This window comes from Paenibacillus sp. FSL H7-0918, assembly GCF_038007025.1.
Lineage (GTDB): Bacteria > Bacillota > Bacilli > Paenibacillales > Paenibacillaceae > Paenibacillus_AQ > Paenibacillus_AQ odorifer.
Genome location: NZ_JBBOWJ010000003.1, coordinates 634,386 through 865,071 on the forward strand (window position 1 = coordinate 634,386; position 230,686 = coordinate 865,071).

Genomic DNA, 230,686 nt, shown 5'->3' on the forward strand with positions numbered 1-230,686 from the left:
ACTGGAATGCGCAGAAACTGAACCACCTGAAGAGAACGAATTTGGTACTCTAATGCAGCAGTTTGATGCAAAAAATTATCTTGGGAAGCGGATGCGGTTTGCCGGCTTTATCCGGACCGAAGAAGTCAGCGACTGGTGCGGCTTATGGATGCGTATTGATGACAAGCTCCAGAATATGCTGGGTTTTGACAACATGCAGTACAGAAGTATTAAAGGAACTGCTTCCTGGAATTTTTACGCTTGTGTGCTGGATATCCCGGCAGAGGCGGATTGTATCAACATTGGTATTCTCCTATCGGGATCAGGAAAGATTTGGCTAGATGACTGCACATTTGAAGAAGTAGACCTGGACGTTCCCGTCACTGATTCCCGTGCACGGACAGAAGAATTTCCGACGGAACCACAGAATCTGAAGTTTGAAGCCTAAAGTCTTCTTATCGGACGGAAAGTTTTGAGGAGTGATCTATTCTTTGTGTTAATTATGAAAATCATTAAGGCGGCCATCAATTTTTTACGGATTTGTTATCTGGGAATCTGCATTGAAAGTGGAATCACTCCACATGATGATCTTGATTTCTACTCATACGCCAATTTTAATCGCCACAATTAATGCAGATAGTGCCTCGGAATAAAAAACAGGATACCCTTCGGAGTATCGAAGTAAGGTATCCTGTTTAAGATTCGTTAATTGAACTCGTATACTTAGAATACTTTCGTTGTCCAATCTTCGCAATTCCAGATATCGGTTACGATGTCCTGATAAAAATCGGGTTCGTGAGAAATCATAAGAATGCTTCCTTTGTATGCTTTTAGAGCGCGTTTCAGTTCATCTTTGGCATCGATATCCAAGTGGTTCGTTGGCTCATCTAATACAAGAATATTAGTTTCGCTATTAATCAGCTTACATAGACGAACTTTAGCCTTTTCCCCACCACTTAGTACAGCAATCTTACTCTCAATATGCTTCGTGGTTAATCCGCATTTAGCTAGAGCAGCACGTACTTCGAATTGTGACAGAGACGGGAATGTATCCCAGATTTCCTCAATACAAGTCTTGTAATTGCCTTCCTTCATCTCTTGCTCAAAATAGCCAATCTCCTGATGGTATCCACGTTCTACCGAACCGGACAAAGCAGAGATTTCACCTAAAATGCTGCGCAGCAAAGTTGTTTTACCAATTCCGTTTGCCCCAACCAACGCGATCTTCTGTCCACGCTCCATCAACAAATTAAGCGGTCTGGACAATGGAGAGTCGTAGCCAATAACCAATTCTTTTGCTTCGAAAATCATCTTGCCGGCAGTTTTACCTTCTTTAAAGTTAAACTGTGGTTTCGGTTTCTCCTTGGCAATCTCGATGATCTCCATCTTGTCGAGCTTCTTCTGTCTGGACATCGCCATGTTACGGGTAGCCACGCTGGCTTTGTTACGAGCTACGAAATCCTTCAGCTCTGCTATTTCTTGCTTCTGGCGATTATAAGCAGATTCAAGCTGTTGTTTTCTCATTTCGTAGACTTGTTGGAATTGCTCATAATCACCCACATAACGGGTCAGCTTTTGATTTTCCATATGGTAGATCAGGTTGATAACACTATTCAAGAATGGCATATCATGTGAGATCAGAATAAAAGCATTATCATACTCTTGAAGGTAACGTCTCAGCCATTCAATATGCTGCTCATCCAAATAGTTAGTAGGCTCATCGAGGAGCAAAATATCTGGTTTTTCAAGCAATAGCTTAGCAAGCAAGATTTTTGTGCGTTGACCACCACTAAGATCGGCTACATCGCGATCCAATCCAATGTCAGTAATCCCTAGTCCACGCGCGGTTTCTTGTACTTTCGCATCGATCATGTAAAAGTCTTGATTTGTAAGTGTATCTTGGATGGTACCTACTTCTTCAAGCAGCTTTTCCAGCTCTTCAGGTGAAACGTCACCCATTCTGCCATACATATCGTTCATCTCTTGCTCAAGATCGAACAGGTACTGGAAAGCACTTCTGAGTACATCTTGAATCGTCATTCCTTTGGTTAACACTGCATGCTGATCGAGGTAGCCAACACGCACCCGCTTGGACCATTCGACTTTACCTTCATCAGGTTGCAGTTTGCCTGTAACAATATTCATAAAAGTGGATTTTCCTTCGCCGTTAGCGCCGAATAATCCGATATGCTCGCCTTTTAGGAGACGGAATGAAACATCCTTAAAGATCGCACGATCTCCAAAGCCATGACTTAATCCTTCAACATTTAATATGCTCATTTATGGACACCTTTTTCTTATTTTTCTCGCTATATTATAAGCAGGATTAGCTAAAAACTCAATGGAGAAGCAAAAAAATATCATTTTATGGGCTAATCCGCGAGCAATTTTAGTTTTGTGGACCGTCACTTGCCGAGAATGGGATTACGCTGGCGATTGCTCGTCATCTTTTATATGATAGTATGCATAGATACACATTGGAGTTGACTTGAGAACTAAGGAGAATTAGAAATGAATAAACTTGTATTTTTTCTTGGTCCAGCTGGAGCAGGCAAAACAACGTTAGCTAAAGCGATTGCTTCGCGGCGCAAAATACCTTTTTTCGATATGGATATCTTACTACGGCCTGCTGCTGACGCGATAATGACTTTACACGGACTGGATCCGGCAGATAGAGACTCAGCAGAGTACAAAAGGTTATGCCGCGATTTAGGTTATCGAATCACTATGGATGCTGCGCTGGATAATATAGGCTTGGACGTCGATGCTTTTGTAGTTGGTCCCTTTACCAAAGAGGCGGCCAATCCTGACTGGATCAGCCATGAGTTAGCTCGGATCGGGCGTTCCCTTCATGATGTTGAGGTCAAGGTTGTCTTGGTAGGGTTAGCCAACGAGGAATTGTACCTTGAACGAATTCAAGACAGACAATCACCACTAGATGAATGGAAGTTCCAGCATTGGAATGAATTCCGCACTTCTCTTGGCAACCGTACGGTAGAATGGCCGCTCCCGGCTGAAAATATTGCGTTGATCGACAATTCTAACCCGGATATTAATGCTACTGTTGCGGCAGTAGAACAATTTATATACGGCTAAACTTTCGGACCCAGATGACGTTATTTCCACTTTTATCACCTTTTGTGCAGAGTTTCGGACCCCAGTGCAGCTATTCGTTAGAAAAGTGCGCGTGGGGCGTGTTTTTCGCGCCAATAGCGACTATGCGGTCCGTTAGGATTGCAAAAGTGCGATAATGCTGCGCTTAGGGTCAGCAGAGTCCGTTAGCTGCTGCGTCACCCGTAAAATAGCGAGAGCAAACGATGTTTGAGGTTTGGACAAAGAGCCTTGGCTAAACTTTCGGACCCAGATGACGTTATTCCCACATTTATCAGCTTTTGTGCAGAGTTTCGGACCCCAGTGTAGCTATTCGTTAGAAAAGTGCGCTTGGGGGATGGTTTTCGTGCCAATAGCGACGATGCGGTCCGATAGAATTGCAAAAGTGCGATAATGCTGCGTTTAGGGTCAGCTGAGTCCGATAGCAGCAGCGTTCGCGTCAAATAATGAGAGCAAACGATGTTTGAGGCTTGGACGAAGAGTTTTGGTTAGACTATCGGACCCAGATATCGTTATTTCCACTTTTATCACCTTTTGTGCAGGGTTTCTGACTCAGATCACGTTATTCCCAAAATTCTTTTATTGAATATACTTCTGACTGACCAAATCATCAGCAAGCACCGCGGTTGGTATCACAAATTCAACGGAGCCCATATAACCCGGTGCGACATCGTATTTGTTAAACACAATCACAAGCTTACCTTCGGTGTTGATATAAAAGCTCTGATCCTTCGTAATGGAGGTAAACTGATCCGTTGGTACATCATCGCCATACTCAGGGATCCAGTAAACTTTCTCAGAGTCTGCTTTCATTTGGGCAATCATCTGTTCTTTAATATTTTCGCTGATGCGTTCAATGTATTGATCATCTTTAAATAGCATTGGCAATGTAATAAGGATCTGGTTCTCTTTGTCTATCGTATCAAAAGTAACTTCCATTGAAGATGAACCAGCGGTTTCCTCAACATATCTGCCAATGGAGAAAATGCGCTCATTATCCGTTTTCACTTCATAACCTACATCCAGCCCCAAATGGCCCCCACCTTGTTCCTTCAACGCTTCGATCTCCGCTTGGAACTTTTCGTATAGTGCTTTATTCTCACTTAAATATTTGCTGTTCAATCCAAGCTCCAGTTCTTTGTTTTCCATATCCGTAACGGCTGGAACCTTGATATTTGCATCGTAGTTCTCTTCTTCTACAACGTATTCTTTAATAGTTAGTACTTTTATTATCCGATCTACGCCTGGAATGGAAGATAATGCACTAGCTACGGTTGTACTGGTGTTTATGGCTACTAGAAAAATAACTGCGGCCGCACCAACACTGGCCACCCACTTAGTTGTCGTGTGTTTTTTTCTATTGGCTTTAAGTGACTGCTTTATAGAACGGTTTACAATCAAATCAAGTTCATCCGGAATGGGAATATCGGTATACTCTTTATGTAATTCTTGTATTCTTTCGTCCATCTTACTTTATCTCCTTTAAGGCTTCATCATTCAGCTTCACCCGCAATAACTGAAGGGCCTGATACAGCCTTGTCTTTATTGTATTGGTGTTCTCATTAAGAACTTCAGCCACTTCATTAATCTTCATATCCTCAAAATATCTAAGCACAATCACACTTCGGTATTTCGCCGGCAGCTCTTCCAGTGTTCTTTTCAAATCCATATCTGTATAGCTATCCTCAACAGCCGGACTATAGGTTTCTATTATCTCTGGCTCCATCGTCTGAACCTTCTTGTTTCTGCGCAAAAAGTCTAAGGAAGTATTCACGACAATCCTGTAAAACCAGCTTTTCACGGCATCGTGATCCTTTAGCAAATCCATTCGTGTCATCGCTTTATAAATAGAATCCTGCACAATGTCGAGGGCATCCTCTTTGTTTTTCACATAACTGTAAGCAAGCCGGTATACATTTTCTTTGTTTTCTTTGATACATCGCGTCAATATTTTCTCGGTTTTCCTATTCAACATGGTCGATTATCCTTCTCTGTTTGTGATCTGGTGTTGTAACAGGAGTAAGACGTTTGGTGAGTATAAAAAAGTTTGGAGATTCCAAATAAATTATTTATTTTCTTTTTCCAAAGCTTTAATTAGAATTGATGCATAATACTTGGCACCCTCACGTTTCAAATGAACACCATCTTTGTAGAAGTAGTCGTCTTTTCCTTCACTAGCTGAGTACCAGTCTACTATGGTCGTATTCCTGAATTCACTGGAAACTTTTGAAAGGGTGGAATTCACAGTCTGCTCCCACTTTCTCGGCACACGTGTATTGACCAAAAGAATCTGCTCCGCATCGCTTAACGAGTTTAGTAGTTTACGTAATTGCTTGGAGTTAAAAGCTCCATTCGTCCCCAGCTCTATGATCATCCGCTCCCCTAAGCGTCCTTGTGCTCTAAGCTGATCAACCACCTCCTGTGCCTGCATCATCTGTCTGCCGACCTTTCCATCGATAACAATACCAGGGAGACTTTCTACCAAAAATGGTGCTGCATCCAAAATGACAGAATCGCCAATGGCCGTAATATTCTTTCCAGTTTGATTTTTCCCGGTTACCGCTATGTTTCCTTCTGGTTCAACTTGTTTCTCTTCAGTGTCAGGTTTTTGCTTTTCAACATCAGTCGTATCTTTTTCTACGGGTGGTGCCAATGAGTTGTGATCTATTGGATCTTGCGCTATTCCCTCTTGCTGTACATTCTGCTTATCTGCAACTTCGATTGGAAGTGTGTCAGATTCAGCGTTGGATAAATATCCATTGCAGGCAATCGGAATAAGAATCAAAAAGATCATGGTCATAAGAAAGACTGGGCGGTAGCTGCGGCGTTGTTTTGCACTCCAATTGTTCCAAATGTTTCTTAATGATCCCCGCCGGAGCGGCTCCTCGACATATTTGTATGATAAGGCTGCCAGTAGAAAACTTCCTGCTAACTGAAGGATAATTCGAAGCACGCCGCTCTCATCTGGATTCCCATTAGGGCTGGTAAGAATTATTACGGGATAATGCCAAAGGTATAAGCTATATGAACGTACACCTATCCATCGCAAGGGTTTACAGCCCATTTTCCGTCCAAGAGAGCTGGCAGGATGAGCAAGCACTGCAATCACTACTGCAGTAATGATAGAGATGATCAAAAATCCACCCCGATATAGTGATTCATCAAACTCGTTAACCCGGTAAACTAGCACTATTAATACCAGCAGTCCCAGAGCACCAATGATATCAAACATATAACGAGATCTTTCTGTGACTGTATTTTTAAGTTTCTGACTAGGCCATGCAACGGCAAGCGCCGCTCCAATTAGAAGTGCAAATATGCGAGTATCTGTTCCATAATAGACCCTGCTTGGATCTGTGCCCGGTACATAGAACATAGCCATGGCTAAAGCTGAGACAGCAGCACAAGCCAGAATCCAGGCAATAAGTTTACCTCGACGAGGTATGATCTTTAGTCCTAATACGAGCAGCAGCGGCCATAGAATATAAAACTGTTCTTCAATAGAAAGTGACCATAAATGTCCGATCGGAGAAGGAGGTCCAAAACTTTCGAAGTACGAAACATCATGAAATATTAACCACCAGTTATTAACGTAAAATAGTGATGACATGAAATCTCCTGTCAGCCCATTTAATCTCGTGGGATCTATGATTAAGAGCCATATGGTGACAACGATCAGCATGACTATCGTCGCCGGCAGCAACCTCCGTGCTCTACGTATCCAAAAGTCCAGAAGGTCCAATCTTCGATGACGCTCCCATTGGTTAATGATTTGGTCTGTGATGAGATAACCCGAGATCACAAAAAAGATTCCCACTCCCAGCAGTCCACCCCCAGCCCATTTCAAATTCAAATGATAGGCTATGACAGCGAGTACGGAAAAAGCTCTTAGTCCATCAATACCAGGCATATAACGCTTGTTGTCATTCATTCTGTTTCAGTCCTTACCCTTAATTTGTTGTTCATAGGCAGGACGCAGGAGCAGCTCAAAAAGTTCTTTAAACTGGCTAATCTGTTATCAAAAGTAAAAAAAACACCCGCGCAAGAATTACCCTGCGGGATGTTTTTAATAAATCAAACTACTTTCACAAACTTCTAAATGGTTATTTCTGAACTTCAACCTGAAGAATTTCTGATACGAATTGAACAGGTACATAGGTTTTGTTATCTTGCAGAACAGGTGCGGCACCTAAAGCTTTAGGAGTCATTTTTGCGAAGAAGTATGAATCTTTGTTAAGCGTAACACTTGTCCACTGTGCTCCTTTCATCAACTCAGCGGTTTTGGTAGACTGATTCCATTTCAATTCATAGTTTAGTTGACTGGCCACATCACGAAGCGATACCATGAGCACGCCTTTCTTATTCGTGAAAGTAGCTACTTTTTTCAAATCAAGCTTAGTTGTATCCGTTGAACTATGATTTAAGCTGAACCGAAACTCTGGTGAACCTACATAACCTGGCGCAATGCTGTATTTAGGGAATACGATTACTAAGTTACCTTTATCGATATAGAACGACTGCTCAGTTGAAGTTCCTGTGTACTCTTCTAAGAAATATTTATCTGAATCCTTTTTAATCGCTGCCAGAATGTCTGCATCGAGCTTCTCTTTGTAGTTAGCGCCCAGTAGATCCGTTAGCGCAACAGGTTCTGCCTCAGCTATATTTTTCACATTATAAGTATCGATCCGCGGCATGCTTGTTCCACCTTCAGAACCTTCAGTAGTAACAGTCAAGGAGATAACGCCTGCTGGAGAACCTGTTCCATCTGATTTCAGATCATAAGTAATATAAAGAGTATAAGGATGAAATTCCATTTGATCAGCCTGTGCTTTTTTGCCCATTTCTGCGGCGTCTTTCTCCCACTGTGCCAGATCCTTTTCAGCATGAGAGAGGATAATATCGTTCAGTTCATCTTGATAATGAGTATCCAGCATTCCTGTTAGCTGTGGTACTTTTAAATCTGCAATCAGGTATTTACTTGTTGTGTTAAGTACTTTTTCTTGCACTTTTATGCCAGCAAGGACTGGTGCTTTCGACGGTAAAGCCGCAGAAACATTAGCTGTTACTTGTGTGGAAACCATAGCATGAACCGGTAAAGAAACTGCACTCACTCCCATAATGGCTACACATCCAACTGCACTCATTTTAAATAGATTTTTTGTTCTTTTGTTCATATCTCGTCATCCTCCATCTCTATTTATAAGTGCCTTCCGATGACACTCATTAGCTAGGACGCAGGAGGACCTCTAAAAAGTTTGCTGGTTTTCTAATTTAAATATAATTTCCTCAACTTCTGTACCCCGTAACTCTACGTAAAAAGGCTGCACCTCATCATTTAGACAATACTCCAGCCGCAGTCTGAGGTTTTTCCATGTGACCATTTCCAATGCTTGTTCTATCGAGAAAAACCCAACTTCTAAGCTCTCGGAACTAGTAGCAGGTTCGCCGCCGATGGCTTTCCCTAGAAATAGGTTAGTACAAATAGATCGATCAACATTTTGAAAAACTCCGCAGAACTTATTAATCTCTATATCAATGCCCGATTCTTCTTTGGCTTCCCTGATTGCTGCTTCTATAAGGGACTCCTCCTCTTCAACCTGTCCGCCTGGCATCTCCCATCCTCTACGTGGACCTTTTATTAATAAGATTTCTTCTTGATCATTGAATACAACTGTAGCTGCTGAAAGAATATGTTTGGGGGGATTCATATCCATTGTTACCTCGCTCTAAATTTATTCTAAGCCCTAATTAATTCTGAATACAGGTCCTTTGGGTGAGAAAGGCAAGTCATTTCCCTTGGGCAAGATATAAGCATGGTCTCTTTTAATGGTCAGCTTGTCACAATAACCATCTGTAATAATTAGAAGTGGTCCTTTTTTCGGAAAATCCTCAGCTTGTTGAATCAAATCAATAGCTGGTTGTAAGATCGTTCCCCCTCTTCCCTTCACTTGTACCCGATCCGCGATAGCCTCCGGGGGCATGTAACCTGCATCATAAGGACAAGCATCACAAAAGATAATCCGTGCAAAAGGAACATCACGAGCCTGCGCATAACTTGAAATGGCCCCTAATGCTTTGGCCAGAAGCTTTTTATCCATTGAGCCTGAGGTATCTAAAATAACTCCAAAAGTGCGGCCATCATCTGCAGCACCGCTATGAACCCACTGTGGTCGAGGGATATCAGGCGTAGAAGATTGACGTCTGCTAATTCGTGAATAAGATCTGGTCTTCTCAAGCGGTGAGAAATAATGATCAAACCAACGAGCAAGCTCTACATCCCATTTAATAGGTGGCTGGCCCAGCGCTCTAATCTCTTCAACTAGGCCTGATGGCAAAAGACCGCGACTATGCTCTTCATGATACATAAGTCCTTGTTGCATAGCATTTTTACAGAAATCATCTAGTGTCTGTCCTTCTCTCGCATCCCAAAAACTTGATGAACCGTTATCTAAAATGTCACCAAGTCCATTCCCTCTCAAGGTTGCCAGTTTCTTATAAGTGCGGATATCTCCGACCATACGATCATAAATCGTTTCAGCAGATAAACCTTTAAGCTCAGGATCTAATAAGAGTCCAATTCGCGGATACTCCCCTACACTCATTTCTACTAGCCATAGATTTATTACGTAGTCACAAGCCACATTCCAAAGATAATGATCCCGGCCAAGACATCGCTCGTGATGCTGAAGCCCCGCGTGCAGTAGCTCATGCGCCATCACGAAAATACACTCCTCATCGTTTAGTCCGGCTGCAGGGTTCATAAATATTTTGCGCTCAATAACGTCAATGGCAGCTATGGAAATATCAAATCGCCGACATATCGCTGGATCTTCTATAATCTCAAAGCCGGCGGCAAGCGCACCTAATAAAGGATATCTGTCCATAAACCATCGTTTTGCACGTTGTGGAGCGGTTAATGAAAGTGTAGGGTCACTAATAGTATTAGCATGGCCTCCAGCAACACTTACTGCATTCGTCACAGCATTAGATAACCCATAAGCAAAATAGGCTTCCCAATCCGGTGCTTTTCCCCAGTATCTTTTGGTGGTTTCTCTAACATTCATATCCAGTTTTGAAACACCCGCAGTCCCAAAATATCTGGAGGTGTCCGGAATTCCTTTTATCATAAACTGCTCGTAAAGCTGTTGTTCATCTTTAATTGTAAGATCAATTCGCGACTCCATATCTGCGGGTACTTTCCCAAGCTTCAAGTCATTTAAAAACTTTGCTATGTACACATCACATGCAACGTTCCACGCCACTTGATTCTCTTTAATCTTTAAATGTCCAAGACCTAAATGAAGATAACAATGTGCCAAAACGTACATCCATTCAGCAACCTCGCCACGCCGTTTAGGATGAGTGTAAATGTAACCGTTATTAGTGACAATTGCCCAGCCGTCTTCAGGATAGGGACTATTTTCATTATGAATAATCGAAGCTCGAACAGATAACGGCGCAAAAATAGGATGATCCGCGATTAACGAACATGCTTCATTAAAATTTTTCAAAGCGGGATTATCTGGAGTTGTTTTTTTAGCCATATTTACCCCCGCTCTTTTATTGCAAGACGTGGTAAATCACGTACAATTTCAACCATTAACCAATCTGGAATATTATCACTTTGCTCCTGCTTAGCAACTACTAGCTGTGCAATTTCAAAGCTAATGACGGACAGGTCTTTAATCAGCTTTTTAACAGTGTGTGCAAATTGGCGATGTCCATCTCGTACGTTATCTTTAATCGGAGGGAGTTCTTTGATAATCTGGGCACGCAAGGATTGCGCCAGGAAATACAGGAGATCCCGATCTTCTGGAGCCGTTGGAAATGAGGATTTACCATCTATAATTTGATTAAGTTCATATTTTCCAGTTAGATTTTTATAAAAAGCCCTGAATTGTGTGGCGTGAGCAGGTGTCAGTGAACCATTCGCTAAAATCCCCACGGTATCCGCATTTATATCATCGCCAAACTCATGTAGTGCATCACTAAGCATATGCCAAGAGCGTGGCGTGGAGAAAGGCTCTTCAGTCTTTGGAGGTGCACTCCACAAATGATCGGGACGCAATTCCAGATATTCAATAACCATAGGATGAATGTTATGCTCATATGCCCAAGAGATCCAATTTTGAAACGATACATTTAACTGTATATGGAACATCCGATTGATAAGCGCGGAGGACATAGGTTTAACAATTGCACTATCTTGTGCACGGTTACCAGCTCCTATTACTATAGAGCCCTCAGGTAGGTGATAATCGCCTATGCGGCGTTCGTGGATGAGACTATAAAAAGCTTTTTGCACTTCTTGAGAACAGGCATTAAGCTCGTCCAGGAACAAACAATAAGGTTCATCCCGAGCAATCATTTTTGGAGGACAGAATTGGCTCTTACCGTTAACGATTTGCGGGACTCCAATGATGTCTTCAGGTGCTAATTGAGAACCTAATAGAGACACACAAGGAAGACCCACCTGATCAGCAAAAGCTTCTACTAGCGAAGATTTCCCAATACCAGGCGCCCCCCAGATAAAAACAGGGCGAATCACAGAAACGTTTAGAAGTACTTGCATAAGTTGAATAGGTGTTACTGGCGTTGCTAGATTCAAATAAATGCTCCTTTTTTAATGTATTGATAATAACGATAACTATACACAGTATAACAAATAATTCATTAGCTCAGGAACGAACTTCAACAACAATATTATCAACCCACTCTATTTCATTCGAAAAAACAAACCTTTTCTTGACGAGATATAAAAAAGGATGATATATTGTTTCACGCTTTAATAATTAAGTAGTTAATCATTTAGTTGTTATCTAAAATTTAATGGAATTACTTATTCCGCCCTATTTCATAACTTTAGGAGGCGTGATTTGGCTAATAATGAAGATTTTCTTCAGATATCTACTATGTTCAAATCCTTTTTAAAAGGAATCTCTCAAGATTGGAACAAACAAGACTACCCCCTAAATATTACACAGTTCAAAACCCTCAGGACTTTATCTAAGAACGGTCCACAAAACGTATCACAGATTGCTGCAGCTCTTGGTATTACCTCAGCAGCAATTACAGGCGTAACAGACCAATTAATCGCTGAAGATTACGTAAATAAGGAACGCGCCAAGGATGATCGAAGAGTGGTACACATCACCATTACGCAGAAAGGAGAAGCAACGATTAAAGAGGTGCAGGAACGCCATCAAGAACTTATGGAATCTTACTTTAAGATACTGCCCGATGAAGATATTGAGCATTTAAGAAGAATTTTCGCAGTAATAATTTCTGATTTAGACAAGAGATAAAATTTAAAAAGTGGCGGGGAAACAATCGAATGGAACATTTATCCAGCAAACGAAAACTTAGTATTATGATAGCTATTATGGCTGCAATGCTGTTCGCAGCGATTAATCAGACAATTACAAGTACTGCTATGCCGCGTATAATCGCAATTCTTGATGGCATGGATTACTATACTTGGACTATTAACATTTATTTATTAACATCAACAATAGCAACCGTTCTTGTCGGTAAGTTATCTGATATGTTCGGACGTAAACCCTTTCTATTAGCAGGTATTCTATTATTTATGGTTGGGGCTTTTCTGACAGGAACATCTTCCGATGTTTATCAATTTATCATTTATCGTGGGATTCAAGGGGTAGGTGCAGGTATTATTCAATCCACCGCATTTACTGCCGTAGGTGACTTATTCCCTCCGCGTGAACGTGGTAAATGGATGGGGTTGATGATGGCCGTATTCGGTTTCTCCAGTGTGCTTGGACCAACGCTTGGAGGCTTTTTGATCGACAATATGGATTGGCATTGGCTGTTCTGGATCTTCCTACCGCTTGGTGTAGTGGCCTTCGTGATGATTCTTACCTTATTTCCTAAAGGCAAACGCGGAGAGTCAACCAGCATCGACTATTTAGGTTCCTTGTTAATGACAACTACCATCGTTCCTCTACTGCTTGCCTTCACCTGGGCAGGTACAGAATATGATTGGGGTTCTTCGCAAATTCTCGGCCTGTTGGCGGGAACAGTCGTTTCGGCACTTCTCTTTATTTTTGTCGAATCCAAAGCTAAAAATCCAATACTCCCGCTTCATCTATTTAAGAATAGTGTAGTTACCATATCTAATATTATTGGTTTTATTATGAACTTCGGTATGATGGGAGCTATGATCTATCTTTCCTTCTTCGTACAAGGTGTTCTGGGGATCTCCGCGACATATGCAGGGTATGTTACTATGCCAATGTCGATCGTTATGGTTGTAGCCAGTGCCCTTACCGGTCAAAAGATGGCGAAAAAAGGGAAGTATAAACGTTACGCATTAATTGGAATACCCATTATGATTGCCGGTATGACAATTATGGTATTTATGAATAATGTACCGATGGCTGTCCTAAGTATGATTGTGTTTGGTCTTGGGTTAGGATTGGGGATGCCAGTATTCTCACTAGCTACTCAAAATGCGGTTTCACACACAGAACTAGGTGTAGTAACGGCCTCCTCACAATTATTCCGTAATTTAGGCGGTACGATCGGTATCGCAGTCATGGGTACCGTTATGTCCAATAGTCTTACTAAAAACTTGAAGGAAGCTCTGCAATCGTCATCAGCACCGGATTTCACACAGATAGATCCAAAACTTGCTGAGCAAATACTCTCCTTCGCTAATCCACAGGCATTAATGAACAAACCATTGCTTGAACAGACTCAAGCTAGTCTGCCAGCCGATGTACAGCCTGTCTTCTTACAAATGATTGAGGGTATCCGTGATGCTTTAGGACAGACATTGTCATCCGTGTTCTTAACCGGAACCATTGTGCTTGTTGTAGCTTTCGTGCTTGTCTTCTTCCTGAAGGAGCTTCCACTTCGTACTTCTAACCAAATGCCAGTTCCTGAAGAAGCTGAACAGGACCTGTCAAACATGAAATCTTCAAAACTTGCAGTGGATAAAGCCTAACCGCAAATTATTTTGAAGCTGACTATAAAACAACAAAAACTGCAACGTACTCATGCGTAACTGAGTAAGTTGCAGTTTTTGTGTTGATCTATTATTTTACAGGTGAAAGCTCATCTTCTGTTACCCACTTATGATTTTTCACTTCATCTCCACCCGTAGTAGGTTTGTAATTAATCATATAGACAGTGGTTTTTTCTGCTGAGTTAATCTGAGCCGTTGCACCCTTCATATCCTTCATATGATCAGCTTCCATAATAACCTCTGAGCCTGGTTGATAGGATATATCATCTGCTTCTTTTATTTCTTCATGAATAATCCACTTATGATTTGTGACCGGTTGACCTCCTGTAGTAGGTCTATAGGAAACATTATATGCTGTCGTCTCATAAGCTCCCACAATTGTCGCAATGGCTCCCTTCATCCCTTCCATATGGTCAGTTTGGATCACAGCTTCACTTCCTACTTTGTAAGTAGGATTCTCCGCTACCCTCAGATCTTTTGGAACTTCACCTGAACTTGAATGTGAGTTATGTTCCATTTGTGTATCGTTAGAAGACATCTGATTGCCATAGCTATTGTCATTACTACAAGCACTTAAGCTGAAAGCAGCTGCGACGACTAGTAGAAATAATTGCTTTTTCATATAAAAGACCTCCGAAATTTTATCTGCCTATAAGTATTATTTTACCCATTTCAGAAAATCACAAACGGAACTAAGGATTTACAGTTTGTAAAACAGTAATTTATTTTCCATTAAATGAGTGTTGTCTCAATGATTAAACTATATTTATAATGTTTTCTGAAAGGAGGCTACTATAATGAAGACTAAAATATTCACTTTGTTGCTTCTTTTGGGTCTGGTGGGCATGGCTACTATGATCGGTTCTGCTAATGCAGCTCCGCTATTAACCATAGGAAGTTCTTCAGGAGATGTATGGGATCTACAATATAGATTAAAAACCCTTGATTTCTATACTGAGCCCTTAGATGGGGTATACGGATCACAAACGAAAGCAGCGGTTGCTAAATTTCAAAAGGCCTATGGCATAAGCGCTGATGGAATTTCGGGGACAAAAACTTGGAATATTTTAAAAAAACACACACTTAATATTAATGAAATGGATATTTTGGCTAAAGTTATCTACAGTGAGTCTCGCGGTGAGCCTTATGTTGGACAAGTTGCAGTGGGTGCAGTAGTCATGAATCGTATACAATCTAGTCAATTTCCTGACAATATTAAAGAAGTTGTATTCCAAAAAGGAGCTTTCACAGCCGTATCTGACGGCCAGTATTGGCTTACACCAAATCAGACAGCTTATTTAGCTGCTCTTGATGCTGTTCGAGGTTGGGACCCCACAAACCATTCAATCTATTATTTCAATCCCGATACAGCAACTAGTGCATGGATTTGGTCACGTCCGCAAAACTTAAAAATTGGTAAGCATATATTTGCAAGTTAATTACATCAAATAGCTAAGATCAACAAAAGCCGATCTAACTACGATAGTTAGATCGGCTTTTATTATTAAACCTATTCGGTTGTGTTAGCATCCATTTCAAGCACTAAAGCCACCAAATATTGCAGTGAATTGTACTTATAAGCTTTTGCTTTTAGGAATGAATTCTTAAACATAACTTCGAAATCCCCTTTTATGGATTCGATAATTCTGATTGGTTATTGAATGTAAAAATCATCTTTAATTCATCATCATATGACTTCCCGCATTCCTCTAAATAACTATCCCCAGTGTATTCTTTTAAAGTTTTCCTCCAAAAATGCTGTGCTCTCCTATTTGTATCCGTGGGATTCGTTTGTAGCTCCCAGTTACCCAAATGAAGCTTAAAGACTTCCTTAGCCGCATATTCAGCGAGCCCCTTACCACGGAAAGGCCGTAGAATAAAAAATTCATTCAAATAGAATTCACAAGCAGACGGAGTATATGGTGGTGTAGCAACTAATGCAAACCCTATTGGAATATCATTTTCTTTTATTAAATAAGGATACAAAATGCCAGCTTTCTCCCACCAAATGTCGAAGACTTTATTCTGTTCCTGCAGTGACTGTGTCTCGTCCTCCTCGAATACCCCGTATCGATTAGGAATCATCCCCCATATTTCTGATAGATCGTGTAAGTATAGTGGGTAAAGGTTGTTAATAATAAACTTCGAGGCACTGTCAGTTAAGGTGATTGTGATATTCATGTCGTTCCCTCCCTACCTTCTGTCGAATTCCTGAATATATTTATGGAGATCACTAAAATATTATGGTTACTGGAACAAGCTTAATCTCCATCATACCTCCACAAGTTCTTGTCTAATGTCACTTCTTTTTTAGTATAATTACGACCTCGCTCTAGTTATATGCCATATTCGATTAGAATTAATTTTTATATAATGTCACCATTTATATTTGATAATTAAGTTAACCGTACCTACTGTACTTCTATATACTCGTCTTAACTTTTGCGGATACAGTACAAACCTCACGCATATTATAATTGTATAAAAATGGGAGGTGCGCTCAGATATGCCGGATCCTTTTGATTCGAGATCTCTAGATGAAATAAGATTCTGGTCACGAATCATCAAAGAACACTCTTTTTTTCTTAAACCTTGGGTTTCGTTGTGAAGACACGCAACTAATTAATGAAGCAAACCATTTCTATGCCACATTCGAAGCCATAGAGAATAAATCACTCGGATTCACTGTGGATTCTGATCCAGTAGTAATATGGAAGTTTAATGAGGAAGTTCATAGTGCAGCATCACATATCTGGGCGTTTAAAAGGAAAATACTAGGTCTAATTCTACAATGTAAGCTTCCAGGCGGAACGAACTTCCCCTTATTAGTGGATCATGTCAGTAGGGAAGCCAACTATTTTCGAAATCGACTGTAAGAACTGAATCAGGGTAGGTTAGATCTTTTATCAGACGCAATTATTAATGAAAACCAAACCCCTGCTCAGTCAGCAACTTGACGAGAATAAAGTCTCAGTTAAATCTCTCCGTGACTTTAAGAAAACGGCACGTGATCTTATTGAGGAATGCCGAATAAAGAGCATCATCCATCCATTGCTTGCGGATCATGTATTCCGAGAAGCAGAACGATTCCTGTATATAATTGATGCATTTGAAGCCTCTTTGAATATGAATAAACAAATCGTATAGCATTACATGAAATCTATTTAAAAGCGATTAATGTTGCAATTAGAAGCAATGACAATGATGAAAGAAGCACTAAACAAAACAAAGGTTTCTAGTACAGCTATTAATGCCGCAAATAAAAAGATGGATGAATTATAATTAAATTCCAAAAACCACGTCAGAGTTTCCTCTAACGTGGTTTTTTTGGATGATAAGCTATTTTTTTGAATAAACAATTTTCTTAATACTATCCCTAGATAGGCAATATTCATCTGAAAGCTGGTCAACCGTTGCACCCACAGCAAACCTTAGACAGATTTCGATGTTTCTAGATCTTAAGTATTTTCTGCTCCCTGACTTTTCGCCCCATTTTACATGTGATTTTTCAGGCTTAGGGATATAAACCATACCCCCGTTGATATATTTCTGAATTTCCTCTAATAATTCTTTTGGGAAAATCGTATCTGCATTTACATATTTCATAATCGCTCTGCTCCTTAAACTTTTTATGAGTTTGAAGGTAGCAAAGTCTATTCTTTAAACAACCCATGCACACTGCACTAGCGGTAAAATCAATTTTTCGCTCTATACAAACAACCGCCGTTGTTTATAAGTCTAGACTTTGCATAGAGCTGATCGCTAATCTTCTCACGATTGTACACCCTCCTTTTTAATGTGAAATTACTTGTTCCAAAATACGCTCTGCTGTTTTTTCTCCATTCGCAATACAATCTGGAATGCCTACACCATAATAGGAGCATCCAGCAAGGATAACATTAGGATACCTGTCTGTCATCTTCTTCTCTAAGGATACTACAATTTGATGATGAAGTTTATGGTAGTTTGGCATTACATCATGCCATTTGGTCACATCGTAGGTAGCTGGCTGTCCTGTTATCCCGAGACTGGTCTGTATATCTTTCAAAGCCACCTTCAATAGTTCCTCTTCAGATAGCTTGATCAACGAAACATAATGAGGGTTTGAGCTTTTATAAAAGAGTCTGACAAGCAGACGCTGTTGTCCTGACGTATGCTCCCACTTGCGACTTGTCCACGTACACGCATTACATAGAACATCATCGCTGTTGGCAGTGATGAACCCTGTGCCATTCGCAGGCAGCTGACTGTCGGGGATATCAAATCCTAAATATACACTAATCATAGAACTATTATATAACTGATTGAAATCTTCATTTAGTTTTTCGTCTTGAAGTAGCGCTTGTGCAGTAGAATGCATCGTTCCAAGTACGACAACATCGGAGTCTATGATTCGTCCATCTGCCAAAGTTACCTGGTACTGCTCTCCACGCTTCTCAATTCTTTCGGCACGAATCCCTTTGATGATCTCCGAATTAGAAAGATGTTCTTCCATAGAGTCGATCAAGGCAGATACACCTCCCTTGAATGACATGAACTTCTTATCACCATTCCCTTGAAATTTGGCTTTATTTGCGGATAAGCCTTGAATAATACTGCCATATTCATTCTTATAATCAATCAAATAAGGCAGCGTTGAGGCAATTGTAAGTTCGCTTAGCTTCCCGGAATATACACCTGAAAGAACCGGTGAAATTTGCTTCTCGACAAGTTCTTTTCCAAAGAATGCTTCTAGAAAATCACCCACGGAATCGTTTTTCGTAAACTTATTATTGGGAGTGTAGAAATCTTTGAGTGCTTCAACCTTTCCTTCAGCTGAGATCAGTTCTGTTGTAGCAAGCGACTCCATACTGAGCGGAATGCCAAAGACTGCATCTTTAGGAATTTGCTTCAGTTTACCTTCTGTATAAATAAAGGATATTCCTGTCGCGTTATATACAACCTCATTTTGAATACCCAACTCTTCAATCAGAGGTGCAACATTCGTTTTGCGAGTGACAATAGAATCTGCCCCAGACTCCATAATGAAGTCTTCTTGTTTTAGTGTTCTGATTTTGCCGCCCAGTCTATCGCTGGCTTCAACCAAAATGATTTTTACATCTAGCTTGTTATGCTCTATAGATTTCTGTAAATAGTAAGCGGTAGACAATCCAGTAATTCCCCCGCCAATCACGACAACTGTTCTCAATTCGTTGACACCTACCTCGTGGTTATAATCTGTTCAATTCAATTGTGTACATTATATCATAGGAATTTATAAGAATTTACATACCAACGTGTCAGATATGACACAAAAAAGCCGCGTTAAACGCGGCAATGATGGGCTAATAGTTATATATTTTCCTGTTTCAATGCATCGATAATGTTCTCTTTTTTCACTTTTGAGCTTGAATATAACATAGCTGCGCTAACGATGATAAACACTGCCAATATGACACACAAGATACTCATCCACGGAAGTGTGAATCCATAAGAGAAGCTGCTCATCATTGATCTATAGATCAAGTACATAATAACTATACTAATCGGAAGCCCATATAGTAGTGACTTTATTCCATAAAAAACACTTTCGTAATTAATCATTTTATTAAAACCATTTGGCGTCATGCCCACAGACTTCAGCATCGCAAACTCTCTTTTACGAAGAGATATGCTAGTTGATATCGTATTAAAAATATTCGCAATTGATATTAAAGTAATCAAAGCAATAAAACCATAGGTGAAAATAGACATTAACATGATCATCTGCTCACTATTTTGTCTATTTTGATACACATTTTGAACATAGATATTCCGCTCTTTCATTTCCTCTATGGCTTGTTGTGTCGCTAATGGGTTTGTGCTGTTCAAGTTAAGCCGGCTTTGAATATCTTTGCTCATCGCATCATTTGTTAGTTTATCGAAGACTTGTTTAGAGACGATGATGTTTATTCCACCAACCATTGCTGAATGTACTCCCATTGGACGTTTATCAGTTAGAGCGACAATTTTTACTGGTGATAAATTCGTCTCTTTTTTGGTATCCCAATCCGTATAAATAAGCTCAAGCTTTTGGCCGACTTCAGAGTGAAAAGCTTTGGTCTCAACAATTTTTTTAGCTTTCTCATCCTCAAAGGTAACCGTATCATTCACAATAGCAGTCATCTGATCAAGCTTCGTTAGTTGTTCATAATTTATACCGACCGTTTCTGCATAGGTTTTCAAACTCTGTTCATTTAGTGCATAGATCTGAATATAGTAAGGATATTTCCCGTTCTTTAGAACACTCTTATCCGCCTGCACAATCTCTTGCAATTCTTTTGCCATATTTTTCTCATCAATCCATGAACTCACACTGAGTTCCTTAGTCACATTATATTCCGTTATATTAGGTAATTTGGATATCGAGTTCGTCAACCGGTCCACTTTTTGAGCGTCCTCAGTCCCCATATATACTTGGATATCATAGTTCAAACCATCCTGTGAGAGTTCTACCGATCTTCTCATATTAGAAGTGAACGCTGATACAGATAAAAATAAAACAATACTAATGACAAGTGAGAACACGGTTGCTTGGTACCTGCGTTTATTTCTCTTTAAATTCTTCAAACCAATTTCTGCTTCAATACCAAACAATCTGCGCACGAACTTGGATGTTTTCACCGCTTTACCTGAGAGCTTAACATCGGTTGTTTGTCTGATCGCATCAATTGCCGAGATCTTTGAAGCCTTTCTGGCTGGAAGATAGGTGGATATAAAAATTGTCAGTATTGAAACTAAACCAGCGGTTAGTAGAGACAGAGGTGTAACAATCAACATTAATCTCTCAGTTATCCCTAATACATCTTTAATCATCGAATTGATAAACATAAAAGTGATCCCGATGCCTGCTATACCGCAAATGATCCCAATTGGAATACTAATTAAACCGATAATCATTCCTTCAAAAAACACTGAATTCTGCTTTTGCCACTTTGTAGCCCCTACACTGGAGAGCATCCCTAAATGACGTGCACGCTCCGAGACAGAGATTGCAAAAGCATTATAGATTAAAGAAACGGAACCAATGATAATCACAACCATAATAATTACTGACAATAAAAGAAGTGTGTTACGTAAGCCATCGTTATTCGTCACACCATAATAGCGGAGCAGACTATTATTATAAGAGATCGACTCGATCTTATTTTCTTTTGCCAATTCCTCTGCATGCTTATATATGGAGCTGTCCACCTTTTTTAATACAACCGTCGCTGTGGTTTTTTCAGCTGCTCCAATCATGCTTTCATCCACATAACTTATGGCAGTATAACCCGGAGACCATGTTGGTTCCCAAGTAGGACGTTTTATCACTCCCACAATCGTATAGTTCATTGATTTTTTATGAATAATCTTTTCAAGCAGGGTATCCTCTTCAGTCCGTAATCGTTCATTCTGAGATAGGGGTTGGCCACTATTTTCATCATCGCTAGTGACACGTTCACCCACATCAAGCGTTAAAGTTTCACCAATCTTGTAAGAGACTTTTGCATTCTTTGCAATCTCCTCAGAAATGACTACTTCGTGGTTTGTCTTCGGGAGTCTACCTTCCAGCAGTTCAATCGGGAATTGTTTAAAACCAGCTGCATTATATTCCTTGATATACCAATAGGGTTTATTCTCATTCTTCCCACCCTCTAAAGGGGCGTAGCCACGATCGTTGGAGATCACTAGGGCTTTTGTCGCATCATCTGTTTCTATCGCTTTGAGCTGAGCTTTAGTAACATTTCTATATTGGACATGCCATTCTCCATTTGTAGAGATACTTTGCTTCTTCATTAATTCCATAAAAGAAAAACCTAACGTCGCCACAGCCGTTACCATAGCTACTGAAATGATAACTCCAATGATAGTTACCAATGTTCTTCGCTTATTCTGTTTCAAATGTCTTATAGTTAATTTGTTTACGATATTCACGGACGAATCACCTCATCTTTAGCGATCCTTCCATCTTCAATAGTAATAACCCGATCTGCTTGCAAGGCAATACGTTCATCGTGAGTAATCACAATCAGTGTTTGATTATACGTTTTATTAAACATTTTTAATAATTCAATAATTTCACTGCTATTCTTGCTGTCAAGATTACCAGTTGGCTCATCTGCCAGCATAATTGCAGGGTTACTAATTAATGCTCTGCCTATGGATACCCGCTGCTGCTGTCCGCCTGATAGCTGATTCGGCAGATGGTTTAAACGATTTTCCAAATTTAACGCCTTCACGGTATCTGCAAATTGCTTCTTATCCACTTTATGCTGATCGAGCAGCAACGGAAGTGTGATATTCTCTTCAACCGTCAGCACCGGTATGAGATTATAGAACTGATAAATAAGACCAATTTGTCTGCGTCTAAAGATCGCCAGCTGTGTTTCATTCAAATCATAAATATCCGTGTTATCTACAAATACTTTACCACTTGTCGGTCTATCCACCCCACCTAATAAATGCAGAATCGTTGATTTTCCTGAGCCGGATGGTCCAATAATCGCTACGAATTCACCTTTTTTAATTGAAAAAGATACATCATCCAGAGCCTTTACTGCGGTCTCGCCTTTACCATATGTTTTAGACAGATGTTCAATCTTTAAAATATCCATTGTTAGACCCCCATTTGTTGATGAGATCAGTATATCTGTCTACAATGACTCTTCAGTGACTCTTAAGTGACATTCTAGTCACTAAGCCATAAGTGTTAAATCACTTGCTTGTAAAATTTGATCCGAAATTGTGTCCCCTTTCCTACTTCACTCACCACATCAATCGTGCCGTTTTGTTCAGTGATAATACTTTGCGCCAAGGCAAGTCCGATTCCAACGCTGTCTTCGTTTGCATTTGTACCCTTGTAGAATCGTTTGAAAATATAGGGGATCTCTGCCTTAGGAATTCCTTTGCCATTATCAGTAATGACAATTTCCGTGAACAGCGTGTTTTCTGCAAAAGAAATCGTAATCTCTCCCCCAGCAGGTGTATGCTCTACACAGTTTTTCAGAATATTAATCATCGCCTCAGTTGTCCAATTGTAATCGCCTATGAATGAGGTAGCGTCTTCACCTTCGATTAGGATCCGTTGCTCCTTTATATCCATTGGAATCAGTATGGGCTCCATAGATTTCTGAACAAGCTTCTTTACTTTTATTGAATCTTTTTTAAATTGAATGGTTCCGGCATCGATCTTTGAGAACTTTAATAATGAAGAAACCAGCCAGCCAATCCGATCGAGCTGAAGGCTGATTTTCCGCGTAAATTCTATTCTTTTCTCAACGTCCAGATCAGGATCGCTTAATAAATCTGCCATCACGGTCATGGAGGTAAGTGGTGTTTTGAGCTGATGGGAGATGTCGGAGATCGCATTGGTAAGCTTTATTTTATCCTCTTGCAAAAGCAAACGCTGCTCCGATAACATCAACGTCACCTTATAAATATCATTTTTCAGGATACTAAGCTCGCCTTCCTGATTATCACGAACATCGAGCGAATAATTACCGCTGCTAATTTGACGTAGATACCCTGAAAGCTTCTCAATTTCGCGGTATCTCCAGCGGGTAAATAATAAACAACAACCTATAAGCAGAACTGAAGTTACCGCCGTGATCCCCATCGCTGCTGATGAAATAAATGCCGTTCCTATAATCGCCAGAAGGCTGATCGTAGTCATCGTTAGTAATAACCATCTAAATTCTCTGTTTCGTAACATCTAATCACCAACCTTATACCCTAAACCGCGTACTGTTTTGATCAGTGTGGGTTCTTGCGGGTTATCCTCTAACTTTTCCCTTAAGCGTTTAATATACACAGACAATGTATTATCATTTACAAATTCTCCGGCGACATCCCAAATCCGCTCTAACAGCTGATTTCTGGAAAGGACTTGTCCCACATGATTAGCAAATATCAGAAGCAGACGATATTCTAATGCTGTTAGCAGAACTTCATCGCCGTTCTTATAAACTTTTCCTTCAAGCGTATTAATCCGTATATTCTCTAGTTCAAAATTAGATGGAGTTTGAGCCTGCTTGTTATATCTCCTTAACACCGATTTAATGCGTGATAACAGCTCGCGAATCCGAAATGGCTTAGTTATGTAATCGTCTGCTCCCATATCAAGTCCCATCACTACATTAACTTCGTCATCAATCGCAGTTAAAAAGATGACCGGAATATCGCTCCGCTCCTTCACGATCTTACACAGATCATATCCGCTGCCATCCGGTAGAGAGAGATCAAAAATGCAAAGTGTTACTTCAGATAACCGCTCCGCCAACACCCTCCTAGCAGAGGTTGCATCATAACATAAAATAGTTTCAAAATGATCCTGCTGCAAGGAATATTCAAGTCCTGAAGCAATCGTTCTATCGTCCTCTACGAGCAATATTCTCATCAATGTTCATCCTAACCTAATAATTTGCGAAACCGTCATATTGAAAAAGCACTACACTTATATTGATGAATTTGCTGAAATCCTAAACGGAGCGCTAGCTTTCGGGAAGCTTCATTATCTAATGAACAGTCCCAGTAAGGTGTAAAACCATTTGTAAGTATATCCTCCGCTACTAAGGCCGCTAAATGAGTCCCCACTCCTCTATTCTGATACTTGGAGAGAGTTTCAATTCCGATAGCATGAGTATCCTCCGTAACGAAACTAGAATAACACACACCCATAATCTCAGTTCCATCAACAGCAGCATATCCATAGCCTTTTGCCCTAAAGTCTTCTTTCGATGACCAGAATAAATCAATATTGTCATGTACAAATTCTATATTCTTTAGATCTAAGTCCTCCCATTCCAGCATTTTAAGATTTATAATTCTAATCGCATTATTAAGGGACTCAACGGGCTTGTGGAATAACTTGAACACCATTTGTTCAAAAGGATATAGCTTCCTAGAAGGAAACATCAATGCCAGATTCCATTCATTGTGTTGACCTGAGACTTCAAAATACTCCAGCCCAAGCTTTTTCATCCTCGGTACAATCTGACTGGATACATAACTATCTAAGCTTTTAATAAATAACTCATTGGTGTGATCGCCTATAATATAAAATCCTTGCATCCCCTTACTCCATACCAACGCGCTTTTTGGTGTTACAAGTTGATCTACAAAAATCCAACCCGGATTATTTCCCTCGATAATGGAGAGAATTTCAGGATGAAAAGGAGCACCTGTAAGTAACGGTTTCACTTCATTAAAATCCTGTTGAGATAATTCATGCATATGAACACTCCTCGCCAACAATTTATCTAAATCACTGATCAATACTTAAAAAGATTAAATCCCCTTTGTATATTCTATAAGATAATTCAGCAGATTGCTTATTATAAAATCCGATCCGGGTATCCTAAATAAAAAAGAATTGGACCCAATGCTTGACGCACAGGCCCAATCCTTTATTTGAAGTATCCTTAATGATCGAAATCAGCTTGCATTATTGACCTATCATACCACCATCGACTGTATATAGAGAACCCGTTACGAATGAAGCCTCATCCGACAGAAGGAAGTTCATCACAGCGGCAACCTCTTGCGGTTCTCCGTAGCGTCCCATAGGTGTTGCAGCTTCGTTAGCTGCCTTGTATTCTTCTGCGCTTCCAAAATTATTTTCAATTTTACGCATCATTTGTGTATTGATCGTTCCTGGGAGTACCGCATTTACACGAATACCAAGTGGTGCAAGCTCATTTGCAGCTACGCGAGTCAGACCAATTACAGCATGCTTAGACATAATGTAAGGGGCCATACCTGGTGCACCCATGAGTCCTGCCAGAGAAGAAGTGTTCAGAATAGCACCTGATTTTTGTTTTTTCATCACAGGAATTACATAATGTAGTCCAAGAAATACACCACGTACATTGACGTTATATACAAGATCAAGTGCTTTAACGTTAAGCTCTTCGATTTGACCTGCTGGACCTTCAATTCCGGCATTGTTTGCAAAATAATCAATGGTTCCAAATTTTTCTACCGCTTTATTAACATAATTCTGAACGTCTTCTTCATTAGAGACATCCGCAGCTACAGCTAAAGAGTTAGTTTCATTTAAGCCTAAATCTTGGATGACATTTTTTATCGCTTCTTCATTCAGATCGACAAGTACAAGATTCAGTTTACGATCAGACAATCGACGGGCAAGCTCTTTACCGATTCCACCTGCAGCTCCAGTAATTACAGCAGTTTTTACATATGATTCACTCATTGTATGTTCGCATCCTTTGTTATGAATTGGCTATATATTATAGTCTTAGGAGATGGGATAACCTATCTCTATTACTAGAGTACACCCCATTAGTTAACCTGTTCAATAATCAGAATTTTAAGTAATGTCGCCTAACCAACATACTTGCTCTACGTGTTTACTTATGTCTAAATCTTGAACATTAGCTGATCTTTTGTTACTTTTAAAGTAAGAACTATAAATGAACGATAAAAAGATCATAGCTGGAGGTAGTTTTTTTGATACAGGAAGAACATGAAGACAGAAGAACCAGAAGAACACGCCAAGCTCTGAAATCTGCATTCGTTGAGCTAATATTGGAAAATAGCTATGATTCAGTTACGATATTGGACGTGACTAATCGAGCGGATTACAATCGAGGGACTTTTTATAAACATTTTGAGAGTAAAGAGGCTTTGCTTAAGGAAATACATGATGAATTTCTACAGGGTATAGGAGAGGCGCTATTAGACCCTTATGAGGGATTGGAACGTATTGAGGCAACGGAGGTCTTCCCTTCCATTCTGCAGCTGTTCGAATATATTGAGGGGCATAAAGCGGAGTTTTTAGCCTTATCCGCAGTGGAACGAGGGAAAATGACTGTTGAACTGTTCGACCGTTTACGGGAATCCATGCGTGAGGATATGCGAATTGAGATAGAAGCTGATGCTGCTCCTGTGGATTATGAAATTATGTTGAGTTACCAAATGTCTGCTACAGTAGGTGTCATTATGCACTGGGCTGAAGTCAATTTCAAATATTCGGCGAGCTATATGGCAGAACAGTTAATTACACTGGTGAACAGCAAAATAGACCATATAGCTTTTATGAAAAAATCTAATGGGTAAGAAATGAATTGCAAGTGCCATATATAGGAACGAAATTTAAAAAACCAGCGCATTGAGAGATGATCTCAAATGCTCTGGTTTTTAGTAGCAGTGCTCTACTCAGCGAATATCTTTTACTCGAATATTGCTTCCTAACAGGCCCGAATCACTACTTAATCTGAATGACGGGTAATTCTCATCTGCTTCAAGTCGCATCTGTTCATCAAATAAAGATTCCTGTTGACGGTCCACAAAAAAAGTAAAGGGCTCTTTCTGAACTTCAATATCTGTAGCATGGGGTTCACTAATAATCTGAATTACGATCACGCCATTACAACCACAGCCCTCTGTATCGAAGAACAATTTAAAATAACCTGGTCGTTCACCAAGGTTTTCATTTAACTTTTCTGTAGTTAGAGAGTTCAATTGTATGAACATTGGATGATCTGCTCCTTATTTATAATTGAGTTACTACTTTCCCAAAGTATAGATTGATTTGCTTTCACTCTCGTGTGACTGCCATCACTTCTATTTTGACAAACATGAGTCTGAGGATAAATTAAGCCGACTTTTGAGTCTCCCGGGCACCCCCTAGCTTAAACACTAGAATACCGCCAACAATCACGAGTACTCCGACCAACTGCTTCCAGGTGAATGGAACCTTTTCAAGCCCTAACCAGCCGAGGGAATCCCACAATAAAGCAAACCCAAGCTGAGAGATTAATACGATCGAGATCGCATAGGTTGGCCCAAGACGTTTGGTGCCTTGCACGAGACAGATTACTACACCCACCCCGATCAATCCGCTGATCCAGTACCAAGGCTCCATATTTCGCAAAGTAAATATTCGGCCGCCTTCAAAGATAAGACTCATGATAAAGGAAGCCAGAAAACCCAACCCTAATACTAACGTCGTTGTGGCCCAAGATCCAACCTTTTGATTAACCTTCGTATTAAAAATATTTTGTAAACTAACGAATGAACCCGCGACAAGCGCTAATATTAACCCTAAAATCATAACGTAACTCCTCCAGTTGTTGATTGTATTCTCAGAATTTCAAAATCACTACTCCCGCAATCATCAACCCTATTCCAATAAACTGTGGGAGTCTCATTTGTCGTTTTTCCATCCCAAACCAGCCTTTAATATCAATTAAGAAGGTCAAGCATAGCTGTGCAATGAGCAATGTCGATATAGTAAAAGTAACGCCAATCTGTTGAATGGCAGTGACTTCACTGAAAATAACGACTGCGGCAAAAGATCCGCCAATTAGATATAATGGTTTTACTTCTTTTAATCCTTGCCATTTCCCATCTCTAACAAATAAAAGGATTAGTAACGACATGATAAATCCTGTTAACTGTGTAATTGTCGCAGCTTGCCAAGTCCCAATATCTTGACTAATTCGAGCATTAGATACTCCTTGCAGAGTGATACAAGCCCCCGCTAAAAACGCAAATATAATTCCTCTCATTTCTCTCTCTCCTCAACTTCGATCTCTTACATATTAAAAAGCAATTCAGGCCTTTAAAAAAGGACATCTGTCCCAAAGCAAAATAAACGATGTTGTTGCCCCTATAAGCCTTTCGTATATTTTCAAAAAAAAGACCGCCTCAAGCCATCTCTTAGGCTTAAAACGGGCTTTCAGAACTTTAAATTGTGGATTAGGAAAGTAATTTATGCTCATGCAATTGATCGAAAATGATCTGTGTAACGACTGAAACACGATTTCGATCCTTATAAGATAACCAGGATAACTCTTCAATTTCCGACGCAGGACTAAGTGTACCTTCAAAATCCGCGATATAACATGTCATTTTAACTATGACGCCTTCAGCTTTACCGTGAGCTTCCGCTTCAAAGGTTCCAAAATAGGAGATGGTTTCTGGTTTAATACGAACAGAGATCTCTTCCTCGATTTCGCGCACGAGCGTCTCCTCGTCTGTTTCTCCAGCTTCTCTTTTTCCTCCAGGCAAATAATAGGTATCTTTCCCTTTGGAACGCACACACAAAACTTGTCCATTCTGAATATGAATCCATGCAATTTTATCAATGATTGTAGTCATACAGTTCTCCCCATATTTTTTTCTAATAATTATATCATACAGCCAAGACCATCTATTTATACAACGTCTATATTTGATTTTTGTATGTGCAGCTTAGGTCAACCACATATTTCGTTATGAACAGCTCTGCAAATAGAATTGGTGGGCTCAGCAGGTTAGTGATAAAATATAAAAGTGAGTTTCTTTTGTCTTTTACATAGAGTAGCTTTACAACGTAGAGAAAGTCAGGCAGATAGCATCTCTCCTTAAGTGTATATTTTTCACTGAAAACTCTTTCCTTTTCAAACGTGGAATCTGATTATAACGTTAATTGTTTATAATTGGAAGAAGTACTTTCAAGCTCACCAAATTATAGGAGTGTGAATTCATGAAACTTCAATTCAACTTATTCCCAGGCGGATTATCAAAGGCGCTCACTATGAGCTATGATGACGGCCAGAAACACGATATCCGCTTGGCTGGTATTTTTGATCAATATGGAATCAAAGGAACCTTCCATTTAAATAGTGCAATGATCAATGCACCTGGGTTCTTATCGCCCGCTGATGTTAAGCATTCGCTCAGGAATCATGAAGTGTCCGCCCATTCCGTTACTCACCCACATCTAGAGCGTCTTCCTTTACCGATGGTAATTGAAGAGCTGTTCGAAGACCGTAAACGATTGGAAAAGCTGGTGGATTATCCAGTGCGAGGCATGTCCTACCCCTACGGTACATACTCTCAGGAGATAATTGCACCACTTCAGTCCGTTGGAATTGAATACAGCCGCACTGTTCACTCTACCAAACAGTTTGATATGCCTCTTAATTTCATGGAATGGCATCCAACCTGCCACCATATTGAAGATCTGCATCAGGTTTGGGAGCGATTCACAATGGAAGGACCCTCCCAGAAACTAAGACTCTGTTATGTTTGGGGCCATAGCTATGAGTTCGCACAGCAGAACAATTGGGAGTTAATCGAAACTTTTTGCCAACAAGCAGGTGGACATTCAGATATTTGGTACGCTACTAATATTGAGATTTATGATTATGTCACTGCCCTGTATTCACTGAAATTAAGTGCCGACAAAACGATTATCCGCAACAATTCTGCCATAGATGTTTGGGTATCTATAAATGATCAACCCGTTCAGATTAAGGGTGGAAGTATGATGACAACGAAATAATCATAAATACATAAAAAAGAGCGATGTTCAACATCGCTCCTTTTTTCTACTAATTATATTGATGTGATTCCGAATTATTTCGCTTGAAGTGTATATGTCACTGTTTTTGCTTTTTCTTCAAGGATTGGCGTATAGGTGAATGTCAGTACATTCCCCTTACGGCTTTTCATCCCTAACATTCTGCTCAGAATGTATTGATCTCTGCCATCATTTACTTTATCCCATTCTTTACGATCCTCACTAGTAATCAGTTGTTCACTGAGATTGACGATTTCTCCTGTACTGCTGTAGACAATATATAATTGAGTTGTATCTAATAAGCGAACGAGTGCCACATCCTCCGCGGCGTACTCCACTATGAAATCACCGGTTGCCCCGGTTAATTTCTCCATCTCAAACAACTTGCCCAAACCGCCATCCTTAGTAATATACTGAACGTTCTTCCCATCGGTCATATACACCTGAGTGGAAGGCACTTGAGGCGCGTGTGGATAAGCCGGAATCATATATTGATAATCCATTTGCTTAATTATTGTACCTGCTTGAACTAGTACCTGATAGCTGCTGTTGAAATCATAAAACATTGCATAATGATTGTCCGTTAATTGAAGTAAGTCCGTGCCATTTCCAAGTTTTTTAATCTCAAATCCATGATTGTAAGCTGACTCCTTAAGGGGTAGTTGGCCAATAATTACTGGTTTCCCAGCTGCCGTAGCCCGGTAATATAAATTTGCGTTTTTTTGAGATATCCAATAGGATCTACCTTCTACAGAAGCAGCAACAAATCTAGGTTCATCTACGATTTGGATAACCCCATCCGTTTTATTAAACGCGGTTTTACCCCCAAGTACACTGACTGCAGAGACCAAGGGCATGTACAACGAACCTTTTATGATACGCGGAGATTTTGTTAATGCCATCGCTGCCCCGTTCACTTTTGACGTTGCAGCACCCGCGGTGAAGATGACTTCACGCTCTGGACGTACCAGCTTGGCCATTTTGGACTTTTGATCCCACGATAACGTATAACCCATAGCATCTGCAAGTGATTTCAAGGGTACAAAAGTTGTATTCTCCGCGATCACTTGTTTACTGCTGATTCCAATTTCTTTATAGTTGAATTGAATTTGCTTGTCTGCTTGCGCAGATACCGCTCCATACCCAGTACTTAAAATCAAAACTGCAAAGATCCCTAGTGTTACCTTCCATTTATTCATTTCTATCCGTCTCCTTCGACCTTATAATCATATGTAATTAGACGGAAGATAATGGAAAAAGTTTCTTCTCACCCTCTAGCAAACTCATAAAATGCCAAAGCATCCTCCCAAGTTGGGAATCCTGCTTGCGCCAGTTTATCGCTGCCCCCGCCTTTACCATTATAGCTGCCTAGATGAGCTTTGAAAAAAGCTCCACAGGAAATCTCCGTGCTCCCGTTCTGCGCAAACACAACCTTATTCTCCGCAGAAGTAGCTAATAATACAGGAAGATCACATTTCGAAGTCAGCTTATTAGCTAAGCTCTGTAGATCTTTTAGCGATTTATCTTCAAATACTTGTGCGATCATCTTTCCCGCTTGCTCATTTAAAAGCTCTTGCACAACATAGTCGTCATTTTTTTCTTTAAGCAGGTAAATTTCAGCTTGCAGCAGCTTTTGTTCATTTTCCCATTTTTCAATTCGATCAATAATCTCATCTTTGCCTGTGTTGAATTTGGAAGACAGTGTTCCAAGGATTTGCTGACTAGTATTAAATTCCTCTAAAGCACGATATCCACATTTAAAATAAATCCGCGTGTTCGCTTTTATTTTCTCAGCTTTTAAAAGCTTAATCATTCCAATTTCACCCGTTGAGGACACATGTGTCCCCCCACAAGCGTTGTATTCAACATCTTTGATCTCAACAATCCGGATGTTCTCTGTCACTTTTGGCTGTTTAACCAATTTAAGCTGTGCAGCCTCTTCCCCTGTTACGAAATAACTGAGAATATTGTGATTTAAGTAAATCTGCCGATTAACTTCTCTCTCTATGGAGTACAGTTGATCAGCAGACAGTTCTGAAACTTCTATATCAATAGTGCAATAGTCCTCACCTAAATGAAAGCTTAAGGTCATAAAGTTATGTTTTTCTAGACAAACCGCTGAGAGCAAATGCTGGCCACTATGCTGCTGCATATGGTCAAATCTTCTATTCCAATCAATCTGACAAGTTACCGATTCCTCATTAGGTAAACGTTCCAGCTTATGCAGTACAAGCTCTTCCTCACTGATTACATCAAGCACAGGAATTCCCTGAATAGATCCAAGATCACAGGGTTGTCCACCACCATGCGGATAAAAAGCCGTCTCCTCCAAAAGAACATAAAGCCCATCTTCTCGTTCTATGGTTTCAGTCACACGGGTTGGCCAATCAGTCTGGTATGTAGAATTGTAGTATAGTTTGTTGGTCATAAATGGTTTCCTCTCTTTTTTACGTTATCGACATATTAAGTTTATAGTATCATAACGGATAGTTTGAATCTTATTATTTCAAAATAACCAGCTCCACGCAAAAACTGCGTAGAACTGGTATTAGGGTAATTAACAAGAACAAGTAGCATCTTTTAAATTTCTAATGGCAATTGCATTTAGTCGAAGCGCTTCTACTATTGAGTCTCTTACTGCTAACAATTCAAATCTTTCACGACTGCCAATAGGCAACCTGCAAAGAATGGCTTCAATTCTTTTAAGACTTTCTTTCAGAACCACTCTTTGCTTACGCAATGCGTTCAAAGCTCTTTGAATTTTTCTCTTCTCTGCAGCAGTCATAAACTACCACCTCTTTTCGATTGTGATAGTATATGAGATGCTTATTCCCCCTTATTTGCTTGTACAATCCGGAAACCAAATAACTATATTTACTCTTTTTTGCTAGCTTCCATGATAGGAACGGACCAGTCTACATTAGCATACATTCGATTGTTTATCGTGCGCACTAATTGAAGCTGCTCGGGAATTTGTGTAAGGCCATCGGCACGGAATTGGAAATATTTCTTTTGATTATTTGACTGAGACTCGATAAATTCAATATAACCATCTTTCCATCCTACCCCTTTAGTAGTAAAAGCTCCTTGTTCAGTGAGTTTGTACTCCTTGCCATCTAGTGTCTTAAATATCCATTCACTATTTAAAAACTCATTTCTCAATCTTCCTCTAAAATGTAATACACCTTCCTTCGCTGATACATTGTTATCGGGAGATGACTCCACTGTAAAATCATTTAACATCAGTTCATCCCCGTCAAATGCAAAGGGAATCGGCTGTTCTTTCAACTTGGCAGGCTCAAATTGCACACTAGAACCATCCTTCTCTGGGATGAAATATCCATCCAATACGAAAGTATAAGGCGTATCCTGAGGTAAATATTTAAACGTATAGCTCCAGTGCATAAGTCCCTTTGTTGCCCCGGGAAGGTTAGAGTAGGACATCACGCTATTCTTATTAGGAAACTTTCTAGCATTAACACTGTGAATCTCTTCGCCTGCTGTATCCTCAAAATGGAATTTCAAGCCCTGTTGCTTCCATAGTTCGCCAGGAGAACGGGTCAATGCCTCTTCACTCAATTGCGTATCAAACTCAAAACGAACACCTTGCACCATATGAGTTAATTTTTTCAAGGTCACAGTTAAACCGTCCGGGGAGGTGTAGCTACCCGTTAGTGGCATGGAGGTTGTTTGTTTATTCGCTTCTGTCATATCCATAGAAAAATTGAAATTCCAATCGCCTTTAAGAGTAGGGATGTTCTTGCGTTCACTTCCCAATTCAGTAATATGACCTTCGACCGTAATTCGATCAGTTTGCAGAGGTTCAGTGAAATTAGCGATCAAATAGTAAAAGTCACTGGTAAATCCTATATCGTATAACTCCCCAACAACCTTCCCTTGATCATCCTTAATCGCAATACTGTTCCCATCATTAAGGGCCAACCGCTTTTTATCATGCTTTCCATCTGGTCCAAACAACTGTAACGCAACAATTACCCGTGTAGGATCTGCCACTGCTTCATCTATTTTGATTGTGTAGCCCTTATCCTTCACCTTAATATTAGGATGCTCTACCAACCCAAATTCTTGTGCTCGTAGAAGGCCAATGTCCATGTTGTTTTTTACAAAAAGAGAACGTAAAGTCTCTGCCAGTGTAGGAACGGAATATAAGATCACGGCACTTAGCACAACCAGTAACAACGCCGCACCCATAAATAATCTCAGCAACTTATTGCGCTTCGGATGCTTGCGATTCCTTTGTGTTGGAGTAAATTCCTCAAGCTCTACTTGTTCCAAAGAAGCCATTACTTGAGCAGTAAATGAATCTGGTAAGCGCTCTTCATACATAGCCTGCGACCATTCAGCTTGTTCCTCAAGCTCTGCTTCGTAGATCATATTACAATGCGTACAAGTTGCCATATGTTCAGCTACGGCTTGATCTCGTAAGATAGATTTGCTTAAAATATATTCTTCGATCTCATAGGAATTTAAGCACCTCATCGGTCTTCACCTCCTGGAGTGTAATTAGCTGCTTCAAACGCTGTTTAGCCCGGTATAAATCATTTTGAATCTTGCTTAATGGAACATCTAGAACCATACACATTTCTTCATAGCTTAAATCATTGGTATAACGAAGCAGTAAAGCCGTACGATAATTAGACGGGAGCTTCTGCATCAGGTGAAGCAGCTCTGTGCGATGCTCCGATCGCATTAATTCTTCTTCTGGATTATCCGAAAGAGAATGTTCGGCATTGTCGTCCGGCAAACTCGCTGTCGGTCGGTCTTTTTTCCACAAATCCTTCAGTAAATTAGTCGCGATAGCATATAGCCACGCCGCAAAATTCTTATCCAAATCATGTGAGGCCAGCTTACGGTAAGCTTTAATAAACGTCTCCTGCGTTATGTCTTGTGCATCTTGATGATTGGCTCCCATTCCTCGCAAAAGCCCATAAATTTTATTCTTATATCGATTTACAAGATACGAATAGTCTTCTTTATGTCCATCGAGAACATTTTGGATCCATAGCCTCTCATCCTCTTTTTCAACTTTCGGTACATGTCCCTTCACCTTGAAGCCTCCTTGAAGCACGATACTATATAGACGATCCCTATTAAAAAAACTCTCACTTTATACAAAAAAAAGTAGATCTTCAAATAAAACGAAGACCTACTGTGTAATCTACCGATTACGTTTTAGAACAAAATACAACAATTGATCCATTTCTAAAGCCATAGAATCACTGAAGCGCTAAAGAAACCACTTTACTCCAATAAATTAACTCTTCATCCCTGCCATATGCCCCGATACATTGAAATCCTAATGGCATGTTATTTATAGAGGCAGCTGGAATACTCACCGCAGGCGCTCCAGCATATGACCAAATGGCCGTCATTCCGGTCCATCCGGTTCGTGAACCCCACAGCGGAGCTGTTCCTGCCTGAGCCGGCGAAACCCACAAATCAATCCCCTGTGACTTCTGCACATCTAATAGATCATTTCTGAGCTTGATTTGTCCGCTACGATATCCTTCCAGTTCTTCCTCAGTGATGGTTCGTCCAGATAAAATAGCCTGCCGTACGGTATCCTCATAAAGATCTTTATAAATATCAAATAGTGAATGATGGACTTGCGCCATTTCTCCGTGAACAAACCGCACCATGGCATCTCCGTAGATAAAGCTATCTTCCCACGGCATCGCAACTGTTTTTATGCTGAACCCTGCTTCCTCAAGCTTCTTAAGCTGCTTCTGAAAGGTTATCTTGGTGTCATCCTCCAATAATGTCATGTATACACCTTCGGGTATCCCTAGCACAGGTTTACGAGCTTCATTAAATGGTTTCCATTCTGTTACTAGCTCCGCGGCGAGAAAGTCCATACCCTCCATATCCTGAGTGAAAAATCCAAACGTATCAAAAGATGGCGACATCAATTGGACACCATCTATAGGGATACGCGCATAACTAGGTTTAAAGCCGACCACTCCGCAAAATGAAGCAGGTGCCATAACAGAACGCAAGGTTTGTGTACCTATCGCAAATGGACAGATACCCGCGGCAACCGCAGCAGCAGAGCCTGCACTAGAGCCGCCAGGCGTATGATCCAGCTGATGAGGATTGCGGGTTGTGATAGGTCCGGCATAAGCAAATTCCTCCGTCACTGTTTTGCCGGTGAACCAAACCCCTTTTTGCCGAAGCTTTTGAATAAAACTGCCCTCAGACTTCGTCAAAGCTTGTGGGGGAAGGTTCGACCCTGCACGGGTAGGCAACCCGTCTAAGTGAATTAAGTCTTTGATTCCAACAGGTATTCCATATAGCGATGGGTTAGGAAATTCCGAATACTTCTCTCTTACCCTAGCCACTTCATTTTTTATTCTATCTGCTCGGTTCTCCTCTGGCACAAAAGCACGCACGTGTGGTTCTACTTTATTGTAAAGATTTAAATACTGCGTAAGATATCTATCCATGGTCACATCTGAGGTCTTATTGCCCTGAGCAAACTGAGCTAACGAAGATTTATTAATGTACATGTCTGATTGGAGCCCTCCTTAATATTCACTTAAACCAGGAAGCCATTTGAAGACGATTGTATTAATTTGGAACAGCTTCATGTTACTAGGTAACCTTATCTATGGCTATACTTTAGTTCTCTATTTCTATTTTCATCCACAATATTGATTACACGATCCACCCACCCTTGATAAAATTGCTCCTCATGAGAAACTAGAATCACTGTACCTTTAAATTGGATTAAAGCATTCTGTAAAGCATCTTTTGTTTCGGCATCTAAGTGATTAGTGGGCTCATCTAAGATTAAGAAATTACATGCTGTAAGTAATAAAAGACATAGCTTAACTTTGGATTGTTCGCCACCGCTGAGTGTACGGATAGGCTGTGTAACGTGACTATCTTTTACAACACATAATGATAAATGACGACGTATTTCCTTAATAGTCAATTTTGGATAAAACGATGCGACGATTTCAATGGGTGTCATGCTATCGTTTTCCCAAATTAAATCTTGCTCGTAGTAACCAATAGAGACTTGTTCGGCAAAGCGGAATGCTCCGGCAACACAGGGGATCTGACCAACTAATGTTTTCAGCAATGTTGATTTTCCGATGCCGTTAAAGCCTGCTATGACTATCTTTTGTCCTCCTCGAATGGAAAATGTAAATTTTGGCAGCAGCGGCTTATCGTAACCAACCACAAGATGGTCTACTCTAAGCGCAACTTGTGCAGTAACAGGAAGCTCTTGAAAACGGATAGATGCTTTAGTGACAAACGTCGGTGCAGCGATTCTCTCCATACGATCCAGCTGCTTCTGACGGCCACGGGCAATTCTAGAATTAACACCAGCACCATTTTTCCGGATATATTGCTCAGTGGCTTCAATTTTTTTCTGCTGTGCATGGTACTGCCGGATATGGCTTTCGCGAATATGCTCCTTCTGTCTCAAAAAATCAGCATATTTGCCATGATATTTTTTAATCTTTTCCCCTTCAATATCGCAAATGCTTGTTGATATTTTATCGAGAAAAGTGTACTTATGAGAGACCACAATGAAGGCTTGATCGAACGCTATCAGATATTCAGCAAGCCAGTTGATATGCTTGGTGTCGAGATAATTGGTGGGCTCGTCGAGCAATAACACATCAGGTTGTTCAAGCAACAGCTTTGCCAATATAACTTTGGTTCGCTGCCCCCCACTAAGCTGATCAATAGGACGGTCCATCCCCATTGCATTTAATCCTAGCCCCGTAACCACTTTACTAATATTGCTCTCGATAGAATAATAGTCGAGCGCCTCAAGTCGTTCCTGAAGGTCTGCTGCCTTCTGCAAAAGCACTTCATTGCCAGAAACAGCACATTCCGCATAAAGTGCATTCATCTTTTCTTCCATTTCGTATAATTCAGTGAACGCTCTCCTTAAATAACTTTGAACGGTACTTGACCCATCAATAACCGCGTATTGATCAAGATGACCTATTTTGATATTGGGCTGCCATTTAATCGTTCCACCATCAGGAATCACCTCGCCCGTCAGTATACCAATCAATGTGCTTTTCCCTGTTCCATTCTGACCCACTACACCTACATGCTCCCCTTTGTAGACTTCCAAAAAAACCTGTTTATACAGCACTTTATCTCCAAAAGCATGTGATACATTAGAAATCTCAAGTAAACTCATTTACTTTCCTCTTTTCTATAATTGTTTTTAAGCACAAAAAAAGCAGAAGACACCGCGCCCTTGGGCGCAAGCCTTCTGCTTATTAGTGCACGAATAGACGGCACAAATAGATAATTGTCAGTTTGGAAACTGAACATTATAAACACAAAAGGCTGTAGACGAAAATTGTCTACAGCCCCTTAATCATTAACATCGGAAGATGGCGTAATCAAATAAGCATGAATAATCACACTAAAATGACCTAGCTATCTTTCGATGATATAAAAAGCGATTCGCTTTTTGATTAAGCTCCGGACAACGTTTCATCGTTTGTATCCGATTGTTCGGAGCAGCTTCTGGTATATAATTTTTCAGTTTCCACATGAATCATGTTGAACCATCCCTTCGTTTGGCTACATTTTAAATCGTGTATCCGCACTTGTCAACCACCATCCGAGAGGTGCTGTTATTTTTTGCGGGCGCGTTTGACCGTACCGATCCTAGTCCCTTGAGGAATAGTAATGAACTGGCTCTTCGATACACCAATAAGCTGTGAAGTATAAATACTACTATGTCCGGAGAATAAATAACTCACCACACAAGCGATAAACATGTATATGGCTCCTTCCGAACCAAACAGCTCGATCCCCATTAAGAAGCAAGCGATAGGCGTGCTAGTAGCTCCACAGAAGACAGCAATAAAACCGAGGGCAGCTAAAAAGGGTCCATACACATGTAATATTCCAGCCAAGACATTTCCTAGTGTGGCACCAATCGTAAATAACGGAGTAACCTCACCACCCTGAAATCCTGTTCCTAAGGTAAAGGCGGTAAAGATCAGCTTCCATAAAAAAGCGAACGGCGAGACATCTCCCTCAAAAGAATCCTTGATTAATGGAATTCCGAGGCCTAAGTAATCACGAGACCCTACAAGGAATACTAAGGCAATGATAATTAATCCACCTACCGCACCTTTTATCATTGGATTGCTTATCCTGGCGGTGAAGATTCTTTTTAGAAAATGAGTCAGTTCACTGAAAAGCATACTCACGAGACCAAAAATTACAGAGGCCAATACCACTTTTAGAATAATCATTAAACTTAAAGCTGGAAATTCATTCACTACATAGTGTGTATGATGAACACCCCACAATCGAGTGGTGACCAGATCACCAACAAAGCTAGCCACAAAACATGGAAGTAATGCCTGTTGGCTAATAAGTCCAATGGTTACTACCTCTAGACCAAATAAGGTTCCAGCCAGCGGTGTTCCGAAAATAGAACCAAAGCCTGCACTGATCCCGCACATTAACAGTATCTTACGATCCAGAGGACTGATTTTAATCAGCTTTCCGAACCATTCCGCAAGGCCTCCGCCCATTTGAACAGCTGTCCCTTCACGCCCAGCGGATCCACCGAATAAGTGGGTTACTAATGTTCCGAACAACACCAATGGAGCCATTCGCAAAGGTATGGTTTCTTGTCCGTCCTGAATTTGTTCTAGAATGAGGTTATTGCCTTTAGAACTGTTCTTGCCATATCGCATATATAAGAAACTAACAAGTACTCCCCCAAGAGGCAACAAATAAAGTAGCCACGGATGCTCTAAACGTACATCTGTAACGTAATCCAAGCTTTTCAGAAAAAAAGCAGAGGCGGTGCCGGATAAAATGCCAACCACACTACCAAGCACAATCCATTTGATAAATGTACTCCAAAGTGCAAAATAACTTCGCTTCTTAGTGATTTCAAACCATCGGGTAGACCATGGATTCATCTCGACAGCTCCTAAGGACAAAATAAATTAGTCTCAACAATAAAACAGACTCCTACCAGGGAAGCTCACACTGGTAGGAGTCATTAGTCTCAGAGAGACAGTTACGGCGAACTCCATCGCCCTTTATAAAACTTAAATTATTCTTCTTCTGAATCTACGTTATGATACACTTGTTGAACATCTTCCAGGTCTTCCAAAGCATCAATCAATTTCTCGAATTGAGCTTGAGCATCTTCTGGGAGTGCCACATAGTTTTGTGGAAGCATGTTTAACTCAGCAACAGTAAATTCAGTGATGCCTGCATTCTTGAATACTTCTTGTACTGCATTGAACTGATCAGGTTCTGCATAAACAATAACTGCATCATCCTCTTCCAGCACATCGCGTACATCAAGTTCTGCATCAAACATCATTTCAATTACTTCATCAGCAGTTTTACCTTCCACACCTATAACGGCCGTAGAGTCAAACATGTAAGCTACTGATCCGCTGACACCCATATTTCCGCCATTCTTACTGAAGGTTGAACGGATCAATGGAGCTGTCCGATTAACGTTATTTGTGAGCGCATCAACGATGATCATTGAACCGCTAGGTCCAAATCCTTCATAACGAAGCTCTTCATAATTTTCTTCAGCGCTACCTTTAGCCTTATCAAGCGCACGGTCAATGATCGCTTTTGGTACATTGTAAGTTTTTGCACGTTCTAATACAACTTTCAGGGCCCGGTTCGCTTCTGGATCGGGTTCACCCTTCTTTGCTGCTACATAAATTTCAACACCAAACTTTGCATAAACACGACTTGTGTTTGCGTCTTTGGAAGCTTTCTTTTCTTTAATATTATTCCACTTACGACCCATATTGTTCCCGCTCTCTTTCAACATGAATTAAAAACAATTGTTACTTATTATACCCTTCTTCGATAGCTCTAGTAAAGTGCAGTAGTAGGTTAATCCTCTAAGCTGTCACAATACAGATAGAAAAAGCCCCTGATTCAATCAGGAGCCTGCTAATTTTTTATAGATTACTGCCAAATTTCATCTGCAATCTCTTTAATAAACTGCAGTTTATCCCATTGCTGTTGATCTGTCAGATGGTTTCCTTCTTCCGTAGAGGCAAAACCACATTGTGGGCTCAGGCACAACTGATTGATATCCACATATTGCGAAGCTTCTTTAATCCGTCCAATAATTTCTTCTTTATTCTCAAGCTCACCTGACTTCGAACTGAACAAACCTAAAACTACTTGTTGATCTTTAATAAATCTAAGGGGTGCAAAGTCTCCGGCCCGATCCGTATCGAACTCCAGATAGAAACCATCTACATCCACCGTTCCAAATAACACTTCTGCGATAGGCTCGTATCCGCCGGATGCTGCCCAAGTGGACGCGTAGTTCCCACGGCATACATGCATCGTGATAACCATATCTGCTGGGTGATCTTTAATCGCTTCGTTATTTACAAATGCGTATAACTTAGCGATTTCGTTAACATCTACACCCTCTTTTTGACGTGCTTCCCAATATCCTTTATCACAGAGCATACCCCATGTGCAGTCGTCCAATTGCAGATTACGGCAACCTGCCTCATAGAAATCACGAATAACTTCACGATAAGCTGCAGCAATATCAGCCACAAGTTCATCCTGCTTGTCGTAAACAGCTACAGTAGTCTTTTGATTGCGCTGAAGTTCAGCAAGGAACTGAGCTGGCGAAGGAATCGTTTGGCGCGCTACTACATCATTTCCCGCTACGCTAACCAATTGTCTGTAGTCAGCGATCATTGGATGGTTAGTCCCACGGATTTTACCGGATAATTCTGCAGTTTCCGCTCTGGTCTCTACACCATTAAACAGGTAGCCCACTGGGCTGACTTTCTTTGTTACCCCTTCAAGGCCCCACATAAAATCTAAATGCCACCAGGAGCGGCGGAACTCTCCATCCGTTACACCTTTTAATCCAACCGCTTTTTGTTTTTTCACAACTCTGGCAATCTCTGTATCTTCTACCTTGCGCAATTCATCAGCGGAGATTTCATTATTTTGATATTGGACACGAGCTCTCTTAATCGTTTCCGGACGTAAGAAGCTGCCAACGATATCTACTCTGAATGGCACTTCAGTTCTTTGTTTTCCTTTTTGGATGGTACTCATAGGGGTTCGGCCTCCTTCATTGTCTGTGCTTTTCTGTTGAATTCACTATAGCACTGTACAATCAGGACAGGGTAACTCCTAAAAACTATGGCCTACCATAAGCTTACGCTATAGCAGGCCACCAAATTAGCTTATTTAATTATAACCAGACCTCTCGGGCGGTTTCGATCACAAGGCGTATTTTATCCCACTGCTCTTCTTCAGTTAGAATATTTCCTTCCTCCGTAGAAGCAAATCCACACTGAGGGCTGAGGCACAGCTTTTCAATATCTACATATTGTGCGGCTTCTTCGATTCTTGCCTTAAGCTGCTCTTTACTCTCCAGACCCCCATGTTTGGTCGTTACTAATCCCAACACTACAAATTGGTCTTTAATAAATCGTAAGGGCTCGAAATCGCCAGCTCGTTCATTATCATATTCCAAGAAAAAGGCATCAACTTTGGTATTGGAAAAAAGCACCTCGGCAACAGGCTCATAACCGCCAGCAGCGAACCAAGTGGAGCGAAAATTACCTCGGCAAACGTGCAGCGCGATGGTCATATCATGCGGACGATTCGCAATACTCTCATTGATCAGCCTAACGTAATCCTTTGCTAACTGATCGGGATCTGTACCTCTACTGCGTAAATGGGCGCGATGTCGGCCACTGCTCAGCGTTCCCCAAGTTGTGTCGTCTAACTGAAGATAACGGCAGCCTGCATCGTAAAAGGCTTGAATCGCAGTTTGGTAAACCGCGATGATATCTTGAAATAGAGTTTCCTTATCAGGGTAAACTTCATTTCCATTAAACTCCTCCACAAAGTGAAATAGGGCAGGTGATGGAATCGTCATTTTGGGTATCCGGTCTCCCGCCATTTCCTTCAGCTTTATAAATTGCTGTAGCATGGGATGATCTTCAAAGGAAATCCGGTCAACAATTCGGAATGATTCTGCACGCTGAACCGTTTCCGCTCTTCCATTCCCTTGATTTAAGTTAATCTTTTCAGTTCCTTTAATTCCGACAAAGAAATCAAGATGCCACCAGGAACGGCGAAACTCACCATCTGTTACTGCTAATAATCCTACTTCCTTTTCTAATTCCAGTAGTTTAGCAATCTCAATATTCTCTATTTCATAAAGCTCACTACCTGTAATTTCACCATTCTCATATTGGAGGCGGGCTGCTTTAATCTCTTCCGTACGCAAGAAGCTGCCGACGATATCATAGCGAAAGGGTGGAGCATTTCTCTGGGTGCCAGTTACGGGTCTAATCATACCGATCCTCCTACAGCTATAGTAAAAAATGATTTAGATCAAAATAACTTCCGGAAACCAAGTCATTTAAGATTTCTATATACTTGGATGCCATCACACTAGGTCTACGATCTTTATGCGCAATCCAACCAACCGTGAATACTTCATTACTCTCAAATGGAATCGTCTTCAGTCCATTACCGTTCAGATCGGATGCCATGATTCCTGTACCCACTGTATAACCGTCCGTGCCCATTAATAAATTGGTCAAGGTTGCCCGGTCATTCACTTTAATATTCTTCTCAATCTGAGAAAAACTTAACATTTCCTCCGAGAAGTGAAGTGAATTGTTCTCACCCTGTTCAAAAGTAATATACGGAAAAGGTAAAATATCGTCCTGCGAGATCCTTTCCTTCTGGGCAAGCGGATGTCCAGTTCTAACATAAAGATGTGGGTCAGTATTAAAGAGTGGCGTGAATTTCAGATTACCGTCACTGAACAGCTTATTCATATGCTTATAGTTGCTCTCGTTAATATAAAGAATCCCCAAATCGCTACGGAGAGTACGCACATCTTCGATGATGTCGTAGGTTTGCGTCTCTCTCAAGCTGAAGTTGTACTCTGAGACATCACTTTGCTTCATGAGACTCACAAAAGCATCTACCACAAAAGCATAATGCTGAGTCGAAATGGAAAAATAGATTGGGCTACGCTTTTTCCCAGTATAACGATTCTCCATAAGCTCTGTTTGTTCAATGATTTGACGGGCATATCCGAGAAATTCCATTCCTTCTACAGAAATGCTGATTCCACGGTTCGTCCTTTCAAAGATGGTAATCCCAAGTTCATTTTCAAGCTCTTTAATAGCGTTGGACAGGCTCGGTTGAGAAACAAAGAGTTTCTTTGCCGCCTCATTCATGGAGCCACTATTTGCAATTTCGATAGCGTAGCGGAGCTGCTGCAACGTCACTCCTATTCCCCCTGTTCCAGACCTATTCGTACTACATTCTGTTTCATACTAGCTGATATCGTAGCATAAATACACATCTCATTCCAAGATAATCCTTATTATGTGCCCAATAACGCGTACTTATTGTGTTCTCTTTTTCCCAGCATCAATCTTGGCAGGATCTAGTCCTTTCCAGATATTTGGCATATCAACCTGTTCTGGATGCTCAAAAACTAAAAAAGCTGTAGGCAAATACCGCTCACCATATTGGGATGAGGGTTTATTCATAATCTCATTATCTTTTACTAGTACCGTAGAAGATCCACCATCCAGATTAGCCGCTATCACAGCTCCATGCTTAAGCAAAATTTGCTGCACATCATAGAGATTCGCTCCAATACTATAAGTAGGCTGTCGTCCGTCAATTACCACAAAAATAATAGCGCCATCTGCCCGCTGACCCATTGCTGTTCTAGGTGCAATCCCCCAACCTTCTGCTGCATTCTTAATCAATCCTTTGCCATTGACGATTAGCCGCGGGCTAAAAGTAACTGCCTCCTGAACCCCCATTTTACTAATCTCATCTAGCGTATAATTCCCTGCAACCATTTTCCCTTGTTTATCAAGACCAACAATCTGTGTAGATTTTTTACCGCCAAGACCGTTGTAATATAACTTACCTTGTGAGACTACAATTCCTATGGGTTTAAACCCGTTACCTTTCCAGTTCGGATCAGCGAACCCACCACCGTTAACTCCAGCGATAGCGCCTGTACGCTTCACCATACTGGTTACTTTTTCACCTGAACCAATCTTATTAGGTATTCCTAGTCGGACTTTGGTTGGATCATTAACAATCATTACATATCCGGTATAGCCACTGCCTGAGACATTCTCAATCTCGACAAGCGGCTTCTCTACCACCTCAGGTTCGGGAGCGATCGTATGTGTATCTATTTCGTCCCCCATCTCTTCAAAACGGGCGGTATATTCGGTTACCCGTTCCTTTAGTTGATCTTCACCTATAATATATTTAGCCATATAGCGATGTTGTGTTGTAATTAGCGTATCTGCGATTGTATAACGTAAGTTCTGAGCCGAGGGTGCAAAATAAAGCCATCCACCAGCAGCGATCATTAAGAATAAGCAGAATAAAAAAACTTTGGATAAGGTGCGAAAAAAACTTCGTTTCTTCCGCTTTTTTATTGGTTTCTTTACAGGTTTCTTATTGCGTGCATTGGAACGTTGAGGTAATGATGAAGTGCTCACTTCTGAGTATTCCTCCCTAAATATTACTAATTTGATAATATGTACAACTCGTCCTTATCATAGACGATGATTTTCGTTAAAAGTTTCTATTTGAGTAATAGTCATCATTTCAAAAACAAAAAAGAGCAGGTTTCCAATATCTTGGCTACCTGCTCATCTAAAGCTAAACAAAATCTAATGTCTTCCTACTCCACCGCCGCTGCTAGCGCTACCGCCGCCGCCTGATGAGCCACCACCGCCGGAATAACCGCCACCACCTGATGAGCCTCTATCATCATCATCTGAGTAGCTGCGGCTGGATGAGCTTGAAGAATGTCTTCCTGCTCCTCCACCACTGCTGGAACCTCCACCACCATGGTTCTCGTTGCTTGAGGAATACCTTCCTGCACCGCCACCGTTAGTAGAGCCTCCGCCACCACTGTTTCCCCAGAAACTTGATTGCGAATTGTTTGTATTCCTATGGTGGTGATGATAATAACGTCTGTGCCAGCGTCTGCCATAACCGTAATCCGCTTGACCATGCCAAGGACCATAACGGCGTATATTCCTTTGGCTATATGGATTAAATGGCAAACCATACATTTCTATATATCTATTGCGTCGTGAAGCAGTAAATCCAAATAAGATAAGCGAACCAAAAATCGCTGAGAAAATTAGAAAAGCCTTGCTTTTACTAACCGCCTCACCTCCACTTGTAGCTGTAGTAGAGGAAGAACCAGAGTTCGTTGTAGTTCCAGGATTAACATTGTTTCCGTTGTTTCCAGTGACTCCTTGCGGATGATCCGCTCTAGCTAACAAGAAACTGTAGAACGAATTAACTGTCGTTGTAGCTCCCGTACCGTAATCTTTTTTCACAAATTGGGGTTCAAGCACGGTATTTAAAATATTACTAATAGCCTCATTGGTTAAAACCTTGTCGATATCCTTGCCTTGTAGAACATGATAGTTGTCTCCGCCTATGTCCAATACCAGCATAACATCCTTAGGACCCGCACCTACCGAAGCAAACTTCATATAGGTATAGTCCTGCAATGTTTTATCTCCAGCATTTTTTACGGTGACCACATAAATTCCACTTCCGGTTGTTGTTTTATATCTGTTGCTGGAATCGTTCAGATAGTCTTTAGTTACTTTTTTGAGCACACCCGCATTATCGGATACGTAATTTTTGGTGCCAACATTTTCTGCCCAAGTGCCGCCCATAGCTTGAATAAAAGCTCCATACGTCTTCCTAGCACCATTACTGTATGTTTTAGCTGCGAAATCCGGCTCAAGATATTGTGAAAGAATCTCTTTAATCTTACTGTTAGGCAATGATTCCTCTATACCTTTACCTTGTACCGCCCAATAATCATCATCTTTTATAGAAAGGAGCAGCAGCAGACCGTTATTTTTATCCGCAGCCCCCACACCCCAGCTATTGAAAAGCGATTTTGCATACTCTTCCATCGAAACCCCTTCAGTAGAATCGACAGTTACAAGCACAACTTGAGCTCCAGTAGCCTGATGTAATCGAATACCGTAGTTCACCATGTAATTCTCTGCTTTCTCGTCAATCACATTCGCAAAATCATTCACATAAAATGACCCTGTATGCTTAGGTACAGCAGTTTTGGCTAAACTTACGGCCGGCAAAAGCAATACACTTAACAATAAGGCAGCAAGTGTGGTATGTAGCAGTATTTTTAGAGTTCTCGTGTTCATATGTACCTCCTGATCTATCATTATCTCTCTTATTTATCGGTTACGCGCGGTTAGCGGAATAGTTCCATTTTATTCTAAACTGGAAATTACACAACAGGAAAAAACGGTTAGAGTTTATGAGGCGGGTGATTTGAGGCGTGCGAGTCACTTCAGGGGCAATCATCGTGTTGTGTTGATGGATCAAACTCAAGAGCATTGGAGAAATGGAATCCCCTACTGGATAACATACTTTTCACTGATGCATCGGACTCAGGAGACGTTATTCTGTTTATTTGAGCGTTTGTGGCAGGCTATCGGACTCAGTTGCAGCTATTTACTCAAAACCACACTGTTTATCCACAAATGTTGGCCAATAAGTGCTATACAGTCCGATAACGCAGCAAAATGAGATTAAATGGCGAAATAGCTGCAATACGGTCCGTAACACACTGAACTTCCTTAGATACTTGAGATAATGGGAGTTTTGGATCCTTCTTAAACTTCTTAGTTACTTGAGGTACATTGGAGTTTTGGAATCCCCTGCTTGATAACACACTTTTCGCCGATTCATCGGACTCAGGAGACGTTATTCTGTTGATTCGAGCGTTTGCGGCAGGCTATCGGACTCAGTTGCAGCTATTTACTCAAAACCACACTGTTTATCCACAAATGTTGGCCAATAAGTGCTATACAGTCCGATACCTCGGCAAAATGAGCTGAAATGCTGAAATAGCTGCAATACGGTCCGTAACACACTGAACTTCCTTAGATACTTGAGATAATGGGAGTTTTGGATCCCTCCTACTGAGATAACATACTTTTCGCCGATGGATCGGACTCAGGAGACGTTATTCTGTTGATTCGAGCGTTTGCGGCAGGCTATCGGACTCAGTTGCAGCTATTTGCTCAAAACCACACCACTTATCCGCAAATGTTGGCCAATAAGTGCTATTCAGTCCGATAACGCAGCAAAATGAGCTGAAAAGGCGAAATAGCTGCAATACGGTCCGTAACACACTGAACTTCCTTGGCTACTATACAAAATGGGAGGTTTGGAATCCCCCTTGAACTTCTTAGCTACGTGTAATAATAGGAGATTTGAATCCCCCTTAAACTTCTTAGTTACTTGAGATACCCGTTATCTGGAGATATACAGCCAATACTCCAACAACAAAAAGGCTCAGCCTATAGCTGAACCTTTTACTTGCTTTTTAAAGCCGATTAGTTGGATCTAGCGCTCATGTTCCGTTAAAAATCAAACAGCGTAGTGGTTAAGTAACGTTCACCGGTATCCGGCAGAATCACCACGATGGTCTTGTCCTTATTCTCAGGACGCTTAGCGATTTGTGTAGCTGCGTAAACAGCTGCTCCGGAGGAGATACCCACCAGCAATCCTTCTGTTCGCGCAAGAGCACGTGATACGCTATAGGCATCATCATTTTTCACCTGAAAAATCTCATCCACCACTTCATTATCGTAGTTCTCCGGAATAAAGTTTGCTCCAATCCCCTGAATCCCATGTCCCTTAGGACGGCCTCCTGATAAAACAGGAGAGTCAAACGGCTCGATGGCGACAATTTGGACTGCGGGGTTCTTTTCTTTCAACGCTTTCCCAACACCCGAGATAGTGCCTCCAGAACCAACACCCGCTATGAAAATATCAACATCTCCATCGGTATCCCGCCAAATCTCCTCTGCTGTAGTCGTTCTGTGTATTTCCGGGTTCGCAGGATTGCTGAATTGTTGGGGAATAAATGAATTTGGAATTTCCGCAGCTAATTGTTCTGCCTTTCTTACAGCTCCGCTCATTCCTTCAGTTCCCGGTGTTAACACAAGCTCAGCACCTAATGCCAGCATTAATTTACGGCGTTCAATACTAAATGTATCTGGTAGGACGATGATCAGTGAATACCCTAAGCTAGCAGCTGCAAAAGCAAGTCCTATCCCAGTGTTTCCACTAGTAGGCTCAATAATGACAGAATCTTTATTAATGAGACCTCTCTCTTCCGCATCTTTGATCATTGCATATCCAATACGATCTTTAACACTACCTGCAGGATTAAAAGATTCCAGCTTGGCAAGAACCCTTGCTTCTACGTTTTGGGTTTTACTATACTTTGAAATCTCTAATAACGGTGTATTTCCAATCAGATCGGTTAAGCTCTTATAAATATTAGCCATAATGATCCGCACCTCATTTCTTAATTTCCAATCAAATTACTCTGTATTAAGTCTAGCAGGATTTAAAGGATTTACAACCTATTCATTCTTAGTAGTCGCAAACTTGAGGCCTTTAATTCGTACTACGTCTAACCGAAACACTTGACTCTCGCACGATTAATCGCGGATCAAGCTGCACCCTTTGATACTCCCCGGTAATATTATCCTGAATACGTTGCAAAAGAAGCTGTGTGGCTAATCGTGCCACTTCATTCCCCATGATCGAGACCGAACTAATCTGCGGACTTGTAATGGTTGTCCATGAGTTATTATCTACCCCAACCACCGCCACATCTTCTGGAACACGAACGCCTAATTCTTTAAAACGATTCACAATACCTATGGCCACCATGTCATTCACTGCATAAATAGCATCTGGCATATGCGTCAGGCTGTAGAAATAGTCAGCGGCTTGTAGTCCAGTTTGCAAGGAAAAGTCTTCGCCAAAATATACAAGCGAAATATCCACTTGATTTAAAGCTTGCTGATAAGCAAGATAACGATCTTCAATAAGATCTTTTTGTGCCCCTGCATATGCAATCCTAGTACGACCGATATTGATTAAATGCTCCATCACTAATTGTCCTTCAAAACGTGACAAACTAACGATGTCAGCTTTCACATTTTCTGTGATTCTTTTCCCGTAGTTAATGATAGAGACCGGAACACTCGATTTATTAATTAACTCTACCATGGTCTTTGGATAAGCAAGAGGCATGATAATGAGTCCATCTACATGTAATTTTTTGACCTCACGGATTGTTTCGAGCTCAGTCCGCGGGTTGCCAGAAGTATTAATCTGGATTACCCGATAGCTATGTTGTTTGGCGGCTTGCTCTACGGACCAGGCGATATCCGGAATAATTGCGTTGCGAATGTCAGGAACGGCCAGAGCAATTTGCTTCGTTTGGCGGATTTTGAGGCTTTGCGCAGAGGTATTTGGAGTGAAACCCATCTCCTCAATCACTTGCAGTACCAGCGCCTTGGTCTTGGAACTAATTCCCTCTGAATTATTAATGGCTCTTGAGACAGTAGCAATACCTACCCCCGCCCGTTTCGCTACATCCTCTATGGTTACTTTGTTTTTATTAGCCACTCTGATAGTCCCCTTATTTCCGGAATCGTTTTCGTATTTATCTCTATTCCACTCATCTAAAATCAAAATTCCAATGTATAGATTATAACATAATAGTACATAGAAGAATACTTATCTCAACGACTAATGTGAGCCTAAAGGCTTGATATAACTCTGTTTTAGTGAAATATTTCACTAATTTTCAATATTAATATTTTCATTATTTAAATTTGACAATATGAAAATTATGTGACATATTTGTTCTCGGAAACGTTTCCTCTTTTCCAGAAATAAAACACTATTTATTATCAATTATTAATCTAGGAGATGAATGATATGCAAGCATTAAGATGGCATAACGTCAAAGATCTACGGTTAGAAACGATTGAAGAACCAGCAGCCCTTGAAGGAAAAGTGAAAATCAAAATCGAATGGTGCGGAATTTGTGGCAGCGATCTTCACGAATATGTAGCCGGCCCTATTTTCATTCCCCAAGGAACAGATCATCCCCTTACTGGTGAAAAAGCTCCAGTCGTAATGGGACATGAATTCTCTGGACAAATCGTAGAAGTAGGTCAAGGCGTTAGCAAGTTTAATGTTGGTGATCGCGTCGTCGTCGAGCCTGTTCTCGCATGTGGTGAATGTGTGGCTTGTCGACAAGGTAAATATAATCTTTGTGAAAAAATGGGCTTCCTAGGTTTGGCTGGTGGTGGCGGTGGATTCTCAGAATACGTCGCAGCAGACCAACATATGGTGCACAAAATTCCAGACAGCTTATCCTATGAACAAGGTGCTCTCGTGGAACCTTCTGCCGTTGCTCTACACGCTGTTCGTTCCAGTCAACTGAAGGTTGGAGATAAAGCTGTAGTATTCGGTGCTGGCCCAATCGGTTTGCTGGTCATTGAAGCTTTGAAAGCATCCGGCGCAGCTGAAATCTATGTGGTAGAACTTTCCGAGGAACGTAAGAGTAAAGCTGAGGAACTTGGTGGTATTGTAATCGATCCTAAACAATATGATGTGGTCGAAGAAATTCAAAAACGTACCGATGGTGGCGTAGATGTTGCGTTTGAAGTGACAGGTGTACCTCCCGTTCTAACCCAAGCCATTAATTCCACTAAATTGAGTGGACAAATCATGATCGTTAGTATTTTCGAAAAAGATGCTACGATTACTCCAAACAATATCGTACTTAAAGAACGCAACTTAACTGGTATCATTGGTTACCGTGATGTTTTCCCCGCTGTAATTAGCTTGATGGAACAAGGGTACTTCCCTGCTGAAAAACTTGTTACTAAGAGAATTAAACTGAATGAAGTGATTGATCACGGGTTTGAGGCTCTTTTGAAAGAAAAAAATCAAGTAAAAATCCTTGTAAGTCCTAAACAATAACCATAAGCAGCCTATTGGCTGAATCATAAAAGAAGGCGCTGCTCCAAGCAGCTCTTTCTAGAATTTGTAGCGGTCTCTGTTAAAAAACAACCAGGCAGCGATTCTCCGGGAATTGGAGTATCACTGCCTGGTGTTTTTGATCTGTGGGGGGTTTAAGCAAATTCATGGGCAAATCCTTATACGCTCTGGCTTAACTCGCTTAATCATCCGCTGATCCACCAAAGTATATTCATCCTCACTAAGCAGGAGTTGCAAGTCTGATGCCTTGAAGAAATCCTTTCCGACAGAACGTAGCTTCCGGTGCATTCCCTCTTGTTATACTTCTAGCACCTAATTTAAAGGATTCGAATGAGATAATGGAGAGTGATATAGGGTAAATGTGAAATAACTGCATTCTGTACACTTATTCCGTATGCAAAAGTAACTATTCTTGTTTTAATTGTATTCTGTACAATTAAAACCCTGAAAATCCACCTATAAGAAATTAAATGAGGAATATAGATGTACTAAATACAGTTATATCTATACCCCGACCAATTAAGGAATTATAGTTGTACAAAATACAATTAAACGCTCACTCTGCTTTAACAAATTGCTTCTGTCACCACTCTGATTCATCAATTATAGATGAAGTGTAGCTCCCTATGGAACGGCCCCTAGCCCGTTTGTTTGCTTCATCTATACTTATGCGTATTTATCATTTATCAGATAATGCAGATTCTCTTTTACAGCAGGCCATTCGGTATCCAATATGCTAAAGACCACATTATCATGAATCGATCCGTCAGACTTGATTCTATGCTTACGCAGAACCCCTTCTTTAACCGCCCCTATTCGTTCTACTGCTCTTTGTGACCTCAAGTTGTTCGCGACCACTGTAAATTCTACGCGGATCAGCTTTAGTTCTTCAAAACAATAGTGTAGCAGCAGCGACTTGCCTTCTGTGTTCACACTAGTTCTCCAATAGTCTGGTGAGATCCAGGTACATCCAATTTCAGCGTTACGATGAACCAAATCCGGATGCATAATACGAGTGGTTCCGATAATTCGCTCCGTTGCTTTATCAATGATAGTAAAGGTAATTTGTGAACCGTTCTTTTGATTCGCTAAAGCTGTTGAGATTAATCCTTGCACCTGCTCGTCCGACGTTATTTTTCGCCAGGTAAATTCCCAGATGTCTGGATTTCTTAACACTCTCGCCAATCCTTCTGCATGACTTTCATCTATTGGAACCAGCTTAATCGATTTCCCGTCAAGTATTTCAGTATTCATAACACTCATTTGGTGCACCGTTCTCTCAATGAAATATGCTGAATGATATCTGCAATTTCTTCCACACGAAAGGCGATATGGTCTGCTCCGGCTTGTTCAAGCTCTTCCTTGGGACCATAACCAAAAGTCACTCCAATAGATTCGACACCACAGCCAATAGCACCGATGATATCATGCTTACGATCTCCTATCATTACCGCTTCCTCTGGATGTATGTCATTCTCATCAAGCACGTACTGAATAACCTCTTGCTTCTTAGAACGGGTACCGTCCAGATTACTTCCTCCGATATGTTTGAAATAATGATCGAGCTTATAATGCTCAAGAATCTGTGCTGCAAAAACAGTCGGTTTGGAGGTTGCTACATACAATGAGTATCCATTCGTCTTAAGTCCCTCCAGCAATTGGGGTATACCTTCAATCACCATATTCTCAAATAATCCCGTGGCACTGTAACGCTCCCGGTAAAAAGCAACCGCTTGAAGCGCTTGTTCCTCAGTGAAATGGTGCAGCTCGATAAATGAATCATATAACGGAGGACCTATGTAAGGAAGAAGCTCATCCAAATGCTCGATCTGTATATCAAATTTGTTCAAAGCGTATTCTACGCTTTTGGTGATGCCTTCTTTGGGGTCTGTTAAAGTACCATCTAAATCAAATAAAATGTTTTGTAATCCTCTTCCCACGGTTGTCTTGCTCCCCTCGACTGTTATTATTGCATATATTTATCATACCTTCGTTTCCACATACTTTCCACATACTTCTCGAATACGATAAGTAACTGAAGCTATTACATATTATCGGAGGAGTATCTTATGAACATGACGCATTACATGTCTTTGCTAGCGGACAACCAGCCTTGGAATTTGATTATATTCATGGCCATCCCCGTGATTTTTGCTGAGACGATTACCATTACAGAGTTTATTATTTTGTTCACCAAGAATCTAACAGGCCCACTACGATCCTTCAACAAAGTCTGCAGCATACTCGCAGGGATATATTTCACAGGTGTATTCCTCTACTTGTTCCCAACTGCGTTTATTCCTTTGTCTGTGAATGGGGAATGGCACACATGGGTTGATATCGTAGCCGTGGGCTTCTATTTAAGCGGAGTACTCTTCTTATTGCCACTGGCTTTGTTAGATCTTGGTCTGATTGCCCGTAAACGATCGGAAGAGCACAAGATGAAGCTGCATTTTCTGCTTATTAGTGGATTCTTGGTCGTGGCGCATATCGCGATGATATTCGGGATGATTAATCCGGAAATTGTAGGGAGTATGGGTGGAATGGGCGATATGATGCATTAAAGTTTATTAACAAAACGTAATCTAAGACAAAAAGCAGATCAAGGATAAAACCTTGATCTGCTTTTTGTATCGTACCGGTTATCCTGCGTTTTGTACAGTTACCACAGTACGCTTCTTGCGTAATAAAAACATCAGTGGAAATCCAAACAACACAATAATGGAACCTACCACAAAAACATCATTCACACCCATCGTGAACGATAGCAAACGTATCGAATCTGTATTACTTGCACCGGAGCTGATCAACTCTTTAGAGTGGAGTAAGGATCTACTCGACAGCAGGGAGGTGAATACTGCAATCCCAAGTGAGCTTAACACATTGCGAACCCAGTTGTTGATCGACGTAGCATGCCCAGACCATTCGACAGGAATTTCCTCCATTGAGGCTGTACTGCTTGGAACATTGGCTAGTCCAATGCCGAGATTACGAACGACCATCGCCCACATAATAAAGCTATAAGATATGTTCGTTTGCAGCCGACTAAGCATGAATAAACCGATGAATATAAATAAAATTCCCGCAGAAATCAACTTCACAGGTCCGAACTTTGGATACAGCTTACCTACGATTGGACTCAGTAAGGCAAGGAGGATCGAGGACGGCAATAAAATCAGCCCTGTTTTAAGCGTTGTAGCCCCTTCTACCGTTTGTAAGAACAAAGGGGTTAAATAGGTTCCGGCATACATCGCAATCGTAACTAAACTATAGATACTAAGCATGGCGGTAAAACGGCGATTACGGAATACACGCAAATTCAGCAGAGGTACCTCCGCCTTCAGCTCGCGCAAAACAAACAAAACTAACAATACAACTCCCAAAAGGATTAACGATAAGGTTTTCCACGAAGTCCATCCCCAGCTATTGCCTTGGCTAAATGCAGTTAATAATGATAAACTACCGAGGACAACGGTAAGGAAACCAGGAATATCAAATGACTTCGGAATATTCATTCGATAATATGGAATTAACGTTAGGGTTAGAATAACAGCTATGATTCCAATAGGGATGTTAATTAAGAATAACCAATGCCAGCTGGCATATTGGAGCAGCCACCCGCTAAACGTTGGTCCTATGGCTGGCGCGACCATCGCGGATAACGACCAGAGGCTTACTGCAAAAGGTCTGCGTTCTCCCGGTATTACTTGAAATATGATGGTCATTGTACAAGCCATGATGAGACCGCTACACGAACCCTGTAGCATCCGAAATACAATTAATGATGTTGGATCCCATGCTAAAGCACAAAGCAAAGAGAACATGGTGAATCCCATCAAGGCGAAAAGATAAAGCCTTTTGTAGCTGAATCTTCCTCCGAGATAGCCGGCGAGTGGTGCGGTTACTCCTGTCGCCAGCATAAAACCGGTGACCATCCATTGCATGGTGTTCAGACTCGTATTGAAATGATCCATTAAAAGAGGAACAGCAATGTTGATCGTCGTTGTACTTAAGACAGAGACGAAATTTCCGAAGAATATGGCAATCATGATCGGCCAAAAATGTATTTTGCTTGCTTGATTTTCTTCCATGCTTCCCCTCCTCATTATTTTTTTATATGTCTACTTTTACATATATAAGGTGACTTGAATAATGTTATAATCGTATGATCAATATGTCAATGATGACATATCCCCGAAAAATTCAATGAAAACGGATTTATAATAACTGGAGGGCTTTATAGTAATGAATACACTGTCTTATGGACTTCTAGCTTTACTTAGCGCTAACTCATTGTCTGGATATGAATTAACTCAGAATATCAAGCCGCTCTGGCGTGCTGGACATAGTCAAATCTACCCTCTATTAATGAGCATGGAGCAGCAAGGTTATATCACCTTTAAGCTCATTGAACAGACCGATAAACCGGATAAAAAAGAATACTCCATTACGAAAGCAGGACTGGAGCAATTGCGGCAATGGGTGGAAACTACTGCAGAGCCTCCGGTGCTACGGGATGAGCTGCATTTTAAGCTGTATAGCTTATGGCTATCCAACCCGGAAGAAGCCAAGGACCTATTGCTAAAACGTGCAGAGTTTTGTAAAAGTGAGCTGGAGCGATACAAGGTTTTGCTCAAAGCAAACGAAGTCTTACGTGATGAACGCGGTGAGACGCGTGAGTTAAAAGCCACCACTTTTGGACGTTATTTACTGATCCACAAACGTGTGCTTGATATGGAGAGCTCTATACAATTTTGCGAATGGGCACTTGAAGAGCTTGAGTCGAATAAATAACATTATAAACATGCAAAAAAGAGACCTCATTTTGTATCTGAAGTCTCTTTTTACTTACATTTATTCGGATTTAGATAGATTAAATAGTTGCACCTCGCAACGAGTACCCGCTCCAGGCTGACTCATCATTCGAATCTTGCCTCCATGCAATTCCACCAGCTTTTTAACAATGGAAAGCCCCAGACCTGAACCACCGTATTGTCTTGAACGTGATTTCTCTACCCGGTAGAAACGTTCGAAGATATAGGGAAGCTCTTTCTCAGGAATACCTATTCCTGTATCTTCAACTATTAGAGTTGCAGCATCCGCTGCAAATTCCACATGAACAATAATCTCGCCTTCATCCGTATAACGAATTGCATTTTCCAGAAGGTTCATTATAATCTGTTCCATACGTTTTTGATCTCCACGGATCATATACGCATCTCCGCTAAGCTGAAGCTTCAGGTGTAATCCCTTCTCTTTTGCTTTCAGTTCAACTCTGCGCACGGCTTGTTCCGCTAGCTTACTGAGATCGATCCACTCTTGGGTAAGTGTAACCTTTCCTTCCTCCATCTTTGCCAGTTCAAATAAATCATCCACCAGATGCTGGAGCCGATGTGCTTCCTGATGAATGATGTCCAGGTATAGATCTCTTTCCCCTTCGGTCTCGTAAAGTCCATCTTTTATAACCTTGGTGTACCCCTCCAAATATGTAATGGGCGTTCTCAGCTCATGTGAGATATTTGCCAGAAATTCCTGCCTTGTATCCCTGTATCGTTGCAGATCGACAGCCAGATCATTTATGGCCTCTGCCAAAAAACCAATCTCATCGTTACTACGTATAGACAGTCTCGTTTCCAGCTCGCCTGTCGCGATTTTCCGGGTTGCCTTTTGCATCTTGATCAGAGGTCTGGACAAAATCATGGCGATCACACCAGTGATCCCTAAAGCCAATATAAAAGCCCCTATTCCTGCAATCAGCAGCAGGTTCCGGATGGAAGCCAAAGATTGCTTCATACTCTCTGTAGAGGACATTACATAAAGTGCAGACTGAGTTGTATCCCCCTCCATTATTGGTTTTCCAATGATAAAATAAGAATGTCCAGCAGGATCTTTATACTCAAAATCAATACTTTTCCCAGCAAAAATCCTACTAACATCCGAAGCATGGATGAATGAACGATCCAAACGATCATGTACACCCGAGTGGAGTATCACATTGCCATCCTTTGAGATATTAAAGATACTGACATCCGAAAATTCTGCAAAGGTACTCATCATCTGCTCGTTTGAACTATCCTGCGATTCCGCCATTCCAATAAAATGTGAGGTGAGTTCCTCCGTCTCTTTTTGCATCTCGTTGTAATAGAAGCTTGTAAACATCCGGTCTATAGTAATTCCAAGAACAAGCAAAACAACCACAAAAACAGACATAATAACAAAACCAAGCTTAAGTCCGATGATGTTATTTTTCATACCTGATTACCGGGAGCATGAAATTTATAACCTAATCCCCACACCGTCTGAACCGGATTATAGGCTAGGCCTGCTTTATGTAGTTTCTCGCGGATATTCTTAATATGAGTGTCAATAACACGATTCTCCCCCTCATAATTATTCCCCCATAATCGCTCCACCAGTTCTTCTCTCGTAAAAACCCGGGTAGTGTTTTGCGCCAAAGTGGCCAGTAGATCAAACTCCTTGAGCGTGAATTCAATGGATGTATCCTGAATATGTACCTCCCTAGCTTCTGGGTATATTTTAAAATTAGGGTATGTGAGCACCTTTTCCTGAGGTTGTTGAACAAAAGTAAGTGTTGAACGCCGCAGCAGAGAATAAATCCTAGCCACTAATTCTTCCGGCTCAAATGGTTTAGTAAGATAATCATCTGCACCTATACCGAGACCACGTACCTTATCCTTGGTTTCAGAACGTGCGGTTAGCATTAGAATTGGGATAGAGCTTGACTCCCTCACCAGCTTGCAGACCTGCCAGCCATCCATATCCGGCATCATCACATCCAGCAAGATTAGGTCAAAGCTGTGTTGTTTCAACAGTTGGAGTGCCTCATGACCCGTTGACGCCTCTTTTGTAGACATCCCTTCTTTACTTAAATAAATCCGCAATAAATTCCGCATGTTCCACTCATCATCTGCGATCAGTATCTGTAGCTTATTCAAGCCGTTCACCCTCTTTATGACCTAGTTCTTCTCATTATACAAAAAAAACACAGAACAAGCCGACATCATCCCTAAATGATGCCAGCCTGTGATGATGGTTAGTGGCCGGAATGCGGATTGCCTCCTGCAGCAGGTGAGATTTCTAGCATGTCATCGATTTCACTTTGTGCTCGCTCATTTATTGTAAGGTTATCCCCACTTATCCAAGCATGATTGTAAGGACCTTCTGCTGGTGAATCTTGAAATTTAGGTTGAAGCTCCATCATATACTCCATTACTGAATCTGGCAGCCCGTCTTTTTCCGTAAAAATAAGCGGCGCATGTTTCCCCAAATGAGAAAAAGGCGCAGCGGCGATAGCGAGCATCGTTGAATCCGTGGTTAACAAAGACAGGTTATGACCGGGTGTATTGATTCCCCAGCCGAATCCGTTATTGGCATCCTTAAAACTTGCAAAAGCTATAGCGTTCTTAAAAACATCTTCTCCAGCTATACGGAGAACTGTTCCGTATTCTTTTAATTGCTTTTCTACATCTGCTGAGACAATGTCTTCTGGTCCTAGGATGTAAATGGTTGCGCTACCTCCACGTTCTTTTAAAGCCTCGACCGTTGAGTTAGGAATTTCGTCTTTGGTTACAAAGAGAAGAGGTTCAGGCATATGTGCGATCCAATTCACTGCTGGCAACGTGTACTCAGGGCTATCCATAGAACCAATAATGACCGACTTTGGAAGTTCACCCGCTGCTTTGGCGTAATAAGTATCTATAGCCTGAGCTACTGCCGCTGGCTCATCCCCTTCTATCCGGTCTACTTTTAAATCAATGGCCTTTAATTGTTGTTCGACATTGGATGCCATAGGCCCAACAAGCACTACCTGAACCCCTTTATTGCCTTCAGCACCTATTGGATTCAGTCGCTTAAGTTCAGCGAGAGTAACCTCAGGAACCCCTTCTTTTGTAGTATACAGTACAGGCCCATTACTGGGATGATGAATCAAATCTGCACTAACTGCGGCGATCTGCCAATTACTCACATCCGTCAAAACTACACTTGAAGGTCTATTATTCTTTGTTTGCGCAGTCCATAAAGTCTGAGAAACTAACACTGCGGCTTGAATCGGATCTGAAGTGTTAATACGAGTAGTATTCTTCGTAGCTATCCATGGTTGCTCCACCGTTGCAGAACTAGCTTGCGAATTAACCTTAGATGGAACATTATTGCCTGATTGGCAGCTTGTTAACACTGTACTCAAAAGCAAACTAACGGCAACAAATGGTATGATTTTTTTCATCCTAAACCCTCCTGTGTGATGTTCTCGCTTGATTTAGAGTAGTTTAGTCTACAAATGTGTGGAAAGTATGTAGAATTTAAAATAAATAAAATTTGTATATAATGCAAAAAGAGCATCCCGTAAGCCATGAATGACTCAGGATGCTCTTGGTTTAAAGTTTTTTCAACACTTACCAGTGTTTAGCGATAAAAGTATCCCGACCGGATTGCTCCCGATCTTCTTTGTAGTGCTTGGGATTCTTATGATGATAATCCTGATGATACTCTTCTGCACGATAAAAAGTTGGCGCCGGAAGAATTTCCGTAACGACTGGACCGGAGAATCTGCCACTGACCGCAACCTGTTCCTTCGAGGCAAGAGCTGCTAAACGCTGTTCTTCATTATAATAGAAGATCGCTGTCCGGTACTGAGTTCCTCGATCCTGGAATTGCCCACCATCATCGGTAGGGTCAATCTGAGGCCAATATAATTCAAGCAGCTTCTCGTATGAAAAAAGCGCTGGATCAAACGTAATCTGCACAACCTCGTAATGCCCCGTTGTTCCGGTTTTGACTTCTTCGTAGGTTGGATTCTCAGTTAACCCTCCCGCATATCCCGATACAATTCCATGAATACCTGGTAATTCCTCAAACGGTGTCACCATGCACCAAAAACATCCGCCTGCAAACATCGCTTGTTCCATATGATCCAATCTCTCCCTATCTATCTTCATCTAATTAAGAATATATGCTATGACGATAAAGCCAAAAGATCATAAAGTCAATGGAAGTCCGAAGCACCATTAGAATTCAATTCTCCAAAACGTTATAATATAACAACAACAGAAGTAGAAAGGAATGCGCTATGAGAAAAAATCGTTTAGGACAATCCGATTTGTATGTAAGTGAAATAGGACTTGGCTGTATGTCTTTGGGTACGGATGAGGCGAAAGCCATTTCCATTGTTCATGAAGCACTCGATCAAGGAATCAATTTTGTTGATACAGCAGATCTTTATGATGAGGGCCGTAATGAACAGATTATTGGCAAAGCCATTCGTCAACGTCGACAGGATGTAATCCTGACCACAAAAGTTGGCAACCGCAGAATTCCCGGCCAAGAAGGCTGGAGCTGGGATCCTTCAAAAGCCTATATTAAAAATGCAATCAAAGATAGTCTCAAACGGCTGCAAACCGATTACATCGATCTATACCAGCTGCATGGCGGCACTATTGAAGATCCAATTGACGAAACGATTGAAGCTTTTGAAGAACTTAAGCAAGAGGGTCTTATCCGCTATTATGGGATCTCTTCTATTCGTCCTAATGTAATTAGAGAATATGTGAAAAAATCAAATATCGTAAGTGTTATGAGCCAATATAGCATTTTAGATCGACGTCCTGAGGAAGAAATCCTTCCTCTGCTAGCTAAGCATGGAATTAGCATGATCGCACGCGGACCTTTAGCAGGGGGCATACTGTCAGAGCGTGGTCGCAGCAAGGCGGAGAAGAATTACTTAGATTACAGTAGTGAGGAACTTCTGAATTTACATGATCAGCTTTCGCAGGAAACTAGTGACTCGCGCAATCTTGCACAAACAGCGCTTCATTATCCACTAGCCAATCCATCTGTAGCCGTTATTATTCCTGGGGCGAGCAGTCTGGAGCAATTAAAAAGCAATGTAATGGCTGCTGATGTAGCTCCACTCACTTCGGAGGAACTTGCAGACATTCAGCGGATAAGCAAAGCAAATCGTTACAAGCTTCATGTATAGATTAGTCACTTTCGTTAAAAACAATGGGGTGTCCATAGCCATACAATGGCTGTTGGGCACCCCCTACTTTTTGGAGCTACCTGATCGCTGAACTAATCCTTAAACTTGGTTTAATTAAGTACTAATCACACTTATGAATCGCACTATAGGACATAGTTGACCTTATACGCTACTTTTTCCTATATTAAGGGTGCTCGCGGACTCCATAGCCGCTATGAGCATGATAATCACCATATATCACCCTCTATTTAAGGAATAGCAGCACTGGAGTCCGAAATCATGCTCCAACGCCTAAATATATACAAATAACGTCATCTGGGTCCGAAAGTATTCAAGTCACTCCGCGTGACACATCCAGCCTGCCATAATTCCAGTAGAATAAAATCGAGTGATTCTTGTGAAGCCTGATTCTTTCAATAACTCTTCAATTTGTTTTTCGGGAAGGAAAGAAATTTTTGTAATATTGCTACTTACATTATCAAACGCATCGGGAGATTCATACCCTGCAACCCAAAAGCTTTTCCATACGTTTATTCTGTCGTGGAGTTCAGGATCATCCAAATCTCCATATGCACTTACGAGAACAAATGGAGCACCCGGTTTCAGATTATCCTTTATGGAGCGTAGCAATTTCAATTTTTCTTGAACATCATGGATGAAATGAAGGACCAAAATACAACTTGCCACATCGAACTTTGAGTCCTGCTGAGGAAGATCATCGATTGTCCCAGAAATCAGACTGACACGGCTCTCTAAGCCCAGTTCATCTATCTTTAATTTCGCGATCTTAAGCATATCTTCCGAAGGATCCACTCCAGTAAATGTCCAGTTTGGGTTAGATGGCCCCCATGCCGAAAATTCATTTCCTCCGCCCGCACCGACCACGAGCATAGATACAGGGATGTCACCTAACTCGAAGCGAAAATAAGATTGGATCATCGAAAATAATGAATCATAAGAGGGAATCGAAATATGAGTGGTTTTTTCATAGGTCGCCCTCTTGGCATTTAATTTTTGCTCTTCAGTCATTGTAATCATCCTCCATTGTTTTAAACTTCATATTTTAGTATCAAAACCCACATTAAAGTCATTACGGATTTATATTGTCTCTAATAACCCCGAAAAAAGAACGGATCTTTACTCCGCCTTCATCGTTTTTGCCAAATCTGCAATTTTCGTGTTCTCTAAGTACTGCTCCATCTGTCGCTCAGCGTCAATCACAACCTGTTGAATCAGACATTCACTTCCGTGATCTAGACTGCATTCAAAAAAGGAAGCCGTTCCTTCGATTGCATGGATAATATCCAAAAAAGAGATTTCTTCCGACTTGCGTCTGAGACGATAACCACCATTAGCACCAGGTGCAGATTGAATCAATCCAGCCTTCACTAGCTTAGTCATCATTTTGGACAGATAGGTTTGGGAAACACCTAACTTCTCAGCAAGCAATTGAACACCCACCGGCTTATCAGACGCCACCGTCACCATATAGAGCATTGCATGAAGTGCATAATCTGTCGCTTGGGAATATTTCATTCAGCACCTCCATTAACGACTTTAGAAATCTATGATAACTCTAACATTGCTAAAAGGCAAGTTTGTTCGCTTTTTAAAAGAGAAGAAGCTCAAGAATCTTTGTCCCAAGCTGGCTCATTTTTTGCTTCAAAAGTAACGATAAAAACCGGAGTTTTATATAGATGTTTTTGCTGTTGCAGCGTATTTTTTTCCAGAGCTTGTTCTGAAAATAATTCAAAATTAGGGTTAGACATTAATAAATACTCAGCCATAATATTCTTAACTGTGATCATCCGAATGAACTCCCCTCAACTAAATTGGAGTATACTCACCACTAAACTCAAATTCATAGTCATTAGCGATACGGATATAGCCATATACGCAATGCCAGCGATCTCTGTAGAAAACACTGGAATAATTCTGATTATCCCTATTTCCTTCAGCAACTAAGATCTCCTTGTCATCGCATGCTAAAACAATACCTGTATGATCGTGAGGGTCATTAGTTAGCAATTTTTCATAAATCACAATATCACCACGCTGAGGAGTAAACCCCTCTTGCCCGTCAAAATAAAAAAATGCGGTCTCAGGTAGTTGCGCCCACTCTAACCATGCCCCTACGCCAGCTAATCGAAAATCAGCATTCGGATATCGAATCGGCAGCAGAAATCCAGCTTGCATACAGCAGTAATATACAAATGCTGCGCACCAATTGTTTTGTAATACTTTATAAATCGCTTGGTCAGGCCAATATTTACAGATTTCTCGATATCGTTCGTTTCCTGGTATTCCAACAATGTTTTCTTTTCCAAATGCTTCAGCAATAGTAGCTAACTTACCTCGTTTATCCGTAGGCTGGAGAACTTCAGCCCCGCTGCTGTAATCTATCTCTTCCAAAAAATCCTCTGGAATCGTCATTTCACGAAGTACATTCCGAAGCCTATTCGTGTCCTGTTGTGTTACATTACATCCCCTATTCTGCAAGTGTAATTGTAGAACTTGAGCATCCTTTAGAATCTCTTCATAGGGACCCTGAACTTTATTCCTGTCCCCTTGATGGAAGATTGCCTTTAGAATTTGAGTCAGCTCTTCTTTGGTAAACATATTCAAGTCTCTTAATAAAGGCCTTATGGTATCTGCACTGTTGGGACCTGGAAATTCCTTGACTCCGGTTTTGAAGAAATAATAATTATGAAGCAGTCCTATAATGGCTGCCAATTCCTGATTTTGTTCTCTTTTCACGGCAAGCAATGAAGCGAAACTAGACACTCCGTACAGGTGAACACACGCTTCCTGTTTCCGTTGTTCGCTACCTATAGACATGATCATTTCTTGAACAAGCACACGCACACTATCGAGGCGCTGGTTTACTTTTGTTATCAGGCGTTGAGTCACTGGAAACCTTCCCTTCCGTTACTACTCAGCTGTAATAATATTAAAACTAATACTGACATGAATCTTTTTATTAATTCAGTCCCTAATGACTTCCTTTTTATGTCCATCCTTGACGAACTCCACACCAAAATAATCGGTATTACCGTTCGCCCCGAATTCAGCAATCCGAGCGTCAGGCTTACTCTCAAAGTGAATGTTATGTTTAATATTAGATCTTGGAAACAAGGTAATCTCTTGCGGCTGAACCTCTGCGAATGACCAGATCCCTTGAGGATTACCGTACTCTCGAAAGATTGGACGGATCATAACGGTTTCATTTTGCCCGCCATAGTTGATTAGCCTGATTGTACATTGAACCTGCACAATATCCTCTTGAGTACCGTACATACAGTGCGAATCTTTTTCCAGAAAATCCACAACTTCAATTCCTTCATTGTTCATATTCACAAGATAATACAATCGTTCTGTTAGAAATGGATATAATATAATGAAAATGATGATAGCAAGCAAAACGGTTCTGCCTACATATTTTTTATAACACTGTCTAAAGTGCTTTATAGTTAAATTCCCACTGAAAATTAACAAAATGATCCCGAATATTGCTGAATAATGTAAACCATGGTTTGTCGCAGGTTCGCTCCAAGGTGGAATTCCAATAGTTCTGAAGAGGTAATCCCCAAACATAGTCCCCTGATGTGTGATTCCCACAAAAACTAAAGAAAACAGCAAAAATAAAACAGCTATCCAACCTTTACCCTTGGTCATTTCATCCCTCCCAACCAATAACAGTTATGTCTTCTCTATCCTCTAAGGAAAGATTCCTATGCATATGCAGTTCAATTTTTTTACCGCTAAAACTCAAAGTGTAATCAACTACGTAAGGGGTTTCAATGTAATATACCGTGAGGATTAATTTGGAATCATCATATTGCCAGCTTGCAGATGTACAAACTTCCTGCTCACTAAGGGATAAGTCTTTAATAAATAAACTTTTTGCATGGGTAGGCCTTGAAAAATCGAACGGAAATTCATCTAAATGATCGTCGTAAAGTAAAGAAAAACTAAGGTGCTCTTCTTCAATCTTCAGTGTTAATTCTTTGATTTTATGCTTATTATCTTCAAAGATATAAATTCCACTGTACGATCTATAATCTACTTTAACAATCCTGTTTACTAAGGAGGTAAATGTAGGAGGTTTAATAATGTTAGATGCAACCGTTGGCCAATCAAAGTTCAGTAATTTTGCATATATGATATCTAAAAAATCCTGTAACTTCTTCATCTCGGTAAAACTTGAAGTTGCAGCAATCACAATCTCTTGACTCGGATCAATGAAACACAATTGACCAAAAGCTCCATTCCCCATCTTACATCCATTCCTGCACATAAAGAACTGATAACCATATCCGTTTGACCAGTCAGCCTTATTTTGTCCCCAACGATTATCGCTTTGTTCATTTAGCGCCAGCTTTAAATAATCTTTCGAAACAATTCTACGACTATTGTAAACCCCTTGATTGAGGAGCATCTGGCCAAATTTCGCAATTGCATCTGTTGGTATGCTTAGTCCCATTCCACCAGCAACAATTCCTAACGGGCAAGTCTCCCAATCCGGTCTTTCTATGTCCAATGGCGTAAATAATCTTGGCATTAGAAAATCAACAAGATTTTCTCCAGTCGTCTTTTCGATAATAGCCGAAACCATATAAGTGGCGTGTGTATTGTAATTGTAATAACTTCCCGGTTCATCTTCTACGTCCAAAGCTAAAAAGGCACGAACCCAATCATTTTGCTTGGCTATCGCACCATATATATTATTGTTATGTCCTGTATTCATGGAAAGAAGATGATGTATCGTCATCTTCTCTAAATTAGGTGAAATTGAGCTAGGAAGCTGATCCGGGAAAAAAGAAACCACTTTATCCGTTAATTCAAAATAACCCTTATCCCATGCTATGCCTGCTGCAATAGATGTAAAGCTCTTACTTAGAGAAAATAAAACCTGGGGAACGTTTTTGCGGTACGGTTGACGATAAAACTCGGTAATAACTTCTCCCTTACGCAATAGCATAAAAGTATTAACCGGTAAATCAGATCGTTCAAGTTCTTCATAAAACTTAGACAGCGCTTGGGTCAAATTCTCTGGATTATCCATTTAAACCTCGCTTGTCGTTATATTTTTGAGTTTTCTAATAATCTCAGGTGGAGTGCTAAGTCTCGTGTCAGGTCTCCTCCATTTGTTCATTTAGACGGCAACCTTCTCATACTTAACCTAAAGACTTGTTATACCAAAAATAATCTTCAACGATTTACGACTCTTCTTACATATTTTCAAGCCTTGTTTTAAGTCTAGAATGATTACAGTTTTGCCAATCCAAATCCTTAAATATAATGAGCGGAACTTTACCGGTTTCACTATGCCTTTTTCTTCATATTCCGTTCCATCCTCTAACTCCGTTTCAGTTCTAATAAGCCATGTATTGCCGAGACCAAATTCGATATACTTCAGAATCTATCTCCCCCCGTACATGAGCTGCTTTTATTGCTCAATAGTTTTTATAAGATAAAGGCAGAGATCATCGTCCACACAAACATGTGCCCCAGGCTCAACAGGCTTATTATCGTACATGATTCCCCGCCCATCAGGGATAAAACCACGCTTTATATACATCCGTTGTGCGGTTCCATAGTCAGCGTATAATCCAAATCCAATACCAATAGTATTAGATATAGTAAAAGCATCTTTTTCAAGAGCTTCAATTAATACACTTCCTACCCCACGTTTCCTAAATGGCGGGATGACGTCAAAGTTTTGAATTTCAGGTATATTATTCTCTGCAAAATAAGGATATTCCGACCTGAATACCACATGTCCCCATCCAACAAACTCATTTTCACAAAAAGCTAAAAGTGTAACTCGCTTTTCATTTTGATTTTCTTGCCAACAACGTTGGACATAATCAAGAGGTTGGCTTACGTCATGCTCAGATAACCCCGTATGTATAATATCAATATCGTTTTGTGTCATTCGACGGATTTGTAAAGGTAAGGCCATAATATAATTTCCTCCTAACTTATTAAATGAGTCCATTCCTATATTAACATACTAATTAGGATTAATCTGGTAAAAAACAATTATTGTTAAACGAACCTGTCAGATAAAAGAACAGGCTGCCGAATATACCGGCAGCCTGTTCTGATTTTGTTATTTTTTTATTTCTTTAAGGTAAAAGTCATATAATTGATCAATAGATGAACTGGAAAAGATAGAAGTGGCTTGTTCAATTTTCTCACGTTTCCAATCGAACCAGCGCATTTCCTTTAACTTTTCGATTTCTTGATCTGTAAACCGTTGCTTGATCACTTTAGCAGGATTGCCGCCTACTATCGTATACGGTGGGACATCCTTTACAACAACTGATCCTGCCGCAACAATAGCACCTTCGCCTATTTTCACACCGGGCATAATCATTGCATTCATCCCAATCCAGGCATCACTAGCAATGATTGTATCCCCTTTGGATTCGTAAGAGTTTGCAATCTGGTCTACAAAAGGATACACGGTAATCCATTCAGGATGATGATTGTGATTCCCACCCATGAGAATAATTACACCACTAGCAATACAAACATAATTTCCTATAATCAATTTATCTAAATCCCAGCCATAATCTTCACTGGGATTAAACAACTTTCTTGATTGTTCATCACCCCAAAGGTATCTGACACACCCATCTTCAAAATCAAGATTATCGTAATAACCAGAGTAGTAAGAGTACTCTCCTACCTCAATCATTGGGTTGGTGACAATATCCTTTAAATACTTAATTTCAGACCAGTGGCTGAACTGATGTTGTTTCATTTTCTTTCCCTCGCTTCTAAGTAATGTAATTCATTTATACTTAGAAGCTTGATGCAGTAGCGACATTCTTAAACCTTTTCAAACGACGAACCATCGTCCTCATCCTTTTCCTAATTGATGCCGTCATTGTAACAAACGAATGATTTATTCGTCAAATCAACCGTATTGTCCCAACTCAGCTCAATTATGAATTTATCGGATTACGGCTAGCCTTAACATGTTTAAGCTGGGCAACTATAATGACGCTAATGATCACTAGAAGGAACCACGAACTGATCTTACTGAAACTAACCAGTTGCCACGTTTGATATTGATCAGGATATTTCCATGCATTAAAAAATGTAGCGATATTTTCAGCTAACCAGATAAAAAATCCTACAATAAAAAAGGCCAGTGTCAAGGGCATTCGATAGGTAACCGTCCGTACCCTATAAATGATCCATGTTTTCCAGAAGACAACAACCACAAGCGCTGTCAGCCACCAACGAAAATCAGGAATGAAATGATGTGTGAAAAAATTTAAATAGATGGCTCCTCCCAACAATCCCGCTGAAGCAAGCCCCGGCCAACCGGTCATATCCATTTTCAATCTTCGCCATATCTGGCACATAAAGCTTGCGACACTTGCATACATAAATCCACTATAGAGGGGTACACCAATCACCTTCGTAAACCCTGGCTCAGGGTATGCCCATGAACCCATCTTTACCTTATAGATTTCCAGCAATAAACCAATAACGTGGAACACACAGATTACTTTTATTTCATCCAGCGTCTCTAATCCAGTACGGTACATGAGGTACTGCACTGTAAGCAGTATTAGAAGAATGGCATCATAACGGTAAAGAAAAGGCATTTCTATTATGTTAGAAAGAGCTAAAGTCCCAAAAATCGCAACTGGAAATATGCAACTCATCGCCTGATGATATCCGAAATGCAGCAATTGTGTTATTGACTTCATTCTTATGTTTCCTCATCATTTTTGTATTCTAATAGATCTCCAGGCTGACATTCCAAAGCCTTACAAATTGCCTCTAACGTTGATAATCGCACCGCTTTTGCTTTTCCATTTTTCAATATAGAAAGATTAGCCATTGTTATTCCAACTCTCTCCGAAAGCTCAGTAACACTCATTTTTCTTTTGGCCAGCATCACGTCGATATTAATTATAATCGCCATTGTTTTCACCTCAGACAGTTAAGTCATTTTCTGATTTTATATCAATAGCTTCTTTTAAAAGCTTTTGTAGAACTGCAGCAAAAACGGCAATCACCATGGAGGCAAAAATGATAATCAAGCCGATGACTATAATCCCTGGGGCATCATCTTTCTCCGCCATGAGGTAAAAGAGTGGCATACCAACTACATACAAGCAACTGATGATGATTGCACAATATTTTATTTTCTTTAAAACCTGTACAGACATTTCCGAGAAAGCATTGTTCTTGTCAATATAGCCTAACAGTTTAAAAGCTTGATACAGTGCAAAGTAAAAAGGTATCGCCGAGGCATACAAATCAATGGCAATGAGATATTTCAATAAACTATAATCCGGATACAGTTCTGCTGCGAAACTCGCTATTTCCGGCACCACAAATATGCACAAGGCAAGCACCGGGATACCAATAAGAATAACCACTGCCCTTAAAAAAAGTGTTGATCCTCTTTCCATAATAAACACACCTCACAGATTTATTGTGAATTGAATTTATCATATTATTTATCGTTTTACAATATATTTTAATCGATATACAGTTATTATTGGTTGTTTTATAACTTTCGACTAAAAAGCCGAGCTAATTGACTTTTGAAGTCACTAGCTCGGCTTATTTCACCTTTTCATATCTCTTTATCTCTATTTTTCTATTCTACAAGTAATTCTAATACTGACCAAGATCGATAAAATTCAAATCCATGTTAGCTTCATCTTCAGCCTGATTTGCAGCCTCTGTAGATACTGCTTTTCCTTCGTATTCAAGGTTACCGCTTGTCAAATTGAATACATATAGACGATTACCTTTGAAGTACTTATTATCCATATTCTTATAACCCACAATATAGAGATAGTCTTGTTTAAAATCATAGGTAATGTTTTCACTTAAATCTATATTTGTATTCTTCAGAGTAGTCTCATATTCTTTACTCACGAGATCGTAAGAAATAACAGTAAATCCTATATTCTCCTTACCCGATACAGCTTTTTGCAGGAAATAAATTTTCTGTCCATACGCATTCATAATATTATTCAATAACATTTCATGCCCTTGGAAAGCGAGCGGCGAGATTTGTCCGGTTGCAACATCTACTTGATATGCCTTTTTATGATTATCTTTACTAACCGTTAAAATCCATTGATCCGAGTGATCCAGATTTTGATTGGCTAACCTAACGAATTGATTATCCCCATTTGCTGCTTCAGATTTAGCTCCTGGTAATACGAGCGGCTCATTCGTAATCTCCTTTGTTGTTAGATTAACACGGATAATCTGCGGTTCAGTTACATAACCTTTGGCGCCGTGATTCAAAAACACCATTGCAACAAGCTCTTGATCAACAAGCTGTACATTTTGTACATAGATATCTGAAATATCATGATCCACATTGATATCGGATCTGATTTCCTGCGTATTATCCTTTTGCTTATTAAGCACAGAAATACTGAGTCTAGCATTTTTCTTCGCTGATGGATCATTTGATTGCTGCTTATCTACGGTCCAATTCACGTAAGCAAGCATATCCTGATTTTCATAGAACCCAGCTAAGTTCTTCTTCCCACGCATGAACTGACGATGCTGATCCCTCCATTTATCCAATTGTGTGTTCACTGGTCTTCGGTTTAAGCTTTGGCTGATCGTTAACTTTTCATCTGGATAATCTGTACCATTTGTAGTGATATTAGCTCGTTTGATGCCAAAAACACTATCCTTAGTCAGATAATTTCCGTATAAGGCTATACCTTCAACGAGGGAAGCATCCCCTTGAACCATCGTCAGCTTATAATTAGGTAGTGTCTCTTGTGAGGCCTGTACATAATACGTCCCGATTGTAACAACCGAGAACACTACAAGAACGGCGGTAACCATATATTTTCTCATTCCTTAACCTCCATACCCCTTCAATTATACCGATATTTTCTTACGCAATAGATATAAGCTGTACCAAAGCGAACCTCCAGCAATAATCACTATTAATCCGAGACAAGCACCTATGATCTCTCCGGGATAGAAGTAGCTATCATATCTGCTATAACCCATAAGATAGGGTATTGAGGCTAATCCAGCCAGAACCGCTAAGTATAATATGATAAAGCCGATCCCTTTCAGTCTGTAGCTCCGCTCCATTAGAATCGCTGTGAACAAGACGATCAAGCCCGTAATGCCCAGTCCATAATATAGAACAAACTCAGAAAAGTAGGGCGGAACCAGAACTTTAAGCACAGTAGGATACTTCAAATAATCAAATACCGAGATGTTCCGATATAGTTCAGCAGGAAGAATCGACTGTGCTATCAAACGCTCCAGTGGCACAAGCACAATTTGCAGGGCAACAAGTCCAAATGCGAATAGCAAGATCGTAACCAGCTTGGCAAAATACAAATTCGCCCGATTGGATGGCAAGGTGAGCAGGCGATATACTATCGTATTTTTACCTCTCCAGTCACGGTACCAGATGAAGCAGCTATATATTAGCAACACTGTTATGCTCAAAAATATGGGTCCGAAATATAGAAGTCCATTATAGCGAGCATACATCATACTGTTTAGCTGAATATATCCAGTCACATTGTGATATTGCTCAAGCGTCCATTGATTCACTCTCATTGCCTCATTCGCAGAATCCAGCCAATGATTAGCACCGATGGTGACTGCTGCAAGCTGCAAGGCAACTGTCAGCACCATGAGTCCAATATATATTTTGGCAAATCGGTTCATTTCAAAATTCAATAGCTTCACAAAAGCTCTCATTTCATGTACACCTCTCTCATTACGTCCGTAATGGACTTACCTTCCTGCTCGCGAACTTCTTCACAGTAGAATTCACGTTCTACCTTCCCATGCTGTAGCAAGACCGCTTTATCAATTAAATGCTCAATATCGTTAATTTCATGAGTTGTAATAATCACACCACGATCCTCGATCAATTCACTCGTGAACACATCAGTAATTTGCTCGCGGCTGAACATATCAATTCCCGAGAACGGCTCGTCCATTAGGATGTAATCACAATCCAAGGCAAGTCCCAGCAACAAATTCACCTTCGCAGCCATCCCTTTCGACAATGAGGATACGCGATCTGAAGAGCTCAGTCGGAAGAACTTAAGCATTTCCTTTGCACGTTCAGCGTTCCAATTCCGATAAAAGTCAGCCATAAAGCTCAAGCAATCAGCAATTCGCATATTAGAGGGCATCGTTAACGAATCTGGAATGAAAGTGATTTTCTCATACATCGCAGGCGTTAGTGATGCGTTATCGATTAAGACTTCCCCTTTGAATGGTGTCAGTCCCATGATGGACTTCAGCACTGTTGACTTCCCGGCACCATTGATTCCGATCAGGCAGGTAATCTCTCCCTTGGCAGCAGTGAAGCTAACGCCATTTAGTACCTTCTTGAATCCATAATTCTTTACCATCTGATTCACTTGGATCATCTTGTGTCACCACCCTCTGGAGATAACTTGCGCTCGGATGTATATTTTGTCTTTATGATCTCTACCAGTTCTTCAACTGGAATTTGAATATTCTGAATGGAGCTGATGAATATATCCACTGCACTTTCGATTAATTCAGCTCGAATCGAGTTTAGGATTTGCTGATCCTGTGTAATTCGGCTCGGGGAATTCCCTTCTGTTACGATCAAACCCTGTTCCTCCATTTCCTTATATGCCTTCTGCGCCGTGTTCGCATTAATCTTCATTACTGATGCCAGTTCACGCCGTGAAGGAATTTTGTCTCCCGCTCCGATTTGCCCTGTGGCGATCTGTTCCTTGAAATGACGCACAACTTGAATATATACCGGCTCACGAATATTAAAGCTGACGCCTGATTTCTGTTCTTCTGTCATACAACCAACTCCATATACTAAGTGTGTGTACTAAGTGGTTCATACATCTCATTTATGTACTATACGTGTAATACACTTTTGTGTCAATAGTTCAGATTTGAGCAAAAAAAAACTGCCTCTCGGCAGCTCTTTTATTACTAAAACACCTTTTGATTAAAAACATGTTCTTTTCCACCTAAACCCAGTGTATCTGCTGTTGTAGTGTGAATTTTCTGCAGAAGCACGGGATTATCCATTAGCGACAAGCCATAAGAAGGAATCATTTCTTTAATTTTGGGTTCCCATTCTTTTATATATTGAGGGAAACATTTGTTAAGCACTTCAAGCATCACGTGAACAGCCGTAGAAGCTCCAGGGGAAGCCCCTAACAATGCTGCGACCGAACCATCAGCGGCACTAATAACCTCCGTACCAAATTGAAGTGTGCCTTTGCCAGCTTCTGTATCTTTGATAACTTGCACACGCTGACCAGCTACAACAAGATCCCAATCTTCAATTTTGGCATTGGGGATAAACTCTTTCAGTTCTTCCAGACGTTTTTCTTTCGATAACAGCACTTGTTCGATCAGGTATTTTGTTAATGACATATTTTTAGCACCTGCCGACAGCATTGTTATGAGGTTATCCGGTTTCACAGAAGTTATTAAATCAAACATTGAGCCCGTTTTTAAGAATTTAGGTGAGAATCCGGCAAATGGTCCAAATAGCAGTGATTTTTTATTGTCGATAAATCTTGTGTCTAAGTGCGGTACGGACATTGGAGGGGCTCCAACTTTAGCTTTGCCGTATACTTTGGCATGATGCTGCGCAATAACTTCCGGATTATTACACACCATAAAAATACCGCTTACTGGGAATCCACCGATATGTTTTCCTTCAGGAATACCGGATTTCTGCAGTAAGTGCAGGCTTCCTCCCCCGCCACCAATAAACACAAATTTCGCTGTATGTTGTTCAATGTTACCGCTGGCATTTCTGATTTTTAGATCCCATAAGCCAGCACTGTTGCGCTTCATACTATTGACACTATGTTTGTAGTGGAGATCGACGTTTTTACTCTTTAAATGCTCAAATAAGATACGCGTTAAAGCACCAAAGTTAACATCCGTTCCAGAGTCAATTTTTGTAGCCGCAATGGATTCGTTCGCAGGACGATTTTGTATAATAAGCGGAATCCATTCCATCAGTTTTTTAGAGTCAGCGGAAAATTCCATCCCTTGGAATAAAGGATTTTTTGAGAGCGCTTCAAATCTTTTCTTTAAAAAAGCTATATCCTTCTCCCCTTGCACCAAACTCATATGAGGTAACGGCATAATAAAGTCCTGGGGAGTATGTATCAGCTTGCGATTTACAAGATAAGACCAAAACTGCATCGAAAGCTGAAACTGTTCATTAATCTGAATAGCTTTGCTAATATCTATAGATCCGTCTGGCTTTTCAACAGTATAATTAAGCTCACAGAGCGCCGCATGCCCGGTTCCTGCATTATTCCATTCATTAGAGCTTTCTTCCCCTGCTTTTTCAAGCTTTTCAAATACTTTAATTTTCCATTCCGGTACTAATTCCTTCAAAAGTGTTCCTAAAGTCGCACTCATGATTCCGGCACCAATTAAAATGACGTCTGTATCAGTTGCACTTTTGCCCATTATTACCATCCTTATCCCCTGAATTTTGCAGAAAGGATGTGGGCGCTCCTTCTTAGGCGTCACACCTTTTCTGTATCAATTATAACCTTATCATGGTGTATTACAATTATTTATAAATTTAATATCTACTATTATATGAAAAAAATAAAATATTTAAAAGCTTGTAAAAAAGATAGAAATAAGTCCTCAAGATTTATGGAACAAAAAAAGGCTGCATCATGCCCTGTTCTCATTGTAGACAATTCCGTTTTGATAGCCCATCCCCACTATTGTTTTTTGAATTTCCTGATCTACTTTTCTTTTAAAAGTTGCAAACTCTAATGTGGTTAAGCCGATTGGAAGCTCTTGTTCTATAAATGAATCAAAATCGATCGCCGTTTTGAAAATACGAAGCTTGTGCAGAAAAGGTAATTGCTCCATTCCCGTCAAATGAGCCAATGTTTTGCAATTCATAATCGTTAGCTCTTCCAGTGCCTTCATCTGCTGATCAAAGTTAATCTCACGTAGCTGGATTTGATCTTCAATCACAAGCTTTTTTAACGCACGAAAAACCGAAATATTACTCAGGTCATGAAAGCCACGGACTCTACAAATTTCCAGGCTCTCGATTTCATTTTCTTCGATGTCCTGAATATGTTCTCTGCCTCCAAGTAAAATACGTAGGTCTTTCAATTTCTTTAGCCGATTAATAAAATGTAAGGGTTTGTTGCTGATGGAGTGCAGCGCGAGATAGGTAAGATCCTCCAGATCTCCAATAGCATCAAGGTTTTTAACCTTACCTATAACATGCAACTGTTCTAAACGGGAGAATTCTTTTAGGTATTCCAGATTAAGCATCTTTTTCTCCGAGCTAATATTTAAAATACTTAGAGACCGTAACGTATCTATACTCAGAATTTCCGGATTTTCAAGCTCATATATCCCCACGCTCAGACTATACAGGTTATTCAGCTTAGCCAATACGTTCGTGTTATGTGCCTGGTGAAGACAATTCAGCAGCAGCATTTTAACATTTGGAATCTGCAGGAGTGTCTCACAATCAAAGGATACAGAATAGTGGCCATAAAAACGCACTCCAAAATTTTCATCAAAACGCGCGCAAAGCTCATTTACTTCATCCAGAATCGAACCATAGGTCGATGGATCAGAGAACTGGACAATAACTTGGTTGCCGCTGTACAAGTCTTGCTGAATCTGAACTGGATCTAGTGAAATGGGATCATTGATCAGAATCCTTCTTTTCCATGTAACACTCATTCCTAATCCCTCCTACTTGCCGTTAATCATCAGTGTATATTTATTGTAAATCTACGAATTACTTACCCAAGAACATAATTACATAAATCAACCCCATGGACAAGCTACCAAGGAAGGTTACAGGTTATTTAGAGTTTCGTTGATTTAGGAGGATTGAGTACAAGTGTTTTACATTAAAATACAATAAGCTGTATCATTCGTAGATTACTCTACTTTTGATACAGCTTAATTATCATTTATTCAGCCTTCTGCGATGAACTATAAATCCCCGCCACCAACTCCAGCGCTTTTATCCCTTCAGCACCATCCAACCAAAACTTTTGGCCCCTGGCTACATGCTCATAGAAGTCCTCAATCAGTCTCTTATGCCCGGTGCCCCAATAGGATTTACCTTCCGTGGCACTGAAACTAGGCTCGCACAGCAAGGTTTCCTTTCCATCCTTCCAAAGATACAAATGATCTCTGCGGAGGTTGATAGTACCCTTTTCAAAAACTAGCTCCAGCTCCACTGGAGAATTCTCCAGATAGGTATTTGTACCATAAAAAAGCCCTCTGACATTACTAGTGAAATCGATGCAGGCATGGGCGGTATCTTCTACCTCTATGACCCCATTTAGCACATCCGTGGTAATACTCCCTTTCACCGATGCCACCTCTCCACCAAACCACTGAAGTAAATCCAGTGTATGAATGGTTTGGTTAATTAGCAGACCTCCACCTTCCGTAGACCAGCGTCCTCTCCAGTTACTATCGCTATAATAACTTTCGCTACGGTGCCAGGTCACGATTCCTTTCATACAGAGCAGCTTCCCATATATTCCTGAGTCAATCACCTGCTTAATATACATCGAGGCATCATTATAACGGTTCTGAAACACCACACCAAGCTGACCTGTGCTTTGCTGTGCGGCTTCAAGTATTCGTCTGGCTGAAGGAAGATCTGCCGCCATAGGCTTTTCGGTAAGGACATGTTTTCCTGCTTGTAACAACTCCGTAGCCATCTCTGCATGTAAATAATGAGGCGTACAGAGATGTACAACATGAATACGGTCATCCTTTAAAATTTCTCTATAATCATTAGTGGCTTGGCAGTCATATTCATTAGACGTCTGCAATGCTTTATCAGCATCAATATCTGCAACCGCAAGTAGTCTCACACCATCGATGCCTGTTAATGTTTTTGCATGAAGAGGGAAAATGGCTCCGCATCCAATAATGGCTGCTCCAAGTTCTTTCATTTATATTACCCTCCGTTCATCATTCCATCGTTATCTGAGTATTGCTGGGGTTAGATTGATCGCTTGCTCTTGAGCCTTCAGACATAGCTCGGCAGCTTTGAACACATGGGTCTGTGTCATCGCCAGCTCTGTCCGATTCAGACAGTCAAGGATTAGCTCACCAAAGAAAGGAAAACCAACCTTTCCTGCTACATGCTCATAATGTTCCCCTTCCCCATTGACCCAGTACACATGATCCGGTGTATTTGAACGACTTATATCAGTATATTTACGCAGTTCAATGTATCCTTCAGTCCCCATAATCATCGTGCGCCCGTCTCCCCAAGTGCCCAGCCCATCAGGGGTAAACCAATCCACGCGAAAATATTGTGTTGCCCCATTGTCCCCTACAAGAGTAGCATCACCAAAATCCTCTAATTCGGGATAAGTCGGATGATTGTAATTGGCCACTTTACTATGAATAACCGAAGCATCCTGACAATCTGCATAATACAAAAATTGTTCTATTTGATGACTGCCTATGTCACATAGAATCCCACCATATTTCTCCCTTTGGAAAAACCATTCCGGCCGGTTAGGAGCATTTAGACGATGTGGCCCTAATCCAATGACTTGCAGGACACGGCCAATAGCGCCTTGTTGAATCAGCTGCCCCGCATAGATAGCGCTTTCAACGTGAAGGCGTTCACTATAGTAGACCATATATTTCTTATTGGTTGCAGCTGCCATTGCTCTAGCGGTTTCAAGCTGTTCCAGGGTCGTAAAGGGGGCTTTATCCGTAAAATAGTCCTTACCGTGAGCCATTACTCTATTGCCTAAAGGTCCTCGTTCAGATGGAATTGCGGCCGCTGCAATTAATTGTACTTCGGGATCTTCCAGAACTTCTTCCATTGATCCGGCAGCTTTGACACCGGGATATTTACTAATAAAATTTCTGACCTTTTCCTCGTCCGGATCATATACCCATTTCAGCTCTGCCCCTGCCTCAACCAGTCCGTTACACATCCCGTAAATATGACCGTGATCTAGGGCAATAGCGGCAATGATGAATTCCCCCGCCTTCACTACGGGTTTGGATTCATACGTTGGTGCATAGGTCATCCCATTTTTTCGATTCATAGAAACCCTCCTTCTATTAGTATTACTCCATTCTATAAGGTATTAAGAAGATACCGCAGACTGATCTCCAAGCTTTCAAAAGGATCACGGCGGCAAACATCCTGCTCCACTACGAACCATTCAACACCCGTTTCGCGACAGACATTGATAATTTCTTTATAGTCCATATTCCCTTCACCGATTTCAGCAAAGATCTGTTTTCTATTAACAATCGCCATATCTTTTAAATGCACTACCTGCATTCGACCTGCAACTTTGCGTATCCATTCGGCTGGACTCCCTCCGCCCGCTTGAACCCAATATAAATCCAGCTCAAAACCAACGGCAGGATCAGACTCAGTGAGCAGAATTTCCATGCCAGTCAATCCATCAAACCGTTCAAATTCAAAATCGTGATTATGATAAACAAATTGCAGATCATGTTGTTCTTTTAGTGTAACTGCAATGCCCGACATCAGCTTGGCGAATTCACGGTAACCTTCTTGCCCCGTACGGAATTTTTCCGGTAAACTTCCTAGTCCAATATTTTTGCAGTTCCACAGCTTATGTTCAGCGGCTAAAGCATCTAAATCGTTCACTAGCCGATCCCAAGACACATGGGTTGCACATATTGCCAGTCCTGCTTCATCTGCATACTCTTTTACGAGCTTCGGATCGATTGGCCCGATGCCTGAAATCTGAATAGCTTCATAACCCATAGCAGAGACCTTTTGAAAAGTGGATTTTAAATCCTCCGCAGTTTTAGTAAAATCACGTAATGTGTACATTTGAGCAGCAATGGTTGAACGATTCATAGGATCTTTCCTCTCTGATTAAAATTTAATGAGTTCCCTTAACATCAAAGGTTTGGGCGGCTGTGGTTTCTTTGTTGAAGTTAGAATTCTCCACCTTTTCCATGAGCTTCTCATAAAATAAATCTTCATCAATCGGTAACTCCACCCAATCGTCGGTCCAAGCCGATAAATACATCCCATTAGATAGCGTTAGACCGTGAATGCCTTCCTCACCCGGAGCTAACAATTTCTCATCGTGTAGAATGGCATTCGTAAAGTTCCGCAAAATTCCTTTATGCTGTTCCCCGCCACCCTCTTCTACAGGAATCTCACATTTCCAACATTCTGGACTGCCGAATCCTCCCGTAAACTCTGCATTGAATTGCGGCTCCGGCGTGCGTAGACGCCAAAAGGTTAATTTCCCGTCTTCCACTACGATTTTTCCATGATCACCAGTAATTTCGAAACGGTTAGTTCCCGGTGCTTCACCTGTTGTGGTGATAAAAAGCCCTGTCGCACCATTTTCATATTCCACATAAGCGGTTACATCGTCTTCAACCTCAATATTGCGGTATTTACCAAAATGACAAAACGCTCTGATCCGCTTAGGCATCATACCTGTCGTCCACTGCCATAAATCTAGTTGATGAGGATCTTGATTCAGCAGCACCCCACCACCTTCGCCTGCCCATGTAGCCCGCCAACCACCGGAGTTATAGTAACTTTGTGATCTGTACCAGTTGGTGATAATCCAATTTGTGCGGCGGATTTCGCCTAGTTCACCAGACTGAATGAGATCCCTAAGCTTTTGATACAAAGGATTCGTCCGCTGGTTATACATGATTCCGAATTTGCGATCAGACTTTGCTGCAGCTTCGTTCATCTGCTTAACAGCTTTGGTATAGACCCCAGCCGGTTTCTCAACCAATACATGATAGCCATATTGAAAAGCCTCGATAGCTAAAGTTGGATGATCATAATGTGGAGTACAGATTAATACTGCATCTATGAGATGAGACTCATATAACTCTTGGGGTGTTGCAAATTTCTGTACACTTTCCGGTAAATGCTCTTCTGCCCATTTCAAACGTTCTTCCCTTACATCACATACAGCTGCAAGCTCAGCATCTTTAATATGATTCAACAGACTTTGTGCATGTGCACTCCCCATATTCCCAATTCCAATAATGCCATACCGTACTTTATTCAATCAGATCACTTCCCTATTTGAGGTTATGTTATGAGAATATACTTAATTAATAGACATGAACATGAGCGAAACTAAGCATTATTTGCACAATAATAAGATGATTTAGTTAAATTAATTCGTTATAATAAGGATAATCAAGTCATAGAGGAGCTAGATGATGAATAATCCAGGTAACCTTACCGGCAGATTCCTCCAGAATCTTACCGTAAAAGTGACCCATGCCCAACTTAGAAGCGGATATAGCGGGTGGAATCGTACGTTGGAAACTCCAACCTTTAATCGGCTGTATTTTATTGACCGCGGTGAGGGAAAAGTTATCATTAACGGTGTTACTTATTATCCGAGAGCAGGTCAGCTAATGATCATGCCCGCAGGAAGCACTCAAACTACAGAGACGTCAATGAATGATCCCTATACACGCTATTTCTGCCATTTTGATGCTGATATTGGGGAGTGGCCCTTATTCCATTCGGCAAACAAACTGTTTATCTGTGATGCGCCCAACCCAGATTCCGTACGGGTTATTTTCACAGAAATGATCGAACAGTTTCAAAAAGATGATGTATTGTCCATTCTGCGTACTCAGGCGAACGTCCTCAATCTAATTGCTACTTGTCTTGAATCGAACGAGAATATCAAAACAGACTTTATGCAAGAATTTATACATACGGGGGATCAAGGAAAGCTCGCCTATGTGCTTCAATATATTGATGAGCGGCTGGATAAACCCATAGAAATAGAAGAGTTAGCAGAAATTGTCCACTTACATCCGAACTATTTCATCCCCTACTTCAAGAAATTTATAGGGGTTCCCCCCATGCATTATGTACAATTGAAAAGAATGGAGCATGCTAAAAGACAGCTTTCTTATAGCAATTTCAGCATTTCAGATATCGCGGAGCAAGTCAGTATGGAATTAGCCCATTTCTCTAAATATTTCAAAAAGACAATAGGAATCTCCCCTTCTGCCTATCGTAACAGCACTAAGTAAATTTATTAGGGAATGTCCTAATCTATGTGTTGAACTATAATAAAAAGGCTCTAACCTACAATTTTGAGGTGGTGAACGATATTCTTATCAGAACAGCATCTATAAGCGACATTCAAGAGATAGCAAGACTCTCAAGCCAGCTTGGATATCCTTTGAATATCGAACAATTAGGAGAAAGACTACAAGAAATCGGAACACACAAAGATCATACTGTATATGTAGCTGAATCAGATCACCAATTGGTAGGATGGATACATGCGACCGTTCGAATCTTACTTGAATCTCCTTCATTTATTGAAATCGGAGGTCTTGTTGTTGATCAGACTTGCCGCGGAGAAGGAATTGGCAGACAGCTTGTAGAAACCTGTGAACGATGGGCAATCCAAACAGGGTTTAGCAAAATTAGAGTACGTACCAATCAAACCAGAGAAGATGCTGTACAGTTCTATAATCATATAGGATTTTCGCCAAAAAAATCACAGCATGTACTTGATAAGGAACTTTAATCACACTCAGGACTTTTAGGGAGGCTCAATGGTTATGATAGAATTAACTTTGCATCCAGCATTAGAAGGGAAAATCGCTGTGATTACCGGAGGAGCCGGTGTATTATGCCGGGTTATGGCGCTAGAGTTAGGTCGGCAAGGAGCTAAAGTCGCGATTCTAAATCGCACCGCAGCTAAAGGAGATTTGGTTGCCGCTGAAATTACAGCCGCAGGCGGTCAAGCGATTTCACTCTCCTGTGATGTTACAGATCAACAGAGTGTTATGAGAGCCGCAGAAGCCGTTAAGAATCACTGGGGGCCTTGCGATCTATTAATTAACGGAGCTGGCGGAAATGATTCCTCAGCAAATACGACCCAAGAGATTTTCAAAAATGATGACCTGGAGAACCCGGACATATTTACTTTTTTTGACCTTAGTGTAGATGGATTTCGCAATGTGATGGACCTTAATCTGATTGGAACATTGATCCCAACCCAAGTTTTTGCCAAGCAGATGCTCGGCAGAACGGGCACATCTGTTATTAATATTTCATCCATGAGTGCACCTTCTCCAATGACCAAAGTACCTGCCTACAGCGCTGCCAAAGCAGGAATTAATAATCTCACCCAGTGGCTCTCCGTTCATTTCGCTGAGTCTGGTATACGTGTGAATGCCATTGCCCCTGGCTTTTTCCTTACTAAACAAAATGAGAAGCTGTTGGTTCGTGAAGATGGCGAACTTACAGACCGTTCCCAAAAAATCATCTCTCATACTCCAATGCGCCGCTTTGGAAAGCCGGAGGATCTGCTTGGCACACTACTCTGGTTAGCAGATGAAGCAATGTCCAGCTTTGTGACCGGAGTTACCGTCCCCGTTGACGGTGGATTCTTGGCTTATTCGGGAGTATAGACTAATCTAATGAGGGATTACAATGATTGTAGATCCATTACGCGTATTCGTTACTGTAGCTGAACTGAGTCATTTTTCCAAAGCAGGAGAAGCGCTGAATTTATCTCAACCCGGTGTCAGTCTGCATATCCGGAATCTTGAGAATGAGCTCGGTGCTAAACTCCTGCATCGTTCTTCTAAACAGGTTAGATTAACAGAAGCCGGCAGTATTCTTTATAAACACGCCAAACAAATATTGGCTCATTTCGATGAAGCAAGCCAGGAAATCCATATGCTTCAGGACGAAGTCACTGGGAGTATACATATCGGCGCTAGTTTTACTATAGGTGAATATATTTTGCCGGCAAGACTTGCTGATTTTGCCAATCAATATCCGCAGGTCAAGCTGCAAGTGACGATAGGCAATACTGAGGAGATTATTGGAGGCGTTAAATCCAACGAACTGGACATAGGGTTTATTGAAGGTGAGGTCCATGAGAATGATCTGAATGTCACTCCTTATATGAAAGACGAGATGATTATGGTCGCTCCTGCTACCCACCCTCTGTCAAAAGCGATTTCTGTGGAGCAGAGTATGTTGCAGGATCAGGTTTGGGTGCTTCGCGAACACGGCTCGGGTACACGAGCTTTCAGTGATCATTTCCTACAGGAGGAAGATATATCTGTTAAAAGATCCTATGTCTTCAACAGCTCTCAAGGTGTTAAAGAAGCTGTAGCCTCTGGCCTCGGAATCGCCATGCTCTCCAGATGGATTGTACGGAAGGAACTAGAAAGCGGTGAGATCAAAGAGCTGCCAATCAGACAACATCATCTGGAAAGGCAATTCTCAATCATCCGACATCAAGAATGTTCTTCTTCCTTAGCTACCGATGTCTTTATAAAAAAGCTACTTGTCTTTAGAAAAGACAAGTAGCTTTTTTTCTTCCACACTATGAAATTATACTTGATGTTCAACCAAATGCCCGTCTTCCAGATGCAGAACGCGGTCACACCATTCGAGCATCCGTTCATCATGAGTGACCATTACCGCTGCTTTACCTTCACTCTTCACCTCATCAGCGATCATGCGTACAACTTCTCTTCCGCGTTTGAAGTCCAGACTGGCTGTCGGTTCATCTGCAAAAAGAATCGCTGGTTTATTCATCCATGCTCTAGCGATAGCTACACGCTGCTTCTCCCCACCGGAGAGCTGTTCCGGATAATGATTACGCCGTTTCCAGATATCCAGCCGCTTCATCAAATCAGCAGCCCGTTCCTTCGCTTCCTTAGCACTCATTTTCGCCTGCTTGGCTACAAAAAGGAGTTGCTCCTCCACCTTCAAATAAGGCAACAACTGAGCGCTTTGGAACATAAAACCTATCTTCTCTAAACGGAGCTCCGTCAGCTCACTTTTACTTTTATCTGTAAGTGATTCCCCATCTATAAAAATTTCACCACTAGTAGGTGTTAGAAGTGCACCAGCCGCTGAAAGGAATGTACTTTTCCCTGTTCCCGAAGGTCCAAGGACAGCAACGAATTCCCCTTCATTAACGATCAGATTCAAATTGTTCAGCACAGACACCGTTGTATCGCCATCACCGTAGTTTTTGGTTACTTGCTTCATGATTAGTTTTGCACTCATGCTCCAGCCCTCCCAATAGCTTCTAATGCATCTACTTTTGCCACTTTAGCGACAGAAATTAGTGATCCTAAAAGAGACATCCCAACGAATAAACAGCTGGTTAAAAGAATGGTGGAAGGCTCCAGTTGGAATGGCATCGAATCAGGCAGGACCTTATTCATCCCAAAGGTAAGCAGTAAGCTAATGCAAAGACTTGATATAGCTAAAATCATGACCTGCCCTACCACGCTCCAAGCCAAGTAAGACATTTTAGTACCCATCGCCTTCAGAATACCAAACTGACTTGTTTTCTGAATCGTAATGACATAGAAGAATACCGCCAGAACAAACGCTGCGATCACAAACAGGAAAACAATCATCATTAGCAGTGAACCCTGCTCTGCCGAGTAGCCCGGAACATTGGATATAGCTACTTTTTGAGTAATGACCTCTACATCTTTTACATTCGTTGAAATCTTATTTACTTGATCAGCATTCGCATTAAGGGCAATCACATTAAACGGTACCGACGAAGAGGTTTCTTCTCCTTGGTTAACCCCCTGCTTCATAGCTTGCCAATCCTGATTGTTGATATAAACTACTGGGGTATGGCTGTAAGAGCTATCCTCAACAAAACCTGCGACAGTAAATTCCATCCCGGTCGCCTGATCACGAATGATACTGCCAAGTTTAATTCCTGACTGTTCCAGGTCACGATCAACAAGGACTTTACCGTTTGTCTCATTCGTAATCTTGTCACCTTCAACTACTTTAGGAGCTAATAACCCATTCATATCTACTGCAAAAAAAGTAATATCTGCTTTTACGTCTGCCTCGTTAGCAGTGACAGTGCTCATCTGCATTGCAAGTGAAGATGCATTATTGTCTCCAACTACTGCACGTACATTCTGGAGCTCCGCATCTGTTAACTGAGAACGTCTAAAGGTCTGATCCGCATCCCCTTGCACTACAAAATAATTCGCCGGCATGTTCTCTACTGCAGAGATATTTGCATAAGCTAATCCTCTGGCTAGTCCCGTGACGAAAAGTACAAGAAAGGAAACCAATAACATGATAACCATAATTAATAGGTATCTGGCTTTAGAATGTCGCATTTCCCTTAAGGCTAAAAACATATTACCACTCCTTCTAATCTGTATAGTCACAGTTTAGAAGATGAAAATGAACGGAGTATGAATAATGAATTACAAAAGCGGAAGTGTAACTGTAAAGGTAGTCCCTTCACCCAAAGTACTGGTTACTTCAATGGTTCCGTTATGCGCTTCTACGATTTTTTGAGAAATCGCAAGTCCAAGTCCGCTGCTATGGGTTTCATGTGTTCGTGCTCGATCTACTTTATAGAAACGATCAAAGATTAACGGTAACTCCTCGGCTGAAATGCCTTCACCCGTATCAGACACAGAAACAATACAGTTCTGTTCCATAAGCTTCGCGGAAATCATAATGGAACCCTCAGCAGGTGTGTATTTTATGGCGTTAGAGAGCAGGTTCATCCATACCTGGAACAATAGATTTGGATCACCTAGAACGCTGATATCTGCAAGATTCAAACGCACGGCCAGTTGTTTCTCTGTTAATCTCCATTCCATGATTTGTACGACCTGTCTTAGTTGTGCACGTAAGTCTGTCGACTTTTTCTGTATGGAATTAGGATCATAATCAAGCGAAGACAAGGTAAGCAGCTGTTTGCTTAGCAATGAAAGACGATGGCTTTCTTGGTCAATGATATTGAGATACTGTAACCGTTCATCCTCAGGTAAGGTTGAATCTTGTAACGCTTGGGCAAATCCCTGAATTGATGTTAATGGCGACTCAATTTCATGTGATACATTAGCGACAAATTCCTGACGTGCCCGATTTGTTCGTTCCAGCTCCCGGCTCATAATCATAAAATGGGAAGCTAACTGACCAATCTCATCACGCCGCCACGTATTCAATTTGATATCGTATCTGCCTTTTGAGATCCGTTTAGTGGCCGTCGTCAAACGTGTAATAGGTCTAACTACATGCAGTACGCTAATCATTACAAAGCCTAAGCTAAACAACACGGTGAACCCAATGATCACAGCAAAAAAGACGCGTAGCTCACCGAATTGTACTTCAGCATCCGGACGCATAAACAAAGCATACGTCTCATTGTTTACTTTTACAGGAACACCAATTGAATTACGCAGTTGATTATCAAAAAATCCGGTAATAAATGCACTGTCCGGGAAATCCGCAACCCCATGATAAATTTGCCCATTCAGAACCTTCTCTAGTTGCTGCTCATCCAAATCTTCTTTTCTAAAGGGCTTACCGTAGAATCTTGATTCCCCTTCAGCATCTGTTAAATAGATTTTATAACCCAGCTTGGCTATACTCCGCAAATAATCCTCCATTGTCTCCGGATGTGATTCTGCGAATTGTTGAACCTCGATAGCCATTCCGGTAAGTTTGGCATCGTTCTGAGATTTAATCTGGGCTTGATAGTAAATATTAGACACCAAAAATCCAAGAAGGCTACTCACCACAATTACTGAACAGAAGACAATACACATCCGGACATACAAGGATCTCATACGTTAACCATCTCCAATTTATAGCCAATGCCTCGAACGGTTCGGATCACAAAATCTTCCTGATAATCTACGAAGCGCTGACGCAAACGTTTGATATGTACATCGACTGTTCGCTCATCCCCTTCATAATCCATGCCCCATACCAGTTCAATTAACTCACTACGTGTATATAACCTGCCTGGATATTGTGCCAATTGAGCCAGAAGCTCAAACTCTTTTACCGGTAGCAGCAAAACCTCATCACCATCGGTTATTTCATAATTTTTGCGGTCAATAACTAGAGAATTTAATCGAATCCGATCATCTGAAGCAATGGAATAGCGGCGAAATAACGCTTTGATCCGAAATAGCAACTCTTCAGGCTCAAAAGGTTTCGTTAGATAATCATCCGTCCCCCGCAAATAACCTTGCTCTTTATCACTCAGCTGCTGACGTGCTGTCAATAAAATGATCGGAATATCATACGTTTCTCTAATATGCTGACATAGCTCTAACCCATCTACATGTGGCATCATTACATCTACGACCGCTAAATCCGCAATACTGTCCTGCAATTTATGTATCGCATCTCGGCCATCACTGGCCTCCATCACCTGATATCCTTCCCTTGTTAGTACATGTTTTAATAATGTTCGAATATTCACATCGTCATCTGCTACTAAAATCTTCTTCATCATTTACACTCCCTGAATAATGGATGAACTCATAGTAACAACTTTATAACGATAGAACAACTAAAGTCAGATCAAACAAAAGGCTTGATACTCTCTCTAAGTGTGGTAACCGGCCGCTCCATCAGTCTCTCCAGATCTTTTGATGTAGAAGCAGTATCTATCTTCGCTAGAAACGAATAAATCCAATGCTGAATACTTGAATCCTGGCGAAACGTAATTTTTTTCCCTGATAACTCTGATAATACATCAACTAATTCGTTGAAGTCCCAAACGTTGGGTGCAGCTAGTTCGTAGACTTGGTTCATATGTCCATTCGTTGTAAGAACCTTTGCCGTAGCTAAAGCGAGGTCCTCACGAGTGACTGAATTAAACTGCCAGTTCCCTGGATAAGTGAGTAGCTCGCCGCTTTCCATCGCTTCCTTCAACCCAAGCACACCCACAAAATCTATGTACAAAGCGTTACGTAGAAACGTATAATCTATCCCTGATTCAAGAATCATCTGCTCAGTAAGTAAATGGACATGATAAGAAGGAATCGGACCTTTGGGTGGAAAGGCAAATCCAGTATAAAGCAGATGCTTCACATTGGCCTTTTTTGCTGCATGAATGACCTGAGCATGCTGATGTAATCTGATCTTATCATCGGTATGAGAGCTGGAGATTAAAAGTAACGTTGTGACCCCAGTAAAAGCTTCAATCAGCGTATCTAACTGGTCATAATCGCCAAAACGGACTTCGAACCCTTTTTCTAAAAAATTAACAGCTTTATCTGGCTGACGAACACAAGCAATAACTTGACTAGCCGGAACGTACTTCTCAAGCTTCTCCATAATTAAGCTGCCTAATTGACCTGTGGCTCCTGTAACCATAATCGACATACATAACACCCTTTCTGTTATTCGAATGTACTCAGTTTTTGTAATAAAAAGATAAGTTGATGAAGCTCCTGATCATTCAGATTCTTCATTCTCTCTGCGACAGCCTGACGATTCTCTGGAAGATGCTCCAGAAGTAATTGCTGGCCTTCAGTCGTAATCGAAATGACGCTTTTTCTGCCATCCTTGGTATCATTCGAACGGGTTATTAATCCATCTCGCTCCAATGGTGTTAACAGCATGCTTATATTAGCTTTGGTAACTCCAATAATGTGAGCCAATGTAGAAGGCAGAATCGCACCTCCCTGTTTAGAGATCTCCACCAAGATACGAATTCTTGCTCCGTTCAATCCTTTCGACTGCCAATATTTCTCAGAAACAGAAACTAAATTTGCAGTAGCTTCAACTAATGTAAAAAATGCTTTGGTATGCAATGGCTGATTCAGCACAAACTGTTGTAAATGATCCATATTCTATAATTCAGCTCCAATATAGTTAAGTCCTTAACTAATTTTAAACATACTACACTCCTCATGAGTTGTCAAAAAAAGAAGCTGCCTCACCTGGCAGATAAATCTGCTGATGAAACAGCCTCTATATAAACTCACTTTAGATTAACACCGTTTTTGTGGAAACAGGCTCTTCACTGTATTTTTTAGAACCCTCCAGCATAACCTCCAGCTTAATGATCTCCGACCGGCTTGCTAAACGAATTGGGGGTCCCCATGTTCCATAACCTGACGACACGACTACATGCAAATTCTCCTTACGAAGATATCCCCAGTCCAGCTCGAACAAACGTTTAGTGATCCAGTGATTAGGAGCAATCTGTCCTCGGTGTGTATGACCCGAGAGTAGAACGTCTACCCCAGCTTGAGCGGCTACGTCGAAGCCTGTAGGCTGATGATCCATCATAATCACAGGACGTGTAAGATCAAGTCCTTCGAGCAAGGTGCTTACACTTTGTCTGCCACCAGCTTCCATCGTCTCGGCTGTCTTGTCTTTTCGGCCTACAATATACGTTCCTGCGACTTCTTCAACCTCATCTTGCAGGACCTTGATCCCAATACTACTCATCAAATCGGTATATTCCTTAATTGATCCACCATAATATTCGTGATTGCCCAGTACTGCGTAGACACCATAACGAGCTTTTAACTGTTTAATCTGTTCACTCATACTATTGCGGATAAAAGGTTCAATGCTGTCATCCAAGACATCTCCAGCCAGCAAAATCACATCGGGTTGCATCGCGTTCATTTGTGCCACCATTTTTTTGAGATGACGATTGCCCACGATATTCCCTAAGTGCAGGTCTGAAGCAACCGCGATCGTTAATGGCGTGCTGGTGCCAATAGATTTATCAATAGGTATGGAATGTGTGCGGATCACGGTACTCCAGGCGTTGATTGAACCCCAGACCAGAAAGACTGCCAGTAATATCAGAATTGTCCCGCCCGCTTCTGCAATGTAATAGGTACGATTGATTCCTGACCATCCCAGTATCACATATAATAGGTCTGCCAAAGGTAACATAATGATTGCAAATTCCATACACGCTAAATAATACGATCCAATCACTTTAAAGAATCTGGCGATCGGTTTAACCGATTTTGGCCATGGGATCATTCCAATGACATACGCAAAAGCGATCAGCATAAATAATGTCCAGAATACTGCTGACGAAACACCTGAAAACCATTCATGAATAAGTAACCAGCCGTGATAGCCAATGTAGAAATTAACAAGACCCAGAATGAGCAGCATAGCAAATCCTGAAGCTAACATTCGTAATGTTTTCATCGTTTCTCTCCCCTTTACCTAACTACTTCTCTACTTCTTATCTCAAATCATAACACAAACCGTTAACCCAGTATAAACTGCAATGCGGTGTTCGGAAAACATCGGAACTAAAAAAAGAAAATGCCCATCGGCATCTTCTTTGGAGGTTTATCTTATATCGCTTTATCACGTGTGGCCATACATTGACCAATCAGCTTATCGCATTTATTGATGTGATTTATCAGCCAGTCTGTTAACGTTCGATTAAGCTTGATGGTTGAGAGTACGGATACTCCCTTTGTTTTGACCGTTTCTTCCAATTCGAGAACTGCCTTCACGAAATCAGCATGCGTCTGACGATGTTCAGCTAGTTCAGGGAAGTTGATCTCCTCCATCAGCTGCTCTTCATTACTGAAATGTTCAATCGTGTATTCTTTTAAGAATTTCAGTGTTTCCTCAATCTTTTCTTTCCCTTGCTGATTACTGCATGCTTCAAAGAATTCGTTCAATTTCGCTAACAACTGTCTGTGCTGGCAGTCAATTTTTTCTACACCGATATCATATGAATCTTTCCAAGCGATCATGAAATCACCATTCCGTTTCTTGAAAATTACATTTTAATTTTATTTTCCACCTTTCTCCACAAAAGAACTATTAACAACATCACAGGTGCTTATATTCAACCATTAGCTGTACATATGGCACCTACTGATAAATATCTACTTCATCACGGGTTCGATATGTACAAGTACATTGGAAACTTGGTGCCGGTCTTTTAACTGTTCTTCAATTTCTTCCGTAATATCATGACTCTGCACTACACTTAGCTGAGAATCCACTAGCACAGTTGTGTCTACTAATACGTTATTCCCATGGATACGGGCTTTGATATCTTTTATGGATTGTACACCATCAATTTCTGCCACAGTTTCTTTCATATGTTCAAGCTCTTCCGCATCAAATCCGTCCGTCAGATCATGCGTAGCTTTGCTAAAGATATCCCATGCCGTCTTACAGATGATTAGTCCGACAATGATGGCTGTAAGCGGGTCAAGCCAAGGAACGCCCAAGGAGGAAGCCACAATTCCGATAAAAGCGCCCACGCTAACTATAGCATCTGATCGATTATCCAGTGCTACTGCCCGCATTGCGTTACTGTTAATGGCACGGGCCAGCCTAATATTATACATATAGACAGCCATCATAACTACAGCACAGCCCACTGCCGTCCACGCCGCTATGAGATCAGGACTTTCCAGTGCTGGTTGAATAAATTTGTTCACAGCTTGGTACAAAACTTGAAGCCCTACCGCAATCATAATGAATGAAGCAATTAATGAAGCCACGGTCTCCGCTCTAAAATGCCCGTAGCTGTGGTTCGAATCCGGCGGTCTTCTGGAAATCTTCAGGCCAATTAGTACCGCGATAGAAGCAATAATATCTGTACTGTTATTCAATCCATCTGCAAGCAACGCTTGAGATCCTGAGACCGTACCTATGAACAGCTTAATAGCTGATAAAAAGATATAAGCAACGATGCTTAGCCAAGCTCCTTTTTCGCCTTGTTTAATGTCGTTATAAGTTTCCAAAAAAAGAACCCCCAAAGAATAGTATTGTTCTATACTACACTTTGAGAATCGGGTGGGTCTAGAGAAACAGTGTTGCTACGGGGCGCAATAGTTCCCTCTGTCAAATAGAGTTGCAAGGTCGTAACTGTTTTGCAGGACGCAACATAGTTTGCCCCCGTTCAACTTTGCTTCCATTCTTCTGGAATAGTAACTTTTTGCTATTTTTATTGTCTAATTATAGTAATGACTAATTCAAAGGAGCGTGGAGTGATGATTCAGTCTTTGCCGAAGAAAATTGTTACATGTTTAGCTATAGGGAGTATTTTAATTCCAATAACAAACAGTGGATCAATGTCAGTCATTTCTGCAGAAAAAGCAATTGTAAGCCTAAGTAACACTTATTACAGTGAAGTCACAGCCCCGATCCTAAAACCTGTTTGGTCAGCACAACTCGCCATTTTAAAAAAAGACAGAATCACCGGACAGGACATTACAGCACTCGCGGAAAACGGGAAGATCTTTGCGTTGCAGCGCAATGAAAAATTAACCGCAATGAATGCGGCAACAGGCAAAAAAATATGGGAGTTCGGAAGTGGATTAGCGCCGCTATTCACGTACAGCAATGGATTTATCTACGGTCTAACCCAAAGCGGCTCCCTATATGCCGTTAATGAGGCAGGTAAAAAAGCATGGTCGGCTTCCATAACACTCCCCAAAGCTACAAATATACAGCGTTTAGGATCTACTATTTATGTTACTCAAGAGGAACAATTAGCAGCAGTTGACGCCGTAACCGGAAAGATCAAATGGAAGGCTGTAGAGAAAAGCAATAACTTTACAGGCTTATCAGAGGTCATGGAATCAGATGGGGTCGTTATTCGCAGCTATCTGTCTCAAGGGGCCTTAACAACTGCTGGACTCGCCGCTTATGACAGTCTGACAGGAAAAAAACTATGGGACCAGACCCGGCAGTGGATGCCGTTAGCAGTGAAGGATGGGCTCCTCTACTCTATCACGAATACATTTATGATGGATGATGACCCGGTAAATCGAAAAGTCAAAGTATCCGTGTTCAACATAAAGACAGGTGAATTAAAAGGAGAACGTTTATATAAATGGACAGATACCGAGAATAAAGATGGTGTGTACAGTTATAATGGGATGAATGGAAACGCGTTTTTGGATGGAAAGGACTTTTATATCTTTCAGGGCAGTAAGTTTGTGAAATATGATTTCTGGAATTATTCTGCAGAGGGTAAACCGGTGCAAACCTGGACCTCGATGGTTAAAGAAAAAGACTCTCCATTGAACCAAGTTTATCAACAAAGAATGTTATTTCAAAATCAAGATAAAGGTACTTTATCCGCACTTAAGCTAGGAACCGGCCAGCTTGTCGACCTCAATATTGGAGAGAATCCAGTGGTACAGACGGATCTGTTCGGAAACGTGGTTTATAGTGGACAATCTGATGGCCTATTTCACGCTTATGACATGTTAACTCTAAAGCCTATTTTCACTGTGAACACAGGCTCTCGTAACTTTGCCCCTTCCCTTAAAACTGGAGGGATGCTGATGATTCGGACGGATAATAAGCTGCTCGCGATTAAACTTCCTACATCTATAAAATAAAAAAGCCTGATTTCTCAGGCTTTTAGGCTTCAATAACTTATTCAGCCGGAGCTGTAAAAGTACGTGCAGCAAACTCGGCATCCAGCATGTAGAAGGCGTTGCTATCTTTTTCAATTCGTTTCAGTTTACTGATGATGTTGCTAAAAAGTGCTTCTTCTTCTACTTGCTCGTCTATAAACCATTTCAAGAAATAAATCGTCGCATGTTCACGCTCATCCAGAGCAAGGTCAGCCAAATGATAGAATCGTTTAGTGTTCTGCTGTTCATGCGCGAAGGCATGTTCAAAAGCATCTAACATCGAGTTATATTCGTTCTTCGGCTCTGGCAGTGCTTCTAGCGTAGCACGGTTATCCCGGTCGTTAAGGAATTTATAAATCTTCATGGCATGGAACCGTTCTTCTTCGGCTTGAATTAGAAAAAAGTTTGCAAATCCATCCAGACTTTCGCCGGAACAATAAGCAGCCATCGCTAGATAAACATGAGCGGAATAAAACTCGAAATTCATCTGTTCATTAAGTGCTTGTACTAATCCATCTTTCATTGGACCGTCACCTCATTATTCAAATTTAATATGTAAATATTTAAGTTTATCTTATCACCGTGCTTCTAAGTCAGCAAGGATTCCTCTCCCAATATCTAATTTAGCTAACGAAAGGACGACTATTCAGATGATTAGATTCACCCGTCACAGCCTAAAGCCTAAGATTTCCGGTACACTCTTCATTATTGCAGCTATGGTGTCACTGTTCCTCATTGCTGGCTGTTCTAATAGCAGCAGTAATTCACAGTCCGAAGCTACCGATTCACCGACCTCCCAATCCACACCTGCACCAACCACCAGCTTGGCTCCCACCCCCTCAGCAGTCAGCGATCCAATTGCTCTTCAGGTTGCTGAGATGACTTTGGAAGAAAAAATCGGACAAATGCTCCTAGTTGGAATTGATGGAACTGTCCTTGATGAGCAAGCTAAAAAGATGATTACCGAAGACAAAATAGGTGGAATCATCCTCTATAAGGACAATATTAAAAGCCTGAAAGGGATGATCAGTCTTATCAATTCTATGAAAAAGAGTAACACTGGTAACCCTGCCCCACTATTCATGAGTGTTGATCAGGAGGGTGGAAAAGTCAGCCGGATGCCTAAAGAATATGCTACATTCCCTTCTAACGGAACAGTGGGTGCAAGTAATGACGCTGCTGCTGCCGAGAAAATGGGAAAGCTGCTCGCAAGAGAAGTACGTTCAGCCGGATTTAATATGAACTTTGCTCCCGTTCTCGATATCAATAGCAATCCAGACAATCCAGTCATCGGAGACCGGTCGTTCGGCAATGCTGCTGGCCAAGTCATTCAACTAGGGATTGCCGAAATGAAGGGAATTGAGAGCGAAGGCGTCGTTCCTGTTGTCAAGCATTTCCCAGGACACGGAGATACTTCTGTCGACTCCCATCTGGATCTGCCGATTGTGAACAAAACAGCCGGTCAGCTAGCCGACTTAGAATGGCTCCCCTTCCAAGCAGCCATTAAAGAGGGGACGGACGCCGTAATGGTCGCTCATATTTTGTTTCCAAAATTAGATCCAGACAAACCCGCATCCTTATCGCGTACCATTATTGGTGAACAGCTTCGAGATGAAATGGGCTACCAAGGAATCGTAATTACAGACGATCTAACCATGGGAGCCATTATGAAGAACTACGATCTGACTACAGCAGCAGTAGATACTGTGAATGCAGGTAGTGATATTCTCCTTGTCGCTCACGGCTATGATAATGAAAAACGGGTCATGGACTCCCTCCTGCAAAACGTAAAAAACGGTAAGATTCAAGAAACACGGATTGATGAAAGCGTCTATCGGATCTTAGCCTTAAAAGCCAAATATAACCTTTCCGATGAGCAAATCCCGGTTCCTGATCTTACCGATCTTAATAAAGATATTAACGTTTGGCGTCAAACGATTGAGAAGTAAATCTAAGCGTTAGTCATTGTTACTGAAGAACAACAACATCTCCAACCTTCAACCCAGAGAGAACCTCTGTTTTGTCCGTAGTTTCCAGACCCACTTCGATGTCTTTTCGTTCATATTGCCCGTCCCCTTTATCCAGCATAACGTAGGAGAGGTCTCCTTCATGCATTACAGCTATGCTGGATACAACGGTGGCATTTTCTTTGCGAACTGTTTCAATTTCTCCGTTTAAGCTTAAGCCACCGATCAAATGCTCGTCAGGCTGCAGCGTGATAACCACTTCGAATTGAGGAACCGAACTGGCAGTAGCATTCTGACCTGAAGCTGTCTTTGCAAATTTCGCCACCTTCGTAACTTCTCCAGATAACTTCAAATCTTTTATAGCTGTCATTTTTACGTCAACCTTCATACCTGTCTTTATACGGAAGACGTCTTGTTCACCTACAAGAGCAATGAATTCTAGCTTGTTCATATCTACTATTTTTCCAATATATTGATTATCTGTCACTGTTTGCGGAATTTCGCTTGCACTGTCAAATAAGAAAATGCCGGTTGCCGGAGCATAATAAAGTGCTGTTTTGAGTTTGGCTTTTTTCTCTGTTAATTCGCGTGCTTGTATTTCGGCATTGACCTGATTAAGCTCGTCCCCTAGCCGTGTTGCTTCTTGGGCTGTGAGTGCTTTAATGCGTTCTGCTTCAGTCGCACCAAGGGCTGCATTCTCCTCGTCTTGCTGGCTCACAAATGCATTCAGCTCTGCTTCCAGCTTTGCTTTACGGATGGTCGCCTCTTGTGTAGCAATCTCATTCTTCAAGGCTTCCTGATCGAGAGTAAACAGTAAATCACCTTTTTTGACCTGTCCACCGTTCTCAACCTTCCACTTTGTCACCTTTGAAGCATATGGAGCATAAACAAGCGTTTCTTTCTCATAATTAGAATTACCTTTAACCTGTATGGAATTGGTAATGGTCTCCTGTGTGACCTCAAAAGTTATGGCTTGTGGGGGTTCAACAGGCTCTAACTGCGCTTCAGGCTTATACATCTTACTATATAGAAAATAACCTGCTGCAATTATAATCAGTACCAATACAATCCACTTGATTCTCCTCTTCATCACTTTGGCTTCCTTTCAACTTAAAAATAGCTAATCCCGTTTAATCGCCGTGAGTGCATTCGTTCTGGATGCACTGATCGCCGGATAAATACCCGATAATACCCCTGTCATTACCGCAAATGCGATCCCAACCGGAAGAGTCATCAGAGGAATATAAATCACCAAAGGCTCGCCTCCACCCATTCCTGAAGAGTTACCGATGAGCTTATTAATTCCTAATACAATCAAGTATGAAAAGGCTATGCCGAGCAATCCGCCCAACATCCCGAGCAATGCCGCTTCTGTAATGAACATATTGCGGATCTGGCCCATATTGGCGCCTAACACTTTCATAATACCGATCTGCCGTCGTCGTTGATGAGTGGACATAGTCATCGCAACGATAATGGAGATCGAAGCAATAATCAGAATAAATACACCTATACCGAGAGCTGCTTTCTTGACCATGCTGAAGGTATCAGCGAGTGCCTCTTTTTGATACAAATTTGTGCTTGTTGTTAAGGTAAGTTTCTGAATAAGCTTCTCTAGTTCCACGATATTCTCAGTGCTGTCTACCTTTACAATCGCTGAGTTATAGACACCCTTTTGCCCAGCGGTTCCACTCGATAGCTTCATTTGTTCTACAAGCCGCTCGCCAGTCTCTAGTGACACATAGATCTTCTTGTCGTACATAGCCATATCCTCGCTCGTTCCACTCGGGTTGTCGAGGATTCCCACCACTTGAATCGGTGAGCTAACTAACATCCCTCCGGTTTGAGAGGCGGGATCAAAAGACTGTAATTGAACCTGTTGCTTGTACATATCTGTTGGAAGCATGCTTAAGCTGTTGTACTGTTCCATCAACTTATTGTTATATGGATCTGTACTCAGTTGTTCAAAAAGACGCTGCCGAGTTTCGTTATCAATCAGTCCAACGGTTGCACCATAGTTCAGTACAGCCATTCCTACCAAATCAGAAGCTCCGCCTTGTTTGAATTTCTTATCATATTTCGTTAACAAGCGTAGATCCGTTCCAATAAGCTGTACATCTGTTATTTTATTATCGATAGTCAACATCTGTATGTACCCTAGCTCTTGAAAGGGAGCTGCTGCAGTTACATGCCGCAAGCCTTTAATAATCTCCAGCTTTTGTGCTGTCAGCCTGCCGGGATCAAGCTTTTCATTGGCCGCAGACGATCCGCTGCCACCGCTGCCTCCTCCTTGGGAGGGTATACCTCCGTTGGGAGACACCGTAATTTCATCCATTTTGAAATTGCGGTTGATTTCCCGCTCCGTGTAGCTCTGTGCGGAGTCTCCTATACTTAATGCAACTATGATTGCAGCACATCCAATGGATATGCCAGCCATACAAAGACCTGTGACAACTTTCCGCCGTTTGACCTGTTCCCAAGCCAAGCGGGAAATATCACTAATCCTCAATGAGTATACCCCCTTCGAGTTCAGTATTCGAAGAAGTTTGGTTTTCAGTAATCATATATCCGTCCCGAAGCGTGAATATCCGCTGCATTTGCTCCGCGACTTTTAGCTCGTGAGTTACAACTATGAAGGTAGTCTTCATCTTCTTGTTCAGGTTAAGCAGGATATTGATAATTTCTTCTTCTGTCTTCGAATCTAGGTTTCCGGTTGGTTCATCTGCAAAGATAACAGATGGTTCCGTAATCAAGGAGCGTGCAATACTAACACGCTGCTGCTGTCCGCCAGACAGCTGGGAAGGGAACAAGTCGGCTTTATCAGGAATGCCGACTCCTTCCAACAATTCTAAAGCTTTTTGTTTACGTATAGAGGGTGCAACGGATTGAAAAACCAGCGGCAGCTCTACATTTTCACGGACTGTCATGCTAGTAATCAGCTCATAAGCTTGAAAGATAAACCCGATATTTTTTCTGCGAAATTCCGATAGCTTATTCTCACTCATCTTCACGATATCTTGATCGGCAATATAAATATGGCCTTCCGTAGGTTTCATTAGTCCTGCCATCAGATTGAGCATCGTTGACTTACCGGAACCCGAGCTCCCCAGCAGTGCTACCATCTCCCCCTCTTTCACAGAAAAGTCAATTTGATGAAGCACTGCTGTAGTTTCATTACCGTTTTTATAAGAATGCGTTACATTTTCCACTCGCAACATTGGAGCTGCTCCTCTTCGTACAATAATAGATATGAAATGCTATTTCTCAGTTACAACTGCTCTATCAATCTTGATGTTATAAGCTTGACTAGCCAGCTCGATCCGTTCGCCTTGGAATTCATCGTACAGCGTGATCCGGTAGGTTCCTCCTGACAAATTCTTATACATATTATTGCTAAAGCTTGCTGTATACGAGTTGTTGGTCCCTTCAAGAATATCGGTGCCAATGTTCAAGCTTCGTTCCTGAGATAGACCATATGGATCCGTCATTTTGAGGACCAGCTTATGCGTGAAGGTTCCCATATCATAGCTGCTGTCACGAAGAAGATTGTAATTCATAACTATATTTATAGAGTCACTGCCTTGTAGTGAGCGCCCTTCCGAACTTAGAACGGACATGGTATACGGATAAATAGCCACCTTCGTCAAGTTCTTCTCTGGTGGTGTGATGACCGGATTTAATGACAGTGAAGCCATATTAATAAATCCAGTGGATTCCTGACCGGGTTCCGTCAGCTTATTCCCAGTAATCCCTGGCCCAAGGAACAGGCTTACATCAGAAGCATTAACAGCCTTCGGAACCTTAGCCCAAAAGGTTATTAATTGCTTACCGCCTGGAGTAGCAGACGTATCCGGCTGATTGGCTGTAGCTTCGAATAGCTGACCATCTCCCGTTTTGTAATAAGCTTGGAGGCGAGCCATTTTGCTTTGTCTTTTCTCTTCACTGCTCAGAAGCAGCTCTGTGTATACGAGATTGGAGTTAAGTCCTTCATAAATAATGGTTTTGTTCTCTTGCACTTTTGCGTTCTTGCCTTTACCAGAGATAACATAACTTCCTCCAGTTTCAATAGAAGCTACAGCGTTCATCATGCTGTTCGTAGTAACTGACAGGAACGAGCTTTTCTCTTCTTTTACCATAGAATAAAGATTTAATTTTAATTTATCGAACTCTTGTGTATAAGGAATTTTGGCAAACACATAGATTTCAGCGTTTTTACCGGGCCCAATCGTTGAAGTTTCCTTATCCATAAACAATTCCGTTGAAGATGACATGTCCTCATTGTCTACCTGAACAGCTCCCTTTAATTCCGGCAGAGACAAGGCAACCGATTGGGTATTCGTAATATTTAATCTGGCAACAACGATATCATCGTCTTTCCATGGAAAACGCTGCAAGGAAACTAAACTATAAGTAAACGTCCCATATTCATTTGTTGCTCTATATTCCATACCTTTCTGTATCTCAGGACGCAAGGTATAGGAGATCGTAAAGTAAGCAACCGGAACCGTTAGTTTAGCTGTGTTGCTCGTAGCGACATTGGTTCCACCAGTGCTTCCAGTTGCTACACCTTCTCCAGTAGTTCCCGTTTCACTATTATCTGGAGCAGAAACAGCCTCAATCATCTGCAATTGCAGTGAATTCTGTTCTACCTCAAGGGGTACCTGTGCGGTAAGCGGGATGATTTTTTCCTCCAGCGGTTTTATGGTTAATCCGCTCAAGCCCTTAGAATTGATCGGAAAGGTTGTCCCCGTTGAGGATTTGACAGCAAGTTCATAAGAAGGTAACGTAACGGCTGTCTTTCCTGTATTCTTCACTCGCAGCTGAAAAGTCCAGAATCCCTTATTGTTCTCTGCGTATACGGTTGCGTTATTTAATTGGGTTTCAACCGTATTGTTATTGATGGTAATTTTCTTGATTACACCTTTGCCAACTACCAGATTTGGTGTAGTAGCCGCAGGCAGCTTGTACGAGGATTTGGCAATCTCCAGCTTCAGCGCCTCATCCTTTTGGGTGAATTGCAGTTTCATATTCTCCGTCTTCATATACGAAGGAATTTCTGTAAGATAATAAATGGTTTTTTTCTCTTGGGGCTGAATTTTATAACTAAGCTGAGAACGGTCAAGGGCTAATTCATACGAGCTTCCCCCTGCCGAGACCAAATATGCTGCGTAACCAGGATCACTTAATACTTTGCTGCCTTTATTGGTCAAGCTTATGCCCACCTTGGCATAAACCTTTCCGCTGTATTTGTAGAGCTCCAAGGATTCACTTTTAGCAATAACCGGAATGTCATTCATTGTAGTGCTTACATTTTTTCCGTTTACAGCGGTTGGCGAATAGTTGGCGGGTATATTAAAAGTTCCTACTTGCTTGAGATACCCCTTGGTTTTGGAATCCCAAACGTACATTGGAATCTTGATACCTTTTAACGAATTTACCTGGCCAACATTAACATAATATGTAACGCGCAAGCTTTCGTTAGAACCCACTTTTTTCTTAGTAGCGTCCGCACTTAGTGGATTCCCTGGAATAACAGAGCCGCCAGAGGTCATAACTCTCGAAAAATAATACAGTAGGCTAGCACTTTTGTTGCTGCCATTCGAATAGTTAATTGTATAAGTTAAAATATTGCCTCCAGGCTGTGACCAAATATTCACATCTTCCAGTGTAGCTTTGATATTAGCTCCTAAAGAAACGGAACCCAGATTACTAGGAGCTGTTACAGTTGCAGCAGCTACCGCCGATTTTGGCTGAACAGAACTAACTGCAGCAGCCGAAGCGGTATGCCCTGTCAACTGGCTTATGACAAAGGTGCTTAAGAGTAAAACAACATATGTACTGCTATGCTTTCTCATTGACTTCCCTCCACGAGTATTTTACTAGAATTATTATAGTGGTTAGCACAGATCCAATTGTATCCATGTTGTAACTCTTACAGATCTTTTGTAACCTATTTGTTCCAATTTGCATATATTCTGAAAATGATTCTATAATTTCAGTTGATTTTTCAAAGCTGCAATATCAGAAGCGGCAGGCTCATCTTCTCCGTATCTAACTTTTTCATATATTTCAATCAATTGATCTGCTGCTAAAGAATCATCATCACCCTTACGTTTATGCTTGCTACGATCTCCCCATAGCAAAACATCCCTTTTTGTTTCCTGCGGCGTAAGATAACTTTTCATTTCATAACCGTTATCGCGCTTTATATTAAGCCACCGCCGATAAAGCCAACGGACACGTTCCTGCTCGCCATTCATCTGATCCCAGCGATCCTTACGATGTTTTGAAGGAAGACGAGAGCTCCAGAAATCCTTTAACCCTCGAACGGTTTGTTCCCAAGTAAAGACGCTTTTCTCCTCGTCAAGATATGCTGTATTATTCTTAGGGGTATGTTCCCTACGTAACATCGATAACAATGCATCTATGACTTTCCGCCACTTTTCTCCAGCATTTCTGTACAACCAGCGAAGTGCATAATAGGCTGCAAACCCCAATAATACCGCCGCCAAAATATAAAACCCGTATTCTAGTATAATAGCTAGCCAGCCACGCTTTTGCTCGCCAACAGGTGGTAACATCGGAGTTGCTGGCGGCAATTCTGCTGGCGGAGGCTCTGGTTCTTTTGTGCCAGAAAATAACTGATTAATAAAATTGAAAAATGAGCGTAAGAGTCTCCATACCAATGATCCTATAGCTTTACCGACACCTGCCGCTAGTACAGCTGCAATAACTCCAATCACAATGACATATATACGATTATTCCGTTGTATCCCTTTGGGCAGCGTTTCATTCTCTTCAGTAAGTGCGCTGTATCGTATATAGCTGCTATTAGAAATAAGTAAAGTCAGTATTAAATACAGACTGCCACACCAGGTCAATAACGGCACACTTGGCTCCAATTCAGGAACTCTATGAAACGCTATAGTTGCCACAAAATAGATTATTATACCTATCCAAAACATTCTGAATCTATTATTTCTAGAGTCTACCGTCATCCCTAAGAATGTACATATAATTCCAGCCACACCTAAGGGAAGGCTTTCGATGGATAAACTCCCTGAAGCCACACCTAATAATGCCCCGAGGATTAAGGCGGCAAGTAATTGCTTCCATCTTACATTGCAAAAATTGCGCAAAAGAATGCCTGCTAAAGCTAGTATAGGCAGCGCAATCAACCATATTTGTTCATCTTGTTGGGGCAACAAATATATCTGAAATAGAACCCAAACCGGTAGAAATAGCAACAATTCAATAATAGACCACAACCAGAGTTTCACTGTTTCCCTTACATAGCCAGACAACGTAAGCTTCATGCGCTCTCTCTCCCTTGTTCCGGAATATCCAGCCATTCCACACCATTGCCTTGCTGCATTAGGAGATCCGTCGCCTTTTGCAATTCTGCTCCCCTATGGCAGCTTATGATTAGAAAATCTGTGTCACTAATTCCACTCTCAACCTGCAATTCCAATAGTCGACTCATAGGAAGTGTTCTATCCAGCTTCAGCCTTGCCAGGAGCTCTAACATATCTTCGAGCTGAGCCATCGGCTCTGCTTCAATTGGATCTCTTTCGCCAGCATCGTCCAATCTGCCATTACAGATTAATCCGGTCTCAATTCCATGCTGCATTGCGTATTCAGCTATAGTCGCTGCATATCTTATTCCTTGCTCGATTCGTTCCACATCAGTCACCGTTCTCCACATGGAATCACTGTCCTCTATATTCAGACAGATGACGAGCCGGGAATCAGCCGTGTAATCTTTTTTATGAACCTGCATAACACCAGTACGTGCTGTAGCCTTCCAGTTTACCAATCCCATAGAATCTCCTGAGCTATATTCACGAATGCCAGCAGTCAGAAAAGGGTCTTCAACGATCCATCTTTTCACAGGAAGCTCACCCAGCCAGCTATGAATGGGCAATGGAAGCTCGTCTAGATTCAGCAGAACGGGATAGATCAACAACTCTAACTCGAGTGGATATGTTTTGTTTTTTCGAGTCAAACCAAATGGATCTCCCGTTGTCATAGTCACGGATTCCAAACGATATAAACCACGGCGCTCACATGTCACTTGATGCCGTCTTTTAATATGACGATAAGATTTTAAATAGAATAAACTAATATGATTCTGAGAGATTTCTCCTGTACTAATCCCAAGATTATCCTGACTTCCAAATTCCAGACCTCTCGCAATACTAGACTCCAATCGGAGCCACGGCAAAGGAAGAAGCTTCGCATTAATGATCTCCTCGATCATCTCAATACGTTCTCCTTCATAAGCAGTCTTACTTGAAAAATAACGAGAATAACTAAGCGCTTTCAGACCATTCCGTTTATAAATGTCAGCAAGAAGTAACACCAACGCCACTGTAATGAAAATGAACCAAGGCAAAGCCATAGGTCATTCCACCTTTCCGCCTCTTAAGGACGTCACGGGTTCAGCAGGCACCTCAACTTCACGAAGCACTTGCAATACAATATCCGCGGCTTGTCCCTCTCTTGAGCCTAATCCCCGATGAAGCAGCAGACGATGTGCAAGCACGGAAACAGCCACGGCTTTGATATCATCCGGTGTTACATAGGATCTGCCTTGAATAAGTGCATATCCCTGAGCTGATCTAAGCAACGCGCCACTGGCACGTGGACTCGCACCCAGTTTTACTGCCGTAGATTTGCGGGTAGCTTCCGTTATCCGTACGATATAACCTAATAAATCATCACTGATACTTACCGATGCGGCTAAACGCTGTGCGGCTTGAATATCTTGTGCCGTTGCTACAGGAAAAGACTCTTCGAGCGGATTATTCTCACGAAAACGCTGCAAAATATGTATCCCTTCATCAAAGGTAGGATAACCCGTAGTAATCCGCATCAAAAATCGATCTAATTGAGCCTCAGGCAGTGGGAAGGTCCCTTGGTTGTCTATCGGATTCTGAGTAGCAATGACAAGAAACGGTGCTTCTAATCCGTGCGTTACCCCATCGATAGTAATTTGCCGTTCCTCCATACACTCCAGTAGGCTGGATTGGGTTCTAGGTGTTGCACGATTAATTTCGTCAGCCAGCAGTATATTAGCAAATACCGGACCCGGTCTGAACTGAAACTCTCCCGTCTTCTGATTGTAATAGTTGATCCCGCTTAAATCGGAAGGCAATAAATCCGGCGTAAATTGTATGCGCTTAAATGAACAATCCAATGATTTGGCAAGCACCTTTGCCAGCAAGGTTTTACCCGTACCAGGTACATCTTCCAGCAAGACATGTCCATTCGCAAGTAATGCGGTCAGCAGCAGGTCTACTCCCTCCTCTTTTCCTACAATGACTTTGGCAAGATTGCCCCTAATAGATTTGATAAGTTCAGCTACTTCTTGAAGATTCATGTGAATACACCATCCAATCTGAGGATAATTATGTAATAAGTGCTTTAATCATAACAGAAAGCGTACCCGATTTATAATTCACAAAAAAAGGCACTGCCCATAATTAGACAGCACCCGTCTTCCATTCGATTTTCATTTCGCAGTCTTATGCCGATATCGAAAGAAGGCTACAATCCCATAATAGATGGGTATGCTTTCAACGATTAGCCAAATGATCACAATGGCAAAGCTATTGTAGTGTTCGTAATATCTGCCGACGTCGCGTGAATATAAGTATGCTATTGTCACTGAAACCAGTGTTAAAAGGGGAACGTAAATTTTTTTACTATTAGTATTAAATAAACTTGCTACACATTTTGAAGCTATATAGATAAGGAAAGCGCTGTGAATAAACATCGAAGACGACCATATTCCAATCAAAAGCGGGTCTGTATTACCTAATAAATTATCTTCTTTCGAACTACGCACCATCTCGAGAAAAGGATATTGGAGTTGCTGGCCTAAATGTGGACCAAAACTCATCATTGTCAATAACCATCCTATTAAGACCGTAATTGAAACATAGAACTGCGCAAATACTAATCTTTTCATCATTTTCGCTTCAATTTTTAAATCAGGTGCAATGAACAAAAGGACAATCCATTCTCCAAACCATGACATGACCACAATAGAATCTTTCAGGGCGATTCCAGGATCATGATAATGAAAGAAAGCAGGTACCATATTAAAGTCCGCGTTTGGAAGGAATAAATTAAATAAAATGATCACGGTAATAAAGAAAATAATAAATAATCCATCGGCCATATATGTAATTGTTGCAAATCCTAGACTTGCCGTGTACATGATTACGAGACCAACGACACACTGGATAAATAGAGGTGGAGTTCCTCTTAAATAATTCGAGCCGAAAAATAGTACGAAATTCTCTATATCGAAAGAAACATAATAAACACACCAGCATAGTAGGAGCAGAATCATAAATTTATGTGGCCATTTGCCAATGATCTCTTTTCCAAAGTGAACCCAAGCTTGATTAGGTCGCAGCTTACCAACATAGATTGTAAACCACAATAATATCAATCCTAATAAGGAGCCAACGATTAATGCAATCCAGCCTTGATAAGAGGAAGTAGCAATAATAGCTGGTATCAAAAAAATGGTGGTTTGTGAGCTAAAAAAAATGGTGATAAACCGGAACAGCTGCCACTTTGTTGTACGCATAACTTCTCCTTCCTCAGTTCTTTATTTTGCTGTTCCAAAATCCACAATCCGAAAGTCCGTCTTCACCTTAATATCTGCCTCATGAGCGTAGTAATTATCCCAACGTTCTCTTAATTGCTTCCAAATTTTCGGATCATTCCATTCCAGCAACATGCCCAGCTGTAGAACATCCGCACCTGCTTTTTGGGATAAATGTATAGCTTCGGTCAGATTAGCAGTTACTTTATCGCTTAGTTTCTCTGTAATGATATTACTGATCTCTTCTAGATTTCTTTTCTTAGGATCCCTTAAATAAATCACACTAGCTTTTCCCTTTAATTTCACTGTAAAAACTGGACCCTTATCCGTTATTTTTACTTTTTTCACTTGCTGCACTTTCTCCACCATCCCAGGTAACAGAATAAACCGACAGCTTAAGCTTGCCTGCGGCCCATGCCAATGCCCTCCCCTCTTTAAGCTTTAGTATTCCCTTCATTTTCTCATTCTGAAACAACATAGCTCCTTGAATGCCTGCCCAATATTGTGGTTTACCTTCTTTTGTAGTTTCTTCTTTTTTACCAAATGAAAGATTATTTATAGCAAATCCAACGCCCGAAGCCTCAGCGAATATGCAGTCCTTAATTGTAGTCGAAAACATGTATTTTTCTGTTCCAAAGCTCCTCAGTACATCAGAAGGCAATTGTTCATAGATAGGTGTTAATGTATTCATCTCTTTTGCACTGCCGGGACTAGCCATGACATAGGTTCCAAGGGGGAGACTTGGCTCTCTTCTAATCCATAATAGGAGTTCACCAATCCCTTGTTCTGCATAAGCTTTCCCTAAGACAATTATTTTCAATTGGGAAAGACTAAGTTGACGTGTCAGATCTTTCTGAACTAGTAACATGGCGTCTGCGATCGTATCTGCGGTCTTAGAAACTGTAGAATAACTATTCCCATCACCGCCACCACTTGAAGGCTGGCTTCCCGAGTTTAGACGATTGGGCAAAGGAGAGTTAATCGTAATTTCAACGGTGCCTGCTTCTTTGCCTACATCTATAAATAAGCCGTACACAAAGGTTAATTCGTCCAGTTCCACCTTTGAAGACCAACAGCCTGTTAAATTTAGGAGTAGAAGTATAACAACTCCTATCTTTAGAGTTCTCATTTTTGATTCTGTCTCCTTAGATTCCTGTTGCTATAAAGTTTGCTGCGTTTCTTCATATAGTTAGAGGGAAAGCGAGATAATGTGTCCTTCCAATCTTCTAACACCAAAGGGGCAACGGGTTGTAAATATGGTGATCCTAACGGTCTAAGATTAGCTAAATGCCCGTAAATCAAAAAAGCTGTAATATATACCCCGAGCAAACCCATTGTTCCCCCCATAATCAATAAAGGGAAACGAAGTAAGCGAAAAGTCAGACCGAGCTCATAATGGGGAATAATGTAGGTGGCAATACCGGTAATGGAAACAACAATAACCATAGGAGCGGATACAATTCCCGCTTGCACCGCAGCCTGACCGATGACTATACCGCCAATAATTGAAACGGTCTGGCCTACAGGCTTTGGTATTCGGGTTCCAGCTTCTCTAAGGGCTTCGAAGGTAAGCTCCATAATCAAAGCCTCAGTCAATGCTGAGAAAGGAATGTTCTCTCTGGCAGATGCTATCGTAATTAACAGGTTTGAGGGAATGATCTGAGGATGAAAGGTTGTAATCGCAACATAAAGCGATGGAAGAATCATCGATATGATGGAGAACACAAATCGAACGATTCGAATCCAGCTTGCGGCATAGAAGCTTTGATAATAATCCTCAGAGGATTGTAGCATTGTAAAAAAAGAGGTAGGTGCAATCATTGCAGTGGGTGTGCCATCCTGTAATATTCCGATCCGGCCTTCCATTAAAGAAGCTGCCACCGAGTCGGGGCGTTCTGTATATTGAAATACCGGAAATGGTGTCAAGTTCCCCTTCCGTAATTGTTCCGATATATAACTAATGCCCAATATGCCATCAATATCTATTTCATTTAGTTGCTTTTCAATTTCAGCAAGAACTTCTTTTTTATAAAGTCCTTCAATATATACAACATACACATCAGTTTTGGTATATTTACCAATCGTATAATGAATAGTCTTTAGATCCGGATGTTTAATTTTGTGTCGGAGCAGGGACAGATTTGTTTCAATATCTTCAATAAATGCTTCCTGTGGTCCAATCACCACAAGTTCATTTTGTGATTCCGTAACCGATCTTTTCTGATATTGCGTGATCTCAAAATAATAAACATAAGGAAGCTCTTCAAAATAAAGCACTACTTTTCCAGCGACAATCAAATCCACAGCCTTGTTTATGTCAAACTCCTTAAGATACGGGATGGGAAAAACAGCTCCTCGATCCAATCGTTCTAAAAAATCCGGCCATTTGTGCTCTGAATTTGCTTCATTTTTTAGCGGCAATGCAATATCTTTATGAAGACTCAGGGAATTTACGATGAATGGGATATAGATCAAGTCACAGGAATGCCCATGAAGGCGAATGTTTTGAAAAACTGCATCACTAGATCCTTCCAGTTGTTCTTTTATTGTTTCAATAATTCCAGACATCTGCAGACTACCCCCAAAATTGTGACTTGTTAATCTGGCTTAGTTTGCCAACGTGATGGAAGGTTTATACTTAAAACAAACCAAATAGGCACAAATCCGGTATAGTACCGGACTCATGCCCATCAAAATATCGAATAAAATGACCTATCTAATCCTACAGAGTCAATTAAATAAGGAGCTCAAACCCCTAGCTTTCAAATCACGGAAAAGTTGCACCAATATTAGTTCCGCTAGGTGTTCCAGATCCGGTTAGATCGCTACCCCCAGTTAATTTGAGGAAACTGCCCAGACTAAAAGAACCATCTGCATTTCGCACCACTGAAGGTGTAAGACTTACAAAATCAGCGGCACTGGCCACCAAACCCTTGGCATTGGTACTTGCATTACTTTTCCACCACACATTAGTACTTAGAATATCGGTTCCACTTGTTTTGTCACTCGATCCTCCAGCAAAAGACAAGTTGTTCGTAAATTGGTGAGTACCGGCATCAAAAGCAAAGTTACTCTGTCCGTTACTCCAAGAAGTATTATTTGTTAGTTGAATGGAGCCTGGATTACTATTGTAAGTGAATCCGTGTTTTTTATTTTGAAATGCTATGCTATTCAGCACAATATGGTTTACTGCAATTTTTTCACCACCTAGTTTGAATCCATTCCCATCACTGTTTGCCGTTGAATTTCCATCTGAGGTCTGTCCGTTCTTATAGGAGATACTATTCTTGATCGTCACCACTCCGATGGGGCCTGTTTCTGATTTACTGTAAAGATCCCAGCCGTCATCTGTATTCCATGCAGCTATACATTTATCGAATACGTTACCAGGACCTATGGTCAGCTTAGCAGCAAAACCATCAGCGTCTTCCCCGTTATCCGGATCATAATTATCATGAGAATACACTCCAATGATCTGATTATAGCTCGGCCATTGACTCATGCTGGTCAGTGATGAAGCATACCGGCTGATTTGCAGTCCCGAATCCCGATTATGGTGGGTTTCAACATTCTCAATAATGTTATAGTTCCCGCCAATAAAGATCCCATTGTCTCCTGAGCCTCTTATCTCTAATCCTTTTACCTTCCAGTAGTTACCGTATATCTGCAAACCACGTTGAGCTGGGTCAAATGGCTGGGCGTAAAAATCCAATATAGGCTTCTCAGTCCCATATGCAGCGATGTTCTTTCGTAAGTTAGAGCTTCCGCTATTATCTTGTCCAACAATTATTGTTGAAGAATACGTGTAAACCCCTCCACGCATATAGATGGTTTCCCCGGGGGCTACCTTCGTAATCGCTGAGGCCAGTGTGGTTGGACTACCAATTGTTCCTGCGTTGCTGTCCAGACCATTTGGAGCTACATAAATAGAGCCTGCAACTGGTGTTGGTGTTGCTGTTGGTGTTGCTGTTGGTGTGACGGTTGGAGCTACTGTCGCAGTGGGAGTTGCACTTGCTGTTGGAGTAGCCGTAGGAGCTACCGTTGGTGCAATTGTTGGAGCTATAGTAGGCGTTGGTGTCGGAGTGCCCGTTGTGATATCGGAGACATTGATATTGTCGAACTTCGCTGCTGTCTTATAAGCTACAAGTCCTATACCTCCTGCTGTCAAAATGTTATCGTGTGCATTTATCTGTAAAACATCATTAACATACATTTTAAGCGAATCTCCACTAAGCTCTAGCCTAACTGTATAGGCAGTCCCTGTAGTTATAGGAAAATCAGTTTTACTAGCCAGTGTTGAACTTGAACCATTCACTTTTTTTCGTATTTCAAGCGTCCCACCATTACTGTTAGACAGAGATGCAGCATAATAGTTATTTCCGTCAACATAGCGCCCGCACACATAAGTTCGATTAGTCCCATTGAAATCATCAATCTTCACATCAACCTGAACGCTGTAATCTGTCCACGTGTTGCTACCGGAGAACGAACGTCCTTCGTTTTGACTGGATTGGTAATACACATGATTGCCACCTTCTTCAACTACAGACCAAGTTCCTGTTGTACTCGTCCAATTGTCGGCATTTCCATTCTCAAAATCATTACTGAAGATATTTGCTGCCTGAGCGGTAGGGTTACTCCATGCCAAATTACCTAGAACCAGCGAAGTTGTAAGCGCAACCATAATTCCGAATGAAAATCTTCTTTTTAGTTTCACGTGAACATCTTCCTCCTTGTTTTCTGATGTAAATAAAAAGCGAAGGCATTCCTCCAATCTTGTGTCATCTATAACTCCAGCCTAATCTCAACTATAATTAATATTTCGAAGTTGTACAGCTACTTTATGCCCATATTATTACATTAATTTAAATTAATATAAAAAACACCCTCGATCTTACTCGAGAGTGCCTTTATCTTTATTCTTAGCTTTGAATTAACGGTTTCAAAACCTTCAGTGAAGCTTGCAATTGCTCCGAACATTGCTCATACATTTTTTTAGCTTTTTCATTATCTGTTGATAAACTGAACATTTCTAAATCAGCTTCACATTTTTTCAGCAAAGCATATAATTGAGGCTTATCCTGCGGCTGTGGGACTTTAAAGTTATCGGCATACAAATCGACAGTCAGCTCACCATAAGAATCAACTTGTCCAAGAAAAACATTCTCAACCGTAAAACCCATTTTCTCAAGGGCTCCATCCAGCCAGCTTCGCGTCAGGTTTAGGGTGTCTAATGGTTTGTCGAGCACTTTACCATCCATAATGACAACTTGCGACTCTTTCTCCGGGGCAACCTTTATACCCAATTGCTTAGGGGTTACCGGCTGATATTCACTCTTGAGTAAAACATTTATGGCTCCATCAGATTCCATAATCGCAAATTCCACTTCCGATATATTGAAAACGTCTTTTTTGCGTAATTCCTCCAGCAGTTCATCTGTGGTTAAACGTTCTTTTTTCATATGATCTTCGAGTATTTTTCCGTCCTTAATTAGTACGGTGGACTTGAAATCAATAAAGTCTCTTGCTTTTTTACTCTTCATCTGAAGGTATTCGATCCCTAAAGAACAAGCCACCCATACAATCAGTGCAATGAGCCCTAAATGCCATAACTTATCCGTATCCAAAGAGATGTAAGCGGCTAAGCTGCCGACGGTTATCCCCGTAATATACTCGAAGAACGAGAGCTGCGATACTTGTCTCTTTCCCAGTAATTTTGTTAAAAAGAAAAGTACAACCACAGCAAAGAGCGTTCGAACTACAACCTCCAACCACTCCGGCATTACAAATACCCTCCTTTTTGAATCAAAGCTTGTTTACTAACACTCATTATTTGTCAATAAAGCCGCATTCAATCCGGAATTTCACTACTTATTTATGGAAAATCATCTATTACTACAAGTATGAATTTTTTTCCTGCATAACGCTAGAAGCATTTGAGGACAATAGCATTCGTCATGCTAATAATCCAACACAGAGGAGAGAAACTCAATGACAGTAGCCTCACAAGTTAAAACATGTTTATCTTCTTTAAAAGGTGCTCAAGCCAGTCTTGAACAATTTGCACTAGAAACACAAAACGAGAGTGCAAAAACCTTGTTCACGAACGCAGCCGAGCAAACACAACAAATCGTAACTCAAGTAGAGAACAGGGTAACCGAATTGGAGTCCGAAGAGCCTCAATATAAAGGATTCTAATTAAAGTTAAAGGGGTCTTAGGCTAGAAAAACTAGCTTTAAGACCCCTTTTCATCATGTACAACATTCGAACGAATGCCACGCTTGCCCTTATTAGCAGGAATGAGTATCTGAACAGAAGTGCCAATTCCAACACGGCTAAAAATGGTTACGCCGTACTCAGATCCATATTGTAGTTTAATTCGCTGATCCACATTACGGACCCCATAACCTGTATTCGTGTGACCCTTTGGATCAAAAATTTGATCAATACGTTCCTGTCTCATGCCGATTCCATCATCAATGATACGGAATAGAATATCATTGCCCTCTTTACGCCCAACAATGCGTAAATGAATGTGATCACCACACCAGGCGTGCTTCAGCACGTTCTCGATAAAGGGTTGTAGAATGAGCTTTATGGTCTCATAAGGCCAGATTTCTGTATCAAAATCAAACATAACTTCCAGACGTTCACCGTATTTAATTTTCTGAATTTCTAAATAAGCGTTTGCCTGCTCAATTTCAGTCGGGACCGGAATCATGGTACGTCCTTCATTAAGCGTCAGGCGATAAAACTTCGCTAATTCCAGCACCATCTGCTGCAGCTTCTCATTTTGACCAAACTTGGCTAATTGAATAATAGATGACAACGTATTATATAGAAAATGAGGATTGATTTGTGATTGCAGAATTTCAAGCTCTGCTTCCTTCTTCTGGAGCTGCGTCAAATATACCTCTTTAATCAACATATCGATATTTTCGCCCATATCATTTAATGCGGTAGCAATCTGAGAGAATTCATCCTTGCCTCGATAGGAAATGCGCTTGTGAAGATCACCTTCCCGATAGGCATTCAGCACATATACGAACTTATTAATCCGAATTGAAAAATATCGGGATATAAATATGCCGACGAAACTAAAGACAACACAACAAATAAGACACATCAAAATAATAAACAGTCGTACCTTCACTGCATCCTGTTCAAGAATCGTAATTGGAACTAGCGCGTTTAATTGCCAAGCTTGGTTAGAAACTGTAACTGTTTCACTAATCGTCAGGTAATCCTTATTAAGTTCGGCTTCGTTGGAATAGTGCTCTGGTAGTTCTCCCGATTGGTACATCGTTCTTCCGAACTCGTTTTTTAAAATTAGAATACTTCCTTTTCCTATCTTCGTATAATTCACACTATTGAACAGATCTGGAATGCCTACATTAATCCGCAGGAAGCCAATCTCCTTAGGTACGAGAGGGTCATATGTATCTATTAATCTACGTAGCAACGAGATACGATTATTTTCTACATCGCGCTCAATCTGCCACCATTTCATAGTCTCCGCATATTTCTCGGTTGGAAAATCATAATACCAGGATTTCCCTTCAATCCGGTTCATATGGTAAAGATGATAGAAGCTACTATTATCCAGATAGCCCTCTAGTGAATTCGAATAGATCTCAGGAATGGATTCATTCTTTAAAAATAGCGACATCCCAATCCTCATACCCGTTGATTGAATAGCTACGTCCAGCTTTGGAAGTACCTTCATAGACATCCGGTCATAATTCTCCCAGCCTTCTTCATAGCTTCGCAGATTCCGATAGAAATCATAATCACTATATAATTGCGTTGATATCCGGGTAACTTCCCCCATTTTATAATCAATATTATCGCGAATTTGCAACAACGTACCTTTAATATTCGAACTTGTATGCTCGCGTAATGAATCATTGTACATAGAGTGAGAGACAAAACCTATCACAGATACTGGGATAATAATGAAAAAAATATACGTCAGCATTAATTTATACCCTATCGGCACATACTTATGTTTACTTCTTGGTTGTTTCATGCAACATCATCCCCCATCACTTCTCCCGCTTACGATATTCCATAGGTGTCATACCATAGGCTTCTTTGAATTGTCTGCTGAAGTAAGGAAGATAACGGTAACCTACCTGGCTCGCGATTTCATAGATTTTACACTTCGGATCTTTCAAAAGCTTGCCGGCTTGTTCCATTCGCAGCTGAATGAGTACTTCGCTGAACGTTTTCCCAGTCTCCTCCTTAAATAGATATCCCAAATAGTTGGGTGAGAAAGAGAACTGCTGTGCAATATCCTTTAACGTAAAATTCTCGCTCATCTTATCCTTCATCATTTGCATAATTTCTCTAATCAGTTTATTGTTCACTGACTCTGTTTTGCTGCGTAGGTACTCGGATATCTCAAACGTTTTGAGTACAAGCCAAGAGCGTATATCACTGATCGTATCGAATTGAAGCAAAATATCTAAACTATGTAACTCCATACCTAAGATTTCAAATAAATCCTCACTAACCTCTTTCAACTGCTGATCCAGCTTCCATATAATATACATGGCTAGATTATGAATCGTGAATTTAGATCTTAAACTACTCACGGATCTGAACAGCTTATCGATCTCGTCATAAATAAGGACTAACTCATATTCTTTCATCGCTTTAAAAAGTGTATCCATACGGGCATCCAACGTACGGGCATCAATCATTCCAGGTTCGCTGCTAACCGTTTCATACATAATTAGTTTGCCCTTGCCGAGAAACATCTTTCCGTCAACGGCTTCCATAGCTTGCCGATAGGAGGTGTGGACCTGGTCCATAGCAAATGTAGGCTTCCCTACACCTACGGTCATAGTGACAGGAAATTTTGTGCGAATTGACTCATAAATTTCTTCAATAAACTTCTCCATCTCCTGTTCGTTAATCAACAACGCGATTCGATAAGACGATACCTTATAGCAATGTGGCATACCGTGCTTCTGAGCAATTGTATTCACTTCATACAGAAAGTCCTTGGACATTAGATGTTTAGTTAGATTATCCTGTTCTTGAAACCAATTGAAATAATCCAGCTCCAAAACCGCCACACGTATAGGCCACTCCAGCTTATCCAGACCGTAAGACTTCATAAGCTTCAACATTCCAGCTTGAGTGTCCCCCTCCCATTCCCCTTCAAATAAGCGAATCAACAAATCATTTTTGGCCATAGGAATCATATGCTGATAAGCTTCTTCCACGTCACGCCGTTTACTTTCATCATCTAAATCCTGCTTTACTTTCTGTAGTGCAGCAATAAGTTCCTTGTCATCCATTGGCTTAAGGACATAGCTATATGCTTTTAGTGAAAGCGCCTGTTTCACATAGCTGAAATCCTGGTAACCGCTTACAAAAATCACACGTATATCGTTTTTTTTCTCTATGGCAATCCGAGCCAGCTCTAGACCCGACATATTCGGCATATTCACATCACTAACAATAATATCAATAACATGCTGTTCTAAAATATCGCATGCCGTAAACGCGTTATTCGCTGCCTCCACGACCTGCATACCCAGTTCATTCCAAGGAATGAATTGTCTCATGCCTTCAAGATCAAGCATCTCATCGTCTACTAATAATACGTTGTACATCAACACAATCCCCCTTTGAATGTTTTAATCCAACCAGCTGAATTCTACTAACCAATCTTTTTCAGTATACCATTCATTCTCTTCCCTAACAGCTGATAAAACAATGAGTACAAGAAATGGGACGTAAAAACGAAGGCTTGCTAAATAGCAAACCTTCGTATTACAAATTATTATTTACCTAAAGCTTTCTTATTTTCTGTCCATACTTTTGTTACATAATCAAGGAATTTCTCATAGCCAACCTTGATAGAATCTTCATGTGCTTTATCAAGAATTGCTAATGCTTCTGCATCAGTCTTCGCATACATCGATTTTGCTCTTGCTGTTAACCAGATATCTCTGACACTTTGTCTGATAATCCCTTCTTCACTGTCTGGAGCCGGATCCCAATTCAGGAACTCCGTAAAGTCACCTTGCGAAGCCCAAGTTACTTCCATCTGCCAACGGTTACTAAAGTCAATCTTGTCAGCTGGAAGGGTTTGCAACATCATTTTCTTTGTATTATCCAAGAAAACAGTATTACCTACCCATACCAAGTCACCGGCTTTTCCGTTAATTTCGGACAGAGCTTCTGGCTCATTCAGATATTTATCTTTATTAAATTTAGGAGTAAGTCCATCTGCTTCAAATCCATCCCAATACCCTTCTGGTCCTGGAGGTCCCCAGTTAAGAACCATAGAACCTTCTGGTCCTGTCATCCAGTCAAGCATAGCGAATACAGCCTCTGGATTTTTAGCGTTTTTAGTGATTGTAGCAACGTTCCAACCTAACTGATTATACGTTCCTGGAGTAATCTTACTTTGATCCAAACCAGCTTTGTAAATCGGTTTAATAAACATATATCCAGCTTCCGGATCCGTCTTCTTCATCTCTTCATCAGCAGTGGCGAGCAATTTCATTGGATCAAAAGTCGCAATAACAGCAAACTTGCCATTCATCGCTTTCTCTCTAATTTGATCTTCTGTTTGAGTATTCGCATCCTGCGTCATTAGCTTCTCACGCATTAATTTAGCAGCAAATACAACTGACTCACGGAATCCTTCATCCTTGTATATCGAACCCATTTTGTCGCCATCAGGTACGGCGTATATTCTAGTATACGACAGATTACTCTCTTTAAAAGAGGAGAATAACTGGTCAATTCCGTTACCATCTCTCGCTAAACCCGTCTCGAACGGAATAACGTCAGGGAACTTCGCCTTAACAGCATTTAAATAAGCATACAAATCATCTGTCGTTTCTAGCTTAGGAGAACCAAGCTCTTTGTAAATCTTTTTATTAATAGCATAACCGGCATTTCCGTTTGGCTGAGTTGTATAATAATTCGGCAGCTGATAGATCTTCCCATCAGGGGAACGAAGCAATTCCAAATGTCCAGCTGTTAAGTATTTCTTAAAGTTTGGATATTTATCAATATATTCATCCAAAGGAACTAGCATATCCGCTTGGCGAAGACGTTCTACGTCAGCACCTTTCTCGGTCCACACAATATCCGGCAGCTCGTTACCAACGATCATCGTTTGCAGCTTTTGAGCGTTATTACCACCAGAGCTAATTCCTGTGACATTGATCTTCAGATTATCTAAAATCCATTTAGAAGCAGCATCTTTGCCCCATTTCGGCATTTGATACCAGCCGTAATTTCCGTAGAATGAGACTTCAAGCGGTTCTTTCCCTAATTCATACAAATCAGCCGCAGGTGCTTCAGTTGCTGTGTTGACCGCTGTTCCTCCTTCTTTCTCTGGTTCAGCAGTTGCCGCCGGAGCGCTTGAATTGTTGCCACCACAACCCGCCACCAAAGTCGTTAATAGCAAGGTAGACATCATACCGAGAAGCATCTTTCTCTTAGTCTTCAATGTATTTTCCCCTTTCAATTTGTAATCTATGTTCAAAGCAATACGCTCTAAACCCATTCTCATTCTATCATCCTACTCTTTCAATGATCCGACCAAGACCCCTTTAACGAAGAATCTTTGTAGGAATGGATACACACATACAATCGGAATGGTTGCAACCATGATCGTAGCCATCGTTAATGACTTCGAGGTTATTTTCTTTGCCGAGTTAATATGAGCAATGGAGCTTGCATCTACATTAGACAGCTGTTCTGAAGCAATATTAGAGAACAATATCTGTCTTAAGATGGTCTGAATCGGCATTAACTCCTCTTTCGTAATGTAAATACTCGCTACGAACCACTCATTCCAGTGATTTACTGCTGTGAACAAAGATAATGTTGCTATAACTGGTCCCGACAAAGGAAGTACGATGCGGACAAAAGTCCCCCAATATCCGCAACCGTCAATCTTTGCTGACTCCTCTAAACCTTGTGGAAGGCCTTGAAAGAAGGTCCGGAATATGATCATATTCCATACGCTGACCAGTGCAGGAATTATAAACACCCAAAATGAGTTGAAGAGACCTAAACTTCTGATAAGCATGTAAGACGGAATGAGTCCCCCACCGAAATACATAGTAATGATACACATAATCATGTAGTATTTGCGACCCATCAGTTCACGCTTCGACATTCCATAAGCGAATATCGAAGTGGCCAGTATCGCTGTTACTGTACCGATTACTGTCCGCAATGTAGCAATGACGAATCCACCCATTAGACGAGAATCTTCAAAAACGATCTTATAATTCTCAAGCGTGAACTCACGGACCCAGAAAGTAACTCCACCTTTCGAAGTATCCATCCCCTCATTAAAGGAAATAACAAGTGAGTTCCAAAATGGATAAAAAGCGGAAAATGCCAGTAAGGTCAAAAATACATATATGAATCCTATAAATATTCGATCTCCTATATTAATACGTTTCATAGTTTGGTCCCCCTATATTGAGTAATTCATTACCACAAGCTGTTCCCTGCTCTTCTGGCAATGAAGTTGGCAAAGGTAAGTAATGTCACGCTGATCACGGCCTTGAACAATCCGATAGCAGTCGCATAGGAGTACCTGAAATTGTCTATACCGACACGTACAACATATACATCAACTGAATCTGACACTTCTCGCAGAGCTGGATTGGAAGCTAGGATCAAAATATCTTCGAATCCTGCATTCACCAGATTACCGATTGCCAAAATCATAAAGATGATTACAACTGGCATAATTGAAGGCAACGTTATCAAATATATCTGTTTAAACCGACTTGCACCATCCATCGAAGCCGCTTCGTATAAATGCGGGTCAATACCAGCAATGGCAGCTAAGTACACGATTGAAGCAAATCCAATTTCTTTCCATACATTGGTTGTAACTAAAATGCCCCAGAAATATTCTGTCATGGAAAGGAAGTTGATCGGTTCATCAATGAATTTCAATTTCTCAAGCAGCATATTTATACTGCCGTTATCTACGGATAACATCGAGGTAACCATTGAGCCGATAACTACCCAAGATAAGAAGTGAGGCAAGTAAGTAACGGTCTGAATCACCCGTTTAAAGAACATCTTACGGACTTCGTTCAGCATTAACGCCAAAATAATCGGTGCAGGAAACCCAAAACAAAACTTCAGTAAGCTGATAATGATTGTATTTTTCATAACCACTTCAAATTCAGGAGCATTAAAGAAGTAAATAAAGTGCTTTAAGCCAACCCAGTCACTGCTAATAAAGCTATTCCCTAACTTGTAATCCTGGAATGCAATTAGAATCCCGTACATGGGGATATAGGCAAAAATAAAAACTAGAACAAGTGCTGGCAATACCATAAGCTGTAGATCTATTTGCTTAAAAAAGCGTCTGATCCCGCTAGTTCGTTGCTTGTTGAGATTCGGTCCGGATCTCTTGTCTGGTGCGACGCTTGCGTTCGCCATAAGTGAATCCTCCTTGTGATGATTTTGAAGATATGTACAGATAATTGATGTCCTTTCTCCCTCCGCTATAGTTGCAACATTTATAAAATAATCATAAGGTTTAAGCGCTTTCAAAAATATATGACAAAACAACTATTATTGATACTTTGACACTTTCTTGCATTAGCTCGTCTCATATTCCTTAAGCTTGATTAAAAAAAGACACATGCAGAGATAACATCTGCATGTGTCTTTGACTTTCTCCTTAATTAGCAAGAGTCCTCAGTATTTCTTCATTTATCTTTTCAGAAATTACTTTTTGGACCTTCCCATTATCCAGATAAACAATAGAAGGAAATGAATCTATCCCTAGCTTGGCAGCAAGTCCGGGTGACTTATATACATCTACCTTTGTGACCCTGACATCCGAATGGGATTGCTCAAATCCCTCAATTAAAGGCAATAACTCCCGACAGGATGGATCTGTGGCATTCCATAAATAAACAACAGATGCTTTGCCTTGATTCAGAATTTGATGCTCATACACCTCACATTCAGAGATATACTTCTCTGCACCATACCCTGCAATGGCACCATCGCCAACAGCGGTAGCAACTTGTTTTAGAAATTTATCGCACACATCTCCTGCTGCAAAGACCCCAGGTATATTCGTTTCCATTTTCTCATTAATAAGTACATATCCATTACGATTTAAGTCTACTACCCCTGATAAAACTTCTGTGTTCGGGGTGTATCCAATAAATAAGAAACATGAATCGACCTTAACGCTTTGCAGTTCATTAGATTTTAAATTTTTCAGGACGACGGAATTCAAACGTTCCTCACCTTCGAAAGAACTTACCACCGTATTCCACATGAATTCCATTTTAGGGTTTTCTAGTGCCTGCGTTTTGGCAATTTCATTACAATCCATTTTCCCATGATCATGCATGACAGATACGATCACTTTATCTGCAAACTTAGTCAGAAACATCCCTTCCTCAATAGCTGCATCACCACTGCCAACGACCATAACTGTTTTCCCCGTATTTGCCGCAGCGTCACAGGTTGCACAAAAGGAAATCCCTTTATCATATAAGAACATATCTTCATTAGCTGCACCTGTAATTCTTGGTTTTCCTCCACTGGCTATGATAATGACTTTACATTCATATCGAACCCGAAAGGTTTCCACTACTTTAATCTCTTCCGCTACCGAGACAGATTTGACATCTGTCATTTTGAAATCAACACCAAATTTTTTGGCTTGTTTATGAAATAATCCCATAAGATCTGTTCCGGTCGTTCCTTCAGGAAAACCAGGATAATTTTCTATTTCATTAGTATAAGTCGCAAGACCGCCTACCAGCGATTTTTCCAAAAGAAGTGTCTTCAATTTTGCTCGTCCACAATAGATCCCTGCTGTTAATCCAGCAGCCCCGCCACCAATAATGACGACATCATACTGTTCTGTCTTCTTTTCCATTTCAATTGACCCTCCTGTGTAGACTATGATTTCAATAAAATAGGCTGACTCTCGTCAGCACTATAAGCTCAGTCTATTTCACTTTTACATAAAGAATTTGGCCAATAATTTACTGCCTATAAATGCACCAACCAGCAGGAACAATCCAAAAATCCAGCCTGAAAGCGATAAAGAAGCTATAGCCGTAAATAATGCACCTATATTACATCCATTAGCCAATCTAGCTCCGTACCCCATGAGCAACCCACCAAGTACAGCCGCCACTACCTGCTTTTTGGACTTAATTTTCTTAAGCTTGAACTCGGAAGCAAACAATGTCGCTGCTAATGCACCTAAGATAATCCCTACATTTCGAATAGACCCACCATCATTCAAAAATCCGGAAGATAATGTTTTTTGAGCTTTCTCCGTACTAAAGTAAGCCCAGTTATCTACATTTCCTCCTACCAGTCGATACGCCCAAGCTCCCCAGTCCGCGAAGGCGCTGGTTACTCCCCATCCTTTTGAGAAAACAGCCAGATGTGCTGTAGCGAACACAGCGAGAAGTACAGCTCCAGTTACATAAGTAAACGGTTCTTTGAGCAATTGCTTGTAAAAGCGGTTAGACGATATCTTCAACCAGAATTCGTTCACCGTTTCATTCACCGTCCTTTCCTACTTAGCGATCCTATTTTACCTTCTCAATAACAACTTCCCACTCGCCATCATCGACCTCTTCGATTTCCACATTATGTCCCTGTTTTCTCGCCCATTCTGGTACGTTTTTCATTGCGCAGCTATGATCAATAGCAACAACTAGAACGTCTCCAACATTTAGTTCAGTCATTTTCTTTTCTGTTCTCATTAACGGTACCGGACAAGCTTCTCCCAGGCAATCAAGTGTAAATTCAGCCATCTTAAAAACCACCTTTTATATTTTTTAAAATTCCTAATAGTGAAAATATTCACGTAATAACTTAAACTAATCTGCGCTTCCCATCTTTTTCTCTTGCCATTTAACTGCAGCGATGTACAACAGAAGAATGATCAGGAACTGAACAACTAGTGCTCCAAGCCAACCAAAGACGTCTGGTAAAAATACAGTGGGTGCATCCTTTATAACGTTAGCTCTCCACCAACCCATATCATGTGATCCCCAAAGTGACCCAATGACAAAAAACACAAGTGACAACATCTGCATCGTGAATCCTTCACCTACACGCATCAATGTACCCGAAGCGCAACCCCCTGCAATAACCATGCCAATTCCGAATAATACTGCGCCAATTATCAAAGCAAAACTGATTTGACCCACATTATCCATCCCAGGAATCGGTTTACCTTCCAGGAATGCTGGATACTTTATGGCTGTAAATCCGATCGTAGCGAGAGAAAATGCTATCAGTACAGCTCTTGTTACCGATGTGCTGCCTGTAATACATGGATCTCTAAGTGATGCAGTAAAACAGAAACGTGATCTTTGCAAAATAACGCCAAACGAAATACCGAAAAGCAGGTAGACAACCATTTTATCGTGGGAATGGTCTAGGAAAAAACCAAACCCAATAATGAGAACTGTGACCAGCAACGCGATGGGCAACTGACTCTTTTTAGGTTTTCTAGGAGCTCTGGTTCGGATTGATTTCGTTTCGGGACTTACGGTTTGCCCCATAGTCTAACACCTCCATCGTTTTATGTAATTGACTATGTGAAAATAGTAACATACTTATTTGCGCTGTGGTTATCTGCTTTCTTTATGCTGTATAAGTGTTACTAATGGCACAGATGGAGCGAAATCAAGTATGCTATAGTTTGCACTAACAGCGGGCAACAGGAGGAATAAGTATGAATATGGAAACGCTTAAATTATTTTTAGATATTGCTTCGTTAAAAAGTATATCTAAAGCCGCTCAGAAATCTCATATCACCCAATCCGCACTGAGTCAGCAGTTGAAATCCTGGGAGAATACCTTGGGTTCTGAGCTTTTTGTGAGAAGTAATAAAGGGGCCAGCCTAACAGAAGCAGGGATTATAGCAGAGAAGTATGCGGAGCAAATCTGTAAATTGTATGATGATATGGTCACAGAGATCAATCATTTACAGCCAACACAACATGAGCTGTCTATTTATGCGATTCCAGAAGTCTGTAATTATGCCCTGCCATGCACCTTATATGAGGTAAAAAAGCATTTTCCAAATTGCCATATCACTCTAAACGAAGGGGCATCGTCACTAGTAGAAGAACGTTTGCTTCTTGAAGAAGGTGATGTTGGCTTTATTTCCGGACCTTCCCCGAAATCTGAATTAAGCTCCAATATGGTGTTTTCTGATCAAGTTATGCTAGTGGCAAGCAGTACGACCGTTTGTCCTGATAAAATCACACTGAATGAGCTCCCTAAATATCCGTTAATCTGGTCCTCACAGCTTCATTGTGTGCAAAGGGCTTTAAATAACATATCTGCGAGTGAGCTTAAATTAAACATACTGTTTAATCTGGACTCCCTTGAGGCGGTAAAGCTTGCTGCAATTAGAGGACATGGTGTTGCCTTTCTGCCTTATATGTGCATAAAAAAAGAGTTGTATAGTAAACAACTCAAGATTATTCATATTGATCAGTTCCAAGTAAATAACGATGTCTACATGGTAAAAAAACATAATCAGCGTTGTGACAATGATACGAAACAATTAATTCGTTATATAGAAAAGACATTGATTGATACATTGTGTTGAACTTATATCTCAATCGTAATCTCCCATACCCCATTAATAACTTCTTGGATGGTACATTTCAAATTTGAACCACGACAGTAATCCGTGATGGAAACTTTTGCGCAGCTATGATCAGTAACCAGCATCACCTGTTCGCCATTTTGAATGGCTTTTTGATGTTTTTTTAACATCATTACTGGTACTGGACAGATTTCTCCCAGACAATCAATTTCAATCATGAAGTTACCATACTGAATTGAATGGGTAGCACCCCCACGTTTGTTTCGATCTTTATCGAGCCAGCCTCACCAAGGATCCCCTTTGTTTTTAAAGCAAATAAAGATGCCATTGTAGCATGTCCACAAAGATTGATCTCATGGGCTGGCGTAAAATACTTAAGCCTTAAATCAGCTACATCTGATGAGACTACAAAAACTGTTTCGTTAAAACCGACCTTATGAGCTATCGCTTGCATGTCACTTTCGCTCAAATGAGCCGCATCTAATACTACACCAGCTGGATTTCCTTTGTTGGGATAAGGAGAAAAAGCATCATAATGAAGTACTTTTATGTTGTTCATTGGTTAGTCTCCTTTCAATTTATTTCAATAAAGCTTGATAACTTCACGAAGTGAGAAACTCAGCAGTAAAAATTTCTATTTCTCTTAAAACTTCTTGGCGGTTAGATATCGCATTACATATATAAAAACGGTCTTTATTGTGCTCATAAAACTGTTTAATTACATTAGGCTGCTGATTTAAGAATTCTTTATGAAGAGCTTCACAATCAATTTCAAGATGAGTATCATGAAGTTCCTTGAGTTCAAATACAAGGACATCTTTTTTGTGCTGGATTATTTCACAGACCACATCTTTTGCGTATATACCGTGAGTTAATAAGATTCTTAATGCCGATAGGTCATTGGCTTTTTCCTGTGAAATCTTAATTAATTCTGCTTGTATCTGTTGGACTTGTTTCGTGTTCCAATGATCAATTAATTTTTCGAAAATCCAATACACCCATTCTTGATCATCGCTGTGTTGATTTAGTACATCTTTAACATATGGAATCATCGGATCCCCTATTTCAAGTAAAAAATCAGCTATTTCCCCCGCACCTGGCCAATTTAAATCTTGTATCCATTCAAGCAAACCCGGCAATATGCTTTTCACACGTGGATATCCTAAACGTATGACTGTTTCAGCCGCTCCATCCCAATAGTCTTTTGATATAGGTTGTACTAATAAATGCAAAGCTTCATCCTTTATATATTGAAGCTTATTAATTGCATCTTCCTTTTCCTCTTCGCGTGTGTGCCATGATAATTTTTTGATTAGACTAGATGCTTCTTCCACTAGATTCACCCTTTGAACTTGAATTTTCCACCACGCCGTTCTAGCTACAACACTGCTTTCTTCCGCTTCATTATCCAAATTATTAATAAGACGATAACCGATGTCCCCAATAAGAAATACATCCAAATCGTTTTTTTAACCAATTCATCATTGGGATAATGGCCTTTATTATAAGCTTTTACAAAGATATCCTCTTGGGTCTTAATAGCAATGTAATCTTTTGGATCCGTATTGATAATTGAGTAGTAGGGCGTACCTTTAGGATAAATATTCGAGAAATTTCCCCTGTACGTGCCTTCCTCATCGGAATATTTAGTTACATGCCCTATCTTCTTATCGATTTCTTCGGAGGGGATGAGTTCATCGTCTGATATTTCGTAGATGTCACCTGAATAAACAACAAACGAACCGGCCCAATCCGCGGAGACCGCATGTAATGGCAATAAAGCAATTATGGCTAGAATTACAATAATGAATTTCTTCATCTCAACCTCCTAGCTTTGGGATTCGATTGATTTATAGATTGTTTTGAAATCTTTTCCATTATTTAATCCATCAATAAGCTCCACTAAACCTGACAAAGATTCCAAACCATCTATTAATTTCTGAATGGGCGATCACATCCGCGTTAAATCCGTCTGGATCAATATCGTTCAAAAGTATCGTTGTTGTGACCTCTGAAAAATCTGGTTCTACATAAAAGGTTGAGGATTTATCATATAGACAACAATCAGCATCAGAAGCAAAAATGAAAGAAATGCGGTGATGATTATGAGTTTCTTTCTTTTTTTGATCATAGGGATTAACTCCTTACGGTTTAGATACAAAGTGATTTCCGATAAATGTATTTATGATCCTCATCCATATCCGTTGATTTCATATACCCCACACTGCGCCAAAACCTTTCATTTGCATCATTAGTCGGGGTTAACTCGATATACTTTGCACCGTCTGCATAAACATGTTTTTCGACCATTGAATAGGCAAATTCACCATACCCTAAATTCCGATACGTAGGTTCAATATAATACTCCATTAAAAAACACTTTCCACCCTCATCAAAATAAGTAACATACATTAAAAATCCAAGCACAGAACCGTCCTTATGTATAAGAAACAAATTTAAAGGATTTATATCTCTTGTTCTTAGCTCTTCAATGATCTCTCTATACTCGTCTGAATAAAAGTAATCCAGGTCAAAATCATCGCCCATAGATACGTGGAGAGATAATTCATTAATGTAACTATTAAAAAGTCCCCAAAATATATCTACATCCGATTGATCTTTTGCTGCAAAAACCTCTAAATGGATCGTATTCATTTCAACCTCCTTAATCATAGTTTTTAATGAAAATCTTAAACGAACTCTCAATTGCGTCAAAATCAGTCGAGCCAATAATTTGATCCATGACCTTGCCATCAGAGTTTATAAAAAACAACGCAGGAAAAGCTTGTTCACCAAATTGTTTATGGAGATCACCTGTCTCATCTAGGAGAACGGGATACTTAATGTTGTAATCCGCCACGTATTGTTTTACATCAGAAAGATCATCTTGATAAAGCAAATTGATTCCGTATATGTTCACTCTATTTTTATATTTCTCATACAATGAGACAATCTTAGGAGCGTCGTCATTACAATATGGACACCATGAGGTGAAAAACACGAATATAGTGGGTTTCTCCGAGAAGTCCACTTGTATTTTGTTTCCATTCGCCAACTCTTTTAGTTCAATGTTATCAGGACTCTTAATAGGTTTAGAAGAGTTGTTTACTACGACAAATATAATCGAGCTTAATGCAATCAAAAATATAAATGTACTTACAATAATAGATATTTTCTTCAAAAATCATCCGTCCTTTTATACTTCCTTAGTTACATTAAGCTTTTTCCATTTGCGAATCTTAGAACGAAAAGTCTTAAACGGTGCTACTGAATTAATATGAATCCATTTGACCATTGGCCATCTTGGATTGTTTCCTGTCCATTTCCGCACGCCTTGCGTAAAAAGTTCTTCATCACTTAAAGAATCAATCCAGTTCTGCCACTGATGTTCTGTCTCTTGAAATAAAGATCTTAACTCATCTAATGAGTAGGCAGCATATGTATGATAAAACGATTGATATAATCCGCCAAGTTGATTCCATTTATAATCTGGTGAAGGTGTAATAACGGTTAACCCTGCTTTTTCATCCTTATCCCATTTCATAATAAGATTCAACCAGCCCAATTGATAAGCAATGATTTCTGCTGGGGTACGATCAACCCCTTCCATACGATTGTCTCTTTGGGAGTGCTCAATGCCATCAAATTCATGATCAAGAGACTGATAGGCAATATGAATCGCATCTTTCAATTCTTCTTTTGATAGATAATCTTGTGTAGACATCATACCCCTCCTTTAAAACACTTTTTTAAATTACTTTACAAACGTATTATGTACTCGCTCTGATTTCAATAAATATGCTCCATTTCCAAGTTCTCTGGCAAGAGGAATTTGATAAAGAATTTTACAAAGTGATTTTATCACCCACAACAATACACTTACTGTTACTGCCATGCCCAAGCTCGGCTGTCTTTATAATAGGAATGGAGGCGGAATGGCTAATTTCCTTCACATACTCTTCTACTATCGGGAATTCATTAAAGTTCTCAAGTTCTGAAAACGAGCCTAGAATCAATCCAGCACAAGCATCAAAATATTTCAATTGTTGTAGCTGAGCAAAAAAGGAGACTATTTTGTTAGCTCTGCCACTTAAACTCTCCAACAATAATATTTTGTCACAAGGATCCGGAAAATAGCTTGTCCCTGCCAGCTTCAAAAAACAGCGAATATTTCCCCCGATTACTATCCCGCTCATCTGGTTACCACGAACCCAATGATACCGGAAATCGTAAAGATCGTTTTGACCCTCGAAGAATGTTCGATAAAAAGCCCTTTGCTGCTCCGCCCCATCAGAAGACACTAAATTCATCAACTGATAATGATACGATTTCGAATTATTTTGCGTAAATAAAGCGTTCAAAATAACTGACAAATCACTCATTCCAAAAAAGGGTTTGGGGGTCATTCGGATACTTTCATAGTCTATGTACTCTAAGATCTGATTGGCAGAATCCCCACCTGAAATATCGAATATCGCGCTAATTTCAGTATTTTTAAATAGTTGATTCAGCTCCACTGCTCTTTCCATGGGATTGCCGCTGAAATAACCCTCTTTTCTAAACAAAGTATTAGCCACCACTACATGGAGTCCAAATGAATGCAAAACTCTTTTTAATTCCTCTACTTTTGCTAGGTTTTCTACTCTCACACCATCTGAACAAGCAATCAGTCCTACTTTATTCCCGTGAGTAAATTTTAAGGTTGTGTTCATTTTAATAATCCTTTCGATTCTACTTTTTAGTTTAATCTCCTCAAATTTACGATCATATTTACACCATACCATATTTAGGGATTTGAATCATTTTCTTCTTGAAATTATGAAACCACAACATGGTAATATAAGTATAATAATGCAAGATCAAATACATTGGGGGTGTACTAATGCGTAAATCACCGTTGATATTAAGCATGATATTATTATCCCTGGCGTTAATTATGGGATGTAGTTCAGAAGTAGATGATGCTACTAAAGCCGCAGAGAAATATAAAAATATAGAATATACCGTCAAGGCTTCTGAGGATTTAATGTCTGATGAATCCATTCTTGCGCGAAATGAAGAGATGAAACCGTATTTTACAGAATACTTTTCCGAAAAGGCTATAGCGAACCGAATTACAACTATCCCATTTAAAATCGCTGATACACAAAAGCTTTCTTTAAAACCGGAAAACCTAAAATTCAACCTTTCCGAACAAAAAAAGGATATTGTCGAGTTAAAATATACGGTGGATCTTGTTTTATTGGATAAGGATGACAAAGAAAGTAAACGTGTACCTTTGGAAGGTATATTGACTCTCTTTGATGTGGACGGTAAATGGTTAGTGCAAGGGGATCGATTTGATACTGTAGCATTAATGAACTTGATTGATGGGTGAATTTGAATATCCTTCTTATCATAAAAAGCAGACTGCTCTAATGAGCAACCTGCTTTTTTTGAATTACATTATTTTTTTGTTCATCCTATAATTGACCAACAAAACACCTTTTCGTTCTATACTTTGTTTCGCAATAACCTGGTACCCCAATCGTTCAAAAAAAGGTTTAGCAGTGATGCTTGCTTCGGTATCCATTTCATAAAGACCCTGTTCTTTTGCTTTCAATTCAAACTTATTCACCAATGCAGAGGCTACACCTTGCCCTTGGTAATCTTTGTGAACATATAATCGATCCAAATGTCCTTCTGCTGTCATATCAGAAAAGCCCACAATAATATTATCAATTTCGGCTACATAAGTGATATTTTGACGTAAAGAAGCTCTCCAAGTATTAAGCTTAAGTGCCTCTTCCTCTTTAGGTGCCCAAGCATCCAGCTGTTCCTGTGAGTAGTCTTGTTTGTTTACGGAATGAACTGTTTCGTAGAACAATGAGACAATTTGACTAAGATCCGATTCTCGGTAAGCTCTAATATTCATTTTGATCTCCTTGCTGGCGATTGTAGTAACAGAAGTCAATCTCAAAACTCCACTAGATCGATTTTCCGGCCAGATTCAGCACTTTCCAGCGCTCCGAACACCATTGCCATACTATACCGATTATCTCTACAATTCGTCTCTGCAGGACGTTGCTCTGCTAATGACAAGAACATCTCATCCAAACACCCTTGATGGAATGTTTTACTCATCTCAACGTTTTCACCATTTACACGCTTTACGTCACGAATGAACTTATCACTCTGATCTCCTGCAGTAACTACCTCAGCATATGGCAGCTCATGACCATCCCAGATTGCGGTTCCTTTCTCCCCGTTAACCCGCCAAGAAGCTTCCCATGACGTGGATGCACCTTCTGCACACCAAGATCCCTGATAGGTAAATATTGAACCGTCGGACATCTCGAAAATGCACACTGCCGAAGCATTCCCCTCATACCATGAACCGGGAGGATTAAACTCCTGACAGTATACGGACACAGGGTTCGCGCCACTAATAAACCGGGCCTGGTCGAAGGTATGAATCGCCATATCCAGCAGCAACGGACTTTTCATAACATCACGGAATCCCCCGAAATGAGCCCCAAGGAAAAAGCTTGCACCGATAAATCCTGTTCTACCAATCGTTCCTGATTCTATGATTTTTCTTAAAGAACGAATACGAGGATCATAACGGCGGTTCTGCATCACCGCATGAGCGTTTCCAGTCCGTTCCGAGATCTCAACAATCTTATTACATTCCTCCATAGTCTCAGCTAAAGGTTTCTCACTAAACACATTACATCCAAGTTCCAATGCAGTGCTAGAAATATTGAAATGACTTCCGGGAACAGTAACGTCAAAGACGAGATTTGCTGCGGTCTCCTGTATCGCCTGCTTAATATCCGTAAACGTCAGACATGAAATCCCATGCTTCGCGGCCATCGCCTCAGCTGACTCCAACCTTATATCTACTAGAGCAACGATCTTAGTATCTGGACGCAATAAAGCGTATTCAATCCATGCATTAGCCATTCCTCCGCAACCTGCAACTACTACCCGATACTGTGCTGTCATATTTCTCCCCCTGACTTATTAAAGCGGATTAGGCACAAAGCTGCCCCCGCGGCATTGTTTTAAATGATTCAAGGCATGTACTTGACCCATCATTTCCAGTTCATCCCGATAGACAGGATCATGCCAACCTTCAATATCAATGGTGCCTTTATAACCAGCCTGACGCAAAATGGAGATCACATCTGTCCAGTTCGTATCACCAAAACCCGGAGTACGGTGCCATACATAAGGTTTCGGGCCGTGGATTCCATATTCTTTTACAATATCCCAAGCGATGGTGGCATCCTTGCCGTGTACATGGAAAATCTTATCTGTCCATTTGCGCAGCTGTGGAATCGGGTCAATCAACTGCACCATCTGATGGCAAGGCTCCCATTCGAGTCCCATATTGTCGGCAGGGACAGCGTTAAACATCTTTTCCCAGGCTATTGGATGATGAGCGATATTCCAGTCCCCTGAAGTCCAATTGCCATCCATGGAACAGTTCTCAAAAGCAATTCTTACTCCGCGATCTGCTGCTCTTTTTGTCAGCTCACCAAATACCTCGGCAAACTTCGGAATCGATTCATCAATGGACACTCCTGGTAGTCGTCCCGTGAATCCTGATACCATATCAGTACCAAATACATGAGCATGATCAATAAGCCGTTCCCAGCTCGCTAATGCATCGGAATTGTCACCCGTATTCGTCAAAGGATTGCCAAAGATGCCAACCGATGAAATCACAAAATCATGTTTTGCCGCAAGTTCTTGCACACGCTTACCAGTTTCCACAAGATCTGTTTCACCTGTAGTCTGCCAGAAGGTTAAGCTAAAAGATTCGAAGCCATGACCTACGATTTGCGGAATCACTCTAACAGCATCTCCGCCACCAACTAATGTACCTATACGCATTGTATCCTTCATCTTGTGTACCACTCCAATATTGGTTTATAGTAAGTTCTATAACCCGAGTATATACTGCATTTGAGCTTAAAACTCTTATTATATTGTGTTTATATAGTCGTATATTGTGGGAGTTGAATAAATATTGAGCTATCCTAATGATCTTAAAGAATACCCTCAATTAGAAGGAAACACCTATCCGTTTCGATTGTTTTTTAATGAATGCAGACATGCGAAAATCGGCCAGAACATCCTTTTTCTACACTGGCATGAGCATTTCGAAATCATTATCATGCAAGCAGGCAGCGCCATTTTCCACATCGACAGCAAGCCCTACGAACTGCATCCCGGAGAGGTTTTGTTTGTTCCTTCTGGAGGTTTGCATGTTGGATATAGTCTGCGGGATGATCATGTCCGATTTATATCCGTCGTATTTCATAGTTCTTTATTTAAAGATTGGAAGCAAGATCCTCAACATGAACAATTCGTAGCTCCCTATTTGGAGAATCGATATCAGCTACCAGTTAAACCAGCAGCACTAGTTTCAACCTGTTCTACTTATTACTCTCTTCTGAACACTATCGTGGATGAAGTGCATCAGAAAGGTCCTGCATTTCAGCTGATCATCAAAAATCAACTTCATCTGCTTTTTGTATTGCTCTCCCGTACCTTTTTGCCTGAACAAGTGTCTGGCAGAACAAATGAACGTCAATCCTTCAATCGTGAGCGTTTTAAGCCACTGCTGGAGTACATGGAGAACCATTTTGATGAGAAAATGACCATTGAAAGCGCCGCGAGATCCGTTAATCTAAATCCATACCATTTCTGCAAAACCTTTAAGAAGCTCACCGGCCGAACCTTCATCGATTATGTTAATCTTTGCCGCGTAAATGAAGCAGAACGACTGTTGCTGGAGACAGATTTTACTGTAACGGAGATTGCTGGACGAGTGGGCTGCGACAATCCTAATTATTTTACCAAGCTGTTTAAGCAATATAAAGGAACTACACCATCCGGTATTAGAAAATAATTCACACTGGAAAATAGGAGATTATAAAATGAATTTAAAAGAAACGTTGATATGCATAAAAGAAAATGATTACCAAGCACCTCCCGATACCTTCCAGTTGGTACAAGAAATGATAAATAACATTGGTTCTTTAGATGCCCAACTACGGGATGAGCTAATTTATACAACCTTATCACATTGGATCCCAGGTAATTCTCTAACTACAAACGAACTGGAACAACTTATACCCGTTATCTTGGATAAAAACCATTTGCATTTTAAGCTTGGTGAAACCAATACAGACTCTGTCTTTACTAGATCCTTCTCTATGCTAGTCATCCCACTCCTCTTCATGAGGCATAAAGAATCACCATTTCTCTCAAGAGAGCAAATTCATCAGATAAAAGAGAAGGTATTTTGCAGTGTGCAAAATGAGCGGGATTACCGGGGGTATGACGAAGAAAAAGGCTGGGCTCATGCTATAGCCCATGCAGCAGATACTTTAGATGAATTGGCTCAATGCTCCGAACTGGATGAAAATGACCTCTTCACTATCCTCGATTTGGTTTACGAAAAGATGACCATAACAGACCGAATATACTCCGATGGGGAAGATGAGCGAATGGTAAGGTCCATAATGAGTGTTTTAGATAGAAAAATGCTTAGTCAGACTTATGTAGAGCAATGGATTCAAAGTTTTGGTGATGTGGAGAAAAATCCAGAATTTCTTCCTGCCTTTAAACAAAAAAATAATATAAAGAACTTTTTGAAAAGTTTATATTTTCGAGTTAAATATTACAAAGTACATGCCAATCTCTGTCCAACAATCGAGCATACATTATATAAAGTAGAAAAAGTATACTATTCCTAATTAAAAAAAGTGAGGGTTAGAGCACCCTCACTTTCCATCTACAGTTCAAATACGTGGAGCACTTGCTACCTGTTGACGGGTCTATTAGATTATTCAGTAATTGCTAGCTCCATCCTCCGCACACTCGCAAGCGCGGGAAAAGATTCCAGCACCATCCCTGTATTCCATAACTTAACCTGCTGTCCAACCTGTAAATCCTTAAAGCTGATGGTCTCTCCTGCTTCATTAAACATTTCAGATTTCGCATTGAATGTGAACCAGTAAGATGGATCTTCGTTACCAGGTTCAAGGATTAGAATCCGCTTCGCCTGTTTAGTATCGATATCAACGATTGTACCTACTACATGCGGATCACCTATTTCTGAAATATCATAGGTCAACATCTTCGGATCGATCCACTTTTCAATTTCAAGCTTAGCTGCTTCCGCATCATCAGACGGAATGGTAATAGTTACTTTATTACCAATCGTATCTACACCAGAGCCGTAGAGATTCAGCTTCTGGTATAGATCTTGTTCATGCAACAATTCTTGAGCAGCTAATAACTCTTGCATCGTATATTTCACATCATGAAGCTCATAAGTACCTGCAGTGAAAGTCTGAGCAAGGCTTTGCTCAATCTCCGAGTTCAAACCTACAATATTAATATGAACCTTGTTATCTTGCAGATAAATATCTCCGTTAGGAATCTTCTGAGCTGATAAGAAAGTCTTAACCGCGCCTGGATCATCCATTGCGGGGTTCGTAGAAGCTAAAATTTGTGGTTCTGAACTAATTACAGGAGTTGGAACTGGCTCCTTATGCGCTTGTTGAGCCTCTGAACAGCCACTGATTAACAAAATAACAACGGGAATCCATATCCAACCAATAATTATCTTACGCATCCTATTAACACCTCCACTCTTCATCTTCTCAAACGAAGACCGGAAGTGATAGGTTGCAGTTTCAGGAAGAATTCTCTAATCCAAAGTGTAAGGAGTAAGACCGATTGGAAGTGCCGCAGGACGAGTGCAGGTGCTTTCCATTTCGTAGAATGAATGAGCATCAGAAGAATCATGGAAAGCCCACATTGCTTCTAATACGTGATAAGCCAGTTCTCCACTGGCACGATGCCCTCTACCCGTACGAATGGCGTAAGCCATATCTGCTGGTCCAATCCCGCGGGTATTCTGATCATACCCTGACAACAACGGCTGTTCCGTCCACTCATTCTCACCCATAAGCCTGAGTTTCACGGGACCCCCAAAGTTATTCGGGTCTGGAACTTGAATCGTTCCTAGCGTTCCGTAGATTTCTATATGTGGCAGGTTGCTCCCGCCAAAGATATCAAAGCTTGTAATCAACGTTGCAATGGCACCATTTTCAAATCGTAAGGTTCCGGCTACGTGAGTTGGAATTTGAACAGGAATTTTATTCCCAAATTTCTTCTCGCTTGTAATCGTACGTTCTTCCAGCGCTTTCCCAGTCATTCCGCTAACCGTATGAATAGGACCCAGCAGCTGCACCAAAGCCGTCAAATAGTAAGGACCCATATCGAACATTGGACCTCCACCAGCGGCATAATAAAATTCCGGATCTGGATGCCAATGCTCATGTCCACGGCCCAGCATAAACGAAGTAGCTGCAACAGGTTCGCCAATTACTCCTTCATCTATCAGCTTCAAAACCGTTTGAATTCCCGCTCCGAAGAATGTCTCCGGTGCACTGCCCACAAGTACTCCCTTTTCCCGCGCAGCTGACAGAACTTTGCGGCCTTCTTCTCTCGTCACAGCTAGAGGTTTCTCAACGTATACATGTTTACCCGCTTCAATAGCTTTCAGGCATACTTCCGCATGAACAGCTGGGATCGTTAAGTTGATTACGATTTCTATCTCTGGATCATTCAGTAATTGTTCTGTGGTATAGACGTTTGGAATATTGTATTTATCCGCTTGTTCTTGTGCTCTCACCAAATCTAAATCCGCACATGCAACTAGATCAAGGATCTCGAACTTTTGACAGTTCTCCATATAGATACTACTGATTTTACCGCATCCAATAATACCAACTTTGACTTTATCCATTCGCTGATCGCTCCCAGAATTTATTGACTGTCTGCCATTCCACTATAACTATTATTAACCCCCGAAACATTGGATAATGCTTGCGCTTTACCTTCAGCTGCCCATATTAACCCTCTACGCATCATTTCACGCACTTGCGGCTGATCTACAATGTCCGCATGATGCCCCAGTGAATTATAATAAACTCTGCCCAAGCCCCAACGTTTTGTCCAAGCTACTGGCATATCAACAGCCTTATTATACGAATGAGGTCCTTCAACTACTGGAAAACGAGTCGTAGCAAGCACTTCAACAGCTGGATCTACATGCAGATAATATTGCTCTGAGCAAACGCTGAAATCTTCTAATCCTTCTACCAGAGGACTTGAGCTTTGACAAATCTCTACGGTATAGTTAACGCCGTCATTCCCAGGATGAGCTACCCATTGTCCACCCGTCATAAACTGCCAATCTACATTATTACGAAAAGAATCACACATCCCGCCATGGCAACCGGCAAGACCTGTTCCATGCTGTACAGCTGCGGAGACATGATTCACAAAATCCTGCTCGATTGTGCCCATTGTCCATACCGGCACGATCAAATCTAGTCCAAGAAGCTTATCTGCATCAGCAAAAGCCTCCAGTGTATTCGATACTTCAACTTCAAACTGTTCCTCTTGCAACATTTTAGCGAATATATCAGCGACCTGCTCAGGCTCATGACCCTCCCAACCGCCCCATACAATCAATGCTTTTCTCATCTTCAGCACTCCTTCTAAGGTTAGATTACATCTCAGATAAATCGACCCACCGGCGTTCATCAATAGAGCGTTCTACTGCCTCTAACACCGCTTGGCATTTCACTCCATCATTGAAATTTGGTTCTGGCTGACGACCTTCTTCAATTGCGTTAGAAAGCTCCAGCATTTCGTGAATAAACGTATGTTCAAAACCAATCGTATGACCAGGCGGCCACCAAGCCTCTGCATACTCATGAGCAGGATCGGTCGCCAGCACACGGCGAAAACCTTGCACATCCTCGGCATCCGAGGTCAAATAAACTTCCAATTCATTCATACGTTCAAAGTCGAATTTCACACTGCCAAGACTTCCATTGATCTCAAAAGAATTGGTAGAGCGATGACCCGCTGCGAATCTTGTAGCTTCAAAGCTGCCCAGAGCACCATTATCAAAACGGGCTAAAAACAAGGTGGCATCGTCAACGGTAACCTTACCCTTGGGTGCATCCTTATCTCCTTTAGCGCTTAAACCAGTCATTTCAGCGGCGAGCGGACGCTCTTTTATGAAGGTCTCGCTCATGCCGATTACTTCCTTCATATCACCTACTAAGAAATGAGCCAAATCTATGAGATGCGCCCCCAGATCTCCATGCGAACCCGAACCGGCGATATCCTTCTGCAGTCTCCATACTAAAGGGAAATCCGGATCTATTATCCAATCTTGTAGAAACCAAGCCCGAAAATGATAAATCTTTCCCAGCCGCCCACTCTCTATGAGCTTCTTAGCCAGTCGAACTGCCGGAGAAAAGCGATAATTAAAACCAACCATATGTGTAACTCCCGCGTCTTCAGCAGCTTGCAGCATTTCACGGGAATCCGCCAAGGTCAGCGCAAGTGGTTTTTCACAAAAAATATGTTTACCTGCTTTGGCTGCTGCCAAAGCTATCTCCTTATGCGCGTTGCTGGGAGCATTAATATCTATAAGATCAATATCCTCTCGAGCGATCAGATCCTTCCAGTCCGTAACACAATCCGCCCAGCCTAACTGCGATGCAGCTTCTCCAAGCGCTTCACTATTACGTCCACAGATTACAGACATTTCCGGTTTAAGCGCTTTCGGGAAAAACATAGGCAAACTGCGATAAGCATTACTGTGGGCTTTACCCATAAATTTATAACCGATCATTCCAATGCGAAGCTGTTTCATCTTATTCCTCCTAAGTGTTGATAGATTTAGATGAAGCTCGTATAACTAGTTCTGTCGGTAATTTGATCTGTACGGCTGGTGCGGGTACTTCTGCCAGATTGTTTCCCAGCAATTCAATGATTTGGGCTGCGGCAAGTTCACCTAGTTCGTAAAAGGGAACCCGCACACTGCTTAATGCAGGTGTGGTAAGCTCCGCAGCTTCCGAATCATCATAACCCACAATAGCTGGCAGGCGATCCCTTGGTATTCCTAACTCCTGTAGTCCTTGCTGCAAACCTATGGCCATCCGATCATTGGCGGCCATAATCGCATCAATCTCATTCAGCAAAGGCAACATTTCTTTGGCAGCTATAATTCCGCTTTTCCGGCTGAAGTTACCTTCGAACAAAAGTGAAGAGTCTACAGAAAGATTCACCTCTGCCAAAGCGCGGGTATACCCCGTTAAACGATCTCGGCTGTTGGAATAAGATTCTGGCCCATTTAGAAAAGCAATCCTCTTAAACCCTTGTTCCAGTAAGTGTTTAGCCGCTTGCCAGCTTCCTTCGACATGATCGGCATCCACCTCGTGAAAAGCTTCCCCAGCAAAATGCTGATTAATCAGACAAAAAGGATGGTCTTCTTCCTTCAAACGGCGGAGTGAGGCTAGCTCACCTGGCTCTTCTTTAGCGCCAAGCACAATGCAAGCATCGATCTTCCGCATCTTAAACAACTCGTTATAATCCATTGGCGCTTCGGCATTCCGAAACAGCATTAACAGATCATAACCCTCTTCTCGCGCCTTGCTCCCTATTCCACTTAATATTTCCGAAAAATAATAAGTGGAGAACAAGCGGGCTTTCGGCAAATAAGGCATCACTACACCCAGGTTCCCGCTCCGTCTACGAGCAAAGCTCTGAGCAAGTGAACTAGGGGTATAGCCTAGCTTCAGTGCAGCTGCCAACACACGTTCCTTCGTTTCTTCCTTAATCGGACCAACATTGTTTAACACGCGAGATACTGTGGCTTCTGAGACACCTGCAAGCTCGGCAACCTCTTTACGGCTGGCGATATAAATTCCTCCTTCTCATAGGTTATGAACAGTGACATTTAGCCTCGTTCAATTCGCTATTCGAAAACGCATTCATTTAATGTACGCGCGTACATTTTCTCATGAACAAGGCTCTTCGTCAACCCTAAGATTGGATAAATTTAAAAGACGTTCATATACAGTAAGGGGGAAGAACGTCTTTCTTTTTCTTTTCAACTATCCGCGAGGCACTAGCATTAGGACACCAAGTAAAATGATAATCAGAAATAAGTAACTCTCAAATTTTTTAGCAGGAATACGTTTATTCACATATACCCCAAGGACCGTAGCTAAGAGAATTGCTGGAATAGAATATCCATAAAGAACAAGAGCATCCACCGTCCACAATCCCCCGATAGCATGACCCGTTACAACGAGTACACCAGAAATAAGAAAATGAGCTTGCAACGTACCCCGAAAACGATCCGGATTCCATTGTCGTAAAGTACCATAGAGCACGACAGGGACACCATTAAAGTTATAAGCACCGCCAAGTACACCCGAAGCGAATCCGAAAGGATACACCCAGCCTTTTGCCTTAAGCAAGGGATGATCGATCGTCTTAAATATTCTCTTCTTAATCACCGAATAAACTCCATAAACAATCAAAAATATACCAAGTCCAGTCATAATTACACTTGCCGGTGCTAAATAAAGCATGACAAGTCCTACAGGAATTCCTATCACTGTTGAGAGTGCTAATCGAATCAAAATAGATCGTTCTATATGCCGCCACCCACTCACAACTGTAAGTGAGGCAACCGTGAGGCCTGCCAATCCAATCAAAGAAACTGAGGTATGTAGAGGAATCGGGAGCAGTGCAAGCAGTGGCATGCTCACAATCGCTTCACCAAAACCAAACACGGTTCTCATTAAGGCACCTATAAATACTGCTACTACGACAAGTGTAATTATTGTAACGCTCAATCGCTTAATCCTCCTCCTAATCTTATCCATCCGTAATTGTGCATAAAGTCCTCACATTTCCAGAACATCTGAATACATTCCTTATTTCCACTCTTCTAATTATAACATATTAATTATTGTAAAACAGATATTAATAGAGGATAAACATGCAATTTAACGTCTCTCAAATCCTCTATAATGCCGTAAAAACTATAAGATAATGGAGATATACATATATTTAATGAAAATCCTTTAAAATCAATTACAGCGGCCTGTGTGTAGTTCCTGTTTTCTGAAAAACTAGCTGAAGTACTAAACAAAAAAACTGATCTCCCTTAACTTTGATGAGGTATCAGTTTCTTATTTTTTGACGTATTTATTTAGGTGTTATCTTTCAGCCACACCTGCACATGCTTTAGGAATTTTTTGGTGACGGGAGAAGCATATTTCATAGAGTGGACAGCAATTCCTAACGATCTGAAACTACGTTCCTCCAATTCTAGCATGGCCACATTATAATTTTGCCGGGTCAAGACAAGCTCTGGCAAAATACTAATGCCAAGGCCTTTCTCCACCATCGACATAATGGCATAGTCATCACCTGCTGAGAATTTAACATGAGGTTTAATACCCGCCTTATCCAGCACACGTCTAACATCATAATCCGAGCCTGCTTTCGGGATAATGAAATCCTCCTTAGCAATTTGCGATAAGGAAAGAAAGGGTTCTGCACTAAGTGGATTCTCTTTAGATACAATCCCTAACATCCGGTCTTTTTTTAAAGGAATTACGTCAAACTTCTCACGTGTAGGCAGTGAAATAAAACCGCAGTCGATCACTCCAGCCTCTATCCACTGCTCAACCTCCAAATAACCGCCTTCCATCAGCTTGATTTCTATATATGGGTATTCACTGCGAAATTGCTTAATCATCCCTGGCAGCCAATGCACAGACACACTGGTGAACGTACCGATGGTGATCGTGCCAATCTCTAGCCCGTGGATGTCCGCTACCTCCTGCTTCAATTTCTCGTTCCATTTCAAGATTTCACGGATAGGCTGCAGAACTTGTTCCCCGTTTACCGTTAATTTCACACCGGATCTATTTCTAATTAATAACGCGAACCCAAACTCCATCTCCAAGCTGCTAATGGTGTGACTAATTCCGGATTGCGTAAAACCCAACATTTCTGCTGCTTTTGTTAAGCTGCCTAGCTCTACAACTTTCAGAAAAATCTCATATTTATTAATGCTCAACCTCTGTTCCCACCCTTATAAATTACATAAGTTTTACTCATGTATCCTATGATAAACATTCAGTTACCTTATGTATAGAGCCGTATTATACTATATTGAGTTGAAAATGAAGAAGGATGGATGAAGAGATGAAACCGCTCAAAGCTGAGCTGCTGCTGTTAGTTGTAACATTATTTTGGGGCTCCTCCTACATATTTATGAAAATGGGGTTAGGTACGTTAGGCGAATTCAATCTGATTGCACTCCGCTTCGGACTTGCTTTTATATTAGCCGCTATGATATTCCACAAACGATTAAGACGAGTAGACATGAGAACATTAAAATATGGTGCTCTCCTCGGATTCCTCCTGCTAGGCGTATTCACATGTATAACCTTCGGACTTCAAACAACCACCACCTCAAATGCAGGATTTTTAGTTGCATTGACGGTTATTTTTGTACCGATCTTGGATCGAGTTATTTTCAAAAAAAGAGTTGCACCTCCGCAAGTGTTCGGCTCCATCCTCGCCATAGCCGGGATTGGACTTCTTACCTTAAATGCAACCTTAACTATTCAACCGGGTGACTTTCTGTGTATTCTTTCGGCAGTGTTCTATGCGGTACAGATCTTATTTACAGGCAAGGCGGTAAAAGAATGTGATTCCCTGAATATTGGAATCTTGCAGTTAGGATTTGCCGGAGGGTTGGCCTTAGTGTTGTCCGCAATCTTCGAGACACCTTCGCTCCCCTCTACTTTGCCAGGTTGGGCAGCAATTCTAGCGCTTGGTATCCTATGCAGTGCCTGTGGCTTCATCCTGCAACCTATTGCTCAAAAATATACTTCACCAACCCGCACCGGACTAATCTTCTCCCTTGAGCCGGTCTTCGCTGCGATGTTTGGTTATTGGTTCGCTGCTGAGAAGTTATCGATGCAAGGCTATGCTGGCGCAGCGCTTGTTCTGTTGGGAATCGTGGCTTCTGAGCTGCTTGGTAAAGCAAGTCTCCCCGCATCGTGGGCTCAGAAGAAACCAGAGCATTTATAACAATAAAGGCGTCGTTCAACTATACAAGCTGAACGACGCCTTTTCTATATTATCTAAGTTTATGGATTCCATTAATGCCCCATCATCATCGCCGCATCTGCCTTCTGTCCCTCTCCAGAGGTAGGATCGCCAGCAGAAAGCTTAGGCTTGCGCAAAATAATACTCATCAATACACCTACCACTCCTATGCAGCCAGACAGGAAGAACACATCATCAAAACCACTAACTGCGGCTGTCAAAGGATTACTTCCCGCTTTCAGTGCTCCCATATGAACAGCGATCTGACTAGTCAGGTAACCTGTCATTCCAGCTATAGCAAATGAAACAACGACTTGTTGAGCAGCAGCAGTAAGTGAAGTTACACTTCCCACCCATTCACGTGGAGCAGCATTCAAGACATGAGTATTCAAAGGCATCATCGTTAGACCCATCCCAAAGCCTAAGAAACCCAGGTATGTCATAATTAACGATAAATTTGTTGTAACACTAATTCCGGATAACAGGAACAAGGTGACCGTAATGATACTAAGTCCAACAAACGCCAGCGGACGAGCCCCGATCTTATCAAACAACCTGCCGCCAATCGGCATTCCGATTGCTGAAGCTAAAGCCTGCGGAAGTAGAATCAAACCGGTCTCCAGCGGGGTATAGCTTCGAATCTGCTGCAGGTAAAGGGGCACAAATAACATGGACCCAAACAAAGCAGCTTGCATAACCCAAGTTAAAATAATACCCCGAGTGAAATCCGACGAACGGAAAACTCGCAGTTGTAAAAGCGGATTTTTGTGAAGCAGCTCCACAATGACAAGAAGGATCAATGCAACCCCTCCAACAGATAAGCCAACAATAGCGGGAGTAGACGACCAGCTTGTTCCACCGCCTTCATTCACCCCATAAGCCAACATAGAGAAGGCAATTGGGGCAAGGATAATGCCTAGGATATCGAGTTTGCCTTTGCTCTTTTGTTCAGACTTCGGCAAATATTTAACACCAAGAATAATGCCAACAATTCCAATAGGTACATTAATCAGAAAGATCCAGTGCCAGCTTACGTACTCCACCAGCCAACCGGATAAGACTGGACCGAGTGCCGGTGCTAAGAGCATTGGAATACCAAGCATCCCCATAATAGAACCTCGACGTTCTACTGGAGCTAATTTAAAAACCATCGCCATCCCAATGGGAGCAACCATCCCCCCGCCAAGACCTTGAATGACTCGAAAAATAATGAGCTGAGATGAGCTTTGTGCAACCGAACATAACATAGAGCCAAGAATAAACATCGTAAGAGTTGCCAGAAAAACTTGTTTCGATCCAAAACGATCGGTCATCCAGCCCGCGAGTGGGATTACTGCCGCTAAAGCTAAAGTATAACCCGTAATCGCCCACTGAATCGTTTTGAGATCGGAAGCAAAATAATCAACCAGCTTGGGAACGGCCACATTCACAACAGTACCATCCAGAATAACCATAATCATACCGACAATAATAGCAAGAAGCGGGGGGATGATTGCTTTTAACGAAAAGGGTTGCTCTTCTGCAGAACTCATTCCGGTCAATGTTTTTGTCATCCAGTACTCCACTCATTTCTCTAATTTAATTAAATGCTTTATTTATTATTTCAAATTTTAATTTACATTCGATGAATCTGGAAGTCAACAAATAAAACCATTTTTTACATTAAAAACACATCGGGTTTACGATACCCTTCAGAAATTATCTGGGAAAGTATATTAGAACAGCAAAAAGACTATGCATAATCCCCTAAAATCTTCTCGCTTGGGAAATGTGCATAGTCATCATGGAATCATTTTCCGATTAGAGTGTCTCTCTTAATTCTATAATTTTGCCCGATGTGTTCAAAATAATTTCAAGTGGAATCTCTGTCTCTGCAAAATCCAATACACAGCGGATAGAAAATTGATCCTCGTTATAGCTACTTTTTGTAGATTTAATCCCATGATAATTCCCGGCTTTTATCGTAATTTGCTTCCAGTCTTCCAGTAATCCATTTGAGCTTGGCTTATTTACGACCACATCATAATGATATCGCTCCGATAATTCATTATATTTACCGCCGACCAGTAACCCCGCTATAACACTCGCTGTCACTTCAGGGGTATACACTTCAACTTGATTGGACTCCCCATCATATGAGGTTAATAAACCAATTGTCTTAAAAAAGGAGATTGGAACATAGATATGATCCTGTCTGAATTCGAAATCATCTTTAAAAACCAACTCTTGTGCATTATTGATGCTAACTAAATGTTCGTTAAGCTTCCATTTAATTATTTCATTTATCTTTGTTAGTGTTATAGTTTCTGAACTTTTTTGATATGTTGTTGTATATTTCAGTGCATTGGAAGCCTCTCTGAGCGGAATCATGACCGTGGAACCCTTATTGTAGGCTGAATGGGGATTAGTTTCCAGTAGTTTACCATTCAAAATTACGCTAACCTGGCCGGAGTCTGCCCATACTGTTGGAGCGGCAAATCCACCAAATCCATTAGTTAAAAACAGAACACCTAACACAACTACCGCTGCCATTTTGATCATCGCTCGAAACCTCCCTTTAGTTATTACAAGTATTATGTGCGTTTCCAGCATGTGCTAATCCTAAGGATAATAAAGCCAAGAAAAAAAAGAAGCCGTTCAACATTATGTTGAGCCGCTTCTTTAGAAATGATTATTCCACCTTGAAGTCAAAATACTGCTTAGGAAAAGGTTCTTTTATCAGCGTAAAATGCCACCATTCCTTACTATAAGGTTTAAAGCCTTGCTTCACCATAACCTCTTTGAGAATTGCGCGATTTGCTTTCTGAGTCTTGGTGATCAACGATGTATCATAAAAAGAGATCTCTCCGAAAAAATCAAACGGGCTGCCCATATCTACATCTAGACCGGTCTCTTTATTGACGATCGTTAAATCGATGGTACTGCCTCGAGAATGTCCTGATTTTTTCGCTATAAATCCGAGTTTGAATAAATTACGTTTATCCAGTAGCGGGTAATATTGCTGCTTCATCTTAGTATCCGCGGAATTCTGTGACCATCTTACAAAATGATTCACCGCGGTCTGCGGACGATAAGCATCATAGATTTTTAGGATATATCCTTTTTTGGCTAAATCCTCACTTACTGCCTTCAAGGCTGTAGCTGCAGTCTGTGAAAAGATCGCTAAAGGCGCTTTATAACCATCAATCCGCTTCCCTACAAAATTATTGTCTCCGTAATAGCGAATTTCAAATTGGGCAGTAGGTATCACTTCATCCAAATAGACAAATCCTTGCGGCAGGCGGTTTTTCTTCTCCAGCTGCATTTGCTGCAGTACATTGTCTGTAGATGATCCAACGTAAGCTGCATCTGCACTGCCCATAAAAATAGTGTTTGTCCATAACAACAGCACAAATGCGAAAACTATGATTTTTGTTCCTCTAAATCCGCTTCTCAATAGATCCCGCCTCTTCATTTCGAATTAACCGTTTGATTTAGAAATTTCTCCACTTCAGGTGTGAGTTTATTATTCGTGGAATCAAGTAACTGCAGTAGTTTTTCTAAAATCATTAGGATTCTGGTGTCGCCTTTGTTTCCTTTTAATGCATTCTCATACGCCTTCTTTACTTCAGGTTTGATTACTTGCTCATCATAGTCATAAGCTGGTGTGTTGCTTGATCCATATAATAAGCGTGAAGTTGCATTGAGCAGCTCTTTTTGAAGAACGGTTGACCGATTGGAAGCTGGGTATTTCGTCACAAAATCCTCCAGTGCAAGCGCCCTGTTCGTTAACTCTGTCCAACTAATCACAATAGCTGCATCAAAAACACTTGGTTGATTCGATTCAGTGGCCATGATGTCTATATAAGCAGCGATGTCCTTCGTGACATACGGCTTAAAGCTTTTGAACCCCTCATAATGCATCACTGGATAGTACATGCCCTCACTAGTCTCCAGCTTATACCCCTTATCCCGTCCTTCAATTAACATATTGCGTACATTAGCATCTTTGATCGCATTAAGGAGTGTGCTGTAGGTTAGATTTTTGCTTTTGGAAAAAGCATTATTTATCTCTTTCTGAACATTCTCCGGAAAAACCTTCTCAGAGTACACAGGTAAATATGCCTTCTGTGCATTTTCGAGCTGGAGTGTCATCTGAGTTGCTGTCCAGGTATCCACTTCTTTGATATGGTTAATCAAATAATTCCGTGCGTTAGCAAGAGATGCCGGTTTCTGTACATATTGTTGGAATTGGTTATAGACTTTTGCAGATTCTTTCACAGTTGCGGCAGCTACAGTATCAGTTGTATGTATACTCCCAAACCCTCCCATAGAGCCTAGGGCAAAGGCAACACTTAACAAGCCTGTTTTTTTCCATCCCATTAAAAGACCTCCCTTAAGTATTCATACTTAATAATTAGACATACGAGAGGATCCTGAATCTAACTCAGTACAGTATTATCCTGGACGGCTCCAATATCCTTCCTACGATAAATTCCCATCAAAAGTCCAATAGCCGCATATTCAAACCATACATGACTCCCATAGCTCAGGAAAGGGAACGGGATAGAAGTCAGCATCATTCCGCCGCTCAAAACAGCAAGACCATAGGTTAGTCTTATGGCTAGCAAAAATGCCAAACCCAACACTAAAGCTTGTCCATAGGGATCACGAATCGCTCGTATCGTAGATAGAAGCTTGATAAAGAACCAGGAGATAACTGCAAGCAAAAGCAGCGCCCCCGCCCAACCAAAACAGTGAATAAGATAGACAGGCAACATATCTGAGTAAACATACGGCAGCTTTTGTTCTACTGCTCCGAATCCGTGCCCCCACCAACCCGCTGAACTAATAACTTCACGCATTACTTGATAGATATAGCCATAACCTTCTGGATCTAAAGATGGATTTATTGCACTAATAATTCTGGCCATCAGGTAGTCGCTATTGAAGATGAACATTAGTCCAACTATTACAAAGAACCCTAATAATACTACACTCTTTATCCAATCGCGAGTAATCCATACATATAATACTAGTGAAGAGATTAGATACACCACAAGCTCTGGAAGAGAGTTTAGAGAGATAAGAAGCCATGCAGGTGCTAACAGAAGGCTTATGTCGAACAACCCACTCCGCCAAGTTTTCTTTTTAGCCGATTCCTTACGATTCACTAAAATCCCTGCTAACGCGACTATCAAAACATAAGGACGATAGGATGTCATATCAGGTAAGATCAAAAAAATCCTAGGACCATAATTTACTCCATTTATTGTTATCCCCCAGAATATACTCGACAGAATTCCTGCTATTGATGTTCCGTATAATACCCACGAGAAACTTCTCAGCTTTCTGAAATCAATGAAATACAATCCAAACATCAATACAATTCCAATGAGTATATTTATCGCTTGGCGTCTAAACGCATTATCCAAAAAAGCACCTTTAACAATATCACTGTAGCCTACATCCACAGAACTCATTCCGATCAGACTGATCGCGGATAATAAAGCTACAACGCCAAACAATTCCCAAGGTACATGTGGTTTATGTATTAGATGAAGTTCCTTTCCTAACGTTTGCGGGTTCCCCATTTGTGCGATCGCCCAAGCTATGGCTTCTTCCCGTGATACACCGTCTGATTCTTTTTCACAAATTAAATCTTCTAGATGACTAGCTAATTCTTGACGTATCTCTGGGTGAGTTTTTTTCGCTTTAATCTCTGCACACACTTCATCCAAAAATTGCTGCTGCCTCTCTTTCATCATACACCACCCTCTCCCAGAACGGAGTCAACTGCACCTTTAAACATAACCCATTCTGCTTTTTTCTCCTTGAGTTTCTCTTTACCTTCATCCAGAATTCTATAGTATTTACGCTTCCTTCCCTCTACCTCCATCCAGTAAGCCTCTACCCAGCGCTCACTTTCCATCGCATGCAGAATTGGATACAAGGTTCCTTCTTTTAATGAAAAAACACCCTGTGATCTCAGCTCCAGCTCTTTGATTAACTCATAACCATATAATGGCTTCTCCAGTAAAAGAGTCAGAATTAACGTACCCGTACTGCCCTTCAGCATCTCTTTACTTACTTTCAACAGCTAACACCTCCTAAATTCTAACTTTACAATTGGCTTGGGACCGGATTCGGCTCATTCTACGGGATTTATACCGTTGATTTGCTTCTGCGGTCCGGATACGGCTCATTCTACGGGATTTATACCGTTGATTTGCTTCCTCGGACCGGATTCGGCTCATTCTACGGGATATATACCGTTGATTTGCTTCTGCGGTCCGGATACGGCTCATTCTACGGGATTTATACCGTTGATTTACTTCCTCGGACCGGAATCGCCTCATTCTACGGGATATATACCGTTGATTTGTTTCCTCGGACCGGATTCCGCTCATTCTACGGGATTTATACCGTTGATTTACTTCGTCGGTCCGGATACGGCTTATTCTACGGGATTTATACCGTTGATTTACTTCGTCGAGCCGGATTCGGCTCATTCTACGGGATTTATACCGTTGATTTGCTACCTCGGACCGGAATTCGGCTCATTCTACGGGATTTATACCGTTGATTTGCTTACTCGGACCGGATTCCGCTCATTCTACGGGATTTATACCGTTGATTTGCTTCGTCGAGCCGGATTCGGTTCATTCTACGGGATTTATACCGTTGATTTGCTTCCTCGGACCGGATTCGGCTCATTCTACGGGATTTATACCGTTGATTTGCTTCGTCGAGCCGGATTCGGTTCATTCTACGGGATTTATACCGTTGATTTGCTTCTGCGGTCCGGATACGGCTTATTCTACGGGATTTATACCGTTGATTTGCTTCTGCGGTCCGGATTCGACTCATTCTACGGGATTTATACCGTTGATTTGCTTCCTCGGACCGGATTCAGCTCATTCTACGGGATTTATACCGTTGATTTACTTTTTTTCCCATGACTAATATCTGTATATCATGAATATTAGTTATCCTTTTATACCTAGGACAACTATACATCGTAAATCTATGCATGTAAAGTTTCTATTAAGAATCCCTTACTCCCTCCTCATTCATGTATAATAATGGTAATACAAGCAGGATGTTGAGGAGATCAACGATGAGAAAAACAACAATAACAATCTTGAGTTTTACCGTTCTATTCATATTTGTTTTCGTTGGATATATGCTCCGTAACAATTCGATGAACTATTATGAGACGTGGAAGATAAATTGGGGCATATCGATCTCTAAACCTACAGAGTCAAAGGTGATATTTGAAAGTCCACCCAGTTTCCATGGGGATGGCGAAAGCTATTACGTATTAGATTATGACGAAAAGCAATTCAAAGAAATCAAAGACGCAGCATTTTGGCATCCCCTCAACGTTGAATCAATTGATCCCTTAAAAGAGAGAATATCAAGTTTCAAAGACTCTGTGATTGCCATTTATCCAAATGAAAAAGAAAAATACGAAAAATTATTTTGGTCTAACCCTATAGAACTCGAAGAAAGAGGATTGTATTATTATAAGAAAAAAGATGATGGTAGCTACTGTATCGTGATCCTTAACGTGGAGTTACAACGAGTATATATGATGGAATGGACACAATGAAAATTAATAAAGTGAGAATTAAATGACGATCGCTCCCCGGTATTCTGCCAGGGAGAGATCGTCATTTTCTCGGAATGTCTCTTAATTATTATAATCCTCATACTTGTAATCCTCATTCAACGAAATTTGCCGTAGAAGGTTTTTCTGAATCCGTATCTTATGAATTAGCATCACAAAACATCAAAGTAAAGTTAATTGAACCTGGTGCCATTCAGACAGACTTTGGTGGTAGATCGATGGAGTTCTTTTTTAATGAAGCATTAACGGAATATAAACCTTTTACTACTGCATTTTTGGGTAAATTGGGTGAGATGGAAAAACAACCTGCGTATGCTTCGCCTCCAGAACTTGTTGCGGAAACAATATATCAAGCCGCCACAGATGGGACAAGTCAATTCCGATATGTTGTTGGTGAAGATGCAAAAATGCTCATTCAAATGAAAGAAAATACGGCCGAAGAAGAATATCTGACTAATATATCCCAGCATTTTTCTTGAAAAAAAGTATTAAGTGGAGGTCGCTTTTCGGTATTCTACCGAGGAGTGGTCCTCTTTCTTATTGCGAACAAAAAAATCCCCTTCGATCAACAGTGTTAAGTCCAAGAGATCATGAACTTTTTTTCACTGTCTATCCTAAGGGGATTTTACAAACTAACCTATTCGAACACCTTTTCTTGCGTCAAATTTATTTATTAATGCATCGGAGTATTCATTTTATGATTAACAACTACTCTTTTTATGAAGAAAGCAAGAATTAGTCCTACAATCGCCATACTCATTCCGAAAATAAAAGCATTTTGTACACCGTTCGTGAACGCAGGTAACATATTAGCTGGATCTGCTGGGTTCTCCACAGTTTTCATGTAGCTTTTTGAACCCGCGGTCATAATGCTGACTGCTAATGCAGTACCAATGGCACCAGCAACCTGCTGCAGTGTATTCATAATAGCTGTACCATCTGGATAAAGTTCTAGTGGCAACTGGTTAATACCATTCGTCTGTGCCGGCATAAATACCATCGAAATACCAATCATAAGCGTACTGTGAAGTACGATTACGAACACAACCGTAGAAGCTACAGTAATACTGGAGAAGAACCACAAGGCTACTGCTGCAATAATCAGACCTGGAATCACGAGCCATTTCGGACCGTATTTATCAAACATACGACCCATAATTGGGGACATCAATCCGTTTATAATTCCACCTGGAAGCAGCAACAGACCCGCTTTGAAAGCTGTATAACCTTGTCCTTGTTGAAGGTACATCGGAAGAATCAACATGGAGGACAAAATAACCATCATACAGATAAATACCATAGCTACACCAATAGCGAACATTGGATATTTAAAAGCACGCAGATTAATCATTGGCTCCTTCATCTTCATTTGACGAAGTCCAAACAATAACAGTGCTACTACACCTACGATGATCGCAATGATCACTTTCGGACTTCCCCAGCCTGCTTCTTCGCCGGCGCTGCTGAAACCAAACACAATACCGCCAAACCCGAGTGAAGATAATACAATGGAGAGGATATCAATCTTCGGTTTCGTCACCTTTGTTACATTCTGCATGAACAGAATCCCGAATATCAATGCAATCACTAAGAATGGCAATGACAACCAGAAGATCCAGTGCCAGCTGAGGCTTTCAATAAGCAGTCCAGCAATGGTAGGCCCAATCGCCGGAGCAACCATGATAACTAGACCAATCATCCCCATTGCTGCCCCACGTTTTTCAGGAGCAATGATGATAAGGATTGTATTAAACATCAGTGGCAACAGAAGCGCTGTTCCCATAGCTTGAACCACTCTTGCTGTAAGTAAGAACTCAAAGTTAGGTGATACTGCCGCTAGGAATGTTCCTAGGATTGAAAAACATAAAGCCGCTATAAACAGCTGTCTCGTCGAAAACCATTGAAGCAGCATCCCCGAAATTGGTACTAGTATACCCAGTGTAAGCAGATACGCTGTTGTCAACCATTGTGCTGTTGCTGGGGTAATTTGTAGGACATTCATAAGATCACTTAAGGCAACATTTAATGCCGTTTCACTGAACATTCCGATAAAACCTGCTAGTAATAAAGAGACAAGAATTGGAATAGTCTTAAACTTCTTGACCTCTTTTTGTTGGTTCCCTTGCATAGTTGCTTCCACCCTTAGTCCTCCTGATAATCTTATCTATTTGTCTGTATCTAACCAAGTATTACTGGGATAAACTTTGCCGCCGCGAGAAGCGGTTGTTCCTCCCGAAAAGTCAGCGTCTGGAGAAGCGCCCCTTCAAATAAAGAGATTACCACTGAAGCCTTATCGGCCGCGGGCTTGTTCTCTACGCCCTCATCCAAAAGACGTTTCTTGATCACATCCTGCAAGTCCATAAACACAGATTTACATGCAGTCCGCAGCTCCTCACTAATACAGGATGTCTCCGCCGCCAACCAAAAACTAAACGGAACAATCCCTTCGTATGAGGATTCCACAGCATCTTTAGCCATTCCTAGAATGAAATCCTCCATTGCCTCAGACGCACTCTTGCTGTTCTCCATATGATGTCTAAGCTTCTGAGCGACAACTTCACTAGTCCGGTTAATACATGTTAAAGCCAGTTCTTCTTTACCGTGAGGAAAGTAGTAATAAAGAGACCCCTTCGGTGAATCGCTGTCTTTAATAATCTGATTCAGTCCTGTTGCATGATATCCCTGAGAAAAAAACAATTTCGAAGCTGTGTCCAAAATCGCCTCACGCGTATTCGGCTTGTTCGACAAGCTGACACTTCCTTTGCATTATAACAATTGGTCTACATAATAAAACCATATTTCAAAGAGATATGTCAACACATAAATTACTTAAATTCAAAGTAATTTTGGTGGAAGATCGTGGGGGTTGGGTTAGCTCCATCCTCCCTATCGGACTCAGATGCAGCTATTTGCGCTAAATCATGTCTTTTCACAATTTATCGGACCTCACCGTCGCTATTCCACTCCAACCGAACTGTTTTCATCCCTTTTTGTGCTCATAGCTGCATTGGGGTCCGTTAATCTTTCAAAAGGTTACTTTTCCAGCAAATAAGGACTCTGGGGTCCAATAGCTCCTAACTTCGAACATCCTTCTACTTCACATTTACTTCTCATCGAGCTATTAGCTTCATTAGGTCGCACACTTGCCTCACACTATTTCCGCGCATACATTTGTCCGTCTACTCCCTTGCTTCACACTTACTCCCACACTTTTGTTTTCCATGTACTACACTTGCTCTCAAGCTAACATTCCTATCGGACTCAGATGCAGCTATTTGTGCTAAAACATGTCTTTTCACAATTTATCGGACCTCACCGTCGCTATTCCCCTGAAACCGGACTGTTTTCATCCCTTTTTGTTCTAATAGCTGCAATGGGGTCCGTTAATCTTTCAAAAGGTTACTTTTCCAGCAAATAAGGACTCTGGGGTCCGATGGAGTGAATGAGATGAGGTGAACGAGATGGTGTGAACGAGAGAAGGCCCAATGTGCTGTGGAGAGGAGGTGAGGACGTAATGTGCTTGGGGTGGGATGCTATTAATGTCCATCTGTATTTTCGCAATAAATTACTACCTGCCTCCATCCAGCCCATCAGCTCCTTCTGCCCCTTCTGCTCCTTCTGCTCCTTCTGCTCCTTCTGTCCCCACTCGCCCATTTGCTCCATCTGCCCCCATCTAGCCCGTCTGCTTCATCCGCCCATCTGCTCCACCTACCTCCATCCGCCCCATATTCCCCATCCGCTTCCAGCCATCTCCATACCTTCTCTCTCCCTCACTAAATTAACTCCCGACACCCCACGTCCGCTTGAAATTATCTACTTCCCATTCCCACAATCACAGCGTATACTATAATTATTCCAATGAGAAAGGTGTGAATAAAATGCAAAACGTGCCCAAAGGAATTCCCCGGCCATTAGTAAAAACTAATCAGGCGTTTATCGTCATTTCTGTAATATTAACATGGCTAACAGGACAACACTGGATACTAGCGCTGCCCTTGTTTGCCGGATTGCTCGGTCTTTTGTTCGGTTATAATCCCATCATTAAGCTAGCTGCCAGGTTTCTGACAAAAGAGCGTTCCCTCTATGTACTCGAAGACTGGTCACAACAACAGTTTAATCAAAGCATTGCTGTCTTCTGCCTCGCAGGGGGTCTCATCAGCTTCATCGTTGGCTGGACGATCGCAGCTTACATTTTCACAGCGCTCGTTGCGGTGGCCGCCACTGTGGCAATCCTAGGTTTTTGTATCGGATGTTTTATCCATTATCAATGGAGAATGTACAATTATAGACGTAAACAAAGCAGCACAAATTAAATTTGTTAATTTTAATCTCTCTCTTCTCCAACAACATCCCAGCGATGGCGAAATTTTAGTAACCGTGGATGCAGTGATGAAGGTGCAGCTGGCAACAATAACCGAATCTTTACAATCCACTCTTCAAAAGAAGAATAAGACGCGAACTGATTCGCCACCTCAGGCGTTAAATACAGAAAAATCGGCGAAGGATAGATCTCCAAAAGATGCCGCAACGCTGAATCAAGCGGAGTATACTTCTTTCGCTTCCCTTCCAAACTCTCTACCGTGATAAAGCTACGCCCTTGCTCCCTTTTCCATTCATGCAGCCGGTCCTCTCGCTTATAATAAGCGCTCACCGGCTCTTTGGTCATCCGTCGCACCGTTTCCTCATGAAGTGGATATAACACCAGTTTGGTGAAACGCCGGTCTGTTGCAGTTTTTGCCGCCACTTCAAGCTCTTGATCTGTTATATGTTCAAAAGAGTCGTAAAACACTAAAGTCCCTTTACGTTGCTCAACTGGCGGCTCATAGCCATAGGGTACATGCTGAATGTCTCTTTTCAATGAAATCCCTCCTGCTTGTTCTATTTATTAATCATATCATGTGACAACAGCAGGGCTATCATTCTTATCCTACAGCTGAAGATGAATGGTTAATGAAATCCTGAACTTTTGATATCAAGGCTGGGTAAATCAAGGGATACGTCAGCTCTTTTGGTATCTCAGTAAATCCTCTGATTTCTGCCATCTCATAAGGAGGAAGTTCTGCGAACTGTTCCACATTTGCAAAATATAACTTACCATAATTTTCTGGAGTGTCGATACTAGTGACCCTATAAATAGCTATTGGAAAAAGTGAGAATTGTTCCGCACCCGTTTCTTCATATAATTCTCTGGCAGCAGCCTGCTCCGGGATTTCGCCAACCTCTATATGCCCTCCGGCAAACTCCCACGTCGAACGGTTCTGATGTCTCGCTAAGATCCATTCTTCACCATGTTTAACCATAATAACAACGTACTTCAGCTCAACTTCTTTTTCCTTATCCAAATCATAAAAGTTTACCTCCAAATATATCCCTCGCCTTTCCTCCAGCCTCAAACATTTTTTGCCGCATCCCAAGCCAATTTAAATTCCGCTATATTCCGATACCGCTGCTCCCTCACCGCACTGACAGCCCGCAAAGCAACCTCGTAGAGGGCTTGGCTGGTTTCCCATTTTGCAAACGATCGATCGGATGCTCCTCCTAACAAAACAAATGCTGTGGCGCCCATATTAAATACATTCGTAACTTCATCAATCGGCGCATCCAAGCTAAACTCTTCCGGTGACTTAAATCTGGATGAACCCCAGAAGTTCTCTCCTAGATCATTTACAGTAGGCTTACGTCTATAATAATCAATATCACAAATTTTAGTTTCATCGTTTACAAAATCATATAAAATACTTCCATCATAAAAATCGACAGCCACATAACCCTGTAACTCCACATATTCATGAAACCAAAAGATTACATCTAATGAAGACAGACGTTTTTCAACGGATAATTGCTTATAACGAAAAAAAGGCGACTCCGGATGACTCAGCTTCGCTTCTCCCGCAAACAGCCAATGCGAATGTAAACATTCACCTGCAAACCAATCAAAGACTGCTACATACCCTGACTCAACCTCATAATGCGACAGTAGCGTGATCAGCGCATCATATTTAAGTTCGTTATATAACGGAATAGCTTCCATTAAACGGTTAACAGCATCCCGAGGATTCCCGGTATAAGTCAAAGGTTTCGCCCCAGCAAATTTCACAAAATACTTCTTCCCCTCCTGATCCACGCCAAAAGAAAGATTTCCGGAGTCTTGCTGATCGAACACTTTAAACACTTTTCCCAGCTTAGTTAACCAAGCAAAATCACAGGCTTCCTGCAATTGAAAAATTACCGCATCGATTTCATATGTATAATTTTTTTCGCGCAAATTAACCTCCTGCATTCATTATCTAGATTATATCTATTAGCTTCATTCATGGTCTTGTTCGATATTTAATCACTAGAATAATAACCAGCAATACAACACATAAAGACATCGTATTCGTAATCAAAAAAGCTAATCCAACCCCCGTAACCGCCAAACTGATCGCATAAGCTTCCATTAAACTAATCCCGAGCAGCATAAGTAAATACGATTTGAGATTTAAATCGGCTACGGATTTTGATTTGAGGATTTGAACAATCTGCGGGATCCATCCCAAAGAAAGAATCACTCCACCTATTAATTGCATGATTGCAAACATAAGAGCACCTCCACGGTTTTATACAGTTGTATTCCGGGCGGCCCGATCTGGTTCCATTTCATGTAAAAAAACAAATAACACTAAGCAAAGTTTAATTTCCCTGCATCTTGCAGCTTACTATACGCATAAGAGGCCGCACCTATAGTTCCTGCTCGACTCCCAAGCTCTGCTTGAACAATTTTACACTTACTGCTTGATAGCTTCAACGCATGCTGATGCACAGTCTCTCTTACAGGTTGGAGCAATTTATCTCCCGCCGCTGCCATTCCCCCACCTACAATAATAAGATCCGGGTTGAGGATATTCACAACATTCGCTAATCCAAATCCAAGTATAGTTCCAGTCTCCTGCATTACTTCCATAGAGAGAGCGTCTCCAAGTTCGTAAGCCTCAGATATCATTAACGCGGTAATTTGCTCATCTTGATCCTTAGTCCAAGTCTGAATAATACTTGTTCGACCTTCTTTCAGCTTCTCTTTAAAAGTATTCACCATGCCAATCGCGGACACATATCGCCCCAAACAACCGGAGCTTCCACATTTGCAGGGACGCCCGTTCCTGTACATATTCATATGCCCAATTTCACCAGCGCTATAAGACGTACCGTAGATCACTTTTCCGTCGTTCACAATACCCGACCCTAATCCCGTTCCCAAGGTAATCAGAACCAGATTGTTATACCCTCTTCCTGCACCTTGTTGCCATTCACCATAAAGATTAACCCTAACATCGTTATCAATAAAAGTAGGAAAGTCATAGAATTTTTTCATCTCATCTACAACATGTACATGCTCCCAATCCGGAAAATTCGGTGAGAAAAAAGAAATTCCGGTTACTGGATCAAGTAATCCTGGCACTCCGATTCCCATTCCTTTTACCAAATCTAATGGAATATTCGCTTCATCCGTGATTAAACGTACTGCTTCTCTAATCCGTCCCAACACATGAGCTGGACCCTTAGCAGCCTCTGTTGGTATAGATCTTTCTTTTACAGCTATAAAATCAGTATCGTAAATCCCTGCTTTAATATTGGTTCCGCCAAGATCAATCCCTATCATATACCGTTTCATAAAAACCTCCAGAATTAGATATTCTATCGCTTTCGATTAAGTTCTAGTACTAACTGCCGCTTCCGTTTCAGCTAACATCAAGCGGTTCACACCCATCTTAATCTGATTCTCGGTGAGATTAGAATAACCAAGTAGAAAGACAGGACCTTGAGGTTTACTGCCCACGAAATAAGAAGACGCAGGATAGACCCGAACTCCATATCGTAACGCCAATTCAGCTATACGATACTCTTCGGCATTGGATTCCAGTTCAATTAATAAATGAAGACCCGCCTCTTCCCCATAATAGCGTACACGACTGCCAAATTCAGCATCTAAACTTTTTACTAGACAAGCCCTGCGGGCAGCATAAAGTTTCCCCATCTGCGTAACATGCCTTGCATAATGTCCATTCTGAATAAATTCCGCCAACGCTTCCTGATCCAGAGCAGAAGACATACGATCTGTTATCCATTTGACCGCCAAAAAAGGTTGAATCAAAGTCGGAGGCAATACAACATAACCTATGCGCAGAGAAGGAAATAACACTTTACTAAAACTGCCTACATAAATTACTCTACCGTCAACATCTAGTCCAGCAAGTGATGATAGCTTCGGACCCTCGTACCTGTATTCACTATCATAATCATCTTCAATAATAAAAGCTTGATTGGCTTTGGCCCATTCCAGTAACTGCACTCTTCGTTTCATCGACAGGGTCACCCCGAAAGGAAACTGATGCGAGGGAGTGACATAAGCTAGTTTTGGTTTTTTATAAGGACCTTCTTTGATGGTATCACAGCTTACTTGAAGCTCATCTACAGAGATACCCTCTAGGTCAACCCTTATGGGTGTAACCACCGCTCCAGCGAACGAAAAAATCTCCCGCACAACGTTATGTGATGGATCTTCAACAATAACATGATCACCTTTTGAAACAAAAATTCTCGATAATATATCCAATGCCTGCGTAGCCCCAGATGTAATCACAATTTGCTCCGGAACCACGGGCATCGAACGAGTAGACCGTAATAAACGTGCAATCTCTTGGCGTAGTCCCAAAGAGCCCTCGACCGGGCCGTAACCCAAAGTATCAGGAGATGCACGACGACAGGCATTCATTAATGCTTTTTGCCACTGATCCATTGGAAAAGCGTCCCATGCAGGTACACCGTGCCGAAAATTACATAATACTGTGTTCAAGTCGTTTTCTATAATAGAAGAAGGATTGAGTGTAAGGAAATCAGGACCTTTCGTTATAAAATTGTAAGGGTTCTCAGAATCCTGGGGGTCTTTCTCCTCCACCGGCAGCCCCGCTATATAGGTTCCTGCCCCTTTTCTCATCTCCAGATAACCCTCTGCTTGAAGTAGCTCGTAGGATTGAAGAATTACACTTCTGGATACTTCCAGTTGATTAGCCAAAGTCCTTGATGGAGGCAGTGAATCCCCCCCACTTAAAGCTCCTGAATGGATAGCATTACGAACCTGCTCATAAATTTGACGGCTTAATGGAATGGGTCTTTGTTTATCGAGAGTAATCAGCAAATCATGCTTCATAAGATTTCCTACCCTTCTAATCCGGGTTTTCTTAATGGTTCATAGTAAGGATTTTTACAATTAGTGCTGCAGAAACAGCGCCTAAGATCACGAGTAACAGCGGGATTTTCCTAATTAATACCAGTATAACAGCGACTATACCCGAAGCGATACCTACAAGATTGTCATCTGCGTCCACCTGAAATATCCCAGGAACCGTTAAAGCACTAAGAACCGCGATAGGCAAATATTCCAACAAAGCTTGGACTTTGGAAGAGCCATTCGTATGCTTTGTCAGCAGCAAAGGTACAAAACGAAATGAAAATGTAAGGATTGCCATCCCGATAATGATCAGAATAGTCATACGGATACCTCCTTTTCTACTTCAGCTTGCTCTCGAAATAAGGAGCCTACTGCCATACCCATAAACATAGCTGCAAGTATCGAGGAGTTTCCAAGTACGGGATGTAGAAGCCATGAAGAACCCGCCGCTGCTAAACATATGGCCAAATTCCGAATGCTTCCCTTTAGTTGTGGCACTATTAGTGCTATCAGTAAGGCATATAATGAGGTGTTCAAAGCAGGTAAGTATATAGCCGGAATGTAGGATGCCAGCGATATTCCCGCAGCTGTTGCCAGCAAATTTGCTATATACGGAGGAATTTGTAGACCCAGCAAATATGGAAGAGTTATATTTTCTTTTGAATGATTGCGGGGGATCATACTAACAGCGTACACTTCTTCTGTTAAACTGAACCCAATCCAGACTTTGGCCAGCGGATTGATTGTACGGTCAAGCTGACTCCCAAAAGATAGGCTGATAAACAAATATCTTAAATTAATGATCAACGTAAGCAGCAGGATCATTGGAGCGGCGGCCCCAGCAGCAAGCATTTTCACGCCAATAAATTGGCTGGCTCCCGCAAATACGAGCGCTGACAATAAGAACACTTCCAGACTCCCCAGGCCTAATCCCTTACCGACCAATCCAAACGTAAAACAAGCAGGAATAAATCCTGCAACAATAGCTACAGAATCCTTAAGACCCGTTCTAAACATCACTTTCTGATCACTCATAAGTTTCTCTCTCCCTTATCGTTGTCCCTAGAGAGAGCATACTTGGATACAATTCTGGTGGAAATAACCGCATGGGTGCGTATGTACCATACCAATTTCTTGACATAGAAAAAAGACCGCCCGCTAAGAGAGCGATCTTTAATGAAGGTTAAACCTCCTGAGGACTTTCCACAATCCCGCTGATTTCTTGTTGAATTTGGGATTTAATCTGATCTACATGGTCAAAATCTGTAGCGGCGGCATAGATTGTCTTTAACTCATCCAAAAATACTTTGGCATCTGTCAGATGTTGAATGGATTGTTTCATGGTGCTGGAATATCTCTCTTTAATACTTGCGATGGCTTCGGCAAAAGCTTCATCCGTACCTGGCTGAATGCACCGTGAATACATATCAACAATCTCGTCGGTAGCACGATCAGGGAAATACTCATGCGGAGCTGTGCTGTCAAAAATAGCAAACCCAAGCTCGCGTACGATAATCATATCAAGGCTGTTCGGATCGAAACCACAGTGGTAAATCTCAACATCGACACCACGTTTTATTCCTTCAGCCGCCATTTTTTTTAAAAGTGTAGATTTACCGGAACCCGCACGACCTTTTACAAGATATCTTTTTAGCCCTACGGTTAAATTAGGTACAAAATCCACTGCACCCTTAGGCGTAGCTGCACCTAAAAAACGGTGATCCACTCGGCTTACTTTTTCGAAGTTCTGATCACCATACAGAAGTTGAATATACTCCTGAGTCAGCTCATCAGCGGCTTGGAAATTCATTGTCGCAATATAAATCGCTTCCCATTCGTCATGAATGCGGAGTGCTTCAGCAAAGCCTGAATAAGCGAGTTCATGCTCTTCCGTGTACTGATCAACTAAGCTGTCGATCTCAACACAACGCTGGCTTAACTGGAGCGTATCGACGGCCTGCTCCAAATTCACATGTATGATGGCCTCTTCAGGCAATTCTGGCTTAATGACCCGTGGAGCCGTACCATCTATAATTCCTACTTTTAATTCAGGAATAACCACTCCGTCGAGTGAATCATTATCTGACGCTGTGTGAATTAACCAGATCTCATAACCTTGTTGAGCCAGAAGATCTCCGATTTCTCGAATGATTCTAGTTTTCCCCGTACCGGGGCCTCCTTTTAAAACAAACAAACGTGTTAAACCTTGCAATGACGACTCATAGAGGTTAGAGAAGCCGTGAGCTGTGTTGCCGCCAGCAAAGAAATTCAGGATTGTTCCGTCCATAATCGCACACCTTTCCGGGCTGATGTCATGTTTCATTGTTCATCTTATTAATGTACCCAAGGAAAGGTGACGCTTTGAGTGAGATGTGGTTTCGTTAGATAATTCAGTTTCAAACAAAACGATCCAAAAACCTCTTAATGACGGGAACATCTGGAGGAGACAGCTCGCTTGGCAATTCTGCATAATTAAAAAAACGCAATTCTTGCACTTCAATTCCATCTACTTTTAGCGCCCCATCAAAGTCTGTGCATAGATACGCAGCCACAACATTATATACTTCATCCCCGTGCGGGTATTTATAATAAAGATCTTTTCCAGAGAACATGTCGAACAATTCAAGACCTTTGGCTGTTAAGCCCGTTTCCTCAAAAAGCTCCCTCTTAGCTACCTCTTCTAAAGTCTCCCCAAGCTCCATCGAGCCACCTGGCAAACCCCAGCATCCGTTGTCCGTTCTACGTTGTAATAATAATTGATGATTGCTGCACAATAAAACACAGGCTCCTGCCATTATAAGCGGTCTGGTACCTACCAGCTTTCTTAACTCCATAATATAATCGCTCAAAAAACTACATCCTTTCTTCTAATAGGCTCAAATATCCTAAGCTAATTAAAGTTTATTTCTTTTTCTGCACATGAAAACCATTGTCTTGCGCGTAATTTTCAATGCTCCAAATACCTCTTCCCCGCTCTCGCGCCTTATCCTGAATCGCTCTAAATTGATCTACGTATTTTGTATTAGGTGCAAATACATAGGCTACACGTGCATAACCCTGCTCTAGCAGAATCTCATTGAACATTTTCCCATCTATATAGAGGTAACAAAGTAGGCGGCCATATTTGTCCCGCTCCGATACATCTAGTTCAATTTGTACATCTTTATCCGTAAGCATCTTTTTGGCGAAATCAGAAGCTTCTAGCGAAAAGGGCTGTGGTTCGGGGATGTTCGGATTCACTGACTCTGGAGTATCGACCAGCAATAAACGAATGGTTTCCTTTTTGCCGCCTATAGTCAGCTTCATGGTGTCACCATCGACTACTCGTGTTACCTTTGCATCTATTAAACGTTTGTTGTCCTCTGTTGTATTGTCTGGCGTAGAACCCAATCCAGAACTGGAATCAGCCGTAATCGTTGGAACTGGCTCTAAAGTAATCTGCTCGGCTAAGTTGCAGGCAGTTGTTGTTCCAAGTAAGAGTGTGATAGCTAAAAAGCTTTTTACTAGATAAATCTTATTCATTGTTAACCTCTTTCTTATACACGTATGTAATTTCATGGGGTCTACTAAAAATAAATTAAAAAACTTAAAAACACAAGACTGTACTACTAATCATAGAAAACAGCGACAGCCATGTACCAGAAAAAAGATACTTGGCTATCGCTGTTTCGCCTTTACTCTACTTCCACCACGTTTAATTTGGAAATCTTTATTTTGATTATGATCGATAAGAAAGCAAGCAGGGAAAACATAATTCCGATCCAGATGAGTTGATGTATTCCTGCGTGAAAAATAACCCAACCACCGATAGCAGTCCCTATAGTAATTCCAAGGTTGGAAAATGAGATAAACAAGCTGTTACCGAATTCGGGAGCTTCTTTCGCTTCGGTCGTTAACCATGCTTGACTGACAATCAGTCCGCCGGAATGCACTGCCCCCCAAATGATTATGATAACAACCATCGGAAGGAAATAAGAACCTAGATAATATACGAATAAGTAAGTTACCGCATATAACAATGGAAACATGATAACGGTCTTTGTAATGCCTTTATGCAAAAGGCTTCCAAATAAAAAATTCCCAAAAATCATGATTATCCCAAAGGCCATCAACATGATACTAATCCATGACCCGTTCATATGTGTTACCTGCCCAAGATATTCAGCAAAGTAACTGTACACAGAAAACATAGCTGCAAAGATAAAAATAACTGCCACAATATTTAACCACAATAGGGGTTTGCGTAAAATATCAAGTTGTTTACCATATGACATTTTTTCTTTAACTGGCATGGAAGGAAGCCAAGCTAGTATTCCTAAAAAGGCAATTATACTTACGACAGCTCCAAACAGAAAAGCGACTTCTAACGAAATTTTGTCCGCGAGATAAGAAGTCAAAGGTACACCAAAAGCAAACCCGACCGTTATTCCGGCGAAAACCTTTGTAACTGCTTTGGTGCTCTTTTCCGGAGGGACAAGTTGGGCAGCGGTAACAAGTGCAACTGAAAAAAACACGGGATGAAAAATAGCAGGGATAATACGGAAAATCAGCATTACTTCAAACATGGTCGTATACGCATAAACAATATTTGAAATTGCAAAAATAAGTACAGCAGTTAATAGAATTATTTTACGATTAATTCCAGAAGCCAATAAGGTCAGAAATGGACCTGAAATAGCAACAACTAAAGCAAATATACTTACAAGCCATCCAGACTGAGAAGTTGATATATTAAATTTTTGAGTTACCTGTGGCAGAACACCTATAATCCCCATTTCCGTTGTAATAATGCCAAATACGCCTAAAGCCAAAATAATAATAAGCAAAGGGTTAACCTTTTTCATTTTAAAATAATCCTCCATTTATATTCACATATTTAGATTTGTAGATATGTATTACCAAAAAAAAGCCCTTCCTCCTTTCTCCTATAGTTTCTCTTTAATATAATCGGAAAACTCTTGAATTGTCTTTTCGTTTCGACGATAATACGTCCACTTCCCAATTCGCTCAGATTCCAGCAAACCAGCTTTTTGCATAGTCAATAGATAGCTCGAAATAACCGACTGTGCAAGCCCCGCTTTAGCTTGAATATCTCCCACGCAAATCCCAATTTGAAAATTTAGGCCTTGTTGTAAATAAGGCTTTTCATCAAAAAATTCCTCGGGAGTTTTTAGCCACATCATAATTTGACTGCGAGTCTCGTTAGACAACGCTTTGAATATCAATAAAGGTTCCATGTGTTCCATTATATCTATTTTTATAGATTTGTAAATACAAAAGATGCCGATGTCTCGTTGTTGCAATAACATTATGTAGATTCATGTTTCGTATCGAATTGTTCGTTTAGTGAATTAAATATTTCCATATCAACCAGCACAGCAGTACGGATACCCAAGAAATGAAACCGAAAATCATCACGATTTTGTTTTCACTCCATCCGTATTTTAAGCTGAAGTGGTAATGGATCGGAGCCATCCGGAATAGCCGCAGCTTCGTCCGTTTGTAGTACCAAACTTGTAAAATGACCGACAACTGCTCCGCAAAATAAACGAAAAACAAAATCGGAATCAAAAGCTCAACCTTTTCAATGACAGCCAGAACGGAAAGGGAGCCACCGATCGCGAGTGATCCAGTATCGCCCATAAACGCTCTTGCTGGATAAATATTGTAAAGCAAAAGCCCTAGCAGACAACCGATCATAACAAGTGAAAAAGTCTGCACTTCAGGTTTGTCCGAGATCATAAAAAAGAAAAAATACGACGGTATGGCAACATTGATCAGTAGCCCATCGAGACCATCTGTAAAATTGATGGCATTCGCGGAGCCGACCACAAACAGCAAAATGATAGTCACATAAAGGTATAAAGGCAACTGCAGATTTTGGCCTTTAAATAACTCGATATTACTCGTCAGGCCGAACGAATGGAACAACACATATAATATAATTCCAGTAAAAAGAAATTGAAGCACTAGTTTTGAGCGGCCGCTGATGCCGGATGGGTTTTGCCAAAAAGCCTTTTTGAAATCATCCAAAAATCCAACTGAACTAAACAACAAAAACACAACGCATAAGAGTAACATTAGAGGCCCGGGTTGAAACTGCAGCGAAATCGCTATCCCGATAAGCAGGATCAACCCTGCCATTAGTGGTGTACCCCGTTTGGCCTGATGATCTGCTGGAAGCTCGGCACGAATCGGCTGCGTCAACCTCAGTCTATGCAGCGTCCAGATCAATAGAGGTGTAAACACCGCCACCAGAAGAAAAGACAGGCCGGAAACAGCCAGAATTCCATACATACAACGAACTCCCCTCTTTGAAAAGATCATTTATAATACTCACAAAATATTTCTAGAGTTAATGAGGTCGTCTGTAATTATGTACTCTTTTCATCTGTTGATAAAGAGAAATTATTCTATTTTTATTTCCTGTTTTCAATGCTCATCTAGCAATACTGCATGTATGTTAAATAAGAACTAGTTCTTGAATATACCATCCATATACTCTCTCCAGTAATCAACAATCCAGTCGTTATATTTTGTATATAGTATCTTTAGATTTGGTACTGAAAGAGCGTAAGCGATACATCCTCTATCATCATACATGTGAAATAGAATGTTCTTTTCTCGACTTAGAAAGTAAACTTTTTGCCCAATGGAAGGTTCTCTTCCCTGCTCATAATGAGAAATCCCTTCAAAAATTTTCTTATATGGAATCGAAGAAACTATCCCCGACAAAACTATAAGTTGATACTCATTTTTAACTTGAATGCTGTTACCGTTGTCATCTTTTTCTTCGTCGATCTCAAAGAAGGTCTCCCTTTCTATAGCTCTATCTTGAAGTATTTCATATAGATAGTCAGGGGTTGTATTTCCAAACATGGGATCTGCATTTGCTCCCCAATCTTTGATTAAAACATATATAACATCATTCGGTTTAAACAATTCTTCGAATATTATATTTACCCTTTTATTTACTTGATCAATTCTCTTTTTTGATCCGTTTCGATAAGGATTTCCTAACTCAAAACGGATGTTGATATCGCTCCAATATTCAGGAAAATTGTCATTTATATAATCACATGTTTCTTGTAGCATTTGATCCCCTCCATTCTTATTTATACCACAATTCAATTTTCAGCCGTAGTCATATAGCTGTGAAACTGCTGGGAATTTTCTTCTAGCAGATCCCGAAGCTAAATTTGCACAATGAGCAACTTTGCACTTTGGGCAAGTTTGCGATAGAATATAATCTGCAATACTAATCCTCACAGAGGTAACCTTGGAAAAATTGAATACTTCATAGGTTCTTCACCACAATTACAGCTATATGGGAGGTGTATACATAAATTATGATTAAACAAACGTTGAGAGATATCAAAAAAGAAGCCACTGAAAAAGCGCTAGCTGAAGCGGCATTCGAACTTGCACTTGAACATGGGTTGGACGGTTTTGTTGTTGAAGATATCGTGCAAAAAGCCGGCTACTCCAGAAGAACTTTCGCAAACTATTTCACATGCAAGGAAGAGGCAGTTGCGATGGGAGCAGTTACCGTACGGAACACAAATGAGTATGAAGAATTGCTCACCAAAATCCCTGAAAATGCCTCCCTGCTGGATACCTTATATCAACTAATTAAGATGCAACTTACATCTGAGCTTATAGGGAGGTTGCGTGAGCTTTCTTTACTTTCCCGAAAATTCCCAGCTCTCGAGCCCCATTATCTAAGAGCAATACATCTTACGCAAACTGGAGCACAAAAAACATTGTTGCACTTGTCAAATGGTAAGTATGACGAGGTCTATACTTATCTGCTTATAAATTCGGTTTACGGAACTGTACTTCCCTTAATTGACGGAAAACTTAATGTGCTGCTTCCGGGACAAACGACGAGCGACGATCCAAGTCCTGAAACGCTTACGTTCGATCAATTTTTGGAAACTATTTACGGATATTTACGCAACGGATTCTAATAGGCTAACAATCAGTTTTCATCAACGAGGGAGTGTAAAATAGATACATGTCAACATTATTATACAGAGTGGGAAAAACCGCTTATCGCAAACCTAGGTACTTTATTTTAGGATGGATTTTAATTTTAGGAATTGTCATCTCTATGATCAGCATGAATGGTATTCATATCAGTTCAGAAATGAAGATTGAAGGCACGGAATCGCAAAAGATTTTGGATCAATTAGCAACAGAACTTCCGGCTGCATCTGGTGGACAAGGAAGTGTCGTGTTCAAAGCACCTCAAAACGAGCGATTGGATACGCCAGAACGTTTGGCAGCGATCACTAAAGGTGTTAATGAGGTTTATGGTATAAACGAAGTGATTAATCCTGCGGATTATGCAGCGGAAGCAAGTAGTTCAACCACTGAAACAACTCAGGCCGCCAGTATGGATCAGTCTGCAGCAGCCACAGCCCCCCCTTCCTATGGTCCTCTGATGGCAGATGGCGTTCCAGTACCTGGTGTTATTCTTTCCGCAGACGGTAGCATTGCATTGTTCCAGTTCCAGTTTACCATTGAGCAATCTGCTATCTCTCAAGATATTTTTGATTCTGTAATTGATACCGTCATGAATGTCGAGAAAGATACCAACATCACTGTACTGCCGGGCGAGACACTCAAATCAGTATCTATCGGTGTAGGATCAGCTGAGATTGTCGGACTTGTCATTGCTGCAATTGTTTTGCTGGTGACGCTTGGCTCTGTCGTTGCAGCAGGTCTGCCCCTTATAACTGCACTGCTTGGAGTCGGCATCGGTGTAGGTGGAGCATTTTCTATTTCCAAATTCATTGAAATGCCTAGTGTCACTTCCGTCTTGGCGCTTATGATTGGATTAGCCGTCGGAATCGATTATGCTCTTTTCATTGTAAATCGCCAACGCCGGATGATTATTGATCAAGGATTAAGCGCACAAGAAGCTGCGGCTAGAGCAATTGGCACATCCGGCAGCGCCGTATTTTTCGCCGGTTTGACGGTTATTATTGCTCTCTGCGGTATGCTTGTAATCGGGCTTACTTTCTTATCTACGATGGCGTTAGTAGCAGCTGCTACCGTCCTTATCAACGTATTTGTTGCCTTAACCCTATTGCCGGCATTGCTCGGATTGGTGGGTGAACGCATCTGTTCGCCTAAAGCTCGCAAGAAAAACAAGGATCATCATACAACGGGTAACCGCGGTATAGCTGATAGATGGGTTAAATTCGTCATCAAGTATCGTTGGGTCACTATTGTTGCCATCGTCGTGGTACTTGGCGTAGCAGCAACCCCTATAGCCAAAATGGAAATGGGCATTCCCGGAGCTGCCTCAGCGAATTTGGACACGGTAGCAAGACAAAGTTATGATGCTATATCCGAGGGTTTTGGAGAGGGCTTTAACGGACCGCTTATTTTGGTTGCAGAACCAAAGAATTCTTCCACTCCAGTCACTCCGGAGCTCCTAGGAAATCTTGTAAAAGAGCTCCAAGCTCAAAAGAATGTCGCGTTGGTCACTCCTCTGGGCATGACTAAGGATTTGGCTATCTTCAGTCTGATTCCAGAAACGGGTCCTAGCGATATAACAACCAAAAATCTGGTGAATGATTTACGGGCTGCGGAATCTAGTATCGCTCAAAGTAATGATGTTAAACTCGGGGTTACCGGCTTTACCGCTGTTAACATCGATATGTCGGCCAAACTGGCAGATGTATTTCCCATTTATGTAGGAATCATCATTCTCCTATCGCTCATTATTCTTCTGTTGGTATTTCGTTCGATTATCGTTCCTATCAAAGCTACGATCGGCTTTCTGCTTAGCATACTCGCTACCTTCGGGATCACCACAGCCGTGTTCCAATGGGGCTGGCTCCATTCTCTCTTTGGTTTCGACACCGGTGGCCCATTGCTAAGCTTTATGCCAATCATCGTTACGGGTATCCTATATGGGCTCGCGATGGACTATCAGGTTTTCCTTGTCAGTTCCATGCGTGAATCGTACGTTCATGGTCATGAGGGATCAGAGTCCGTTGTTCATGGATACAACCAGGTGAGTCGTGTCGTTGTAGGTGCTGCTATAATTATGATCTCCGTTTTTGCAGGGTTTATTTTTACGGATGATGTCATGATTAAACAAATCGGCTTTACACTGGCCGTAGGGATCTTAATCGATGCTTTCATTATTCGAATGGGATTAGTTCCTGCTGTAATGTCTATTTTCGGCAACAAAGCTTGGGCACTTCCAAAATGGCTCGACCGTATTCTGCCAAACCTGGATGTCGAAGGCGAGAAACTGATTGCTACACTCAATGCTAAAGACAAATCTAATTCCATGAAATAGAAACAATAATAAACAGCCTGAGTCCTGTATTCCTAGGGGTTCAGGCTGTTTTGTTTCTGTGGTAGGGTTCACTTCCCTCGAAGAGCAGATGGGCAAGGCTCTGGAAATTATCTCATTGAAGATTAAGGATTAAAGCGGGGCGCACACCGTAACAAGCTAAGTTGACATGTCCGTAACTGCGAATACTGCTACGAGTACCTACAAAATACGCACGTGAAGAAATCGCAGGTTGAGTTCTCAGCCACCACCATGAGCAGCCAAACTCTTCATCCTTCTCAAGGATATAATCAGCTTTGACTTTTTTATCATACACATACAATTTACATCCATCGTTCTTTTTCACTTTGGAGAATCCCGTTCCTATCGCCCTACGCTTCGCACGTAAAGTATCTTCTCCAAGTTTAAAGGTGAATTCATTCGCCTCCGAAACACTAAGCAGAAAAATCTTATCTTCCGTGTTTATACTTCCCTCTCCGTTATCTGTGCATTGTGTAGTCTTGATGAGCCTGTGCTCGGAGTCATTAAAAGCGGCATTATAAAACTCATCGTTCAACCACTTTCGCAAATCGGAGTCATGCCATGTAACGTCAACATATTCACCGTGATACCGCTTGCAGTCCAAAATATACTCGCTCAAAATGAACAGTTCTCTACCTGAATTTTGCAGCACCCGCCACTTTATCGGCATTTGGTCTGCTCCGTCCGCCATTTGCGGATAAGCGCCAAAAGTAATTAGTTCGCCGGGTTTCGCCCGCTCATACATGGAAGCAAGATTATCATTTTCATTACAAATCATAATAATAAATTCTGTAGTTCCTTTAACGATTTCAGCTTCCCTGCTAAATCCTAGTTTTTCATACAAGCGTATCGCTCTATCGTTGAACTTCGCCACTGTCAGCCGCTTTGGTTTTTCCTCGCATCTCTCATTAATATAGTTAAGGACTGTAGTGAAAAATAGTGTCCCATTCCCCTGTCCGGTTAACTCAGGCTTCATTCCTAAACCCACATCTATAAAATCCTGAGAATATGTATATATATCATTTGGAACCTGTGCCGGACTTCCTACACAGAAGAAACCAATCAATTGTTCATCTGTATCAAGTACAGAAAAAAACGCTTCCTCTAGCATTTCACTTATAGCTTCAGGAGTTAGTTCATTATTGTAAAAATCATAGGGCGGATCATATTGCCAGCTTAAAATATCCTTAGCAGCATCAGCATTCAGCTTTTCCACGTAAAGTTCCATTTCGCATCCCCCTTTGTTTTCAAAATCGATAAGTCCTTAAGAGTCTAGCTCTGCTAACTCCTGAAGGATTGTCTCTACATCACCATCAGGATTTAACGCTTTGATCATCTCTTTTGTAATGGCTGCCCCCTCATAAACTTGTGCAACAACCTCTAAAGGGAGTGTGAGTTCAAAATAACCTTCGGCAAATTCCACAAAATCCTCAGCTGTGCGGAAAATAGTCCCTAGCAAAAAGTCCGAACCATCTTCTACCTCCGCTGGAATCTCTACTTTCCCCTTCTGCCACGTCAAATCATTATTTTCACGCCAAAAACAAAAAGTAACATCATCCTTAGCTATCGCCTCATCTTCCAGTAAAGACAATAGCGAGGTTGGGACCTCTTCATAGATTCCTGGCCAAACTTCATGTTCGTCACGCGCATATGGACTTACTTCGGACTCATGATCAAAACCTTTAATTATCGTTCCTTGAGGTGTAAAAATAATAAACAAATTATCGCCTGAGCCATTATCGATCGATGCTAGAGAAACATTCTTATCAAATTTAGAATCAAAACTATGATAGCGAAGCCAGTCCTCTGGACATAGGACAATGTTTAGAGAAGCAAGTATTTTCATAAGTTTTTTTAAGTTTTCGGGTGCTGGTAAAATATCTAACACATTCATCTATGATTCCTCCCCATTGTAGATATAATTGATTTTAGCATATTCATGAATTCCGGGTGAAAAAAAAGACTACCCGAAGGTAGCCTTTCCAACTTAACAAAACACTAGCTTAACTTAAGACCCCGCACCTTTATATCTTCGTACGCCATAACTCCAGGCTAACAAACCAATCCCCAGGAATATAGCGCCTACTACAGGTGTCATCAGAGCAAGGCTGGTCATCTCCTCCCGCTGTAGAAAAAGCGCGGCTGGATACACTCCGACGAATGCAAATGGAATGATCCAAGTAAGCAATACCTGTATAGCACGATTGTAAATCGTTACCGGGTAACGGCCATAAGTCTGAATGTTGTACATTAACGGAAGAATGCCAGTAGGAGCATCCGAATAGAAAGACAATGAAGTCAACGTTGTGTAAATCCCCGTATAGATGGCGACCGCACTTAACGTTAGAATGATCAGAGCCGGTATCGTCCACCATTCAAAGGGAAGACCCAAATTGCTGCCACTGATGGCCATAATAATAATACCTATGAGTGAGCCCATAAGTGCTGGTGGATCAACATTTTCCAAAAAGATCTGGAACAAATTATGAGCTGGGCGTGTCAAAATACGGTCCATCTCACCTTTAACGATGTAACGTTCACTAAATCCCCATAGATTCACAAAACAACTAAAGACCCCAAATGGCACCATAAAGAATCCATAAACGAACACTACTTCATTCTGATTCCAGCCGCCCAGGCTATCTGTGTGCATAAAAATTACGAGAATAAAGATAAAGTTGGTAGCTTGAAAAAGTAAGTCTGAAATGACCTCTACCCAAAAGTCAGCGCGATAGGTGAGCCGGCTCTTCATATAGTTTTTGATATATTCAATTAATAATCCCAGGTAATACATGTTTCCTCAACCTCCCTGCACGAAGAGACGCTGCCGCGCCGCATGATATAACCAGACAATTGGAATCAGCAATACCAGGAACCAAATAATTTGTATCCCTAATACATTCCATATTCCAACCCCTTGCACCCGTCCCGTAAACACTGAACCTGGCAAGTAGGTAATCGCCTGAAACGGCAGCACCTCAAGTACGGAAGATAACCAGTTAGGAAACAGACTGATCGGTACGATTAAGCCGGAGAATAAGTCTACAATCACCCGCTTCATTCGCATCATGCCTTCATTATTTTCTACAAAAAATGCCGAGAGCCCTGTAATGATATTGATCTGTGAATTAATTAAAAAGCTGAAAAAGAGCATCACCAGGAACCCTGCCCAAGCAGATGGCGCTGTTGGCAATTGAACCGGGAACAGCAACATCGCTATGGCCATGCCGGGAATCATAAATAAGAGGAAGCGGAACATTCCCTCTCCAAGACCTTGCATCATTTTGACTAAGACATAGTTATAGGGCCTTATAAACTGGATAGCGATACTTCCATCACGGATATCCGTAGAGATCTCGCGGTCTAGGTTATTAAAATAAAAGGCTCTAGCCATCCACGATACAGCTACATATGACGTCATTTGCGTTGCAGTAAAGCCACCCAATGAATCCCCATTGCCATAGATGGCCATCCAAGTGAAATAGTTAACCCCAATATTCAGTGAATAGATAAGAATACCTGAGTAGTAGTTAATCCGATAAGCAAGCATGGTAAGGAAACGGATGCGTATAAAATCTAAGTAAGCCCCGAATAGTAATTTACGGCTATTCTCCTGAGGACCACCAGAAGACGCGCCTCCTGAGGAGGAAGACATAGCCGTTGCAGGATTAAGCTTATCAGACATGTAAAGCCTCTCTTTCATCCTTCAGAGCGGCAGCCATTTCATCAGGCTTGTCTGCAGACCCGGATTGATAAATACTGCGAACAATATCGTCCGTATTGGTCTCTATGATTTTGATATCAGTAATATCTGCTTTTCCCACTACTCTGCCTAATACATCCGATACATTTAGCTCTAGCGGTATCCAGACAGACGCCCCTAAATCGTTCTCCGCAGACCAAGTAACAGGCAATCCCTCAGTCCATAACTCAAGTTGCTGACGTTTCGTAGCATTTCCAAATTGAAATTGAACCTCACGTCCGGTTCCCCAACGCTGCTTCAGGTCTTCCAGTCCTCCGTCATAAATGATACGGCCATCATCAAGCATTATCACTCGGGAGCAAAGCGCCTCAATATCTTGCAGGTCATGTGTAGTCAGCAGTATGGTTGTCCCATGCTCGCGGTTCATATCTTTTAGAAATTCACGGATCTCTGACTTCACCACAATATCTAAGCCAATGGTCGGTTCATCCAGAAATACAATCGACGGATTGTGAAGCAATGCTGCCACTAATTCACAACGCATCCGCTGACCTAGACTTAGCTTACGAACCGGACGATTCAGCAGTTCTTGCAGTTGCAGTCGTTCGACCAATTCATCCAGCCGTTTCTTGAAATCTTGTTCAGATACCCGGTAAACCTTGCGCAGGAGCTGGAACGACTCAATCACGCCAATGTCCCACCATAGCTGACTGCGTTGCCCGAATACCACACCGATATTTTTCACGAATTTCTCGCGCTCCAAATACGGAACATACCCACCTACTGTCAGGTTTCCGGAAGTCGGCACGAGAATACCTGTGAGCATTTTGATCGTGGTCGATTTCCCAGCACCGTTCTCGCCGATATATCCACAGATCTCACCTTCAGGAATGGAAAAGGAAATGTCCTTCACCGCAGTCACTTCCGTATATTCCCTTTTAAACAAATCAGCGAAGGCCCCTTTGAGACCCTCGCGGTTTTTTTGTACTTTGAATGTTTTGCGTAAGTCTTGTACTTGAATAGCAGTCATATTGTACCTCACTAAGCTTAGAGTTGGTTCCCAGTACCCCATTATAATAGAAGAAGCGCAAAAGCACTACTTCAATCTTTACTTAGCCAGTCTTTCATTTAGCGAATGGGTGTCCTTCACAGCTTCTAAATGCCCTGAGCGAGCGACTTTAGTCCGCAAATATTTCTCGTTAAAAGAAGATACATCTCCCCATAACGCTACTCTTTTCACGGCATTCATCCCTGCAGCCTTGAGCGCATCCAATTTCTTCGGATTATTCGTAATCAGCGTCACTGGTTTGTGACGTAAAGTTTGCAGAACACTGATTGCTTCTTCGTAGTTTCTTGAATCATCAGCAAATCCCAACTCTAAATTAGCCTCAACTGTATCGTATCCTTCTTCCTGTAAAAGATACGCTAAAGATTTGCTGAACAGGCCAATGCCTCTTCCTTCATGATTCGCGAGATAAAATAATGCCCCAGAGCCATGCTCAACAATCATTTTCATGGATTGATGCAGCTGGAATCCGCAATCGCAACGTTTACTGCCAAAAATATCGCCAGTATGGCAGATGCTATGCATCCGGATCAATGCATCCTCAGACCCTTCGAAATCGCCATATACCAACACACTGGATTGTTGTCCTTCTGCTAAGTTCATGGATGGCAAACGTGAAATTAAAGCTGCCGTTGCTTTACTGCTATCCTCTTGAAGAAGCTCTGCATCCGTTGTATTCAGCCAGTTGTACCATTTAAAAACAACGGTCTCGCCGTCTAAATTCACCGGTAACGTGATGGGTCCAACCAATATATTTGTGGAATTTGCTAAAGGAATTCGCGTGATTTTATTCTGTAAAATAGAAGTGATTTCTGGTTTAATCATAATTACACCTTCCTCATTGTTCATCAATGCTTAGATAGAGCTAAGCATAAGGATAAAATATTAGTTAAATTATAAGTAACTATTTGTAAGTAAGTTTATCATTGTAATATAACTTCGTCAAGTTATAATATATCTTTAAATATTTATAATTACTTTATGTAAGTTTATGATATAATGAATGTCGAGGTGATATTATGAATGATTTCAACATGTGTCCTCGCTTTGAAAAAGCGGTAGACTTGCTAAGTAAACGTTGGGTCGCGCTTATTGTTTTCGTGCTTATGCCAGGGCCACGCCGTTTTGGTGAAATTGAGAGCTGTCTGTCCAATCTCAGTGGCAAGGTGTTATCTGACCGATTGAAGGAAATGGAAACCGAAGGTATTATAGAGCGAACTGTATATCCTGAAATGCCAGTACGTATTGAGTACTCTCTGACTCCAAAAGGCACAGCGCTTGCTCCTATACTTGGTGAAATTGGAAACTGGTCTACCGAATGGATTGAGCTTGGTATTAAGAAATGATTCCCGCTACACAACACAAAGAGCCCTAATTGTCCCGATCATGAGACAAGAGGGCTCTTTTTGGATTAACATCCCCTTTATAAGTCTTTTCGCTCGAAGCGAAGTAGACCTATAACAAAAGCTAACAGGGTATATCCTATCGCATAAAAAATAAACATATTTGACGGAACCGTATTAAAATCCAGCAATCCATTCATGCTGCCGAACAATCCCATCATTCCACTCATTTCATTAGCGCTGAACAGGACGGCGGTCATTTTCCGCTGTAAACCATCCACTGGCATAAGCAGTGCCATCATTCCTGACAAATTATTTAATGTGTCAAGGACATCGGGTTCTAATCTCAGCGATCCTCCGATCTTATCAATCATCCCGCCTAACCAGCCTGCTCCATATAACATTGTCATAAAGACACCATTCCCCACTGCTGAGAAGAATCCAGAACCCAGCATAGAAATCGTAATTAGCAAAGGCACTACAGAGGAGAATAACAAAAATGATTTCAATAGGACTACGACGTCTCTAGGAACGGTGGCATGGATCTCAGTAATCCATAAAATAGAAATAAATAAAATCAAGGCATAACCGATCCCAAGCGTCACATATCCAAGCCAGCGGCCTGTGTACCATTTCCACCGCGGCAGCGGTCTTGGCAGTAAAGCCTGCATAACCCCTTGTTCCGCTTCACCTGCAATAGCTGAGAAGGAACTGAAGATCGCCAAAAAGGCGAGTACAAAAGCGCCAAAAAAGAATCCAAGTGATAATATAAAAGCACCATTTGTAAAATTAGCTAAGAGATGCTCGCCACTGCTAATATCTGTTCTGTTCGGTATTCCGCTTTGTCCGATCGTATTTGCCACAAACCAAAATCCTATAAGAAAGACAATGGTCATAAGCAATGTTAATACCATTACTCGTTTACGCAGCAATTCCTTCCAGGTCATTCCTATGATTATTCTCATTCGTGTTCACCTCTGTGACTTAGGCCGGATACAGCACTCATAAACCAGTCTTCCAGACGTTCTCGCTTCCGTGAGACTTCATATAAGGTCATGCCCTGTTCAATAATTAACGTGTTCAGCCAGCCTACTTGCTCCTCATTCTCCAATTCCGCTTCCAGCCAAACTGTGCTACTCTCCAATGTAGCTGGGAATGAAGCTCCTTTTTCAGATTGAGCTCCGATATCCGCTGAAACTTTGATCTGAAGTTCAGTACTATCCTGTAACCAAGACAACAAAATAGGCGTAAAACCGCCCACTTTAAAATGCCAGCTTGTTCGCTTATTTAAGATCTCAGATACTTTCCCATGCCGCAGTATAACTCCGTTATTCAGCAGTGCCATACGGTCGCAGATGAGTTCAACATCCTCCAGTAGATGAGAGTTAAGAAATATTGTAACTCCCTTCTCTTTTAGCCTCTGCAAAATATTCCGAACTTCCTGACGTCCAATCGGGTCTAGCGCCGATGAGGGCTCATCCAGAAAAACGATGGCCGGATTGTTTACAAGAGCGCAAGCAAGCCCTAATCTCTGCTGCATCCCTTTGGAATAATGTTTCACACGATCCCGTCCACGGTTTCCAATTCCAACTTCCGCTAGAAGCTCTGGAATTCTTTTGTCGGCTACAGATCGATCTACACGGCACAGCTTGGCATGCAGTCTTACTACTTCTTCCCCCGTAAGCCATTCTTGATAGCGATATAATTCCGGTAAATATCCGATTTGGGACTTGGCTTCAAGTGAACCGATCTTATGACCAAATAGAGTAGCACTACCATTCGATGGACGAATGAGACCTACCAACATTTTGACAAAGGTACTTTTCCCCGCACCATTAGGGCCGAGGAAGCCAAAGGCTTCCCCTTTCCCAACAGTAATCGTTACATCACGGCAACCACGTCCGTTATCATATTCTTTAGTCAAAGACTTCGCTTCTATTGCAGCAGCCGTCATTATTCAATCAACTCCCCTAGCTTCTCTAAGAATACAGCTTTATCTGTATACACGCTTCCTCCGTTGAAATCAAACAGTTGTCCGTTCTGTACCCAAACGGCCGAGTACACAATCCCTTGACTATATTCATTCTGATTCAGTAGAACCGTTGTATCTTTAATCTTTATTTGATCGGTATTCAGGCCTTTTACCAGTGGCAGAGGAATTTCACCCGATAAAATGCGGCTCTGCTTTAAGCTGGATTTCAGATAATCTGGCAGCAATGGAAAATCGATTATAGCTTCCAAAGCTTCATCAACCTTTATAGTTGGATCTACCGTAATTAAAGGAGTCTTCGTCTGTGTAAGATTAGCCCATTTATCATTATCAATCGAAAGATCATAATTCACGATCTCCGAAAGATCTAATTTAATTTCTTTCCCATCTATGGCTTCTGGAAGAAGCTGTTTTGCACCCAATCTTTTCATTGCTTTATTAACTGCTTCAATATTAAGCTTCAAGGTTATTTCTTGTGAATTGGTTATATATGCGCTCTTCACATTCTCGAGCAAAGTTCCGCTTGGAAGTGTAACACCTAGAGTCTCTTCCACCTGATTTAGCGGAATAATCCCTTTATTTGAACCAAAGGAACTTGTAAACACACCAAATTTGTTCATAGCTTCATTCATGGATTGACTTTCATTTACCTGATAAAAAATATCCCGGATATCATTTTCATTCACAACTGTAACTTCTTCCATCCGAAATTGATTCAGCAGCGATGCCATAGCCGTATTTCCTACTGGAGTTCCAAGTATAACCGCAAAGATCGCGGCACCTGCCACTGCTACTCCCCATTTGCGCCGACGATTCATGCGAGGACGCTTGGATGGGCGATTAGCTGTTGGATTGTCATCCGTAGATTGAGGCTGGTCTATATGTGGATCTGTTTTGTCATCATCTTTCATAACATCCACAGACAACTGCTGACTCCACACAGACCATTTGGGACTTGCAGGCTCAGACGCTAACTTGTTTTGCAATTTGGCCCAGGCTTCATCTGTATGTTGTTTATTATGATCTTGATTTAGCGGTTGTTTAGTCATTAGTAATCCCTCCTAAATAATTTAGCTTCGCTTATCTCGTTTTATTATTCCGTCTGAGACAGTGATTTTGCTGCATTTTGTCTTAACCTCTGGGTCGCACGGTGCAGTAATGTCCCTACTACGGGAGGTCTTAGACCAAGCTCGCCTGCTATTTCCGCATAACTGTAACCAGAGTATCTAAGCAGAAGCGCTTGTCTATCCCTGTCAGGCAGCTCGTTCAACCATTCATGAACATCCTCCTGATCCAGCTTACTGATTAAGACTTCCTCTCCTGAAGGAGGTGATTCCCCCACTTCGTATAACTGTTCTTGTTTATTTTGCAGCCGCCGTTCCCTTGCTTTTTTGTCCAGATAATCATATCCAATACGAGTAAGGACTCTATGAAGCCAGGCACCCAGCGCTGCTGGATCATCTGGGGGGTTACGATACAATCTCAGAAAAACTTCTTGTGCCAAATCATCTGCTGCCGACTCATCACGAACCAAAGCGGTCAGCTTACGTCTGACAATAGGATAATGTTCATAGAATATTGCTTTAAAAATTTCAGATTCCGGAATTTCCATCTTGTAAATCCTCCTTATCAGCTGCAGCTATAAGTAAGACGACTATCAATGTATTTTTGTATCAAGATTACGTAAAAAAAGACAGCCCCTAAATTAATAAGGAAACTGTCTTCTAGTGTTTACCTAATTCGAATGTAACGATTAAGAATCTTTTTAGATAAAATACTCCGTTCCAGCCTAAGCTCCCAGAGCTGCTCTTTCCACTGAAACTGTTGCTCTGAATGTTCATTCTCTCGTAACTTCTCAAACAGCTTCATGATCATTATGTTAATGGCATCAAACCTTGACCAAAGTTCTATTACACTTTCTTCTTGTATCTGAGGACTTTCCGCTGCTGCACTAAGATTCTTTAAGCGCTCAATGATGTCAGCCTGCCACTGCCCATCTTTAATCGCCTTGGCGTAATTTAAAAGATCCAAATAATCATCGACTGACATGTGTACCGACTCCTTTGCTTACTTATACCAAGTATTATACTAGGCATTATCTATAAAGCAACCCTTTATCTCTGGACACAGCAAAAAAACAGGACTGGTATGAGAACCAGCCCTGTTTAAGGATTTCAACATGATCAATTTAGTTATAAAAGCTTTTGAATATCATCTTTAATTTGCTCTGATTTTGGACCAAATACGATCTGCACAGCCCCTTGACCCAGTCTCATAACACCGGAAGCTCCGAGCTGTTTCAATGCGGAATCTTTAACGGCTTTTTCGTCATTAACAATCAGACGAAGGCGTGTGATACATGCATCGATATTGCGGATGTTCGATGGACCGCCGATGTTCTCAAGAATTTGAGCAGCTTTAGAAGACGATGAAGGCGTTCCATTACCTCCAGGTGGTGCTAACAGACTTTCTTCATCATCATCTTCACGTCCAGGTGTTTTTAGCTTGAACAATGAGATAATAAAGCGGAATAGTACATAATACAAGACGAAGAATCCAAGACCCACAGGAATAAGTATCCATGCATTAGTAGACAGTTTCAGGTTTACAAGATAATCGATCAAACCTGCGGAGAAACCAAAACCAAGCTTAACATCTAAAATGTACATCAAGGCCATGGAGAATCCTGTTAATAAAGCATGAACTCCGTACAAGAGTGGTGCTACGAACATAAAGGAGAACTCAAGTGGTTCAGTGATCCCTGTTAAGAAAGAGGCAATGGCAGAACCGATGAAGATGGAAGCAACCATTTTACGTTTTTCCGGTTTAGCTGTATGAATAAATGCAAGTGCTGCCCCTGGAAGCGCAAACATCATAATTGGGAAGAATCCAGTCATAAACATCCCAGCAGTTTTATCTCCAGCGAAGAAGCGGTACAAGTCACCATGCACCAGTTCACCAGCCGCATTCGTAAAATCACCAATTTGGAACCAAGCAATCGTATTAAGTACGTGGTGAAGACCGAACGGAATCAGCAAGCGGTTAGCTGTACCGAAGATGAATGCTCCAACAGCCCCCAGTGACACAACCCAGTTCCCGAAGTCACTGATAACATCTTGTATCGGACTCCAGATCATACCCACAAATACAGCAAGAACCATCATAGAAGCTGCCGTAATGATTGGGACAAAACGTTTACCTGCAAAAAATCCGAGCCAATCAGGCATTTTTATATTGTGATATCTCTTGTATAAGAACGCTGCCCAAGCACCGGCAAAAATACCACCAAGCACACCCATGTTCAATACAACATCATCATTGATGAAAGAGAATTGAAGCGGTACGATAAGCAGAATCTTAGTCAGTACCATGTAAGAAATTACTGCTGACAAAGCTGCTACGGCGTCACCGGCAAATCCAATGGCAACCCCTACCGCGAAGATTAAGGCTAGGTTACCGAAGATCGCATTCGCTCCGGCGTTTAGAAATGGAGCAAAGTATTGATTCAGAAATCCACCAATGGTCGCTCCTAGCGGAATATCTTTTTCGTAGTTAAGCAAACCAAACCCTTGAAGAATAGCTGCCGCCGGCATGGTTGCAACAGGAAGCATTAACGACTTACCTAGTTTTTGTAGAAAAGCCAACATTTAAAATCATCCTTTCGGTTCAATAGTAGTAGTGCTCTATAAACCATTTACTTTGAAGCCACGGTAAGAATCAGATCCTGTCCTGCTGTAACCTGACCATAATGTCCGCTTACTTGAGGTGGATTCTCCTCTGTACTGGTCACGATTACAGGCGAAATTGTGTCACAACCTGCCGCGCGAATTACGTCCAGATCAAATTCGATTAGGGTTTGACCTGCTTTTACTTGATCTCCAGAGGTTATATGACTGACAAAACCGTTGCCCTTGAGGCTGACAGTATCGATTCCGATATGTAATAGCAATTGCATACCGGAGGAATGTTCCAGAATGACTGCATGACTCGATTTCACGATATGAGCAACCCTACCGTCAAAAGGCGCTTTCAAAATTCCTTCAGAGGGTTTTATTGCAATTCCGTTACCCATATGACCGCCAGCAAAGGTTTCATCCGGAACCTGTGCTAGTGGAACTGACTCCCCGCTGATTGGTGCCATGATTTCGATGGTATGTTCAGTATGTTTCTCTTCTTTTTTTGATTTCCATTTGGAAAACATATGCTCCACTCCTCTTAAGATGTTAATTTGATTTCACTAAAGTCTGAAATAACCGGTGCAAATGCATGGCTAGAAAACATAGTTCTTCTTCCGGAATTTCGACCTCAAGCGATCTTTGCATTACTTTACCGAGCTTTTTAGCCAGCTTGTATTCCTCTTTGTATTCTTTCTTAATATGTTTCACAAAGGGATTATCTATTAGTGATCCTTTTAAAATACGTTCCAGCGAAAAACGCAAGTGGATCATTAATCGGATATGATTCATACTGCCGTGCTCAAAAGTTATCTTTCGTTCTTGCTGAATCATGTCTAGAAGCTCATTGACAATATTAGAGGCCTTGACTAACTGACCAACCGATACATTATTGACTGCTGAATACACATGATAAGTAAGAAATCCAATCTCATCTTCGGGGATTTGCACTTGAAATTCAGCATTAATTTTCTCCGATGCCTTGTAAGCGATCTCAAATTCCTTCGGAAATGACATTTTGGTTTCTTGCAAAAACGGATTAATAATATCCATCCCGTTGCGCAGACGGTAGATGGTGAACTGTATGTGGCTCGGGAGTGCCAGATAAATCTTGTCGTTTAACTTGTCAGGAAATTGACTTTGGATATCTGCAATTATCTCATCAGTTATTTTCATTACCTTAGGATCTATATCTTCCAGCAAAACTTGATATTGGCTCCAGGCTTCGCGATCTTCTAGACGAAACAATTTCTCAATCCGAGCATCATTTCCTTCGATCACACCAGAACCCTTCACTGCAAATCCAATACCTTTGCCAATGATGACATATTCCTTCCCGTTTTTGCTTCCCTGAACCATTACAACGTTATTCCCAATTACACGCTGTACTTGAAATTGCTCGATCTCTCGCGACAAGCTCATCACTCCTCTCCCTAATTATCGTCAAATTGGAACAAAAAAAGCCAAGAATTGTCTAATGGAAATAAAGACAATTCTTGGCTCATGCCCTTAACGGTAACACGCCACTAAAATATAAATGATCATTTATGAACATATCATAATTCATGAACTGCTAACTCGTCAATGGTAAATTTAGAAATGTCAAGCGGAGCTCCCATTATCCCAAACAGCGCCTTATAAAAACTCTTCCACGCGAGGAAGCTTATCTTTAAGCTGGCGGACGTTAGTTTCAAGCCTCAGAATAACCTCTTCCAATTCTTTTGGATCAATGCCTCGGGAAACAGGAACCTGGATAACCTCTGTTTTTGTTTCTGCCTTTAATTCCCGCATTTCCAGCTGCTGCTCTTGCCATTTATCCATCAGATCAGCTATCGTCGCATAGAAACGTTCGTAATCTTTGATTACGCTGTCCAGAAATGTATCTACTTCCTCCGCATCGTAGCCACGCAGCTTCATGCTGAATTCTTTTTCATGTATGGTTAGAGCGTCTAATGTGATGCCAAGTTGACTGAACAGCTTCCGCTGTTTGTCTAACCGGCGTTTCATATGTTCATCCATCTTTTGCTACCTCCAAGTATATACTGCAATCATCCGGCAGTAACCATTATAACAGGGTGAGAGCATCCTGAAAATATTACTATAGTTGCAGTTCTAATAGTTGTCCACAACAGCTTTATTCAAAATGCCTAAGCAGCGGTCAAGATCCGTCTTTACCTGCTTTTTATATAACTTTGCTTTCTCTTCTCCATCTGAGGTGAAATGGTAAAGTACGATTTCTTGAAAATCCACTTTAGGGTCATTGCCTTTCAGCTGCTTGGTTCGATATAAAATCCCTTGCTGCACCAGCTCATGCAGGGCGCGATAGATTTCACTCTGTGGAGGGGAATAACCATGGGCTTTGAAATCCCGACGTAAATCCTCCAGCATTTGATATCCGTAACCGCGGTGTTGTTCTACCATTGTTATAAGATACACTTTGATAAACGCTCGTTGAGCAATCATAAACGCCATATAAACCCTCCTCATGTTGTAAATGTTGTTGGCTAATCTTTCCTTCTATTACTCTAGTATAAGCACTATTTTCCAACTTTCACAACCTGAAATTTGATAGAGGGTTCACTTATTACGTTGTTTATAGAGATTTGGTGGGATATAGGATGATTTATGTGGATGTGGGTAGGGAGAGCTTAGTTTATTTGTGGTTTTCTATTGTGAATTTTTCATATGGTGAAAGTACGGAATAAATGATTGTACATCGTTGATTTCGTAGAATGATCCTCGAAGAATTAGGTCCACATGCTTCGGCACGATACAAATTCTATCTGAACCCGCATGCTTCGGCACACCCTCCCATTCTTTGTTTAATTTGATTCGTTTGGTTTGTTTGGTTTGATCCGTTTGGATTGATCAGTTTAGTTTGATCAGTTGCTTGTTCGAGCTACTATCGGACCCAGTTGACCCTATTCGCTGCTTTTCCCCACTTTTGCTGTGCTATCGGACCTCATGGGCGCTATTGGCATAAAAAGTAACATATATACAGCTATTCTTGTGGAATAGCTGCACTGGTGTCCGATACTACTCTCAAATAGCAAAATATTTGCAAATAGCGTCTTTTGAGTCCGAAAGCTTCAGCGCGAACCAAACTCTATCTGGATCGGCAAGTTTCTGCGCAAAGCGAACTCTATCTGGATCCACATACTTCAGCACGTTACAAACTCCATCTGAACCCGCATGCTTCTGCGTGAACCAAACTCTATCTGAGCCCGCATACTTCTGCGCAAACCAAACTCTATCTGAGCCCACAAACTTCTGCACGAAATAAACTCTATCTGAATCCACAGGCTTCAGCACGCTCCCCCTCCCATTCTTTGTTTAGTTTGTTCAAGTTTGCTCGTTCGAACTACTATCGGACCCAGTTGACTCTATTCGCTGCTTTTTCCCACTTTTGGTGTGCTATCGGACCCTATGGGCGCTATTGGCATAAAAAGTAACATTTATACAGCTATTCTTGGGGAATAGCTGCACTGGAGTCCGAAACTACTCTCAAATAGCTAAATATTTGCAAATAGCGTCTTCTGGGTCCGAAAGTTTCTGCGTGAACTAAACTCTATCTGGATCCACAGGTTTCTGCACGAAATAAACTCTATCTGAGCCCACATACTTCTGCATGATCCTCCTCCCATTCTTTGTTTAGTTTGTTCAAGTTTGCTCATTCGAGCTACTATCGGACCCCATTGACTCTATTCGCTGCTTTTCCCTACTTTTGGTGTGTTATCGGACTCCATGGACGCTATTGGCATAAAAAGTAACATATATAGAGCTATTCTTGGGGAATAGCTGCACTGGAGTCCGAAACTACTCTGAAAAAGCTTAATATTTGCAAATAGCGTCTTCTGGGTCCGAAAGTTTCTGCGTGAACTAAACTCTATCTGGATCCACAGGTTTCTGCATGAAATAAACTCTATCTGAGCCCACATATTTCTGCGCAAACCAAACTCCATCTGAATCAATATACTTCAGCACGATACAAACTACATCTGAACCCGCATGCTTCTGCACGATACAAACTCTATCTGAATCCACATGCTTCAGTACGCTCCCCTCCCATTCTTTGTTTAGTTTGTTCAAGTTTGCTCGTTCGAGCTACTATCGGACCCCATTGACTCTATTCGCTGCTTTTCCCCACTTTTGGTGTGTTATCGGACCCCATGGACGCTATTGGCATAAAAAGTAACATATATACAGCTATTCTTGGGGAATAGCTGCACTAGAGTCCGATACTACTCTGAAAAAGCGAAAAATATGCAAATAACGTCTTCTGGGTCCGCATGCTTCAATAGAACATCAATTCGAAAAGAAAAACGCAAAAAAGCGATCCTCCAGTTATTGAAGAATCGCTTTTTTAGGTAACTAATAAGTTCCACTTTGCCAAGTTCATTTTCTAAACGTCCTTCTCAGCTATAATCCCTGCGCCACTCCGCTTTCCAAGTAACCTCTCCTAAGCACTATTTCATAGCGTTTTTCTCCATAAATTCATCTTTCGTCAATCCAAACAACAGTAAGTCTAAATACTGTCCATTTGTATAAATAACTTTACGGCGCACGCCTTCTTGAACACAACCCACTTTTCTAAGCATAGCTGCTGAGGGTTCGTTACCTTCGAGCGTACATTCGTTAAACTTGTTGAGTCTAAGCTCCAAAAAAGCATACTTCAACAGGATGTTGATAGCTCTTGTCCCATACCCCTTACCTCGATGATCTCTATCCACTTGCACGCCTATACTGAACGTACCATTTTTCTCGTCTATGCTATTAAGATTTACTCCACCCACATATTCACCATTCAGATTTTCGATCGTAAACATTAGCCGCTGTGATGAGAATTCTGCAAATGTGAACAGATCTTAGTCTTATTTTCTCATCCTGCCAAAAATAATGACAGTAATCTATCTCTCTCATCTTATACCTCCGAGTCAATAATTTAGAGATTATGATAACACATCTACAGGATTATATTGGTATAGTATTTTTAAAATCAACTTTACGGTTAAAAAGCATAGTATTATATATTCATAAAATGCGAATCCCAAAATCATCTGAAATAGAGGTATATTCTATGAATGAATATCAATTGATTAGCGATTATAAACACATCGATAAATATAAGCTTAGCTTCAATTCTTTAGCCCAATCAATCTTTGGTATTGATTTTAAACCTTGGTATGAACAAGGGGGCTGGAATGACAAATATATTTGTTATTCCTTTATCGATGAAGATCACGTCATTGCGAATGCATCTATTAATAAAATGACTATTCTCATCAACAAAAAAGAATACAACGCCATCCAAATTGGGACGGTGATGACACATCCTGATTATCGTATGCAAGGCTTATCCCGAAAACTAATAGACCACATTATCGCTAAGTACGAACATGAATACGACTTCCTCTACTTATTTGCTAATGAGCGCGCTTTGGATTTTTATCCTAAATTCGGGTTTGAACGCATGCAAGAAAGCAGCTTTTCACTTAACGTTGCTCATCTTAGCAATCAGCCAACTACAACCTACTCTGTGCGGCCTTTATCTATAGGTAACCCCGTTGATTTTAGCATGATCAAAAATTTCGCAGTCAAAAGAACACCGGTATCCTCTGCGCTAAGTGTGATAAATAATGAACATCAGCTGCTGTTTTATTTTATTCTTCCTTTTCACGATTCCTTTTATTATATTGAAGAGGCTGACGTTATTGTGATCTTTAAACATGAGGATCATCAGCTTCATATTTTTGATATTATTAGTACAACAAGTTTTGATATCAATACAGTATTGAAAAGCATTATTTCTCCGGATACTGAAGTTATACATTTTTATTTCACACCAGATTATCCAATCGATCAAGTTAAGGCAGAATTAATTTCACAGAGTGAAGATACCTTATTTATACGTCCGCTATTAAAAGAACTCCCTCAACATTTCATGTTTCCTATTACCTCTCATGCCTAGTTAACAAAAAAAAGGCTGCCATCTGGCAGCCTTTCTTAGTCGTGCATAGGAATATACATACTCTGTATCTCTTGTACTCCAGGGACAAATCCTAGATTTAAATAAACAGACTCCGCATCATTACCTTCCATGACATATAATCTTAGGATCGGATACTTATCTTTCAGGAGATTAAGTCCTCTTTTCAACATCAGTGTAGCAATCCCTTTTCCTCTGTAAGCAGGTATTACACCAATACTGTAAACTGCTGCGTAATCATCTTGTAAACCCAAAAGACAATTCGCAATTAGCTGTCCTGATTTCTTATCATACACAAGCGTTGACGCTGTCAGTAATTCTTCATTTGTATAATTAGGTTCTACATGACCCATTGCTTTTAACATTTTAGCTTGCAAAATAACCCCTGGTACCCACATGCTCACATGCTTCGAGGAATTACACATAACAAGCACTTTGTCCAGTTGGACATTTGCATCTTTAAGATGATTCCTTTCATAGAAAAGATCCACCAAAAATACAAAACCATGACCTTGTAACGTTTACTATAGATGCAAATTTCTCTATGCCTTCCCTGTTTTGGTCCAATTGCTCAACGAACGTATCCACGTCCCCCTGATAAAATGCAACCGAAGCACGATACAGATCCAACCGCATTTGAATTACGGCTTGCTCTTTTTCCGGAATAATAAATTCCTCTTCCATAAAAAGTTCAACCTTTGTAAGAAGCGTTTGGCATCATATGATCGTCCAGCGACAGCCATCGAACCCGCTTGAAAATAAAACAAATCAGGGTGCACAATCATATTTTTGATCGACAACTTATCTAGTAAATCTAGCAATGTAGATTCATCGCCATCTTTGATAATTGAATTGAACGGCCTATCCATACATGATGCAGAAAACGTATAATCCTCTGCCTCAAAAGCATGCTGGATAGCTTCCAAGACCAGCCCTTCCTGAAAAAGAGCGGAAGGCAAGAATTAAACCCGCTGCCCATCCTTCTGTTTTTTTTCCAAGCAAAAATAACTCATCTTGTGAAAGCTGCTCGCTCAAGGATTGAGATTGTTGCTCATCAATTTCGTCAAATGTAAATCTCAGATCATCGTTACTTAATTCTAGTAGTTCCTGTTGTGCTCTTAGGCGGGATAAGAGGAGTGGCGGGAGGGTTCTACTCAATATTACAAGCTTCACATTAGCCGGAAGATGTCCGATGAAAAAGCCCATACTTTCATGAATCGATTGATTCGTAATCGCATGATAATCATCCATTATAAGTGTAATAGAGCCTGGAAGAGAATGCAGATCGTTTAATAAAAGAGGAATCGCAGTTTCTACTGAACCGTCACGAACAGACTGGATAATCAAATCTAAGTAATTCAAAAAGGGGTGAAAGATTCTCTCAATTGCGGTATGCATGCTTAACCAGAATCGTACAAGATGGTTATCTGCAAGTTCCAGCGACAACCATGCAACCTCATCGGAATGAGTACGAGCCCATTCAGCCGCAAGTGTCGTTTTTCCAAACCCAGCTGAGGCGGCAATAAGCGTCACTTTGGCACGATTTTCATCCATGAGTTTAGACATTAATCTTATGCGCTGAACATAATAAGGAGCCTGTTTTAACCATCTATTAAGTAATAACATAACATTCTAGCTTTCTGACATCCAATCTCAAAAAAAAGACCGCCAATTGGCAGCCTTTTTTCTAATATATTCTTGAGCATAACCAAAAAGCTGAACCCACTGCGATAATGCCTGCCATAGATACAAACAGGACATACCCTTTCTTTGTTCTAGTAACGGTGTGTTTATCATAAAACTCTGGTTTTCGAACGATTCCAAACCATAGATCAGCAATTAAATTCACGACTACTAAAGAAAAATTCTTTAATTTACTCATGTTATCTCTCCTTGTACATGTTTGGATTCATCTCTAACCTTTCAAGCTCTGAGCAAAACCTGACCTCCATGAAGGGTAAGATGGACTCCATCCGTAATCCATTCGAGCTTTTGTATTGGACGCCCCCCGTTCCCAGCCTTCTCTGCCCATTTGCAAAGGAGGTCTAGGAGCTCCCAAGATTTCAGAAAAAACAGGCACCCAATCTATTCCTCGCGCAGGTTCATTGTCCACAATATTAACTGGACCAGAAGGCCAGTTCAGAGCAAGCGCCGCCGCGTTAGCTGCATCCTCCACGTGAAGGAATGACGTAACCGCTTCTGTTGCAGTCAGTCTCCCTTGTCGAATTTCTTCTGTCATTAATCCAGCAGCATCATACCAAGTCCCTTGGCCGTACAACATTCCGTACCGCAAAATCACATGATTAGGAATTTCTGCAACTGCCTTTTCAAGTGAGCGGATACCCTCAATGGTTCTCATCCGGGATTCAGAAGCATTAGCATCTAATGGAGTATTCTCCGTGGCAGGTCCCTCACCAGCTTCATAAGCCCAAGAGATACTTTGAGCAATAATCTGTTTAACCCCGTTTGTCAGTGAAGCATCGACAATATTTCGTGTTCCTTCTATTCTTATCCTTGAATTATCTGCAAAATTCCGCTGACTTAATGAAGTCAGCTGATGAATTACCACTTCAGGTTGGGCTGCTTGAATAGCCGCAAATATAGACTCACGCTCATACACATCCGCGATTACCGCTTGTGCCCCTATGCTCTCAAGGATTGTTTTGTTTTCTTCTTTATGGGTCAGACCGATAACCTCATGCCCCGCTTGTAGTAACTTAGGAAGCAATAACCGTCCAATCACACCAGCAGCACCTGCAACAAAGATTCTCATCTATTCCCTCCTTTTCGCTGTACTGTATCTTATGGCATAACTAGAGACAAAACATAATTTGAATGATTATCCATATGATACCACATATGCAAAAAAGACTGCACCTCACAGTCTATTGTTAAGAGGTGCAGTCTTTGATTTGTTTCATTTTATAAAGTGGTTCATCCAAAAATAGCAGCTTGTCTTTTATAAAGATCTTCCAATACTAAGCAAGCCATTGCTTCAACAACTGGCACGATTCTCGGACAGATACATGGATCATGTCTGCCCTCCGTTTTAATCTCAACTTCTTCACCATTCGTGTTTATGGTCTGTTGAGTAACAGAAATCGAGGATGTAGGCTTTACACTTATTCGAAAAATAATCTCTTCTCCTGTGCTGATTCCGCCTATAATCCCGCCGGAATGGTTACTAAGAAATCCATCCTTATTCATCGCGTCATTATGTTCACTTCCAAGCATAGAGGCCGCTTCGAATCCAGCTCCAAACTCTATTCCTTTTACAGCACCAATAGATAACATCGCTTTAGCTAACTCTGCATCCAATTTATCAAATACGGGTTCTCCAAGACCCGGAATAACCCCTCTAATCCGACACTCCACGATACCTCCGCAGCTGTCTCCAATCGAAGCTAAGTGTTCAATTTTTTTAATCATTTCAGCTCCAGCCTTAGCATCACAGGCGCGGACTGCATTTTGTTCAATAACATCTTCATCAAAGGTTTGACACTTAATCCCTCCGACCTCTTGCGTGTAGGCTAGTACCTCAACCCCTCTTCTTTCGAGCAGTTTCCGAGCGATCGCTCCGCCAGCTACTCTTGCCGCTGTTTCCCTGCCTGATGCCCGTCCACTGCCTCTATGATCGCGAATTCCGTATTTCTGCAAAAAAGTATAATCCGCATGGCCGGGTCTAAATGAATGCTGAATATCGTTATAGGCCTCCGGTTTCATATCTTTGTTGTACAGAACTACAAAGAGTGGAGTTCCGGTTGTTTTCCCTTCGAATATTCCTGATTGTATTTGCACCACATCATATTCCTTACGCGGTGAAGTTACAGAGGACTGGCCTGGTTTCCTTCTATCCATCTGTTTCTGAATATATGCTTCATCAATTTCAACATTAGGTGTAACTCCATCCACTATGACCCCAACCGCTGCACCATGTGACTCTCCAAAGGTAGTAATCTTAAATACTTCTCCAAATGTGTTACCTGCCATAATATTCAAACCTCCATTGCCGACTCTTTTATTATTTATATATCCAAATTATAATAAGATTGTTGCAATTAATGAAATCACATTTTCAACAGACTGTCATAGAGGTGATCTATATCAAATTCTTTAACCTTGAATGGTATCGTATTTTTTTATATACGGCTCGTTACAAAAATCTAACAAAGGCTGCAAATGAATTGCATATTACACAGCCATCCGTAAGTTATGCCATTAAACAAATGGAGGATTCTTTAGGCCTCAAATTATTTCATCGTTTATCTAAAGGTGTAGAGCTAACCGAGGAAGGACGGGCGTTATTGGAATATGTTGAGCCCTCTTTAGTCATGCTGGATTCTGCACAAAAGCATCTTCATAATCTAAAGCAATTAAACGAGGGAGAAGTTCGGATTGGAGCAAGTGATTCCCTTATAAAAAATCTTTTGCTGCCGCAATTGAACGCATTCCACAAACAATATCCCGGCATACGAATTCGGCTATCACACGGAAAAACGCATGAGATCACCAAACGTTTGAAAGAAGGCGAAATAGACTGTGCGCTCGTCCATATGCCTATTGACGATCCACAATTAAGTATTCAGACGCTTGCCACCCTTGAGGATTGTTTTGTAGTGGGACGAGCCTTTCAGGAACTGGCAAACCGTTCGCTTACGGCAAAAGAACTTGCAGAGTTACCTTTTATTTTATTATCCCCAGAAAGCAGCACCAGACTGTTTGTTGATCATTGGTTTGCTGGTAAGCGGTTGTCCGTTAAACCAGATATAGAGCTGGGCAGCATCGATTTACTCTCTGAATTCGCAAGACTTGGTTACGGGGTAGCCTTTATTAGCCGTTCTTTTGTAATTGAGGAGATTCAAAAAGGAGAACTTTTCGAGTTGCAATTAGATGATCCCCCTCCCCCCCGGAATATAGGCTTCGCAATCCATCGCGATATGAGGTTATCCGTGGCAGCTGATTCTTTCATCCGCATGCTTCGTATCCTTGATTAAGATCGTGCAAGGTAACAGCATATAAGGACACTGCGTAACGGGGCATGTGCTTAGCAACCATAAGGTCGCTGCGGAACGGGGCATGTGATTACCAACCATAAAGACGCTGCGGAACGGGGGGATTTCGTAGCTGCAAACCGGGGGCTTATGCTCAGTAGGATAAGGACACAGAGTCCGGGTGCGCTTACGTAGCAATACAAGGACACAGTGGAACGATAATAGTAAAAGGACTCTAGGGAACGGTGCATGTACGTAACAGCATTAAGACACAGCGGAACGATGCACCTCCAACAAAGGTCACCGTGATCGGGTACGCATAGATAGCAGTACAAAGACAGCACGTGCGTAGTAGTATTAAGGACACTGCGTAACAGCATAAGGACACTGCGTAACGGGGCACGTTCAGAGTTGCAATCCGATGCGAATACTCTGTAGCATAAGGACACGTGACCGGGTGCGCTTACGTAGCAATACAAGGACAGCACGTGCGTAGCAGCATAAGGACACTCCGAAACGATGCAGGAACGTAGTAGCAAAGGACACAGCGGACCTTAAACGCAATATTATCCGATATTTGGAGCCCTATCGGACCCCATTGCAGCTATTGGCAAAAAAAACAGGAAATAAGAGCCTCATTCTATAGAATAGCGTCCATGGAGTCCGAAATTCTGCTGCAAAGACCAAAAATTAGCCAATAGCGTCATCTGGGTCCGTACCCCTCAGAAGAGGATGAGCAAAGGGGGATTCCGGGAGGCGCGATGGACTAAAAATACAAAAGGAGCGATTCTCCATTAAATCGGAGAATCGCTCCTTGTAACCTTTTACCGCTTTTAAAGCAGGTTATTATAATGTTATATTTTATCACGGTTGTAGACTTCAGCCTTCCGATCCGCTCTGTTAGCCATCGAGTTTCCTAGTCTAGTGTCTTCGTTATAGACGCCTTCGTAACGCTGAGTATTCAGCGAACGGTTACCGCGGAACACATCATGTGCTTGATAGCCGCGTCCATTATCATCGACTAGTACAAGGATTTTGCCGCTTTCCACATAACCTTCGTACTCTTTAGCCTCATCCTCAGGAATACCGAGTCCGATCAAGCCGCCGACTAATCCACCTGCGCCTGCACCAACTGCTGCACCTGTAAGGGTTGCAACTATAGGCCCTGCCGCCAGAATCGGTCCAATCCCCGGAATCGCCAATGCTCCGATCCCTGCTAATAGTCCGGCAACGCCGCCAACTACACCACCTGTAGCAGCGCCTGTTGCTACTCCTTCTGGAGCTTTTGTGCCTGTATCCTCTGAGATGTTTCTAAGCTCATCACGATCACGTGTGATTACTGATATTTCATCATTATTAAATCCTTGATTGTGAAGTCCTTCAATTGCTCTGGTTGCTTCTTGTTCTGTGTCGAAAATACCTACGATTTTTTTAGTCACTTGAAGCCCTCCTTAGTAATTGTCTTCGCTAGTAATTACCCTTTAAACGGGAGACCAAACATCTAAGGAAAAATTTCAAGAGCATATGTAACCATAAATTATTTTACAGGACGTGTACGATTAGTCGGAATAGCCTGTAATGGGTCATCTGGCCAATAGTGCTTCGGGTACCGTCCCTTCAGATCTTTTTTGACCTCAAAATAGGTCCCCCGCCAAAAACTTGCTAGATCAGAGGTTACCTGCACAGGTCGTCTAGCTGGTGACAAAAGATGCAGCAATACTGGCAATTTTCCCCCTCCAATTCGAGGTGTGTCCAGCTGTCCAAACATCTCTTGCAATCTTACTGCCAATACCGGGGCAGCAGGATTAGTATAATCTACAGGCACACGCGAGCCACTAGGAACAGATATATGTGTAGGTGCCTCCTTTTCCAGCATCTGCCGCTGATTCCAGTCTAACATCCCCTCAAGCGCTCGCGCTAACGGTATACGCTGAAGGTCGCGGAGGTTCCTCATACCTTGCAGATATGGCAAAAGCCATTCATCCAACGTAGCAATTAAAGCAAAATCTGATACATCCGGCCAATCTGAACGTAAGGTATGCATAAACATCAAACGTTCGCGAAGCTGTATGGTTCCCTTCTCCCACGGTAGGATTTCAATGCCATCTGTAGCGATGACACTTAATAGTACATTTGCCATTTCTTCCGCGGAGGGTCTTTCATGTGAAGTTTCTTTTAAGACCAACGCGCCGAGCATTGTGCGACGACGTTTCTTCACACTTCCACTTTCTTTATCCCAATACACATCCGCTTCCTCGGTGATGCGGTCTGCATGATAGGAAAGCAGTTGTCCTTCTTCTATCTCAGCTGCCAGCATAATTGCGCCCTGTGTAGCGCGATCATCGATCGAAGCAGCTACGATATATGATGACCGGGCCAGCGGTTGCCCTTCCCGCATGGCCGCCCCCCGACCGGAGGAGAGCAGAAACGCGCCATCGCCGCGTTTCTGCCCGATCCGGTCGGGATAAGCGAACGACAGAAGCAGCCCGCAGCGGCTGATGTCGTTCACGTTCTCGCCCGGCGCGGCTTGCAGCTGCGCCAGGAAATGGCGGCTCTCGCGCTGCACAGCGCGCAGAGCCGCCGGGTCCGCTCCGCCGCTATCAGCGGAGCGCTCGAACCGGAGCAGCGCCTCAACGCGGAGCGTGAGGTCGCAATCTAGGGCCGCGGGACCCTTGAAAAGGTCCCGCTCTTGCAGCAGCGCCGCCAGCCGGCAGGCGAGCGGTGCTGCGCCAAGCTCTGCCGCGCGCAGCAGCATATGCGCGGCTCGCGGGTGCGCGCCAAGCGCGGCCATGCTGTGGCCGTGCGGCGTAATGGCGCCGCCGGCGTCCAGCGCGCCGAGCTGGCGCAGCAGCGCGGTGCCCTGTGCATAAGGCGCAGCGGGCGGCGCGTCAAGCCAAGATAGCGCGGCAGGATCGCGCACGCCCCACAGCGCCAGCTCCAAAGCGAGCTGCGCAAGGTCCGTCTGCATAATCTCCGGCACATTGTCATCCGGAAGTCGATTATGCTCCTCCTGACTCCACAGCCTGTAGCACACGCCAGGGGCTGTTCGTCCAGCACGTCCCCGCCGTTGATCCGCGGAGGCTTTCGATACCGGGACTGTCGTCAGACTTGGCATTCCTGTGCGTGGTGAGAATACCTGTGTACGGCGCTGCCCTGTGTCAATTACCGTTCGCACGCCTTCAATCGTTAGACTTGTCTCAGCGATAGAAGTCGCGAGCACTACTTTTCGTTCACCTTGAACAGATGCAGCCACAGCTGCATCTTGGATATTTTGTGGCAGCTGGCCATATAAAGGGCGAATTACCGTCTGCTCTGCCAAGCTTCCATTTTCCAACTCACTTTGAGTTCTGCGTATTTCTCTTTCCCCCGGTAAAAAGACGAGAATATCTCCGGGTTGTTCAGCAAGCGCACGTCTCACAGCAGCTGCAGCAGTTTTTTCCAGTGGAAGATTCCCAGTAGTTGGCACATAGATTGTTCCTACAGGATAGGTTCTGCCCGGACAATTTACAACGGGCGCATCCCCTAGTAAAGCAGACACCCGCTCACTGTCCAAGGTAGCTGACATGATAAGAATCCTTAGATCCTCCCGCAGCACAGCCTGTGCTTCCAGTGTAAGGGCAAGTCCCAAATCCGCATGTAGACTGCGCTCATGGAACTCATCAAAAATAACTAAACCCACATCACCCAAAGAAGGATCGCTTTGCAGCATTCTCGTTAATACTCCTTCAGTGACTACAACAATCCGCGTATTTTTGCCTACTTTAGTGTCATTCCGCATCCGATAACCTACCGTCTGTCCAACACTTTCTCCAAGGCAGGATGCCATGTAAGTGGCGGCAGATCTAGCAGCAAGCCTTCTAGGCTCTAACATTAAAATGCTTTTACCCGCCATCCAAGGCTCGTCCAAAAACGCCGGAGGCGTTCCTGTTGTTTTGCCTGCACCCGGTTCAGCGATAAGTACTGCTGCCTGCGCAGTGTTAAGTATGTTTTTCAGGTCAGGAAGCACCTGTATAATCGGAAGCTGTTTCATTCTATCTCTCCATCGTCTATAATCATATGTTATAATTTTCCTTGAAGTTATCTTAGATCATCTTCATCATGTGTGAAAAAACCTTAAAGATCAAGACTTACCATCCATACCCTCTATAATATTAATAAGGAGACTTACTATGATATTCGTAACAAAAGCTACAATTTCAGATCTACCCATGCTCACCAAAATAGACAGCAAGATCATTGGCAATGAAAGCCGCAAATCGAAGATTGAAAAATATATCAAGCATGAGCAGTGTTACGTAGCATCGCATAATGGAACGTTTGTAGGATTTGCTTGCTGCGATACCACCTTTTTCGAATGTTGTTTTATTCAGCTGGTCATTGTGGATCCTGAGTACAGACGCCTAGGCATAGCCAAAACACTCCTTAGCTACATCGAGGAACAATGCCCCACCCCCAAGCTTTTCACCTCCACCAATGAATCCAATACGATCATGCAGCAACTATGTCTTTCTCAAGGGTTTGTTAAAAGCGGAGTCATTGAGAATTTAGATGATGGCGATCCGGAATGGGTATATTTTAAACAAATTAGATGAGTATACATGTTCAGTTACACATAACAAGCAAAAAGGCAGCTCTTCTGTCTAAACCGACCAAGAGATGCCTTTTTATTTTACACTATTTATTTTGATGTCCAAATGAATGTAGGCATTTAGGCAGTAACTTAAGCAGCGTTATTCCTCTTCCTTTATCATCTGTTCGTGTATTTGAGCACTGTATTGCATAAAAGCAGGGTTACTATCCAAGCCGCGTTCACGCAATAACTCCTGTAGACGCAGTCTTTTCATAGACAGTTTTGACCGCAAAGCCTTGCCCTCACTGGTTTCTGCACTTCCGCTATTATGACACGCCGCTAGCAATCCTTCCAACGTAACACATTCAGCTCGCAGAGAGATTTCCTCAGGCACCAGTCCGGAGTTCTTCATGATTTTAAAAGACATCCGCAATTCTTCCGGCACACCCGATAAATCCTCGAGCTCCAGCGGCTTGCCATGCCCAGGTAAATCTCGAAATTCCCCGTTACGCATAGACTCCTGAATCCGCTGCTCAGCTAACCAAGACATCATCCCCATATACGCAGCCTCCTTCACCAATGCCACACTATTAACTACCCTGCCTAAGCAAAAGTAGATTTTACGGAATTGCGTTAATTTTAGCATAAAAGACTTAGGATTTGCATCAAGGTGCCGGAATGCTATCTCAGATCTTTCCTATGCTGTTAACTATAGGGATGGCGAGCTATTTACTCAAATGCCCCTTGCCCTCGTCGCACAGTTGAATAGCTCAGACTCTGTAACTATCGTACACAATGTATATTCTAAGCCCATAACCGCAATGTCAGCATACACTGGCCACCGTGAAACGTTTGGAACCAGGAGCTCTTGCTCGTATACTACATCCTTTATTACACATTCATTACCTCTTCGTCGCCATAGATCGTTCGGACCCAGCAGCCCTTATTTCACTAATTTAGTCCATTTCGCTGTACTATCGGACACAGTTGCAGCTATTCGCTCAAACACGCCCTACTTTTGTTCAAAATCACAGCAATAAGCGCTATGCGGTCCGATATGTTCCAAATACAAACCAAAAACACCAAATAGCTGCAATACAGTCCGATCCATTAGCGAATCCAGGTCTCCGCAAACCGATCGAACCCAGTAGCTCTTGCTCATATACTACATCCTTTGTACCTTCATTACATCTTCGTCGCATAGATCGTTCGGACTCAGCAGCCCTTATTTCACAAATTTAGTCCTTTTCGCTGTACTATCGGACTCAGTTGTACCTATTCGCTCAAACACACCCTACTTTTGTTCAAAAACGCGGCAATAAGCGCTATACGGTCCGATACTTCTAATAAACACAATAAAAACGCCAAATAGCTGCAATACAGTCCGATCCATTAGCGAATCCAGGTCTCCGCAAACCGATCGAACCCAGTAGCTCTTGCTCATATACTACATCCTTTGTACCTTCATTACCTCTTCGTCGCCATAGATCATTCGGACTCAGCAGCCCTTATTTCGCTAATTTAGTCCATTTCACTGTACTTTCGGACTCAGTTGCAGCTATTCGCTCAAACTCACCCTACTTTTGTTCAAAATCGCAGCAATAAGCGCTATGCGGTCCGATACTTCTAATAAACACACCAAAAACTCCAAATAGCTGCAATACAGTCCGCAACGCCGATGCATCCTCGCTACCATGTAACGTTCGGACTCAGATGACCTTATTTCACAAATTCAGGCTTATTCCCTCTGCTATCGGACTCAGTTACACCTATTCGCTCAAATACGCCCTACTTTTGTTCAAAATCGCAGCAATAAGTGCTATGCGGTCCGATACTTCTAATAAACACACCAAAAACTCCAAATAGCTGCAATACAGTCCGCAACGCCGATGCATCCTCGCTACCATATAACGTTCGGACTCAGATGACCTTATTTCACAAATTCAGGCTTATTCCCTCTGCTATCGGACACAGTTGCAGCTATTCGCTCAAACACACCCTACTTTTGTTCAAAATCGCAGCGATAAGAGCTATGCGGTCCGATACTTCTAATAATCAAATCAAAAACGCCAAATAGCTGCAATACAGTCCGCAACGCCGATGCATCCTCGCTACCATGTAACGTTCGGACTCAGATGATCTTATTTCACAAATTCAGGCTTATTCCCTCTGCTATCGGGCTCAGTTGCACCTATTCGCTCAAACACGCCCTACTTTTGTTCAAAATCGCAGCAATAAGCGCTATGCAGTCCGATACTTCTAATAAACACACCAAAAACGCCAAATAGCTGCAATACAGTCCGCAACGCCGATGCATCCTCGCCACCGTAGATGCTACTGTTTACTTCCGCCATTCATCACGCACTTATCCCTGTCTTCACTCACTTTTCACCGTCATGCACACTTATCTCCTACATCACTCCCTTTTCCCCGTCATGCGTACTTATCACCTTCATCACTCCATTTTCACCCTCATCACGCACTTATCCCTATCTTCACTCCCTTTTCCCCGCCAACACTAAATCCGCGCCGTACGCAAATCGAGCTCGTGGACTTGCCTATGACCTTATTTCTCCCGCTATTTTATTGCCCTCTATACCCTATAAGTTACGCTTCAGCCACACAGCCGGATCGTGCAATTAACACAGGCGATTGCTATACTCTTTCTAATGAGCCTCAACTCAATAAAAAAAGGACTACCGCAGTAGTCCAAAGGAGAAATATAAATGTTAGCTAACATCCAAAAAGAAGATCAATATTATGTCGCTCGTTTCGAACGCCAGTTAAAGCATTCCGCAACTGAGATTTGGTCCTATTTGACCGAAAATGAGAAGCTTGCCTTATGGTTCTCTGAATTAAAAATCGAGGACCTGCGTGAAGGCGGACTTATAAAGTTTGATATGCAAAACGGAACGTTTGTGGATATGGAAATTACCGTGCTGCAGCATCAATCTATTTTTGAGTTTACTTGGGCTGAGGATCTTGTTCGTTTTGAGTTATACCCTAATTCAGAAGGCTGTTTACTCGTCTTGAACGAAACACTACAAACGCTTACCCCGCATACACCACGAGATCTCGCTGGCTGGCATGTTTGTCTAGAAGTGATCCAGCATCTTTTGGAAGGCACGACGCTGAAGTCACGGAAAGACGAATGGAATAAATGGTACGAGCAATACCGGGAAGCGATCTCGAAATTAGGATAACAAGGACTCCGCGCCGTCAATCACGATTTGCGCACCTGTAATATGGATAGATTCATCCGAAGCCAGAAAAGCAACGAGATCAGCGACATTATCCGGCTTGCCCGGTCCATCCGCCAAGGGTTGCGCTCCATCAGGGAATTCAATCGGAATGACGATTGCTTCAACATCCTCGCTCATTTCAGTGGTTTCATCTATATTCGTAGCAATAGCCCCAGGGCAGATCACATTTACACGAATCTTAAACTTAGCAAGCTCGAGAGCTGCCATTTTGGCAAAAGCCACCTGTCCAGCTTTGGTAGTGCTATAAGTAGACCACCCAAAGCTGGCAAATCTAGTGTTCCCATTAATGGAACTAGTAATAATAATACTGCCCTTCCCTCTATCTTTCAGATGAGGAATAGTATATTTCAGAGTCAAAAAAGTCCCCGTCAAGTTCACCGACATCGTACGCTCCCAGTCGCTCAAGCTTAGTTCTTCTATCGGACCCACTGCGCCATTAATTCCCGCGTTAGCGAATACTACATCCACGCCTCCGAATTGTTCCACCGTACAACGTACGGCTTCCTCCATCTTTTTCTCATCCGAAGTATCTACCTCTATGGCCAGCGCGCAATCTTTTCGAAGCTTATTAAGCTTTTCTGCCAAGGAAGAGGTTCTTTCAAGATTTAAATCGAACAATGCTACATTTGCACCTTCCCGCGCCAGCTTAATAGCGGTAGCACGGCCAATTCCCGAGCCCGCTCCGGTTATAATCGCTGTTTTTCCAATAAATCTTTGTTTCTTAGATATGTTTGGGCTCATATGTAATCTCTCCTCTAATGTCTGTAAGATAAGTACTATGGATCAAGATTACCCAAATAAACCTGTAATGGAATCATCTCGTTCATAAATCTTCAGAATTTAGGCACGCCGCACAAAAAAATCTCCCCATTCAATAAGATGAGCGGAGAGTTTGTTTCGAATATTTAGAGTATTTAAAATATTTTGATTGTTTCGATGTTCGATGTTCGATGTTTCAATTATTTCAGTTCAGTTGTCCAGCTTGCGTACGTCCACTTTTACAGTCAGTGTTCCTGCTCCGCCGCGATATACCCCTTTTACAGGTACTATATCTTTATAATCCCGTCCATGACCCAGCTTGATATAACGCCAGTTCACTTCAACATTATTCGTCGGATCAAAACCAAGCCAGCCCGTACCCGGAATATGGGTCTCCACCCAAGCATGTGAAGCCTGCTCGAAATTAGCATTGCTGCTCTGTAGATCACCGACAAAATGATATCCACTAACATATCTTGAAGGCAGACCCACACTGCGGCAGACAGCGATCATAAGATGAGCATAATCCTGACAGACCCCCCGCTTGAGCTTGAGGGCTTTTTTTACCGTTGTATTTACGCTTGTTGCCTCAGGATCATAGGTGAACTGTTCATAAATCGTCGAAGATAACTTCAGAATCCATTCATACATATCCTCAGCTTCACTAAAAGGGTACTGGGAAGCGAACTCCACTAATTCAGGAGTCACCTCGGTATAACGGGTCGGCAAAATAAACTCAATATAACGGTTCTGAAACTTTTCATCATTTAATAGTTTAACTTGCTCTTCAAGGCTGGTTCGCGGAAGATCGGTACCCTGGGCTTTATCCAGCGTTACTACAGTAGCTTTCGTATGGATTACCATTTCCGTATGTGGCTTATTAACCGAATAGGCATGCACCCGATTACCGAAGAAATCCTCATACGTTAATAGATTAGCTGCCGGAGATACTTCAACCTCATGGTGATAACAGGATTGCCGATAGTTGGTGCGTGGGGTAAGCCTGATTTCATTGACACTGTCCGTAACCGGCTCTGGATAACTGTATGTGGTGGTGTGATTGATTTGAATCTTCATACAGATACTCCTTCTCGCCGAAAAAAGGCGCCCTCCATCGTTTTGCCCAGTCTCTGGCAAGATATTACGAGTGATTGCAGCACATCTTCCACCAGTTCACCGGACATTTCCTCTTTCTCCATATAATCCAGCTCTGCCTTCAGCTTTCCTGCTTGACGGATGACCTTCTCATGACCTGAGCCTTTTTCTGAGGAATCTAATTCAAGTCTAGCTAAATGCTCTTCCAGCTGGTGAAAAGAAAAGCGGATCGAACGTGGAAATTTGGGATTTGCGATCAAAAAATCTAAAATGCTCTCCGGTGACATAGCATCTGCATAATAACGGCGAAACGCCTGATAACCACTTACCGATTTCAGCACAGCCTGTAACTGAATATAAATTGCATGAAGCTCTTTAAAACGGCAAGAGGCAATAACTGCCTGCAAAATACGCGTCGTATTCTCTGCCCGTTCCAGAAAACGGCCGCTCTCTATAAAATGCCATTCATTTCCCCTAAGCATTACGGATTGTTCTGCTCCTAGAAACATAGCCGCACGTTCCTTCACCTGCTGGTAGAAATGATGTGGGCCACTCATAATATCAGCGACTGACCGCTCCCCAAGCCATAGATTAAAGCTGTTGACGATATCCCATAGCTCACTTGGAAGATGCTGACGCAGTGTGCGAAGATTATTTCTAGCATGATGTACGCAAGAGAATAATGAATTCGAATTGCCCAAATCGAGTGTAATAAAGGATAACACGTCCTGTTCAGAAAAGGTTTCGAACTGCTGCAAATACTCACTTCGAACTCCTAATGCATCGATAAGCCTCGACCATTTATGTCCTTCTTCCTGAAAATCCTCTTCCTGCTGGATATGATAATGTACATTGATTAGCCGCGCATGATTCTCTGCCCTTTCAATATATCGGCCGATCCAGAATAAAGCCTCCGCATTTCGATTCAGCATCTTTAGCCACTCCTTTATCCTCCAAATTGATGCTGCATATTTTTGATTCACAATCAAGGCTTACAAGATATAGATCAAGCCATAACCCAAGTATCCTTTACGCCACCACCTTGCGAGGAATTCACAACCAGTGAACCTTCTTTCATAGCCACTCGTGTTAATCCACCAGGTATGACATGCGGCTTCCGGTCTGCGCCCATTAATACAAAAGCCCGAAGATCGATATGCCGGGGTGCCATAGTGCCTCCCGACAATACTGGCGCTCTGGACAAGGACATAATTGGCTGTGCCACATAACGGTCCGGATCGGCAATAATTTTCATTCGGAACTCGGCTAATTCTTCTTTGGTCGCCTCACTTCCGATCAACATCCCATATCCTCCGGATAATGAGGTTTCTTTAACAACCATTTCGGATAGGTTCTCAAGAACATACAGGCGTTCATCGGGTCTGCACAACAAATACGTCGGCACATTACCAAGGATCGGCTCTTCATTCAGATAATAACGAATCATATCCGGTACATAGACATACATCGCTTTATCATCTGCAACACCGGTTCCCGGAGCATTAGCAATCGCTATGTTACCTGCCCTATATGCATTCATAAGTCCTGCCACACCCAGTAAAGAATCAGGTTGAAAGGCCAGCGGATCAATGTAATCATCATCCAACCGACGATACAGCACATCCACGCGACGCAGTCCGTTCATTTCTTTCAAATATATTTTGTGATCCTTTGTTACCAAATCTCGTCCTTCGACCAAATGTATACCCATCTGCTGTGCCAAAAAAGCATGTTCATAATATGCAGAATTGTATTCTCCAGGCGTTAGGAGTGCTATAACCGGATCTGACCTTCTTGAAGGAGATAGACTACGAAGCACGGATAAGAAGCGATTTAAGCTATGATCTACATCTCGGATGGAGCTGGCAAAGGACAATTCAGGAAACAATTGATTCATAAGCGTTCTGCCTTTAAAAAGATAGGAAAAGCCGGAGGGTGTTCGCAGGTTGTCTTCAAGTACATAATAATGCCCATCGTGGTGGCGGATCAGATCGATTCCTGAGGTGGTGATATAAGCTCCACCGGGCACTCGCAGACCTGACATTTCTGGCCGGAAATAACAGTTGGAAATAATCATACGCCTAGGGACGATGCCATCTTTAACAATGTATTGCTCATGGTAAATGTCATGAATGAATAAATTCAAAGCTGTGATACGCTGAATAATTCCAGCTTCTAGCCTCTCCCACTCATTCTTAGGGATAATACGTGGAATCATATCGAAGGGGATCGTTCGCTCCATAGGATGATCCTGAGCCGGGTTGTAAAGCGTAAAGGTAATTCCTTCTTCCATCATCCTACGCTGCATTAAATTTTGCTTCCCTTGCAGCTCTTCGGAGCTCATTCCGGAAAACATGCGATTCACATGTCTGTAGTGCGGCCGGACATTCCTCTTATCAGCATACATTTCATCGAAAAAATGCTGTAATGGATACGGAGACAGACCTGGCAGAGGATCTAATTTGGACATGAGCCCGACTCCTTTCGATAGATGTAATCTTTGTTAACAACTTATACTTTCATTTCAGAAAACATCCATGGAAATATTGGTTTATATTCTCATAATACGTAAATCCACTCGTTCATGTCAACATATATAACAGAGAAATGTGATTCCGGAGATATTTGTATTTTTTGGAATCGCTTCCTTTCTCTCTTATATAGGTTGCCGGAGATGAAATGTAGATTCATCATTGAATTGTATGCAGGAAGTGTGACAAGCATTACTGTTATGAATTTTTCATATAATGTATTTTTTATATAGTTGCCTGAGGATGTGGATTCATTGAGTATGGTATAATTTGTTGCGATGGGAGAGTGACCTATGGAGCACAAATATACTATGTCAATTGAGCAGGAAGAGACTAGGCGGAATCACATTTATCTGTTATTTGGCCTGTCTGAAGCGGGATCAATGAAGGTAGCCCTTAGTCATCTGGGTTGTCGTCATTTAATACGAGTACTTTCATTTAATGAAACGTTCTCTGCTGGACCGTTGCGTGGATTACATAATAATGAAGGCTATCATACCCGTGAGTTATGGTTTCAGGAACGATTTCCGGATCAGGGTTATCATTTAAATCCCCAACATAAACTGGCAGCCATGATTCAGACCTTAAAAGAAATTCCCGAGGACAAAAAAATCACTATTTGGTGCGGAGATAACTCCCATGATCAGACAGGTTTACGATTTGCACTTTCTATTCTTAGTGAGAGGACGCAACCTATTCATGTTATTGATTCAGTCAAGGCTTATAGGGAGATTGCCGCTTCATTTGAAATCGGCTTATATCCCAGAGCACTTAGTCAACTCCCAAATGAAGCTCTGCAAAAAATTATAAAAATTACCGAAAATACATCCCCTATCACCTCCGCTCAAAGAAAACAGTATGAACTAGAATGGCAAAAAATCAGCAACACCGAGGATATGCTTAGAGTTTGGGCTGATGGCCAGCTTATGAATGTTCCCGAGAGTTACTATGACGAAGAAATTCTTTCTTTAATTCTGCAATTTCAACAGTATGAGGATCGAGATGGCTACGTAAATGCAGGTCTAGTTGTAGGCACAATTATAGGGCAATGGAATTTGTATCTCAGTACCTCATTCATAGAATATCGCTTCTGGAGGCTAATTAGTGAGGGAAAGCTGTTATTTAAAGGGATCCCTTACGCGATGCATTTATACTTTCTAAAAGTCGCTTAGCAGTTGCTACAAAATGACGGACAAACCCTTTTAAAAAAAGAAAAGGAATGCCCTCCTAACTAAATATAGCTTCGAGGGCATTCCTTGTAAATATAACTTCTTTATGATTATATTGTGCAGTTGATTACACTTGCTCTTCCGATTCTTCTAACTCTTCTTCCTCGGCAATTAATCCGGCAAAAAGAGCATGTACGAACTGCTGCGAATCAAATGGCTGCAAGTCTTCCATTTTTTCTCCAAGACCTACAAACTTCACCGGCAAATTCATTTCCTGACGAATCGCTACAACGATTCCGCCTTTAGCCGTACCGTCCAGCTTCGTCAAGACCAAGCCAGTGACGCCACTCTTTTCACCAAATAACTTGGCTTGCGTAAGTGCATTTTGACCCGTCGTAGCATCTAGCACCATCAGTACCTCATGTGGAGCACTTGGGATTTCTCTTTGAATGACGCGGAAGATTTTGTTGAGCTCTTCCATCAGATTGCTTTTATTCTGCAGTCTGCCAGCAGTATCGCAGATTAAGATATCCACGTTGCGTTGCTTTGCCGCTTGGACCGCATCGTACATTACAGCCGCCGGGTCAGAGCCTGCTTGTTGTTTAATGACATCTACGCCTGCGCGTTGGCCCCAAACCTCAAGCTGCTCAATCGCTCCGGCACGGAACGTATCCCCTGCAGCCAAAAGAACTTTTTTACCTTCTTGTTTGTAACGATGAGCCAGCTTGCCGATGGTAGTCGTCTTGCCCACGCCATTGACCCCAACGAACAAAATAACCGTAATTCCATTCGGATTTTCCTTCAGGCTGTTATCATCATCTCCACGCAGCAGCTCCATAAGCTTACGGGACAAAATCGGCTTCAGCTCGGCAGCATCTTCAATCCGATTTTGCTTCACTTCGGCACGCAAATCCTCGACAAGGGTCATAACAGTGTTTACACCCACGTCTGCACCAATCAAAATCTCTTCCAGCTCTTCGTAGAACTCTTCATCTATCTTTTTGCGGCGGATGATAAGGTCGGAGACCTTCTCTACAAAACCTTTACGGGTTTTCTCTAATCCGTCGCGGAATTGTTTCGTTACACTTTCCGTTTTGCCGGAAATGCTTTCTTTTAATTTTCTAAAAAAGCTCATTTGGTTCCTCCTAAAAGTTTCTCTTCTTTGATGAATTTAAGCAATCTCAGCTTCTTCATCCTCTAAACGTACTGAGACGAGCTTGGAGACGCCGCCCTCTTCCATCGTTACTCCGTATAACACGTCCGCCTCTTCCATCGTTCCTTTGCGGTGCGTAACGACGATGAACTGAGTTTGTTCAGAGAACTCACGTAAATACTGTGCAAAACGAACAACGTTCGCTTCATCGAGCGCAGCCTCGACCTCATCCAATACGCAGAACGGAACTGGCTTCACTTGCAAAATAGCAAACAATAACGCCATCGCAGTTAGAGCGCGTTCACCGCCAGATAAAAGCTGCAGATTTTGCAATTTTTTACCCGGTGGTTGGGCTACGATATCTATACCTGTTTCCAGCATATGTTCCGGATCCAGAAGCATGAGATCCGCTCGCCCGCCGCCGAACAGCTTTGAGAACACGGTCCCGAACTGTTTGCGGATCGCATCAAAGGTCTGTTTGAAACGTTTGGACATTTCATCTTCCATCTCGCGGATTACTTGATACAAGGTAGTCTTAGCTTCGACTAGATCATCTTTTTGTCCACTGAGGAACGTATACCGTTCATGGACCCGCTGATATTCTTCGATCGCCCCTAAGTTAACCTCTCCTAGCGCAGAAATACTGCGCTTCAAACGCTGTACATCGGCTTGTGCGGCAGGTACATCTTCAGGCACTGGATATCTCTGTTTTGCTAATTCATAACTTAGCTCGTAGTCATCACTCAGCTTGCGGAGAATATTATCCAGCTCCACATCGAGTCGACCGACAGAAACTTCAGTGGCACGCAGCTTGTCCTCGACTACTTTAAGGGCCTGACGTTGATCTTTAGTCTTGCCTTCCTCAAGTTCCAGCTTACGGGTTAACGCTGTACGCTCAGCACGCGCAAAATCCAAAGTTCCAGTCGTCTCTTCCTTCTTCAAGCGGTAACTGTTCAAATCTTCCTTCTGCTTCACAGCTTCCAAAGCATTGTTAGCCAGATCCTGTTCAATCGTATGTAACAGATTTCGATTCTGGCGCAGCTCCTTGTCCTGTGAACCCACATCTTGTCTTAGGCGACGTAACTGCTCCTCCAGGGAGAATATCTCCTGATCGAGCTTGCCTTCCGAGACTTTCATACTGGTCAACTTGCCTTGCAGCTCTTCCTTAGCTGATTCATTCGCTTTACGCGCTGATTCAGCGTTACGGATACCCTCATGGGCTTCCTTTTCTTCCTTTTCAAGGCGTTCAAGCTCAGCAGTGGCTTGCTTCCGCGTCTCTTCAAGCGCACGTACTTCATTCTCAAAGCCGCTGCGTTCCGCACCTGTGCTCTCCACTTGCTCCTGCACATGCCGAAGCTCATGCTCGAGCTGCTTCAAATCACCGGAGACACTTTGCTCTTCCAGTCTTTTCTCATCGCCATCACGGCGCAGGTCCTCCAGCTTCACGCTAGCGTTCTCCTGCTCCTCACGAAGTCTGGCAATGCCTTGCTTCAGCTTCACTATTTGACGTTCGCTTTCTTCAATCTCACTGCTTAATTGATCCAGCTGACGTTTACGGCTAAGCAAGCTATTATTCTTCTTATGCTGGCTACCCCCGGTCATCGAACCGCCGGCATTAACTACATCGCCTTCCAGGGTAACTACCCGATAACGATATTGACATCTAGCGGCGATACGGTTCGCTTGCTCCAAGCTCTCCGCAATAACCACATTGCCGAGCAAACTGCCAATAATGCTAGTATATTTATCATCGTAACCAACAAGTTCGGAACCAATTCCAACAAATCCGTCAGCATCACCCACCATACCACGGTCACTGCCAGAAATCTGGCGCGGCCGGATAACATCTAGCGGAAGAAAGGTAGCTCGTCCCAGCTGACGTTGCTTTAGAAATGATATCGCTTGGCGGGACACAGTCTCATTATCCATGACCACATGCTGAAGTGATGCGCCTAGAGCAGTCTCAATCGCCATTTCCAGCTTCTCCGGAACAGAGATCAGCTCCGCAACCGCACCATGCACACCGTTGAGCTGTCCTTTGCGCGCACCCTTGAGCACTTCTTTAACCCCAAGCATGAAGCCGTCGAAATCATCCTGCATCTCTTTCATGGTCTCATGACGAGAGACTTGCGCTTCCCGCTTCTGTTCCCATTTCCGAAGACCGGATTGTGTTTCTTCGATCAGCTTCTGACGTTTACTGAGCTGCTCACTTTCAGTGATATAAGCCCCGCGAAGATTGCTAAGCTCCTTCCCCAGCTGGGCAATCTTGTCCTTCAGCCCTTTCTGGTTGGCAGACAACTCTTCATGCCGGGCTGTCCATTTGCCGCTTTCTTCTTCACTGCGGCTCATACGACGTTCCAGATTCTCCTTTTGCTGATCCGCGTAACGAATTTCGTTACGTGCATTCGCCATAAGGTTCATTAGCTCCAAAAGAGCACTTTTGAGCTTTTCTTCCTGGCTCTGGCTAATCCCGTCTGCCACACCTTCAAGCCTTGTCTCTTCATCTTCGATCTGTTTCCGAAGATCCACAAGCTTAAGCCGCGATTGTTCAAGCTTAAGCTCCAGATCCACGACTTCACGCTGACGATCTGCAGAACGCTCGCCAACCGAACCTAACGTGAGCATTAACTGCTCACGATTACTTTCCAGATTGCGCTTGCGTTCCCTCAGCACTTCACCGTAACCTTCGCTCTTCTCAAATGCTTCGCTATAACGCAGCAATTGCTCTTGCTGCTTCTCGATCTGTGCTTCGATCGTGCGCAGTTCAGAGCGCCCGCTCTCCAGCTTGGCATCATGAGCCGAAACCACAGTAGACAGCTCCAGCTGCTCGTCCTTCAACGTTTCAAGCTTAGCGTTACCTTCCTGCCAAGCGGTATGAATGCCTTCAATCTGGTGTACGTATACTGAAATTTCCTGATGTTTTAATTGTTCGCGAAGTTCCTTAAAGCGGATAGCTTTCTCGGACTGATCCTTAAGTGGCCCAATCTGATCCTCAAGCTCACTGATCAAATCATGAATACGAAGCAGGTTCTGCTCGGTATCATCCAGCTTTCGACTTGCGTCTTTCTTGCGCGATTTATATTTTACAATACCTGATGCTTCTTCAAAGATGCCTCGCCGATCTTCGGAACGAGTACTTAGAATTTCTTCAATCCTACCCTGCCCGATAATCGAGTACGCTTCACGTCCGATACCGGTATCCATAAACAGCTCTGTGATATCCTTCAGACGGCAGGACTGCTTATTAATTAAATATTCACTATCTCCACTGCGGTGGACTCTCCGAGTCACTGTAACTTCGCTGAAATCCAGCGGAAGTGTGTGATCTTCATTATCAAGCGTAAGTGATACTTCGCCATAATTCACAGCTTTACGCGCATCACTTCCAGCAAAAATGATATCCTCCATCTTGCCGCCACGCAGTGATTTAGCACTCTGTTCGCCGAGTACCCAGCGTATGCCGTCAGAAATATTGCTTTTGCCGCTTCCGTTCGGGCCAACTACAGCCGTTATACCGCGCACAAACTCCATTTCTGTTTTGTCGGCAAATGATTTAAAACCAGCTAATTCTATCCGTTTCAAAAACATACTTGCCAATCACCTCTGACCCATTATACCATAGCGTTTGTACCCTAAAAAACCATTAAGATGTACCTTATCCTTTGTAACGCGGAACATATAAGTTCTTATATTGTCGAAAAAGAGCAGCAACGGTCTGAGCTCCGCCTAAACGCCGGTATTCAGACCTTTGCTGCTCTCCTCCGCTTGTCCCCTTGATGCAAAACTCAGGCACCGTCCTCTTTCAGATGCAAAAGTGCTGCTGCTGCAGCCTGCTGCTCTGCTTCCTTCTTGGACCGGCCGCTTCCTTTACCAAGTGAACGGTTAGCCATATACACCTCTGAGACGAATTCACGCTCATGTGCAGGTCCCCGTTCTTCTATAATTCGATATTCCAATGTACCCATATTGTGCTGCTGAATTAGCTCTTGCAGTTCCGTCTTATAATCGGTCATCTGCATTTGCAATTTCCCATCCGTCTCCACGAGAGGAAATACGTGATTATCAAGAAAACTCCGCACTGTTTCCAGTCCTTGGTCGAGATAAAGCGCTCCCACGAAGGATTCGAATACATCAGCCAGCAGGGCCGGGCGAGTACGTCCGCCCGTAAGTTCTTCCCCTTTGCCCAATAGTACATAACGGCCAAAACCTAAACTCTCCGCAAACTTGACCAGTGAAGGCTCGCATACAATAGCGGCCCGCAGCTTGGTCAACTCTCCCTCAGGTCGGTCTGGCAATAGATTGTACAAATATTCAGAAACCGTTAACTCCAGAACTGCATCCCCAAGAAATTCGAGACGCTCATTGTCCTGATGCTGATTGAAACGGTGTTCATTCACATAGGATGCATGGGTAAAGGCCTGCTTCAGAAGCACAGAATCGTGAAATTGGATTTGAAGTTGCTGTTGTAACTGCTTCAGTTCTCCTTTCACCGCACTGTCCCCTTACTAATTATATTTTTTTAGAATAACTGTTGCGTTATGTCCCCCGAAGCCGAACGAATTCGACATTACAATATCAAGATCAGCTTTACGTGGCACATTTGGTACATAATCCAGATCACATTCCGGGTCTTGGTTGTCCAAATTAATCGTTGGCGCAATCATCCCTTTTTGCAAAGAAAGGCCACAGATAATAGCTTCTACTCCACCAGCAGCACCCAGAAGGTGACCTGTCATGGATTTCGTCGAACTAATTGCCACTTTATAGGCATGGTCACCCAATGCTTTTTTAACAGCAGCAGTTTCTGATCTATCTCCTACAGGCGTTGAAGTACCATGAGCATTGATGTAATCAATATCTTCAGGAGAGATACCAGCATCCCGGATTGCCATCTTCATGCAGCGAGCTGCACCATCTGGATCAGGCTCAGTCATATGATGAGCATCTGCGCTTAGACCATAACCGATAACCTCAGCATAGATCTTCGCTCCACGTTTCTCAGCATGTTCGAGTGATTCCAGAATAAGAATCCCGGCACCTTCACCCATAACAAAACCATCGCGATCCACATCAAACGGACGACTTGCCTTCTCAGGCTCATCATTGCGAGTGGACATTGCTCTCATAGCACAAAAACCAGCCATACCTGTTGGACGAATGGTCGCTTCGGAACCCCCACAGATCATTGCATCTGCGTCTCCACGTTGAATCAAGCGGAAGGATTCCCCAATGGAGTGACTTCCTGTAGCACAAGCAGTTACTGTCGTCGTATTAGGACCCTTTGCACCAAGGTTAATGGACAACTGCCCAGAACCCATGTTAGCGATCATCATCGGAATGAAGAATGGACTAACCCGCTTCGGTCCTTTTTCAAGCAACAAGTTATGATTGTCTTCCCAAGTCCCAAGACCACCAATACCTGATCCTACAGATACACCTATTCTTTCGGCATCAATATCTTCACCGATCTTAAGTCCGCTATCTCGTAATGCGTCCTCACCGGCAGCCACTGCAAATTGTACAAAACGGTCCATTTTGCGGGCTTCCTTACGACCAAAAAGTGCCTCTGGATCGAAATCTTTAACAGAGGATGCTATTTGCGTAGTATACTCACTGACATCAAAGGTCTCAACCTGTGATACACCGGATTTGCCGCTCATAAGATTATCCCAGAACGTCTCCAAATCTTTGCCCAATGATGTAACTACGCCCATCCCGGTAACAACCACTCTATGACTCAAACACAATCACCCCATCTATAGGTTGTATACATTATATTCAGAACTTATATACTTTCTGTTGCTACTATATGAACAGCGATAACCGCATCATTAACCATCCTGCGGTTCTGTTATATCCCTTATATAGTTGCTCAAGGCAACCTTTGATTCATCTTTAATGCTCTATAAATGAGGAGAAGTCCCGCCCTAGCAGGAACGGGACTCTCAATCATATGACTCTAGGTATGAGATTGTATGTACTTCACAACTTCACCCACGGTCGTAATCGTCTCTGCATCTTCATCAGAGATTTCCATATCGAATTCATCTTCCAATTCCATAACCAATTCTACTACATCAAGAGAATCAGCACCTAAATCATCTTTGAAAGACGCTTCTAATGTTACCTCAGCTTCATCGGCACCTAAGCGGTCGATGACAATGCGTTTTACACGCTCTAATACATCGGACATCCGGTTCACCTCCTCTTTTGGTATTATACGAGATATGAGTTCAAAATACCATAGAGCGTCAAAAACGCTTTCTTTATCCCTCACATTTCAGCATTAAAACAGTGTAATTTCTCCTTGACGGAGAGTTACATATACATCCCGCCATCCACGTGTAGTGTCTGGCCGGTCATATACGCAGCGCCTTCAGAGGCCAGGAAGACTACAGCCATAGCAATCTCTTCAGGACGCCCCAGACGAGCAAGTGGAATGCCCTTCTCAAGCTCACTGCGCACTTCCTCAGAGAGCTCACGCGTCATATCTGTATCAATGAAGCCAGGAGCGATACAGTTCACCGTGATCCCCCGTGAGGAAAGCTCACGAGCCGATGCCTTCGTTAAACCGATGACACCTGCCTTAGCTGCGGAGTAATTAGCTTGTCCAGGATTTCCTGTTACACCTACTACGGAAGAAATATTGATAATTCGCCCGTAGCGTTGCTTCATCATAGGGCGTGTAGCTGCCTTTAGGCAGTTAAACACCCCTTTTAGATTCGTTTCGATCACTTGATCGAACTCTTCTTCTTTCATGCGCATAATCAGGTTGTCTCTGGTAATGCCGGCATTATTGACAACAATGTCAATACGTCCCCAGGTATTCAGAACCTCTTTGACAAGGTTCTCGGCCTGTTCACTATTGCCGACATCGCCACGAAGGGCAATACCCTCCGAGCCAAGCTCGACAATCCGAGCTACGGTCTCTTGTGCGGCTGCTTCACTGCCCGCATAGTTCACGGCCACCTTCACGCCATGTTCCGCGAGAGCAAGTGCAATACTGCGGCCAATGCCGCGAGAGCCACCAGTTACAAGGGCCGTTTGACCCCGCAATGCTGAGAACATCATTTATTCCCCTTTCGATCATATTGCTATTGATAAACAATGTTTGAACGTATCTTACAAGACAGCTTGCACACTTTCAAGCGTGTTAATGTTGATTACTTTGACCGTTTTGTCTATTTTGCGGATCAGACCTGCCAGAACACTGCCAGAACCAATTTCCACAAAAGTATCCACACCATCAGCAATCAGCCATTCAATACTGTCTTGCCAGAGCACAGGGGAGTACACCTGGCGGACAAGCAGTTCACGGATTTCTTCAGGATCCGTTACAGGTGCTGCGGTAACATTGACAATAACAGGTACAGCCGGAGCATTAAAGGTAACACTCTTCAGCTCGTCTGCCAAGCGGTCTGCCGCAGCCTTCATCATCGAAGAGTGAAAAGGTCCACTTACTTCCAGCGGAATAGCCCGCTTTCCGCCTGCTTCCTTAACACGCTGCACAACACCGTTAACCCCGGCCTGTGAACCAGAAACAACAATCTGTCCCGGGCAGTTCACATTCGCCAGTTCTACCACGCCGCTCTCCTCGGATACGCTCCGGCATAATTCTGCCAGAGCATCCCGCTCCGCACCAAGCACTGCAGCCATAGCTCCCTGTCCACCTGGAACAGCTTCCTCCATAAAACGACCGCGTAAACGCACGAGTCTTACAGCATCTTCATAGGACAATACGCCTGCCGCAACCAGCGCGCTGTATTCTCCTAGGCTATGACCAGCTACATAATCCGGCTTCATCCCTTGATCACGTAATGCTTCCAGATAAGCCACACTTGCTGTTAGCAGAGCTGGTTGTGTATTTACGGTCTGTTTCAAATCACTGTCAGGTCCTTCAAAAATCAGCTGGCTCAGTGGAAATCCGAGCACCTCGTCACCTTTTTCGAATACCGCGCGGCTGTGTGGAAGAGCTTCATATACATCTCTACCCATTCCAACTGCCTGTGCACCCTGACCGGGAAAGACAAATGCGATTTTACTCATAAGTAAGAACTCCTTCCTCTATTACCAGATCAATACGGACGCGCCCCAAGTCAAGCCACCGCCGAATCCAACCATCAGAACCGTGTCGCCTTCCTTCATGCGTCCTTCTTCCGCCGCTTCAACTAGAGCTAGAGGAATAGAAGCTGCTGATGTATTAGCATATTTATCAACATTGATTACACATTTCTCCGGTGGCAGGTCAAGCCGCTGCATAGCGGATTGAATGATACGAATATTCGCTTGATGCGGTACGAACAAATCAATATCTTCTTTACCTAATCCGGCTTTAGTAAGCACACGTTCTGTAGCTGAGCCCATAACACGAACGGCAAACTTAAACACTTCACGGCCATTCATATAGATGAAATGTTTCTTGTCTTCAACCGTCTGCTGAGAAGCAGGCAAGCGCGAGCCCCCAGCTTCCAGCTTAAGCAAGTTTCCTCCAGAACCTTCAGCACCCAGATCGAAGGATTGGAAACCGCGTCCCTCTGGAACTTCACCGATGATTACTGCTCCTGCACCATCGCCAAACAGTACACAGGTGTTACGATCCGTATAATCAGTGATGCGGGATAAAGTGTCCGCACCAATTATGAGTGCATTATTGTACATTCCGTTCTGAATAAAGCCAACCGCCGTAGCTAGGCTGTATACAAAACCAGAGCAGGCTGCTGACAAGTCAAAGGCCGCAGCACCTTTTGCTCCAAGTTTATCCTGCAAAATGCAGGCTGTGGAAGGAAAGGAGCTATCAGGGGTTACCGTTGCAATAATAATAAGATCCAGATCTTCGGCTTTCATGCCTGCAGAATCCAAAGCTTTAAGTGCAGCTTCATAGGCTAAATCAGAAGTTGCCTCATGTGGTGCAGCGATATGTCTTTCACGGATCCCTGTCCGACTGACGATCCATTCATCGTTAGTCTCCACTATTTTTTCTAGATCACTGTTTGTTAAAATTTTCTCAGGTACATATTTACCCGTACCGATAATCCCAACCGGCCGCAATTGTTTCATTTCGTCACTCACTTCCCGCTAATTTCCTTGGATATACTTGGCACAAGATCGGCTTGCAGAGCAATCCGCGCTTGTCTTACTGCATTTTTAACCGCATTTCCGTCCGAAGATCCATGCCCCTTAACTACCAATCCGCTAAGACCAAGCAGCGGTGCACCGCCATGCTCTTTGTAATCCATCTTACCCTTCAGGGCTCTAAGCTCCGGCATCAGCATAGCCGCTCCAAGCTTAGTCTTCAGAGAACGGCTGAATTGCTCCTTCAGTAAAGAGAACAATGCACCCGCTGTACCCTCAAGCGACTTCAACAGGATATTACCAGCAAATCCATCGCAGACAAGCACATCGCAGTTTCCTGTCAGTACGTCGCGTGCCTCAACATTACCGATAAAATGAATGCCCGGCAAGTTCTCCAGCAGTGGATAGGCTTCTTTGGTCAGTTCGTTGCCTTTCCCAGGCTCCGTCCCTACATTTAGAAGTCCTACCCGCGGCTTAGCAATGCCATGCACTTTATTCCGATAAATGCTGCCCATCAGCGCATATTGCACCAGATGTTCAGGCTTTGCATCCATGTTAGCGCCAAGATCAAGCGCAAGCACGCCAATATCATCCAGCGTCGGAATCATAGGTGCCAGCGCCGGACGTTCAATCCCCTGCATACGGCCTACTACAAGTAATCCTGTAGTCATAAGCGCCCCCGTGTTACCTGACGAAATCATAGCATCTGCTTCGCCCTCACGCACCATACGTCCAGCTACAACCATGGATGAATCTTTTTTGCGGCGAACCGCCTTAACCGGCTCTTCATCAGAACCAATAACATCTCCTGCATGCCGCACACTCAGGTTGGACGGCTTGTCCTTCAGCAGTGGCTCTAGTCTGGCTTCGTCACCTACGAGCACAATCTGCGTATCTTTCCATTCCGCGGCCGCGGACAACGCCCCCTCGACATTACATTCTGGAGCGTTGTCCCCGCCCATGGCATCAATGGCGATCAGCACTACGGTTACCCCCTTCACTATACTCTTCATTAGCGGAACGATACACTATAAAGTGGCCTTGAAATACCAATTCTTCTCCGACATAGGTGAATACGTCCACCTCTGCTTTGCCGCCTCTGCCTGCAAGTGACCGCACTTGAGCTTTAGCAATGCACTTCTCACCAAGCAGAACCATACGAACAAATCGTATGTCGGCTGAAGCAGTCAAGGCAATTTCATCGTTAATTACAGCAACCGCAAGCGAATTGGCTTGAGCAAACACGTAGTGGCCACGGGCGATCCCATTTCTGGAAAAGACATGATCCTCACGAATTTCAAAGATCGAAATCCCGCTCTTATCGAGCTGTAAATCCACAATATCTCCGATCACTTCATCCGCAGGCAAAGAGCGCACCTGATCATAGGAATGCTCTGCCATTTGTTTCATTCTTTCACGCAGTTCTGGTATTCCCAGCTCCATCCGGTCTAACCGAATCGTCTGAATGCTCACCTTCAGCTGACGAGTCAACTCCCGATCAGTTACAAAAGGATTGCCTGCAATTATATGTAGCAGCTGTTGCTGACGTTCTTTCTTGGACATCCGCTCGATAGCGGCTCACCTCCTGGCACATGCCAAGCGTAAACGCCTTCGGCGCCCTAATAAGGACGGTAAGCGTTTAAGCGAGAAATATAAGACATAAAGTATAGGTGCATAACTTATACTTCCTTATATTTTAAAGAAAGCATCCGGCCGCTTGAATGGCCGCTGTTATATTAGGTCTAACAATCATAAATATTTTTTAGAACCAGGTACTAATATGTAGTATAAAGCATGCCGCACCAAAAATAAAGCATTGACTTCTGAGCGGAACATAAAGTATAGGTGCATACCCTATCTTTATTAGATTTGGACAAAAAAATAGTACCTCACCGAAGTGAAGTACTACTTATTTTTGAAACTATTGTTTGATGATTTCTCTTGCTTTGTAAGTTCCGCAAACTTTGCATACGTGGTGAGCTAGTTTCAACTCTCCGCATTGTTCACATTTCACCATGCCCGGCACAACCAACTTAAAGTGGGTGCGACGTTTGTCACGGCGTGTTTTAGACGTTCTACGTTGTGGTACTGCCATGTGTTCCACCTCCTCGTGATATTTCTGTCAGCCTGCTCCTCAGAGCAGGATGTGTTTTGTTGTAATGTTTCATTTGAAAAAGTCTTTCAACCCAGCGAGTCGAGGATCGATCACTGTGTTGTCGCAACTGCAGGTGCCTTCGTTCAAGTTCTGTCCGCATTTCTGACAAAGACCAAGACAGTCTGCCTTGCACAATACCGAATCCGGTAAGTGCAGTACGAAATTTTCTTCCACATACGGGATAAGATCCACAACCTCATCCTTGACGTAAATGAGATCCTCATCTTCGTCATCATCTGGAAGAACTGGCTGCTTAAGCCACTTGAAAGTCTCAGCAAAAGGAATGTTCAAATCACTTTTGACCTCCGTGAGACAACGTGAACATAACATGTCCACATCTCCACTCAGTTTCCCCACCACGTTCACACAATCGGTTCCCGCGGGCAGCGCTTTAAGGTCTACTGAGAGCGGAGCAACAGTTAGAATATCCTTGCGCCCTTTGACTACCTCGCTGACATCCACAACATCGTGAATATGTAACGGTTCGTCGGCATTCGCTAATTTGCGAAAGTGAATCTGCATACTTATCACTCCCAAACAAACAAAATTTATTATACCTAGTATTCTATACCTTTGTCAACCATTTTCCCTTTATATTGTTTCAGAAAATGCGGTGAATTATGATATAACTATTAGTGTAAATCAAAAGATCAGCTTGTGCTAACAGTATCTCTAGAAATCTACCCTACTAAACTCAATAAATATACCTTACTTATCGGAGGGAAGCCACAGTGACAACGGTTGGAATCATCGCAGAATACAATCCTTTACATAACGGACATGTGCATCACTTCACGGAAGCCAAAAGACTTTCCGGCGCAGAGCGCACCATCGTCGTCATGAGTGGTCCCTTTACCCAGCGCGGCGAGCCGGCGGCGGTAAGCAAGCAAGCCCGGACAGAGATGGCGCTGCATATGGGCGCCGACCTCGTCATTGAGCTGCCGGTGGCTTATGCCGTCCAGCCAGCCGAGTGGTTCGCGTTCGGAGCAGTTGCACTGCTGGAAGCGACCGGGGTCGTGGACAGCTTGTGCTTCGGCTCCGAAGCCGGCACTTTGGGCTCGCTGCTCCCGCTGGCCAGATATCTGGCTGAGGAAAGCAGCGAGCTTCAGAGCGAGATCCGCCGCCGCATGGCGCTCGGAGCGAGCTTCCCCGCCGCGTACAGCGCAGCGGCGGCGGTGGCCTTTGAAGGGACTCTCCCGGAAACGGAGAGTCCCGGAGATGCAGGCGAGCTGCTGCGCCAGCCGAATAACAGCCTTGGACTGCATTATCTTATCGCCTTGCAGCGGCTGCACAGCAAGATAATGCCACTAACCGTTCCGCGCACAGCAGCAGGCTTCCATGACCCATTACAAGCCGACTCTTCTATTGCAAGTGCGACGGCCATCCGCAAGCTGCTGCAAGAAGGCGGATCTCCCGCTGCTTATATGCCGGATTATAGCGTGTCCATTTTGGAGAGAGAGCATGCAGCCGGAAGGGGCCCTCTGAGCTTGGAGAGCTTCAGTATCCCGCTCCGCCATCTGCTGACCACCCATACTGCTGCCGAGTTACACGCGATCCATGATATGAATGAAGGCTTGGAGAACCGAATACTGCGGCTTTTGCCTGAGTTGGAGCAATTCTCTGTTTCAGGCCTGCTTCACGCCCTTAAGAGCAAGCGCTACACGCATACACGGTTACAGCGTCTGCTGCTACATGTTCTGTTAAATCATTCTAAAAAAGAAATGACCCCTTCCATACTAGCAGAGGGGCCCGGATATATTCGTATTCTTGGTTTTAGAGAAAGCGGACGAGCACTGCTTAAAGAAATGAAACAAAAAGCTACGTTGCCCATCGTCATGCGCCCGTCCCTTTGTTCCCATCCGCAGCTTGAGCGAGATCTTCAAGCCGCTTCCGCTTTCGCGGGAGCTTTTAAGGAACCCCGTAGAAATGATATGTACCGCGATTATTTGGAACCTCCGGTCATGGTTTGACCGGCAGTTCCACCATATACTTCAGCGCCTCATCCAGCGTAGATACAGGCACCAGCTTCATAGATGTGCCGATTTTATCAGCTTTTGCTTTGGCTTCGTCATAATTCTTAACAGGCACGAAAAAAATCTCCGCCCCTTCTCGGTCCGCAGCCACGATCTTGTGTTTCACTCCACCGATAGCACCAACTACACCCTCAGCGTTAATCGTACCCGTCCCTGCAACCCTATGGCCCTTAGTTAAATCTCCAGAAGTAAGGCGATTGTAAATTTCCATAGTGAACATTAGCCCTGCCGAAGGTCCGCCAACATTTGTATCTACAAAGCTGACAGCTTTCCCTGCTTCTTTTGGTTTTACTTTTTGAACGGCGGCAATAGTGACTCCAAAACCAGGTCGAACGGCAGCTCCCTCTTTATCCTTTATTTCAACCAACGTCACTTGTTCTTGTACTTCCTTGCCATTTCTTTGCAAAACAACAGCGACTTGATCTCCGATTTTTTTAGAGGAGAGCAGTTTAGACAGTGCTTCAGGATCGGGCACTTTTTGTCCCTCTACACTAATGATTTTGTCACCCGGCAGAAATTGTCCTTTATTACTTTCTACAGGAACCGAAAAGACGTAGAGATAATCCACTACATCCTCATATGGAATTCCCGCTGCATGATAAGCGGCCTGAACAGAATAAGACTGTGAGCTATTCATATAATAAACCTGCTCTGCAGCATATTCGTCTTCTGATTTATCCCCTAGCCGGGTTTCTTTTCGCACAACCTCTGAATTGGAATTAAAAGCAGAGGCGACCAATAAGGCCACATTAGCATAACTAGCAGACACCGTAGTCATCATAAACGTTCCTTCTTCAGCCGGATCGGCATTCTCTACCTTAATCATAGGGGCAACCTCAGATGCACTGCCTGGCTGATATACGATGTACGGGGTGTTCATAAAGACAAATACATACACGATTACTACAAACGTAAACAGATAAGCTGTGGCGCGGAAACCCGGCCGATGCTTCAGTTGCTTCACTGCTCTTCCCTTCTTTCCCGCGGCACTTTTAGGATATGAATGATTGAACTTCATTACCGCTTCGACTAGTGGTTTGGCATGATGGTTGTCTACTCTGCATAAATTGATAACACATCGTCCATGCCTTAAGTTATGAAGAGGTGATCTGAGAAATGAAAAATATTCAAATACGCCGACTAGCTACACGCTCCACACCATTTATACCCGGGATTATGGCAATCCTGACAGCCATTGCAATTATTATCTCACCGGAGAGCTCCTTTGAGGCTTCACTCCAAGGATTGAAGCTTTGGTGGACACTCGTATTCCCTGGCCTGCTCCCCTTCCTGATGCTGTCAGAGATGCTTACCGCCTCGGGTTTCGTGCATGGTTTCGGAGTGCTTCTGGAGCCATTGATGAAAAAGGTCTTTCGTCTGCCCGGTGCCAGCGGCTGGACCTTGGCACTCGGAATCACAGCCGGATTCCCCGGTGGAGCTGGAGGGGTCATGCAGCTACACAAGCAGAACAGCATTTCTGACAAGGAAGCCGCCCGACTTGCCGCACTTACACACTTCGCCAGCCCGGTAACCATGCTTATAGTAGTTGGCATAGCTTTTCTACACAGTACTTCAGCAGGTTATTTCCTGCTAACCATCCACTGGATCTCTGGACTTCTAGCCAGCTACACCGATGCTCTATTAAAGGGGCGGTCAGCGAACACGAAACCAGTTGATAAGATCTCCACGGACACCAAACAGCCTTCTTTATATAGTCGCGTTCAGCTTGCAGCAACAGATGCCAGAGCAAAAGACGGACGCAGCTTCGGCAAGCTTCTCGGCGAGTCCGTCGCTAATGCCGTGCAAAGTCTGATGGTCGTGGGCGGTTACATGATTATGTTCGCTGTAGTCATCAATATCATCACTACTGTACTTCCCGCATTGCCAGCTGCTCTGCCAGCAAGCTTGCTGGAAATTCATTTAGGCGCCGACGCAATCAGCAAAGGGCTAGCAAGCATAGGAACAGGTCCCTCTAGTATGTTTGGGATAGCTTTGCTGTCTGCTGCACTGGGCTGGAGCGGACTCTGTGCGCAACTACAGGTGCTGACCATGCTCAAACAAGCCAGAGTCAGATTTCTACCCTACGCTACGGTTCGTCTGATGCATGGACTTTATGCTTTTCTGTTAACTTTATTGCTCTGGAAACCATTGCTGGCTATCCCTAAAGCTGCTTTACCAGCACTTGCAGACTCACGCCCGACTCCAAGCGGCACCCTTAATGTAACGGACATATGGAGCTCTTTTCCACAGCTGCTAAGTCTGCAAGCCCTTCTGCTCATCATCCTGTTGGGATTATCTGCTGGAACGTATCTAGTAAGTACTATTCGCCATCGGCTCGGTTAAATTTACGCTTCATCGCTTGTTCAACCTCAGGCGTCACAAAATCAGTCACATTCCCGCCGAAGTGGGCGATTTCTTTAACAACACTGGAACTTAAGTACGAATATTTCGGATTAGTCATCATAAAAATCGTTTCTGCATCGGGATCCAGGCTATGGTTGATCGATGCGTTTTGCAGCTCATATTCAAAGTCAGTAACGGTACGGATACCCCGAACAATGACTTGAGCATCTTTTTGACGAACATAATTCACTAACAGATCACGGAAGCTGTCAATTTCCACATTGGGAATATCAGCGGTCGCCTGTCTTAATAGCTCTGTCCGTTCATCAACAGTAAACAGCGGGTTTTTACTCAAATTATTAAGCACCGTTACAATCAAACGGTCGAATTGCTTGGATGCGCGCCGAATAATATCCATATGTCCCATAGTCACGGGATCAAAAGTACCTGGATAAATGGCAACACGTTCTTTTCTAATTTGCTGACTCATTCTCTACCTCCTCACCAGCTTCACTTTCCTCTGCAGGATTAGTTTCATGCTGGTAAATAGAAATTGTCGTTTCTCCGTATACGGCCTGACGCAGCCTATAAAATCCTGGAATATCTTCAGGATAGGCATAACTTGATTCATGCTCCAGAACAATAATCGCGTCCTCTTGCAGCATTCCTTTTTCGACCATCATAAGCATAAGCTCATCTCCATGCTTCAAGCGATAGGGAGGATCCAAAAAGACCAAATCAAAAATTTTCCCCCGCTTCTCCAACGCACTTAGCGCTCTCCCAGCTTCATTACGGTACACCTGCGCTTGTTCTTCCAGCTTAGTAGCCTTCAGATTGGCGCGGATCGTGTCGATACTTTTAGGATCCATATCAACAAATACGCCGCTTTCCATCCCTCTGCTTAAGGCTTCGATCCCCAACCCCCCAGTACCGGCGAACAAATCCAGCACCACTCCACCTTCGAAATATGGGCCTATCATGCTAAATACAGCTTCCTTCACCTTATCGGTCGTAGGCCTTGTCCCACTTCCCGGAACACTCTTCAGTGGCCTTCCTTTTGCACTTCCCGATACCACTCTCACTGTTATTCACCCGCTCTATATCTCTGTTTGTTATGCCCAAAAGGGCATAAGTCCACGCCTATCGTAACACATTTGCGCGATGAAATAAAAAATTTGTCTAGATATGAAATAAGAAGGCGAAACAGCTTATTCAGAGAAATAAGTCATCTTAATGTATAAGATTGGACTTCCAGGGACATCATGTAATTATCGACACCACAAATGTCGTAGACAACCGCGGAGCAGGCTTACGTTTCCCCATAAGCTCTTCGTCCGGTTTCTCCTCTCCCATGAAAGGGGCCCTCGAAAGAGGGCCCCGAATTTATGTTTAACGGTATTATAAGCACGAAAAGACTACCTTTCGGCAGCCTTTTCAGCAACAACTATTTCACAAATCTTCCGATAAACTCAGAAACTACGCTCTCATACTTAACCGGATCCATGCGGAAAGCTTCTCCGTGACCCGCATTAGGAACGATGTAAAGCTCCTTCTCGACCGGACTATTTTCATATACCGTATGAACCATTTCCGTAGGAACAAAAGTATCATTATCGCCATGAATAAACAGAGTTGGCGTTTTAGATTTCTTCACCTGTTCTAAGGCCGAGGCTTCACCAAAGGAATAACCTGCCCGGATCTTTGTTAGCATACTGGTCGTATCTACAATTGGAAAGGCGGGGAGATGGTACATTCTTTTTAATTGAAAGGTAAGCTCGTCCTTCACTGAGGTATAGCCGCAATCTTCCACAATTGCTTTAACATTAGCTGGTAAATCCTCACCGCTTGTCATCATTACGGTAGCTCCCCCCATGGAAACACCGTGCAGTATGATCTGTGTATCCTCACCGTTTGCTTTCAGAACGTTCTGTATCCACTTCAGGTAATCCTTACGTTCTGGCCATCCAAAGCCGATATAGTCACCCTCACTTTCTCCATGTCCTCTGGCATCCGGCAGCAAAATATTATATCCAAGTCTCTCATAATACATTCTGGCATAACCGCTCATTTGAGTTGCATTTCCAGCATAGCCATGAGCAATAATCACTGTCTTATCGGAATGTTCAGGAGCAGCTAAATAGTACGCTTTAAGCTGTATTCCGTCATCAGAATTCATTTCCCATCTATCAAAGCTCTGGGTATCCCACCACTCTTGGTCTGCCTTCGAGGTATCTTTAGATTGTTCTACCTCTGGACTGGACTGCAGGTCAGGGCTTTCATTTAAGAAGTCCTTTGAAGCACGTGCAATAGCAACATAATAGAAATAAAAGCTTCCCACAGTTACAACAATGATTAAAAGTACAATAACAGAAGAAATTCCGATCATCATTTTTTTCTTCAAACTAGCTCTCTCCTAAATAAAATTTAACAGTATTAATCTATGTTATCAGATTAAGATAACATGTATATTTGAATATTCAAAATCATAGTATTGTAAACTCGTGTTATTCACTACGTGATTAGTATTCTTTTAACTTATTATTTTATATTACCTTAATGGACAAAATATCTACAAAAAAAAAGCCCCAAGTCGGCAAAATGCCAACATGGAGCTCTGCTATTTTAGTGATTTAGAATATGCATGCGCTTGTAATAATTACTAATAAGATGAACAAAACTAAGATTGCGCCTGTAGAAGTAAAAGCACCACCAACATGACCATATTCAGCACCCATGAGAAGACCTCCTCCGTATTTAGAATACATCATAAGATATGTAATGAACCCCTTAGAAGATTGGGCGTTCAGTTAAAAAAAAAGACCTCTACTGGGCTACCAGCGAGGTTAAAGGCTCTACAATTAATCAGAAACTAAAATACCATCAAAGCTTTCTGGGCCCACACGTACTGTACCGAGAAGATTAGAAGAAACAAATGCTGTATAAGTGAGCTGAGGTGTGATGGCTGGTAAGAAATCCGCTGCTGAAAAGGTTATTACTTGCGGAGCCAATATACTAAGAGCAAAAGTTGAAGTAGCAGAATACACTTTTGGATCAGTAGCCAAGGTTCCTCTTACAATCGTAATTGTGATGCCCACTAACGCTAGCGGAAGCGTCACTGATATCGTTCCTTTAAGGAGAACACGTGGATTGGTAGTCACTCCAGCCGTTAACAACCCAATCTGTCCAAAAAGCTGCGGCGTGTTAAGTACCGTAATAGGAATAGATATAGAGTTGGCGAGGCTGGCATTTTGAGATGTTCTAGCATCAAGGTAAGTTCCCATCGTTGCACCCCCTTTATAAATTGGCATACCATAATATATTAGTGTTCTCGATAGAATGCATAGCCACATTACCAGTGTAAAACAATTGTTTTATAAAACTCATAGGCAAGATCTATTTATCATCTTTTTTCGTCCCCTCCCTTTTATTAAAAGCTAGTTCAAACAAACCGGTCGCTGATAGTCCCGCAAGACCCCCCGCCCAGAGTCTCAGAATCAGATTCATATCAGTGAACGGGTAGGCAACTGCTCCAACCAGCAAGCCAATAGCCAACCCCACTACTGGCACAATGTTCCGCGGAAGTTCAATGCTATTCTTCACAAGTTGTACAAGTGCCATTACAAAAACAGCTAGGACTGAAGCAAAGGCAAGCACACTGTTGAGAGCATCGTTATACATGTTTTTTAATCCTCCTTATTTCATTTTTTACTTCCTGTTACAAGTAAACCTGCACGGTTCAGCACTGTTAATATGCGATAGAAATCGTAACTGCCACCCGATGGAGTATCGAGAAGTCCTGCCGCAGTCGCTGCTTTCACAGCCGCCTCAGCCCATGCAGGGACATTCATGACTGCCCGATTTTCAATGAATGTCACCCGATCCGTAAGCTTATTAATCGACTGCCCCTGTTCTTGCACACCTGTTTTCAGCGTATCCCTGCTATCTGTAAGAGCTGCTATAAGAGCACGCAGTTCCTTTACTTCCGATTCTAGACTAACAAGCTTTTGCTTATCCTCTGCTGACATCTCATCATCTCCTCCCATGGATTTGTCGTCATATTGATACAGATTATAGGTATTCATAATTTGAATCAGCTTAGCTGCATAGTTCGGATCAGTAGCGTAACCAGCTGCGGCAATCTCTTGTGCGGCCACCTTGCCACTCGCACCGAGAACCTTGCTGTAAAAGTTGCGATTCCATGAGACTCCATTCACAATCAAGTCGGAATGATCCGCGATAGATTCTCCCCAGTTGTTATAGGCTCGAAAAGGGGCATTCACTTTAACAGCTTTACCGTTAATATATTCGGTAGTTTGTACAGTAATGCTGCCAGCAGGTCCACTTCCTTTGATCCCAAACAAATTATTCGCTTTCACAGTCAATCCACTGCTGCCCCAGCCTGACTCCAGAGCCGCTTGAGCAATGGTTAACGAAGCAGGAACCTTAGTGAGCTGCATGTCCTTTACAGCAAAATTCGCAATCTTCGCTATAAACTCGCCTTCTGTCATCTCATCACATCCTCTCCGTTTATTAAATGCGAGGCATCATAAAATGACTGTGCTTATCCCCTTCTAACATTGTGTTTTTACTAGATTCGAATCCAACTCGGCAACAAAAAAAAGCCATCCCATTACCCATGAAATGACTGCTGGAGTAGCCTCAATGATCTGAACATCTAACTTCCTAATTACATCTCATTCGCTTACGAATCATCTATCGGACTCAGCTGACCTTATACGCAGCGTTAGCTCACTTTTTGGATATTAACGGACACCACAGCCGTAATTGGCACCAAAAACATTCAATAACAGGCTCTTCATATAGAATAATGTCTCTGAGGTCCGAAACCATGCTAAAAAGGATAAAAACATGCTAATAACGTCATCCGGGTCCTAAAGCTTCAATAGACTGAATATGACTCGGCGGTGTAAAAGCAACCAAACAACGATCCAAAAAAAGGAGTAGTATTTCTCCTATTATTAGAGAACTACTACTCCTTTGTCTTTCATGACATCGACCACTGCTATCCACTATGACGTAGAGCGTCTATGTAAAATGGAGGGGTGCACTTCTCGGTAGCTCAAGCGGTGCCTTAGGTCCTGCATAATGCATCCTCAACTCCTTTCACCCGGACAATATGTAATTATTAGTAAATCTAGCTTGTGAATCCCGTAGAATTAGCGTAATATATAGTAATAATTTACTATATAGGAGGGTCTAACAGACTATGCCTTCATATTATTTTAAAGAAGTATGGACACCCTTACGCTGGGTAGGTATAAAGTTTTTTCGTGATGATGATGGATTCTTATGGATTAAATGGTGGGCAAAACCCAGAAAACGGTTACGTTAACGCATACTATTACATATGCCATAATACATAGGCTCAGCAGTTAGAATACTCATAATAATCTGCACTGCCCCCCCTCCGCTTCAAGCATTGATTTGCTAGCGGAGGTCTTTATGATCCACGCTAGCAACTGATGCCGTCCGTTTACTAATTCCCTACTTTTGCCCCAAATGAACGTGCCAAGAGTACAGCCTGTTCAATATCCATCCGCACTCCCTGCAGATCCAGACTCTTTAAATCAATTCCTTCAACAATCGCTTCCCGCATATCCGCTCCCTTAAGTTTGCATTGAGACAATTGTACACGGCTCAAATCCGCTCCGCGCAAGTCACTTTTTTGCAAATTACAGCCCATTAAATCCGCTTCTGTAAATCGAATCCCTCGCAGATCCTGTCTGCTTAGATTAGTATGTCTTAGGTTCGTGTACGACCAGTCCCCTCCGAGTAGGGAGATTCCGTCCAAATATGCATTTGAGAAATCCGATCCAACCATCTTGCAATCTTCGAATTTAGATACAAACAGGTTCGCTCCCGTAAATTTACAATTGGTAAAAGCTGAACCTTTATGGTGAGACGCATTAAGCATGGCTCCAGTAAAATCACAATCAATAAATCGGCAGCCAATAGAGTTCATCTCTTCCATAGAAGTGCCTTTGAAGGAGCATTGCTCGAATGTGCAGTTATTTAACTCACCATCCTGCAAGCTTCCTTGATCAAAATTGTGATTACGGAACGTTTCATTAAGGTATTGGTACATATAAATCTCATCACCTTCGTTAGTATTAAAAAAATTAATTCTTAATTAAAAATAGCACTTTAGTAGATTGTTCTCAACATTCCCTTTCGATATAATAGCAAATAAACAATGGGGAGGAAAATTATGGATGTGTCCAGCAGGAAAGAACCATTCCGTTATGTTATGAACCATCCGCTTGAATGCTGGATTGAAGTTCCGCTTAACAATTCCGGTCCAGGTGCTGGAAAGTTAACAGAGGCTGTATTACTCGATCTTAGCCGTTCGGGTTGTAAGGTACGTACTCCTTTGAATCTTCGATTCACTGCAAGAGATACTAGGCTTATTATTCATCTTCAATTAAATGAAGAGAAGCTTCAGCTCTTATGCAGCGTCCGGTGGGGTTGGATGTTTGGGCTTGGCCAATATCAATATGGAGTTAAATTCCGCTTGGACGAAAATGAGGAAGAACGCCTAATAAGAGAGCTTGAAACATGGACCGCCACCCTTCGGGTTGAAGGTCTGTAGAACTTACCCTAACAGATGCCCTTCACTTAGAAGGACGTCTTTTTTTTGCACAAAAACGAAGACAAAGCTAAATCGCCCTGCCTCCGTTCTAAAAACTATTCCGCCAAGTTGTGGCTAGATGTCCACTCTTTTATTAACGAGCTTGATGATGACCGCTATAAGAAGAACTGCTATCACCGCTTCAAACAGAAGAGGAGCTAGATTCAAATGACCCTGTATAAGCTGTATCCCATTTGCGGTATCCATCTCATCTATGACCTCGAACTGGAATACACTTTCCCAAGCAGTGAAGTTACTTTTGAAAATAAAATACTCCAAATAGAATATTCCATTCTGTAACAAATACGCAGTGGCCAGCCCAATCCATACTCGCCCCTTAAATTTCACACTTCGTGCAACCGTAATGGAGACCATCAAGGTAAGCATGATATAACCGGCAAACCAATACGCCTGCAAGAGAACTAACAATCCCACTTTCCAGAAATTCTCCGGAAGAAATGAGGAGGGATACATTGAAAGATACACACCAAAATGGATCAAAGCTATTAAAATAATACCCAGCATTAGAGCTAAATAGAGCACTAACGGAGAAAGGACTGTGTTCAAAGTTCTTACGGGCACTAGGCGACGATTATAGGAATTTATATTGTTAAAAAAGGTTTTTGCTGCCATGACAAGAAAGATCAGTCCTGCAATAACATAAGCTATTCCGTTCAAAGTAAACCGTTCATAGTCATGCAGTTTGGTAAATCCTAACCCAATCTGTGCCAGAATTATGATTACAAAAACTGCAAGAAACTTATCCCTATCCCGTCTAAAATCATACTTCACTAGCTTTAGCATTCTGCGTACACCTCTCTGAACAGTTCGTCAATACTTTTGCCATGGCGTAGCCGAATATCCTCCACCGCAGTATGCATCAGAATTTCTCCTTCTTTTATAAAAATCACATCATCAAAGATCCGCTCAATATCCGATACTAAATGGGTTGATAAGAGAATGGTACTGTCCTCTTCATAAAACTCTACTAACGCGTTAAGAATTTTTGTTCTAGCTACCGGATCTACACCTCCAATGGGTTCATCCAGCAAATAAAGGCTAGCTCGGCGTGATAGGGCAAGTGTAAGCTGTAAACGTTCGTTCATCCCTTTGGACAGGTCCTTTACCTTATCTTGCGCTCTTAGTTTCATAAACTCCAACATTCGCGAGGCTTTAGTCTGATCAAAATCCGGATAGAAGTCAGTTTGGAATTTCAGAGCATCAGAAACACTCATCCAGGATTCTGTAAG

237 protein-coding genes, 2 pseudogenes and 1 riboswitch (2 of these 240 only partly in view) are annotated in these 230,686 nt (G+C 41.9%); of the genes and pseudogenes, 41 read left to right on the forward strand and 198 right to left on the reverse strand.

Going from position 1 to position 230,686, the window contains the following annotated elements; all coding sequences use genetic code 11:
* Together MHI15_RS22585 and MHI15_RS22590 are read left to right on the forward strand one after the other, a co-directional pair.
* Nucleotides 1-427: the final stretch of a helix-turn-helix domain-containing protein gene (locus MHI15_RS22585; RefSeq protein WP_340034514.1), read on the forward strand. It extends 440 nt beyond the left edge of the window; 427 of the gene's 867 nt are visible here — the last part of the coding sequence; its start codon lies beyond the left edge, outside the window; it ends in the stop codon at nucleotides 425-427.
* 54 nt (nucleotides 428-481) lie between these two features.
* The gene (locus MHI15_RS22590; protein WP_340034513.1) at nucleotides 482-610 is read left to right on the forward strand and encodes a hypothetical protein; all 129 of its coding nucleotides are present in this window, start codon (nucleotides 482-484) and stop codon (nucleotides 608-610) included.
* Between the two features lie 92 nt (nucleotides 611-702).
* Here the strand turns inward: MHI15_RS22590 and MHI15_RS22595 are convergent, their stop codons facing one another.
* Entirely contained in the window at nucleotides 703-2,259 is a 1,557-nt protein-coding gene (locus tag MHI15_RS22595; protein WP_036677991.1) for an ABC-F family ATP-binding cassette domain-containing protein, read from the reverse strand.
* 231 nt (nucleotides 2,260-2,490) lie between these two features.
* Here MHI15_RS22595 and MHI15_RS22600 point away from each other — a divergent pair, with 231 nt between their 5' ends.
* Nucleotides 2,491-3,075, forward strand: coding sequence for an AAA family ATPase (locus MHI15_RS22600; protein ID WP_076190412.1), 585 nt, complete (start codon nucleotides 2,491-2,493; stop codon nucleotides 3,073-3,075).
* A 594-nt stretch (nucleotides 3,076-3,669) separates the two neighbouring features.
* Here MHI15_RS22600 and MHI15_RS22605 read toward each other — a convergent pair.
* From MHI15_RS22605 to MHI15_RS22635, 7 genes are all read right to left on the reverse strand, one after another.
* The gene (locus MHI15_RS22605) at nucleotides 3,670-4,557 is read right to left on the reverse strand and encodes an RsiV family protein (protein WP_076125783.1); all 888 of its coding nucleotides are present in this window, start codon (nucleotides 4,555-4,557) and stop codon (nucleotides 3,670-3,672) included.
* Between the two features lies 1 nt (nucleotide 4,558).
* Entirely contained in the window at nucleotides 4,559-5,065 is a 507-nt protein-coding gene (locus MHI15_RS22610) for an RNA polymerase sigma factor (protein ID WP_076125785.1), read from the reverse strand.
* A gap of 90 nt (nucleotides 5,066-5,155) precedes the next feature.
* Nucleotides 5,156-7,021, reverse strand: a complete 1,866-nt coding sequence (locus MHI15_RS22615; RefSeq protein WP_340034512.1) for an acyltransferase family protein — start codon at nucleotides 7,019-7,021, stop codon at nucleotides 5,156-5,158.
* A gap of 172 nt (nucleotides 7,022-7,193) precedes the next feature.
* On the reverse strand, nucleotides 7,194-8,264 hold the full coding sequence (locus MHI15_RS22620; protein WP_340975944.1) for a stalk domain-containing protein: 1,071 nt from the start codon (nucleotides 8,262-8,264) through the stop codon (nucleotides 7,194-7,196).
* Nucleotides 8,265-8,336: 72 nt separating this feature from the next.
* Nucleotides 8,337-8,798, reverse strand: a complete 462-nt coding sequence (locus MHI15_RS22625) for an NUDIX hydrolase (RefSeq protein WP_076125878.1) — start codon at nucleotides 8,796-8,798, stop codon at nucleotides 8,337-8,339.
* 36 nt (nucleotides 8,799-8,834) lie between these two features.
* Nucleotides 8,835-10,634: a vWA domain-containing protein gene (locus MHI15_RS22630; protein ID WP_341164912.1), complete on the reverse strand. Its 1,800-nt coding sequence runs from the start codon at nucleotides 10,632-10,634 to the stop codon at nucleotides 8,835-8,837.
* Nucleotides 10,635-10,636: 2 nt separating this feature from the next.
* Entirely contained in the window at nucleotides 10,637-11,698 is a 1,062-nt protein-coding gene (locus tag MHI15_RS22635; RefSeq protein WP_076190418.1) for an AAA family ATPase, read from the reverse strand.
* Between the two features lie 268 nt (nucleotides 11,699-11,966).
* On the opposite strand from MHI15_RS22635, the gene MHI15_RS22640 reads away from it, so the two are divergent.
* Both MHI15_RS22640 and MHI15_RS22645 read left to right on the forward strand, forming a co-directional pair.
* Entirely contained in the window at nucleotides 11,967-12,395 is a 429-nt protein-coding gene (locus MHI15_RS22640; RefSeq protein ID WP_036678010.1) for a MarR family winged helix-turn-helix transcriptional regulator, read from the forward strand.
* A gap of 29 nt (nucleotides 12,396-12,424) precedes the next feature.
* The gene (locus MHI15_RS22645; protein WP_076217529.1) at nucleotides 12,425-14,059 is read left to right on the forward strand and encodes an MDR family MFS transporter; all 1,635 of its coding nucleotides are present in this window, start codon (nucleotides 12,425-12,427) and stop codon (nucleotides 14,057-14,059) included.
* Between the two features lie 91 nt (nucleotides 14,060-14,150).
* Here the strand turns inward: MHI15_RS22645 and MHI15_RS22650 are convergent, their stop codons facing one another.
* Nucleotides 14,151-14,702, reverse strand: coding sequence for a YdhK family protein (locus MHI15_RS22650; RefSeq protein WP_076308528.1), 552 nt, complete (start codon nucleotides 14,700-14,702; stop codon nucleotides 14,151-14,153).
* A gap of 175 nt (nucleotides 14,703-14,877) precedes the next feature.
* On the opposite strand from MHI15_RS22650, the gene sleB reads away from it, so the two are divergent.
* Nucleotides 14,878-15,519 carry a spore cortex-lytic enzyme gene (gene sleB / locus MHI15_RS22655; RefSeq protein WP_076309387.1) on the forward strand — a complete coding sequence of 214 codons (642 nt, stop codon included), beginning with the start codon at nucleotides 14,878-14,880 and terminating at the stop codon, nucleotides 15,517-15,519.
* Between the two features lie 190 nt (nucleotides 15,520-15,709).
* Here sleB and MHI15_RS22660 read toward each other — a convergent pair whose 3' ends face one another.
* The gene (locus MHI15_RS22660) at nucleotides 15,710-16,261 is read right to left on the reverse strand and encodes a GNAT family N-acetyltransferase (protein WP_341164913.1); all 552 of its coding nucleotides are present in this window, start codon (nucleotides 16,259-16,261) and stop codon (nucleotides 15,710-15,712) included.
* 325 nt (nucleotides 16,262-16,586) lie between these two features.
* Between MHI15_RS22660 and MHI15_RS22665 the strand changes: the two are divergent.
* Nucleotides 16,587-17,227 (forward strand): annotated as a pseudogene (locus MHI15_RS22665) (DUF2935 domain-containing protein).
* Between the two features lie 192 nt (nucleotides 17,228-17,419).
* On the opposite strand, the gene MHI15_RS22670 reads toward MHI15_RS22665, so the two are convergent.
* The 8 genes from MHI15_RS22670 to MHI15_RS22705 all read right to left on the reverse strand — a co-directional run bounded on the left by MHI15_RS22670 (nucleotide 17,420) and on the right by MHI15_RS22705 (nucleotide 26,291).
* Nucleotides 17,420-17,686: a CD3324 family protein gene (locus tag MHI15_RS22670; RefSeq protein ID WP_341164914.1), complete on the reverse strand. Its 267-nt coding sequence runs from the start codon at nucleotides 17,684-17,686 to the stop codon at nucleotides 17,420-17,422.
* Between the two features lie 187 nt (nucleotides 17,687-17,873).
* Nucleotides 17,874-19,268, reverse strand: coding sequence for a protoporphyrinogen oxidase (locus MHI15_RS22675; protein ID WP_341164915.1), 1,395 nt, complete (start codon nucleotides 19,266-19,268; stop codon nucleotides 17,874-17,876).
* Nucleotides 19,269-19,411: 143 nt separating this feature from the next.
* Complete coding sequence (locus tag MHI15_RS22680) at nucleotides 19,412-22,015, reverse strand: ABC transporter permease (RefSeq protein WP_341164916.1); 2,604 nt, start codon at nucleotides 22,013-22,015, stop codon at nucleotides 19,412-19,414.
* Nucleotides 22,012-22,695, reverse strand: a complete 684-nt coding sequence (locus MHI15_RS22685; RefSeq protein ID WP_076125806.1) for an ABC transporter ATP-binding protein — start codon at nucleotides 22,693-22,695, stop codon at nucleotides 22,012-22,014. Before MHI15_RS22685 ends, MHI15_RS22680 begins: the two co-directional genes overlap by 4 nt.
* Nucleotides 22,696-22,790: 95 nt before the next feature.
* Nucleotides 22,791-23,792 carry a sensor histidine kinase gene (locus MHI15_RS22690; protein ID WP_076125808.1) on the reverse strand — a complete coding sequence of 334 codons (1,002 nt, stop codon included), beginning with the start codon at nucleotides 23,790-23,792 and terminating at the stop codon, nucleotides 22,791-22,793.
* Nucleotides 23,793-24,476 carry a response regulator transcription factor gene (locus MHI15_RS22695; protein ID WP_076125811.1) on the reverse strand — a complete coding sequence of 228 codons (684 nt, stop codon included), beginning with the start codon at nucleotides 24,474-24,476 and terminating at the stop codon, nucleotides 23,793-23,795.
* Nucleotides 24,477-24,511: 35 nt separating this feature from the next.
* Nucleotides 24,512-25,312, reverse strand: coding sequence for a GNAT family N-acetyltransferase (locus tag MHI15_RS22700; protein ID WP_341164917.1), 801 nt, complete (start codon nucleotides 25,310-25,312; stop codon nucleotides 24,512-24,514).
* Between the two features lie 211 nt (nucleotides 25,313-25,523).
* On the reverse strand, nucleotides 25,524-26,291 hold the full coding sequence (locus tag MHI15_RS22705) for an SDR family NAD(P)-dependent oxidoreductase (protein ID WP_076125815.1): 768 nt from the start codon (nucleotides 26,289-26,291) through the stop codon (nucleotides 25,524-25,526).
* A 257-nt stretch (nucleotides 26,292-26,548) separates the two neighbouring features.
* On the opposite strand from MHI15_RS22705, the gene MHI15_RS22710 reads away from it, so the two are divergent.
* Complete coding sequence (locus MHI15_RS22710) at nucleotides 26,549-27,157, forward strand: TetR/AcrR family transcriptional regulator (RefSeq protein WP_076190423.1); 609 nt, start codon at nucleotides 26,549-26,551, stop codon at nucleotides 27,155-27,157.
* A gap of 99 nt (nucleotides 27,158-27,256) precedes the next feature.
* Here MHI15_RS22710 and MHI15_RS22715 read toward each other — a convergent pair whose 3' ends face one another.
* The 4 genes from MHI15_RS22715 to MHI15_RS22730 all read right to left on the reverse strand — a co-directional run bounded on the left by MHI15_RS22715 (nucleotide 27,257) and on the right by MHI15_RS22730 (nucleotide 29,203).
* Nucleotides 27,257-27,574 (reverse strand): iron-sulfur cluster biosynthesis family protein, encoded by a 318-nt coding sequence (locus MHI15_RS22715; protein WP_076125818.1) that lies wholly within the window; start codon nucleotides 27,572-27,574, stop codon nucleotides 27,257-27,259.
* A 121-nt stretch (nucleotides 27,575-27,695) separates the two neighbouring features.
* On the reverse strand, nucleotides 27,696-28,154 hold the full coding sequence (locus MHI15_RS22720) for a DMT family transporter (protein WP_076125820.1): 459 nt from the start codon (nucleotides 28,152-28,154) through the stop codon (nucleotides 27,696-27,698).
* Nucleotides 28,155-28,185: 31 nt separating this feature from the next.
* Nucleotides 28,186-28,611: a DMT family transporter gene (locus MHI15_RS22725; protein ID WP_076190424.1), complete on the reverse strand. Its 426-nt coding sequence runs from the start codon at nucleotides 28,609-28,611 to the stop codon at nucleotides 28,186-28,188.
* Nucleotides 28,612-28,801: 190 nt separating this feature from the next.
* Nucleotides 28,802-29,203 (reverse strand): NUDIX hydrolase, encoded by a 402-nt coding sequence (locus MHI15_RS22730; RefSeq protein WP_341164918.1) that lies wholly within the window; start codon nucleotides 29,201-29,203, stop codon nucleotides 28,802-28,804.
* A gap of 367 nt (nucleotides 29,204-29,570) precedes the next feature.
* Here MHI15_RS22730 and MHI15_RS22735 point away from each other — a divergent pair, with 367 nt between their 5' ends.
* Nucleotides 29,571-30,371, forward strand: coding sequence for a polysaccharide deacetylase family protein (locus MHI15_RS22735; RefSeq protein WP_076125834.1), 801 nt, complete (start codon nucleotides 29,571-29,573; stop codon nucleotides 30,369-30,371).
* A gap of 74 nt (nucleotides 30,372-30,445) precedes the next feature.
* On the opposite strand, the gene MHI15_RS22740 is transcribed toward MHI15_RS22735, so the two are convergent.
* From MHI15_RS22740 to MHI15_RS22815, 16 genes are all read right to left on the reverse strand, one after another.
* The gene (locus MHI15_RS22740; RefSeq protein ID WP_076190425.1) at nucleotides 30,446-31,588 is read right to left on the reverse strand and encodes a copper amine oxidase N-terminal domain-containing protein; all 1,143 of its coding nucleotides are present in this window, start codon (nucleotides 31,586-31,588) and stop codon (nucleotides 30,446-30,448) included.
* Nucleotides 31,589-31,656: 68 nt separating this feature from the next.
* A complete protein-coding gene (locus tag MHI15_RS22745; protein WP_076190426.1) occupies nucleotides 31,657-32,817 on the reverse strand; it encodes an alanyl-tRNA editing protein in 1,161 nt (386 codons plus the stop codon).
* Nucleotides 32,818-32,946: 129 nt separating this feature from the next.
* Nucleotides 32,947-33,174 (reverse strand): hypothetical protein, encoded by a 228-nt coding sequence (locus tag MHI15_RS22750; protein WP_076190427.1) that lies wholly within the window; start codon nucleotides 33,172-33,174, stop codon nucleotides 32,947-32,949.
* Between the two features lie 89 nt (nucleotides 33,175-33,263).
* Nucleotides 33,264-34,889 carry a DUF4179 domain-containing protein gene (locus tag MHI15_RS22755; RefSeq protein WP_076125839.1) on the reverse strand — a complete coding sequence of 542 codons (1,626 nt, stop codon included), beginning with the start codon at nucleotides 34,887-34,889 and terminating at the stop codon, nucleotides 33,264-33,266.
* On the reverse strand, nucleotides 34,867-35,457 hold the full coding sequence (locus tag MHI15_RS22760; RefSeq protein WP_076125840.1) for an RNA polymerase sigma factor: 591 nt from the start codon (nucleotides 35,455-35,457) through the stop codon (nucleotides 34,867-34,869). Before MHI15_RS22760 ends, MHI15_RS22755 begins: the two co-directional genes overlap by 23 nt.
* Before the next feature lie 169 nt (nucleotides 35,458-35,626).
* On the reverse strand, nucleotides 35,627-36,916 hold the full coding sequence (locus tag MHI15_RS22765; RefSeq protein ID WP_341164919.1) for an amidase: 1,290 nt from the start codon (nucleotides 36,914-36,916) through the stop codon (nucleotides 35,627-35,629).
* Nucleotides 36,917-37,011: 95 nt separating this feature from the next.
* Entirely contained in the window at nucleotides 37,012-38,577 is a 1,566-nt protein-coding gene (locus MHI15_RS22770; RefSeq protein ID WP_341164920.1) for an ABC-F family ATP-binding cassette domain-containing protein, read from the reverse strand.
* Between the two features lie 445 nt (nucleotides 38,578-39,022).
* On the reverse strand, nucleotides 39,023-40,333 hold the full coding sequence (locus tag MHI15_RS22775) for a voltage-gated chloride channel family protein (protein WP_341164921.1): 1,311 nt from the start codon (nucleotides 40,331-40,333) through the stop codon (nucleotides 39,023-39,025).
* 67 nt (nucleotides 40,334-40,400) lie between these two features.
* A riboswitch (Fluoride riboswitch) is annotated at nucleotides 40,401-40,463 on the reverse strand.
* A gap of 7 nt (nucleotides 40,464-40,470) precedes the next feature.
* Nucleotides 40,471-41,193 carry a YebC/PmpR family DNA-binding transcriptional regulator gene (locus MHI15_RS22780; protein WP_036678376.1) on the reverse strand — a complete coding sequence of 241 codons (723 nt, stop codon included), beginning with the start codon at nucleotides 41,191-41,193 and terminating at the stop codon, nucleotides 40,471-40,473.
* A gap of 164 nt (nucleotides 41,194-41,357) precedes the next feature.
* Nucleotides 41,358-42,485, reverse strand: coding sequence for a 5-methyltetrahydropteroyltriglutamate--homocysteine S-methyltransferase (locus MHI15_RS22785; protein WP_076146088.1), 1,128 nt, complete (start codon nucleotides 42,483-42,485; stop codon nucleotides 41,358-41,360).
* A gap of 139 nt (nucleotides 42,486-42,624) precedes the next feature.
* On the reverse strand, nucleotides 42,625-43,740 hold the full coding sequence (locus MHI15_RS22790) for a 5-methyltetrahydropteroyltriglutamate--homocysteine S-methyltransferase (RefSeq protein WP_339282087.1): 1,116 nt from the start codon (nucleotides 43,738-43,740) through the stop codon (nucleotides 42,625-42,627).
* A 16-nt stretch (nucleotides 43,741-43,756) separates the two neighbouring features.
* Nucleotides 43,757-44,689 (reverse strand): LysR family transcriptional regulator, encoded by a 933-nt coding sequence (locus tag MHI15_RS22795; RefSeq protein ID WP_076105621.1) that lies wholly within the window; start codon nucleotides 44,687-44,689, stop codon nucleotides 43,757-43,759.
* A gap of 120 nt (nucleotides 44,690-44,809) precedes the next feature.
* The gene (locus MHI15_RS22800; protein ID WP_076184510.1) at nucleotides 44,810-45,937 is read right to left on the reverse strand and encodes a phosphodiester glycosidase family protein; all 1,128 of its coding nucleotides are present in this window, start codon (nucleotides 45,935-45,937) and stop codon (nucleotides 44,810-44,812) included.
* A gap of 174 nt (nucleotides 45,938-46,111) precedes the next feature.
* Complete coding sequence (locus MHI15_RS22805) at nucleotides 46,112-47,641, reverse strand: TPM domain-containing protein (protein ID WP_076184509.1); 1,530 nt, start codon at nucleotides 47,639-47,641, stop codon at nucleotides 46,112-46,114.
* 1,227 nt (nucleotides 47,642-48,868) lie between these two features.
* Nucleotides 48,869-49,801 (reverse strand): cysteine synthase A, encoded by a 933-nt coding sequence (gene cysK, locus MHI15_RS22810; protein WP_076129370.1) that lies wholly within the window; start codon nucleotides 49,799-49,801, stop codon nucleotides 48,869-48,871.
* Between the two features lie 112 nt (nucleotides 49,802-49,913).
* The gene (locus MHI15_RS22815) at nucleotides 49,914-50,936 is read right to left on the reverse strand and encodes a LacI family DNA-binding transcriptional regulator (RefSeq protein ID WP_076129369.1); all 1,023 of its coding nucleotides are present in this window, start codon (nucleotides 50,934-50,936) and stop codon (nucleotides 49,914-49,916) included.
* 315 nt (nucleotides 50,937-51,251) lie between these two features.
* Here MHI15_RS22815 and MHI15_RS22820 point away from each other — a divergent pair, with 315 nt between their 5' ends.
* The gene (locus MHI15_RS22820) at nucleotides 51,252-52,304 is read left to right on the forward strand and encodes a 2,3-butanediol dehydrogenase (protein WP_341164922.1); all 1,053 of its coding nucleotides are present in this window, start codon (nucleotides 51,252-51,254) and stop codon (nucleotides 52,302-52,304) included.
* Nucleotides 52,305-52,988: 684 nt separating this feature from the next.
* Here MHI15_RS22820 and MHI15_RS22825 read toward each other — a convergent pair.
* Nucleotides 52,989-53,576: a GNAT family N-acetyltransferase gene (locus MHI15_RS22825; RefSeq protein ID WP_254848863.1), complete on the reverse strand. Its 588-nt coding sequence runs from the start codon at nucleotides 53,574-53,576 to the stop codon at nucleotides 52,989-52,991.
* Between the two features lie 5 nt (nucleotides 53,577-53,581).
* On the reverse strand, nucleotides 53,582-54,262 hold the full coding sequence (locus MHI15_RS22830) for an HAD family hydrolase (RefSeq protein WP_076185867.1): 681 nt from the start codon (nucleotides 54,260-54,262) through the stop codon (nucleotides 53,582-53,584).
* 129 nt (nucleotides 54,263-54,391) lie between these two features.
* On the opposite strand from MHI15_RS22830, the gene MHI15_RS22835 reads away from it, so the two are divergent.
* Entirely contained in the window at nucleotides 54,392-54,886 is a 495-nt protein-coding gene (locus tag MHI15_RS22835) for a DUF6803 family protein (protein WP_076129365.1), read from the forward strand.
* 78 nt (nucleotides 54,887-54,964) lie between these two features.
* On the opposite strand, the gene MHI15_RS22840 is transcribed toward MHI15_RS22835, so the two are convergent.
* Nucleotides 54,965-56,413, reverse strand: a complete 1,449-nt coding sequence (locus tag MHI15_RS22840; protein ID WP_076302010.1) for an MDR family MFS transporter — start codon at nucleotides 56,411-56,413, stop codon at nucleotides 54,965-54,967.
* Between the two features lie 154 nt (nucleotides 56,414-56,567).
* Here MHI15_RS22840 and MHI15_RS22845 point away from each other — a divergent pair, with 154 nt between their 5' ends.
* The gene (locus tag MHI15_RS22845) at nucleotides 56,568-57,116 is read left to right on the forward strand and encodes a PadR family transcriptional regulator (RefSeq protein WP_076129363.1); all 549 of its coding nucleotides are present in this window, start codon (nucleotides 56,568-56,570) and stop codon (nucleotides 57,114-57,116) included.
* A gap of 60 nt (nucleotides 57,117-57,176) precedes the next feature.
* Here the strand turns inward: MHI15_RS22845 and MHI15_RS22850 are convergent, their stop codons facing one another.
* The 4 genes from MHI15_RS22850 to msrA form a co-directional block, all read right to left on the reverse strand.
* Nucleotides 57,177-58,574: a sensor histidine kinase gene (locus MHI15_RS22850; RefSeq protein WP_341164923.1), complete on the reverse strand. Its 1,398-nt coding sequence runs from the start codon at nucleotides 58,572-58,574 to the stop codon at nucleotides 57,177-57,179.
* Nucleotides 58,571-59,278, reverse strand: coding sequence for a response regulator transcription factor (locus MHI15_RS22855; protein ID WP_341164924.1), 708 nt, complete (start codon nucleotides 59,276-59,278; stop codon nucleotides 58,571-58,573). The genes MHI15_RS22850 and MHI15_RS22855 overlap by 4 nt, the downstream gene beginning before the upstream one ends.
* Before the next feature lie 98 nt (nucleotides 59,279-59,376).
* Complete coding sequence (locus MHI15_RS22860) at nucleotides 59,377-60,567, reverse strand: ArsR family transcriptional regulator (protein WP_076302007.1); 1,191 nt, start codon at nucleotides 60,565-60,567, stop codon at nucleotides 59,377-59,379.
* 169 nt (nucleotides 60,568-60,736) lie between these two features.
* A complete protein-coding gene (gene msrA / locus MHI15_RS22865) occupies nucleotides 60,737-61,249 on the reverse strand; it encodes a peptide-methionine (S)-S-oxide reductase MsrA (RefSeq protein ID WP_076185882.1) in 513 nt (170 codons plus the stop codon).
* A gap of 161 nt (nucleotides 61,250-61,410) precedes the next feature.
* Between msrA and MHI15_RS22870 the strand changes: the two genes are divergently transcribed.
* Complete coding sequence (locus MHI15_RS22870; protein ID WP_076306768.1) at nucleotides 61,411-62,319, forward strand: aldo/keto reductase; 909 nt, start codon at nucleotides 61,411-61,413, stop codon at nucleotides 62,317-62,319.
* Between the two features lie 336 nt (nucleotides 62,320-62,655).
* Here the strand turns inward: MHI15_RS22870 and MHI15_RS22875 are convergent, their stop codons facing one another.
* The 22 genes from MHI15_RS22875 to MHI15_RS22980 form a co-directional block, all read right to left on the reverse strand.
* A complete protein-coding gene (locus MHI15_RS22875; protein ID WP_076302004.1) occupies nucleotides 62,656-63,348 on the reverse strand; it encodes a class I SAM-dependent methyltransferase in 693 nt (230 codons plus the stop codon).
* Between the two features lie 108 nt (nucleotides 63,349-63,456).
* Complete coding sequence (locus tag MHI15_RS22880; RefSeq protein ID WP_076306767.1) at nucleotides 63,457-63,855, reverse strand: RrF2 family transcriptional regulator; 399 nt, start codon at nucleotides 63,853-63,855, stop codon at nucleotides 63,457-63,459.
* A gap of 89 nt (nucleotides 63,856-63,944) precedes the next feature.
* Entirely contained in the window at nucleotides 63,945-64,127 is a 183-nt protein-coding gene (locus MHI15_RS22885; RefSeq protein ID WP_076194255.1) for a hypothetical protein, read from the reverse strand.
* A gap of 19 nt (nucleotides 64,128-64,146) precedes the next feature.
* Nucleotides 64,147-65,229, reverse strand: a complete 1,083-nt coding sequence (locus MHI15_RS22890) for a CHAP domain-containing protein (protein ID WP_254848978.1) — start codon at nucleotides 65,227-65,229, stop codon at nucleotides 64,147-64,149.
* 75 nt (nucleotides 65,230-65,304) lie between these two features.
* Nucleotides 65,305-65,994 (reverse strand): hypothetical protein, encoded by a 690-nt coding sequence (locus MHI15_RS22895; protein ID WP_076306766.1) that lies wholly within the window; start codon nucleotides 65,992-65,994, stop codon nucleotides 65,305-65,307.
* A gap of 1 nt (nucleotide 65,995) precedes the next feature.
* A complete protein-coding gene (locus MHI15_RS22900) occupies nucleotides 65,996-67,384 on the reverse strand; it encodes a serine hydrolase domain-containing protein (RefSeq protein ID WP_076308553.1) in 1,389 nt (462 codons plus the stop codon).
* Nucleotides 67,385-67,501: 117 nt separating this feature from the next.
* Nucleotides 67,502-67,738 (reverse strand): DUF3977 family protein, encoded by a 237-nt coding sequence (locus MHI15_RS22905; protein WP_076194262.1) that lies wholly within the window; start codon nucleotides 67,736-67,738, stop codon nucleotides 67,502-67,504.
* Nucleotides 67,739-67,768: 30 nt separating this feature from the next.
* On the reverse strand, nucleotides 67,769-68,284 hold the full coding sequence (locus MHI15_RS22910; RefSeq protein WP_076129354.1) for a GNAT family N-acetyltransferase: 516 nt from the start codon (nucleotides 68,282-68,284) through the stop codon (nucleotides 67,769-67,771).
* Nucleotides 68,285-68,434: 150 nt separating this feature from the next.
* On the reverse strand, nucleotides 68,435-69,091 hold the full coding sequence (locus tag MHI15_RS22915) for a CatB-related O-acetyltransferase (RefSeq protein WP_341164925.1): 657 nt from the start codon (nucleotides 69,089-69,091) through the stop codon (nucleotides 68,435-68,437).
* A gap of 184 nt (nucleotides 69,092-69,275) precedes the next feature.
* Nucleotides 69,276-70,052, reverse strand: coding sequence for a DUF817 domain-containing protein (locus MHI15_RS22920; RefSeq protein WP_341164926.1), 777 nt, complete (start codon nucleotides 70,050-70,052; stop codon nucleotides 69,276-69,278).
* 2 nt (nucleotides 70,053-70,054) lie between these two features.
* Nucleotides 70,055-70,270: a helix-turn-helix domain-containing protein gene (locus MHI15_RS22925; RefSeq protein ID WP_076129351.1), complete on the reverse strand. Its 216-nt coding sequence runs from the start codon at nucleotides 70,268-70,270 to the stop codon at nucleotides 70,055-70,057.
* Nucleotides 70,271-70,280: 10 nt separating this feature from the next.
* Nucleotides 70,281-70,763 carry a DUF2975 domain-containing protein gene (locus MHI15_RS22930; protein WP_341164927.1) on the reverse strand — a complete coding sequence of 161 codons (483 nt, stop codon included), beginning with the start codon at nucleotides 70,761-70,763 and terminating at the stop codon, nucleotides 70,281-70,283.
* 208 nt (nucleotides 70,764-70,971) lie between these two features.
* Nucleotides 70,972-72,186 (reverse strand): hypothetical protein, encoded by a 1,215-nt coding sequence (locus tag MHI15_RS22935; RefSeq protein WP_076194266.1) that lies wholly within the window; start codon nucleotides 72,184-72,186, stop codon nucleotides 70,972-70,974.
* Between the two features lie 24 nt (nucleotides 72,187-72,210).
* Nucleotides 72,211-73,056, reverse strand: a complete 846-nt coding sequence (locus tag MHI15_RS22940) for a hypothetical protein (RefSeq protein WP_248548200.1) — start codon at nucleotides 73,054-73,056, stop codon at nucleotides 72,211-72,213.
* Complete coding sequence (locus tag MHI15_RS22945) at nucleotides 73,053-73,739, reverse strand: ATP-binding cassette domain-containing protein (RefSeq protein ID WP_076135047.1); 687 nt, start codon at nucleotides 73,737-73,739, stop codon at nucleotides 73,053-73,055. Before MHI15_RS22945 ends, MHI15_RS22940 begins: the two co-directional genes overlap by 4 nt.
* A complete protein-coding gene (locus MHI15_RS22950; RefSeq protein WP_076129346.1) occupies nucleotides 73,736-74,152 on the reverse strand; it encodes a GntR family transcriptional regulator in 417 nt (138 codons plus the stop codon). Before MHI15_RS22950 ends, MHI15_RS22945 begins: the two co-directional genes overlap by 4 nt.
* Before the next feature lie 137 nt (nucleotides 74,153-74,289).
* A complete protein-coding gene (locus MHI15_RS22955) occupies nucleotides 74,290-75,798 on the reverse strand; it encodes a malate:quinone oxidoreductase (RefSeq protein ID WP_076129345.1) in 1,509 nt (502 codons plus the stop codon).
* A 216-nt stretch (nucleotides 75,799-76,014) separates the two neighbouring features.
* Nucleotides 76,015-77,055: a hypothetical protein gene (locus MHI15_RS22960; RefSeq protein WP_076194272.1), complete on the reverse strand. Its 1,041-nt coding sequence runs from the start codon at nucleotides 77,053-77,055 to the stop codon at nucleotides 76,015-76,017.
* Nucleotides 77,056-77,291: 236 nt separating this feature from the next.
* On the reverse strand, nucleotides 77,292-78,293 hold the full coding sequence (locus MHI15_RS22965) for a Gfo/Idh/MocA family protein (protein WP_076194274.1): 1,002 nt from the start codon (nucleotides 78,291-78,293) through the stop codon (nucleotides 77,292-77,294).
* 30 nt (nucleotides 78,294-78,323) lie between these two features.
* Nucleotides 78,324-79,412, reverse strand: coding sequence for a Gfo/Idh/MocA family protein (locus MHI15_RS22970; RefSeq protein WP_076129342.1), 1,089 nt, complete (start codon nucleotides 79,410-79,412; stop codon nucleotides 78,324-78,326).
* A gap of 32 nt (nucleotides 79,413-79,444) precedes the next feature.
* The gene (locus MHI15_RS22975; RefSeq protein ID WP_076129341.1) at nucleotides 79,445-80,206 is read right to left on the reverse strand and encodes a sugar phosphate isomerase/epimerase family protein; all 762 of its coding nucleotides are present in this window, start codon (nucleotides 80,204-80,206) and stop codon (nucleotides 79,445-79,447) included.
* A 25-nt stretch (nucleotides 80,207-80,231) separates the two neighbouring features.
* On the reverse strand, nucleotides 80,232-81,395 hold the full coding sequence (locus MHI15_RS22980) for a Gfo/Idh/MocA family protein (RefSeq protein WP_076129340.1): 1,164 nt from the start codon (nucleotides 81,393-81,395) through the stop codon (nucleotides 80,232-80,234).
* A 154-nt stretch (nucleotides 81,396-81,549) separates the two neighbouring features.
* Here MHI15_RS22980 and MHI15_RS22985 point away from each other — a divergent pair, with 154 nt between their 5' ends.
* The 4 genes from MHI15_RS22985 to MHI15_RS23000 are packed head-to-tail and all read left to right on the forward strand — an operon-like array spanning nucleotide 81,550 to nucleotide 84,694.
* A complete protein-coding gene (locus tag MHI15_RS22985) occupies nucleotides 81,550-82,386 on the forward strand; it encodes an AraC family transcriptional regulator (protein ID WP_305953559.1) in 837 nt (278 codons plus the stop codon).
* A gap of 29 nt (nucleotides 82,387-82,415) precedes the next feature.
* Nucleotides 82,416-82,892, forward strand: a complete 477-nt coding sequence (locus tag MHI15_RS22990; RefSeq protein ID WP_076129380.1) for a GNAT family N-acetyltransferase — start codon at nucleotides 82,416-82,418, stop codon at nucleotides 82,890-82,892.
* 34 nt (nucleotides 82,893-82,926) lie between these two features.
* Nucleotides 82,927-83,781, forward strand: coding sequence for an SDR family oxidoreductase (locus MHI15_RS22995; protein ID WP_076194276.1), 855 nt, complete (start codon nucleotides 82,927-82,929; stop codon nucleotides 83,779-83,781).
* Between the two features lie 22 nt (nucleotides 83,782-83,803).
* Entirely contained in the window at nucleotides 83,804-84,694 is an 891-nt protein-coding gene (locus tag MHI15_RS23000; RefSeq protein WP_036678189.1) for a LysR family transcriptional regulator, read from the forward strand.
* A 24-nt stretch (nucleotides 84,695-84,718) separates the two neighbouring features.
* Here MHI15_RS23000 and MHI15_RS23005 read toward each other — a convergent pair whose 3' ends face one another.
* From MHI15_RS23005 to MHI15_RS23045, 9 genes are all read right to left on the reverse strand, one after another.
* The gene (locus MHI15_RS23005; RefSeq protein WP_076129337.1) at nucleotides 84,719-85,402 is read right to left on the reverse strand and encodes an ABC transporter ATP-binding protein; all 684 of its coding nucleotides are present in this window, start codon (nucleotides 85,400-85,402) and stop codon (nucleotides 84,719-84,721) included.
* Nucleotides 85,399-86,463: an ABC transporter permease gene (locus tag MHI15_RS23010; protein ID WP_340034474.1), complete on the reverse strand. Its 1,065-nt coding sequence runs from the start codon at nucleotides 86,461-86,463 to the stop codon at nucleotides 85,399-85,401. Before MHI15_RS23010 ends, MHI15_RS23005 begins: the two co-directional genes overlap by 4 nt.
* 123 nt (nucleotides 86,464-86,586) lie before the next feature.
* Nucleotides 86,587-87,963, reverse strand: a complete 1,377-nt coding sequence (locus MHI15_RS23015; protein ID WP_076185929.1) for a sensor histidine kinase — start codon at nucleotides 87,961-87,963, stop codon at nucleotides 86,587-86,589.
* Complete coding sequence (locus MHI15_RS23020; protein ID WP_076129334.1) at nucleotides 87,960-88,637, reverse strand: response regulator transcription factor; 678 nt, start codon at nucleotides 88,635-88,637, stop codon at nucleotides 87,960-87,962. The genes MHI15_RS23015 and MHI15_RS23020 overlap by 4 nt, the downstream gene beginning before the upstream one ends.
* Before the next feature lie 71 nt (nucleotides 88,638-88,708).
* Complete coding sequence (locus tag MHI15_RS23025) at nucleotides 88,709-89,515, reverse strand: NmrA family NAD(P)-binding protein (RefSeq protein ID WP_076194283.1); 807 nt, start codon at nucleotides 89,513-89,515, stop codon at nucleotides 88,709-88,711.
* Between the two features lie 17 nt (nucleotides 89,516-89,532).
* Nucleotides 89,533-89,982 (reverse strand): MarR family winged helix-turn-helix transcriptional regulator, encoded by a 450-nt coding sequence (locus tag MHI15_RS23030; protein WP_076129332.1) that lies wholly within the window; start codon nucleotides 89,980-89,982, stop codon nucleotides 89,533-89,535.
* Nucleotides 89,983-90,121: 139 nt separating this feature from the next.
* Nucleotides 90,122-91,315, reverse strand: a complete 1,194-nt coding sequence (locus MHI15_RS23035; RefSeq protein ID WP_076305061.1) for a metallophosphoesterase — start codon at nucleotides 91,313-91,315, stop codon at nucleotides 90,122-90,124.
* A 152-nt stretch (nucleotides 91,316-91,467) separates the two neighbouring features.
* Nucleotides 91,468-91,878, reverse strand: a complete 411-nt coding sequence (locus tag MHI15_RS23040; protein ID WP_051491008.1) for a bacteriohemerythrin — start codon at nucleotides 91,876-91,878, stop codon at nucleotides 91,468-91,470.
* A 135-nt stretch (nucleotides 91,879-92,013) separates the two neighbouring features.
* The gene (locus MHI15_RS23045) at nucleotides 92,014-92,883 is read right to left on the reverse strand and encodes a cation diffusion facilitator family transporter (protein ID WP_076129330.1); all 870 of its coding nucleotides are present in this window, start codon (nucleotides 92,881-92,883) and stop codon (nucleotides 92,014-92,016) included.
* A gap of 249 nt (nucleotides 92,884-93,132) precedes the next feature.
* On the opposite strand from MHI15_RS23045, the gene MHI15_RS23050 reads away from it, so the two are divergent.
* Nucleotides 93,133-94,491: a PQQ-binding-like beta-propeller repeat protein gene (locus MHI15_RS23050; RefSeq protein WP_076305060.1), complete on the forward strand. Its 1,359-nt coding sequence runs from the start codon at nucleotides 93,133-93,135 to the stop codon at nucleotides 94,489-94,491.
* A gap of 37 nt (nucleotides 94,492-94,528) precedes the next feature.
* Here the strand turns inward: MHI15_RS23050 and MHI15_RS23055 are convergent, their stop codons facing one another.
* Nucleotides 94,529-95,032: a ferritin gene (locus MHI15_RS23055; RefSeq protein WP_076129328.1), complete on the reverse strand. Its 504-nt coding sequence runs from the start codon at nucleotides 95,030-95,032 to the stop codon at nucleotides 94,529-94,531.
* 127 nt (nucleotides 95,033-95,159) lie between these two features.
* On the opposite strand from MHI15_RS23055, the gene nagZ reads away from it, so the two are divergent.
* Nucleotides 95,160-96,458, forward strand: coding sequence for a beta-N-acetylhexosaminidase (gene nagZ, locus MHI15_RS23060; RefSeq protein WP_076305059.1), 1,299 nt, complete (start codon nucleotides 95,160-95,162; stop codon nucleotides 96,456-96,458).
* Between the two features lie 19 nt (nucleotides 96,459-96,477).
* Here nagZ and MHI15_RS23065 read toward each other — a convergent pair whose 3' ends face one another.
* The 13 genes from MHI15_RS23065 to MHI15_RS23125 all read right to left on the reverse strand — a co-directional run bounded on the left by MHI15_RS23065 (nucleotide 96,478) and on the right by MHI15_RS23125 (nucleotide 112,880).
* A complete protein-coding gene (locus MHI15_RS23065) occupies nucleotides 96,478-97,566 on the reverse strand; it encodes an efflux RND transporter periplasmic adaptor subunit (protein WP_076129326.1) in 1,089 nt (362 codons plus the stop codon).
* Nucleotides 97,567-97,596: 30 nt separating this feature from the next.
* Nucleotides 97,597-98,985, reverse strand: a complete 1,389-nt coding sequence (locus MHI15_RS23070) for an ABC transporter permease (protein WP_175623537.1) — start codon at nucleotides 98,983-98,985, stop codon at nucleotides 97,597-97,599.
* Entirely contained in the window at nucleotides 98,975-99,694 is a 720-nt protein-coding gene (locus tag MHI15_RS23075) for an ABC transporter ATP-binding protein (protein WP_076129325.1), read from the reverse strand. The genes MHI15_RS23070 and MHI15_RS23075 overlap by 11 nt, the downstream gene beginning before the upstream one ends.
* Nucleotides 99,695-99,733: 39 nt before the next feature.
* Nucleotides 99,734-102,331, reverse strand: coding sequence for a hypothetical protein (locus MHI15_RS23080; protein WP_081387951.1), 2,598 nt, complete (start codon nucleotides 102,329-102,331; stop codon nucleotides 99,734-99,736).
* Nucleotides 102,332-102,463: 132 nt separating this feature from the next.
* Nucleotides 102,464-103,792 carry a hypothetical protein gene (locus MHI15_RS23085; RefSeq protein WP_076194294.1) on the reverse strand — a complete coding sequence of 443 codons (1,329 nt, stop codon included), beginning with the start codon at nucleotides 103,790-103,792 and terminating at the stop codon, nucleotides 102,464-102,466.
* Nucleotides 103,789-104,877, reverse strand: a complete 1,089-nt coding sequence (locus tag MHI15_RS23090; RefSeq protein WP_076129323.1) for a DUF58 domain-containing protein — start codon at nucleotides 104,875-104,877, stop codon at nucleotides 103,789-103,791. Before MHI15_RS23090 ends, MHI15_RS23085 begins: the two co-directional genes overlap by 4 nt.
* 3 nt (nucleotides 104,878-104,880) lie before the next feature.
* The gene (locus tag MHI15_RS23095; RefSeq protein ID WP_076129322.1) at nucleotides 104,881-105,858 is read right to left on the reverse strand and encodes an AAA family ATPase; all 978 of its coding nucleotides are present in this window, start codon (nucleotides 105,856-105,858) and stop codon (nucleotides 104,881-104,883) included.
* A 132-nt stretch (nucleotides 105,859-105,990) separates the two neighbouring features.
* A complete protein-coding gene (locus MHI15_RS23100) occupies nucleotides 105,991-107,079 on the reverse strand; it encodes a GerAB/ArcD/ProY family transporter (RefSeq protein WP_341164928.1) in 1,089 nt (362 codons plus the stop codon).
* Between the two features lie 21 nt (nucleotides 107,080-107,100).
* Entirely contained in the window at nucleotides 107,101-107,445 is a 345-nt protein-coding gene (locus tag MHI15_RS23105; RefSeq protein WP_341164929.1) for a Ger(x)C family spore germination C-terminal domain-containing protein, read from the reverse strand.
* On the reverse strand, nucleotides 107,420-108,226 hold the full coding sequence (locus MHI15_RS23110; RefSeq protein ID WP_341164930.1) for a Ger(x)C family spore germination protein: 807 nt from the start codon (nucleotides 108,224-108,226) through the stop codon (nucleotides 107,420-107,422). Before MHI15_RS23110 ends, MHI15_RS23105 begins: the two co-directional genes overlap by 26 nt.
* Nucleotides 108,223-109,665 carry a spore germination protein gene (locus tag MHI15_RS23115; RefSeq protein WP_076129319.1) on the reverse strand — a complete coding sequence of 481 codons (1,443 nt, stop codon included), beginning with the start codon at nucleotides 109,663-109,665 and terminating at the stop codon, nucleotides 108,223-108,225. The genes MHI15_RS23110 and MHI15_RS23115 overlap by 4 nt, the downstream gene beginning before the upstream one ends.
* Before the next feature lie 199 nt (nucleotides 109,666-109,864).
* Nucleotides 109,865-111,160 (reverse strand): right-handed parallel beta-helix repeat-containing protein, encoded by a 1,296-nt coding sequence (locus MHI15_RS23120; protein WP_341165001.1) that lies wholly within the window; start codon nucleotides 111,158-111,160, stop codon nucleotides 109,865-109,867.
* Between the two features lie 859 nt (nucleotides 111,161-112,019).
* A complete protein-coding gene (locus MHI15_RS23125) occupies nucleotides 112,020-112,880 on the reverse strand; it encodes a DUF421 domain-containing protein (RefSeq protein ID WP_076129318.1) in 861 nt (286 codons plus the stop codon).
* A 208-nt stretch (nucleotides 112,881-113,088) separates the two neighbouring features.
* Here MHI15_RS23125 and MHI15_RS23130 point away from each other — a divergent pair, with 208 nt between their 5' ends.
* The gene (locus MHI15_RS23130; RefSeq protein WP_036678243.1) at nucleotides 113,089-113,295 is read left to right on the forward strand and encodes a DUF1657 domain-containing protein; all 207 of its coding nucleotides are present in this window, start codon (nucleotides 113,089-113,091) and stop codon (nucleotides 113,293-113,295) included.
* A 37-nt stretch (nucleotides 113,296-113,332) separates the two neighbouring features.
* On the opposite strand, the gene MHI15_RS23135 is transcribed toward MHI15_RS23130, so the two are convergent.
* From MHI15_RS23135 to MHI15_RS23175, 9 genes are all read right to left on the reverse strand, one after another.
* A complete protein-coding gene (locus MHI15_RS23135) occupies nucleotides 113,333-115,126 on the reverse strand; it encodes a sensor histidine kinase (protein ID WP_076301984.1) in 1,794 nt (597 codons plus the stop codon).
* A gap of 16 nt (nucleotides 115,127-115,142) precedes the next feature.
* Nucleotides 115,143-116,723, reverse strand: coding sequence for a response regulator (locus tag MHI15_RS23140; RefSeq protein WP_076129316.1), 1,581 nt, complete (start codon nucleotides 116,721-116,723; stop codon nucleotides 115,143-115,145).
* Nucleotides 116,724-116,893: 170 nt separating this feature from the next.
* Nucleotides 116,894-118,579, reverse strand: coding sequence for an extracellular solute-binding protein (locus MHI15_RS23145; RefSeq protein ID WP_175617374.1), 1,686 nt, complete (start codon nucleotides 118,577-118,579; stop codon nucleotides 116,894-116,896).
* Between the two features lie 72 nt (nucleotides 118,580-118,651).
* On the reverse strand, nucleotides 118,652-119,548 hold the full coding sequence (locus MHI15_RS23150) for a carbohydrate ABC transporter permease (RefSeq protein ID WP_036678249.1): 897 nt from the start codon (nucleotides 119,546-119,548) through the stop codon (nucleotides 118,652-118,654).
* 29 nt (nucleotides 119,549-119,577) lie between these two features.
* Nucleotides 119,578-120,546, reverse strand: a complete 969-nt coding sequence (locus tag MHI15_RS23155; protein WP_076129315.1) for an ABC transporter permease — start codon at nucleotides 120,544-120,546, stop codon at nucleotides 119,578-119,580.
* 244 nt (nucleotides 120,547-120,790) lie between these two features.
* Complete coding sequence (locus MHI15_RS23160; RefSeq protein WP_341164931.1) at nucleotides 120,791-122,011, reverse strand: FAD-dependent oxidoreductase; 1,221 nt, start codon at nucleotides 122,009-122,011, stop codon at nucleotides 120,791-120,793.
* An 84-nt stretch (nucleotides 122,012-122,095) separates the two neighbouring features.
* Nucleotides 122,096-122,656 carry a YeeE/YedE thiosulfate transporter family protein gene (locus MHI15_RS23165; protein WP_232061338.1) on the reverse strand — a complete coding sequence of 187 codons (561 nt, stop codon included), beginning with the start codon at nucleotides 122,654-122,656 and terminating at the stop codon, nucleotides 122,096-122,098.
* Between the two features lie 22 nt (nucleotides 122,657-122,678).
* Entirely contained in the window at nucleotides 122,679-122,906 is a 228-nt protein-coding gene (locus tag MHI15_RS23170) for a sulfurtransferase TusA family protein (protein WP_076129313.1), read from the reverse strand.
* A gap of 66 nt (nucleotides 122,907-122,972) precedes the next feature.
* Nucleotides 122,973-123,662: a YeeE/YedE thiosulfate transporter family protein gene (locus MHI15_RS23175; protein ID WP_076129312.1), complete on the reverse strand. Its 690-nt coding sequence runs from the start codon at nucleotides 123,660-123,662 to the stop codon at nucleotides 122,973-122,975.
* A 173-nt stretch (nucleotides 123,663-123,835) separates the two neighbouring features.
* On the opposite strand from MHI15_RS23175, the gene MHI15_RS23180 reads away from it, so the two are divergent.
* Complete coding sequence (locus tag MHI15_RS23180) at nucleotides 123,836-124,720, forward strand: LysR family transcriptional regulator (protein WP_341164932.1); 885 nt, start codon at nucleotides 123,836-123,838, stop codon at nucleotides 124,718-124,720.
* A gap of 2 nt (nucleotides 124,721-124,722) precedes the next feature.
* Here MHI15_RS23180 and MHI15_RS23185 read toward each other — a convergent pair whose 3' ends face one another.
* From MHI15_RS23185 to MHI15_RS23220, 8 genes and pseudogenes are all read right to left on the reverse strand, one after another.
* A complete protein-coding gene (locus MHI15_RS23185; RefSeq protein ID WP_076129310.1) occupies nucleotides 124,723-124,938 on the reverse strand; it encodes a sulfurtransferase TusA family protein in 216 nt (71 codons plus the stop codon).
* 14 nt (nucleotides 124,939-124,952) lie between these two features.
* Nucleotides 124,953-125,279 (reverse strand): annotated as a pseudogene (locus MHI15_RS23190) (PhzF family phenazine biosynthesis protein); the annotation flags it as partial.
* A 43-nt stretch (nucleotides 125,280-125,322) separates the two neighbouring features.
* On the reverse strand, nucleotides 125,323-126,132 hold the full coding sequence (locus MHI15_RS23195; protein WP_256716092.1) for a DUF5071 domain-containing protein: 810 nt from the start codon (nucleotides 126,130-126,132) through the stop codon (nucleotides 125,323-125,325).
* Nucleotides 126,099-126,539 carry a hypothetical protein gene (locus MHI15_RS23200; protein ID WP_175618980.1) on the reverse strand — a complete coding sequence of 147 codons (441 nt, stop codon included), beginning with the start codon at nucleotides 126,537-126,539 and terminating at the stop codon, nucleotides 126,099-126,101. The genes MHI15_RS23195 and MHI15_RS23200 overlap by 34 nt, the downstream gene beginning before the upstream one ends.
* Nucleotides 126,540-126,871: 332 nt before the next feature.
* Entirely contained in the window at nucleotides 126,872-127,375 is a 504-nt protein-coding gene (locus MHI15_RS23205; RefSeq protein ID WP_076129308.1) for a GNAT family N-acetyltransferase, read from the reverse strand.
* A gap of 10 nt (nucleotides 127,376-127,385) precedes the next feature.
* Complete coding sequence (locus tag MHI15_RS23210) at nucleotides 127,386-127,901, reverse strand: TlpA family protein disulfide reductase (RefSeq protein ID WP_076129307.1); 516 nt, start codon at nucleotides 127,899-127,901, stop codon at nucleotides 127,386-127,388.
* A gap of 15 nt (nucleotides 127,902-127,916) precedes the next feature.
* Complete coding sequence (locus MHI15_RS23215; RefSeq protein WP_076278990.1) at nucleotides 127,917-128,444, reverse strand: ClbS/DfsB family four-helix bundle protein; 528 nt, start codon at nucleotides 128,442-128,444, stop codon at nucleotides 127,917-127,919.
* 121 nt (nucleotides 128,445-128,565) lie between these two features.
* Nucleotides 128,566-129,432: a S66 family peptidase gene (locus MHI15_RS23220; RefSeq protein WP_340398056.1), complete on the reverse strand. Its 867-nt coding sequence runs from the start codon at nucleotides 129,430-129,432 to the stop codon at nucleotides 128,566-128,568.
* A gap of 170 nt (nucleotides 129,433-129,602) precedes the next feature.
* Between MHI15_RS23220 and MHI15_RS23225 the strand changes: the two genes are divergently transcribed.
* A complete protein-coding gene (locus MHI15_RS23225; RefSeq protein WP_280752851.1) occupies nucleotides 129,603-130,097 on the forward strand; it encodes a hypothetical protein in 495 nt (164 codons plus the stop codon).
* Between the two features lie 63 nt (nucleotides 130,098-130,160).
* Here MHI15_RS23225 and MHI15_RS23230 read toward each other — a convergent pair whose 3' ends face one another.
* The 3 genes from MHI15_RS23230 to MHI15_RS23240 are packed head-to-tail and all read right to left on the reverse strand — an operon-like array spanning nucleotide 130,161 to nucleotide 132,613.
* Nucleotides 130,161-130,634, reverse strand: coding sequence for a GNAT family N-acetyltransferase (locus MHI15_RS23230; RefSeq protein WP_341164933.1), 474 nt, complete (start codon nucleotides 130,632-130,634; stop codon nucleotides 130,161-130,163).
* 41 nt (nucleotides 130,635-130,675) lie between these two features.
* Nucleotides 130,676-131,707, reverse strand: coding sequence for a Gfo/Idh/MocA family protein (locus MHI15_RS23235; RefSeq protein WP_076280728.1), 1,032 nt, complete (start codon nucleotides 131,705-131,707; stop codon nucleotides 130,676-130,678).
* An 18-nt stretch (nucleotides 131,708-131,725) separates the two neighbouring features.
* The gene (locus tag MHI15_RS23240) at nucleotides 131,726-132,613 is read right to left on the reverse strand and encodes a sugar phosphate isomerase/epimerase family protein (RefSeq protein WP_076129303.1); all 888 of its coding nucleotides are present in this window, start codon (nucleotides 132,611-132,613) and stop codon (nucleotides 131,726-131,728) included.
* 124 nt (nucleotides 132,614-132,737) lie between these two features.
* Between MHI15_RS23240 and MHI15_RS23245 the strand changes: the two genes are divergently transcribed.
* A complete protein-coding gene (locus MHI15_RS23245; protein WP_341144255.1) occupies nucleotides 132,738-133,622 on the forward strand; it encodes a helix-turn-helix domain-containing protein in 885 nt (294 codons plus the stop codon).
* 28 nt (nucleotides 133,623-133,650) lie between these two features.
* A complete protein-coding gene (locus MHI15_RS23250; protein ID WP_076280729.1) occupies nucleotides 133,651-134,472 on the forward strand; it encodes a DUF2785 domain-containing protein in 822 nt (273 codons plus the stop codon).
* Between the two features lie 89 nt (nucleotides 134,473-134,561).
* Here the strand turns inward: MHI15_RS23250 and MHI15_RS23255 are convergent, their stop codons facing one another.
* From MHI15_RS23255 to MHI15_RS23285, 7 genes are all read right to left on the reverse strand, one after another.
* Complete coding sequence (locus tag MHI15_RS23255) at nucleotides 134,562-135,356, reverse strand: hypothetical protein (protein ID WP_341144254.1); 795 nt, start codon at nucleotides 135,354-135,356, stop codon at nucleotides 134,562-134,564.
* A gap of 75 nt (nucleotides 135,357-135,431) precedes the next feature.
* The gene (locus MHI15_RS23260) at nucleotides 135,432-136,535 is read right to left on the reverse strand and encodes a Gfo/Idh/MocA family protein (RefSeq protein WP_341144253.1); all 1,104 of its coding nucleotides are present in this window, start codon (nucleotides 136,533-136,535) and stop codon (nucleotides 135,432-135,434) included.
* Nucleotides 136,536-136,555: 20 nt separating this feature from the next.
* Nucleotides 136,556-137,278 carry a ThuA domain-containing protein gene (locus tag MHI15_RS23265; RefSeq protein WP_076129298.1) on the reverse strand — a complete coding sequence of 241 codons (723 nt, stop codon included), beginning with the start codon at nucleotides 137,276-137,278 and terminating at the stop codon, nucleotides 136,556-136,558.
* Nucleotides 137,279-137,303: 25 nt separating this feature from the next.
* A complete protein-coding gene (locus tag MHI15_RS23270; RefSeq protein ID WP_076185992.1) occupies nucleotides 137,304-138,464 on the reverse strand; it encodes a Gfo/Idh/MocA family protein in 1,161 nt (386 codons plus the stop codon).
* A gap of 10 nt (nucleotides 138,465-138,474) precedes the next feature.
* On the reverse strand, nucleotides 138,475-139,518 hold the full coding sequence (locus MHI15_RS23275) for a LacI family DNA-binding transcriptional regulator (protein WP_076194330.1): 1,044 nt from the start codon (nucleotides 139,516-139,518) through the stop codon (nucleotides 138,475-138,477).
* Nucleotides 139,519-139,707: 189 nt separating this feature from the next.
* Nucleotides 139,708-140,457 (reverse strand): sulfite exporter TauE/SafE family protein, encoded by a 750-nt coding sequence (locus tag MHI15_RS23280; protein ID WP_341144252.1) that lies wholly within the window; start codon nucleotides 140,455-140,457, stop codon nucleotides 139,708-139,710.
* A 359-nt stretch (nucleotides 140,458-140,816) separates the two neighbouring features.
* A complete protein-coding gene (locus MHI15_RS23285) occupies nucleotides 140,817-141,692 on the reverse strand; it encodes a LysR family transcriptional regulator (protein WP_076278999.1) in 876 nt (291 codons plus the stop codon).
* A 128-nt stretch (nucleotides 141,693-141,820) separates the two neighbouring features.
* Between MHI15_RS23285 and MHI15_RS23290 the strand changes: the two genes are divergently transcribed.
* The gene (locus MHI15_RS23290; protein ID WP_076129293.1) at nucleotides 141,821-142,714 is read left to right on the forward strand and encodes a DMT family transporter; all 894 of its coding nucleotides are present in this window, start codon (nucleotides 141,821-141,823) and stop codon (nucleotides 142,712-142,714) included.
* Nucleotides 142,715-142,785: 71 nt separating this feature from the next.
* Here MHI15_RS23290 and MHI15_RS23295 read toward each other — a convergent pair whose 3' ends face one another.
* The 6 genes from MHI15_RS23295 to MHI15_RS23320 all read right to left on the reverse strand — a co-directional run bounded on the left by MHI15_RS23295 (nucleotide 142,786) and on the right by MHI15_RS23320 (nucleotide 148,808).
* The gene (locus MHI15_RS23295; protein WP_076194336.1) at nucleotides 142,786-144,285 is read right to left on the reverse strand and encodes an MDR family MFS transporter; all 1,500 of its coding nucleotides are present in this window, start codon (nucleotides 144,283-144,285) and stop codon (nucleotides 142,786-142,788) included.
* A gap of 247 nt (nucleotides 144,286-144,532) precedes the next feature.
* Entirely contained in the window at nucleotides 144,533-145,273 is a 741-nt protein-coding gene (locus MHI15_RS23300; protein WP_340012538.1) for a copper amine oxidase N-terminal domain-containing protein, read from the reverse strand.
* 130 nt (nucleotides 145,274-145,403) lie between these two features.
* The gene (locus tag MHI15_RS23305) at nucleotides 145,404-146,168 is read right to left on the reverse strand and encodes a M15 family metallopeptidase (RefSeq protein WP_340012537.1); all 765 of its coding nucleotides are present in this window, start codon (nucleotides 146,166-146,168) and stop codon (nucleotides 145,404-145,406) included.
* 14 nt (nucleotides 146,169-146,182) lie between these two features.
* Nucleotides 146,183-147,094, reverse strand: a complete 912-nt coding sequence (locus MHI15_RS23310) for a hypothetical protein (RefSeq protein WP_052097010.1) — start codon at nucleotides 147,092-147,094, stop codon at nucleotides 146,183-146,185.
* 59 nt (nucleotides 147,095-147,153) lie between these two features.
* A complete protein-coding gene (locus MHI15_RS23315; protein WP_076129289.1) occupies nucleotides 147,154-148,479 on the reverse strand; it encodes an FtsW/RodA/SpoVE family cell cycle protein in 1,326 nt (441 codons plus the stop codon).
* Nucleotides 148,476-148,808, reverse strand: coding sequence for a PadR family transcriptional regulator (locus tag MHI15_RS23320; protein WP_036678319.1), 333 nt, complete (start codon nucleotides 148,806-148,808; stop codon nucleotides 148,476-148,478). The genes MHI15_RS23315 and MHI15_RS23320 overlap by 4 nt, the downstream gene beginning before the upstream one ends.
* Before the next feature lie 81 nt (nucleotides 148,809-148,889).
* Here MHI15_RS23320 and MHI15_RS23325 point away from each other — a divergent pair, with 81 nt between their 5' ends.
* The 4 genes from MHI15_RS23325 to MHI15_RS23340 all read left to right on the forward strand — a co-directional run bounded on the left by MHI15_RS23325 (nucleotide 148,890) and on the right by MHI15_RS23340 (nucleotide 150,823).
* Nucleotides 148,890-149,297: a hypothetical protein gene (locus tag MHI15_RS23325; protein WP_341164934.1), complete on the forward strand. Its 408-nt coding sequence runs from the start codon at nucleotides 148,890-148,892 to the stop codon at nucleotides 149,295-149,297.
* A complete protein-coding gene (locus MHI15_RS23330) occupies nucleotides 149,242-149,673 on the forward strand; it encodes a hypothetical protein (protein WP_341164935.1) in 432 nt (143 codons plus the stop codon). The genes MHI15_RS23325 and MHI15_RS23330 overlap by 56 nt, the downstream gene beginning before the upstream one ends.
* Nucleotides 149,674-149,831: 158 nt before the next feature.
* Complete coding sequence (locus MHI15_RS23335; RefSeq protein WP_076130924.1) at nucleotides 149,832-150,326, forward strand: hypothetical protein; 495 nt, start codon at nucleotides 149,832-149,834, stop codon at nucleotides 150,324-150,326.
* 74 nt (nucleotides 150,327-150,400) lie between these two features.
* Entirely contained in the window at nucleotides 150,401-150,823 is a 423-nt protein-coding gene (locus MHI15_RS23340) for an SDR family NAD(P)-dependent oxidoreductase (RefSeq protein ID WP_076130926.1), read from the forward strand.
* 194 nt (nucleotides 150,824-151,017) lie between these two features.
* Here the strand turns inward: MHI15_RS23340 and MHI15_RS23345 are convergent, their stop codons facing one another.
* Nucleotides 151,018-152,472, reverse strand: a complete 1,455-nt coding sequence (locus MHI15_RS23345) for a DHA2 family efflux MFS transporter permease subunit (protein WP_076130929.1) — start codon at nucleotides 152,470-152,472, stop codon at nucleotides 151,018-151,020.
* Between the two features lie 50 nt (nucleotides 152,473-152,522).
* Nucleotides 152,523-153,092 (reverse strand): TetR/AcrR family transcriptional regulator, encoded by a 570-nt coding sequence (locus tag MHI15_RS23350; protein ID WP_076186025.1) that lies wholly within the window; start codon nucleotides 153,090-153,092, stop codon nucleotides 152,523-152,525.
* A 1,130-nt stretch (nucleotides 153,093-154,222) separates the two neighbouring features.
* On the opposite strand from MHI15_RS23350, the gene MHI15_RS23355 reads away from it, so the two are divergent.
* A complete protein-coding gene (locus MHI15_RS23355; RefSeq protein ID WP_341164936.1) occupies nucleotides 154,223-154,657 on the forward strand; it encodes a DUF4395 domain-containing protein in 435 nt (144 codons plus the stop codon).
* A gap of 11 nt (nucleotides 154,658-154,668) precedes the next feature.
* Here the strand turns inward: MHI15_RS23355 and MHI15_RS23360 are convergent, their stop codons facing one another.
* The 15 genes from MHI15_RS23360 to MHI15_RS23430 form a co-directional block, all read right to left on the reverse strand.
* A complete protein-coding gene (locus tag MHI15_RS23360) occupies nucleotides 154,669-155,202 on the reverse strand; it encodes a hypothetical protein (RefSeq protein ID WP_076126201.1) in 534 nt (177 codons plus the stop codon).
* A gap of 64 nt (nucleotides 155,203-155,266) precedes the next feature.
* On the reverse strand, nucleotides 155,267-155,686 hold the full coding sequence (locus MHI15_RS23365) for an NUDIX domain-containing protein (protein ID WP_143761846.1): 420 nt from the start codon (nucleotides 155,684-155,686) through the stop codon (nucleotides 155,267-155,269).
* Nucleotides 155,687-155,733: 47 nt separating this feature from the next.
* Nucleotides 155,734-156,609, reverse strand: coding sequence for a serine/threonine protein kinase (locus MHI15_RS23370; RefSeq protein WP_445668009.1), 876 nt, complete (start codon nucleotides 156,607-156,609; stop codon nucleotides 155,734-155,736).
* 46 nt (nucleotides 156,610-156,655) lie between these two features.
* Nucleotides 156,656-156,925 carry a PQ-loop domain-containing transporter gene (locus tag MHI15_RS23375; RefSeq protein ID WP_076126195.1) on the reverse strand — a complete coding sequence of 90 codons (270 nt, stop codon included), beginning with the start codon at nucleotides 156,923-156,925 and terminating at the stop codon, nucleotides 156,656-156,658.
* Nucleotides 156,926-157,005: 80 nt separating this feature from the next.
* On the reverse strand, nucleotides 157,006-157,995 hold the full coding sequence (locus MHI15_RS23380) for an ROK family protein (protein ID WP_341164938.1): 990 nt from the start codon (nucleotides 157,993-157,995) through the stop codon (nucleotides 157,006-157,008).
* Between the two features lie 36 nt (nucleotides 157,996-158,031).
* Entirely contained in the window at nucleotides 158,032-159,531 is a 1,500-nt protein-coding gene (gene pdxR / locus MHI15_RS23385) for a MocR-like pyridoxine biosynthesis transcription factor PdxR (protein ID WP_341164939.1), read from the reverse strand.
* A 31-nt stretch (nucleotides 159,532-159,562) separates the two neighbouring features.
* Nucleotides 159,563-159,874, reverse strand: coding sequence for an AzlD domain-containing protein (locus tag MHI15_RS23390; RefSeq protein WP_036686713.1), 312 nt, complete (start codon nucleotides 159,872-159,874; stop codon nucleotides 159,563-159,565).
* The gene (locus MHI15_RS23395) at nucleotides 159,871-160,587 is read right to left on the reverse strand and encodes an AzlC family ABC transporter permease (RefSeq protein WP_339282052.1); all 717 of its coding nucleotides are present in this window, start codon (nucleotides 160,585-160,587) and stop codon (nucleotides 159,871-159,873) included. The genes MHI15_RS23390 and MHI15_RS23395 overlap by 4 nt, the downstream gene beginning before the upstream one ends.
* A gap of 148 nt (nucleotides 160,588-160,735) precedes the next feature.
* On the reverse strand, nucleotides 160,736-161,839 hold the full coding sequence (locus tag MHI15_RS23400) for a PRK06851 family protein (RefSeq protein WP_341165002.1): 1,104 nt from the start codon (nucleotides 161,837-161,839) through the stop codon (nucleotides 160,736-160,738).
* Nucleotides 161,840-161,948: 109 nt separating this feature from the next.
* The gene (locus MHI15_RS23405; RefSeq protein ID WP_076218042.1) at nucleotides 161,949-162,386 is read right to left on the reverse strand and encodes an NUDIX hydrolase; all 438 of its coding nucleotides are present in this window, start codon (nucleotides 162,384-162,386) and stop codon (nucleotides 161,949-161,951) included.
* Between the two features lie 67 nt (nucleotides 162,387-162,453).
* Complete coding sequence (locus MHI15_RS23410) at nucleotides 162,454-163,074, reverse strand: thermonuclease family protein (RefSeq protein ID WP_339248558.1); 621 nt, start codon at nucleotides 163,072-163,074, stop codon at nucleotides 162,454-162,456.
* 152 nt (nucleotides 163,075-163,226) lie between these two features.
* The gene (locus MHI15_RS23415) at nucleotides 163,227-164,396 is read right to left on the reverse strand and encodes an MFS transporter (protein WP_341164940.1); all 1,170 of its coding nucleotides are present in this window, start codon (nucleotides 164,394-164,396) and stop codon (nucleotides 163,227-163,229) included.
* Between the two features lie 81 nt (nucleotides 164,397-164,477).
* Nucleotides 164,478-164,789 carry an ArsR/SmtB family transcription factor gene (locus MHI15_RS23420; RefSeq protein WP_076190171.1) on the reverse strand — a complete coding sequence of 104 codons (312 nt, stop codon included), beginning with the start codon at nucleotides 164,787-164,789 and terminating at the stop codon, nucleotides 164,478-164,480.
* Nucleotides 164,790-164,895: 106 nt separating this feature from the next.
* Nucleotides 164,896-165,849 (reverse strand): phospho-N-acetylmuramoyl-pentapeptide-transferase, encoded by a 954-nt coding sequence (gene mraY / locus MHI15_RS23425; RefSeq protein WP_076279012.1) that lies wholly within the window; start codon nucleotides 165,847-165,849, stop codon nucleotides 164,896-164,898.
* A 177-nt stretch (nucleotides 165,850-166,026) separates the two neighbouring features.
* Nucleotides 166,027-166,647 carry a DUF3885 domain-containing protein gene (locus MHI15_RS23430; protein ID WP_076305484.1) on the reverse strand — a complete coding sequence of 207 codons (621 nt, stop codon included), beginning with the start codon at nucleotides 166,645-166,647 and terminating at the stop codon, nucleotides 166,027-166,029.
* A 254-nt stretch (nucleotides 166,648-166,901) separates the two neighbouring features.
* On the opposite strand from MHI15_RS23430, the gene MHI15_RS23435 reads away from it, so the two are divergent.
* Nucleotides 166,902-167,522, forward strand: a complete 621-nt coding sequence (locus tag MHI15_RS23435; protein ID WP_341164941.1) for a TetR/AcrR family transcriptional regulator — start codon at nucleotides 166,902-166,904, stop codon at nucleotides 167,520-167,522.
* Between the two features lie 143 nt (nucleotides 167,523-167,665).
* Nucleotides 167,666-169,873, forward strand: coding sequence for an MMPL family transporter (locus tag MHI15_RS23440; RefSeq protein ID WP_341164942.1), 2,208 nt, complete (start codon nucleotides 167,666-167,668; stop codon nucleotides 169,871-169,873).
* Nucleotides 169,874-169,985: 112 nt separating this feature from the next.
* Here MHI15_RS23440 and MHI15_RS23445 read toward each other — a convergent pair whose 3' ends face one another.
* The 6 genes from MHI15_RS23445 to MHI15_RS23470 all read right to left on the reverse strand — a co-directional run bounded on the left by MHI15_RS23445 (nucleotide 169,986) and on the right by MHI15_RS23470 (nucleotide 175,485).
* On the reverse strand, nucleotides 169,986-171,119 hold the full coding sequence (locus MHI15_RS23445) for a GNAT family N-acetyltransferase (RefSeq protein ID WP_341164943.1): 1,134 nt from the start codon (nucleotides 171,117-171,119) through the stop codon (nucleotides 169,986-169,988).
* Between the two features lie 36 nt (nucleotides 171,120-171,155).
* Nucleotides 171,156-171,785, reverse strand: coding sequence for a hypothetical protein (locus tag MHI15_RS23450; protein WP_076280742.1), 630 nt, complete (start codon nucleotides 171,783-171,785; stop codon nucleotides 171,156-171,158).
* Nucleotides 171,786-171,899: 114 nt separating this feature from the next.
* Complete coding sequence (locus MHI15_RS23455; RefSeq protein ID WP_341164944.1) at nucleotides 171,900-172,685, reverse strand: ABC transporter permease; 786 nt, start codon at nucleotides 172,683-172,685, stop codon at nucleotides 171,900-171,902.
* Nucleotides 172,686-172,691: 6 nt separating this feature from the next.
* Nucleotides 172,692-173,441: an ABC transporter permease gene (locus tag MHI15_RS23460; protein WP_051491475.1), complete on the reverse strand. Its 750-nt coding sequence runs from the start codon at nucleotides 173,439-173,441 to the stop codon at nucleotides 172,692-172,694.
* 127 nt (nucleotides 173,442-173,568) lie between these two features.
* Nucleotides 173,569-174,624, reverse strand: coding sequence for an ABC transporter ATP-binding protein (locus MHI15_RS23465; protein WP_076126169.1), 1,056 nt, complete (start codon nucleotides 174,622-174,624; stop codon nucleotides 173,569-173,571).
* Between the two features lie 78 nt (nucleotides 174,625-174,702).
* A complete protein-coding gene (locus tag MHI15_RS23470) occupies nucleotides 174,703-175,485 on the reverse strand; it encodes a GTP cyclohydrolase II (RefSeq protein ID WP_036686690.1) in 783 nt (260 codons plus the stop codon).
* Nucleotides 175,486-175,679: 194 nt separating this feature from the next.
* On the opposite strand from MHI15_RS23470, the gene MHI15_RS23475 reads away from it, so the two are divergent.
* Nucleotides 175,680-176,006, forward strand: a complete 327-nt coding sequence (locus MHI15_RS23475; RefSeq protein WP_036686688.1) for a winged helix-turn-helix transcriptional regulator — start codon at nucleotides 175,680-175,682, stop codon at nucleotides 176,004-176,006.
* A 77-nt stretch (nucleotides 176,007-176,083) separates the two neighbouring features.
* Here MHI15_RS23475 and MHI15_RS23480 read toward each other — a convergent pair whose 3' ends face one another.
* The 13 genes from MHI15_RS23480 to MHI15_RS23540 form a co-directional block, all read right to left on the reverse strand.
* On the reverse strand, nucleotides 176,084-176,968 hold the full coding sequence (locus tag MHI15_RS23480; RefSeq protein WP_076126165.1) for an ABC transporter permease: 885 nt from the start codon (nucleotides 176,966-176,968) through the stop codon (nucleotides 176,084-176,086).
* Nucleotides 176,965-177,957, reverse strand: a complete 993-nt coding sequence (locus MHI15_RS23485; RefSeq protein WP_076126163.1) for an ABC transporter ATP-binding protein — start codon at nucleotides 177,955-177,957, stop codon at nucleotides 176,965-176,967. Before MHI15_RS23485 ends, MHI15_RS23480 begins: the two co-directional genes overlap by 4 nt.
* Nucleotides 177,957-179,042, reverse strand: coding sequence for a DUF4179 domain-containing protein (locus MHI15_RS23490; RefSeq protein ID WP_076279015.1), 1,086 nt, complete (start codon nucleotides 179,040-179,042; stop codon nucleotides 177,957-177,959). The genes MHI15_RS23485 and MHI15_RS23490 overlap by 1 nt, the downstream gene beginning before the upstream one ends.
* Before the next feature lie 44 nt (nucleotides 179,043-179,086).
* The gene (locus MHI15_RS23495; protein ID WP_076135192.1) at nucleotides 179,087-179,605 is read right to left on the reverse strand and encodes a sigma-70 family RNA polymerase sigma factor; all 519 of its coding nucleotides are present in this window, start codon (nucleotides 179,603-179,605) and stop codon (nucleotides 179,087-179,089) included.
* 119 nt (nucleotides 179,606-179,724) lie between these two features.
* Nucleotides 179,725-180,042, reverse strand: a complete 318-nt coding sequence (locus tag MHI15_RS23500; RefSeq protein WP_036686678.1) for a hypothetical protein — start codon at nucleotides 180,040-180,042, stop codon at nucleotides 179,725-179,727.
* Between the two features lie 143 nt (nucleotides 180,043-180,185).
* The gene (nagE, locus tag MHI15_RS23505; protein WP_036686675.1) at nucleotides 180,186-181,640 is read right to left on the reverse strand and encodes an N-acetylglucosamine-specific PTS transporter subunit IIBC; all 1,455 of its coding nucleotides are present in this window, start codon (nucleotides 181,638-181,640) and stop codon (nucleotides 180,186-180,188) included.
* Nucleotides 181,641-181,687: 47 nt separating this feature from the next.
* A complete protein-coding gene (locus MHI15_RS23510; RefSeq protein WP_076126158.1) occupies nucleotides 181,688-182,194 on the reverse strand; it encodes a PTS sugar transporter subunit IIA in 507 nt (168 codons plus the stop codon).
* 22 nt (nucleotides 182,195-182,216) lie between these two features.
* Entirely contained in the window at nucleotides 182,217-183,083 is an 867-nt protein-coding gene (locus MHI15_RS23515) for a PRD domain-containing protein (protein ID WP_370511602.1), read from the reverse strand.
* A 219-nt stretch (nucleotides 183,084-183,302) separates the two neighbouring features.
* Entirely contained in the window at nucleotides 183,303-183,686 is a 384-nt protein-coding gene (locus MHI15_RS23520; protein ID WP_036686669.1) for a DivIVA domain-containing protein, read from the reverse strand.
* Nucleotides 183,687-183,779: 93 nt separating this feature from the next.
* Nucleotides 183,780-184,139: a helix-turn-helix transcriptional regulator gene (locus tag MHI15_RS23525; RefSeq protein WP_036686667.1), complete on the reverse strand. Its 360-nt coding sequence runs from the start codon at nucleotides 184,137-184,139 to the stop codon at nucleotides 183,780-183,782.
* Nucleotides 184,140-184,709: 570 nt separating this feature from the next.
* Entirely contained in the window at nucleotides 184,710-184,979 is a 270-nt protein-coding gene (locus MHI15_RS23530; protein WP_312147939.1) for a hypothetical protein, read from the reverse strand.
* Between the two features lie 567 nt (nucleotides 184,980-185,546).
* Nucleotides 185,547-185,756 carry a hypothetical protein gene (locus tag MHI15_RS23535; protein ID WP_341164945.1) on the reverse strand — a complete coding sequence of 70 codons (210 nt, stop codon included), beginning with the start codon at nucleotides 185,754-185,756 and terminating at the stop codon, nucleotides 185,547-185,549.
* A 377-nt stretch (nucleotides 185,757-186,133) separates the two neighbouring features.
* Nucleotides 186,134-186,493: a GNAT family N-acetyltransferase gene (locus MHI15_RS23540; RefSeq protein WP_256716644.1), complete on the reverse strand. Its 360-nt coding sequence runs from the start codon at nucleotides 186,491-186,493 to the stop codon at nucleotides 186,134-186,136.
* A gap of 251 nt (nucleotides 186,494-186,744) precedes the next feature.
* Here MHI15_RS23540 and MHI15_RS23545 point away from each other — a divergent pair, with 251 nt between their 5' ends.
* Complete coding sequence (locus tag MHI15_RS23545) at nucleotides 186,745-187,635, forward strand: GNAT family N-acetyltransferase (RefSeq protein ID WP_076183777.1); 891 nt, start codon at nucleotides 186,745-186,747, stop codon at nucleotides 187,633-187,635.
* Between the two features lie 35 nt (nucleotides 187,636-187,670).
* Here MHI15_RS23545 and MHI15_RS23550 read toward each other — a convergent pair whose 3' ends face one another.
* From MHI15_RS23550 to aroC, 6 genes are all read right to left on the reverse strand, one after another.
* On the reverse strand, nucleotides 187,671-188,051 hold the full coding sequence (locus tag MHI15_RS23550; RefSeq protein ID WP_341164946.1) for a GNAT family N-acetyltransferase: 381 nt from the start codon (nucleotides 188,049-188,051) through the stop codon (nucleotides 187,671-187,673).
* Between the two features lie 243 nt (nucleotides 188,052-188,294).
* Nucleotides 188,295-188,579, reverse strand: a complete 285-nt coding sequence (locus tag MHI15_RS23555) for a hypothetical protein (RefSeq protein WP_341164947.1) — start codon at nucleotides 188,577-188,579, stop codon at nucleotides 188,295-188,297.
* The gene (locus MHI15_RS23560) at nucleotides 188,554-189,219 is read right to left on the reverse strand and encodes a hypothetical protein (RefSeq protein WP_341164948.1); all 666 of its coding nucleotides are present in this window, start codon (nucleotides 189,217-189,219) and stop codon (nucleotides 188,554-188,556) included. Before MHI15_RS23560 ends, MHI15_RS23555 begins: the two co-directional genes overlap by 26 nt.
* 121 nt (nucleotides 189,220-189,340) lie before the next feature.
* Nucleotides 189,341-189,535, reverse strand: a complete 195-nt coding sequence (locus MHI15_RS23565; RefSeq protein WP_076126143.1) for a hypothetical protein — start codon at nucleotides 189,533-189,535, stop codon at nucleotides 189,341-189,343.
* A 33-nt stretch (nucleotides 189,536-189,568) separates the two neighbouring features.
* On the reverse strand, nucleotides 189,569-190,426 hold the full coding sequence (locus MHI15_RS23570) for an NAD-dependent epimerase/dehydratase family protein (RefSeq protein WP_341164949.1): 858 nt from the start codon (nucleotides 190,424-190,426) through the stop codon (nucleotides 189,569-189,571).
* Between the two features lie 161 nt (nucleotides 190,427-190,587).
* Nucleotides 190,588-191,643: a chorismate synthase gene (gene aroC / locus MHI15_RS23575; RefSeq protein WP_076126139.1), complete on the reverse strand. Its 1,056-nt coding sequence runs from the start codon at nucleotides 191,641-191,643 to the stop codon at nucleotides 190,588-190,590.
* Between the two features lie 104 nt (nucleotides 191,644-191,747).
* Here aroC and MHI15_RS23580 point away from each other — a divergent pair, with 104 nt between their 5' ends.
* Nucleotides 191,748-192,647, forward strand: a complete 900-nt coding sequence (locus MHI15_RS23580; RefSeq protein ID WP_341164950.1) for a LysR family transcriptional regulator — start codon at nucleotides 191,748-191,750, stop codon at nucleotides 192,645-192,647.
* A gap of 851 nt (nucleotides 192,648-193,498) precedes the next feature.
* Here MHI15_RS23580 and MHI15_RS23585 read toward each other — a convergent pair.
* Nucleotides 193,499-194,083, reverse strand: a complete 585-nt coding sequence (locus tag MHI15_RS23585; protein ID WP_076279020.1) for a general stress protein — start codon at nucleotides 194,081-194,083, stop codon at nucleotides 193,499-193,501.
* Between the two features lie 98 nt (nucleotides 194,084-194,181).
* A complete protein-coding gene (hrpB, locus tag MHI15_RS23590; RefSeq protein ID WP_341164951.1) occupies nucleotides 194,182-196,674 on the reverse strand; it encodes an ATP-dependent helicase HrpB in 2,493 nt (830 codons plus the stop codon).
* 139 nt (nucleotides 196,675-196,813) lie between these two features.
* On the opposite strand from hrpB, the gene MHI15_RS23595 reads away from it, so the two are divergent.
* Complete coding sequence (locus MHI15_RS23595) at nucleotides 196,814-197,236, forward strand: GNAT family N-acetyltransferase (RefSeq protein ID WP_341164952.1); 423 nt, start codon at nucleotides 196,814-196,816, stop codon at nucleotides 197,234-197,236.
* A 138-nt stretch (nucleotides 197,237-197,374) separates the two neighbouring features.
* Here MHI15_RS23595 and MHI15_RS23600 read toward each other — a convergent pair whose 3' ends face one another.
* The 4 genes from MHI15_RS23600 to MHI15_RS23615 form a co-directional block, all read right to left on the reverse strand.
* Entirely contained in the window at nucleotides 197,375-197,773 is a 399-nt protein-coding gene (locus MHI15_RS23600; protein WP_076218040.1) for a DnaJ family domain-containing protein, read from the reverse strand.
* Nucleotides 197,774-198,226: 453 nt separating this feature from the next.
* On the reverse strand, nucleotides 198,227-198,376 hold the full coding sequence (locus MHI15_RS23605; RefSeq protein ID WP_175619022.1) for a hypothetical protein: 150 nt from the start codon (nucleotides 198,374-198,376) through the stop codon (nucleotides 198,227-198,229).
* 132 nt (nucleotides 198,377-198,508) lie between these two features.
* Nucleotides 198,509-198,658: a hypothetical protein gene (locus MHI15_RS23610; protein ID WP_341164953.1), complete on the reverse strand. Its 150-nt coding sequence runs from the start codon at nucleotides 198,656-198,658 to the stop codon at nucleotides 198,509-198,511.
* 766 nt (nucleotides 198,659-199,424) lie between these two features.
* Nucleotides 199,425-199,568: a hypothetical protein gene (locus MHI15_RS23615; protein WP_175617295.1), complete on the reverse strand. Its 144-nt coding sequence runs from the start codon at nucleotides 199,566-199,568 to the stop codon at nucleotides 199,425-199,427.
* A gap of 372 nt (nucleotides 199,569-199,940) precedes the next feature.
* Between MHI15_RS23615 and MHI15_RS23620 the strand changes: the two genes are divergently transcribed.
* Nucleotides 199,941-200,417: an SRPBCC family protein gene (locus tag MHI15_RS23620; RefSeq protein WP_076126128.1), complete on the forward strand. Its 477-nt coding sequence runs from the start codon at nucleotides 199,941-199,943 to the stop codon at nucleotides 200,415-200,417.
* On the opposite strand, the gene MHI15_RS23625 is transcribed toward MHI15_RS23620, so the two are convergent.
* From MHI15_RS23625 to MHI15_RS23640, 4 genes are all read right to left on the reverse strand, one after another.
* Nucleotides 200,409-201,218 carry an SDR family oxidoreductase gene (locus tag MHI15_RS23625; protein ID WP_076218875.1) on the reverse strand — a complete coding sequence of 270 codons (810 nt, stop codon included), beginning with the start codon at nucleotides 201,216-201,218 and terminating at the stop codon, nucleotides 200,409-200,411. The two genes, MHI15_RS23620 and MHI15_RS23625, sit on opposite strands and share 9 nt — an antisense overlap.
* 228 nt (nucleotides 201,219-201,446) lie before the next feature.
* Nucleotides 201,447-202,313: a transglutaminase family protein gene (locus MHI15_RS23630; RefSeq protein WP_076126126.1), complete on the reverse strand. Its 867-nt coding sequence runs from the start codon at nucleotides 202,311-202,313 to the stop codon at nucleotides 201,447-201,449.
* Complete coding sequence (locus MHI15_RS23635; RefSeq protein WP_076126125.1) at nucleotides 202,310-203,263, reverse strand: alpha-E domain-containing protein; 954 nt, start codon at nucleotides 203,261-203,263, stop codon at nucleotides 202,310-202,312. The genes MHI15_RS23630 and MHI15_RS23635 overlap by 4 nt, the downstream gene beginning before the upstream one ends.
* A gap of 74 nt (nucleotides 203,264-203,337) precedes the next feature.
* Nucleotides 203,338-204,801: a circularly permuted type 2 ATP-grasp protein gene (locus MHI15_RS23640; protein WP_076279025.1), complete on the reverse strand. Its 1,464-nt coding sequence runs from the start codon at nucleotides 204,799-204,801 to the stop codon at nucleotides 203,338-203,340.
* A gap of 354 nt (nucleotides 204,802-205,155) precedes the next feature.
* Between MHI15_RS23640 and MHI15_RS23645 the strand changes: the two genes are divergently transcribed.
* The gene (locus MHI15_RS23645) at nucleotides 205,156-206,034 is read left to right on the forward strand and encodes a DUF1835 domain-containing protein (RefSeq protein WP_076190039.1); all 879 of its coding nucleotides are present in this window, start codon (nucleotides 205,156-205,158) and stop codon (nucleotides 206,032-206,034) included.
* Nucleotides 206,035-206,158: 124 nt separating this feature from the next.
* On the opposite strand, the gene ftsY is transcribed toward MHI15_RS23645, so the two are convergent.
* The 12 genes from ftsY to MHI15_RS23705 all read right to left on the reverse strand — a co-directional run bounded on the left by ftsY (nucleotide 206,159) and on the right by MHI15_RS23705 (nucleotide 218,933).
* Nucleotides 206,159-207,166 carry a signal recognition particle-docking protein FtsY gene (ftsY, locus tag MHI15_RS23650; RefSeq protein WP_076183732.1) on the reverse strand — a complete coding sequence of 336 codons (1,008 nt, stop codon included), beginning with the start codon at nucleotides 207,164-207,166 and terminating at the stop codon, nucleotides 206,159-206,161.
* 36 nt (nucleotides 207,167-207,202) lie between these two features.
* The gene (smc, locus tag MHI15_RS23655) at nucleotides 207,203-210,772 is read right to left on the reverse strand and encodes a chromosome segregation protein SMC (RefSeq protein ID WP_076309329.1); all 3,570 of its coding nucleotides are present in this window, start codon (nucleotides 210,770-210,772) and stop codon (nucleotides 207,203-207,205) included.
* 197 nt (nucleotides 210,773-210,969) lie between these two features.
* Nucleotides 210,970-211,674, reverse strand: coding sequence for a ribonuclease III (gene rnc / locus MHI15_RS23660; protein ID WP_038570606.1), 705 nt, complete (start codon nucleotides 211,672-211,674; stop codon nucleotides 210,970-210,972).
* Between the two features lie 15 nt (nucleotides 211,675-211,689).
* Nucleotides 211,690-212,925, reverse strand: a complete 1,236-nt coding sequence (gene fabF / locus MHI15_RS23665; protein ID WP_076101782.1) for a beta-ketoacyl-ACP synthase II — start codon at nucleotides 212,923-212,925, stop codon at nucleotides 211,690-211,692.
* A gap of 218 nt (nucleotides 212,926-213,143) precedes the next feature.
* Nucleotides 213,144-213,377 (reverse strand): acyl carrier protein, encoded by a 234-nt coding sequence (locus MHI15_RS23670; RefSeq protein WP_036686493.1) that lies wholly within the window; start codon nucleotides 213,375-213,377, stop codon nucleotides 213,144-213,146.
* A 125-nt stretch (nucleotides 213,378-213,502) separates the two neighbouring features.
* The gene (gene fabG / locus MHI15_RS23675) at nucleotides 213,503-214,252 is read right to left on the reverse strand and encodes a 3-oxoacyl-[acyl-carrier-protein] reductase (protein WP_036686492.1); all 750 of its coding nucleotides are present in this window, start codon (nucleotides 214,250-214,252) and stop codon (nucleotides 213,503-213,505) included.
* 54 nt (nucleotides 214,253-214,306) lie between these two features.
* Nucleotides 214,307-215,230, reverse strand: coding sequence for an ACP S-malonyltransferase (gene fabD / locus MHI15_RS23680; protein WP_076138632.1), 924 nt, complete (start codon nucleotides 215,228-215,230; stop codon nucleotides 214,307-214,309).
* 21 nt (nucleotides 215,231-215,251) lie between these two features.
* Nucleotides 215,252-216,241 (reverse strand): beta-ketoacyl-ACP synthase III, encoded by a 990-nt coding sequence (locus MHI15_RS23685; protein WP_139329841.1) that lies wholly within the window; start codon nucleotides 216,239-216,241, stop codon nucleotides 215,252-215,254.
* An 8-nt stretch (nucleotides 216,242-216,249) separates the two neighbouring features.
* Complete coding sequence (gene plsX, locus MHI15_RS23690; protein ID WP_076126118.1) at nucleotides 216,250-217,239, reverse strand: phosphate acyltransferase PlsX; 990 nt, start codon at nucleotides 217,237-217,239, stop codon at nucleotides 216,250-216,252.
* Complete coding sequence (gene fapR, locus MHI15_RS23695; RefSeq protein ID WP_036686484.1) at nucleotides 217,223-217,819, reverse strand: transcription factor FapR; 597 nt, start codon at nucleotides 217,817-217,819, stop codon at nucleotides 217,223-217,225. The genes plsX and fapR overlap by 17 nt, the downstream gene beginning before the upstream one ends.
* Nucleotides 217,820-218,177: 358 nt before the next feature.
* Complete coding sequence (gene rpmF, locus MHI15_RS23700) at nucleotides 218,178-218,351, reverse strand: 50S ribosomal protein L32 (protein WP_019911234.1); 174 nt, start codon at nucleotides 218,349-218,351, stop codon at nucleotides 218,178-218,180.
* Nucleotides 218,352-218,420: 69 nt separating this feature from the next.
* A complete protein-coding gene (locus tag MHI15_RS23705) occupies nucleotides 218,421-218,933 on the reverse strand; it encodes a YceD family protein (RefSeq protein WP_036686482.1) in 513 nt (170 codons plus the stop codon).
* A gap of 209 nt (nucleotides 218,934-219,142) precedes the next feature.
* Between MHI15_RS23705 and MHI15_RS23710 the strand changes: the two genes are divergently transcribed.
* Entirely contained in the window at nucleotides 219,143-220,381 is a 1,239-nt protein-coding gene (locus MHI15_RS23710; protein ID WP_076280754.1) for a nucleotidyltransferase, read from the forward strand.
* On the opposite strand, the gene MHI15_RS23715 is transcribed toward MHI15_RS23710, so the two are convergent.
* On the reverse strand, nucleotides 220,371-221,408 hold the full coding sequence (locus MHI15_RS23715; protein WP_076126114.1) for a SepM family pheromone-processing serine protease: 1,038 nt from the start codon (nucleotides 221,406-221,408) through the stop codon (nucleotides 220,371-220,373). The genes MHI15_RS23710 and MHI15_RS23715 overlap by 11 nt on opposite strands.
* A 152-nt stretch (nucleotides 221,409-221,560) precedes the next feature.
* Here MHI15_RS23715 and MHI15_RS23720 point away from each other — a divergent pair, with 152 nt between their 5' ends.
* Nucleotides 221,561-222,787 (forward strand): nucleoside recognition domain-containing protein, encoded by a 1,227-nt coding sequence (locus MHI15_RS23720; protein ID WP_341164954.1) that lies wholly within the window; start codon nucleotides 221,561-221,563, stop codon nucleotides 222,785-222,787.
* Here the strand turns inward: MHI15_RS23720 and coaD are convergent.
* The 8 genes from coaD to MHI15_RS23760 form a co-directional block, all read right to left on the reverse strand.
* Nucleotides 222,765-223,277, reverse strand: a complete 513-nt coding sequence (coaD, locus tag MHI15_RS23725; protein WP_076126111.1) for a pantetheine-phosphate adenylyltransferase — start codon at nucleotides 223,275-223,277, stop codon at nucleotides 222,765-222,767. The two genes, MHI15_RS23720 and coaD, sit on opposite strands and share 23 nt — an antisense overlap.
* Complete coding sequence (gene rsmD / locus MHI15_RS23730) at nucleotides 223,261-223,869, reverse strand: 16S rRNA (guanine(966)-N(2))-methyltransferase RsmD (RefSeq protein WP_076308085.1); 609 nt, start codon at nucleotides 223,867-223,869, stop codon at nucleotides 223,261-223,263. The genes coaD and rsmD overlap by 17 nt, the downstream gene beginning before the upstream one ends.
* Before the next feature lie 362 nt (nucleotides 223,870-224,231).
* Complete coding sequence (locus MHI15_RS23735) at nucleotides 224,232-225,188, reverse strand: alpha/beta hydrolase (RefSeq protein WP_341164955.1); 957 nt, start codon at nucleotides 225,186-225,188, stop codon at nucleotides 224,232-224,234.
* Nucleotides 225,189-225,417: 229 nt separating this feature from the next.
* A complete protein-coding gene (locus MHI15_RS23740) occupies nucleotides 225,418-225,522 on the reverse strand; it encodes a sporulation protein YjcZ (RefSeq protein WP_111503812.1) in 105 nt (34 codons plus the stop codon).
* A gap of 123 nt (nucleotides 225,523-225,645) precedes the next feature.
* Complete coding sequence (locus MHI15_RS23745) at nucleotides 225,646-226,068, reverse strand: hypothetical protein (protein ID WP_076126105.1); 423 nt, start codon at nucleotides 226,066-226,068, stop codon at nucleotides 225,646-225,648.
* Between the two features lie 112 nt (nucleotides 226,069-226,180).
* Nucleotides 226,181-226,465, reverse strand: a complete 285-nt coding sequence (locus tag MHI15_RS23750; protein WP_076126104.1) for a holin — start codon at nucleotides 226,463-226,465, stop codon at nucleotides 226,181-226,183.
* A gap of 20 nt (nucleotides 226,466-226,485) precedes the next feature.
* The gene (locus tag MHI15_RS23755) at nucleotides 226,486-227,295 is read right to left on the reverse strand and encodes a glycoside hydrolase family 73 protein (RefSeq protein ID WP_076217770.1); all 810 of its coding nucleotides are present in this window, start codon (nucleotides 227,293-227,295) and stop codon (nucleotides 226,486-226,488) included.
* 989 nt (nucleotides 227,296-228,284) lie between these two features.
* Nucleotides 228,285-228,893, reverse strand: a complete 609-nt coding sequence (locus tag MHI15_RS23760; RefSeq protein WP_076126101.1) for a pentapeptide repeat-containing protein — start codon at nucleotides 228,891-228,893, stop codon at nucleotides 228,285-228,287.
* Between the two features lie 123 nt (nucleotides 228,894-229,016).
* Between MHI15_RS23760 and MHI15_RS23765 the strand changes: the two genes are divergently transcribed.
* Entirely contained in the window at nucleotides 229,017-229,397 is a 381-nt protein-coding gene (locus MHI15_RS23765) for a PilZ domain-containing protein (RefSeq protein WP_076126099.1), read from the forward strand.
* A 114-nt stretch (nucleotides 229,398-229,511) separates the two neighbouring features.
* Here the strand turns inward: MHI15_RS23765 and MHI15_RS23770 are convergent, their stop codons facing one another.
* Complete coding sequence (locus MHI15_RS23770) at nucleotides 229,512-230,240, reverse strand: hypothetical protein (RefSeq protein WP_076189942.1); 729 nt, start codon at nucleotides 230,238-230,240, stop codon at nucleotides 229,512-229,514.
* On the reverse strand, nucleotides 230,234-230,686 hold the 3' portion of the coding sequence (locus MHI15_RS23775; RefSeq protein ID WP_076126093.1) for an ABC transporter ATP-binding protein. The gene runs 249 nt beyond the window's last position; the window shows 453 of its 702 coding nt (coding positions 250-702); the start codon falls outside the window, past its right edge — the gene reads right to left on this strand; the stop codon is at nucleotides 230,234-230,236. Before MHI15_RS23775 ends, MHI15_RS23770 begins: the two co-directional genes overlap by 7 nt.

Coding starts and splice junctions, on each gene's coding strand:
- MHI15_RS22925 (WP_076129351.1), bottom strand. CDS start 70,270: ATGGCGATTATAATTAATATCGACGTGATGCTGGCCAAAAGAAAAATG.
- MHI15_RS23085 (WP_076194294.1), bottom strand. CDS start 103,792: ATGAAGCTTACGTTGTCTGGCTATGTAAGGGAAACAGTGAAACTCTGG.
- MHI15_RS23600 (WP_076218040.1), bottom strand. CDS start 197,773: ATGGGGATGATGTCTTGGTTAGCTGAGCAGCGGATTCAGGAGTCTATG.
- MHI15_RS22970 (WP_076129342.1), bottom strand. CDS start 79,412: ATGAATCGAAAAAATGGGATGACCTATGCACCAACGTATGAATCCAAA.
- MHI15_RS23620 (WP_076126128.1), top strand. CDS start 199,941: ATGTTAGCTAACATCCAAAAAGAAGATCAATATTATGTCGCTCGTTTC.
- hrpB (WP_341164951.1), bottom strand. CDS start 196,674: ATGAAACAGCTTCCGATTATACAGGTGCTTCCTGACCTGAAAAACATA.
- MHI15_RS23605 (WP_175619022.1), bottom strand. CDS start 198,376: ATGAGCAAGAGCTACTGGGTTCGATCGGTTTGCGGAGACCTGGATTCG.
- MHI15_RS22660 (WP_341164913.1), bottom strand. CDS start 16,261: ATGAATATCACAATCACCTTAACTGACAGTGCCTCGAAGTTTATTATT.
- smc (WP_076309329.1), bottom strand. CDS start 210,772: ATGTTTTTGAAACGGATAGAATTAGCTGGTTTTAAATCATTTGCCGAC.
- MHI15_RS22885 (WP_076194255.1), bottom strand. CDS start 64,127: ATGATCACAGTTAAGAATATTATGGCTGAGTATTTATTAATGTCTAAC.
- MHI15_RS23240 (WP_076129303.1), bottom strand. CDS start 132,613: ATGAAGGATACAATGCGTATAGGTACATTAGTTGGTGGCGGAGATGCT.
- MHI15_RS23215 (WP_076278990.1), bottom strand. CDS start 128,444: ATGTCTACACAAGATTATCTATCAAAAGAAGAATTGAAAGATGCGATT.
- MHI15_RS23035 (WP_076305061.1), bottom strand. CDS start 91,315: ATGAAAACATTACGAATGTTAGCTTCAGGATTTGCTATGCTGCTCATT.
- MHI15_RS22965 (WP_076194274.1), bottom strand. CDS start 78,293: ATGAAAGAACTTGGAGCAGCCATTATTGGATGCGGAGCCATTTTCCCT.
- MHI15_RS23760 (WP_076126101.1), bottom strand. CDS start 228,893: ATGTACCAATACCTTAATGAAACGTTCCGTAATCACAATTTTGATCAA.
- MHI15_RS22620 (WP_340975944.1), bottom strand. CDS start 8,264: ATGAACAAAAGAACAAAAAATCTATTTAAAATGAGTGCAGTTGGATGT.
- MHI15_RS23480 (WP_076126165.1), bottom strand. CDS start 176,968: ATGAGAATAATCATAGGAATGACCTGGAAGGAATTGCTGCGTAAACGA.
- MHI15_RS22825 (WP_254848863.1), bottom strand. CDS start 53,576: ATGAATACTGAAATACTTGACGGGAAATCGATTAAGCTGGTTCCAATA.
- MHI15_RS23250 (WP_076280729.1), top strand. CDS start 133,651: ATGAATTTAAAAGAAACGTTGATATGCATAAAAGAAAATGATTACCAA.
- MHI15_RS22875 (WP_076302004.1), bottom strand. CDS start 63,348: ATGACTGAAGAGCAAAAATTAAATGCCAAGAGGGCGACCTATGAAAAA.
- MHI15_RS22765 (WP_341164919.1), bottom strand. CDS start 36,916: ATGTACATTAATAAATCTTCGTTAGCTCAGTTTGCTCAGGGCAATAAG.
- MHI15_RS23395 (WP_339282052.1), bottom strand. CDS start 160,587: ATGAGTGATCAGAAAGTGATGTTTAGAACGGGTCTTAAGGATTCTGTA.
- MHI15_RS23685 (WP_139329841.1), bottom strand. CDS start 216,241: ATGAAACAATTGCGGCCGGTTGGGATTATCGGTACGGGTAAATATGTA.
- MHI15_RS23130 (WP_036678243.1), top strand. CDS start 113,089: ATGACAGTAGCCTCACAAGTTAAAACATGTTTATCTTCTTTAAAAGGT.
- MHI15_RS23025 (WP_076194283.1), bottom strand. CDS start 89,515: ATGTCGATTATGGTTACAGGAGCCACAGGTCAATTAGGCAGCTTAATT.
- pdxR (WP_341164939.1), bottom strand. CDS start 159,531: ATGAAGCATGATTTGCTGATTACTCTCGATAAACAAAGACCCATTCCA.
- MHI15_RS23135 (WP_076301984.1), bottom strand. CDS start 115,126: ATGAAACAACCAAGAAGTAAACATAAGTATGTGCCGATAGGGTATAAA.
- MHI15_RS22945 (WP_076135047.1), bottom strand. CDS start 73,739: ATGATCCAAGTGAATCAGATGGTAAAGAATTATGGATTCAAGAAGGTA.
- MHI15_RS22720 (WP_076125820.1), bottom strand. CDS start 28,154: ATGATTTTAGGGTTAATATTAGCGCTTGTCGCGGGTTCATTCGTTAGT.
- MHI15_RS23185 (WP_076129310.1), bottom strand. CDS start 124,938: ATGATTGAAATTGATTGTCTGGGAGAAATCTGTCCAGTACCAGTAATG.
- MHI15_RS23310 (WP_052097010.1), bottom strand. CDS start 147,094: ATGGGATGGAAAAAAACAGGCTTGTTAAGTGTTGCCTTTGCCCTAGGC.
- MHI15_RS23150 (WP_036678249.1), bottom strand. CDS start 119,548: ATGAAACGTATTAATATAGGAGATCGAATATTTATAGGATTCATATAT.
- MHI15_RS23740 (WP_111503812.1), bottom strand. CDS start 225,522: ATGGGTGCTGAATATGGTCATGTTGGTGGTGCTTTTACTTCTACAGGC.
- MHI15_RS22985 (WP_305953559.1), top strand. CDS start 81,550: ATGATGAATAATCCAGGTAACCTTACCGGCAGATTCCTCCAGAATCTT.
- MHI15_RS23410 (WP_339248558.1), bottom strand. CDS start 163,074: ATGAATAAGATTTATCTAGTAAAAAGCTTTTTAGCTATCACACTCTTA.
- fabD (WP_076138632.1), bottom strand. CDS start 215,230: ATGAGTAAAATCGCATTTGTCTTTCCCGGTCAGGGTGCACAGGCAGTT.
- MHI15_RS23230 (WP_341164933.1), bottom strand. CDS start 130,634: ATGAATATTAGAGCTTACCGAGAATCGGATCTTAGTCAAATTGTCTCA.
- fapR (WP_036686484.1), bottom strand. CDS start 217,819: ATGTCCAAGAAAGAACGTCAGCAACAGCTGCTACATATAATTGCAGGC.
- MHI15_RS23420 (WP_076190171.1), bottom strand. CDS start 164,789: ATGGAACCTTTATTGATATTCAAAGCGTTGTCTAACGAGACTCGCAGT.
- mraY (WP_076279012.1), bottom strand. CDS start 165,849: ATGTATGGAATTCTGGCTGTTTCCGGCCTGTCTTTTCTTCTGGTGGCG.
- MHI15_RS23630 (WP_076126126.1), bottom strand. CDS start 202,313: ATGAAGATTCAAATCAATCACACCACCACATACAGTTATCCAGAGCCG.
- MHI15_RS23765 (WP_076126099.1), top strand. CDS start 229,017: ATGGATGTGTCCAGCAGGAAAGAACCATTCCGTTATGTTATGAACCAT.
- MHI15_RS22630 (WP_341164912.1), bottom strand. CDS start 10,634: ATGGCTAAAAAAACAACTCCAGATAATCCCGCTTTGAAAAATTTTAAT.
- MHI15_RS23490 (WP_076279015.1), bottom strand. CDS start 179,042: ATGACTAAACAACCGCTAAATCAAGATCATAATAAACAACATACAGAT.
- MHI15_RS22590 (WP_340034513.1), top strand. CDS start 482: ATGAAAATCATTAAGGCGGCCATCAATTTTTTACGGATTTGTTATCTG.
- coaD (WP_076126111.1), bottom strand. CDS start 223,277: ATGAGTCAGCAAATTAGAAAAGAACGTGTTGCCATTTATCCAGGTACT.
- MHI15_RS23670 (WP_036686493.1), bottom strand. CDS start 213,377: ATGTCCGATGTATTAGAGCGTGTAAAACGCATTGTCATCGACCGCTTA.
- MHI15_RS23455 (WP_341164944.1), bottom strand. CDS start 172,685: ATGTATTACCTGGGATTATTAATTGAATATATCAAAAACTATATGAAG.
- MHI15_RS22715 (WP_076125818.1), bottom strand. CDS start 27,574: ATGTTCATACAATTGAACTCTCTAACTACAGAAAAGTTAAATGAAAAC.
- MHI15_RS22850 (WP_341164923.1), bottom strand. CDS start 58,574: ATGAAAAATAACATCATCGGACTTAAGCTTGGTTTTGTTATTATGTCT.
- MHI15_RS23390 (WP_036686713.1), bottom strand. CDS start 159,874: ATGACTATTCTGATCATTATCGGGATGGCAATCCTTACATTTTCATTT.
- MHI15_RS23460 (WP_051491475.1), bottom strand. CDS start 173,441: ATGCTTGCTTATCGGATTAACTACTACTCAGGTATTCTTATCTATTCA.
- MHI15_RS23095 (WP_076129322.1), bottom strand. CDS start 105,858: ATGAATCTTCAAGAAGTAGCTGAACTTATCAAATCTATTAGGGGCAAT.
- MHI15_RS23040 (WP_051491008.1), bottom strand. CDS start 91,878: ATGATCGCTTGGAAAGATTCATATGATATCGGTGTAGAAAAAATTGAC.
- MHI15_RS22930 (WP_341164927.1), bottom strand. CDS start 70,763: ATGGAAAGAGGATCAACACTTTTTTTAAGGGCAGTGGTTATTCTTATT.
- sleB (WP_076309387.1), top strand. CDS start 14,878: ATGAAGACTAAAATATTCACTTTGTTGCTTCTTTTGGGTCTGGTGGGC.
- MHI15_RS23180 (WP_341164932.1), top strand. CDS start 123,836: ATGAATATGGAAACGCTTAAATTATTTTTAGATATTGCTTCGTTAAAA.
- MHI15_RS22725 (WP_076190424.1), bottom strand. CDS start 28,611: ATGAGAGGAATTATATTTGCGTTTTTAGCGGGGGCTTGTATCACTCTG.
- MHI15_RS23645 (WP_076190039.1), top strand. CDS start 205,156: ATGGAGCACAAATATACTATGTCAATTGAGCAGGAAGAGACTAGGCGG.
- MHI15_RS23570 (WP_341164949.1), bottom strand. CDS start 190,426: ATGAGAATCTTTGTTGCAGGTGCTGCTGGTGTGATTGGACGGTTATTG.
- MHI15_RS23430 (WP_076305484.1), bottom strand. CDS start 166,647: ATGCTACAAGAAACATGTGATTATATAAATGACAATTTTCCTGAATAT.
- MHI15_RS23495 (WP_076135192.1), bottom strand. CDS start 179,605: ATGGAAATTCCGGAATCTGAAATTTTTAAAGCAATATTCTATGAACAT.
- MHI15_RS23745 (WP_076126105.1), bottom strand. CDS start 226,068: ATGGGAACTTACCTTGATGCTAGAACATCTCAAAATGCCAGCCTCGCC.
- MHI15_RS23115 (WP_076129319.1), bottom strand. CDS start 109,665: ATGTCTGGAATTATTGAAACAATAAAAGAACAACTGGAAGGATCTAGT.
- MHI15_RS22880 (WP_076306767.1), bottom strand. CDS start 63,855: ATGAAATATTCCCAAGCGACAGATTATGCACTTCATGCAATGCTCTAT.
- MHI15_RS22770 (WP_341164920.1), bottom strand. CDS start 38,577: ATGAGTTTACTTGAGATTTCTAATGTATCACATGCTTTTGGAGATAAA.
- MHI15_RS23345 (WP_076130929.1), bottom strand. CDS start 152,472: ATGCAAGGGAACCAACAAAAAGAGGTCAAGAAGTTTAAGACTATTCCA.
- MHI15_RS23255 (WP_341144254.1), bottom strand. CDS start 135,356: ATGCGTAAGATAATTATTGGTTGGATATGGATTCCCGTTGTTATTTTG.
- MHI15_RS23485 (WP_076126163.1), bottom strand. CDS start 177,957: ATGACGGCTGCTGCAATAGAAGCGAAGTCTTTGACTAAAGAATATGAT.
- MHI15_RS23335 (WP_076130924.1), top strand. CDS start 149,832: ATGAGAAAAACAACAATAACAATCTTGAGTTTTACCGTTCTATTCATA.
- MHI15_RS23160 (WP_341164931.1), bottom strand. CDS start 122,011: ATGGAAAAGAAGACAGAACAGTATGATGTCGTCATTATTGGTGGCGGG.
- MHI15_RS23635 (WP_076126125.1), bottom strand. CDS start 203,263: ATGCTGAATCGAAATGCGGAGGCTTTATTCTGGATCGGCCGATATATT.
- MHI15_RS23405 (WP_076218042.1), bottom strand. CDS start 162,386: ATGGAGTTAAGAAAGCTGGTAGGTACCAGACCGCTTATAATGGCAGGA.
- MHI15_RS23125 (WP_076129318.1), bottom strand. CDS start 112,880: ATGCCGGAGTGGTTGGAGGTTGTAGTTCGAACGCTCTTTGCTGTGGTT.
- MHI15_RS22750 (WP_076190427.1), bottom strand. CDS start 33,174: ATGACTGCTGCAGAGAAGAGAAAAATTCAAAGAGCTTTGAACGCATTG.
- MHI15_RS22860 (WP_076302007.1), bottom strand. CDS start 60,567: ATGAAAAAAATCATACCATTTGTTGCCGTTAGTTTGCTTTTGAGTACA.
- MHI15_RS23755 (WP_076217770.1), bottom strand. CDS start 227,295: ATGACAGAAGGCGAGTTTATAGCGAAGATTGCGAATTTTGCTGTAAAG.
- MHI15_RS23300 (WP_340012538.1), bottom strand. CDS start 145,273: ATGATCAAAATGGCAGCGGTAGTTGTGTTAGGTGTTCTGTTTTTAACT.
- MHI15_RS23770 (WP_076189942.1), bottom strand. CDS start 230,240: ATGCTAAAGCTAGTGAAGTATGATTTTAGACGGGATAGGGATAAGTTT.
- MHI15_RS23065 (WP_076129326.1), bottom strand. CDS start 97,566: ATGAAGAGGAGAATCAAGTGGATTGTATTGGTACTGATTATAATTGCA.
- msrA (WP_076185882.1), bottom strand. CDS start 61,249: ATGGAACAAGCGATGTTTGCAGGCGGATGTTTTTGGTGCATGGTGACA.
- MHI15_RS22745 (WP_076190426.1), bottom strand. CDS start 32,817: ATGACCAACAAACTATACTACAATTCTACATACCAGACTGATTGGCCA.
- aroC (WP_076126139.1), bottom strand. CDS start 191,643: ATGGCAGGTAACACATTTGGAGAAGTATTTAAGATTACTACCTTTGGA.
- MHI15_RS22730 (WP_341164918.1), bottom strand. CDS start 29,203: ATGACTACAATCATTGATAAAATTGCATGGATTCATATTCAGAATGGA.
- MHI15_RS22790 (WP_339282087.1), bottom strand. CDS start 43,740: ATGATTAGACCCGTAACTGGCACCCAGAGAAATGCTCCACCCTTTCGC.
- MHI15_RS23470 (WP_036686690.1), bottom strand. CDS start 175,485: ATGATTAAACCAGAAATCACTTCTATTTTACAGAATAAAATCACGCGA.
- MHI15_RS23265 (WP_076129298.1), bottom strand. CDS start 137,278: ATGAGAAAAGCATTGATTGTATGGGGCGGTTGGGAGGGTCATGAGCCT.
- MHI15_RS23545 (WP_076183777.1), top strand. CDS start 186,745: ATGAATGAATATCAATTGATTAGCGATTATAAACACATCGATAAATAT.
- MHI15_RS22785 (WP_076146088.1), bottom strand. CDS start 42,485: ATGAGTACCATCCAAAAAGGAAAACAAAGAACTGAAGTGCCATTCAGA.
- MHI15_RS23220 (WP_340398056.1), bottom strand. CDS start 129,432: ATGAACACAACCTTAAAATTTACTCACGGGAATAAAGTAGGACTGATT.
- MHI15_RS22820 (WP_341164922.1), top strand. CDS start 51,252: ATGCAAGCATTAAGATGGCATAACGTCAAAGATCTACGGTTAGAAACG.
- MHI15_RS22910 (WP_076129354.1), bottom strand. CDS start 68,284: ATGGCCTTACCTTTACAAATCCGTCGAATGACACAAAACGATATTGAT.
- MHI15_RS23475 (WP_036686688.1), top strand. CDS start 175,680: ATGAATGATTTCAACATGTGTCCTCGCTTTGAAAAAGCGGTAGACTTG.
- MHI15_RS23445 (WP_341164943.1), bottom strand. CDS start 171,119: ATGGAACTTTACGTGGAAAAGCTGAATGCTGATGCTGCTAAGGATATT.
- MHI15_RS22995 (WP_076194276.1), top strand. CDS start 82,927: ATGATAGAATTAACTTTGCATCCAGCATTAGAAGGGAAAATCGCTGTG.
- MHI15_RS23640 (WP_076279025.1), bottom strand. CDS start 204,801: ATGTCCAAATTAGATCCTCTGCCAGGTCTGTCTCCGTATCCATTACAG.
- MHI15_RS22900 (WP_076308553.1), bottom strand. CDS start 67,384: ATGGATAATCCAGAGAATTTGACCCAAGCGCTGTCTAAGTTTTATGAA.
- MHI15_RS23595 (WP_341164952.1), top strand. CDS start 196,814: ATGATATTCGTAACAAAAGCTACAATTTCAGATCTACCCATGCTCACC.
- MHI15_RS23510 (WP_076126158.1), bottom strand. CDS start 182,194: ATGTTTTCCAAATGGAAATCAAAAAAAGAAGAGAAACATACTGAACAT.
- fabG (WP_036686492.1), bottom strand. CDS start 214,252: ATGTTCTCAGCATTGCGGGGTCAAACGGCCCTTGTAACTGGTGGCTCT.
- MHI15_RS23500 (WP_036686678.1), bottom strand. CDS start 180,042: ATGTCAGTCGATGATTATTTGGATCTTTTAAATTACGCCAAGGCGATT.
- MHI15_RS23075 (WP_076129325.1), bottom strand. CDS start 99,694: ATGTTGCGAGTGGAAAATGTAACGCATTCTTATAAAAACGGTAATGAA.
- MHI15_RS23020 (WP_076129334.1), bottom strand. CDS start 88,637: ATGAAGAAGATTTTAGTAGCAGATGACGATGTGAATATTCGAACATTA.
- MHI15_RS23200 (WP_175618980.1), bottom strand. CDS start 126,539: ATGAAGAAATTCATTATTGTAATTCTAGCCATAATTGCTTTATTGCCA.
- MHI15_RS22650 (WP_076308528.1), bottom strand. CDS start 14,702: ATGAAAAAGCAATTATTTCTACTAGTCGTCGCAGCTGCTTTCAGCTTA.
- MHI15_RS22700 (WP_341164917.1), bottom strand. CDS start 25,312: ATGCATGAATTATCTCAACAGGATTTTAATGAAGTGAAACCGTTACTT.
- MHI15_RS23225 (WP_280752851.1), top strand. CDS start 129,603: ATGCGTAAATCACCGTTGATATTAAGCATGATATTATTATCCCTGGCG.
- MHI15_RS22735 (WP_076125834.1), top strand. CDS start 29,571: ATGAAACTTCAATTCAACTTATTCCCAGGCGGATTATCAAAGGCGCTC.
- MHI15_RS23560 (WP_341164948.1), bottom strand. CDS start 189,219: ATGTCTAAACTCATGGATGAAAATCGTGCCAAAGTGACGCTTATTGCC.
- ftsY (WP_076183732.1), bottom strand. CDS start 207,166: ATGAGCTTTTTTAGAAAATTAAAAGAAAGCATTTCCGGCAAAACGGAA.
- nagZ (WP_076305059.1), top strand. CDS start 95,160: ATGATTAGATTCACCCGTCACAGCCTAAAGCCTAAGATTTCCGGTACA.
- MHI15_RS22740 (WP_076190425.1), bottom strand. CDS start 31,588: ATGAATAAATGGAAGGTAACACTAGGGATCTTTGCAGTTTTGATTTTA.
- MHI15_RS22950 (WP_076129346.1), bottom strand. CDS start 74,152: ATGACAGAAGAACAGAAATCAGGCGTCAGCTTTAATATTCGTGAGCCG.
- MHI15_RS23175 (WP_076129312.1), bottom strand. CDS start 123,662: ATGGGGCAAACCGTAAGTCCCGAAACGAAATCAATCCGAACCAGAGCT.
- MHI15_RS22940 (WP_248548200.1), bottom strand. CDS start 73,056: ATGAGAGCTTTTGTGAAGCTATTGAATTTTGAAATGAACCGATTTGCC.
- MHI15_RS23380 (WP_341164938.1), bottom strand. CDS start 157,995: ATGAAACGGTATATGATAGGGATTGATCTTGGCGGAACCAATATTAAA.
- MHI15_RS23270 (WP_076185992.1), bottom strand. CDS start 138,464: ATGAAACAGCTTCGCATTGGAATGATCGGTTATAAATTTATGGGTAAA.
- MHI15_RS22690 (WP_076125808.1), bottom strand. CDS start 23,792: ATGTTACGAAACAGAGAATTTAGATGGTTATTACTAACGATGACTACG.
- MHI15_RS23295 (WP_076194336.1), bottom strand. CDS start 144,285: ATGACAAAAACATTGACCGGAATGAGTTCTGCAGAAGAGCAACCCTTT.
- MHI15_RS22835 (WP_076129365.1), top strand. CDS start 54,392: ATGAACATGACGCATTACATGTCTTTGCTAGCGGACAACCAGCCTTGG.
- MHI15_RS23465 (WP_076126169.1), bottom strand. CDS start 174,624: ATGACTGCTATTCAAGTACAAGACTTACGCAAAACATTCAAAGTACAA.
- MHI15_RS23610 (WP_341164953.1), bottom strand. CDS start 198,658: ATGAGCAAGAGCTACTGGGTTCGATCGGTTTGCGGAGACCTGGATTCG.
- MHI15_RS22595 (WP_036677991.1), bottom strand. CDS start 2,259: ATGAGCATATTAAATGTTGAAGGATTAAGTCATGGCTTTGGAGATCGT.
- MHI15_RS23090 (WP_076129323.1), bottom strand. CDS start 104,877: ATGGCTTTGCCTTGGTTCATTTTCATTACAGTGGCGTTGGTGTTACTT.
- MHI15_RS23705 (WP_036686482.1), bottom strand. CDS start 218,933: ATGCAGATTCACTTTCGCAAATTAGCGAATGCCGACGAACCGTTACAT.
- MHI15_RS23140 (WP_076129316.1), bottom strand. CDS start 116,723: ATGTACAACGTATTATTAGTAGACGATGAGATGCTTGATCTTGAAGGC.
- MHI15_RS23050 (WP_076305060.1), top strand. CDS start 93,133: ATGATTCAGTCTTTGCCGAAGAAAATTGTTACATGTTTAGCTATAGGG.
- rpmF (WP_019911234.1), bottom strand. CDS start 218,351: ATGGCAGTACCACAACGTAGAACGTCTAAAACACGCCGTGACAAACGT.
- MHI15_RS22895 (WP_076306766.1), bottom strand. CDS start 65,994: ATGACCAAGGGTAAAGGTTGGATAGCTGTTTTATTTTTGCTGTTTTCT.
- MHI15_RS23750 (WP_076126104.1), bottom strand. CDS start 226,465: ATGTATAACGATGCTCTCAACAGTGTGCTTGCCTTTGCTTCAGTCCTA.
- MHI15_RS22780 (WP_036678376.1), bottom strand. CDS start 41,193: ATGGGTCGTAAGTGGAATAATATTAAAGAAAAGAAAGCTTCCAAAGAC.
- MHI15_RS23540 (WP_256716644.1), bottom strand. CDS start 186,493: ATGTTTACGATCGAAAATCTGAATGGTGAATATGTGGGTGGAGTAAAT.
- MHI15_RS23110 (WP_341164930.1), bottom strand. CDS start 108,226: ATGAGAACTCTAAAGATAGGAGTTGTTATACTTCTACTCCTAAATTTA.
- MHI15_RS22870 (WP_076306768.1), top strand. CDS start 61,411: ATGAGAAAAAATCGTTTAGGACAATCCGATTTGTATGTAAGTGAAATA.
- MHI15_RS22775 (WP_341164921.1), bottom strand. CDS start 40,333: ATGAATCCATGGTCTACCCGATGGTTTGAAATCACTAAGAAGCGAAGT.
- MHI15_RS23010 (WP_340034474.1), bottom strand. CDS start 86,463: ATGGTTATCATGTTATTGGTTTCCTTTCTTGTACTTTTCGTCACGGGA.
- MHI15_RS23015 (WP_076185929.1), bottom strand. CDS start 87,963: ATGAGATCCTTGTATGTCCGGATGTGTATTGTCTTCTGTTCAGTAATT.
- MHI15_RS23055 (WP_076129328.1), bottom strand. CDS start 95,032: ATGAAAGATGGATTAGTACAAGCACTTAATGAACAGATGAATTTCGAG.
- cysK (WP_076129370.1), bottom strand. CDS start 49,801: ATGGCTAATATTTATAAGAGCTTAACCGATCTGATTGGAAATACACCG.
- MHI15_RS22645 (WP_076217529.1), top strand. CDS start 12,425: ATGGAACATTTATCCAGCAAACGAAAACTTAGTATTATGATAGCTATT.
- MHI15_RS23525 (WP_036686667.1), bottom strand. CDS start 184,139: ATGGCGTTTATGATTGCTCAACGAGCGTTTATCAAAGTGTATCTTATA.
- nagE (WP_036686675.1), bottom strand. CDS start 181,640: ATGTTGGCTTTTCTACAAAAACTAGGTAAGTCGTTAATGCTTCCTGTT.
- MHI15_RS23000 (WP_036678189.1), top strand. CDS start 83,804: ATGATTGTAGATCCATTACGCGTATTCGTTACTGTAGCTGAACTGAGT.
- MHI15_RS22695 (WP_076125811.1), bottom strand. CDS start 24,476: ATGAGAATATTGCTCGTAGAGGACGATAGAACGATTGCTTCAGGACTT.
- MHI15_RS23550 (WP_341164946.1), bottom strand. CDS start 188,051: ATGTGGGTACCAGGGGTTATTTTGCAAGCTAAAATGTTAAAAGCAATG.
- MHI15_RS22685 (WP_076125806.1), bottom strand. CDS start 22,695: ATGGATATTTTAAAGATTGAACATCTGTCTAAAACATATGGTAAAGGC.
- MHI15_RS23100 (WP_341164928.1), bottom strand. CDS start 107,079: ATGCGTACAACAAAGTGGCAGCTGTTCCGGTTTATCACCATTTTTTTT.
- MHI15_RS23260 (WP_341144253.1), bottom strand. CDS start 136,535: ATGGATAAAGTCAAAGTTGGTATTATTGGATGCGGTAAAATCAGTAGT.
- MHI15_RS23030 (WP_076129332.1), bottom strand. CDS start 89,982: ATGGATCATTTACAACAGTTTGTGCTGAATCAGCCATTGCATACCAAA.
- MHI15_RS23340 (WP_076130926.1), top strand. CDS start 150,401: ATGTCTCTTAATTATTATAATCCTCATACTTGTAATCCTCATTCAACG.
- MHI15_RS23155 (WP_076129315.1), bottom strand. CDS start 120,546: ATGGCGAACGCAAGCGTCGCACCAGACAAGAGATCCGGACCGAATCTC.
- MHI15_RS23005 (WP_076129337.1), bottom strand. CDS start 85,402: ATGAGTGCAAAACTAATCATGAAGCAAGTAACCAAAAACTACGGTGAT.
- MHI15_RS23290 (WP_076129293.1), top strand. CDS start 141,821: ATGAAACCGCTCAAAGCTGAGCTGCTGCTGTTAGTTGTAACATTATTT.
- MHI15_RS23440 (WP_341164942.1), top strand. CDS start 167,666: ATGATCAGCATGAATGGTATTCATATCAGTTCAGAAATGAAGATTGAA.
- MHI15_RS23615 (WP_175617295.1), bottom strand. CDS start 199,568: ATGGCGGAAGTAAACAGTAGCATCTACGGTGGCGAGGATGCATCGGCG.
- MHI15_RS22915 (WP_341164925.1), bottom strand. CDS start 69,091: ATGAAACAACATCAGTTCAGCCACTGGTCTGAAATTAAGTATTTAAAG.
- MHI15_RS23205 (WP_076129308.1), bottom strand. CDS start 127,375: ATGAATACGATCCATTTAGAGGTTTTTGCAGCAAAAGATCAATCGGAT.
- MHI15_RS23355 (WP_341164936.1), top strand. CDS start 154,223: ATGCAAAACGTGCCCAAAGGAATTCCCCGGCCATTAGTAAAAACTAAT.
- MHI15_RS22960 (WP_076194272.1), bottom strand. CDS start 77,055: ATGAGTGTTACATGGAAAAGAAGGATTCTGATCAATGATCCCATTTCA.
- MHI15_RS23170 (WP_076129313.1), bottom strand. CDS start 122,906: ATGGCTGAATTTACACTTGATTGCCTGGGAGAAGCTTGTCCGGTACCG.
- MHI15_RS22755 (WP_076125839.1), bottom strand. CDS start 34,889: ATGAGGTGCTTAAATTCCTATGAGATCGAAGAATATATTTTAAGCAAA.
- MHI15_RS22920 (WP_341164926.1), bottom strand. CDS start 70,052: ATGAAGTCAATAACACAATTGCTGCATTTCGGATATCATCAGGCGATG.
- MHI15_RS22600 (WP_076190412.1), top strand. CDS start 2,491: ATGAATAAACTTGTATTTTTTCTTGGTCCAGCTGGAGCAGGCAAAACA.
- MHI15_RS22935 (WP_076194266.1), bottom strand. CDS start 72,186: ATGAGAAAATATATGGTTACCGCCGTTCTTGTAGTGTTCTCGGTTGTT.
- MHI15_RS22805 (WP_076184509.1), bottom strand. CDS start 47,641: ATGAACACGAGAACTCTAAAAATACTGCTACATACCACACTTGCTGCC.
- MHI15_RS22845 (WP_076129363.1), top strand. CDS start 56,568: ATGAATACACTGTCTTATGGACTTCTAGCTTTACTTAGCGCTAACTCA.
- MHI15_RS22605 (WP_076125783.1), bottom strand. CDS start 4,557: ATGGACGAAAGAATACAAGAATTACATAAAGAGTATACCGATATTCCC.
- MHI15_RS23235 (WP_076280728.1), bottom strand. CDS start 131,707: ATGACAGCACAGTATCGGGTAGTAGTTGCAGGTTGCGGAGGAATGGCT.
- MHI15_RS23375 (WP_076126195.1), bottom strand. CDS start 156,925: ATGTTTGCAATCATGCAATTAATAGGTGGAGTGATTCTTTCTTTGGGA.
- MHI15_RS23720 (WP_341164954.1), top strand. CDS start 221,561: ATGAAAAATATTCAAATACGCCGACTAGCTACACGCTCCACACCATTT.
- MHI15_RS22670 (WP_341164914.1), bottom strand. CDS start 17,686: ATGAAATATGTAAATGCAGATACGATTTTCCCAAAAGAATTATTAGAG.
- MHI15_RS22610 (WP_076125785.1), bottom strand. CDS start 5,065: ATGTTGAATAGGAAAACCGAGAAAATATTGACGCGATGTATCAAAGAA.
- MHI15_RS22705 (WP_076125815.1), bottom strand. CDS start 26,291: ATGAGTGAATCATATGTAAAAACTGCTGTAATTACTGGAGCTGCAGGT.
- MHI15_RS22615 (WP_340034512.1), bottom strand. CDS start 7,021: ATGAATGACAACAAGCGTTATATGCCTGGTATTGATGGACTAAGAGCT.
- MHI15_RS23565 (WP_076126143.1), bottom strand. CDS start 189,535: ATGAGTAAATTAAAGAATTTTTCTTTAGTAGTCGTGAATTTAATTGCT.
- MHI15_RS23400 (WP_341165002.1), bottom strand. CDS start 161,839: ATGGACGGAACAATCCTGAATTTCTTTGCTGGCGGCAACACAGCTCAC.
- MHI15_RS23450 (WP_076280742.1), bottom strand. CDS start 171,785: ATGAATGTGTTAGATATTTTACCAGCACCCGAAAACTTAAAAAAACTT.
- MHI15_RS23080 (WP_081387951.1), bottom strand. CDS start 102,331: ATGAGAAAGCATAGCAGTACATATGTTGTTTTACTCTTAAGCACCTTT.
- MHI15_RS22955 (WP_076129345.1), bottom strand. CDS start 75,798: ATGGGCAAAAGTGCAACTGATACAGACGTCATTTTAATTGGTGCCGGA.
- MHI15_RS23625 (WP_076218875.1), bottom strand. CDS start 201,218: ATGAGCCCAAACATATCTAAGAAACAAAGATTTATTGGAAAAACAGCG.
- MHI15_RS23520 (WP_036686669.1), bottom strand. CDS start 183,686: ATGGATGAACATATGAAACGCCGGTTAGACAAACAGCGGAAGCTGTTC.
- MHI15_RS22975 (WP_076129341.1), bottom strand. CDS start 80,206: ATGAATCGTTCAACCATTGCTGCTCAAATGTACACATTACGTGATTTT.
- MHI15_RS23415 (WP_341164940.1), bottom strand. CDS start 164,396: ATGAAAAAGGTTAACCCTTTGCTTATTATTATTTTGGCTTTAGGCGTA.
- MHI15_RS22625 (WP_076125878.1), bottom strand. CDS start 8,798: ATGAATCCCCCCAAACATATTCTTTCAGCAGCTACAGTTGTATTCAAT.
- MHI15_RS23435 (WP_341164941.1), top strand. CDS start 166,902: ATGATTAAACAAACGTTGAGAGATATCAAAAAAGAAGCCACTGAAAAA.
- MHI15_RS23315 (WP_076129289.1), bottom strand. CDS start 148,479: ATGATGAAAGAGAGGCAGCAGCAATTTTTGGATGAAGTGTGTGCAGAG.
- MHI15_RS22840 (WP_076302010.1), bottom strand. CDS start 56,413: ATGGAAGAAAATCAAGCAAGCAAAATACATTTTTGGCCGATCATGATT.